This window comes from Ancylobacter sp. IITR112 (assembly GCF_041415945.1).
Lineage (GTDB): Bacteria > Pseudomonadota > Alphaproteobacteria > Rhizobiales > Xanthobacteraceae > Ancylobacter.
Genome location: NZ_JBGCUS010000001.1, coordinates 2,301,126 through 2,520,002, shown reverse-complemented (window position 1 = coordinate 2,520,002; position 218,877 = coordinate 2,301,126). Strand labels below are relative to the sequence as shown.

Below are 218,877 nucleotides of genomic sequence, written 5' to 3'. Positions count from 1 at the left end.
GTCCCGCGTCTCCCAGCCTGCCGCGCGGCGGGCGCGGTGCTCGCCGATGCGCTCACGCATTTCGTCGTCCCAGGCCCGCGCGGTGGCGAGGTAGCACCAGGGCGGGGGCAGGGCGGTGACGAGGCCTTCGGCATAGGCGCTCTTGCCCGAACGCGCGCCGCCGAGAACGAGCGTCAGCGCCATGGCGGGCAGACCGGGGCAAAGCGGGGCGGCATCGTCATGGTTCCCAATGGGGCTCCGAGAGGCGGCGGCGGGCGAGCGGCGGACTATAGCGGCGGCGCGGGGGCGGGCAACCGCCGGGGCCGGGGCGTGCGGTTTGACTTTGCCGGCCAAGCCTCCTTTAGTGGCCGCGACCGACGGTTTTCTCCCGCGAGGGAGGGACGAAGAGGGAATGCGGTGCGGGGCTCTCGGGCCCCCATTCCGCGGCTGCCCCCGCAACTGTAAGCGGCGAGCCTCAGCCGGAAGCCACTGGAGAATGTCTCCGGGAAGGCGGCGACGAGGCGGCGACCCGCGAGCCAGGAGACCTGCCGGCGGTCCGGTCGTGCGTGCCGGCGGGGTGCCCGGCAGACAGGCAGAGACGCGCCACGGCGCGGCTTCGCGCGGGGATTCCCCCGCGACCGACGCATCCCGCGAATCCGTTGCCCGTGGAGATGCTGATGTCCGCCCCCGATTCCCGCCCCGCCGCGCTCGACCGCGTGCCCTGCACCATCGTCACCGGTTTTCTCGGCTCGGGGAAAACGACGCTGATCCGCCATGTGCTGGAGCATGCGCGCGGCAAGAGGCTGGCGGTGATCGTCAACGAATTCGGCGATGTCGGTATCGACGGCGAGATCCTGAAGGGCTGCGGCATCGAGACCTGCCCGGAAGAGAACATCGTCGAACTCGCCAATGGCTGCATCTGCTGCACCGTGGCGGATGATTTCGTGCCGGCGCTCGACGCCATTCTCGCGCGCGAGCCGAAGGTCGACCACATCCTGATCGAGACCTCCGGTCTCGCTCTGCCCAAGCCGCTGGTGCAGGCCTTCCACTGGCCGGCGATCAAGAGCCGGGTGACGGTCGACGGCGTGGTGGCGGTGGTGGATGGCGAGGCGCTAGCCTCCGGCCGCGTCGCGCACGATCATGACGCGCTCGCCGCCCAGCGCGCCGCCGATGACAGCCTCGACCATGACGACCCGATCGAGGAAGTGTTCGACGACCAGATCGCCTGCGCCGATCTCGTCATCCTCACCAAGGCCGACCTGATCGATTCCGAAGGGCAGGCCAAGGCCCGCGCCGCGCTCGACGCCGAACTGCCCAGGGGCGTGCGGGTGGTGAGCGTGACCGAGGGGCGGATCGACCCGGCCATCCTGATGGGTCTCGGCGTCGGCACCGAGAACGACATCGAGAACCGCAAGACGCATCACGATGACGAGCTCGACCACGACCATGACGATTTCGACAGCTTCGTCGTCGCGGTGCCCGAGATCGCCGACCCGGCCGAATTCGCGGCGCGGGTGGCGCGCGCGGCGGAAGAGGCCGACGTGCTGCGGGTGAAGGGGTTCCTGCCCGTCGCCGGAAAGAAGATGCGGCTGCTGGTGCAGGCGGTGGGCCCGCGCGTGGCGCATCATTTCGACCGGCCGTGGGGCGAAGCGGAGCGCACCGGGCGCCTCGTCGCCATCGGGCTGAAGGGGCTGGACCGCGCCAAGGTGGAGGCGATCCTCGCCGGGGAGAGCGTGGCGGCGTGACGCTTCCGTCATCCCGGACGGCCGTGAGGCCGATCCGGGATCGCCGGCCGGACTGAACGGCAACCGATCCCGGCCTGGCGCTGCGCGTCGGCCGGGATGACGATTTCAGGAGACCCGCCTCCCCATGCACATTCTCGCCACCAGTTCTTCCAGCCTCGACGATCTCGTCGAGCCGGTCGATCTCGGCCAGACGCCGGGCGAGATGGTGGTGGTCTCCTTCGCCGACAGCGACCTCGGCGCGCTCGCCGCCGCCATGGCGCAGGCGCAGGAGCGGGGGGACAATCTGCCGAGCCTGCGCCTCGCCAATCTGCGCGATCTGCGCCACCCGATGTCGGTTGATCTGTGGATCGACAAGGTGGGGAGCCGCGCCCGCATCGTGGTGGTGCGGCTGCTCGGCGGGCTCGACTGGTGGCGCTACGGCGTCGACCGGCTGGCCGCCGAGGCGCGGGCACGCGGCTTTGCGCTCGCGGTGCTGCCGGGCGAGGACCGCGACGACCCGCGCCTCGCCGACGCCTCCACCCTGAACGCGGCGGAGCTGGGCACACTGCTCGGCTATTTCCGCGCTGGCGGGCCGGGAAACATGGCCGCGCTGCTGCGGGTTCTTGCCGCCCATGCGGGGCGGACGATGGCCCCGCCGCCCCCTGCGCAGAACCTGCCGCTGGCGGGGTTTTATGCGTGGGAGGGGGCTTCCCCCGAGGGGCCTTCTGCCCCCACCATCCCCGTCATCTTCTACCGTTCCATGGCGCTGGCGGGCGACACCGCGCCGGTCGACGCTCTCTGCGCGGCGCTTGCGGCGCGGGGGCTCGACCCGCGCCCGATCTATGTCGCCAGCCTGAAGGAGCCGACCTCCATCGCCTTCCTGCGCGATGCGCTGGCGGGGATGAAGCCCGCCGCGATCCTGACGCTCACCGCCTTCGCCGCCGCCGATCCCGGCGAGGCCACGGTGCTGGACGCGCCCGGCGTGCCGGTGCTGCAGGCGATCATCGGCACCACCAGCCGCGCGGGCTGGGCGGAAGGCGTGCGCGGGCTGACCAGCGCCGATCTCGCCATGCATGTGGTGCTGCCGGAACTCGACGGGCGGGTGCTGGCCGGGGCGCTCTCCTTCAAGGCGCCGCAGGAAACACAGGCCGTGCCCGGCTTCGCCGCGCTGGTGAACGCGCCGGTGCCCGACCGGGTGGCGCAGGTGGCCGCGCGCGTCGCGGCGCTGGTGCGGCTGCGGCAGACCCCGCGCGGCGAGCGCCGCGTGACCGTGCTGATGCCGGACTATGCCGGCGCCCCCGGCCGCACCGGCTGGGCGGTGGGGCTCGACGTGCCGGCGAGCGTGCGGGCGCTGCTGGCGGACATGGGCGCCGCCGGCTACCGGGTCGAGAACGTGCCCGGCGATGAAAAGGCGCTGGTGGAGTGCGTGTCCGCGACGGCACGTCATGACGGTGCCCATACGGTGCTCTCCCTCGCCGCCTACCGCGCCCATCTCGCCACGCTGCCGCCCGAGGCGGCGGTGGCTGTCGAGGCGGCGTGGGGCCCGCCGGAGGACGACCCGGACCTGCATGAGGGCGCCTTCCGATTCCGTGCCGCCCGCTTCGGCAACGTCACCGTGGCGCTGGCGCCGGAGCGCGGCGATGCGGCCGAGCGGCGGGCGCAGTATCATGACCCGGCGCTGCCGCCGCGCCACGGGCTCGTCGCCTTCGGCCTGTGGTTGCAGGCGAACGCGGAGGCGGTGGTGCATATGGGCGCGCATGGCACGCTGGAATGGCTGCCGGGCAAGCATGTGGCGCTGACCCGCGCCTGCTTCCCGGAGATCGTGCTGGGCGCGCTCCCCGTCATCTATCCCTTCATCGTCTCCAATCCCGGCGAGGCGGCGCAGGCCAAGCGGCGGATCGCGGCGGTGACGCTCGGCCATCTGCCGCCACCGACGCAGGAGGCTGGCCTTGCCGGCGAGGCGGCGGCGCTGGAACGGCTGGTGGACGAATATGCCGAGGCCGACGGGCTGGACCGCCGCCGGCGCGAGCGCCTCGCCCGGCTGATCGTGGAGGAGGCGACGCGCACCGGCTTTGCCCGCGACGCCGGGCTGGAAGAGGGCGCCGACCCCGAGGAAGCGCTGCGCCGGATCGACGCCTTTCTCTGCGATATCAAGGAGATGCGGCTGAAGAACGGCTTCCATGTCTATGGCCGAGGGCCGTGCGGCGACGCCGAGCGCGACGGGCTGCTGGCGGCGCTGGACGGGCGCCGTGTCGCCGCCGGCCCGGCCGGTGCGCCGGGGCGCGGGCGCACCGACGTGATGCCGACCGGGCGGAACCTGTTCACCAGCGATCCGCGCGCGCTCCCCACCCCGACAGCGATGGATCTCGGCCGGCTGGCGGCGGAGGAGATCGTCCGCGCCTATGCGCAGGCGCATGGCGACTGGCCGCGGTCTCTCGTGCTCGACCTCTGGGGCAGCGCGACGTTGCGCACCGGTGGCGAGGAGATCGCCCAGGGGCTGGCGCTGATCGGGGCAAGGCCGGTGTGGGACCCCGGCTCGGGCCGCGTCACCGGCATCGAGGTGCTGCCGCCGGCGGTGCTGGGGCGCCCGCGCGTCGATGTTACCTTCCGTATTTCCGGCCTGTTCCGCGACCTGTTCCCGGCGCAGATCGCGCTGCTCGACGCCGCGCTGCGGGCGGTGGCGCGGCGCGAGGAGAGCGAGGAGGAAAACCCGCTGCGCGCGGCGGGCGAGGGGGCGGCCCGCATTTTCGGCACCGCGCCGGGGGCCTATGGCGCCGGGCTGGAACGACGCGCGGACGGGGTGGAGCGTGACGCGCTGGCCGACGCCTATCTCGCCAGCGCCTCGCATGCCTATGGCGGGGCGGAAGGCGCGGGCCGGGCGACGGAGGGCTTCGCCGCGCGGGTGGCGGCGGCGGATATGCTGGTGCACGGCGCCGACGATCCCGGCCGCGACCTGTTGGAAGGCGATGCCGACCTCGCCTTTATCGGCGGCTTCGCGGCGGCGGCGGAAAAGCTCGGCCGCGCGCCGGACCTATTGGTGCTCGACACCTCCGACCCCGCCCGCCCGACCGCGCGCCCGCTCGGCTCCGCGCTGGCGCGGATCGTGCGCGGGCGGGTCAACCCGCGCTATCTCGACGGGCTGAAACGCCACGGCCCGCGCGGGGCGGCGGAGATGGCGGAGACGGTGGACCGGCTGATCGGCTTCGCCGAGGCGACGCGCGCCGTGCCGGGACACCTGATCGACGCGCTGCACGCCGCCTATGTCGGCGAGGCCCTCATGCGCGAATTCCTGATGGAGGCGTCGCCCGAGGCGGCGCGCTTCATCGCCGCCCGCTTTGACGGCGCGCGCGACAAGGGCCTCTGGCACCCGCGCCGCAACGACATCAGTGCCGATCTCGCCCAGCTTGCGGGGGAGGCGGCGGAATGAGCGCGTTTCCTGCCATGCGGCGCGGCGCCTGCCCGAGCCTGCCGAAGCCGATGCAAACCGGCGACGGGCTGCTGGCGCGGCTGCAACCGCTGGCGCCGTTGACGCTGGACCAGCTTGCCGGGCTGGCGCGGCTGGCGGCGGAACGTGGCAATGGCATCCTTGAGGTGACGGCACGCGGCAAGCTGCAATTGCGCGGGCTGACGCCAGCCACCGCGCCGGGCCTGCCGGAAGCGGTGGCCGCGCTTGATATCGACGTGCCGCAGGGCTTTCCGGTGGAGGTGAGCGCGCTGGCCGGGCGGGACCCTGCGGAGCGGTTCGACCCGCGTGAGTTGGCGCGGGCGATTTCTGAACGCGCGGCGCCGCTGGTGCCGAACCTCGCCCCCAAGGCGTCGGTGGTGGTGGATGGCGGCGGGCGATTCCGCCTCGGCGGGCTGAAGGCGGATATCGCCGTCACGGCGGGAAGCGAGGGCGTGGCGCTGTCGCTGGCCGGCGTGCCCTGCGGCGTGGTGGGGGCCGCGCGGGCGGCCGAGGTGGTGGTCGCCCTGCTGCAACGCCTTGCCGCGCAGGGGCCGGCGGCGCGCATGGTGGACATCGTGGCGGTGGAGGGCAGCGAGAATCTCCGCGCCGGCTTTGGGCTCGCCCCGCCCTCTACCGTGCCCGAGGAGGGCGCTGACCCGGTGGGGCTGCATGCGCTTACGGACGGCACGCTGGCGCTGGGCCTCGGCCTTGAATTCGGGCAGGTGCGGGCGGAGATGCTTGACCAATTGCTGGAGGCCACGCACCGGGCCGGCGTGGCCGAGGTCGAGCCCGCCGCCGGGCGGGCGCTGCTGCTGGTCGGCATCGCGCCCGAGGCGGCGGAAGCCCTGCGCGCGGAGGCGGCGGGGCTCGGTTTCCTCACCGATCCCGGCGACCCGCGCCGGCGCGTCTTCGCCTGCGCCGGGCGCCCGGCCTGCGCCTCCGCCCGGCTCGACACGCACGCGCTGGCGGCGACGCTGGTGCCGCTGCTGGACGGGCGCGATCTCCACGTCTCCGGGTGCCCGAAGGGTTGCGCCCACCCCGCAAAGGCGGCGCTGACCATTGTGGGACTGGACGAGGGGGCGGGTCTCGTGGTCGAAGGCACGCCGCGCGATGCGCTTCGCGACCCTACCCCGGCGGTGCTGCCGGCGACGGCGGTGGCGGGTGCCGTGCGCGCCCTGTTGCAGAAGGATCTGGCCTGAGTGTCCACCCCGTTCGATTATGAGCGCGACGGCAATGCGATCTATGAGCGCTCCTTCGCCATCATCCGCGAGGAGGCGGAACTCGGCCGCTTCACGCCCGAGGAGGCGGATGTGGCGGTGCGGATGATCCATGCCTGCGGGCTGGTGGAGGCCGCCTTCGCCATCGATTTCGCGCCTGATCTGGTGCGGGCGGCGCGCGGCGCGCTCAAGGCCGGCGCGCCGATCCTGTGCGACGCGCAGATGGTGGCGCATGGCGTCACCCGCGCCCGACTGCCGGCCAATAATGAGGTGATCTGCACCTTGCGCGACCCTGAGGTGCCCGCTCTCGCCGAGCGGCTCGGCACCACGCGCTCCGCCGCCGCGCTGGAACTGTGGCGCGACCATATGGAAGGCGCCGTGGTCGCCATCGGCAATGCCCCCACGGCGCTGTTCCGCCTCATGGAAATGCTGGATGCCGGCGCGCCCAAGCCCGCCGCCATCCTCGGCATTCCCGTCGGCTTTGTCGGCGCGGCCGAATCCAAGGATGCGCTGGCGCTGGGGGATCACGGCGTGCCGTGGCTGGTGGTGCGCGGAAGGCTCGGGGGCAGCGCCATGGCGGCGGCGGCGGTGAACGCGCTGGCGAGGCCGGGCCTATGAACGAGATTTCGCAGGGGCGGCTGATCGGTGTCGGCGTCGGGCCGGGCGACCCGGATCTCATCACGCTGAAGGCGGTGCGGGCGCTGGGGACGGCGGATGTCGTCGCCTATTTCGCCAAGCTCGGCAATGCCAGCCATGCCCGCGCCATCGCCCACCCGCATTTCCGCGCGGGGGCCGAGGAACTGCCGCTCGGCTACCCCGTGACCACGGAGATGCCGAAGGACGAGGCGCCCTATCGCGCCGCGATCACGGATTTCTACGAGGCGGCGGCGGAAGCGGTGGCGGCGCATCTGGCGGCTGGGCGGACGGTGGCGGTGCTCTCCGAGGGCGACCCGATGTTCTACGGGTCCTACATGCATCTGCATGTGCGCCTCGCCCATCGCTTTCCCACCGAGGTCATTGCCGGCGTCACCGGCATGTCTGGCTGCTGGTCGCAGGCGGGAACGCCCATCGCCCAGGGCGACGATGTGCTGAGCGTGCTGCCGGGCACGCTGCCCGAGGCGGAACTGGCGCGCCGGCTGGCCGGCACCGATGCGGCCGTCATCATGAAGGTGGGGCGCAATCTGCCGAAGATCCGCCGCGCGCTGGCGGCGGCCGGGCGGCTGGAGCGGGCGCTCTATGTCGAGCGCGGCACCATGACGGGCAGCTTGTGCGAACATCTGGCGACGCGCGGCGATGCGCCCGCGCCCTATTTCGCCATCGTGCTGGTGCCGGGCTGGGAGACGCGGGCATGACCAAGGGCAGATTGTTCGTCATCGGCCTCGGCCCCGGCGAGGCGCGCTTCCTCACCCCGGAAGCGAGTGCCGCGCTGGAAGCCGCCGAGGCGCTTTACGGCTACGAGCCCTATCTCGCCCGGGTGCCGGTGCGCGAGGGGCAGACGCGCCACCCCTCCGACAATCGCGAGGAACTGGTGCGCGCCGGGGCGGCGCTGGCCCATGCCGCCGCCGGCGCCACGGTGGCGATGGTGTCGGGCGGCGATCCCGGCGTGTTCGCCATGGCGGCGGCGGTGATCGAGGCGATCGAGGCCGGGCCGGCCGAGTGGCGCGCGCTCGATCTCGCCATCGTGCCCGGCATCACCGCCATGCTGGCGGTGGCGGCGAAATGCGGCGCGCCGCTGGGGCATGATTTCTGCGCCATCTCACTCTCGGACAATCTCAAGCCCTGGGAAGTCATCGAGAAGCGGCTACGTCTGGCGGCGCAGGCGGGCTTTGCCATGGCGTTCTACAACCCGGTGTCGAAGGCGCGCCCGCACCAGCTCGACACCGCTTTCGAGATTTTGCGCGCCGAGCTGCCGGCCAGCGTGCCTGTCATTTTCGGCCGTGCGGTGGGGCGGCCGGACGAGCGCATGCGGGTGGTGCCGCTCGGCCATGCGCGCGGGCATATGGCCGATATGGCGACCTGCATCATCGTCGGCTCGCCGGAGACGCGGCTGGTGGAACGCCCCGGCCTGCCGGCGCTGGTCTACACGCCGCGCCGCGCCGGGGACGAGTGATGGAGCCGGCGCTCCAGCCAGCCGAGCACCTGATCGACACTCTCCACCGTCTCCACCGGCGGGCGGGGCGGTCGGGCGACCATGATCACCTCGATGCCGAGCGCGCGGGCGGCTTCGATCTTGCCATAGGTCGCTTCGCCGCCGCTGTTCTTGGACAGGATGGCGTCGATGCGGTGGGCGGTCAGCAGCGCGTGCTCGTCCGCCTCCGCGAACGGGCCGCGCGCCTCGATATAGCGCACCTCCGGCACGGCGAGCGGCGGGTCGACGGGGTCGATGCTGCGCACGAGATAGGCGTGCTGCGGCGCGGCTTCCAGCGCGCGCACCTCGTTGCGGCCGAGCGCGACCAGCACCCGGCGCGGGGCGGGGCCGAGCCTTGCCACGGCTTCGGGGATGTCGGTCGCGTCGGTCCAGACATCGCGGGGCTGCCGCTGCCACTCGGGGCGCAGCAGGGCAAGGAGCGGCACGCCGGCGCGGCGGGCGGCCTCATGCGCGTGGTGCGACATGGTGGCGGCGAAGGGGTGGGTGGCGTCGATCAGCGCGTCGATGCGCTCGGTCTTCAGATAGGCTTCGAGGCCGTCGACGCCGCCGAAGCCACCGGAGCGGGTGGGGGCCTCCACAGCGAGCGGGTTGCGCGTGCGCCCGGCAAGCGACAGGCTCACCGCGAATCCCCCGCGCGCGGCGAGCGCCGCCGCGAGGTCGCGCGCCTCGGCGGTGCCGCCGAGGATGAGCAGGCGCGGGGCGCCGGCCTCCCGGCTCTTATCGGACGCTTTCATGCCCGGCAGTGAAACCATCGCCCCGACCGCGTCAACCGAAAGCCGCTGGCTGACCCTTGTCGGCATCGGCGAGGACGGGCTGGCGGGCCTCTCGCCCACCGCGCGGGCGGCGGTGGAGGCGGCTTCGGTCGTGTTTGGCGGCGCGCGGCATCTGGCGCTGGCCGGCGACGCGGTGCGGGGCGAGGCGCGGGCCTGGCCGAGCCCATTCGCGCGCGGTATCGAGGCGGTGCTGGCGCTGCGCGGGCGGCAAGTGTGCGTGCTCGCCTCGGGTGACCCGTTCCTGCATGGCGTCGGCGCCACGCTGGCGCGGCATGTGCCGGCGGGCGAGATGCGGGTGTTTCCCGCGCCCTCCGCCTTCAGCCTCGCCGCCGCCCGGCTCGGCTGGCCGCTGGCGGAAGTGACCTGTCTCACCGTGCATGGCCGCTCAATGGATCTCGTGCGGGCGCATCTGCATCCCGGCCGGCGATTGCTGGTGCTGACCTCGGACGGGGACGGGCCGGGCCAGATCGCCCGCCTGCTGACGGAAAGCGGCTTCGGCGGCTCGACCCTCACCGTGCTGGAAGCGCTGGGCGGCCCGCGCGAGCGGGTTCGCCATGCCCCGGCCGAGGGCTTCGCGCTCACCGATATCCACCCGCTGAATCTTGTCGCCATCGAGGTCGTGGCGGCGGAGGGGGCGCGCATCGTGGCGCTGACTCCGGGTCTGCCGGACCATCTGTTCGAACATGACGGGCAATTGACCAAGCGCGAGATCCGCGCGGTGACGCTTGCCGCCCTCGCGCCCCGTCGTGGGGAGCTTTTGTGGGACATTGGCGCCGGCGCGGGCTCGGTCGGCATCGAATGGATGCTGGCCGACCCCTCGCTCACCGCCATCGGCATTGAGGAGCAGCCAGAGCGCGCGGCGCGGGCGCGGCGCAATGCGGCGGCGCTCGGCGTGCCGGGGCTTGAAATCGTCGAGGGGCATGCGCCGCAGGCGCTTTCCGGCCTGCCCGCGCCGGATGCGATCTTCCTCGGCGGCGGGGCGGGCGATGCCGGCGTGATCGACGCCGCGCTGGCCGCGCTGAAGCCGGGCGGCCGGCTGGTCGCCAATGCGGTGACGCTGGAGACCGAGGCGCTGCTGATCGCCCGCCATGGCGCGCTGGGCGGCGAACTTGTTCGCCTTTCCGTCGCCCGCGCCGTGCCGGTGGGCGGGCTCACCGGCTGGCGGCCGGCGATGCCGGTGACGCAATGGAGCTGGGCGAAGCCGGAGGGCGGCGCGTGATCGTCGCCGGTGTCGGCAGCCGGCGCGGCGTCACCTCGGAGGAGGTGTGCGCCGCCATGCGCGGGGCGATGGAGCGCCACGGCGTGAAACTGTGCGATATCTCGCTGATGGCGACCCCGGCGGCAAAGGGCAGCGAGCCCGGCATCATCAAGGCGGCGCTCGATCTCGGCCTGCTGCTGGTCATGGTGCCGCAGAGGCAACTGGAGGCGGCGGGCACGCGGGCGATGACCCATTCCGAGCGGGTGGTGGCGCTGATGGGGGTGCCCTCGGTGGCGGAAGCCTCGGCACTCGCCGTGGCCGGGCGGCGCTCGACGCTGATCGGCCCGCGCTTCGTGCTGGGGCCGGTGACCTGCGCCTTCGCGCGCGAGGCGGAGAAGGGAGAGGCGCCGTGACGGTGCATTTCATCGGCGCCGGTCCCGGCGCGGCCGACCTGATGACGCTGCGCGGGCGCGATCTCATCGCCCGCTGCCCGGTGTGCCTCTATGCCGGCTCCATCGTGCCGCCGGACGTGCTGGCCTGGTGCCCGGCGGGCGCGCGCCTCATTGACACCGCGCCGCTCTCGCTCGACGACATCGAGGCGGAATTCGTGGCGGCGGAGGCGGTGGGGCAGGACGTGGCGCGGCTGCACTCGGGCGACCTCTCGATCTATTCGGCGGTGGCCGAGCAGGTGCGGCGGCTGGAGGCGCGCGGCATCGCCTACACGCTCACCCCCGGCGTGCCGGCCTTCGCGGCGGCGAGCGCGGTGCTGGGGCGGGAATTCACCGTGCCGGGGCTGGCGCAGAGCCTCGTCATCACCCGCGTCTCCGGCCGCGCCTCGGCCATGCCGGCCGGCGAGACGCTGGCGGCCTTCGGCGCCACGGGAGCGACGCTCGCCATCCATCTCGCCATCCATGCGCTGGAACAGGTGGTGGCGGAACTGATGCCGCTCTACGGGCCGGAGTGCCCGGTCGCCGTGGTGGTGGAGGCGAGCCGGCCGGGCGAGCGGGTGATCCGGGGCACGCTGGCCGACATCGTAGCCAAGGTGGCGGCCGAGCCGGTGGAGCGCACAGCGCTCATCATGGTCGGCCGGGCGCTGGCGCCGGAGGATTTCCGCGAGAGCGCGCTCTATGACGCCGCCTATCAGCGCCGTTTCCGGGGGCGGGAATGAGGGAGCGCCAGAAGGATGCTTCAGCCGGAGCCGCCGCATGACCGCCCGCGCCTTCATCATCGCCGCGCCGCGCTCCGGCTCGGGCAAGACCACGGTGACGCTCGGCGTGGCGGCGGCGCTGCGGGCGCGCGGCGTGCGGGTGCGGGTGGCGAAGTCGGGGCCGGACTATATCGACCCCGCCTTCCACGCCGCCGCCACCGGGCGGCCGGGGCTCAACCTCGACAGCTTCGCCATGCCGCCCGCCCTGATCGACGCGCTGGCGGCGGAGGCGGCGGAGGCGGCGGACACGGTCATCATCGAAGCCTCCATGGGGCTGTTCGACGGCATCGAGGGCGAGGCCGGGCGCAGCGGCGCGGCGGCGGACCTCGCCGCCCGGCTCGGCCTGCCGGTCGCGCTGGTGCTCGACATTTCCGGCCAGTCGCAATCGGCCGCCGCCGTGGTGCGCGGCTTCGCCGGCCATGACCCGCGCGTGCGCATCGCCGGGGTGATCCTCAACCAGGTGGCGAGCGAGCGGCACCGGGCGCAGGCGAGCGCGGCCATCGCGGCGCTCGGCATCCCGATTCTCGGCAGCCTGCCGCGCGACGGGGCGGTGCGGCTGCCCGAGCGCCATCTCGGCCTCGTGCAGGCGGAGGAGCACCCCGCGCTGGCCGCGCAATTGGCGGCGCTGGCGGAACGGGCGGAAAAGCACATCGACCTCGACGCGCTCACCGCGCTCGGCGCGCCGGTGAACCCGGCCGGCGCGGCGCCGGCGGCACTGGCGCCGCCGGGCCAGCGCATCGCCCTGGCGCGCGATGTCGCCTTTTCCTTCGCCTATGAGCATGTGATGGCCGGCTGGCGGCGGGCGGGGGCGGAAATCCTGCCCTTCTCGCCGCTGGCCGACGAGGCGCCCGATTCGGCGGCGGATGCCTGCTGGCTGCCCGGCGGCTACCCCGAACTGCACGGGGAAAGGCTCGCGCAAGCCTTCCGCTTTCTCGATGGGGTGCGGACCTTTGCCCGGACCCGGCCGGTGCACGGCGAATGCGGGGGCTTCATGGTGCTGGGCGAGGCGATCGAGGACGCGGAGGGCAGGAGCCACCCCATGCTCGGCCTGCTCGGCCACGCCACCAGCTTCGCCCGCCGCCGGCTCAATCTCGGCTATCGCCGCGCGGTGACTCTGCATGCCTCGCCGCTGGGGCCGGCGGGGACAAGGCTGCGCGGCCACGAGTTCCATTATGCCAGCGTCACACAAGCCGGCGACGATGCGCCGCTGGTCGCGCTGAGCGATGGGCAGGGTAAGGAGATGGGGCCTGCAGGAAGCCGCCGGGGGCGGGTTTCGGGAACCTTCTTCCACGCCATCGCCACGGACGGCCAGACATACGGAGCCTCGCCATGAACGCCTTTCGCCGATTCCTCGTCTTTCTCGCCGGCCTGATGGGCGCGGCCGGGGTGGCGGCCGCGGCGGCGGGGGCGCATCTGAATGCCGATCCGAATTTGACCACGGCCGCCACCTTCCTCATGCTGGGGGCGAGCGCGGTGGTGGGGGGCTGCGCGCTGGCGGCCCGGCGCGGGCCGGGCTGGTCCTTCGCCAGTGTCGGCGCCGGCATCATCGCGCTGGGTACGCTGCTGTTCAGCGGCGCGCTGGGGCTGCGGGCGCTGTGGGAGATCGTTCTTTTTCCGATGGCCGCGCCGATCGGCGGTACTATGCTCATCCTGGGATGGCTGGTGATCGCCCTCGCCGCGCTGGAAAGGGAGCCCCGTGCCGGCTGAGTTGGCCGAAAGGTTGCATCCGCCACGGGTGAGAGCAGGCGGCGCCTGACCGTTCGCGGCAGGCATCGCAAGGGGAGCACAAGCTGCACATGTCAGTTGAGGTGGAAGAGAAGATGCTGGACACGCCGGAGACACCCGCCCGCCCGATTTCCGCGCAGGGCGACGAGGTCGCCAAGTTCCGTGCCGCGGTGATCTCCAAGCTCACCTATGCGGTGGGCAAGAATCCCGCCGCCGCGAGCGACCGCGACTGGTTTCTCGCCACCGCCTTCGCCACCCGCGACCGCATCGTCGACCGCTGGATCACTTCCACCCGCCAGACCTATTCGGAAGGCCGCAAGCGGGTCTATTACCTCTCGCTGGAATTCCTCATCGGCCGGCTGCTGTTCGACGCGCTGACCAATATCGAGATGCTGGAGACGGCGCGCTCGGCGCTGGGCGATCTCGGCGTCGATCTCGACCGGCTGCGGCAGGTGGAGCCGGACGCGGCGCTGGGCAATGGCGGCCTCGGGCGCCTCGCCGCCTGCTTCATGGACAGCATGGCGACGCTGTCCATCGCCGCCTATGGCTATGGCATCCGCTACGAGAACGGCCTGTTCCGCCAGATGATCAAGAATGGCTGGCAGCAGGAATATCCCGAGGACTGGCTGTCCTTCGGCAATCCCTGGGAGTTCGAGCGGCCGGAGGTTTATTACGACATCGGCTTCGGCGGTTCGGTCGAGGCGGTGGCGCTGGGCGGCGACCGCAAGAAGCAGGTGTGGCATCCCGCCGAGACGGTGGAGGCGGTCGCCTATGACACGCCCATCGTCGGCTGGCGCGGGCGGCATGTGAACACGCTGCGCCTGTGGTCAGCCCGCGCGGCCGACCCGATCCGGCTCGACGCCTTCAACCAGGGCGACCATGTCGGCGCGCTGGTCAACCAGGTGAAGGCCGAGGCGATCTCCAAGGTGCTCTACCCCTCCGACGCCACGCCGGCGGGGCAGGAATTGCGGCTGCGGCAGGAATATTTCTTCACCGCCGCCTCGCTGCATGACCTGATCCGCCGCCATGTCGACAGCTTCGGCGATGTGCGCTCGCTGCCCGACAAGGTGGCGATCCAGCTCAACGACACCCATCCCGCCATCGCGGTGGCGGAGCTGATGCGGGTGCTGGTGGACGAGAACGACATCGAGTGGGACGAGGCGTTCGACATCACGGTGCGGACCATCTCCTACACCAACCACACGCTGCTGCCGGAGGCGCTTGAGACCTGGCCGGTGCCGCTGATGGAGCGGGTGCTGCCGCGCCACATGCAGATCATCTATCAGCTCAACGCCAAGCATCTGGAAAAGGTGCGGGCCCAGTTCCCCGGCGACGACGCGCTGCTGGGGTCGGTGTCGCTGATCCAGGAAGACCATGGAAGGCGCGTGCGGATGGGCAATCTCGCCTTCCTCGGCTCGCACTCGATCAATGGTGTCGCGGCGCTGCACAGCGACCTGATGACCACGACGGTGTTCAAGGATTTCTACCGCCTGTTCCCGGAGCGGATGAACAACAAGACCAACGGCATCACCTTCCGCCGCTGGCTCTATCAGGCCAATCCCGGCCTGACGAATCTGCTGGTCGATGTGTGCGGCCCGGCGGTGCTGGACGACGCTTCCGAGCTGAAGCGGCTGGAGTCGGTGGCGGGCGATTCGTCGCTTCACGACCGGCTGATCGCGGTGCGCCGGCAGAACAAGGTGGCGCTCGCCCGGCTCATCCGCGACCGGCTGGACATCAAGGTCAATCCCGGCGCGCTGTTCGACGTGCAGATCAAGCGCATCCACGAATATAAGCGCCAGTTGCTGAACATTCTGGAGACCATCGCGCTCTATGACGCCATGCGCGCCAATCCGGCGCGGGCCTGGGCGCCGCGGGTGAAGATCTTCTCCGGCAAGGCGGCGGCGAGCTACCAGATGGCCAAGCTCGTCATCAAGCTGGCCAATGATGTCGCCAAGGTGGTGAATGACGACCCGACGGTGAAGGACCTGCTGAAGGTCGTGTTCCTGCCGAACTACAATGTCTCGCTGGCCGAGGTGGTGATTCCGGCGGCGGACCTGTCGGAGCAGATCTCCACCGCCGGCATGGAAGCCTCCGGCACCGGCAATATGAAGATGGCGCTGAACGGCGCGTTGACCATCGGCACGCTCGACGGCGCCAATGTCGAGATCAAGCAGCATGTCGGCGACGACAACATCTTCATCTTCGGCCTCACCGCCGACGAGGTGGAGCAGCGCCGCGCCGCCGGGGTCGACGAGGCCGGCTCGATCCGCAACTCGCACCATCTCGGCGAGGTGCTGGACGCGGTCGGCTCCGGTGTGTACTCGCCCGACGAGCCGGAGCGCTTCAAGCCGCTGGTCGACGCGCTGCGCTACCATGACTACTTCCTGGTGACGACGGATTTCGACGCCTATTGGGACGCCCAGCGCAAGGTCGACCAGCGCTGGAACAACCGGGCGGCGTGGTGGACGTCGAGCGCCATCAACACCGCCAATATGGGCTGGTTCTCCTCCGACCGGACCATTTCCGAATACGCCAAGGACATCTGGAACGTGCCGGTGCGCCCGGTGCGCTGAAGCTCTGGCGCCGCCGGGCCCGGCCCGGCGGCCGCTCTCCCGCGACGGCCGGTCCGCCCCGCCAGGGGCGGGCCCGGCATTAACCTGATGCCGCGACAGGCGGCTGCGACCAGTGGACTTTGTGTTGGCGGTAGAGGAACCTTACCTGCGCGCCGGGCTTGTCCTCGGTGTTTCGGCTCAGGAAGGGTTGGCAGTGATGCAGGCATGGCAGGCACCCGGACGGGAGGTCGAGGCTCTCGTCGCAGGCCGCCATCACGACCCCTTCGCGCTGCTGGGTCCGCACCAGTCCGAGGACGGGCTCGTGCTGCGCGCCTTCGTGCCGGACGCGCAGAGGCTGGACGCGATCGAGCCGGATGGCACGCCCTTCGCGGCGTTTGACTGCCGCCATGAGGCGGGGTTCTTCGAGGTGCTGGTGCCCGGCCGTCCCGCCTGGGCGCGCTATCGCCTGCGAGCGGGCAACGCCGGCGGGACGTGGGAGCTGGACGATCCCTATTCCTTCCCGCCCGTGCTCGGCCCGCTCGACGACCACCTGCTGGTCGAGGGCACCCACCGCACGCTGTATGAGCGGCTCGGCGCGCATCCCGACCGCCATGAGGGCATAGAGGGCGTGCGCTTCGCCGTCTGGGCGCCGAACGCCGCGCGCGTCTCCGTGGTCGGCGACTTCAACCTTTGGGACGGCCGCCGGCACCAGATGCGCAAGCGCGTCGACAGCGGGCTGTGGGAAATCTTCGCCCCCGGCGTCACCGAGGGGGCGATCTACAAATATGAGATCGTCGCCGCCGACGGGCGGCTGCTGCCGCTCAAGGCCGATCCGTTCGGCTTTGCCGGCGAGTTCCGGCCGGCGACCGGCTCGGTGGTGGCGCGTACCGACAATTTCACCTGGACCGACGACGCCCATGTCGCCGCCCGCGCGCAGGGCGAGGCGCGGCGCAAGCCGATGAGCACCTATGAGGTGCATCTGGGGTCATGGCGGCGCGGCGAGGATAACCGCTTCCTCACCTATGACGAACTCGCCGACCAGCTTATTCCCTATGCGCAGTGGATGGGCTTTACCCATCTCGAATTGCTGCCGATTTCCGAGCACCCGCTCGACGCCTCCTGGGGCTACCAGCCGATCGGCCTGTTCGCGCCGACCAGCCGCTTCGGCGACCCGGCCGGCTTCGCCCGCTTCGTCGACAAGGCGCATGCGGCCGGCCTGTCGGTGATCCTCGACTGGGTGCCGGCACATTTCCCCACCGACATTCACGGTCTGGCGCATTTCGACGGCGGGCCGCTCTATGAGCACCCCAACCCGCAGCGCGGCTTCCACCCGGACTGGAATACGGCGATCTACGACTTCGGCCGGCGCGAAGTCGCCAATATGCTGATCGCCAACGCGCTCTACTGGCTCGACCGCTTCCATGTCGACGGGCTGCGCGTGGATGCGGTGGCGTCGATGCTCTATCTCGACTATTCGCGCAAGCACGGGGAATGGTCGCCCAACCCCGACGGCTCCAACGACAACAAGGACGCGGTGTCGTTCCTGCGCCGCGCCAACGAGACCATCTATGCCGAACATCCCGGCACGGTGGTGATCGCCGAGGAATCCACCTCCTGGGCCGGGGTCTCGCAGCCCGTCTTCGCCGGCGGGCTCGGCTTCGGCTTCAAGTGGAACATGGGCTGGATGCACGACACGCTCGACTACATGTCGCTCGATCCGGTCTATCGCCCCTGGCACCACAACCGGGTGACCTTCGGCATCACCTATGCCTTTTCCGAGAATTTCGTGCTGCCGCTCTCCCATGACGAGGTGGTGCATGGCAAGGGCACCATTCTCTCGCGCATGCCCGGCGATGACTGGCAGCAATTCGCCAATATGCGCGCCGCCTACGGGATGATGTGGGCCTATTGCGGCAAGAAGCTGCTGTTCATGGGCCAGGAATTCGCCCAGCGCCGGGAATGGAGCGAGGAGCGCTCGCTCGACTGGCATCTTGCCGGCATGGGCCCCTATCATCGCGGCATGCAGCTTCTGGTGCGCGACCTCAACCTGATCTACCGCGACACGCCCGCCTTGCATGTGCGCGACTGCGAGCCCGAGGGGTTCCGCTGGATCGTGGTCGACGACAGCGCGCAATCGGTGTTCGCCTGGGCGCGCTTCGGCGAGGAGGGCGACGCGCCCGTGGTGATGGTGGCGAACCTCACCCCCGTGCCGCGCCATGATTACCGCCTCGGCCTGCCGCGTGCCGGCCGCTGGCGCGAAATCCTCAACACCGATGCCGACCTTTATGGCGGCTCCGGCATGGGCAATCTCGGCGGCGTCGATGCAGGCGAGGAACCCGCGCACGGCCTACCTGCCAGCGCCCGGCTGACGCTGCCGCCGCTCGCCACGCTGTATTTCATTTGGGAACCGGAAACGCGCGCCGCCGAACGCGACGAGCCGGAACAGAGCAACTGAGGGAGACCACGCGACATGGCACGGCCGACGCTACCGAATGCTCCACTGGCCCGCTCGGCGATGGCCTATGTCCTTGCCGGCGGCCGCGGCAGCCGCCTGATGGAACTCACCGACCGCCGCGCCAAGCCGGCCGTCTATTTCGGCGGCAAGTCGCGCATCATCGACTTCACCTTGTCCAATGCCATCAATTCCGGCATCCGCCGTATCGGCGTCGCCACCCAGTATCAGGCGCACAGCCTGATCCGGCACATGCAGCGCGGCTGGAACTTCCTGCGCCATGAGCGCAATGAGAGCTTCGACGTGTTGCCGGCCAGCCAGCGTGTCTCGGAAACCATGTGGTATCTGGGGACGGCGGATGCGGTGTACCAGAACCTCGACATCATCGAGGCCTATGACACCCGCCACATCATCATTCTGGCGGGCGACCACGTCTACAAGCAGGACTACGAGATCATGCTGCAGCAGCATGTCGACACGGGCGCCGACGTGACCGTCGGCTGCCTCGAAGTGCCGCGCCACGAGGCGAGCGCCTTCGGCGTCATGCATGTCGACGAGCAGGACCGCATCATCTCCTTCCTCGAAAAGCCGAAGGACCCGCCGGCCATGCCCGGCCGGCCGGACAAGGCGCTGGCCTCGATGGGCATCTATGTCTTCGAGACCAAGTTCCTGATCGACCAGCTCCGCCGCGATGCCGCCGACCCGCTGTCGACGCATGATTTCGGCAAGGACATCATCCCCTATATCGTCAAGAACGGCACCGCCTCGGCGCATCATTTCTCGCGCTCCTGCGTGCGCTCCGACCAGGAGACGGCGCCCTATTGGCGCGATGTCGGCACGGTGGACGCCTATTGGGAAGCCAATATCGACCTCACCGGCGTGGTGCCGGAGCTCGACCTCTATGATCGCGACTGGCCGATCTGGACCTATGCCGAGATCACGCCGCCCGCCAAATTCGTGCATGATGACGAGGGACGGCGCGGGCAGGCGATTTCCTCGCTTGTGTCGGGCGGCTGCATCATTTCCGGCTCGTCGCTGCGCCGGGCGCTGCTGTTCACCGGGGTTCGGATCAACTCCTATGGCTCGATCGAGAACGGGGTGATCCTGCCCTATGTCGAGATCGGCAGGTCGGCGCGGCTGAAGAATGTCGTCATTGATTCGCATGTGCGGATTCCCGAAGGGCTGGTGGTCGGCGAGGACCCGGAACTGGACGCCAAGCGCTTCCGGCGGACGGAAAAGGGCATCTGCCTCATCACCCAGCAGATGATCGACAAGCTGGCGCTCTAGGGGGCGTGTCGGTCGGGCCGAAAACGTCACCGTTAAAACCTGATCGACAAAAACCTGCTCTACACTCGGCCCGCGGCGGCGTATGACGCCGCGGCAGCCCCGGTTCTTCCTCGGCAATTTCGTTCACGGCACAAGGCGCGGGTCGGACGTGTCATCGCTCAAGGTTCTTTCCGTCGTCTCGGAAGTCTTCCCGCTGATCAAGACCGGCGGTCTCGCCGATGTCGCCGGCGCACTGCCGGCGGCGCTGGCGCATCACGATGTCGAGTTGCGCACGCTCATTCCCGGCTATCCCGCCGTGATGGCGAAGCTGACCGAGGCGGCGCCGGCGCACCGCTTCGACGATCTGTTCGGCGGGCCGGCGACGCTGCTCGCCGCCAGGGCGGGCGGGCTCGATCTGTTCGTGATCGAGGCGCCGCATCTCTATGACCGGCCCGGCGGGCCCTATGCCGGGCCGGACGGCGCGGACTGGGGCGACAATGCGCGGCGCTTCGCGGCGCTGGGCGCGGTCGCCTCCGGCGTCGGGCTTGGGCTCATCGCCGGCTTCGTGCCCGATATCGTCCATGCCCATGACTGGCAGGCGGGCCTGGCGCCGGCCTATCTGCACTATGCCGGCACGCGGCGGCCGGGCACGGTGATGACCATTCACAACATCGCCTTCCAGGGGCAGTTCCCGGCGCATGATTTCCCCATGCTCGGCCTGCCCGGCCACGCCTTCGGCCTGCACGGGGTCGAGTATTACGGCATGGTCGGCTACCTCAAGGCCGGGCTGCAACTGGCGGACCGCATCACCACCGTTTCGCCGGGCTATGCCGGGGAAATCCTCCTGCCCGACGCCGGCATGGGGCTCGACGGGCTGCTGAATGCGCGTGCGCCGGTATTGTCGGGCATTCTCAACGGGCTTGACGATACCGGCTGGAACCCCGCCACCGACACGCTGATCGCCAAGCCCTTCGACGCCAAGACGCTGAAGGCGCGGGTGGCGAACAAGGTGGCGCTGAAGGAGGCATTCGGGCTGGAGGCCGACCCGGAGGCGCTGCTGTTCGGCGTGGTCAGCCGCCTGTCCTGGCAGAAGGGGCTCGATCTTCTTGCCGACAGCCTCGACACGCTGCTGGGTCTCGGCGCGCAGATGGTGCTGCTCGGTGCGGGCGATGCCGACCTCGCCGGCCGCTTCGCCGCCGCCGCCCATGCCCATCCCGGCCGCGTCGGGGTGCAGCTCGGCTATGATGAGGGCGTGGCGCACCGCATCCAGGCGGGGGCGGATGTGCTGATCGTGCCCTCGCGCTTCGAGCCCTGCGGGCTGACCCAGCTTTCCGCCCTGCGCTATGGCGCGCTGCCGCTGGTGGCGCGCGTCGGCGGGCTGGCCGATACGGTGATCGACGTGAACGAGATGGCACGCACCGCTGGCGTCGGCACCGGCGTGCAGTTCTCGCCGGTCACCGCCCCGGCGCTGCAGATCGCGCTCAAGCGCGTCGCCGGTCTGTGGCAGGACAAGGCGCTCTGGCAGAAGCTGCAGCGCAACGCCATGACGACCGACGTGTCCTGGCAGCGGGCGGCCGGCCAATACAACACGTTGTTCCGCACGCTGGCGGCGGAGCGGGCGGGGTGAGCGACCTCACCCTCACCCCCGGAAGCCCCGAGCCGCTCGGCGTCACCCTCGACGCGCGCGGCGTCAATGTGGCGGTGTTCTCCGCCCATGCGACGCGCATCGAGTTCTGTCTGTTCGACGAAGCGGGCGAGGCCGAGATCGCCCGCCTCGCTTTGCCGGAGCGCACCGGCGACGTGTTCCACGGCCATATTGCCGGCGTGGCGGCGGGCGCGCGCTACGGATTGCGGGCGGCGGGGCCGTGGGCGCCGAAACAGGGGCACCGCTTCAACCCGGCCAAGCTGCTGGTCGATCCTTATGCGCGCCGGCTCGACCGGCCGTTCCGGTTGGACGCGGCCTTGTTCGACAACCGCGCCAGCGGCGCGTTGCGCGACGAGACCGACAGCGCCTTCGCGCTGCCCAAGGCGATCGTGCTGGCGGAAGAGGGGACGGCGGCGGCGGTCCGTCCCACGTTCCGCTGGGACCGGCAGGTGCTGTATGAGCTCCATGTGCGCGGCTTCACCATGCGGCAGGAGGCGATTCCGCCGGCGCTGCGCGGCACCTTCGCCGGGCTGGCCGAACCGGCGGCGCTGGACCATCTGGTGCGGCTCGGCGTCACCACGGTGGAGCTTATGCCCGCCATGGCCTGGATCGACGAGCGGCATCTGCCGCCGCTGGGGCTGAGCAATTACTGGGGCTACAACCCCGTTCTGTTCGGCGCACCCGATCCGCGCCTCGCGCCCGGCGGCTTCGAGGAGATCGCCCGCACCATCGCCGCCCTGCACGCGGCCGGCATTGCCGTGGTGCTCGACGTGGTGCTGAACCATTCCGGCGAGAGCGATGCCTTCGGTCCGACGCTGAGCCTGCGCGGGCTCGACAACGCCACCTATTACCGCCACGCCGCCGACGATCCCTCCCGCCTGATCAACGATGCCGGCACGGGCAACACGCTGGCGCTGGAGCGGGCGCCGGTGCTGCGCCTCGCCTTGGATGCGCTGCGGCGCTGGGCGGCCTGCGGGCTCGACGGCTTCCGCTTCGACCTCGCCGCCACGCTTGGGCGCCGGCCCGACGGGTTCGACATGGAGGCGCCGTTCCTCGCCGCCATGCAGCAGGACCCTGTGCTGCGCGACCTCGCGCTGATCGCCGAACCCTGGGACATCGGACCGGGCGGCTACCAGGTCGGGCGCTTTCCGCCTCTCTGGGGCGAATGGAACGACCATTTCCGCGACACGGCGCGGCATTTCTGGCGCGGCGATGCCGGGGTGGTGGGCGAACTGGCGACGCGGCTCGCCGGCTCCGCCGACATCTTCGCCGGGCGCCACCGCCCGCTCTCGCGCGGCATCAATTTCGTCACCGCCCATGACGGCTTCACCCTGGCCGATCTCGTCGCGTTTTCGGCCAAGCATAACGACGCCAATGGCGAGCATAACCGCGACGGCACCGACAATAATGTGAGCTGGAACCACGGCGTCGAGGGCCGAACCGACGATGCCGCCATCATCGCCGCCCGGCGCGGCGATGCGCGGGCGCTGCTGGCGACGCTGCTGGCCGCGCGCGGCACGCCGATGCTGACCATGGGCGACGAATGCGGGCGCTCGCAGGCCGGCAACAACAATGCCTATGCGCAGGACAATGAACTGACCTGGCTCGACTGGGCGGCGATGGACGGCGAACTCGCCGCCTTCACCGCCCGGCTGGTGAAGCTGCGCCTCGCCCATCGCGCGCTGCGCGGCGACGCGCCGCTGACCGGGCGCCCGCCCGATGGCAGCGGCATCGCCGATGTGGAATGGCGCTCGCCTTCCGGCGGCACGGTGCGCTGGGATGACGGGGGGACCCGCGCGCTGGTGGCGGTGTTCTATGCCCCCGCCACGGCGGAGGAGAGCGCCGACCGGGTGGCGGTGGCGCTCAATGCTTCAGACGCGCTTCTGCCCCTGGTTCTGCCCGAGCCGCGCGACGGCTTCGTCTGGCGCGTCGCCGCCGACACGGCGCAGCCGGACAGGGATGGCGGCGAGGCGGCGGAACTGGCGCCCCGCTCCGTGCTGATCCTCGCCGAGGCGACGGAGCCCGCCACGCCGCGCCGCGCCCCGGCGCCGGAACGGCTCGACATGCTCGCCTCCGCCGCCGGCATTGACGGCCAGTGGTTCACCGCCGACGGCAAGGCGCAGAAGGTGAGCGACGACACCAAGCGTTCGCTGCTCGCCGCGCTCGACCTGCCCGCCGGCACACTGGGCGAGGTGAGCGACAGCCTCGCCCGGCTTTCCGCCCAGCATTTCGACCGCGACATCCCCTTCGCTGCCATTCTGCGCGAGGGCACGGCGCCGCTGCTGACGCTGGCGGGCGAGGCCGCACAGGCGCCGCGCCGGCTGGATCTTTCGATCACGCTGGAAGACGGGCAGGAGATCGCCTTTCCCATCCGCCCGGAGGAGGGTGAGAGCCGCAGCGTGGAACGGCCGGATGGCCGGCTGGCGACGCTGCGCGCGGTGGCCCTGCCGGCGCTGCCGCAGGGCCGGCATGTGCTGCGGCTGGGCGAAGCGGAATGCCGGCTCACCGTTGCCCCGCCCGCCTGCTATCTGCCGCCGGACCTGCAGGGCGGCCGGCGGCTGTTCGGCATCGGCACCCATCTCTACACGCTGACGCGCGACGCGGCGGATCAGGGCATCGGCGATTTCACCGCGCTGGCGGAGCTTTGCGAACGCGCCGCTGCGGCGGGCGCGCGCACGCTGGGGCTGAACCCGCTGCACGCGCTGTTCCCCGACATGCGCGAGCGGGCCAGCCCCTATTCGCCGTCGGACCGGCGCTTTCTCGACCCGATCTACATTGATGTCGCCGCGCTCGGTGCGGACATGGCGGATTTCGCCGCCCTCGCCGGCGCGCCTTCGGTCGATTATGCCGGCGTGTGGGCGGCGAAGCAGGCGGCGCTGCGGACGGCCTTCGCCGCCTTCCAGCGCGCGCCGGAGGCGGATTTCGACCGCTTTGTCGCCGAGGGCGGCGAGACGCTGCGGCGCTTCGCCCTGTTCCAGGCGATTGCCGGCGCCTATCCCGGCCGCGCCTGGCGCGACTGGCCGGATGGGCTCGCCGTGGCCGAGAGCCCGGCGGTGGAGGCGTTCGGCCGCGCGCAGGCGGGCGAGGTCCGCTTCGCCCTGTGGCAGCAATGGGTAGCCGACCGGCAATTCGCCGGGGCGGCGGCGCGTGCCCGGGCGGCGGGACTATCGCTCGGCCTCTATCGCGACCTTGCCGTGGGCACGGCGCTGGACGGCGCCGAGGCGTGGTCCGAGGCGGACATGCTGATGCCGGGCGTCACCATCGGCGCGCCGCCCGATCCGCTGGGGCCGGAGGGGCAGAACTGGAACCTGCCGCCCTTCGATCCGCTGGCGCTGCAGCGCGACGGCTATGCCCGCTATGCCGGGCTGGTGCGGGCCAATATGCGCCATGCCGGCGCGCTGCGTATCGACCATGTGATGGGGCTGCGGCGGCTGTTTCTCATTCCCGAAGGCGCCAGCGGGGCGGAAGGCGCCTATCTCGCCATGCCGTTCGAGGCGCTGGCGGCTCAGGTGGCGCTGGAAAGCGCGCGTGCGCGTTGCCTGATCATCGGCGAGGATCTCGGCACCGTGCCCTTCGGCATGCGCGACCAGCTTTCCGCCGAGCGCATGCTGTCCTACCGCGTGCTGTGGTTCGAGCAGAAGGCGGGGGTGTTCACGCCGCCGCAGGATTACCCGGCACTGGCAGCGGCCTGCGTCTCCACCCACGACCTGCCGACTCTGGCCGGCTGGTGGGAGGGCGCCGATCTCGCGGAGCGGCGCGATCTCGGGCTGATCGACGCCGCCGGCTACGCGGCGGCTCTTGTGGAGCGGGCGAGCGAGCGCGAGAGGCTGTGCGCCGCGCTGCTGCGCGAAGGGCTGCTTACCAGCCTGCCGGCGGAGGCTGCGCCGCTCGACGATACGCTGCTGGCGGCGATCCATGCCTTCGTCTCGCGCAGCCATGCCGGGCTGGCGCTGGCGCAGCTTGACGATCTTGCCGGGGAGAAAGTGGCGGTGAACCTGCCGGGGACCGACACCGAGCGGCCGAACTGGCGGCGCCGGCTGTCGCAGCCGGTGGATGCGGTGCTGGACAGCCCGCGCGCCAGGGCCGCGCTCGCCGCCATGTCGGGCGAGCGCGGCGGCGAGGCGTGAGCCTTACGGGTTCGCGGGCGCCGGGGCAGACGGAGCCGGCGCGGCCGGAGTGGCGGGAGCGGGTTCCGGCGACTCCGCCGGCGGCGTCGAGGGCTGCACGGCCGGGTCGTTCGGCGGCGGCAGAGTGGCTTCCGGCGCCGGGGGCGGCGGGGTGATGGGATCGGCGGCCGGGGGAACCGAAGGCTGGGCCGCAGGCGGGGTCGGGTTTTCCGTCGGCTGGGGCGTCATCCGCCCGGAATACTGGACGGCGGCATAGGCGGCGATCACCAGAACGATCGCGGCCACGATCAGCATCATGTTTCGGCTCATTTACGCATCTCCGGCTGGTGGTCCGGCGGTCGCGCCGGAGATTCCGACAGGCTCGCCCGATCCACGAGGCATGGCTTCACGGGATGCCCGCAGGCGGGGCCGTTGCAGGACAATCCACAGGCGGGCAGGGCCCCGGGGCGCAACAAAGCGGCGCGGCCTGTGGATTTACCATTGTCGCAACGTCATTATTCGACGAAAGTTCCTGCTCCATTCCGCCGCAGGGCGGACGCCGACAAACCGAGCCGCGCCCACGCGGCCGCCGGCCACCGCGCAGCGGGGCCACAGGGGAGGAGACCACCATGCCGCACGCCGAGTTCGACGTAGTGACGCTCTCGCCTTCCACCGTCCGGGTGATGCACCGGGTTGCCCACCACATCTATGAGTTCGCGTTGGAAGAAGACGGCAGCGGCCGCCGGCTGATGCGGGCGCGGCCGCAAGTGACCTGCGGGCACGGCGATGTGCCGGCGCTGGAACTGCTGAGCGCGGCCGAGCAGGTGGCCGCCGCCACAGCGCGCCATACCGGCATGATCGACTGACGCCGGCGCCGGCGGGAGCCGGAGCGTCCTGATTGGCGAGCCGACGCGCCGCTCCGCTGCTGGCAGGGGCGCGCGCTTTCGTGTGTCCCGGTACTGGCTTCTCATAGCTAATCATGTATATGAACGGATACATGTATCGCTTGGGATATAGGAAAGGGCCCGCCATGATGTCTCGCCGCCTTGTTCTCCGAAGCCTTGGCGCCGCTGCCTTCGCGGCGATCCTCGGCCTGCTGGCACCGGCCGCGCATGCCGAGGAGAAGCTCACCGTCTTCGCCGCCGCCAGCCTGACCAATGCGTTTCAGGACATCGGCAAGCTCTACAAGGAGAAGACCGGCACAGAGGTCGCCTTCTCCTTCGCCGCCTCCTCGGCGCTCGCCAAGCAGTTGGAAGCCGGCGCCCCGGCAGGCATTTTCGCCTCCGCCGACAATAAGTGGATGGACTATACCGAAGGCAAGGACCTGACGCTGAAGGCCACCCGCGTCACCCCGATCGGCAACAGCCTCGTGCTGATCATGCCGGCGGACAAGGCGAAGCCGGTGACCATCGACGCCGCCTTCGACTGGACGGCCTTCCTCGGCGCCGATGGCCGCCTCGCCACCGGCCTCACCGACAGCGTGCCGGCAGGCATCTATGCCAAGACCGCGCTGACCACTCTCGGCGCCTGGGACAAGGTGAAGGAGCGCGTCGTCGGCGCCGAGAGCGTGCGCGCGGCGCTGGCGCTGGTGGAGCGCGGCGAGGCGCTCGCGGGCATCGTCTATTCCACCGACGCGGCGATCGCCAAGAATGTGAAGGTGGTCGCCACCTTCCCGGCCGGCAGCCACCCGCCGGTGGAATACCCGTTCGAGATCGTCAAGGGGCAGGACAACCCGGCGACGCGGGCGTTCTTCGACTTCCTGGTAGGGCCGGACGCCAAGGCGGTGTATGCGAAATACGGCTTCGTGGTGAAGTGAGGCGCGTCATTGGCCGGCGGCGGGCCGCCTGCGTAGCGAAATCCGCGTGTCATCCCGGAACGGCCGACAGGCCGTATCCGGGATCGCTTTCAGAATGAAAATAGCGGGCGATCCCGGCTCTCGCTACGCTCGGCCGGGATGACGGCGAGAGGGGACGACGACTTTTCGATGGACATGCTCACCCCCGAGGAATGGACGGCGGTTTACCTCAGCCTGAAGGTGGCGTTCTGGGCGACCGTCTGGAGCCTGCCGCTGGCGGTGCTCACCGCCTTCGTGCTGGCGCGGGCACGGTTCCCCGGCAGGGGCCTGCTGGACGGGCTGGTCTATCTTCCGCTCGTGCTGCCCAAGGTGGTGGTGGGCTATCTGCTGCTGGTCAGCCTCGGCGCGCGCGGCTTTCTCGGCCAGTATCTCGACGCCTGGTTCGGCATCCGCCTCATCTTCACCACCGCGGGCGCGACCGTGGCGGCGGCGGTGGTGAGCTTTCCGCTCACCGTTAACGCCATACGCCTGGCGCTGGAGGCGGTGGACCGGGGGCTGGAGACGGCGGCGCGCACGCTCGGTGCCTCGCGGATTGACGTGTTCTTCTCGGTGACGCTGCCGCTGATGCTGCCGGGCATCCTCTCCGGCGCGCTGCTCGCCATCGCCTCGGCGCTGGGCGAGTTCGGCGCCACCATCACCTTCGTCTCCAATGTCGAGGGCCAGACCCGCACCATCCCGCTCGCCATTTACAGCGCCACCCATATGCCCGATGGCGACGCCATGGCGCTGCGGCTGACGCTGGTCTCGGTCGTGCTGGCGCTCGGCGCGCTGCTGCTGGCCAGCCTCGTCGACCGGCGCATCCGCGTGATGATGGGGCGGGGATAGGCATGATCGAGGTCGATCTCCGTCTCGCCCGCCCGGGCGGATTTGCGCTGGAGTGCGGCTTCGCCGTGCCAGGGGAGGGCGTTACCGCGCTGTTCGGCCGCTCCGGCGCCGGCAAGACCACCATCATCCAGGCGGTGGCCGGCGTGGTGCGGCCCGATGCCGGGCGCATCGTGGTCGGGGGCGAGGTGTTCTTCGACGCCGCGCGCGGCATCGACGTGCCGATCGAGGCGCGGCGTGTGGGCTATGTGTTTCAGGATTCGCGGCTGTTCCCGCATCTCAAGGTCGAAGGCAATCTGCGCTATGGCGAGCGCCGCTGCCGGGCGGCGGAACGCCCGATCCGCTTCGAGGCGGTGGTGGAATTGCTCGGCATCGGTCCTTTGCTGGCGCGCCGGCCGCACACCCTGTCGGGCGGCGAGCGCCAGCGCGTCGCCATCGGCCGGGCGCTGCTGGCGCAGCCGCGCCTGCTGTTGATGGACGAGCCGCTGGCGGCGCTGGACGAGGCACGCAAGGCGGAAATCCTGCCCTATCTGGAGCGGCTGCGCGACGCCATGCGCCTGCCCATTCTCTATGTCAGCCACTCGCTCGACGAGGTGCTGCGCCTCGCCGACACGCTGGTGGCGCTGCGCGACGGGCGGCAGGTGGCGGCGGGGCCGGTGGCGCAGGTGCTCTCCCGGCCGGAAATGCTGCCAGTGGTCGGGCGCTTCGACCTCGGCACGCTGCTGGAATGCGTGGTTGCCCGGCATGATAGCGATCTCGCTTTGTCCAGCCTCGGCTTTGCCGGTGGGGAGTTGCGCGTGCCGCAGGTGGACCGCGCGGTGGGCGAGAAGGTGCGGGCGCGGGTGCGGGCGCGCGATGTCGCCATTGCCCTGGCGAAGCCCGAAGGCATTTCGGTTTCCAACCTGCTGCCGGCGGTGGTGGAGGATGTGGTGATGCAGGAAGGGCCTTATGCCGATGTCGGGCTGCGCGTCGGCGAGGTGCGGCTCGCCTCCATGGTGACGCGCGAGAGCGTGGCGCGGCTGGCGCTGCGGCCGGGGCTCGACGTGTGGGCGATGGTGAAATCAGTGGCGGTGGACAGCCGCAACCCGGATTTCCTCAGTTCTGCCGGGCTCACGGCGCCTGAATGATCGGCGCCACGCCGGGTCCGACCGCCTGTTCGTCGCGCACGAAGCCGATGACCGCGAGGATCAGCAGGCCGATGGTCAGCACGATCAGCACCAGGCGCAGCCGGGCCGAGCGGGCGCGGAACACCCCGAAGGCGCTGAGGACGACGAGAATCAGGATGACGATGAGCAGCGTCTGCATGGTGTCCCCTACGGCGGAGCACCCGCCGGGGGGACAACGGGCGGGGCGCTCGCGGGTTCCCCGCTACCCGTGCCTGCCCGCCTCTTGGTCCTGCGGCGCCAGCGCGGCGCGCAGTTCGTCCACCGCGTCCCGGCTGGCGGCGGCGCTTTGTGCCTCGATGTCGCGGTAGAGCGCGATCAGCCGCTCGCCAAAGGGGGTGAGGTCGGTGCCATGGCCGCGCCGGCCGGGATGGGTTTCCACCACGGGCTGACGGAAATTGCGGCCGATCTCGTCCACCAAGAGCCAGGCGCGGCGATAGCTCATGCCGAGATGGCGGGCGGCGGAGAGAATCGAGCGCTCGCGCCGGATCGCCTCCAGAAGCTCGATCATGCCGGGGCCGAGATGGCGGCCATCGCCGAAATAGACACGGATGAACAGGCCGTCACGCGGGCGCGCCGCGCTCGCCGGGCCGCCGTCGCTGTCGGTTGTCGTGGTTCGTTTCCCGGCCATGCGCGCCTCTTGCCCCTTTTGCGATGTTAGGGGAAGAGGCGCGCGGCGGAAACCGGCGGAGGACGGCCGGCTCAGGCGGTGCGCAGTTTGGGGCGACGGCGGGCGAAGACGAGGTCGAGCGCCACCATCACCACCAGCGAGGCGCCGACCAGCGGGAAGATGACCCCGACGACGGCCATGATGGCGATCAGCCCCCACATCACCCCGGCGCTGGTGGGCGCGGGCGGCACGCCGAGCGAGCCGGCCGGCCGGCGCTTCCACCACATCACCCCGGCCGAGACCGCCATCAGGATGATGGCGAGGCAGATGGCGAGCAGGAACAGCTGGTTCGCCAGCCCGTATTCCTGGCCCATGTGGAAGTTGATGCCCCATTCCAGCGCCTTGCCCGCCGGGCCGTAATCGGCATAGGTCATATCGATCAGGGGCTTGCCGCTGTACTGGTCGAGATGGATGACGCGCTGCTTGTCGAGGTCGTCCGGGTAGATCGAGGCGCTATAGACGCCCGTGGGCGAGGTCGGCAGGCTCAGCGTGTAGCCCGGCGAAATGCCGAGCTTCTCAACGGCGGCGACCGCCGCATCAATGCCGATGGGCTGGCCCGGCGCCGCCGTCGACAGCGGCACCTTGGCCTGTTCCAGCGACCAGGTCGTCGGCCCGTTTACATGCTCCAGATGCTCGTCCGACATCGGGATGTTGGCGCGCACGCCGCTCGGATAGCCGTAATTGGAGCTGTTGGCCCATTCATTGACCTTGGCGCCCCACAGCACCGACCAGGGCATGCCGGAGAGCGACATGAAGCCGATGGCGAGGCCGGCGAAGGCGCCCGTGACGGCATGAACGTCGCGCCAGAAGATGCGCTTGCCCGGCGTGCCGCGCACGCTCACCACTCCGCCCGTCTGCTTGCGCGGCCACCAGAGATAGAAGCCGGTGGCGACCAGCAGGATCGACCAGCCGCCGACGATTTCGATGATGCCGTTGGCGATGGGGCCGAACTCGGCCAGGCTGTGCAGCCGGCGCATCAGCCACATGATGGTGCCGCGGTCGGGTAGCTCGCCGAGCACGCGCGAATCATAGGGGTCGACATAGACCGAGCGGCGGGCGCCCTCGGGGGTCTTGATCACCACCTCGGCCGAGGCGGTGGCGTTCACCGGCGAGATGATCTTCAGCGCCGTACCGGGACGCGCCTTCAGCGCCGCGTCGATCCAGGCGCTGGGCGCCTCCACCGGTGTGGAGCGGGCCTCGACCACCTTCAACTGATGATGCCAGACATTGTCGATCTCCTCGCGGAAGAGATAAAGCCCGCCGGTCACCGCCAGCAGGATCATGAAGGGCAGCACCAGCAGGCCGGCATAGAAATGCCAGCGCCACACGGCGCGGTAGAGATTGGCCGAGTGTTCCTCGGCGCCGAGCGTGCGGTCGGCAGACAGAGTCGTGGTGTTCATCGGAGAGGTTCCGGAAAAGGGGCGTGCCACGGCACGCGCCGAGCCCCGACCCTCACGGCGGAAGGGCCGGTCTCAAGGCGCGCGGCGGGCGATCCGCCGGAGGGGATCAGTTGGCGGGGGTGTCGTGCTGGTGGCTATGGTCGGCATCCGAACCCTTCGGCCCGCCCATGCCCTCGATCTTGAACGAGACGTTCACCGTGCCGGCCTTGGCGAAGGTGAGCGTGCCCTTGAAGCTCTCGCCTTCCTTCAGCGGCTGCTTGAGCTCCATGAACATCAGGTGGAAGCCGCCCGGCGCCAGCTTGGCCTCGCCCCCGGCGGGGATTTCCAGCCCGTCGGGCAGCATGCGCATGGTCATGATGCCGTCCTTGACCGCCATTTCGTGGATTTCCACGCGGCCGGCGACCTCGGCGGTGGCGGCGACGAGGCGATCGGCCTCCTTGCCCTCATTCTCGATGGTTAGATAGCCGCCGCCGACCTTGGCGCCAGCCGGGGTCATGCGGGCCCAGGGATGTTCGATTTCGAGGCTGCCGATCTTGTACTCATGGGCGAACGCCGGCTGAATGACGAGCAGGCCGAGTGCGGCGGCAAGGATGGCGAAGCCGATGCGGTCTTCGGTGCGGCGCAGGGCGCGGCGCAGAATGGTGGTGATCATGTGAGGTCTCCCGGAATCCGGCGGGCGCACAGGCGCATAGCCGGCTATGTGACGGACGTTGAGCGGTGAAGCACGTCGTCAGGCGGCGGGAGGGGCCCGTGTATGGCGGGGCGAGCGCTCGGGCGCGCGGGCAAGGCCAGCGGCGCGCGGCGGAGGCGTGGGGCCGGCGTGATGGCCGGCCGGCAGGGCGGCCATGGCCGGCAGCGGCGGCGGCAAGGCGGCGGCGGGCGCCGCCTGGCAGCCGGTGAGGCAGCAATCAGGGGTGTGGCGGCCAGATTCGCCCGGCGCGTCGGGTGCGCCATGGCTGTTAAGGCAGAGCGTCCGGCCGAATTCATCAATGGCGATGAAGCCGGCCGCATGGGCGCCGCTCGCCATGCCGCCGAGAAGCGCCTGCAGCACCAGCACATAGGCGACAGCCAGCACCAGCGCCAGCCGGCGCAGCGGCGCGTCGGCGAGGCGGATCGGCTTGGCTGTGGTGTCGGCTGCGGACACGGCGTGCTCCCTTACCCGCCTCATAACACAGGCGGGCAGGAGCCGGAACAGCGGCACGCCGCCGCTCCCCGGCCCCTTGCTCCCCGCTCCCTTGGCGCGGATGGGGTGCGGTTCAGTCGGTGGAGGCGCCCGGGCCGGCCAGCGCGCCGGGCGGGCTCTTGCCGAGGATGATCATGCCGAGCACCTCGTCCTTGGTCACGTCCGAGGTGCGGGCGGTGCCGACCAGCTTGCCATTCTTCATCACGCTGACGCGGTCGGCGAGATCGAACACGTCGTGAATGTCGTGGCTGATGAGGAAGATGGCGATGCCCTCGGCCTTGAGCTGCTTGATCAGCTCGGCCACCTGCGCCGTCTCCTGCGGGCCGAGCGCGGCGGTGGGCTCGTCCATGATCAGGATCTTGGCGTTGAAGTGGATGGCGCGGGCGATCGCCACCGACTGGCGCTGGCCGCCGGAGAGGCCGCGCACCGGCTCCTTGAACTTGCGGAAGTTCGGGTTGAGCCGGCCCATCACCTCGCGCGTCGCCGCTTCCATCGCCACGTCGTCGAGCGTGCCCCAGGGGGTCATCAGCTCGCGGCCGAGGAACAGGTTGGCGGCGGCATCGACATTATCGGCCAGCGCGAGGGTCTGGTAGATGGTCTCGATGCCGTAGCGCTTGGCGTCGCGCGGATTGCCAATATCCGCTTTCTCGCCATTGATACGGATCTCGCCGGCATCGGGCCGGTAGGCGCCGGCGAGGATCTTGATCAGCGTCGACTTGCCCGCGCCATTATGGCCGAGCAGGCCAACGACCTCGCCGGGATAGAGATCGACGGACACGCCGTCGACGGCGCGGATGCCGCCGAAGGCGATGCAGATGTCGCGCATGTCGACGGCGGGGGTGCCGCTCATGCGGGAGGAGCCGGGAGTGGCGACGGGCGACGTGACAGCGTTCATGGTCGCGCTCCTCACTTGATCCGCTTGCGATAGACCGTGTCGATCCACACGGCGACGACCAGCACGATGCCGACCACGATGTTCTGATAGGGCGTGTCGACGCGCATCAGCACCATGCCCGATTGCAGGCTCTGCATGACCAGCGCGCCGACCATGGCGCCGGCAATGGTGCCGGAGCCGCCCGAGAGCGAGGTGCCGCCGATGACCGCCGCGGCGATGACATAGAGCTCGTCCAGCGTGCCCTGCGCGTTGGTGGCGGAATTGAGTCGGGCGGTGGAGATGGCGGCGCCGATGGCGGCGAGCGCGCCCATCAGCGCGAAGACGGCGAGCGTTACCCGGCGGGTATTGATGCCGGCGAGTTCCGCCGCTTCCGGGTTGCCGCCAATGGCGAAGACATAGCGGCCGAAGCGTGTGCGGGTGGTAACGAACGTCATGACGATGCCGACAGCCACCGCCACCAGAACCGGGATGGCATAGCCGAAGCTGATCGAGATGCCTTCCGGCGGCACGGTGAGGCCGGCGGCCTCGGCATAACGGCGGGCGAGCACGGGGGGAAGGGTATAGGCATTGACCACCAGCGTCGCGGCGATCACCGCGAGGCAGCCGGAGATGACCAGCACGAATTCGGCCCAGATCGGCTTGAGCGGGAAGTGGAAGCGCTGGCGCTGGCGCCGCGCCTGCACGGTGGCGAAGGCGATGGCGGCGCAGGCGATGGCGGCGATCACCCAGCTCCACATCTCGCCGACCGAGCCATTGGCGCCGCCGCCGAGGAGCTTGAAATTGTCGTCGACCAGCGGGATCGTCTTGCCTTCGGCCACCGCCCAGGCGGCGCCGCGCCACACCAGCAGGCCGCCCAGCGTGACGATGAAGGCCGGCACGCCGAGATAGGCGATGACGAAGCCGTGCAACGCGCCGATGGCGGCGCCGATGCCGATGCCGACCACCAGGGTGAGGATGATCACCGCCGGATGGTTGAAGCCGAAGGTCGGCATCAGATAGCTCGCCTGGAACACCGCCATGATCATGCCGGTGACGCCCAGGATGGAGCCGACCGACAGGTCGATGTGGCGCATCACGATCACCAGCACCATGCCGGTGGACATGACGGCGATGGACGAACTCTGGACCGAGAGGTTCCAGAGATTGCGCGCGGTGAGGAAGGTGCCGCCGGCGAGGAAATCGAACACCACCCAGATGACGGCGAGGGCGCCGAGCATGCCGAGGAAGCGGACGTCGATTTCCAGCGCGCCGATGAAGCTGGTGGGCGCGCTCGCGGGGGCGGCGCCGCTGCTGCCGGTGGCCCGCGAGGCCGAAGCCGGAGTCGGTGTGGTGGTGTCTGTCATGAGCATTCTCTCCCCGCCGCGCAGGGCCGGCGCGGTATCACCTGGGCAAACGGCGGAGCCGGGGCCCCGCCGCGCAGATTTACCACAAGGGCGCTACCGTGTCGGCGCGTGCCGGATCAGTTGCAGGCCTTCACCGTGCCGGGCTTCACGCCCTGGCAGACGGTCGCCTTCGGCACCCAGCCGGCGTCGATGATCACGTCGAGATTGTCCTTGGTGATCGGCACCGGCTTGAGGAAGGTGGAGTTCATCGCCACGCCCTTGGGGCCGCCGGTGAAGGTGGTGGTGCCCGGTACCGCCTTGGGGTCGGTGCCCTTGGCGAGATCAAGGGCGATTTCGGCGGCGCGCTGGCCAAGCTCGCGCGAATCCTTCCACACCGACACGGTCTGGGTGCCGAGCGCGATGCGGTTCAGCGCGGCGAAATCGGCATCCTGGCCGGACACCGGCACCGAGCCGGCGAGGCCCTGGGCGGCGAGCGCGGCGATGGCGCCGCCGGCGGTGCCGTCATTGGAGGCGACGACGGCGTCGACCTTGTTGTTGTTGGCGGTCAGCATCTGCTCGGTGTTGCGCTGGGCGTTGGCCGGCAGCCAGCTATCGGTATAGGCCTCGCCGACATTCTTGATGTCGCCCTTGTCGATGGCGGGCTTGAGCACTTCCATCTGGCCGGAGAACAGGAAGTCGGCATTGGGATCGGAGGCCGAGCCCTTGATGAAGATGTAATTGCCCTTCGGCTTCACCTTCATCACCTCGGCGGCCTGGATGCGCCCGACTTCCTTGTTGTCGAAGGTGATGTAATAGGCATAGGGGTTCTCGATCAGCCGGTCATAGCCGACCACCGGGATGCCCTCATTCTGCGCCTTGGTGATGGCGGGGGCGATCGCGTCGGAATCCTGCGCCAGAATGATGAGGGCGGTGGCGCCCTGGGCGATCAGCGCTTCGACATCGGAGAGCTGCTTGGCGGCGGAGGACTGGGCGTCGGCCGAGATGTATTTGGCGCCGGCGGCTTCCAGCGCCTTCTTGATCGCGGCTTCATCGGTCTTCCAGCGCTCTTCCTGGAAGTTGGACCAGCTCACGCCGACCACCGGCTGCTGGGCGTGGGCGACGCCCACGGCCATGACCGTACCGAGAGCCAAGGCGGAAATCGTCAGTTTCAGATTCATGTGTTCCTCCCAAAGGGATGCGAAAGCGGGGTGCCGAGAGCTGGGCGTGCCGCCCGAAGGGGTGCGCCTGCCGTGGTCATTGTCCTGACGTTCGGACCTCAAGAAGGGCCGATCGCTGTCAAGTGGTTGGCCGGCCGTGAGGCCGGCGGTAGAGTATCACCTCGCTCGGCGGGGTGCAGATCGTCAAGGTAACAAATCGTGAGCGCTGCGGCTCCTCGCTCTTTGGTCTAAAGCGGCGCTCCACAGGCTGAGTTGCGTACCTCAGATTTTGAGGGCAACATGGCGTCATGTCCAGAGGTGTTTCGCGCATAACCCTGCAAGATGTCGCCCGGGAGGCCGGCGTTTCGCTCGCCACCGCCGACCGCGTGCTCAATGGCCGCGCCGGGGTGCGGGGCGTCACCGCCGATCGTGTCAAGCAGGCCGTGGCCCGACTGGGCTACCGCCCGAACCTTGCCGCGGCGCGGCTGGCGCGCGGGGAAACCTATCGTTTCTGCTTCGTGCTGCCGACCGGCGCCAATGTCTTCATGCGCATGCTGGGCGAGCAGGTGGCCAATAATGCGAGCTGGCTGGCCGCAAACAACGCCTATATCGACACGCTGCGCGTCGACGTTTTCGCTCCCGAGACGCTGGCGACGGCGCTTGAGGGCTTGATCGGCCATTATGACGGGGTGGCGGTCGTCGCCCTCGACCATCCGCGTGTGCGCGCCGCCATTGATGATCTCGCCGCATCCGGCATCGCGGTGGTGACGCTGGTGTCGGATGTGCCGTCCTCGCACCGGCTGCATTATGTCGGCATCGACAACATCGCCGCCGGCCGCACCGCCGCCACGCTGCTCGGGCGCTTCGCCGCCGGGCGGCGCGGCTCGGTCGGGCTCATCGTCGGCACGCCGGCGCTGCGCGACCATGCCGAGCGGCAATTCGGCTTCACCCAGGTGCTGGCCGGCGAATATGCCGCGCTGAAGGTGCTGCCGGCGCGCGAAAGCCTCGACGAGGACGAGCGCAACGAGGCCATCGTCTCGCAGATGCTGCGCGAGGTGCCGGATCTGGTCGCGCTCTACAATGTCGGTGCCGGCAATCGCGGCATTGCGGCGGCGATCTCTGCCGCCAACCGCGCCGGCGACCTCATTTTCATCGGCCACGACCTCACCGACGACACGCGGCGCTTCCTGCTGCGCGGGGTGATGGACGCGGTGATCAACCAGGATGCCGGGCACCAGTCGCGCTCGGCCGCCCGGGTGCTGCTGGCCCATTGCGCCGGCGAGCCGTTGCTGAACGAGCAGGAGCGTATCCGCATCGACATCTTCGTGCGGGACAACCTGCCGTGACCTTCCTTCTCCGTTGTGCCGAAAGGGTGTGAGGCATGTATCTCGGCCTCGATATTGGAACCTCCGCCATCAAGGCGGTGCTCGTCGATGACGGGCAGAACGTCCTGGCGACGGCGGAAACGCCGCTGGCCATCTCCCGCCCGCAGCCCGGCTTCAGCGAACAGAACCCCGAGGACTGGTGGCAGGCGACGCTCGCCAGCATCGACACGCTGAAGGCGGAACAGCCCGCGGCCCTCGCCGCCGTGCGCGGCATCGGCCTTTCCGGCCAGATGCACGGCGCGGTGCTGCTCGATGCTTTCGGCAAGGTGCTGCGCCCAGCCATTCTCTGGAATGATGGGCGCTCCTCCGCCGAGTGCCGCGAACTGGAGGAGCGCTTTCCGGCGCTGCACCAGATTGCCGGCAATCTCGCCTTTCCCGGCTTCACCGCGCCCAAGCTATTGTGGGTGCGCAAGCACGAGCCGGACCTGTTCGCGCGCACGGCCAAGGTGCTGCTGCCCAAGGCCTATGTCGGCTACCGCCTCACCGGCGAGATGGTGGAGGAAATGTCGGACGCCTCGGGCACGCTGTGGCTCGATGTCGGCCGGCGCGACTGGTCGGATGAGGCGCTGGCCGCCACCTTCCTGTCGCGCGAGCATATGCCGCGCCTCGTCGAGGGCAGCGCGGCGGCGGGCCGGATCAAGCCGGAGCTGGCGGCGCGCTGGGGGATGGACACGCCGCCGGTGCTCGCGGGCGGGGCGGGCGACAATGCCGCCGGCGCCATCGGGCTCGGGGCGATCGGCGCCAATGACGCTTTCGTCTCGCTCGGCACCTCGGGCGTGCTGTGGGCGACGACCGACCGCTACGCGCCCAACCCGCAGTCGAGCGTCCACGCCTTCTGCCACGCCATTCCCGCCACCTGGCACCAGATGGGCGTGATCCTCTCCGCCGCCTCGGCGCTGGGCTGGTGGGCGAATGTGGCGAAGGAGGCGCCGGGCGACCTGCTGGCGCCGCTCGGCGACGCGCCCAAGGCGCCCTCGCGCGCGACCTTCCTGCCCTATCTCTCCGGCGAGCGCACGCCGCACAATGACACGGCGATCCGCGCCGCCTTTGTCGGCATGGACCATGACACTGGCCGCGAGGCGCTGACCCAGGCGGTGCTGGAAGGCGTGTCCTTCGCCTTCAAGGACTGCCTCGACGCGCTCTCCGCCGCCGGCACGCGCCTGACCCAGGCCGATGTCATCGGCGGCGGCTCGCGCTCGCGCTTCTGGATCGCGGTGCTCGCCAGCGTGCTCGGTATTCCGCTCAACCGCGTCGAGGATGGCGAGCGGGGCGGGGCGTTCGGCGCCGCGCGGCTCGCCCGCATGGCGGCGACCGGCGAAAGCCCGGCGGAGATCTGCCTGCCGCCGCGCCGCATCGAGACCATCGAACCCGATCCCGTTCTTCAACAGGCCTATGCGGAACGCCACGCGCTCTACAAGGCGCTGTACCCCGCGCTCAAGGGAGTGACTTCATGACCGCCCGCTTCTTCCCCTCCATCGACAAGCTGAAATATGCGGGCCCCGAGAGCCGGGATCCGCTCGCCTTCCACTGGTACGACAAGGACCGGGTGGTGCTGGGCAAGCGGATGGAGGACCATCTGCGCTTCGCCGTCGCCTATTGGCACAGCTTCACCTGGCCGGGCGGCGACCCCTTCGGCGGCGAGACCTTCCTGCGCCCGTGGATGCATGGCACCGACGAGCTGGCGCTGGCCCGGGCCAAGGCGGATGTGGCGTTCGAGCTGTTCGACATTCTCGACGTGCCGTTCTTCGCCTTCCATGACCGCGACATCGCCCCCGAGGGCAAGACGCTGGCGGAATCCAACGCCAATGTCCGCGCCATCGCCGACATCTTCGCCAAGAAGATGGAGACCTCGAAGACCAAGCTGCTGTGGGGCACGGCCAATTTGTTCTCCAACCGGCGCTTCATGTCCGGCGCGGCGACCAATCCCGACCCGGATGTGTTCGCCTATGCCGCCGCGCAGGTGAAGAACGTGCTGGAAGTGACGCACGAACTCGGCGGTGAGAACTATGTGCTGTGGGGCGGGCGCGAGGGCTATGAGACGCTGCTCAACACCGACCTGAAGCGCGAACTCGACCAGATGGGCCGCTTCCTCAACCTGGTGGTCGAGCACAAGCACAAGATCGGCTTCAAGGGCACGATCCTCATTGAGCCGAAGCCGCAGGAGCCGACCAAGCACCAGTACGACTTCGATGTCTCCACCGTCTACGGCCTCTTGTGCCGCGCCGGGCTGGAGAAGGAAGTGAAGGTCAATATCGAGGCCAACCACGCCACGCTCGCCGGTCACAGCTTCGAGCACGAGATCGCCATGGCGGCGGCGCTGGGTGTTTTCGGCTCCATCGACATGAACAAGGGCGACGCCCAGTCCGGCTGGGACACCGACCAGTTCCCGACCAATGTCGAGGACACGGCGCTCGCCATGTACGAAATCCTGCGCGCCGGCGGCTACACCACCGGCGGCACCAATTTCGACGCCAAGGTGCGGCGCCAGTCGATCGAGCCGGAAGACCTCGTCATCGCCCATGCGGCCGCCATGGATGTGTGCGCCCGCGCCCTGCTGATCGCCGCCGACATGATCGAGGACGGCGCGCTGCAGAGGGCGGTCGATGACCGCTATGCCGGTTGGGAGGCGCCCGCGAACAAGGCGATGCTCGCCGCCGACAGCTCGCTGGAGGCCATCGCCGCCCGCGTCGCGGCGGAAGGGCTCGACCCGCAGCCGCGCTCCGGCCGTCAGGAGCGGTTCGAGGCGCTGGTGGGTAGCTACCTGCGCTAAGCCGGCTTCCTGAAAATCGCGATCTGCGCCGGCCCGGCTGGCGCAGATTTCATCAAACAGTGATTGACTTTAGGTCATATTCCCCTTTCGATCCCGACCCAGGGAGCGACCCGTGACTCGGCGGTGCGCGTGCGCGTGCGCCCGGTTCTCAAAGGGGAAATGGCGAGATGCATCTTCATCATGTGGGAGCAGGCCTGATCGGGGCAGCGCTGGCGCTGGCCCTCGCGCTTCCCACCGGCCCGGCCTATGCCCAGATGCGGCCCGCCGCCGGCATGGGCAACCAGATTGTCGATGTGCCGGAAAAGCCCGGCTACGTGCCCTCGAAGGACGAGGAGCAACTCGACCCGGCGTTCCGCCGCCAGCCTGTCTATTTCCGCACCAATGAGCCGCCGGGCACGATCATCGTTCATACCAATGAGCGCTTCCTCTATCTCGTGCTCGGCGACAACCGGGCGCTGCGCTACGGCATCGGGGTGGGCCGCGACGGCTTCCAGTGGGCCGGGCTGCAGAAGGTGAGCCGCAAGGCGGAGTGGCCGGACTGGACCCCGCCGCCGGAAATGATCCAGCGCCAGCCCTATCTGCCGCGCTTCATGGCCGGTGGGCCGGGCAACCCGATGGGCGCCGCCGCGCTCTATCTCGGCTCCACCGTCTACCGCATCCACGGCACCAACATGCCGAATACCATCGGCATGGCGATTTCCTCGGGCTGCTTCCGCCTGGTCAATTCCGATGTGCAGGATCTCTACAACCGTGTCCCGGTGGGGACGAAGGTGATCATCCGGCAGGCGCCGGAACTGTGAGCGCGGCAGCTCTCGCCACACCGCTTTCGATCGACATTGGGGGAAAGATGAACAGGATCGCAACCGCGCTGGCCGCCGCCGGCGTTCTGCTTTCGGCCGGCCTGGCGCAGGCCGGCACGCTGGCGGATGTAAAGGCGCGCGGCACGCTGAAATGCGGCGTCAGCCAGGGCCTCGCCGGCTTCTCGGCCAAGGATGACAAGGGGCAGTGGTCCGGCTTCGATGTCGATCTGTGCAAGGCGGTGGCGGCGGCGATCTTCGACGATGCGTCGAAGGTGGAGTATGTGCCGCTCTCGGCCGAGGCGCGCTTCCCCGCTTTGCAGAAGGGCGAGGTCGACCTGCTCTCGCGCAACTCCACCTGGACCATGCAGCGCGAGGCCGATCTCGGCCTGCTGTTCGCCGCCGTGTCCTATTATGACGGCCAGGGCTTCATGGTGCCGGCGGCCAAGAATGTGATGGGCGCGCTGGAGCTTGGCGGCTCCAAGGTCTGCACCCAGGCCGGCACCACCAGCGTCGACAACGTTCAGGACTATTTCAAGCAGAACAAGATGGAGCTGGAGCTGATCCAGCTCCCCAATGTCGACGAGTTGGTGAAGGCCTATGCCGACGGCACATGCGACGTGCTGACCACCGACGTGTCACAGCTCTATGCGCTGCGGCTGAAGCTCGCCACGCCGGCGGACCATGTCGTGCTGCCCGATGTCATCTCCAAGGAGCCGCTCGGCCCCGTGGTGCGGCAGGGTGACGACAACTGGCTCAACATCGTCAAGTGGAGCTTCTACGCGCTGGTGAACGCCGAGGAACTCGGCATCAGCACCGCCACGCTCGACCAGGCGGCGCAGTCGACCAAGCCGGACGTGCGGCGCTTCGTCGGCTCGGACGGCGCCTATGGCGAGAAGCTGGGCCTGACCAAGGACTGGGCGATGCGCATCGTCAAGAGTGTCGGCAATTACGGCGAGGTGTTCGAGCGCAATGTCGGCGCGCAGTCGCCGCTCGGCATTCCGCGCGGGATCAACCAGCTTTGGAGCGCCGGCGGCATCCAGTACGCCCCGCCGATCCGCTGAGGCGGGTTTTCTCAAGCGTCATCCCGGAACGGCCGTGAGGCCGTGTCCGGGATCGCGACGGATCGCCGAGCGATCCCGGCTCTTCGGCCGGGATGACGGTTCGTTCGCCGGCTACTCGCCCCGCCACTGCGCCGGGCGCTTGGCGAGGAAAGCCTCTACCCCCTCGCGGAAATCCGCGCTGCCATAGACCGCCTGCACCAGATCGGCATCGTCCGGGCGCGGGTCATGGGCGAGGCGCAGCAGCATCTGCTTGCTGGTGCGCAGGGTGAGCGGGGCATTGCCGGCAAGCCGGCCGCACAGCGCTTCAACCGCCGCGTCGAGTTCTTCAGCCGGATGGATGGCGACATAGCCGTCTGGCATCTCTTCCGCCATCGGCGTTTCCGCCGCCAGCAGCATGCGGCGGACCATGCCGAGCCCCAGAGTGGCGACGAGGCGCTGCACATTTGCCGCCGACAGGCAATTGCCGAGCGTGCGGGCGATCGGCACGCCGAAACGCGCCCCGGGCGTCGCCAGCCGGAAATCGCAGGCATTGGCGATGGCCATGCCGCCGCCGACCGCCCAGCCTTCCACCACCGCGACGGTGGGAACCGGCAACTGTTCCAGCAGGCCCATATAGTGCTCCACCTTCGCCTCATAGGCGATGCCGTCCTCGCCGGAGGCGAAGGCGCGGAACTGCTCGATATCGGTTCCGGCGACGAAGGCCTTGCCGCCTGCACCGCGCAGCACGACGACGCGGATGGTGGGATCGGCGGCGAGGGTGGTGCAGGCCTGCGCCATCTCCTCATACATGCGCCAGGTCATGGCGTTGCGCGCCGCGGGACGGTCGAAGACGAGGCGGGCGACGGCGCCCGCGCGGGTGAGGTGGACGCGGCCTTCAGCCGGGGCGGTGGTGCTCATAGCGGCGCTCATGGCGCGAAGGCTCCACGGGCGGAGAGGCTTTCCACGGCGGCCGCATCGAGGCCGATCTCGCGCAGCACCTCATCCGTGTGCTGGCCGAGCAGCGGGGGGTGTCGGCGCACCTCCTGCGGGGTGCCGGTCAGCTTTACCGCGAAACCGATATTCGACACCTTGCCCTCATGCGGATGGTCGATCTCCATCCGCATCTGGCGATGGCGGCCATGCTCGCTCTCGAAGGCCTGCGGGTAGCTGTACATGGTGCCGGCGGGGATGCCGACGGCGAGCAGGGTTTCCACCCATTCGTCGGAGGTGCGGGTGACGAAGGTCTTTTCCAGCTCGGCGATAAGCGCCTCGCGATTGTCGAGCCGGTCGGGAATCGCGGTGAAGCGGGGATCGGCGGCAAGGTCTGGGCGCTCCAGCGTCTCGCAGAGCTGAAGCCACAGCTTCTGGCTGGTGGCGCCCATGACGAAATAGCCGTCTTTCGACTTCACTGCCTGATAGGGCGCCGTCATGCGGTTGGCGGTGCCGAGCGGGATCGGCTCGGTGCCGCGCCCCCAATATTCCGAAATGTCCCAGACGGAGAAGGCCAGCGCCGCCTCGAACAGCGAGGCGTCGATATACTGGCCCTCGCCGGTGTTCTTCGCGCCGATATAGGCGCCGAGCACCGCATAGGTGGCGAACAGGCCGCAGCCGATATCGGCGACCGGAACTCCGGCCTTCACCGGCGGGCCGCCGGGATGGCCGGTGACGCTCATCACGCCGGACATGGCCTGCGCCATCAGATCGAAGCCGGGGCGGCCGGCCCAGGGGCCGGTCTGGCCGAAGCCGGAGATGGAGGCATAGACGAGGCGGGGATTGTAGGCCCGCACCGTCTCATAGTCGCATTTCAGCTTCTTCATCACGCCGGGCCGGTAGTTCTCGACCAGGATGTCGGCGGTCTTCACCAGCTCGTAGAAGGCCTCGCGCCCGGCCTCGCTCTTCAGGTTGAGGGCGACGGAGCGCTTGTTGCGGTTCATGTTGAGGAAGCCCATGGAGTCGGGCCCCTTCATCTTGAAGCCCATGGCGCCGCGCGTCTGGTCGCCGGTGCCGGGCGGTTCGATCTTGATGACATCGGCGCCGAGATCGCCCAACAGCATGCAGCTATAGGGCCCGGCCATCACCTGGCTGACATCGAGCACACGCACGCCGGCGAGCGGCAGGGGGCGGGCGGCTTTCGTGGCGTCGGGCGCCGGCGCGGCCGTGCGGTTCGGGTCCTTGACTTCGCTCATGGCGTCTCCCTTTCGGCTCTCTTTTCTGATTTGAAATCAATAATTACGAAAGGCGCATCCCTTGGCGCCCCGGCGGGGGGCGTCAGGCGTCCTGGGGGGCGGGGGCGCGGCTGCTGCGCTCGGATGGCGTGTCCGCGCCGGCACGGGTGCGCTCGATGAAGGCGCGGGCGATGCCGGCGGTGGTGCCGGTGACATGGTGTTCCAGCAAATCGCCGAGGCGAGGAGCGTCGCGGGCTTCCAGTGCCGCAATCATCGCCTTGTGCTCCTCCACCGCTGCCGCCCAATGCGCGCGGCTCTTGCGCACCACGAAGCGGCAGGCATGAATGCGGGTGAGGATCTGCTGGTAGTAGGCGGACAGTGTCGCATTGCCGGCGATCTCGAAAAAGGCTTCGTGAATCAGCCGGTTGTGGCGGAGATACTCCACCTCTTCGCCACGTTCGAAATGCGTCATCATCCGCTCATGCAGCACGCGCACACGGGCAATATCGTCATCCGTGGCGCTGGCGCAGGCGAGCCGGCCGGCGAGGCGCTCCAGCGAGGCCATGATCGGGAACAGTTCGTCGATCTGTTCTTCCGTAATCCGCGCGACGATGGCGCCCCGATGAGGGAGGATCTGCAGCACGCCTTCCGCCGCCAGCACCTTCAGCGCCTCGCGGATCGGGGTGCGCGAGACGCCAAAGCGCTCGCAGAGCTGTTCTTCCGGCACCTTCTCGCCTGGCCGCAATTCGCCCTGCAGGATCATCTCGCGCAGCGGGGCGACGAGCGATTCGTGCAGGGAATGGCGAATGATCGGCGATGACGGCATGCGGCGTTTCCAGCGGCTTCTGCGAGCCCGTGCGTTTCCTGCCTAGGGATAGCCGGGATTGCCGGCAGCGTGAAGTCGCTCCCCGCAGCGGAAAGGGGCGTGTAATCCGCGCCAGACTATATCAGGGCGCAGATTGCATCAATAATTATAAAACGCCGCGCGGCTCACTGGGGCGGGCAACCTGCCCGCGCCTAACGCATCCCCGCCGCCCGCTGCAGTGGCCGATCGCCCGGACCGGGCGCCGCGCGCCGGTCAAACTCCGCCTGCGCCTCGGCGATGTCGGCGAGATTGGCCTCCACCCATTGCCCGAGCGCCATCACCGGTTCGCGCAGCGAATGGCCGAGCGGCGTCAGTTCGTAATCCACGCGCGGGGGAATGGTGGGGTAGACGGTGCGCGACACCAGCCCGTCGCGTTCCAGCCCGCGCAGGGTGAGGGTGAGCATGCGCTGGGAAATGCCGTTGATCATCCGCTTCATCTCGTTGAAGCGACGCGGGCCTCCGGCCAGCAGCATGACGATCAGCACGCTCCATTTGTCGCCGACACGGGCCAGCACCCGGCTGACCGCGAGGCAGCTTTCGGTATGGAAAGGTGGATGTTCCTCAGTCACGTCCGTGTGCCTCAGGGTGAGCGATGTGCGTTCTTGCGCCATGTAAGGGCAGGCATCTAGCTAGGCCAAGTAACAAATCGTAACTAGCTAGCCACGGTCGTGCCATGTCCCGCACCCTTCTGCATCTCGATTCCTCCATCCTCGGCGACCAGTCGGTGAGCCGGCAGGTCAGTGCCGCCATTGTCGCGCGGCTCACGGCGGCGGATCCCTCCCTTGTGGTGATGTCCCGTGACCTCGCCGCCGATCCGCTGCCGCATGCGACGCCCGCCTCCCTGCCGGCGGACCATCCGCTGTCGGGCGGCAAGGGCGACGCGGCGAGCCAGCAGGCGCTCGACGAGTTTCTCGCCGCCGACATCGTGGTGGTCGGCGCGCCGATGTATAATTTCTCGGTGCCCACCCAGTTGCGGGCGTGGATCGACCGCATCCTCGTACCCGGCAAGACCTTCGCCTATGGCGCGGGCGGCCCCGAAGGGCTGGCCACCGGCAAGCGGGTGATCGTGGCGCTGGCGCGGGGCGGCAGCTACGCCGATCCGGCCTTCGCCGCCGTGGCCGAGCACGCCGAGACCTATCTGCGCTGGGTGTTCGGCTTCATCGGCATCGCGCCGGAATTCATCATCGCCGAGGGCGTCTCCGCCGGGCGGCGCGAGGCGGCGCTGGAAGCCGCTCTGAAGAGCGCAGCCGAGCTGAAGGCGGCGTGAGGGGAAGTCTTAGAGCGTCATCCCGGACGGCCATGGGCCGTTCCGGGGTCGCCTGTGGGGCGGAGAGCGATCCCGGCTCTCCGCTTCGCTGCGGCCGGGATGACGTTCGGTCTGCAGGTCGCCCACTTACTCGGCTGCCTGCGAATCCGTGCCTTCCAGCGATTCATGCACCATCGCCGCCTTGTGGCGCAGGTGCAGCTTGAGGATGGCGCCGAGGCGGACTCCGTCGCGTGCCTTCAGGGCGGCCATCATCTCCTCATGGTCGTCCACCGCCTCGCGCCAGCGCTCGCTGGACTTCTGCGCGACGAAGCGCACCGCGTGGATGCGCACCATCAGGGTCTGGTAGAGCTGGGTCAGCGCGTGATTGCCGGCGAGATCGAAGAACGCCTCATGAATACGGCGGTTGAGGCGCAGATAGGCGGCCGGGTCGCCGGCGCGGTAATGCACCAGCATCTCTTCATGCATCGCCTGCACACGCGCAATGTCGGCATCGCTGGCGCGGGCACAGGCGGCCTCGCCGGCCAGCGCTTCCATCGCCCCCATGATGGGGAAAAGCTCGTCCACCTCATCGGGCGAGACGCGCGCGACGCTGGCGCCGCGATTGGGGGAGAGGATCACCAGCCCCTCATTGGCCAGCACCTTCAGCGCCTCGCGTAACGGTGTGCGGGAGACGCCGAAGCGCTGGCACAGGGCCTGTTCGGAGATCTTGTCGCCGGCCTTCAGATCGCCGCGCATCAGCATGTCGCGCAACTGCGCGGCCAGCTCGTCATGCAGGCTGCGGCGCGGAATGATGGCCGTGTCCGACATCGCCATCCGGCGAATCTCCACCTTGCCGCGCACCCGGCGCGGCATCTGCTGAAATCTAAACCCTAAATCGCTCCGGCCGGCGAATTTCGCAAGGTGAACGAAGGTCGCGCGGCCGGAGCGCGGGGGTCAGGCGGCGGCGCCGACAGTCCCGCGGGCGCAGTCAGTGAGATAATCCATCGCCGCCTGCACGCCGCCTTGTCTGTGCGGCACACCGGCAACCGACAGGCCCATCTCGACGCCGGCCAGCGCGCCCAGAATGGTAAGGTCGTTGGTGTCGCCGAGATGGCCGATGCGGAAGACGCGGCCCGACAGTTTGGTCAGGCCGGTGCCGAGCGACATGTCGAAATGGTTCAGCGTCTTCTCGCGGAAGGCATCGGCGTCATGGCCCTCGGGCATCATGACGGCGGTGAGCGAGGACGAATAGTATTTCGGATCGCGGCAGAGCACTTCGAGGCCCCAGGCGCGCACGGCGCGGCGGGTGGCCTCGGCATGACGGTCGTGGCGGGCAAAGACGTTGTCGAGCCCCTCCTCGTGCAGCATGTCGATGGCCTCGGCGAGGCCGTAGAGCAGGTTGGTGCCGGGCGTGTAGGGGAAATAGCCCTTCTCATTGTGGGGGAGCATCTCCTCCCACGACCAGAACAGCTTGGGCATGGTCGACTTCTTCGCCGCCGCCAGCGCCTTGTCGGAAATGGCGTTGAAGGAGAGGCCGGGCGGCAGCATCAGCCCCTTCTGCGAGCCGGAGACGGTGACGTCGACGCCCCATTCATCGTGGCGGAAGTCGATCGAAGCCAGCGAGGAGATGGTGTCGACCAGAAGCAGCGCCGGGTGGCCGGCGGCGTCGATGGCCTTGCGGACCTCCGGGATCAGCGAGATGCAGCCGGTCGAGGTCTCGTTATGGACCACGCAGACCGCCTTGATGTCGTGGTCCTTGTCCTCGCGCAGCCGCGCCTCGATGGCGGCGGCATCGGCGCCGATGCGCCAGTCGGAGGCGATGAATTCCGGGTGCAGGCCGAGCTTGATCGCCATGTTCTTCCACAGCGTGGCGAAATGGCCTGTCTCGAACATCAGCACCTTGTCGCCGGGCGAGAGCACATTGGCGAGTGCGGCTTCCCACGCGCCGGTGCCGGACGCGGGATAAATGATGACCGGGTTCGCGGTCTTGAAAATGGTCTTCATGCCGTCCAGCACGCGCTTGCCGAGCTTCTGGAACTCGGGCCCGCGATGGTCGATGGTCGGCATGTCCATCGCGCGCAGGATGCGGTCGGGCACCGGGGTGGGACCCGGAATCTGCAGGAAATGACGACCCGCCACCCGGGCGGCATTGCTGGACATGGTGTTCTCTCCCTTGGTCGGCGCTGAGGCGCGCGCCTCTTGGACGGCTGCGAGCGGGCAAGGCGGCGGCCCGCTTCCGCGCTCCATCTTGCATAAATGAATTATGAATGCAAAATGCGTTTCGGTCCAGGGCGGCGCAAAATGCGCGGCGAAGAAGGACGTGAGGGAGCGACGACATCATGGCGGCACGGCTGACGCCCGGTCTGGAGCGGCGTCTGAAGGCGGAAGTCTCGGGAGATGTGTGGTTCGACCGCTTCAATCGCGGCCGCTATGCCACCGATGCCTCGTTCTACCAGATTATGCCGCTGGGCGTTGTCGTGCCACGCACCACGCAAGAGGCCGAGCGCGCCATCGCGCTGGCCCGGGCCGAGGGCATTCCCGTCACCCCGCGCGGCGGCGGCACCTCGCAATGCGGCCAGACGATCAACGAATCGCTCGTCATCGACGGCTCCAAGCATCTCAACCGCGTGCTGGAACTCGACGTGGCGAACCGGCGCTGCGTGGTCGAGCCGGGCATCGTGCTCGACGACCTCAACCGGGCGCTGAAGCCGCACGGTCTATGGTTCCCGGTGGACGTGTCGACCGCCAGCCGCGCCACCATTGGCGGCATGGCCGGCAATAATAGCTGCGGCGGCCGCTCGCTGCGCTACGGCACGATGCGCGACAATGTGCTGTCCATCGACGCCATGCTGGCCGACGGCACCAAGGCGCATTTCGGCGCGGTGGACCACAATCTCGCGACACTGCCATCGGAGTCGCCGCTGGCGCCTTTGGCGCGCGACCTGTTCGACCTCGGCGCGCGCGAGGCGGACGAAGTGGCGGCGCGCTTTCCCGCCGTGCAGCGGCGCGTCGGCGGCTACAATCTCGACGCGCTGGTGCCGCGGCCGCAGGGGACCAACCTCGCCCATATTCTCGTCGGTTCCGAGGGCACGCTCGCCTATTCGACGCGGATCGAGCTGAAGCTGTGGCCGCTGATCGGCAAGAAGGTCATCGGCGCCTGCCATTTCGGCAGCTTCTACCAAGCGATGGATGCCGCCCAGCATCTGGTGAAGCTGAAGCCCATCGCGGTCGAGCTGGTGGATTCCACCCTGCTGGCGCTGGCCAGCGAGATTCCGATGTTCCAGGCGACGCTGAAGCAGTTCGTGCGCGGCACGCCGGATGCGATCCTTCTGGTCGAGTTCGCGGAAGATGAGGCGGAGAATGAGCGCCGGCTGAAGCTGCTGGACGACACGATGGGCGATCTCGGCTTCGGCTGGGACCGCGAGGGCGCCCGCTGGGGCGGCGTGGTGAGCGTGCGCGAGGCCGGGCTGCAGGCGGCCATTGCCGATGTGCGCACCTCCGGCCTCAACATCATGATGTCGATGAAGCAGGCGGGAAAACCGGTCTCCTTCGTCGAGGACTGCGCCGTGCCGCTGCTGCATCTCGCCGACTACACGGCGCGGCTCACCGAGGTGTTCGAGAAGAACGGCACCAAGGGCACCTGGTACGCCCACGCCTCCGAGGGCTGCCTGCATGTGCGCCCGGTGCTGAACCTGCGGTTGGAGAAGGACGTGAAGGCGATGCGCGCCATCGCCGAGGAAGCCTTCGCCATGGTGCGCGAGTACAAGGGCTCGCATTCCGGCGAGCATGGCGACGGCATCGTGCGCTCGGAATTCCACGAGACGATGTTCGGCACCCGGCTGGTGCGCGCCTTCGAGCAGGTGAAGGACCGCTTCGACCCCGGCGGGCTCTACAATCCCGGCAAGATCGTCCGCGCGCCGAAATTCGACGATCGCAAACTGTTCCGCTACGCCCCGGACTACAAGGTGGCGCCGATCCGGGCCGCCCTCGACTGGTCCGGCTATTCCGGCGAGGGCGGCGGCCTGCAGGGCGCCATCGAGATGTGCAACAACAATGGCGCCTGCCGCAAGGCGGTGGGCGGCGTGATGTGCCCGAGCTACCGCGTCACCCGCGACGAGAAGGACGTGACGCGCGGGCGCGCCAACACGCTGCGTCTCGCCATTTCCGGCCGGCTCGGTCCCGACGCGCTCGCCTCCGACGAGATGATGGAGACGCTGAAGCTCTGCGTCTCCTGCAAGGGCTGCCGGCGGGAGTGCCCCACCGGCGTCGACATGGCCAAGATGAAAATCGAGGCGCTGGCGGCGCGGGCGAAGGCGAAGGGCATCAGCCTGCACCAGCGCCTTGTCGCCTATCTGCCCCATTATGCCGGCCTCGCCGCCCGCGTGCCGTGGCTGCTGAACCTGCGCGACCGGCTGCCAGGGGCGGCGAAGTTCTCGGAGATTCTGGCCCAGTTCAGCGCCCGCCGCTCTCTGCCGCGCTGGCGCGCCGACGCCTTCCGTGAAGATGCGGTGGCCTTCGGGCCGGAGGGCGGGCGCGAGGTGGTGCTGTTCGCCGACACCTTCAACCGCTGGTTCGAGAAAGAGAATATCGTCGCCGCGCTCGACGTGCTGACCGCGGCGGGCTACCGCGTGCACATGCCGCGTCCCGTCGACGGCAACCGCCGCGCCCTGTGCTGCGGGCGCACCTTCCTCTCGGCTGGGCTGGTGGATGAGGCGAAGGCCGAGGCGCGGCGGGTGGTGGAGACCTATGCCCCCTTCGTCGCGCGCGGCGTGCCGGTGGTGGGGCTGGAGCCGAGTTGCCTGCTCGCTTTCCGCGACGAACTCCCGTCGATGCTGCCGGGGGAGGGGACGCAGACGCTCGCCGCTCATGCGCTGCTGGTCGAGGAATTCATCGCCCGCGAGATCGACGCCGGCCGCTTCGACCTGCCGCTGGCGCCGCTGGCGGAGAAGGCGCTGCTGCACGGCCATTGCCACCAGAAGAGCTTCGGCGCCATGGGCGCGGTGGAGAAGGCGCTGCGCCTCGTGCCCGGGCTGCAGGTGGAGACGGTGGAATCGAGCTGCTGCGGCATGGCCGGGGCGTTCGGCTATCACAGCGAGACCATCGACACCTCGCTGGCCATGGCCGAACTCTCGCTGCTGCCGGCGGTACGCAAGGCGGAGCCGGGCACGCTGATCGTTGCCGATGGCACCTCCTGCCGCCACCAGATCCATGACGGCGCTGCGCGCGAGGCGGTGCATGTGGTGCAGGTGCTCGCGCAAAGCCTCGCGGCGGCACGCGCGGGAGCGCCGGCGCGCCGGCTGGAAGCGGCGGAGTAGAGCCACGCGCCAGACTGCCTGTCCTGCCAGGGCCCCCCGCACTCGGCGTGCGGGGGGCCTTTTGCGTTGCGGCTGTCTTCCGCCGCCCGGCAGGCAAAGAAAAACCTCCCCGGCGGAGACCGGGGAGGCTGGGGTATCCGGCGCAGTCGGCCGTCAGTTGGTGGGCATGACGCCGATGGAGGGGTCGCCATAGAACCACTGGGTCGGAGCCAGTGCGAACCAGGGAACATAGGTGCAGATCATCAGCACCACCAGCAGCACCAACAGGAAGCCGAGATTGGCCTTGGTGGTCTGCCATATGTCCGCCTTGGCAATCGAGCAGGCGGCGATCAGCACCGAGGCAACCGGCGGGGTCTGCTGGCCGATGGCGAGGTTCAGCGTCAGCACCAGACCGAAATGCACGGGGTCGATGCCGACCTGCTGGATCAACGGCAGGACGATGGGGACGGTGAGGATGATCGCGGCGGCTGAATGCAGGAACATGCCGAGAATGAGGAACAGCACGTTCAGCAGCAGCAGCACGAGATAGGGGTTGGTGGTGAACTCGGCGATCGAGCTCGCCAGCGCCTGCGGCACCCGGCTCTCGGTGAGGAACACGCCGACCAGCGCCGAGGAGGCGACCAGCAGCATCACCACCGCCGTCTGCAGCGCGCCGTCGACCAGGGCGCGATACAGCGCCGTCAGGCTCAGCTCGCGATAGACCACGATGGAGATGAACAGCGCCGCGACCACGGCCACAGCCGCGCCCTCGGTGGCGGTGACGAAGCCGCCGAAGATGCCGCCGAGGATGATGACCGGCAGCATCAGCGCCCACAGGGCTTCCCGGAACGCTGTCACCAGCCGGCTCCAGGCGAAGCGCTGCTCGACGGGGAAGTCGTTCTTCACCGCATAGTACCAGCTCGCCAGAGCAAGGCCGGCGCCGCCGAGCAGGCCAGGCAGCAGGCCGGAGATGAACATCTTCACCACCGAGACCTGCGCCATCACCGCATAAAGGATCATCGGGATGGAGGGCGGCAGGATGATCGCCAGGCTGGCCGAAGAGGACGAGATGGCCGCCGCGAACTCCTTGCTGTAACCCCGGCTCTTCATCGCCGGGATCAGCAGCGAGCCGAGGGCGGCGACGCCGGCCACGGCCGAGCCGGAAATCTCGGCGAAGAACATGGACGAGCCGATGGTCACCATGGCGAGGCCGCCACGGATGAAGCCGAGCATCGCCGAGGCGAGATTGATCAGCCGCCGCGAGATCGACGACGAATTCATGATGCCGCCCGCCAGGATGAACAGCGGAATGGCGAGCAACGGGAAGTTGGTCGCGCCCTCGAACATGACCAGCGCCACATTCGGCAGCATGTCGGCGCCCTGCGTCGCCCAGATGGCGACCACCGCCACCATGCCGAGAGCGACCGCGATCGGCACGTTCAGCAGCACCATGCCGAACAGGCCGAGGAACATCAGACCCATCGTGCTGGTCATCGGGGGGTGCCTCCGGCGGACGGGGTCTCGTGAACGGTTTCCAGCGCTTCCTTCAGCTCATGGTCTTCGAAGCCGGCGCCGCGCGCGGCCGCCAGCACTTCGGGAAAGCGCATCAGCTCGGCGATGATGAACAGGACGGCGGTGATCGGGATCACCGACTGGGTGACGACCAGCGACACATTCGGCAGCGAGACCAGCGTGCTGCCCTGCAGAATGTCCAGCACCTCAAGCCCGGTCACGGTGAGGATGACGAAGAAGGCGAGGACGATCACCTCGGCCAGAATGGTGCTCGCCACGCGCAGGCCCGGCGGGAAGGCGTTGACGATGCCGGGAAAGCCGATATGGGCGCCGCGCAGGGCGGCGAGGGCGCTGCCGTAATAGGTCAGCCAGCACAGGCCGATCGAGGCGATCTCGTCGTACCAGACCAGGGAGAGACCGACGGCGCGGAACACGAAGCCGATAACGATGATGCCGGTCAGGGCCGCCATCAGCAGCGCGGCGATGACTTCCAAGATCCGGTCATAGGATCTTCTTATTGCGAGCATGGGTCCTGTTCCACGGGCGCGGGCGCTCGGCCGCGCAATCAGCAGTGAGCGGGGGGATATCGGCAGTGAAAGGTGGTGGGCGGGCCGGCGGCGGTCGTGCGCGCCGGCCCGCGAGGCTCAGGAGCCCTTGCCGAGGGCGAGGGAGTCGTCGATCAGCTTCTGGCCGCCGGGAACTTCCTTCGCGAATTCCTCATAGACCGGCTTCGACGCTTCGATGAAGGCGGTCTTGTCGACCTCGTTCACCTGCATGCCGGCATCCTTGAGCTTGCCGAGAAGCTCGTCATCGAGCTTGGCGGCGATCTCCAGCGCCACCGGCTGCATCTCGACGGCGGTCTCGATCAGCGCCTTCTGAACGTCGGGCGGCAGCTTCGACCAGCTACGGCCGGCGGTGAGATAGGCGGGCGTGTAGACATGGCCGGTGAGCGAGAGATATTTCTGCACTTCCTGGAAGCGCGAGGGGTAGATCTGGGCCAGCGGGTTCTCCTGGCCGTCCATCACGCCGGTCTGCAGGGCGACGAAGACTTCCGACAGCGCCATCGGGCTCGGCGTCGCGCCATAGGCCTGGAACATGCGCACGCGCCACACGCCCTGCGGGACGCGCAGCTTGATGCCCTTGAGGTCCTCGGGCTTGTTGATCGGCCGGGTGTTGTTGGTGACGTGGCGGATGCCGTTTTCCCACACGCCGATGATCTCGTAGCCCTTGTCCTTGGCGATCGGCACAAGCACCGGGGTGATGATGGCGTCGCGGATCTTGGCCGCGTGGTCGCGGTCCTTGACCAGATAGGGCATCTCGAACAGGCCGAACTCCGGCGCAACCGTCGTCATCACGGTCGAGGGGAGGGCAAGGTCGACGGTGCCGAGCTTGAGCTTCTTGAGCAGTTCGGTGTCGCCGCCGAGCTGGCTGGAGCCATAGATGGCGACATGAGCCTTGTCGCCGAGCTTGGCGTTGGCGCGCTTGGCGAATTCCTGGGAGGTCTGGTCGAACAGCGAGCCGGGCTCGCCGACATGGCCGAGCTTGATCTCGATGGGCTCGGCCGACGCCGTCGCGGCAAGCAAGAGAGTGCCGGCGATTGCCGACACGATTCGCGTTAGGCGGATCATGGCATGCTCCTTTGGGTTTCCTCGTGCCCGGCTTCCCGGTGCTTTTTCCGTGATGCGGCAGATTCGAAGGCGCCGATCCGCCATGGATCGCCACCTTCGTCTAAAACCGACTTACTAATTATGAATGCAAAAATCGGCCGTCATGGCAAGGCGAGACTTGACGCTCGGGCGGCGAAAGGCACAGTCGACGGCGGAAAAATGCCTAAACAGGGGAAACGCATGCCCGCTCTCAGCCTCGACGCCGCCCAGACGATTCTCTCCACCGCGCTCGGCCAGTGCCGCGCCGGCAATTTCAAGCCGATGGCGGTGGTCGTGCTCGATGCCCGCGGCGCGGTGAAGGCGGCCGCCTCCGAAGACGGTACCAGCCTCAAGCGCTTCGAAGTGGCCCATGGCAAGGCCTATGGCGCTCTCTCCCTCGGCATGGGCTCGCGCTCGATCTTCAAGCGGGCGAAGGAGCAGGCCTTCTTCATTGCCTCGGTAACGGATGTGGTCGGCGGCGCGCTGGTGCCGGTGCCGGGCGGGGTGCTGATCCGCGACACTGGCGGCGAGATCATCGGCGCCGTCGGCATTTCCGGCGACACCTCCGAGAATGACGAGGCGGCGGCAAGCGCCGGCATCGCGGCGGCGGGCTTTGTCGCGGACCCCGGCGCGGACTGACGCGCCTCGCTCACACCAGCTTGAACGCACACGCAGGGCGCGCGGGAACCTCCGTGCGCCCTGATGCGTTTGTGCTTCCGGAATGCCGCGTCTGACTAGTCTGAACGAGTGTTCAGAAATCTGAAATCTAGCTGCAGATTTCGTTCAGGGAGCATTCATGGAACAGCCACTACACCCTGTGTAACGGTTGTAATTCGGAGGAAGCTACTATGAAGAAGCTCTCTATTGCTATCGCGACGGCGGCAATGGTCATCACGTCGAGCGTGATGCCGGCGATATCCGCGCCGTTCGTTCCGCAGCCTGTCGCGCAGTCGACATCGAACATCGAACCGGTGCAGTACCGGCCGGGCTATCGCCAGGGCAATCGGCAGGGGTACCGCCAGGGCTACCGGCAGGGTTATCGCCAGGGCGCGCGGCGCGGTTACTGGCGCAATGGCGGACGCCATTACTACAATGGCTATCGCGGCTACAATTATTACCGCCCCGGCTATCGCCAGTATAATGGCTGGTGGTTCCCGGCCGGCGCCTTCGCCGCCGGTGCTCTGATCGGTGGTGCGCTGGGCGCGGCAGCGAGCCAGCCGAGCTATTCCGGCACCAACGCGCATGTCCAGTGGTGCGCGAACAAGTATCGCTCCTACCGGGCGTCGGACAATACGTTCCAGCCCTATAACGGCCCGCGCCAGCAGTGCGTCTCGCCCTACTGAGCGGCGCCCCCCACACACGACGAAAAGCCCGGCTTCGGCCGGGCTTTTTGCGTTCTGAAACATCGTCATAGAGAGAATTGTGGTAGCGGGAGAGGGACTTGAACCCCCGACCCCAGGATTATGATTTAAGGTGTAGGCGTTTATCTACAACGGGTTAGCCGTTTCGTCCGTGCGATATGGCGTTGTTTCCTGTGTGGTGTCGCACGGTTGCGCCGGTGACGAAGTCGCACGCAGCGCGGTTTCCAAGCAGCCATAGCGGAACACGTCCAGAAGGTCCGCCAGCATGCGCGTAGCGGCTCGTGCTGAGAGCGGGATAACCAGCGAGGGAACGGGGCTTCCGTCCTCCGGCGCCATCTGCACCACCAACTCGGCTGTGGCGGGCGTGGGGCGGCGGATATAGGGCGCGATCTGCGGATGCGGACGCATCAGGGGCGTTCGATCCGGGTCACGCGATCGTCCAGTTTCTGCACATCACGCTGCAGCGCCATCACCTGCTCGTCGGTGCGCACCCACTTTTCCATCAATTGGGTTTGCGCCGTGAGCTGCACCGCCAGCTGGCTCGACTGTATCTCGACCAGGCCAAGCCGCATGGTGAGCTGGCCATAGGCGTAGCCGGCACCCAGCGCTATGGTGATGATCGCGCCGATATTGATCGGGTTGAAGGTGAAGTCCAGCCGGAGCTTGGGGCGGTGCGGCGTATCGGCCGGGCGCGGCATTTCCGTCATCGGGTCCATCCGCACAGCTCGCGACCGACAGCATTGTGGGCCTTCACCTGGCGGAGCGTTTCGTCCGTGTCGGCGCTCGCCCAGGCGATGGGACGGAATGAGCGGCAGACGGCCTTACCCGTCGTTCCTTCGCCAGCCGTCATCGTCGCGCAACCCGCCAGAAAGAGCATCGCGGTCAGCACGCTCGCGAGCCGCAGCAGCGCGGCGTTCGATATCTTCGGCACGGGCTTGCTCCTTTTCACGGGCGCGCTGCAGGGCGCCGGCCGAGCCAGTGTTGCGGCCGGCGAGATAGGCGAGGGTGGCGGCGCCGGCGGCGATCAGGCCGGCGCGCAGGGGACCAGGCAGCAGCACCCACAAAGGGCGCCAATAGGGAAAGGTGGTCAGCAGCAGCACGCCGCCAGCGGCCGCCCACAGCCACCAGGGCGTCCAGTCAAGGACGATGCCGAGAAGCCAGCTCACGCCGCCGCTCCCAGGCTGGGCAGGGCGGAAAGGTCCGCCTTCGCCTCGCCGCTCACCACGGCCGCCACCTTCGCGTTGCGGCGCGAGGCACAAATGCCGTAGGCGGCACCGCCGACGGCCACCACGATGCCGGCAACGACAAGGCCGGCGAAGATGGTGTCGAGCCAGCCGCCGCTGCCGACCATCGGCTGCAGCGTGTCCTGCGCCTGCTTCAGGATGACGGCCGCGCTGCCGCCGCCGGCGACGGCGCCGGCCGAGCCGCCGATCGGCGCCGGCGCGGTGGCGATGTCCTCGATGCGTGCGCGCTGCGCGCCTTCCTTCGACCAGCTCGGCGCCGGCCCGACGCTGCCCATGGCCGCAGCCTGCCCGTGTTTCAGCACCTCGGCCACGCGGCGCGACCAGCCCTTGCCGAAAGTCGGCCAGGTGCGAAGGTTTTCCAACATGGCAAGACGACGGGAAAGAACATCCGCGATCAGTGCGTCATGGTCCCGGTGGCGGTCCAGCGCATCCAGCGTCGCGGCGCCGACAATGCCGTCCGCCACCACGCCCAGCGCCCGCTGCAGCCACTTCACCGACTGCGAGGGGCCGGAGTTCACGGCGCCGTCGAAAAGCACATAGTCGACGCCCGGCGGCATCGCGTCGGCGCGGATTTCGTCCCAGTACTGGAAGCGGTAGATGGCCGCCACTTCGGTGGCGGTGATGTGCCGCACGCTGGCCAGCGGCTTCTTTTGGCGCCGGCGCCAGCCGTCATAAACGCGCTGGGTGACGCCCTTGTTGGTGGCGCCGCCCGGGTCGGCCGGATGGTTCACATAGCCGCCCTCATGGACGAGCACGCGCTTCAGCGCTTCGTCGAACTGCTCCGCTGCCATGCCCGCCTCCGCTGGTTGTGGAAGCTCCAGCATGCGGGGAGGGCAAGGGGGTCAACCGAACTGGCGGCTGGGGAAGGTATGTCCAGGCGGGGCGCTGCTCACAGACGCGCGGCAATGGACATGAATTGCGCGTAAGTCATCACCTTGTGCGCAGCCTTGAAGCTGCTCGCGTCGATCGCTGCATAGGCGCCGGCCGCTCCGTTGCTGTTCATGGCACCCAGGCGGAAGGGGACGGACGTCGTGGGCGTGCTGGCCTGAGCGGCGGAATATTCCTCGGTCGTTGCCCCATCGAGGCGCAGGAAAAGGCTGACCGTCGAACCGTCGAAAGTGAGCGCCGCTACGATGGTCTTGCCCCGCACGTCCGTCGTCCCGACGATGGTGCTTTCAGTCTGGCTCCCGACACCCGCGCAGAGGCGGCCCGAAGTGTTGACACCCAGCCAGCAGCGGTTGGCGCTGGAACCCGAGGACCCCATAAGCGCTTGCACCGCCGCGAGCGTCGCCGGCACCGTGCCTTTATAGACCAGCGTCATCGCCCCGGCCTGCGCGAGGAAACTCGTCAGCAGGTTGTCGGCGGTTCCATCGAAGCGCGCGACGCCGCCGGCCTGCCGCGCGGGCTGAGAGGCGCCCGTCGTCTGCGTGGAGTGGTTGCCGGGGACGCGCTTGAGCGAGTGAACAGTAAAGGAGACGGTGGTGTCGGCGCCTGCGGTCAGCACCAGTTCCGTCGAAGTGGAGGCAATGCGGTATTTAACTCTCCCGCCAGAGGAGCTTGGTTGGATAATCGCAACGCCGGATGTGGTAGGGCGGATCGGCAACCCGAGGATCGATCCCACCTCAATGTCGATCTCGTAATAGGCCCCGGCTACCACGGGAAACGCCACATACGACTGGTTGGCGGGGAAGCTGGAGCGCGCAACACTGCCGGCGCCCGTGGCCGTGTTGTAAGTGGCCGCTGTCGTCGATCCCACAATGCCAACCATGCCGGTGCCCTTTAGCTCCGGCTGCGCCGCCACCTCATCGGCCAGAGAGCGTCCGCCCCAGGATCCGCTGTCCATTGCCAGCGCGATCGGCTCCCCGGCATCATCGGCAAGGGTCTGCCCGGTCACGTTCTGCCAGTGGCGGTCTGTCTTGGTATAGTCGATGTCGAGCAGCTGCGCAGCCGTTAGGCCGGCGGCCCACGCCTGCCAGTCCACACCCCCACCATGCCGCCAACCGGCGTAGAGTGCCGTCTGGCCGATGGCGTTTCCAGTGCCCAGCATCAGCCTACCCTCACTTGTCGCGAATACCGTAGATGGTCAGCCCCGCGGTGGTGCCGGTCGACATCACCCGCCGCACCTGCACCGGCGGCAGCGGCTGCAGGCCGGGTGTCACCTTTACGTCGTTCGTCTCATTGTCGGCGTCGCCGGTTGCCACCAGCCGCACGGTGCCGACGCCGCCGGCCACATCCGGCGGACAGAAGCACCAGAGCTGCTTGCAATAGGTGGCCAGCTCGGCATCCGCCGGCGTGATCGTCACCAGCCTGCGGCCCGGCGCGGTGATCGAGGTGCCGGCGAGCGCGGCATAGGGGTCTTTCGTGGCGTCATAGGGCATGTGTCGCTCCGGCTTACGGCATGTTCGGAAGGGCGGTGAAAGCGGCTTTGGGGCAGACATAATCCCACTCACACGTGCCGTCGGAGATGGCGACGCCGGTGCCAGTTGGGCCGCCGCTGCTCGCACTGGTGCCTGGTGTGCGCAGCTTATAGACATTCCCGCCGTTCACGACGCATCGACCAGCCACCGCATAGGCGGCAGAACCGGCCCATGCATCCGCAAGCGCCGCGCCTGCGCTGACGATCCAGCCGGCCGGCGTGCCCGATGTGGGCGAAGTCGAGCCGATGATTTCGCCGAGCGTGTACCATCCATGTACGCCAGATGTGGCCGGGTTCGCGCTTGCCGTGCGCCGGGTGCTGGACACATGCACAAGTGGCGTCGTGACGCCGATGCTGCTGGTGTAGGTTCCGGGGAACGCCTCCAGTTCAAAACCGACCAGAGCACATCCGTTGGTGCCGCCATGATATCCTACATGCATCGACGCCACTTCGTCCCGCACTGTGAAGATGATGGCCGATGGCGTGTCTGAGGAGGATTGATACCCCCCGCCGAAGAGCGTCGTTGTCGCCGACAGCCCCTTGACGTAGGGCTCCGTGCCCCATTCGTCGGTAGCGGTGCCGGACAGCACTGCGCCAGCGGCATCGAACGCCTGGACGAAATAGCGGCCGCCGCGATTTGCGACAAATGCCCCCGAAAGGCGCCACGTCTTCGTGTTGCTGGTATCGACCTCAATCAGGACCGCATTCTGCCCCTCGATCTGCACGCAGCGCGCATTGGCGCGCACAGCGACGCTGGAGGCTGCGACAGCCAGAGGAGTGGCGGCGGTATTCGCCTTGAAAAAATACGGCGCCTCAATCCGCGCTGTAGTGCCGCCCGAAGCGCTGATTTTCTGCACCATCGGCCCGCTTTGCCATTTCGGCTGCGGCGTTGAGGTCGGGTGCCGCGCTATATTTCCGAACGCCCCGCCGCGCTGGTGCCAGCCCTTGTAGAAGTCGGCGCCTGCACCGGCTTGGTACCCATAGATAACTTCGTTCAGACATCCGCCATTGGAGCTGGCCCCAGAGCCGTTGTCGGCAATGCCGAAGGGGCCTTTTCCGGTCTCATGGCGCGGGAGATGCCAGTAGTTATAGACGCCTGTCCTGTCGAGTAAGACGGGAGTACGGTATTCAGCCGACGCAGGAGCGCCTAATTCATAGCATGGAGAGTACCACCTGTTTGTATTATTACCTTTATATCCAGCATCCGAAGAGGTTATCACCGTACCGTATGAGTTTCCAAGTGCATTTACCGTCGCGTAATTCCCACGTCGGCCGCCGATAAATGTATTCTCATTGACAAAGCCGCCAGAACCAGTACACCGCAATACTTCGTGGTACCTGCAATCCGAAGTTGAGCTGAACGTAAGAGTATTATATGCGGAATAGAACGAACCCCCGGAGGACTCCAAAGCATACCCGATAGTAAAGCCTGCTATCGCACCGACATGAACCCGAAATGAAATGAGATTGTAAAGTATAAGTCCCGCATCATCGGAAAGCATGGAAGCGCGTTCGTCGGGGAGCCAAACGGTTGTGCCTACACGCACAATTTGAGGCGTGTGCAGCGTCGCCAGATACATGGCGGAGCTTGGCGACCCGAACCGAATACACCCCCCACTAGGAGACCCGATCCGAAGGCGAGCGAGATTGATGTATTTAGGGACTGCGTTGGCCACAGGCGCATACGAAACGGGCGTTTCCACCATGACATTGAGCGGCCGTTCCACATGAGGTGCGCGGCCGGTGGCAACGCAGGCGTCGAACCAGTCCTTCACGCGCGCGGACTGGTCGATCAACATGGAGGGATCATCGAACACCCCGAAATGCTGGGGCGTGTAAACATTGTTGTAGAGTTCCCACCAGCGGCCGAAGAGCGAGGGCCGCTTGCCGGGATGCGCCGGTTCCGTCTCCACGCTGCGCCATTGCGCGCCGCCGCCGTCGCCCGGGCTGGCGAAGCCGGACGTTGAAATGTTCACCACCGGGGCGGGGATGTTGCGTGCGTCGATATCGACCGAGGTGAGGCCGATATGGTTCGAGGTTTCCAGCGTGCCTTCCATGAGCGGGCCGAGATTGGTCCAGCTGCTGGTGACGCTGGACCACACATAGATGTTCTCGCCCACCACCCAGGCATCGCCGACGTTGCCGCTGGCCGGCAGGTCTTCCACGGCCGCCACGGTGCCGACGATCTTGACGCCGCCGCCGGCGGCGCCGCGAATGTCCACCGCCTGGGCGACGTTCGCCGTCAGGCCGGCGGCACCGACATAGCGGTTGATCGCCGGCTTGGCCCCGAGGCCGCCCACCCAATCCACGATCTTGCGCACCCGGCGCTCGCCATAGCTTTCCACCGCCTCGATGGGCGTCCAGCCATTGGCGGCGGTCTTGAGCAGGGCGAGCGCCGCCCCGATGTCGCGCCGCGCCTCCTGCGCCCAGATGGTGGCGCGGTCGAAGAAACGGTTCAGCGGGCCGCTTTCCACCCGCCCGCCCGGCAGCGGATCCTGAGTGTTGGCGATGACGGCTGCGCCGACGATGCGCACCCGCGTGCCCGCCGCACGGCCGAGCGCGAAAACAATGCTGCCGCCGGCGACGGTCGGCAGGGCGGTGGGAATGCTCCATTCGGTGCCGTAGGTGGCGGGCGTCCAGTTGTCCGGGTCGTCCGCCGGCGCCGTCTCCACCGTCAGATCGCCGGCATCGAGCAGGGCGAAGGCGAAGGTGAACACCGTCTGCCCGGCCGTGGCGGTGTAGGGGCCAGCGATGCGGGCGGCGGGACCGATGGGCAGGATCGCGGACATGGGGCCTCACGCGGCGGGTTTTCAGCCCTTGCAGCGTGAGGCCTCGGCGGGGTGGTCAACCGATCACGCGGTGGCGAGGAATGGCACTTCCGAGGGTTGATCCTCGATCACGCCCACCGACAGGAAGGTGGCCCGCGACGAGTGGCGCAGGAAGCTCAGCGGCCCGATCCGCCGCGCGCCCGGTAGCCGCATTAGCGCCCGCGCGTGATCGAACGCCCAGGGCGTGTCGCGGAAGATGTTGCTCAGAAAGGGATGCCGGTTGGCGATGGCGACGCCGAGCTCTTCATCCTGCCGGTAGGTTTTCACGCCCGAGGCCGCCAGCACCTGGTGGATTTCGGGATGGTGCTCGGCCAACGCCCCGTCGAAGAGGTCGAGCAGCCCGCCGCGCACCGTCAGGTCGGAGCCGCGGCAGGCGGCGTCGAGCAGCCGGCGCAGGCAGGCCGGGCCGTCCAGCGACGGATCGATGCTCCGCCGGGGCGCGCTCGGCGCACGGTCGAGGAAGGGCACACCGCAGGCCCGCAGATAATCCGCCGCCGCCGCCCGCCCGCTCATGCGCTCGATGCGGCTGGAAACCTGCACCGCCGAGTTCATCCACGACACCGCCCACGGCTCGCCGCGCAGGAAGGCGTCATGCGGCGCGGGCAAGGTGTTCGTATCATGGGGGTGCCTTGTCGCAGCCGTCGCACCGAAGAAGTGCTCGAACAGCACGCGGTAGCACTCGCGCTTGTAGATCAGCACCCGATTTCGGGTTTCGTCGTCCTTGACGCGCCCCTCTTCGATGCCGAACAGCCAGCCATTGACCAGATCGAGGCGCAGAAGGGTCGTTTCCTGCACGCCACCGGGGGAAGGTACACCCATCATGGTTACACCTTCGGCCAGAATGATGTCCCGCTTGATCCGCTCCAGCTGCTTCTGCCAGGCGATACCGAGCCGGTCGCAGATGACTTTGACGGCGACATAGATCACGCCGTCGATTTCCGTCGCCCACAGCGTGTCGCCGTGGAATTCCACTTGGGTGAGCTGTTTCGTCGTGGTCATGGCAAAGCCCCTTCAAGCTGCCGTTGAACGGCACCAGCCGGAATGGCTTTTGCGACCACACCGGGCGGCGGGGGCTCAAAACCTGATGAAGGTCAGGCGGACTTCTTCGAGCACCGAGGTGCCTTATCCCGTCGCACCCCCGCCATAGGGGATCGTGCGCACGATTCGCGCACGAGAAAAACCCGGCTCGCCGGGCACGCCTTCATCAGGTGTTTTGAGCACCATCGCAATCGTACGTTATCCGCCACTGTGCGACAACTACCTTATTGATGTACCTTGCGGACCCGGTGAATAATCCGGGCGTGGAAATTTTCGGGGGGTCGCATGAAAACGCTGCTTTCAGCCCTGCTTCTGACCATCGCCACAACCCTGCCGGCAAGGGCAACGTGCCTTAGCCTCTATGGGTGCAACAGCTCCGGCAGCAGCCGCTACGATCTTCGCGACCAGAGCGGCGCGCCCGATCTCTACGGCAACCGCTATGAGAGCCCCTATCTGCGCCAGCAGCAGCGCGACGCCTATGAGCGCCAGCAATATGAGCAGCGCAACCGGGCCCTCGGCAGCGAATACAACAGCTACGGGCAGCCGCGCTTCAGGCAGTACGGCTACTGACCCATGAACGGCAGTGCCGGCGCCTGCGGCAGGCGGCTGGGCGCCATGTCGCCCGGCGCCCACCAGAAGCCTTGGTCGCGCTCGCGCCGGGCGCCCTGAACCTGCCGCTTGAACTTGTCGTTCGCCTTGGGGTCGAGCAGGTACTGCAACTGGTCCATCAGGATGCGCTGATAGGCGGCATTCAGGAACCACATGTTGGCGCCGGGCACATAGTTGCGGGCGAAGCGCACCGCGTCGGCGCCGAGCGTGGTTTCCTTACCCTCGCTCAGCTTTTGGGCGTTGCCGGCCGACATCTTCCACAGATCCTCGACGAGGGCGGCGCCCGGCCCAAGCAATGTCGAGCCCAGAGAGTTGCCGAAGCGGTTGGCGTCGGCAAAGAGGAAATCGCCGAAGATGCCCATGCCGCCGCCCTGCGCCGCAGCGGCCCACCAGAAGCTCAGCCGGTCGGCCGGCTGGGGGTCGCGGGTCTTGGTCACGTCCTTCAGCCAGAGGCCGAAGGCGCCGCCCAGCGTCAGGGCGAGCATCGTGCCCATGGCATAGGCGCCGCCCCGCGCGCCGCGCCCGGCGCCGACCTCATGCGCAATGCGCTGCAGCTGCAGCAGCGCGACCGATACACCGAAGGAGCGGAACATGGCGGCCGACCGCGTGAGTTCGCCCAGCAGGGTACCGGGGCGGGTGCGGCCGATCATATAGGCCCGCCCGCGCAGGGTGCCGGAAGGAATACCCCGTTCCGTCTCCCCGAGGATCATCTCGGTGAACCGCTCCGCCGCCAGCCGCGCGCCCGGATCGTCAACGCCGGCGATGTCGCCCGGCCGCAAGAAGCGCGCGCCCTCGATGTCCTCCGGCGCGGCGCGCTGCATGATCGCCCACTGGTCGGCGCCGATGCCGTAGCCCTCCATGATCCGCCGGAACTCGCCCGGCACGGCGTCCCACGCCTTCGCCATGTGATCGGCCGCCGTGGCCTGAAACTCGCGGCCGAGCGCATGCTTGATCGCCTGCGTCCAGGGTGACAGTCCGGTGATGTTCAGCACCCGGTCAGGCAGGCGCTTGGACCATTCCGGCCCCATAAGACTGCCGTGCCAGCGCGCGCTGTCGCGCAGCACGTGCAGCGCGTCATCAAGGATCAGCCCGGCGCGCACGCCGCGCATGCGGGCGTTTTTGCCCCCCTTGATTTCACCCGCCAGCCCCTTGAGCAGCCGGGTGACGTTCAGCCCGTCGAATTTGGCGAGGCTTGAGGCCATGATCGGATCGGTGGTCACGGCCGAAAGGACCGCGCCGCCAAGGCGCGCCGCCACGATGACATTGCGCGCGGCCGCGCCGGCATCAGCCAACCATGCGCGCACGGGAAGCTCGGCCGCTCCCCGGATCTGCGACCACAGCCCATCGAGCGCGTAGAGGCTTGTTTCCCTCCATGCGGCCGCCGCTTTCGGCGACACCTTCGTCAGGGTCGCCTTGCCGGTCTGCGCTAGGCCCGCCTGCTGGCGGATGATTTGGCGCATCCATTCCATAGTCGCATCGGGGTTCGGCCCGAGGATTTCAAGCGCCGCGATGTCCTGCGCCATCAGGTTGATATGGCTCATCATCGTGGCGAAGATGTCGGGATTGCCGAACTCCCGCTGATACTCAAGCCAGCTTTCGGCATCCTTGAACGCCAGGAAGCGACTGTCGGCACGCTGGTTCGCCAGCGCGCCACGGCCGAACGGCTGGCGCGACGGCTCGCGAACGTTCCAGCTCTCCGAAACGATGCTGTCGAACACATGCGGCAGCGCCTCGTCCAGCTCCGCATCCGTCATCGCCTCGCCGGTCAGGGGGTGGCGCATCTTGGCCGGATCGAGCCGGGGCCGGATGAAGGCCACCCAGGCGTCATAGCCCTGTTGCATCAGCCGCAGACGGTCGTGGCCCTGCGGAAATCCCCAGTTCTTCAGTTCCCCGATGGCGCCGCCGGCGGCGTTGAAGCGCTCCCGCAGCCATTCATGGGCTCGCTGCCATGCCTGTGCCAGCTCTCGGGCGGCCGCATCCCCCGTCGCTTCGCCCATCGCCTCGCGCGCCACATTGTCGAGCTGCGCCTTGTTGCGCCGGGCGCCTGCCAGCCATGTGCGATCGAAGGTGGCGAGAATACCTTCCATCATCGTATGCGCCTGCGCCGTGATGGCGTTGGCGCGGCCCGCCACGGAGGAATATCCCGTGTGCCCCTGATGTTCGAGAACCCGGATAGCGGCCTCGGCCACATCGGGCTTCCCGGCGGCATTCCGGTATCCGGTCAGTTCCTTTCGCAGCCGGTCGGTTGTCGCCGCCGTCAGGCCGGCCAGTCGCGCGCGCCGCGCCGCCTCGGCTTCCAGCTGCTGGGCCAGATCGTCCCGCGCCTCGGCGGCGGCAGCAGCATCGCCGCGGCTGCGAGATTTCGTCCGATGCACGCGATCATAGGCGGCGCCGAGGGCTTCGGCCTCCTCCGGCGTGATCTCCTTGGCCTTCACCATGCGGTCGAGGCAGTCGCGGAATGCCATAAGCGCCTCCTAGACGCGGCAGGCGGCAACCGCCGCCGCCAGTTCGGTGAAGCGGGGCGCGTCGCTTCCCAGCGCATCGCGCGACACCATGCGCACGCCGCCGTCCGCGCCCATGGCGACTGGCATGTCGGGGTAATTCTCGGAAATGTCGTCCGAAGGCGTCAGGCGCCGGGCTGGCGCGGCCGCCGGCGCCGGCTGCGACAGTTCACCCATCAGCTGCTGGCGGCGGTTTTCCAGCCGCAACAGCTCTTCCGGGCCGCCTTGGCCGCCGCGCGCGTCGGGCAGATCGCGGCGGACAATGTTCGCCAACTCTCCCAGCTTGCCGATGGCCGGGTCGCGATCATCGAGCCCTTCTCCGAGAGCCCGCAGCGCCGCGTCGGCATTGTCCATCTCGGCCATGGCGGCACGCCGGGCAGAGACATCATCAACCGGGATCGCGTCATAGGCGCGCCGCGCGGCGTCCAGCCGCGCAATCGCGCCATCAAGCGCTGTGCCACCATCGGGCGGCGGCGCCACCGCTGGCAGGTAGGTTTCCGGCTCATCCGGGCGCGGCAGCGGGGCATCGGGCTCTTCGGCCCGACGCATGGCGGCGGACAGCAGCAGTGCGCTTTCGTCCGGCGCCATGCCTTCCGGCACGCGCGCCTGTACAAGCCTGTCGGCCTCCAACGCGTCTGCGGCGGCGCGGATTTCCGGGGGGGCCGCATCGCCCGCCTCGCGCACGGCGGCGATGAGCGCGTCGTCGTCGCCCGCCATGCCGCGCTCGATGGGGGGGGCATCGGGGCGGCTCAAGGCGCGAAGGCCGCGCGCACCCGCTTCAAGACCGCCGCCGAGAATGCCACCAAACAGCGCTGCGGTGCCGATATCGGCAAGCATTTCGCGCGGCGTGTTTGCCGGCACGCCGAGATCGGTACGCCATTTGGCGATGATCGGCTGCGCCATGGTCTCAGTCGCCGCGTTCACCACGGCCTCGCGCACGCCGGCCCGCAGGATCGCGCCTGCCGCCGTGCGCGTAGCTCCCGCCGCTGGCCCACCGACGACAAGCCCGAGAAGGTTTTCAGGAGCCCGCAGGGAGCCCGCCATGGCGCCAGCAAGATAGGTTGGCCACTTGATCACGGCAGGCACGTTCTCGGCCGCCAGCGCGCGGGCGGAGGCCGCACGGGTGCGCTCGTCGAGCGCGCGCATGTCGTCTTCAATGCTGCGATCGGGGGCGATGGCGGCGCGCTTGGCCCGCTCAAGGTCCGGCAACCCGTCTGCCAGTTCGCGCCGCCGCTCCTCGAACTGGCGCGCCATGAGCTGCATCGCGGCGTCACGGTTTTTCAGCGCGTTTCGCTCGACAGGCAGGCCGGCGGCTCGCAGCTGCTCTATCGCCTCGCCCGAGGTGATGACAGCGCGCGTCGGGTTTTCCAGCCGGACGCCGGTGGCCTTGAACACCGCGTCGATCCTGTCGTCATAGGCGCGCTCGCGCAGCCATGCCTCACCCGCCGTATTGGCGATGTAGGTGGCATGGTCGACGCCGGCCTGAAGGATTTCCGGGATCGAGACATCAGGTTCCGGGGGCCTCCGGCGCTGGTCTTCCGGCACAAGCGGCTGTGGTTCCCCGTCGTCGAACCAGTAGCTCATCGGAAAGCTCCCGGAACACGCTGGCGCAAGGTAGGAGCGAGGGCGTTCAGGTCGAGCACCCAATAGCGGCCGGCGCTATCCGTCTGCCACTGTGGATCGTCGCCCTGGGGATCGCCAAGGGCGAGGCGGTATCGGCCGGGCGAGATCGCAACCAGCCGCCCGGCTGCTATGTCGGCCGCCTTCGGCGCATCCGCACCTAGGTCTTCGTCCTTCAGGGCGCCAACAACATCGGGGAACTTGTCGGCCCTCATCGATGGCGGCACCAGTACCTTGTCGCGGCGCCCGCCGAAGCCGAACAGGCCACCTACCTGATAGTCCGCGACACCGCCATACTGCACGCCGTTGCGGTCGAAGGTGGCGCCGGCAGCTTCCTGCAGCGTGCGCTCAAACGCGGCCTTGCTGTCGTCGTCGCCAAGGCTCGGCGCCAGCCCCTTGCGATAGGCGCGGGCCTCAAAGGCGGTTTTCGCCGTGGTCTCCGCCGTGCGCAGCGCGTCCGGCGCGGCGAGAAAGGCCGGGCCAAGCACCTCGGCCGCCATGTCACGGAAGGGCTGGGGCTTCCAGTTCGGCGGCTTGAAGGCGGGGTCGCGCCGCATCTTGATGGCTTCCGCCACATCCGCCGCCAGTTCTTGCGAGCCGCCCGCCAGCACCACACCGCCGACATGGGCGAGCACGGGAGCGGAGGCTGACACCTCCGCCAGCACGGCGGGCGCGCGCGGGCCGAAGCCGGCGGCGATGCCGTTGACGACGGACAGCATGGCGTCGCCGCCCTGCTCGACATTGCGCGCCAGCGCCGCGCGCTCCTGCGGGCGCAGATAGACCGGGCGGGTGCCGTAATGCGCGGCCACCGCCTCCGCCGCATCGCCGCGCGCGGTCAGGCTGGCCGGGTCGGCGAAGTCGAGCTGCGGCACGGTGACGATGCCGGCGCGCTCGCCCCAGCCGAGAGGATCGTCCTTCAGCCCCTCGGTCATGGTTTTCAGGAAGGCGTCGGCGCGCTGGTTGCGCGCGGCGGTGACGGTGGTGGCGCCACGTTCCGTCGTCTTCGCCTTCAGCGTGGAAATGGCCGCCTCGGCTTCCGCCGGCGAGCGGGAGGCCAGCGTGTGGAAGAACTCGGCTTCCTGCCGCAGCGCGGCCACCGTGTCGGTGCCGCCGGGCACGGCGGCGGCGGCGGTGTCGATCGCCTTCCACTGTTCGGGGGCGATGCCATAGCCCTCGCTCGCCAGTTTCAGTATGGCGCCGGTCTGGGTGCGCAGCGCCGTTTCCGCCCGCGTGGTCGCCACATTGTCGGCACTGAGCTGCCGTTCGAAAGCGCCGGTCAGCCGCTCATAGCCGTCAAGGTCCAGCTTACCCGCCAGCCCTTTGCCCTCTTTGAAATCGGCGGCGATCTTTTCCAGGAAGGGCTTGCGCTCCTCCGGCGCCAGCCGGTCGAAGGCGCCTTTCAGGTGCGCCGTGGCGCGATCGGCCTGGATCGTCTTGGTGAGGCGCTGCGCCGTGCCGGGCGTGATGGCGCCAGAGGCCTCGGCGCGGGCGGCGATGTCGCTCACCTTCTTCGCCTCGGTCTCGGTGGCTTTCAGGCCGTCCTCGTCCATGCCCAGCGCATAGCCCTGCCGCTCAAGATTGGCCTGCGCGGCGGTCAGCGCTGCGGCCGCGCCGGCTGCCTGTTCCTGCTTCGCCCGCGTCGCCGCCGCCCGGTCGGCCGCGCGCACATAGCCCAGCTCGACACGCGAGAAGGCGCTGTCGAATGCCGCGCGTGCCACCGGGTCCGGCAGCACGTCGGCGCCGAGCATCTGCTCTTTCAGCGTGGCGAAGCTGGCGCGCAGGCCGGCGGGATCGTTCTCGTGTTGCAGGGCGAGCGCGTCGGCCTGGCTGTACAGCTTGGTGTCGAGCTTGTCGGCATAGGTGCGCATCGCCGCCGCGTCGAAGGCGTCGGAATAGGTGGAGCCGGTGCGGCGCAGCTTCGGCTTGCCGCTCAGTGCCGCCTCTGTGCCCGCCAGCTCGCCGGCGCGGGCGGCGAGGCCGTCTGCCTTGGCCGCCAGCCGGCGGGAGGTGCCGGCCAGCGCCTCGCCCTCGGCCGCCAGCGTGCCGGAAACGCCGCCCACGGCCGTGCCCAGCTGCGCCTGCCCCATGAACTGCTGAATGCGGAGAAGATTGCGCGCCATCAGCCAAAGCTCCCTGCCATGCTGGCCAGCCCTTCTCCCAGCTGCAGGAAGCCGGAAAGCTGGCCGGAGGAACGGGCCCGGCGCGAGGCGCGGCGATAGCCCATCAGCCGGGCCTCTTCCTGCTGGCGGTCGATCTCGCTTTCCCGCGTCAGGTCTTCCCAAGTGCGGGCGCGCTGGTCCGCCGCCTGCCCATAGGCGAGGTCGATGCCGGCGGCGGCCGCCGCCACATCGTTCTGCCCGAGGATATCCAGCGCCTCGCGCTTGAAGCGGGTGCGCCGCGCCACGCCGGCAATGCGGTCATCCATCGCCTGGGCATCGATCTCGGCCGCTTTTTCCTCGCCCGCCGCCATGGTGCGCATGGCGGACAGCACCGAGGTGGTGCCGGAGAGGATGGACGCGGCGGTGCCGACACCGCCGAGAATGGAGGAAAGGCCCGTGGCGGCGGAGCCGGCAGCGGCGGCGGCGCCAAGCCCCTCGATTGCGAGCGAGGCGCCGGCCGCGCTGGCGGGGATCGCGGCCGCTGTGGCACCGGTGAGGGTCGAACCCAGTGCGGCGATGGCGGAAATCGCAAGCTCCATTATGGGTCTCCTTCGCCGACAATCGCGCGCAGGGTGATGCGGCCGGGGCGCAGCTGGGTCACGGTCATGGTGGGCTGGCTGCCGTCGCCGGCGATGCCGTCGCGCTCGCGCTGGCCGGTGAAGCCCGCCTGCAACTCCGGCACGTCCATCGGCGCGCCATAGTCGAGCAGCGGCAGCTCCTCGATGGCGCTGCCATTGGCGCCCACCGCCACCGACGTGGTGTCGGCCAACGAGAGCCGCACCGTGTGGTAGCCCCACTGCGAAAAGGTCACGATCTCGGGCCCGATCTCGCGCGAGGGCGGCAGCGTCTCGGCGAGGAACGGCGTCCAGCGACCCACCGTGACGTTGCCCACGGCGCGCGGCAGGGTGATGCTGCCGCCTGTGACGGTGAAGGGGCCGAACACGTCATCGCCGGCGATGGCCCACACCTGCGCCCCTTCATGGTCGGCAAGGCCGGTCACGGTGGCGGAGGCGACGGGGCGCACCAGGCTCACCGCCTGATCCAGCAGCAGCCCCTGCTCGAAGCGCTCGACAAAGGGCACCAGCACGCCATTCACCGGCCGCTCGGTCAGCACGGTGATGCGGTTGGCGCCGTTGACGCTTACCGCGCGGAAAAGCCCGTCCGTCGTCACCCGCGCAAAGGCCGTCACGTCCTGTTCGCGCAGCAGGGTCACGAAGCGCATCTGCCCGTCCGCCTGCACATAGGCGAGAATGTTGGCGTCGGAATTGCCGTCCGAGCGCTTCATGGCGAGGTCAACCACGTCGCTCACCAGGTGCGAGGCGAGCAATGAGAGGCGGGCCGCAACGAAGGTCTGGTCCACCTCATTGTAACGAAACTCGCACAGGACGCTGCCGGAGCGGTCGGCGAAGACGGCGGCGCCTTCATTCTCCACCACGGGCACGCCCCGCGCGCAGCCATTGCTTGAGGCGCGGATCGGGTTGAGCGGCTGATCCTTGGAAATGGCGGTGTTGGAAATCCAGTATTCGCCCCGGCTGGTCAGCATCATCAGCGAGCGTGCGGCGATGAATTCCTCGATCGCCTCGTCTTCGTCCGTATCGACAGGCGCGACGAAAGGGGCGGTGGCTGGCACCAGCGCGGTGTTGAGCTGGTAGAAATCGCCGGTTTCCGACGCGACAATGGCGTTGGGAACGCCCGGCGCGCCGGCCATCATCAGCCGCTGCTGATAGAAAATGCCGCAGCGTGGCCAGCCGCGCGCATCGGAAAAAATGTCTTCGCCGCCGAACTCGCCGCGCGTCACCCGCGACCAGCTAACCGCCGCGTCGGCGACATTGAGCACGCGGGTGGAATTGATCGTCACCGGCCCCTCATTGCCCTCGCCATTGAAGGTGATGGTGGCGGAGCCGAAACCGCCGGCGATGTAGCCGGAGACGGTAATTCCCGGCTCGATGCCTTCCAGCGCCTCGATGGCCTCGGTGATGTTGGTGGTGATGCTGCCGACCGAGGGGTTGATCGTGCCGGTTTCCTCGCCATCGACGGTGACGGTGAAGACCGCCGCGCCCGTGGCATTGATGAAGGCGAGCCGCCACACGGCGGCGATGGCGTTGCCATATTCCACATCGCCGAAATCGTAGCGCGGGATCTTCTTGAGCGGCACGGCGCCGCATTCCCATTCCCGGTCATCGTTCTCGCGGAAAATGCGCCAGGGCACCCGCGTGCCGGAAAACAGCAGGCCGGTGTTCAGCCGCTGGCGCCAGCGCCCGCGCGCTTCCTCCGCCGTGTGCGGCAGGGCGAAGCCGGCCAGCCAGCCGCCGGTGGCGGCATAGACATCGCCATGGCCCTGCGTCAGCACCAGGTCGTAGGCGACATCGCGGGAATAGGCGAAGGAGCGCAACCGCGCGCTCGAGAAGCTCGTGCCCTCCGCGAGGAAAGCCACCTCGGCGATCGACACCATGTCCGTCACCGCCAGGCCGGCGGCGACGATACGCCAGGCGCTCGCCGTCACCGGCTGGGCCGGCGGCGCGCAGAAGCGGCGGGAACGGTTGGCCGCCAGCAGCTTGCGCGCGCCGTTGAGGCTCACCCAGCCGCCGGGCGTGGAATACTGCACATCGAGCGTGCCGGTGCCGTTGGACAGCCGGTAGCGGTTCACGTCCACCGCCGCCACAGCGGTCGGCACCGCAAAGGTGACGGTCATCACCACATGCGGCCCGCCGATGATCGCATCCGTGGTCAGCAGCGTGGCGGTGTCGCCGTCCAGCGCGTTGCCCACCGTGCCGCCGGACGGGGCGGCGAGGGTGGCGCCGGCAAGGCTGATATTGGTCAGCACCGGCCGGCGCCGGCCGATCAGGCGGGTATAGGGCCGCTGCGAGCACGGGCCCTGCGGCGTCGCCAGCAGGTTTTCCGCCCGTTTCAGGCCGGAACGGTAATATTTCAGGTTCTTGCGCTCGGCGAGCAGGTCGCCCAGCTCGCCGCTGGCGAAGGAGGCCTGTTCGCGTCCGGGCTGGCCCGCCATGTCAGGACACCCAGGCGGAGGTCAGCGGGTCCGCGTCCTGCAGCGGCGATTTCAGCGAGGGCGTGGACTGCGCGTCGTCGAGAATGGCGGCCAGCATCTTGCCGCCGCGATCGGACATCGAGGACGGGCCGAAGGCGTCGAGCTTCAGCTCGGCGGCGAGCTGGCGGTTGCGCTTCAGCGAATAGGCGAAATTGGCGGCGAGTGCCGTGGTGAAGGCCTCGCGAAACGGCCCGCTCCACAGGCGCGGCGGCGCCTTGATGCGGATGCGGGCGAAAAGCGGATCGGCGTCCGCATGCACCGTGTCGCCTTCCAGCAGGAAGGCGGAATAGAGCGCGTCCGGCCGCTTGATGTCGGCGATGATGGCGCGGGGGTTGCCCTCGCGGTCCGGTGGCAGGGCGAAAACATATTTGTAGCCGGTCAGCGGCACGGCATCCGCCAGGCGCGAAAGCTGGCGGGTGGAAAGCGACCAGGAAAACCAGTGCAGCCCCAGCATGTGGCCCAGCACGCGGTCATAGGCGAGGCGCGCGCCGGCGGCGGTCTGGGTGTTGGCGTCCAGGCTGGCGAGCGGCGTGGCGCCGACCATGAAGGCCGCCTCGTTCACGATGTCGATCGGCTCCAGCATGGTGGCCTCGCGCGAGAGAAAAAGGGCCCCGGCGCGCGGCGGCGCCGGGGCAGGTGGCTCGGGGGGAGGGTCAGGAGTTGGCGAGCTGGGTCACGGTCACGTTGCCGGAGGCCGGTACGGTGGCGAACATCAGCGAGCGATAGAACGGCGTACCGTCGAGATCGCCGGAGATATGGACGATGTCGCCAACGCCGATATGGGCGCGGGCATTGTTCCAGTAGCCGGTGGCGCCAACGGTCGCCCAGTCGTCATTGGTGGCGTAGTGCCAGAAGCGGCAGGTGCGGGCGTTGGCCGCCTTGATCGCGGCGCCGGTGCGATAGGCGATGAAGCTGTCCTGTACGAAGGCCATGGGGCAATCCTCGAAGGTGAACGGGGAGGGCGCCGGGGCGCAGGCCCCGGCGGCGCGATGCGTCAGGAGACGGTCTGGGTGCGCTCCACCGGGCGAGCCAGCGCGGTGTTGGTGGCGTAGTGCATCCGGTAGATGCCGGAAGCGCCGGGGTAGAGCGCCATGGACACGGCCTGCAGGTCACCACGGAAGGTCCAGCAGCCCTTGCGGTTGTCCCAGTCGGGCGTGACCTTGCCTTCATAATTGGTGGCGTAGCCCGCCGCGTTGCGGTGGTAGATGAAGCCATAGGCCTGGTTGCTGGCCGGGATCAGCAGTTCCTTCTTCTGGAAGGGCACCCAGTTCACATTGTTCCAGCGCTTGCCGACCGTGCCGGTGGGGAAGCCGAGGTTCGCGGTGCCGACCCATTCGGCATTGTTGAACTCCTTCCACATCAGCAGGATGTTGTACCAGCGCCAGGGGATGACGGCGGTGACGTTGCCGTCCCACTCGATCTGGTCATCGTCGGCCAGCGCCTCGCACACGGCGAGCGCGGTCGGCAGGCCGTCAAAGTCGCCGCCGCTGCCGAAGGTGCGGCCGCCGGCCGCAACCACGGCGTCGTTCAGTGCGTTCATGATGAGGCTGTCGGACTTGCGGCCGACCGCGTTGCCGCCGCCGACATAATGCGCCTGCCGCTCATTGGCGGTCATCTTGTTGAGATCCTGCTCATAGATCTCGTAGAGGTAATCGTAATCCTTGAGGTCGGCTTCGAGCATGCCCTGGTTCGGGTTCGCCGGAGGCGTCTCGCCTCCACGGGTCTTTTCCTGCATGTCGAAGGTGCCGAAATACGGCCACTTCACCTTCTTGCCGGTGATCGAGCCTTCGGGCGTCACGGTGGACTTCAGCTTGAAGCCCTTGGACTGGAAGATGTGGCGGACGTTGGAGCGGTATTCTTCAACGAACCAGTTGGGTGCAAGCAGAGACATCGTCTCGTTCCCTTGTGTTGAGATTGCCAGTCTCCGGGGACGAGGGCCGTTTGCTGCGCCGGGGTTTTAAGGCCGGGCCGCGCGCGGGGCATTCCCTGGAATGCACCGATCCTCGCGCGGCCGGCGGGGCGTCAACCGAGGGCGCGCGTCAGTTCCCGTGGAACTGCCGCATCGCGGCATCGACCTCGGCGCGGAAGGCCTTGTCGTACTTCGGCGAATAGGGACTGTAGCGGTCATCCGCCACGGCGGCGTCCAGCCGCTGCTGTGTCCACCCGCCGGTGTCGCCGCCCTTCACGCCCGGCAGGGCGAAGCCGGGCACCTGCTTCATGGCGCCGGCGAGGGCGTTCACCAGCTCCACGCCGTCCGCCTCATCCACCAGGGCGCCCAGCAGCCCCTTGGCGCCGTCGGAAATCTTCAGCTGCTGGCCGAGCACGTCGATAAAGCCGGTGGCGTCGCCAAGTGCCTTAGTGACGATGGGCTTGGCCTCCGCCCAGCTCTTGCCCGGCGCCAGCCGCTCGGCGAGCGTGCGGGCCTCGGTCTCGGGCGAGTACATCGGCCCCAGCAGCTTGTTGTCGACGGCCTGCTCATAGAGCTGGGTGACGAAGGCGCCGAAATGGTCCTTCGGCATGCCGATCTTGTGCGCGACTTCCTGCGCCACCTTGAGCAGCGGATCGGCCGCGGCGTTCTGGAAATAGGGCGCGATCTTCTCATTCTTCGAGGCGTCGAAGGTGTACTCGTCCGGGCTCTTGCCCGGCTGGGGGCGCTTGCTTTCCCCCTCGCGCAGGCCCTTCCAGGCGTCGGCGAGCTTGCCGAAGGTTTCCTCGGGCGTGGCGCCGTACATGCTGTCGGGGATGAAATCGCGCTTCCACGGGTCGGAGGCACCGCCGCCGGCAGCAGCAGCAGCAGCGGCCGCAGCCGCGCCGGCGTCGCCGGCGCCGCCTTCAGCTCCCGCCGCGCCGGCGCCGGCGCCCGCTTCCGCGTTGCGCAGCACCATCGCCCACAGTCCCTGGTACTTCGTGAACATCTTCCGTCTCCGTTGGTGCGGGGCCGACGGGCAGCTTGCGGCCCTCGGCGATCAGCTTGAGCATTTTCCACACCAGCGCGTTCTCGCGGGCGCGGCCGGCGGCGTAGAGCGCGAACTGGTCTGGCGGCACGCCGAGCGGCGGCGGCATCTCCGGCAGCACGATGGTGGTGTCGACCAGGTGTTCCAGCAGCAGCTGGAAATCAGCATTGGCGGCAAGGCGCACACAGGCCTCAGACAGCCGCCCGCTGCGGGTGATGGCGAGGGCGATGGCCTTCGGGTCGCCGCGCGCGGCGCCGGGCGCGAGCCGGTCAAAGAACTCCCAGCCCATGCTGTCCGCCTGGGCGATCAGCCGGGAAATGTCCATCAGCCCGCCGGGCTCGCGCTCGGGGAGGAGAAAGTCGCTCATGCCAAGGCTCCCGCTGCCGCATTGGCCGGCGGCGCGGCCGGCTGCGCCTGGCTGGCCGTCTCCGCTGCCGCCATGGCCTGCGCCACCAGCGCGGTGACCTGTTCCATGATCGCTTCGCGGCGCTCGGCGCTGGGGATCCAGCTCTCCGGCACGCCGAGGCCACGCCCCACATCGATCAGCGCATCGAGCTTGTTCACCACCAGGTCCGAATAGCCGGGGGCAATCGCCATCGCCATTTCGATCCACTGCACACCGGCCTGCGCCCGGGCGGCGAAGCGGGCGGTGGCGAAGGGCGAGGTGACGCGGGTTTTCAGCAGCAGCTGGTCGACTTCCAGCATGTGCGGAATGACCTTGGCGTCGTAGCAAATTTCCAGCCCGCGCTGGCCCGCCGGCACCACGATCTCATGCACCAGGCGCCCGGCGGCGCCCTGATGATCCGAGGCGAGGCGCTTCACCCGCTCAAGGATCTCGGTTGCCGAGCGCACGGCCGCGCCGTCCGGCGGGAGGGACTGATCCATCAGTGCCGTCTGCACGCTCATGCGCAGTTCGTTCAGCACGATGTTGGACAGGTCCAGCCGGGGTTCCGGCAGCTTCTGGATTGAGGGTCCCAGCACGCCGCCATTGGCCCGCACTTTCCAGAACTGGCCCGGCGCCACCATGGCCGTGGCGGGATTGAAAACGCCGTCCTCGGTGGCGGTGTAGATGCCGAGCATGGTGATGGCGGCGGCTTTCAGGGTGAGTTCCTGCGCCTTGTTCAGCGTCTTGATCGCCGGCATGGCGAGCAGGATCGGGCCGCGCCCCCAGGTCTCGCCTGGCACGCGGAAATAGCGCGGCGTCAGCCAGGGCGAGGTGCGGTAATCGCGCGTCCAGAAAGGCGCCTCATCGTCATCATGCGAGACGTGCAAGGTCCACTTGCCGGTCTCGTAATCGAAGGTGGTGTCCTGATGGACCTCGATTTCCTTTTCAGGCTCCTTCTCGATCCGCTCGGCGAGCTTCCGCGAAAGCTCCGCCTTCGGCCATGCGACGCGGATCAGGCTGCCTTTCACCTTGCGGCACCAGAAGCGGCCGATGATGTCGCCGAACAGCCCCATTTCCAGCCGGACTTCCTCGGCCGGCACCGAGGCGAAGGCGGCGAGGCGCCCGCGATTATTCGCCGGCGCATCGTCCATGAGCAGCGCGCCGGTGCCGGCCTGCAGGTCCAGGCACATTTCGTGGCACGCCATGTCCCACTCGCCGGTCTGGAACAGCGAGCCGACTACCTCGCTCACCTCGGCGAGGTGCTTGGTCAGCTTGTTTCGCTCGCGGCCCGCCGGCACCAGCGGGCCGGGCTCGAAGCGCACCCAGGGCTCGCCCGGCGGGCAGAAATCCTGCTGCAGCCGGCCGGCGCCCCGGAAGGCGCTGGCGGTGGCTGTCATATCGAAAATGCGGTTCACCCGCTTGTCGCCCTGTCCGGTCTCGCGGATGCCGCGCCGGAACGGGATGGCGAACTCATAGGCTTCGTCATAGAGCGGCTTCAGCACCGCCCACTCGCGGTCCGCCTGCTGGCGTCGTTCCTTCAGCTGCGTGACCGAGAGCGGCACGGGCGGGCTCCTCAGTTCAGCGACCCCGCGCCGTCCTCGCCGAGATAGCTGAGTAGCTGGCGCCCCTTGCGCCGGCGCGGCGCGCTGGTGGCGCCCTCGGTGCTCACTTCCGCCTCACGCGCCAGCAGCTGGGCGAGCGCGGCGCCCTGCTGGCTGCGCTGCTGCTTCGCGGCATTGCCGCCGCCCATCAAAGACTTGATCGTGTCGCCCATGGTTCGCGTCTCCACAGTTCCAGCCCGTCCACGGTGATGGCGTGGCGAAAGCCGAGAAGGCGCGCGAGGCGCGCGCCGGCGGGCGTCCGCACGATGGTCTCCACCGGGCGAGGGTCAGAGTGCGGCAGATCGGCAAAGGTCAACCGAGCCAGACGCACCACGGCGCGCATGTGCGGCGCGGCCGCCGGGGCGGCGTGGAACCAGTTTTCCCAGGCGTCGCCGAGCGGGATGAAGCCGCCGCAGGCCAGCGCCCGGGCGGAGGCGTCGCGCACCACATAGGATGGCCCCATGGTGAGCTGCTGGCAGGCCACGGCCCAATTGAGCGGCGGCAGCTCGCCATAGACCTCGCCGAGATCCACACGCGAGCAGGGAGCGTGCAGGGTGAGGCTCATACCGCGAACACGTCGAAATCGCCGGGGCGCTGGGTGGAGGGGGCGCGGTCATCCCGCACGCGGGCGCGGCCGGCGCCCGCCGCCTTGGTGATAATGCCGTGCAGCCCCACCACGTCCATGACGCCGTACTGAATGGCGTCATGGACGTTCGAGAACTCGTTTTTCTCCGGCAGGGTGCGGAAATTGGCCTGCGGATTGGCGCCGATACGGACGAAGCGGTAGCCGTAGGCGAAGCCGCGCACCGCCCATTTGCAGCGCGGCGAGACGATGAAGGCCGGCAGGTGACCGTCGATCAGCGTCGTGAGCTGCTGGCGCACGCCGTCAGTGCGCAGGCCGATATCGTTCGAGGCCGCCGGCATGATCGGAATGCCCAACGCCTGACCGACGATCTCGTTCCAGCTCATTTCACCTTCCTCGCGGTCGGCGCCATGGATGGCGGACGGGTCGCACACGCCCGGCAGCAGGGGGCAATTGGGGTAGCGCTCCAGAACCAGTGCCACCAGCGCGCGGGCAAAGCGCGTGGGGCCGACGCCCTGACCGAGATAAAGCTCATCTGTCATACGCAGCTGGCCGTTCGGCATGGGCTGCAGGATCGCCGCCGAAGGGTGTCCGCCGGCATCGAGCGCGATCTTGATCGGCAGGCGCGGGTCGGGAACCAGCTCCTTCTTCGCGACGTGCAGGTTTTCGTTGAACTCGGGATAGACCGGCGTTCCGCTGCGCGAGTAGCCCCATTTGTTATGGATGAAGCGGCGGACCCACCAGTCCGGCTTGCCCTGCATCACCCGCTGGTAATAGTCGCTCGGCAGGTTCTGCAGGTTCTCGGCGCCGGGATCGAGGCCACCCGGCTGGGGATAGAACGCCCAACCTTCCGGCTTATTCTCGACAAGTCTATCGTGCAGATAGTTGTCGATGTCGGGTGCGTTGAAATCCATAAGTATCTGGCCGGGCGGATCGATCCCCGGAGGCAGCATGCGCTTGGATGGGTAGCGGCGAATACGCTGGGTGAGATAGTCCAGCACGTCGGGTGCCATCAGGTCGGCTTCGTTTGGCCAGCCCCACGACCCTTCCCAGCCGCGCAATATGTCCTCGACCCGGGCGGCGCCGATGCCGACGAACTCGGTGATGCTTTCGAGGATGCGCTCGCCCGGCAGGTGAAAGCGCAGCGTGTGCACGGCCGGCCGGTCATTGCCGCCGGTAAAGGTCCAGCTGGGGTGATCCTTCGGGAACCAGGTGAACCAGCTCGCCAGCGTGGTCTTTTCCAGCGTGCGGAAGCTGTCGCGCACCACCACGCCCTTGGAGCGCACGACGCCATCCATGCACGTGGGCATCGAGGCGGCAAAGGCCTGGCTGGCAAAGATGCAGGTGGTGGTCTTGCCGCCGCCGACGGGGCCCATGATGCCCTTGACCAGCGAGGAGAAGTCGAGCGCGAAGGCCTGGGAGACCGGGCCCGGCGGCGCCCATGCGCGCAGCAGCTCGGGTGCGTCGCTCATACCCCCGACCCTTTCCCGGCCTCGCGAGGGGAGCCCGCACCCTCCAACCCCAACCCCTCGGCGCCCACGGTTTCAATTCGGCCCCAAACGCTGATCGGTGTGCGAACGCATGGGCCGGCGGGCATGGGGGAGGGGGGCGTTCGGGGGAGGCCGTCCACACCATGGCACCGCAAGCGAGGGGGGGAGGGGGGTGCCGCATGCCCCGGCGCCGAGGCCGCCACCTGAACCAGGCGGACGGGCTGGCGCGATGCCCCTCGCGCGCGCGAGGCGATGACACCGTGATTTTCCATCATGGTGTCAATCATCGCTTTCGCTTTCATCCTCAATGGCTTGTGCCTCATCGTGCGACCCATCATCGTGCGACCCGTCATCCATCGCCGCGCTAAGCCATTGATCCTGCGACGCTTTCGCAATCGCCTCGATGGACAGCGTGTTGCGCCCGTCGCCCGCCATCGGCGCGCTGGCCGGCACCCCGAAATTGAGGTGGAGCGACGGCATGACCGCCGCGCCCTTGTCATCCACCGCCGCCTGCTTCGCAGTCAGATACGGCGCCACCTCGGCCGCCGCGCGCACCTGTACGCCCAGCGCCGCTTCCGGCTTGCAGCCCAGGTGCGATGCCAGCTCGGTGGTCGGCGTCGAGTAGATTTCCGCCAGGGCAATAAGCGGGTGCTTGAACTGCGACAGCAGCAGCCGGCGGATGTCGCGGGTGACGCGGTTCTGGGCCCCGACCGGGCGCCCCGCACCCGACCGTTTCCGCACGAGGGCACCCACCGGCGTCTCGGCATCGGCATTGCCCAGCAGGTCGAGCTGGTCGCCGCCGCCCGCGCCGGAAATTTCCGCCGCCGGCGCGTCCCTCAACACCCCTGAAACGACCGCAGCGACGCCATGCTTCGGGTCCGACACCTATCCGCCCCCTTTTTTATCAGGTGTCGCGAGTGTCGCGCCGGGTGTCGCGGGTCAACTGATCAAGATCATTGATCTTTTTGCGTATTGAGACACTTGCGACACTTGAGACACCTATCTCTCTCACAATGCGCGCGCGCATGATCGTATAGCGCGCGCGTGAGGTGTCGCACGTGTCGCAGGTGTCGCGCCGTTGATTTTTAAGGAAAATTCGCGCCGGAGGTGTCGCAGGCTGGTGTCGCGGTGTCTCACCCCGCACCCGTCGCCCTGCCGCTCTGTCCGCGCCGAGCGACCGTAGGGCCGCGCCGCCCGCGTCAACTGTCCGCCCTGCCGCGCTGCGGCTGGGTGCGCCATGGCGGGCAGAAGCGGCGGGGCGGACGGCCGCATGCGCGCCGTCAGGCGCGCCGGCAATGGACCGGCCGCGCGACCAGCGCGGCTCCGATTAGGACCCTTGGGCCCGGGTGCGGGGAGGCAATACCGACGCTAAGGGCTCGGGTGCGGGTGCCTTGCGGTCTCTGAGGCGAGGCAGGCAGGGGCAGGGTGAGGGAGGATTGGCCGCCCTCGCGAATGGTCACAACCCGTTCTTGCCGGGTGGCCATTCGTACAGCGCGAGAACAAGCCTATCGGGGTTTGATCAATGCACCCCGGCCGCGCGCATGTTGCGGGCGCGCTGGGCGCGGGCGGCGCGCTCCTCGCGGCGGAACGTGCATTCCGCCACCAGGCGAGGATCCCGGGCCTGAAGGTGGGCGAGAGCGGCGGTGTAGTCGAGCCCACGGTCAGCGGCACAGCTGCCCCGCCACAGCTCGCCATCATCACAACCCAGCCCGCCGGTGCCATGCGTGGCCCAATAGAGCGGGCAGTCCTGCGCCTGGTCGTGCGGACAGCCCGCCTTAGTCTTCCTCGGCATCGGCCGCGCGTTCCCTGTCCATCAGGAAATTCAGCTCGCGTAGGTTCACCAGCGTGCACCGCCGCTCGATGCCGTTGATGCGCTCCTTGTTGAAGCGCTTGTCCTTGAAGATAACGCCCGTGTGGAGCCCCTGCCGCAGCGCGCCGGACCAGGAGCCGGTGGAGCCTTCGCCCGCCCATTTCTCGCCCTTGAACACCTGGGCGAGCATCTGGCTCTGGTTCGGCACGAACAGCACCTTTCCGCCGATCTGGTTCGGGAGCACGTCGGCCGCTTCCCTCACCTTGAGGTCGATCTGCGCAAGCAGCTCGTTGGCCTCCTTCAGCGTCACGGCACCGTTCGCGCCGTCGCCGAGATCGTCGAGTAGCTGGCCGACCGACTGGCGCACACCGCCGCGCCAGGCATCGATGCGGGAGGTGAGGAGATGGTTGAGGCAGGCGCGCCAGTTGTCGGTGGCGTCTTCGTGCTCGGGCAGCGAGGAAGGCCTGAGCAGCTGCGCCCAGCGGTCAAGCCCGCTGTCGATCGTCGGCATGCCCAGCTCTTCCAGCAGCCCATCACCGAGGAGGAGATCGGCACAGGCGAGCAGCGTGCCATAGGTGTCCTGGCCGCGCCCGTCATGCCCGCCGCGTGCCAGCGCCTGCCGATATTCCTGATAGGTCGCCTCGAAAGCCGGCCAGCGATCGGTGAGCCGGCGCAGCACCATCTGGCCGAGCACGTCGGCATCCACCGTGGCCGGCTTGGCGGAATAGCCCGCCGGCCGGCGCTGCAGGTGGATGATCGCCATGCGCGACAGGTCCTGCGGCGGCACGGGCGGCATGTTGATGGCGCTGAAGAAGAAGCAGTTCTTGGCGGTGAAGCTGGTGCCGACATGGTTGGAGCCGCCACGAAACTGAACGGCGCCGGAAGCGGCGAGGCGGGCGAGGGCCACCACGCCCTTCACGCGGTCATTGTTCGCGCCGGCTTCCAACTCATCCACCGCCACCGGCAGGCTGTCCTGACCGACACGCTGATAAATGCCCGCGGGCGTGGTGTCGGCCGTGGCGTGCAGCGCGTCGCCCAGCACGCCCTTGATCAGCGCCTGCAGCGTTGATTTGCCGACGCCGCGATCGCCCACCACAAAGATCATCGGGCGCCAGGGCAGCGCCGCGCCGTAGAAGGCGGCGCACAACCAGCCCAAGATGAAGATCTTGTCGATCTCGCGCTCGAAGGTGAAATTCGCCAGCGCGTCCAGCAGGCCTGTCTTGACCAGCATTTCATCCGTCACCTCGCTCGGCCACGGCTCCGGCTTCTGCGGGCGGCGCGGGTAGAAGTGGCCATCATAGTCGCCGGTGGGGCGCTCCTGACCGTTCACATAGAGCGCTTCGCCGGAGTGATAGACGAAATTACCCCGCCGATCGGTCCAGCCGCCCAGGCCGCGCACCCGGTCGCCGGCGCTCCACATGCCTTTCTCGCCGGCGGCACGGTACAGCGCATCGCGCACCGCCACCGTGTCGAAGCCGTCGACCTTGCCGCCCTTGCCGATGCGCGGAAACGCCCAATAGAGATAGCCCATGCGGTTGAGAAACAGCCGCTGCACCTTGTTCTGCCCGAAGGCATGGTCGGAAATGCTGGCGAGCTGCCCCAGCGCGTCGATCACATAAAGCACGTCGCCATCCATGCCGAGCACCTGGACGGGACAGCCCGGCGGCATACCGTCCGGCGCCGCCAGGTGTCCCCAGCCTCCGGGCGGCACGATCTCGTCGCCGATCGACATCGGCTTGTCCCGCTCGGGGTCTTTCACCGCGCGCCGGCGGCGCAGGTTGCGCTGCGCAACGCTAAAGCCGGCCGCGATCGCGTCTTTACCAGTGGCAGCGGACATTCAGGCCTCGGAACTGCTGGCAGGAAGTACGGGCGCCGCCCGGGCGCCCGGGAAGGGTCAGGCGTCAGCGATCGAGCGCTTTTTCGCCTTGGCCGGCTTCTTTTCCGCCTCGCGCTTGGCGGCTTCCTCGTCAGCCTTGGCGCGGGCGGCCGCCATCTGCGGGTCGATGTCGTCGATGCCGTCGACGCGCTCAAGGATCGTGTCCTCGATGTCGACGAGCCGCGCGGCCGTCGCCGGCACCGGCGGCGGATTGCGGCGGACCATTTCCGCGTTCATCACCTCGGCCACGTCCGCCACGGCGGGAAGGAGGCGCGCCGCCAGCTCGAAGCTGGCGCGATCCACCGGCGTCAGTTCCTCCCACACGCCGGTGATATGCCCCAGCTCGCGCATCTTGTTGAACAGCACTTCCGGCGCCGGCCGGCGCTCGATCGCATAGCGGATCACCTCGGCCGCCTGCTCGTCGCTCACCAGCGCCAGCACGCCCCAGCCGACCCATTCGGTGTGGTAATGCGGCTCGGTGTGCGCGATGTACGCCTGTTCGGCGCCTTCCAGCACGTCGCCCGCCAGCTCGATCGTGCCGGCGATCGAGAATGGCGCCAGCTCCTCCCAGGTGAGCGGCGTGGTGCGCATGTCTTCCGGCGGGGTCGGCTCGGTGGTGTCGTTGCCGCTCATGGCTCAGTCCTTTCCTGTCAGGGTGTCGTTGAGGTCTTTGCCGGTGAAGGCGGGCAGGCGCGCCATGGGCTTGCCGGCGCGGGACAGCGTGGCTTCCGCCCGCTGCAGCGTCGCCAGCGCCTGCGCCTTGCCCCAGTCGTTCTGCGCGGCGACGTAGATTTCAGAGACGCACGGTCGATCCACCGGCTGGTGCGCCAGGTTGCCCAGCGAGATCGCGCCCCACACGCGCAGCTCCGGCACCGCCAGCGCGGCGGAAAGCCCGTCTTCCAGCCCCTCGGTCAGGCAAAGCGGGCCGGTCACGCCGTCGGCCGCGTCCGCCTGGCAGGGGTTCAGCCCGCTCGGCCCGTGGGCGATCCACATGGAAAGCCCCAGCTGCTCGGGCCAGATGAGCTTGGGCTTTTCCACCTCTGCCTTGCCGCTGCCGTCTGGCGCGAGAAAGGTGTAGTGCAGCGCCCGCATGGAGCCCTCCGCATCGCGCAGCGGCGTGAGGATGGCGGGGTAGCGCGGCCCGGGGCGCACCTTGTAGCGCTGGGTGCGCCCGTGCTCGATCCGCTCGCCCCACTCCGCCGCCATCCAGTATTCGGCCGCCGGCAGATAGCGCAGCTCGCCGGAATAGTGCCGCACCTGGTCGAGCGGGATCCCGCGCGCCGCGAGATAGGCCCATGCCGGCGTGCCGGGCATCACCAGCCGGCCGGACATCCATAGCTGGTGCGCCCGCTTCTGGCCGTTGCGGCGCTTGCGCTCCTCGCTTTCCGCGTTCTCCCGCCGGCGCTGGGCGCGGCTTTCAGCGGCGGCGCGGCGGTCCTCGGCCGTCATGTGCTCGATGCCGAGCATGTCGCGCAGCCACTGCGCCGCGAAGGCAAAATCCTTGATCGGCCGGCCGTTGAGATAGGCGACAAGGCCGAAAATATCGCCCTTGGTTTCGTCCGGGTCGCCGAAATCTTTGAAGCTGCCGGCGGCCGTGCCGCGCGTCCACACGCACAGCGACGGCGTGCGGTCCCGCCGCATGGGGTTGGAGACGAGATAATGCGCCCGCCCGCCGCCCTGATGCCGCCCGCCGGGCGCCAGCTGGTCGAGAATGGAGCGCAGATTGTCCTGCGCGAGGGCTTTCAGCTGGTCGGTGTCGGGGCGCGGGGTCATAGCGTGATACCCCTGCCAATCGCGGCGGACCAGCACCGCCACGCGCGATCCAGCAGCACGGGTACCGTTACGTCAGGATTGACATAGACGGGACGGCCATGGCGCCGCCAGTTATCGGCGGCGACCTGGTACGCCAAGGCTGCATCGGCATATACATTTGCCATGGTGACAAAGGGCAGGATCATGCCTGCCCCCTGAGCCAGAGGACGGCGGCGAGGCAGGCGGCGAAGAACGACACGCCTGCAAGATGGTCGATCTTGCGGAAGCGCTCGTCTTCGCTCTCCACGAAGCCCATGCGCACCAGGCCGGCGAGCGTCCAGCCGGCCCAAGTGTAGAACAGCAGCAGAAGCGGGCTCATGCCGAGGCCTCCGCCTTGGCCTTCGCCTCGGCGCGGTCCAGCCGCTCGATCTCGGCGAGTATGAGTGCGCCGGCTCGCACCAAGTCGCGGCGCGGATCCTTCGGCTTCCACCAAAGGAGCGTCCAGCCGCGCGGCCAGAGGCGAGGCACCGTATAGGCCGCGCCCGGTACCTTGCGGAAAAGGTTTGGCCGGGCGGCACTTTCGCAATAGCTGCCGGCGGCGAGGGCAAGCTCACCATTGGCGTGCTTGTCGTCATGCTCTGGCGTCCAGCCCTCAGCGTGGCGCTGCCGGTCGCGCTCGTTCATCACATCGATAAGCGCTTTTGACAGGTCGCCGGGATCGAGCCACCCGGCTTCGATCGCGGCTTCAAACGGGCTGTCTTCGGGCTCGCCCCATACTTCAAAGCTCATGCCACTACTCCGCCGCTTGTGTCGGCAGCGGCAGGCGCTGCTGCAGAAAATGGGTGATGCGCGAGGACAGCTCGCCATTCAGCGGCCCGCCGCCGCGATGGTGCGCGACGCGCGCTTCCGTCAGCTCGGTCTGGAAGTTGAAATCGTCCATGGCGTCGAGAAGGTCGCCGCTCGCCTTCCGCCATTCCGGCGTGGCGGCGAGCACGGTGCACAGCGCCTCGATCACCGGCTTGCCCAGCATGCCGGGGTTGCCTTCCCCGGTCTGTGTCACGCAGGACAGCGCCACCTGCACCACGTCACGCCCATGTCGGGCGATGGCGGACATGATGACATTCGGCGCGATGGTCTGGCCCCGCTCCATGCGCGAAGCCATGACGGGATAACGCAGCACGGTGACGCCGGCGGCGCGGCACACCTCATCGCACAGCACGGCCTCTTTCTCGCCGGCTTTCACCCGGGCATGAAAAATCGCCATGGAATGCAGGCGCGTCACCTGCCCGTTGATGGCGGCGAAAGCGGAAGCCTGTTCGGCCTGGTCGGCGATCACCACCTCGCAGGGCACGCTCTCGATCTTCCGCAGCGCCGCCGCCGTGGTGCGGTGCTGGCCATCAATGATGGCGTAAAGCCCGCCCTCGATGGGCGCCACGACGACGGGCGCGAATTTGCGCCAGTCGAAAGCGCGGGCGATCGCGAACAGGGAGCGCTGTCCCTCGGCCGTGATATCGCGCTGGTAGGAGGGATCGACGCGCAGCTGCCGGATCTCGATCCACTGCAGCATGGGCGCCGCGCCGAGGCTGCGGTCAGCCCCGGCGAAATCGGCCCAGAAGGCCTTCTGGTAAGGGGCGGGGTCGATGGCGCGCATCTCACCCTCCCGCCTTCCGGGCGTAGACGACATCGCCGCCATCCCCTTCCGCGTGCTCGAAATGGCGGGTTTCCATGCCATCTGACTGAAGCCGCTCACAGAGCGCCTTGGCCTTCGTCGTTTTGCCAGAGCCGCGCGGCCCGTCGAAGCGACGGACGAAGCGAAAGCCCTGTTTCTTCAGCTGCCGGAGCGCCGCCGGGGTGCAATTGACCAGCTGCATGGCTCAATACCCCGTCCAGTGCTTCGAGCGGGGGCGCATGGCGTCGGTGGCGCTCATGGCTCCGCCCATCACATAGCCGAAGGTGGGTCCCGGCGGGCGGCGCGGTTCCCGCCGTTCCTCGGTGACGGTGCGCGGCTCCTCGCGCGCGGCATCGTCCTCGCTCACTCGGTCGATGTAGCCCTGCAGGCGCGCGATCGTCAGTTCGGCCTCGTGCAGGCGGCGCTTGAGGTCGTCGAACTGCTCGCGCGTCTCATTCTCGGCCTTCACCGCCGCCCGCTCGGCCTTCTGTGCTGCGTCCCGCGCGGCAAAAGCGCGGTCATTGGTGGACTGCATTTCGCGGCAATGGCCGGCGTACCGCTCCTCCTGCTGCTGAAGGGCGGCGACCGCCTCGGTGCCGATCTTCTTGGCCTCAGCCAGGGCCGCTTCCAGCTCGGCGATCCGCTTGTCTTTGGCGTCGTCGCTCTTGAGGCGCATCACCGGCGAGACGTACAGTCGTGTGGATTTCACCATTTCCCGTTCCTCCGGTTCAGCCGCCGCACGGCGTGCAGGAAAAGCCGCTTTCATGGGTCGGCACCGCATGCGCGTGGGTGCAGCCGGGTCGCGCATGCGGTGCCTCACCCGGCGCCGGGGGCGTGGCGTCGGGTGTCGGATTGGCCGCGTCGCATCCGGCGCGGCGCAGCTGAAGGACGAGCGAGGAGAAGCCGAGGGCGAGCTGTTTCAGCGCCTCCGGCGCCGTGCAGTCGCGCGGGTTGCCGGACAGGATGTTGCTGGCCAGCCGGTCGAGATAATCCAGCGTCACCGGCCCGGTGACGGGGAAGAAGGCATCGCCATCCTTGCGCGCCAGCGCGGCTTCGCTGCCGTCCAGCGAGGTCAGCAGGTAGAAGGGCGCGGCGCGGTCCTTGTCCATCCGCGCCACTTCGCCCAGCACCTGAAAGCGGGGAGCCTCACCCATGGCGGCGCCCTCCGTTGCGGCGGAAGAACAGGCTTCCGGGCTGGCGCACATACCAGCCGCGCGGCGGTTCGGCAGCGGCATCGAGGGCGGCGATGCCCAGCAGCGCGCCAGCGGTCACCACGCTCGCCAGCGCCAGCAACGGCCGATAGGAAATGGAGCAGCCGATAGCGACTGCCGCCATCCACCCGCCGCCGAACAGCGCCACCGCGCCGGGGAGCGAGAGCTTGAGGTGGCGGGCGCCCGGCACGGGCTCCGGCTCGCAATAGTCGGCACGGATGTGCCGGATGTTCGAGTGTTCGGGGTTCATCGCTGTGTTCCAGTCACGGCGGCGGCGGCGCGGGAGAGCAGCGCGTCGATCGCGGGATCGTCGCGGCGGTCTTCCACGGTGCGGGCGGCCTTGTGGACGCGCTGTTTGGATGTGCCGCAGGCCTCCGCCAGCGCGGTGTGCGGAACCTGCAGTTCGACATGGGTGAGATAGAAGGCGAGGCCACGGGCCCGGGCGGCGAGCATCCATGCCGGGTCCATGGGGCGGCTCGTGCCCGTGTCGGGCGCGAGGGCCACGTCCGGGTCAGCGCCCGTTTCGTGGCAGAAGACAAGCACCGCCGCCCGCCAGAAAGCAGCGATCAGAGCGGGCGGCGGCGAAGGGCGCTCGCCGGAGGAGAGACGATCGAGCGCACGGGAGAGTTTGATGAGGGTGCGCGGCTGGGGTGCCGTACGCCCGGAAAGGCCACGCTCCCACACACGAGCGTCGACGCCAGCGGCGGCGAGCAGTCGCGAAACGGTGACCCCAATATCTCGGCGTCGCGCCTCGATAGCCCACAAGCCGTGGGGGTCGGTTGACAATGCCCCCGGCATTTGCGTCGCGGTCATTGCCCTGACGGTTGACAATGACCGGTCATTTGATTTGCGCGGCAGCGCTTGGACGAGGCTCATTCCGCCGCTCCGCTCACCTCGGGGTGAAGCTGGCGCAGGCGGGCAAGCTGGTCGCGCTCGTGATCGAGCAGCGCATGTTCCAGCTTGCGCAGGGTCGAGCGTCGCGGATCGGTCTTGCCGTTCAGCGTGCGCTCGACGGTGGTCTTGTGAAGGCCGCTTAGTTCGGCGAGCCGCTTCTGCGGCAGACCGATCCTATTCGCGCGGGCGACGATATCGGCGGGTTCCATTTGCCCATCCGCTTAAAATCTGCAACTTTGCAGATAACGATCTGATTTGCGGCGGCCCGTCAACATCAATGTTTAGCGTCCCACACCATCCCCCTGCGCTGCATATTGCGAGCAGCACTTGTGCAGCGCACGGGCGGATACCGATGGCCGCGACGGCGAAGACCTCCGAAACGAAGCGTCAGCTTCAGGAAGCCCACAAGGAGTGGGTGACGGCGCTGGAGCGAACTCTTGGCCTCAAGCCGTCCAAGATCGCGGCCGAGGCGGGGCTGTCAGACACGACGCTCACGCGCCTGTTCTGGCCGGACTACGCCGGCACGCTGTCGCAGATGTCGATCGCGAAGGTGAAGAAGCGCTTTGGCGTTGCAGGGCCGGGCGAGGTGGCTGCAACGGGCGCGGCTGTGCCAGGCTTCTCGGAAGCCGATCGCGTGCTGTTCAGCAACGACAACACCGACGAGCTGGACATCGAAAAGATCGTGGAGGCCATGCGAGCCGGCCGCAATGCCGTTGAGCCTTGGCGTTTGCGAACTCGCGCGCTTGAAGCTGAGGGCATTCTGCCGGGCGATATCGTGATGGTGGATCTGAACGGTCAGCCATCCGCCGGCGATGCCGTCTGCGCCCAGGTCTACGATCTTCGCCGTGGTACGGCGGAAACGGTGTTTCGCCTGTTCGAGCCGCCCTTCCTAGTGGCGGCCAGCACCGATGCGGCGCTGCGCCGCCCGCTGCTGGTGGACAATGAGCGCGTAGCCGTGGTTGGCGTCGTCGTCGGCTCGGTGCGGCCATGGCGGCTTGGCGGATCGCGCTAGATCAGCACCGTCATCGGCTCGGGCATAATTCCAACGATTATCGCCGCTTCCCCGCAAGCCTTGGCGAGCGAGTCGGGATCTATTTCCTCTACGCTTGCTATGCCGAAAAGCACGAGCGTCATGACTGTTCCGCCGGACGGAGAGACAAGGTCGGGATAGTGCTTTCGTATTGCTTCATCGATCGGCGCTACGAAACACGCAATCCTCTCGCCAATACTTACATCTTCTTCGAATGCCACATTATTCTTATACCACTCCCATTTGTCTCCGATGAACCCGCAGCACTCCGAAGTGCGACGCATTAGGTGTTGCCTGCGCCGGCGTTTTCCACTGAGCCATCCAAACATTCGCCCCTCCCCAACAATATGATGGTAGCTCGGTGCGCGTAGCAGGCGGGCGCGATTTATTGCGGGCTAGGTATCTGCATTATTGCAGTCTGCAATCTGCACATATATCGTGCCGGTGTCTGGCTGCTTCGCGGGCGCCGCCTGCGGGCCGGGCAGGGATGCACGACAATGGAAATCAAAGACCTCGATCCGGCGCTCGCGGCGGCGATGCAGCAGCAGCGGGGAACGCTCACGGATCTCGCGGCGCTGGCCGGCGCGAAGGGCGCCTTCGGCCGGCTATGCCTGCGCTATGGCGAGCAGTTCCAGAACGCGCTCACCTGCGAGACGCTGCGCAGGACATCGCCGGAAGACATCATGGAGGCCGTCGGCCGCATGGCGGGCTATCAGATGACCTGCACTGCCCTGCAGTTCTTGCACCTGGTGCCGCCTGAGGAGAAGCAGCGCGCCCTGTTCATCATGCTGCAGGCGATGATGACCAGCGCGGCGGATTATTCCAACGGCATGATCGCCTCATACCTCGCCGACGAGGCGCCGGTGGTGCACTTCACCATGCACGAGAGCGGGCCGGTGGAGGTGCGGCACAGCGGGGGCGTTGAGCCCCAATGAGCGCCCCCCTCACCATGACGCTCGACGATCTCGCGCAGACCTTCCGCCGCAGCGTGCCGAACACCTCGCGCCATGTGCGCAAGCTGGAAGACGAGCACGGCTTCCCGCCGCCGCTGCCGGGGCGCAAGCCCAAGCTCTGGTCGCGCCCGCAGGTGGAAGCCTGGCTGCGCGACCCGCGCCACGCGGCCGCCAACCCGCCGGCGCCAGCCAATGACGCCGAGCTCGATCCCGCCTTTTCCCCTGACAACATCGCGGCCGCCCGCTCGCGGCTGGCTGCGCGCTATGGAGCTTCCCATGCTTGAGTTCATCAGCCCCGTCGCCAAGCGCTCGATCGTCATCGGCGGGCACAAGACCAGCGTTTCGCTGGAAGACCAGTTCTGGAACGCGCTCAAGGAAATCGCGGCCGCGCGCGGCGTCACCCTTTCCGAGCTCGTCTCGCTGATCGACACCAACCGCAAGCTCGGCGCCTCCGGCCAGGGCAACCTGTCCAGCGCGCTGCGCCTGTTCGTGCTCGATCACTACCGCGCCGCCGGCGCCGGCGAGAGGAGGGCGGCATGAGCAAACGACGCATCAGGATCGCCCCGCCGGAAGAACTCGCCCGGCTTATCCCCATCGTTGAGGCCAAGCTGGCGGCGCTGCCGAAGATCGAGGCCGGCCGCCTTTCGACCTTCGACGCGCGCCGCAAGGCCGCGGACAAGGCGCTGGCCGAGCTGCGTGCCGAGGTGGGCGCACGGGTCAACAACAAATGGGACGGCTGCTGCCTGCGCATCGGCGGCATCGACGTTACCTGCACCGCCGGCGGCGCCGGGGCCATGCGCAACTGGATCGGCCGCGCCGAGCGCGCGATCACCGCGAGCGCGGGGAGGGCGGCATGAGGGGGGTCATTTACTGGCGCTTTCTCGCTCTCGCGCTGCCCTTTGCCATCTTCGCCCTGGTCGGCGCCGCCTTCTCTCCGCTCATCGGCGGCGCCGCCGGCGCTGTCGCGCTGCTGGCGCTCGCCCTGGTCGTGGGGTGGGTGCGATGAGGTTCGTTCGTGGCATGCGGCAAGAGCCGTTCGTGGACACGCCGCGTAAGCGGGCGGCGGTACGCCGTTGGCAGAGGCGCGAGATCGAGCGACTTCCCTTGTTCGCCGACGAGATCGCCGCGACCTTCCAGCCGGTCGATGATGTGATGGAGCAGCGTGCGCTGGCGCAAGCGATCTGGATGCAGGATTATCGCGACAAGCGCGCTGCACTCTGGCGTCGCGCACGAGCGCGGCTGGCAGCTTACGGGCCGAACGTTCGACCTCAGCTGTTGGCCTATTGGAACCTGCATCGTTGGCTTCCGGGCGACCCGGTCTACCTGCTGGACATGTTCCACATGTTCGACAACGGCCGGATTGATCTTGAGAACCGGAGGCTCGTTGCATGACCCGCTCGACGCGCGCCCGCAAGAAGCTAGACTCCGCCCCCGTGCAGACGGGCAAGGGCAGGGGGGCGGCTTCCATGGCGAAGCTCACCATACGCATACCCAATGTGAGCTGGCGCGACGGCCGGCCCCGGTTCAACCCGGGGCCGAAGCTGCGCAAGCTCGGTTACAAGGGCGAGGATCTTCGCCACGCGGACGGGCGATGGATGAGCCCGCAGGAAGCCGCGGAATGGGCGCATGCCCGCGCGACCGAGGTGGCGGGGCGCCGCAAGGCGAAGGCGGAAACCGGCCGCCTGCCAGCCATCCGCCGCCCGCGCCACCAGACAATTCAGGGCCTCGCGGACGAATGGTTCGAGAGCCCCAAATTCCGGGGCGGCGAGGTCAAGGGCAAGCGCGTGGAAGCCGGCCTCTCGGCCGTCACGGCGGCGGATTACAAGGGCAAGCTGGCGAGCCTGTGGAAGTATGATCCCGCGCTGGCACAGGAGCCGCCGCCGGCCATCACGCCGCAGCTGGCGCAGGCCATCTTCGACCGCATGTGGGAGGAGCGCGGCCTTGCCGCCGCCCGCTCGGCCGTGGCGGTGCTGTCCAGCCTCTGGAAATGGGCCAAGGCGCGCGGGCGCGGCGGCATCACCCTCAATCCGTGGATCGGGCTGGAAAAGCCGATGCTGGAACCGCGCCTGTGCGTGTGGGAGGATTTCGAGATCGCCGCCATGGTCGCCGCCGCCGATGCCTGGGGCCGGCCGGAGATCGGCGACGCCATCCTGTTCGGCCTGTTCACCGGCCAGCGGCAGAACGACCGTCTGGCCTATGAGCGCGCCGGCACGGACGATGCCAAGCGCCTGGTGTTCCGCCAGTCCAAGACCGGCGCCGTCGTCGCCATCCCGGCGGCGCCGCAACTCGCCGCCCGGCTGGAAGCGGCGGAGCGCCGCCGCTTCTCCATGCCGCTGGTCGGCCGGCCGGAGGGCAGGGAGAGCCAGCAGGAGGCGGACGCACGCGCCCGCCGGCTGGTGATCGTGGACGAGACCGGGCGCCGCCCCTTCCTGCGCGACTGGTACAAGCATGTCTTCATGCGGGTGCGCGAGGTCGCCGCGCGCGGCCTGGTGCACACATCGCTCGGCACCGAGCTGGGGCCGGAGCAGCCCACCGGCACCGAGAACTGGCGGCTGCAGCCGTGTCCCTCGGTCGCCACCAAGCGCGACCAGGACCTGCGCGACACGGCGGTGACATGGCTGGCCCGGGCGGAATGCAACGTGCTGCAAATCGCGTCGATCACCGGTCACTCGCTGGCCTCGATCCACACCGTGCTCAAGCACTATCTGGCGCTGCACCCCGAAATGGCGGACACCGCCATCAGCAAGCTGATGAACTGGATGGAGCAGCGCGGCAGCGCCGTGTGACGCCCCGGAAATCCCGTGTCCGTCGCACGCCGATTCATGGGGTTTGAGAACAAAGGTCGCACATGCGACCGTGCGACCCCCGGCGAAAGTCGCACGAGGCGTCGCATGTTCTCTCGGTGTTCTCTTGGAAGACTTCGCTAACCCGTTGAAAAGTCTCGGGTTCGAGTGGTAGCGGGAGAGGGACTTGAACCCCCGACCCCAGGATTATGATTCCCGTGCTCTAACCAGCTGAGCTACCCCGCCACAGCGAACCGGCGAACCGATGCGCGAAGTGGCGCGATATAAGGAAGCGGCCCCGACGGTGTCAAGGCGGGAAAGTGCATTGCCCCCCGCCAGCGTCACCAATGGGAAGCGACGGGACGGCCATCCCGTAGTTCGGCGAGGCGCCGGCGCGTGGCCGGCGAGATGTCCGGCGGCAGGGCGGCGAGGTCGAAAAAGCCGATGGCGGCGATTTCGCGATTCGCCGTCCAGTCGGTGTGGCGCTCGAACCTTTCCACGACATAGAGCGCCACATGATCGCGCGCCCCGAGGTGCCGGTTGAGCAGAATGCCCAGCAAGCGCGGGGCGGCGGTGACGGTGATGGCGGCTTCCTCGAAAAGTTCCCGCGTGACCGCCTCATCCGCGCTCTCCCCGCGATCGACGGCACCGCCGGGCAGGTGCCAGCCCGGGACATAAGTGTGGCGAACGAGCAGGACATGGCCGTTTGCGTCCCTCACCACCGCCCGCACGCCAAGGGTGACGCTCCGGGTAAGGCGGCTCCAGCGGTGGGCGAGCCGGACGAAAAGCCGCTGGAAAGGTGTCATCGGCGCCGGCGGGCTGCGATCAGCGTGACCGTCGGCGCTTTCCTTTCCCCGCTCCGGGCTGATAAGGATGCCCGCGTGTTTGTCCTCGCCCATGTCACCGACGCTCATCTGGGACCGCTGCCGCGCGCTCGCTTCGCCGAGCTGGCCGGAAAGCGGGCGCTTGGCGTGCTCAACTGGCGGCGCGGCCGCCAGCACCGTTTCTCCATCGCCACGATCGACCTGCTGGTGGACGACATCAAGGCGATGGCGCCCGATCATATCGCGGTGACCGGCGATCTCGTGAATGTCGGCCTCGCGGCCGAGTTCGCCACCGGGCTGAACTTCCTGAAATCGCTGGGTGAGGGGCCGGATGTCACGGTCGTGCCCGGCAATCACGATGCCTATGTCCGCTCCACCGCCCACCATTCGCTCCTCAACTGGGGCGACTATATGCGTGGCGACGGGGTGAATGGCGATGTGACCGATGAGAGCGCCTTCCCCTTCGTCCGGCGACGTGGCGAGGTGGCGCTGATCGGCGTGTCCTCCGCCATTCCCACTCGGCCGTTCATGGCGACCGGCAAGGTGGGGCGGGCCCAGCGCGAGCGGCTGGCTGCGGTGCTGGACCAGCTCGGCGCCGAGGGCGCGTTCCGGGTGGTGATGATCCATCATCCGCCTGCCGGTATCCGCGCCGGGCACAAGCGGCTGGTCGATGAAGGGCGTGTGCGCGAGGTACTCGCCCGCCACGGGGCGGAACTCGTCATTTGCGGCCATGATCATGTGCCGATGGTGGAGATGATACCCGGCCCGCATTCCGGCCTGATCCCGGTCGTCGAGGCGCCGTCCTTCGCTGCCGGACCGGAAGACCGCCACTGGCCGGGCGGCTATCATCTCTACCGCATCGAGCGTGTGTCCGACGGGGCTTTCCCCTGGCGCTGCACGCTGGAGGCGCGCGGCTTCCAGCGTGGCGAGACAACGGTGGCCACGCGCGGCACGCGGGTGATCACCGGGCCCACAAGCGGTCTGTGATATCAGGATAAAACGCCGCCAGCGCGAGCATGGCGAGGGCGCCGAGCGCTAGCCCCAGAAGGAAGGGCAAGGCGGCACCGCGGGGGCGGGGCGGCTCCGGCGTTGGTGGGGGGCGATGCGGCGCGGGGTGCGGTTCGATGGGAGCGATTTCAGCCGGCGCGCCGATACTCACCATGGCCTGTTCGCGAGCGATCAACCGGCGGGCGATATAGCGCGTCACCGCGTCGACAATGTCGTTGGGGTTGGCGCTTTCCGCCAGCACATGCCGGCCCGAGCGGGCATCCTGCAGGAAGCGGTAGGTGCGCCGGTCGCGCGCCAGCGTCACATGCGCGACCATGTCGATGAACAGGCGCGGGATCTCGCCCGGCATCAGGCCGCGGTCGAACAGGTCGGCATGCTCCAGCGGCACCTGGGCGAAGACCGGGTCGAGCAGTTCGTTCAGCATGGAGAGGCGGGCGAGGGTGGCGTCGCGCAGCTCGACGATGACGCCGGAGCGCTCCGCCGCCTCCATCCGCGCGGCGCGGATCGCCTCGCGCAGCGACAGGCCGGGCGTCTCGCCCCGCAGGCGCTCGTCGTCCATCGCGCTGATCCCCGTTTCCCTCGCCCCATCATGGCGCGATCGGGTTAATGGGCCGTTGGCGGGACCTCAGTACAGCGTCGCGCGGTAGCGCTCCAGCATCTCGGCCTGGGTCTCGGCGCTGGCCATGCCGAGCTGGTCGCGCATGATCTCGCCCATGCTGGGCAGCCTGTCGCGCGGCAGGAAGCTGTCGGGATTCCACGCGCCCGACCGCATGAAGGCCTTGGCGCAATGGATATAAACCTCCTCCACCGCGATGCACAGCACCGTCCTTGGCGCCTTGCCGTCGACGATGAAGCGGGCGAGCAGATCCGCGTCGTCGCGGATCTCGGCGCGGCCATTGACGCGCAGCGTCTCGTCGACGCCGGGAATGAGGAACAGCAGGCCGACCGCCGGATTGGCGATCAGATTGGTGAGCGTGTCCAGCCGGTTATTGCCGGGCCGGTCCGGCAGCAGCAGGGTGGAGGGGTCTTCCACCGCGACGAAGCCTGGCGCGTCGCCGCGCGGGGTGACATCGGCGCGGCCATCCGCGCCCATCGAGGACAGCATGACCAGAGGCGAGAAGCCGATGAAGGCGCGCGAGTGCGGGTCGATGGCCGGCAACACCTTGCGGCGGCTGCGTTCGCGCACCTCGCCATAGAGCGCGCGAAGGTCCTCAAGGCGGGTGAGGGCGGCCATGATCTGTCCTTTCAGTTCTTCACCACGAGCTGCACCCGGTCGGCGCAGAAGCGGGCACGCGAATATTGGATCGGGCGGCGCTGGGGATCGCCATTGATGGCGTCCAGTACCATGACGGTGCGCCCGGCGGGGAGGGCGAGCAGGCGGCAATCCTCCTCATCGGCGGGGCGGGCGGTGATGCGGGTTTCCAGCCGACGGTAATCGCCGAGGCCGAGCGTTTCCAGCGCCCGCGTCACCGAGCCGGTGGCGGCGACCAAGAGATCGAGGTCGCGGCAGCGCTCGGCCTCGTACCAGTGCGAGGCGACGGTGATGGGGACGCCATCGGCTTCGCGGATCATGTCCACCCGCAGCACCTCGGCGCCGGGGGCGAGGCCCAGAGCCTGCGCGATCTCGGTGGAGGCCGGCTCGATGCGCGAACCGATGAGCCTGCCGCTGGGCGCGCGGCCCTCGCGTGCGACGATCTCGGAAAAGCGGGTGCGCGGGCCGATGGGATAGCGGATCGGCGGCTCCTTTACGAAGGTGCCGCGCCCGGGCGTCGCCTCGATCAGCCGCCGTTCGGTGAGATGGGCGAGCGCGCGCCGGAGCGTGTGGCGGTTCACGCCAAACCGTTCTGCCAGCTCGTTTTCCGTCGGCAGGCGGACGCCGGGGGCGAGGCGCCCGTCGACAATCTCCGCCTCGATCCGTTCGGCGATCTGTTTCCACAGGGCGACGCCGGTGCCGCGTGTCACATCCTCGGCCGGTAAGGCCGGCGGTGTCACCGCGCTGTCGTTGGTCAGGTCCATATTTTCCACCGCGCTGCAGAAACTGCGCTTGCCTATTTGTATAGATGAATATACAAATCCGCCGAAAAGTAAACGGCCTTAACGGCACGTCAGCGGATTTTTCACATGCAGGCTTCCCCCTCGAAACCCAGTGGCGATGCGGCTTTGCACGCCGCCCGACAGGCTGCGATGGCGCTGATGGCGCGCGCCGGGCGGGACGAGCTTGAGGCCGTTCTGGCCGGTTTCGCCCCCCTGCCTTCCGCTTCCGATCTCAAGCCGCCGGAGGTGGGGCTGGTGATGCTGCGCGGTCGGACCGGCGGCGACGGTGCGCCGTTCAATCTCGGCGAGGCGACGGTTTCCCGCGCCGCCGTTCGGCTGGAGGGCGGTGCCAGCGGCTTTGCTTATCGGCTCGGGCGCGACGTGAAGGCGGCGCGCGCCGCCGCCATTCTCGATGCGCTGTGGCAGGACGAGGTCCGGCGGGCCGATGTGGAGGCGGCGCTCGGGCCGGTGCGGGCGCGGCTGGCGGCGGAAGCGGCGCAGGTGCGGGCGGAAACGGCGGCCACCAAGGTCGACTTCTTCACCCTTGTGCGCGGGGAAGATTGATATGTCGCAAACACTTATGGCCACGGGCTTCGACGATCCGGTCTTCGATTCGCAGGCGAGCTTCCGTGCCGCCATGTGGGCGCTGTCGCGGCCCGGCCGGGTCGAGCCGATCACGGCCACGCTCACCCCGCCGGCGCCGCTCAACCCTGAAGCGGCGGCTCTGGTGCTGGCGCTGTGCGACTATGAGACCCCGCTCTGGCTCGATGCGGCGCTGGCCCGCTCGTCCGAGGTGGCGGCGTTCCTGCGCTTCCACACCGGCGCGCCGATTGTCACGGACGCCCGCGAGGCCCGCTTCGCGGTGATCGCCGAACCCGCTGAGATGCCTGACTTTTTCGACTTCGCGCAGGGCTCGCCGGAGTTCCCCGATGACGCCGCGACGCTGATCCTGCAGGTGGAATCCTTCACCGCCGGGCTGGTGCTGGAAGGGCCGGGAATCAACGGCCGCACCGCTTTCGGCGCGACGCCGCTACCGGGGGACTTCATCGACCGCATGGCGGCGAACCGGGCGGGCTTTCCGCTCGGGGTTGACCTTCTGCTGGCGGGGGCGGGCGGGGTTGCCGGCCTGCCGCGTTCCGTCACCGTGAAGGAGGGTTGAGCCATGTATGTGGCGGCCAAGGGCGGCGAAAAAGCCATCCGCAACGCGCACGCGCTTCTCGCTAAGCGTCGGCGCGGCAACAAGAATTTGCCCTCGATCAGCCTCGCCCAGATCGCCGAGCAATTGACGCTGGCGGTCGATCGGGTGATGGCGGAGGGGTCGCTTTACGATGTGGAACTGGCGGCACTGGCGGTGAAGCAGGCGCGCGGCGACCTGATCGAGGCGATCTTCCTCATCCGCGCCTTCCGCACCACTTTGCCGCGCTTCGGCTATGCGCAAGCCCTTGATACATCTGACATGCTGGTGCGCCGGCGCGTCTCCGCCACCTATAAGGACCTGCCGGGCGGCCAGCTCCTCGGCCCGACATTCGACTACACCCATCGGCTGCTGGATACCTCTCTCGGCGTGACCGATGAGTCCGGTGAGGTGGACGATGAGACCGGACAGGCCGATCCGGCCGCTGATGCCCCCGTCGCCATGCCGCGCGTCACCGACCTGCTCGGGCAGGAGGGGCTGATCGAGGCCGCCCCCGCCGATGAGGGCGTCGAGCCCTTCGACATCACCCGCGCCCCGGTCTCCTATCCCGTCGACCGCTCCACCCGGCTGCAGACGCTGGCGCGCGGCGATGAGGGCTATCTGCTGGCGCTCGGCTATTCCACCCAGCGCGGCTATGCCCGCTCGCACCCCTTTGTCGGCGAAATCCGCTTCGGCGATGTCGAGGTGATCTTCGACGCGCCGGAACTCGGCTTCGAGCTTTCGCTCGGCACCGTGCAGGTGACGGAATGCCAGAGCGTGAACCAGTTCAAGGGCTCGGCGACCACGCCGCCGCAATTCACCCGCGGCTATGGCCTCGTCTTCGGGCAATGCGAGCGCAAGGCGCTGTCCATGGCGCTGGTGGAGCGGGCGCTGCGCTGGAAGGAACTGGGCGAGGAGCCCGGCGCCCCGGCGCAGGACGAGGAATTCGTGCTCTCCCATTGCGACAATGTGCAGGCGACTGGCTTCGTCGAGCACCTCAAGCTGCCGCATTACGTCGACTTCCAGGCGGAACTCGACCTGGTGCGCCGCATGCGCGCGGAACAGGCAGCCGAGCGGCCGGCGGACGGCATCAAGGAGGCGGCGGAATGAACGCCCACGCGACCGGGGCCATGCCCGAAATCACCTATAATTTCGCCTATCTCGACGAGCAGACGAAGCGGATGATCCGCCGGGCGATCCTGAAAGCCATCGCCGTGCCGGGCTATCAGGTGCCGTTCGCCGCGCGCGAAATGCCGATGCCCTATGGCTGGGGCACGGGCGGCGTGCAGGTGACCGCCGCCGTTCTGGGGCCGGAGGATGTGCTGAAGGTCATCGACCAGGGCGCCGACGACACCACCAATGCGGTGGCCATTCGCGGCTTCTTCGAGAAGACGGCGGGCGTCGCCACCACCACCTCGGCCCGCGAGGCGACGGTCATTCAGACCCGCCACCGCGTGCCTGAGACGCCGCTCACTGAGGGCCAGATTCTCGTCTATCAGGTGCCGATCCCCGAGCCGCTGCGCTTTCTGGAACCGCGCGAGACCGAGACGCGGCAACTGCACGCGCTGGCGGAATACGGCCTCATGCATGTGAAGCTGTATGAAGACATTGCCCGCCACGGCCATATCGCCACCACCTATGCCTACCCCGTGGAAGTGGCGGGGCGCTATGTGATGGACCCGTCCCCCATCCCGAAATTCGACAACCCGAAGCTGGACGATTGCCCGGCGCTGCAATTGTTCGGTGCCGGGCGCGAGAAGCGCATCTACGCCATTCCGCCCTTTACCCGGGTGCGCTCGCTCGATTTCGAGGACCACCCGTTCCGGGTTCAGCGCTTCGCCCAGCCCTGCGCGCTGTGCGCGGCGACCGGGGTCTATCTCGACGAGGTGATCCTCGATGATCGCGGCGGGCGGATGTTCGTGTGCTCCGACACGGATTACTGCAACGAGCGGCAGGAAGCGGGGCATCGGGGGGAGATGGCGGCGCCGGATATGCCGTCATCCCGGCCGGAGCCGCGCAGCGGCGCAGAGCCGGGATCGCGCGACAACGGCGCGCTTCCTTCGGCAAGCGATCCCGGATCGGCGCGTGCCGCGCCGTCCGGGAAGACGAAGTAGAGGAGAGGCGCGTCATGATTGAACAACCCCTTCTCATCGCCGAGGGTCTGTCGAAGAATTACGGCGCCCGTATCGGCTGCCGCGACGTGTCGCTGGAGGTGTATCCCGGCGAGGTGCTCGCCGTGGTCGGGGAATCCGGCTCCGGCAAGTCGACCCTGCTCGGCCTGCTCTCCACCGAACTCGACGCCAGCGCCGGGCGCGTTTCCTACCGGCTGCGCGACGGGCGGCTTGCCGACCTCGCCAGCCTCGGCGCGGCCGAGAAGCGGCTGCTGATGCGCACCGACTGGGGCTTCGTGCGGCAGAACCCGGCGGATGGGCTGCGCATGGCGGTCTCGGCCGGCGGCAATGTCGGCGAGCGGCTGATGGCGGTCGGCTGGCGCCACTATGGCCATATCCGCGACGAGGCCATCGACTGGCTGGCCAAGGTCGAGATCGCCGCCGACCGGGTGGACGACGACCCGCGCGCCTTTTCCGGCGGCATGCGCCAGCGGCTGCAGATCGCCCGCAATCTCGTCACCCGCCCGCGCCTCGTGTTCATGGACGAGCCCACCGGCGGGCTCGACGTGTCGGTGCAGGCGCGCCTGCTCGACCTGATCCGCCAGCTCGTGGCGGAGCTGGGGCTGGCGGTGGTCATCGTCACCCACGACCTCGCCGTCGCCCGGCTGCTGTCCCACCGCATGGTGGTGATGCGGCACGGGCGGGTGATCGAGACGGGGATCACTGACCAGGTGCTGGACGACCCGCGCGAGCCCTACACGCAGTTGCTCGTTTCCTCCGTACTGGCGGCGTGAGCATGGCACCCCCCTCTTCACCGTCATCCCGGACGGCGCGGCACGCGCCGAGCCGGGATCGTCTGCCGACGGGAGCGCGCGGTCGGCCCGCGATCCCGGCTCTCCGCTTCGCTTCGGCCGGGATGACAAGGGAGACATGACATGGCGACTAACCCCATCCTTTCCGTTTCCGGCGTCGCCAAGACCTTCATCCTGCATCTGCGCGAGGGGGCACGGCTGCCGGTCGTGAACGGCGCCGGCTTCGACCTCTATGCCGGCGAATGCGTGGCGCTCGGCGGGCCTTCGGGCGCGGGCAAGAGTTCGCTCTTGAAGATGGTCTATGGCAATTACCGCGTCGATGACGGCGCCATCCGCGTGCGCGACGGCGACGAGGTGGTGGATGTCGCCACTGCGGCCCCGCGCCGGCTGATCAAGCTGCGCGATACCACCATGGGCTATGTCAGCCAGTTCCTGCGGGTGATCCCGCGCGTCGGTGCCCGCGACGTGGTGGCCGAGCCGCTGATCCATGACGGCGTGGCGCCTGACGAAGCGGTGGCCCGCGCGGGCGACCTGCTCGCCCGGCTGAACCTGCCGGAACGGCTGTGGAGCCTGCCGCCCGCCACCTTTTCCGGTGGCGAACAGCAGCGGGTGAACATCGCCCGCGGGCTGATCGCCCATCGCCCGCTGCTGTTGATGGACGAGCCGACCGCCTCGCTGGACGCGGCCAACCGCGCGGTGGTCGTGCAGCTGATCGAGGAGAAGAAGCGGGCCGGCGTCGCCATTCTCGGCATTTTCCACGACGCGGAAGTGCGGGAAGCCGTGTGCGACCGGGTGATCGACGTGACCAGCTTCGGCCAGATGGCGGCGTGAGCGGCGGCGTGAGGGAATGATGAACGAGACGGTCTATGCCAACGCCCTGCTGGTGCTGGAGGACGCGGTGCGCCCCGGCCATCTCGTGGTGCGCGACGGGATCATCGCCGAGATCGGCGAGGGCACGGCGCCGCGCGGGGCCGTCGACATGGGCGGCGACCATGTGCTGCCCGGCTTTGTCGAGCTGCACACCGACCATGTCGAGGGGCATCTCTACCCGCGCCCGCGCGTGACCTGGAACGCCTTCGCCGCCGTGACCGCCTATGACGCCCAGATCGCCGCCTCCGGCATCACTACCGTATTCGATTCCCTGCGCGTCTGGCCGGACAAGCGCGCCGCCGGCATGGATGGCGACGCGCCGCTGCTCGCCGCCACGGTGCGCGAGGCGAGCGCGGCCGGCGTGCTGCGGGCGGAACATTTCGTGCATCTGCGCTGCGAGGTGACGGCTGACGGCGTGGTGGAGGAAGCGGCCGCGCTGGTGGAGAGCGAAGGTGTGCGGCTGATCTCGCTGATGGACCACACGCCGGGGCAGCGCCAGTTCATGACCGAGGCGCAGTTCCGCAGCTATTACAAGAAGAAGAGCGGCATGAGCGACGCCGATCTCGACCTCATCGTCGCCGAGCGGCAGGAGGCGCATGCCCGCTACGCCCGGCCCAACCGCGCCCGGCTGGTGGAAATGGCCCGCGCGCAGGGCATCGTGCTGGCGAGCCATGACGACGCCACTGACGACCATGTGACGGAAGCAATCGGCGACGGGGTGGCCATCGCCGAATTCCCCACCACCGACCGCGCGGCGGACGGATCGCATCAGGCCGGCATTCGCGTGCTGATGGGGGCGCCCAACATCGTGCGCGGCGGCTCGCACACCGGCAATGTCGCCGCCGAGACTCTGGCGCGGCGCGGCGTGCTCGATATTCTCTCCTCCGACTATGTGCCCGGCAGCCTGCTGCTGGCGGTGTTCGAACTGCCGCAGCGTGTGCCGGGCGTCACGCTGCCGCAGGCGGTGGCGATGGTGAGCGCCAACCCGGCGCAAGCGGCGGGGCTTGCCGATCGCGGCCGGCTGGCGCCGGGGCTGCGGGCGGATTTCTTCCGCGTCTCGGCGGCCGGGGCCGGCCCGGCGGCGCGGGCGGTGTGGCGGCAGGGGGAGCGGATTTCGTGAGCGCGGATGTGATGGCGGTAGCGGGCGTGGACGAAAAGCTCGGCGGGGAGAAGCTCGGCCCCGGCCTGCTGGTGCTGGTGGTCGGCCCCTCGGGCGCCGGCAAGGACACGCTGCTCGCCTATGCAAGCGCGCGGCTGGCCGAGCGCACCGACATACGCTTCGCCCGCCGGCGCATCACCCGGCCGGCGGATGCCACCGAGAACCATATCGCGGTGGACGAGCGCGACTTCGCGCAAGGCGTCGCGCTCGGCAGCTTTCCGCTCCACTGGCAGGCCAACGGGCTGAGCTACGCGCTGGGGGCGGAGGTGGCGCAGGATATTCTCGCCGGCTGCACCGTCGTCGCCAATGGCTCGCGCGCGGCGGTGAGCGAGGCGCGCCGCCGCTTCGCCCGGGTGAAGACGGTGCATGTCACCGCGCCGGTGGAGATGCTGGCCGCGCGCATCGCCGCGCGGGGGCGCGAGAGCGCGCAGGACGTGCTCGCCCGACTGGCGCGCGAGCCGGCGCTCGACGCTCCGCCGGACCTCACCGTGCTGAATGTGGGAAGGGTGGAAACCGCCGGCGACGAACTGGCGGCGTTTCTCCAAGATCTCGCCTGAGGCGGGGAAGGGAGCCGGGACCGTCGCCGCTTACTGCCGGTATTGCTGGATGCGCGTGGTGCGCAGGCCGGCGAGGCCGTGGCGGTCGATGGAGGCCTGCCAGGACAGAAATTCTTCCGTGGTCAACGTATAGCGGCTGCAGGCTTCCTCCAGGCTGAGGAGCCCGCCGCGGACGGCGGCAACGACTTCCGCCTTGCGGCGGATGACCCAGCGCCGGGTGTTCGGCGGGGGCAGGTCAGCAATGGTCAACGGACTTCCGTCCGGCCCGATTACATACTTCACCCTCGGGCGATAGGGTTCTGTCATGTTTCACTCACTCAATACACACGACCAATGAAAGTGAGCATAGCGTTGGAGATTTAAATATTCTCCTAAGCGAATCACCACTCCGTGAGCGCTAAGTGATTGCTGCTTCGTTAATAGTTGCGAAGGAGTTTGTTTACTTTTGATGTCGCAACGGCAATGGTAGCGGGCGGGGTGGCGTCGGATAAAGTTACCGCGCGTTGCCGGCCGCGTCGGACAGGGTTCATGAATTCGCCGCGGTGCCCTATATAGTGCGACGCACCCGCGCCCTTTTATTCCCGGTTCCAGTCCCGCCCCATGATCCGCCTCGACGACACCGACCGAGCCCCCAGCCAGACGCGCGTCGTGGTCGCGATGTCGGGCGGCGTGGATTCCTCCGTCGTCGCCGCGCTTTACGCGCAGGCCGGCTATGACGTGGTGGGGGTGACGCTGCAGCTCTACGACCATGGCGAGGCGATGCACCACCGCCCCGGTGCCTGCTGCGCCGGGCAGGACATCTATGACGCCCGAACCGTGGCGGAGAAGCTCGGCATTCCCCATTACGTGCTCGACTATGAAAGCCGCTTCCGCCACGCGGTGATCGAGCGCTTCGCCGATGCCTATGCGGCCGGCGAGACGCCCATTCCCTGCGTCGACTGCAACCGCACGGTGAAGTTCCGCGATCTCCTGGAGACCGCGCGCGACCTCGGCGCCGATATTCTCGCCACCGGCCATTATGTCGCCAGCCGGGCGCTGGAGGGCGGGCGGCGCGGGCTGTTCCGCCCGCTCGACGAGAGCCGCGACCAGAGCTATTTCCTCTACGCCACCACCCAGGCGCAGATCGACATGCTGCGCTTCCCGCTCGGCGAGACCACCAAGCCGGAAGTGCGGGCGCTGGCCGAGAGCTTCGGGCTGAAGGTGGCGGACAAGCCGGACAGCCAGGACATCTGCTTCGTGCCCAATGGCCATTACACCGCCATTGTCGAGAAGCTGCGCCCGGAAGCGGCCGAGCCGGGCGAGATCGTGCATCTCGACGGGCGGGTGCTCGGCCGCCATGCCGGGGTGATGCGTTTCACCATCGGCCAGCGCAAGGGGCTCGGTATCGCCGCCTCCGAGCCGCTCTATGTGGTGGGCATCGACGCTGCCCGCCGGCAGGTGGTGGTCGGCCCGCGCGCCGCGCTCGGCGTGTCCGCCATCCGCATCGACGAGGTGAACTGGCTCGACGCGGAAACGCTGGAGGAGGCCGCCGCGCGCGAGCGCGAGCTTTACGTCAAGGTGCGCTCCTCGCGCGCGCCGGTGCCCGGCCATCTCGCCCCGGCGGAAGGCGGCGGGGTCGAGGTGCGGCTGCACGGCACCGAGGAAGGCGTGGCGCCGGGGCAGGCCTGCGTGTTCTATGAGGATGGCGAGGCCGGCACCCGCATGCTCGGCGGCGGGGTGATCCGCCGCCCGGCGGCGCCGTTCACCACACTGACACGTGACGTGGAGATGATGGCACGTTCGGCCTGAGTCGACGTTACGGAAGGGCAGGGGCGCGCCGGCCCGGGGTTGTGCAAGGGGAACCGCATGAAGACCGATCTCGACCACGCCACCGTCCAGGAGGCCTATGCCGGCTGGGCGCCGATTTACGACATCGTCTTCGGCGCGGTGTTCGAACCGGGCCGCAAGGCGGCGCTGAAGGCGGCGGAGCAGATCGGCGGGCGGATCCTCGATTTCGGCGTCGGCACCGGCTTCGCCCTGCCGGCCTATAAGCGCAGCAACCGCATCGTCGGCGTCGATATTTCCGAGCCCATGCTGCGCAAGGCGCATGAGAAGGTGGCGAAGGAAGGGCTCTCGCATGTCGAGGGCCTGTGCCTGATGGACGGCGCCCATATGGGCTTCGCCGACAATTCATTCGACGTTGTCATGGCGCAGTTCGTCATCACCGTGGTGCCGCACCCCGAGCAGACGCTGGACGAGATGGCCCGGGTGCTCAAGCCCGGCGGCGAGATCATCCTCGTCAACCATCTCGGCGCCGAGGACGGCCCGCGCGCCGTGTTCGAGCGCTGGTTCGCGCGCCGCGCCCGCAAGCTGGGCTGGCGCCCGGAATTCCAGTTCGCCCGCCTGCACAATTGGGCGGTGCGCAACGGCACGGTGGACCTGCCGGTGAAGCGCGACGTGGCGCTGGGCATGTACACCATGGTGCGCTTCCGCAAGCGCACCGAGGCGGAGATGGCCGCGGCAAGCGAGAGCGTGGCGCTGGCCGGCTGAGAGTGGTATCTGGCGAGGGCGTGCCGGCGCCTTGCCGGTGCGCGGCCCGCCACTCCCAGCTTCCGGCAGATCATGGCCCTGTTCTCCCGCCGTCGCGGCGTCGCCGCGCCTTTCGCCCTGTTCCTCAGCCTGCTCTTTCTCGCTGTCGCCTCCCCGGCGCGGGCGCAGGAGACCGGCGCCGTTACGGTGGCCGGCGGAGTGCGCTATGAACTTCTCGAACGCTGGGATGTCGCGCGCCTCAACACGGTGCTGACGGCGGAGATGCCGGCCTTTGCCGGGGTGAGCGTCGCCTATACGCCGGCGCGCAACGCGGTGAAGCTCTACCGCGTCACCTACCCCTCGCTCATTCCCGAACGCGGCAACCGGCCGACCCTGGCCACCGGGCTGATCGCCATTCCCGACCTGCCCGGCGCGAGCTTCCCGCTTGTGTCCTACCAGCACGGCACGGTGTATGGGAAACAGGAGGTGCCCTCCTTCATCGACCAGTCGCCGGAGACGGCGCTGATGGTCGCGCAGTTCGCCGGGCAGGGCTATGTGGTGATCGGCGCCGATTATTTCGGCCTCGGCCTCTCCACCGAGCCGGAGGGCTATATGGTCAAGGCGAGCCACCAGCAGGCCACCGCCGACATGCTGAACGCCAGCCGGCAGGTGCTGGCGGCGCTGAAGATCGACACGCCGAAGCTCTATCTCGCCGGCTGGTCGCAGGGCGGCTTCGTCACCATGGCGCTGCTGGAAAAGCTGGAGGCCGAGGGCGTGAAGGTGAACGCCGCCGCCACTGCCAGCGCCCCGGTGGACATCTATGTCGCGCTGAGCGGCTTTCTCGACTTTCCCCGCGCCAACGATGCTTCCTGGGTGACGACGCTGTTCATCCTCTCCTCCTTCTCGTTCGAGAATTATTACGGCGTGCCGGGGCTGGCGCGGGCGCTGCTGACCGAGGAGAGCTATGAGATCGCCCGCAAGGCCTATGCGCGCGAGCCCTATGACCCCGCCGCCATTCCCACCGACCTCAGGAAGCTGATCCGCCCGGCCTATTTCGACCCGCAATTCTTCGCGGACTCGGCCTATGGCCGGCTGGTCAAGGCGACCACCGCCTATCGCTGGGTGATCCAGTCGCCGGTGCGCAACTATTATGGCGAGGCGGATGAGGTGATCACCCCCGGCCTCGGCCAGCTCGTGCAGACCTATCAGCGGGCGATGGGCACGGGGAACCCGGCGGTGGAGGCGGTCTCGACCGGCAAGACCACGCATCGCGGCACCTTCGCCACCGCCGTGCCGCAATGGAAGGCGTGGTTCGACGGGAAGTGAGGGGGCTAGGATCCCCTTTCGGCCGCGACCCACTGCTTCATCGCGACCAACAGCTCGGCCGTCGGATAGTCCTTGATGTCACGCTCGGAGAAGCCAGCGGCGAGTTGCTGCTCATAGTACCATGTCTGGAAGTCTTCATACGCGGCGAGAATGCGGGTGGCGCCATCGGCGCGGATGTCGGCTTCACTCACCAGCCAGTTGCGGACCTTTCGGACGGCGATGGCGAAGTTTCCCGCATGGGCCTGGATATCGCAGCCCGCGAGATCCGAAATGGCGGCCTGATAACGATAGGGCCTTTCTTCCAGTATGAGGATTCTCTTGGCACGGTGCTCGCCACCCGAGAACTGCCGGCAGCCATAGTCGAGGCCAAGCTCGAACGGCATGTTGAGCCGAAAATGCTCGCCCCGGCGGCGCGCCTGAATGCGGCTGAGATCGTGGATAGAGTATTTCGACTCTGCGATGAGCGTCTTGATCTTCTCAAGCCGCACCGCGCCCGAGTCGCCGCTCTCCGTGGCGATGCGCGGCGTGAAGCCAAGATAGACGGTGCAGAACAGCACGGCCTGAAGAATGGGCTCGAATTCTTCGTCGAATGGGCAGTTGATGAAAACGCTGCGCGCGAATTCCGGCAAATGTCACCCTTTCGGCGGAAGGGCATCCTTGCCGTAGGACATGCGCTCGCGGATGCGACCATCGGTGCCGTGGATATAAAGCTCGGTGCCGCGCTCCTTGGCAATCGCGCGTGCGCGCGCCACGGCCTCCTGTTGGGTGGCGAAAGTCGCACTGGCGCGCCCGGCACCCGTCGTACGGACGATCCACTTGTCGCCACGCGGCGCGACATGCTGGGATTTCGTCGACATGGCTATGCCCGATCTGGTCGATGCGTCTAACGGAAATATAAGCGCCGCGTCGCACCGCGCAATTGAATTCCCGTCGGGGAAGTGCGCGAAGCGGAGACGCTCACCCCCACCACACCTCCGGCCCCACCGGCACCACGCCTGTGGGGTTGATGGTCTTGTGGCTCTCGTAATAGTGCCGCTTGATGTGGGTGAGGTTCACCGTGCCGGCAACGCCCGGCAGGGCGTAGAACGCCTTCACATAGCGCGACAGGTTCGGGTAGTCGAAGATCCGGCGGATGTTGCACTTGAAGTGGCCGACATAGACCGGATCGAAGCGGATCAGCGTGGTGAAGAGGCGGATATCGGCCTCGGTGAGCGCCTCGCCCAGCAGCCAGTCGCGGCCCTCAAGCCGGGCCTCCAGCGCGTCGAGCTCGGTGAACAGGGCGGTGACCGCTTCCTCATAGGCCTCCTGCGTCGTGGCGAAGCCGGCCTTGTAGACGCCATTATTCACCGCGTCATAGACGCGGGCGTTCAGCGCGTCGATCTCACCGGCAAGGGCGTCGGGGTAATAGTCGTGCCGGTCCTCGGTGAAGGCGGCGAAGGCGGTGTTGAGCATGCGGATGATCTCCGCCGACTCGTTGCTGACGATGGTGGCGCGCTTGCGGTCCCACAGCACCGGCACGGTGACGCGGCCGGAATAGGTGGGGTCGGCGGCGAGATAGACCTCATAGAGCCGCTTCATGCCGAGCACGGAATCGCTGGTCGCGCCCGCGCTGCGGCGGGCGGCGTGGTCGGCGAACACCCAGCCTTCCTCGCCCATGAAGGGATCGACCACCGAAACGGAGATGATGTCTTCCAGCCCCTTCAGCGCCCGCATGATCAGCGTGCGGTGGGCCCAGGGGCAGGCGAGCGAGACATAGAGATGGTAGCGCCCGGCCTCGGCGGGAAAGCCGCCCTCACCGGAAGGGCCCGGCGCGCCATCGGCGGTGATCCAGTTGCGGAAGCTTGTGGTGGTGCGCACGAAGCGCCCGCCCGTGCTCTTGGTATCGTACCATTTGTCGACCCATTTGCCCTCGACCAGCAGTCCCATGCGCGCTCTCCCTTTAAGGCCCCTGACAATAGGGCGCGCGGCGGATGAGGCCAGTTTTCCCGTTTGCACGAAGAAGAGGGCGGTCTTGCGCGGATGCCGGTGAATCAGCCTGCGGGGGCGAGGCGCTTCACATAGAGCAGCGTCGCGGTGAGCCCGCCATGCGGCTTCAGCGCGAAATCCGGGATGGCGCCGACGCGGATGAACCCGGCTTTCTCATAGAGCCCGGCCGCGCCTTCCTGCTCGGCGGTGTCGAGCACCAGCAGCGTGCGCCCCCGCGCCACCGCCTCGCGCTCAGCCTCGATCAGCAGCGCGCGGGCAAGGCCCCGGCCGCGAAAGGCGGGAGCGGTCATCATCTTGGCGATCTCGGCGCGGTGCGGCTGGTTCTCCGGCAGAGCGAGCAGCAGCGTCACGGTGCTGGCGAGCACGCCGTCGACAAAGGCGCCGAAGACGATGCGCTCGCCCCGCGCCGCCGCTTCCAGGCTGGCGCGGGCGAAGGCGGCGGCTTTTTCCGGCGCCACCGGGTGCATGAAGCCGACCGAGCCGCCGCCCGCCACCGTCTCGATCAGCAGGGCGGCGAGGGCGTCGATGGTGGCGGCTTCCAGGGCGAGGGCGCGGATGTCGGGCGGGGTCATGAGGCGGACAGGCTAATCCATCGCGCGCGGGGCCGGCAACGGCTCGACCTCGCGCGCGGTCCGTGCTATCGGGCGCGTCCGATCGAGGAAAGCCCGATGTTCCGGTTGCCGGCCCAGCGACGACGAGACGAGCGAGCCCGCCGCGCCCTTGCGCGCGTGTGCCTGCCCGTCCGCGCCCGCCGGCTGCCGTGATCGACGGCCGCTCGGTGCGGCGACCCGCCGATCCTGAGCGCCGAGTGCCCCGATGACCGAGCTTTCCATTTCCCTGCTGCCCGAGACGCCCGCCGACGATGCCGCCATCGAGCGGCTGATCGCCCGCACCTTCGGCCCCGGCCGCTATGCCCGCACCGCCTTCCGGCTGCGCGAGGGCAACCCGCACCGGCGCGACCTCTCCTTCACCGCTTCCATCGGCACCATGCTGGTCGGCTCGGTGCGGCTGACGCCGATCCTGATCGGCGAACTGCCGGCGCTGCTGCTCGGCCCGCTCACCGTCGAGCCGCCCTTCCGCTCGCACGGCATCGGCCGGCGGCTGGTGGAGCGGGCGCTGGAGGCGGCGCGGGCGGCGCTGGGTGAAGAGGGCGCGGCGCGGGCGGTGATGCTGGTAGGCGACGAGCCCTATTATGGCCGCATGGGCTTTCAGCGCGTGCCGCGCGGGCAGGTGAGCCTGCCCGGCCCGGTGGACCCGGCGCGGGTGCTGGTGTGCCCGCTCGACGCCACGCCGCTGGACGCGGTGCGCGGCGCGGTGCGCAAGGCGTTCTCCCCGGTGGCGGTTCAGGAAAGCGCGTAGCGCAGGCGCACCATGCCGTTGGCGTAGCGCTCGGTGTCTTCCAGCGTCAGCCGGCGGGCGGGCGTGACGCCGGGCGGGAACAGCGGCACGCCGCCGCCGAGCAGCACGGGGATGACGAACAGGTCCAGCCGATCAAACGCGCCGGCGGCGATGAAGGCCGCCTGCAGCCCGCCGCCGCCGACGACCCACGCGGCGCCCTCGCTCTCGCCCCCGCGCACATGGTCGATCAGGGCCGCCACGCCGTCCTGCCACGCCTCCACCCCGTCAGGGGCGTTGGCGAGGGGGCGGGAGGTCACGATGAGTGCGCGCTTGCCGGCATAGAGCCAGTCGCCGGGCATCGCCCGAACCGCCTCATAGGTCGCCCGGCCCATCACCACCGTGCCGATCGCGGCGATGAAGGCGCCATAGCCGGAATCGACATCGTCGAACGGGGTGAGCCAGTCGAGGCGCCCATTGGGGTCGGCGATGTAGCCATCGAGGCTGGCGGCGATGAAGCCATAGATGCGGTTCATGGGTGCTCCGAGTCGTTGGCGCACGAACATGACCGGTCGCAAGCGCGGGGGCCAGCCCCGGCGCCCCGCTTATGCAGAAGCCACGCGCAGGGGCGGCCCTACCGCCCCTCGCGCGCCCAGGCGGCGGCGACGCCGGCGAGCAGGATCAGCAGGCCGGAGAGGCCGGCGAAGAGCGGGAACAGGCCGAGCCCGCGCACCACCGAGACATCGCGCATGGCGAGGCCCATCCAGTCCTCGCCGGCGAAACGCTCGCCCGAGCGCACCGCGACGACGCGCGGCACCCCGCCGGCGAGGTCCGCCATGCGCCAGACGCCGCCGCCGGTCGCTTCCAGGATCGGGCGCAGCGTCTGCGTGGTCGAGGTTACCTCGGCGAATTCGCGCGGGTTGAGCGGGCCGATATTCACCAGCGCGGTGTGGGTGCCGTCGCTGGCGCGCCACAGGCCGAGCGTGTCGGCGGGGAAGGTGACGCGGAACAGGCCCGGCGCGGCGGGTTCCAGCGTCACCTGCCGGGTGGCGCCGGTGGGGGTGGTGATGGTCACCGGCGGGGCGCTGTCGCCCATGGTCTGGCGCTCGACCATGATATCGCCGCCGCTGGCCACCATGCGCAGCCGCTCCTCCTCAAGGTCCGGCTCCTTCATCAGCCAATGCGAGAGCCGGCGCAGCAGGTCGATATGCGGCCCGCCGCCCTCATAGCCGCGCGCCCACAGCCAGAAATGATCCGACAGCAGCAAGGCGACGCGGCCCTCGCCGACGCGGTCGAGCAGCACGACGGGCTTGCCGTTCGGCCCGTCCATCACGCTGGTGCCGCGCGCGCCATCGGTGTCGACCAGGCGAAAGAAGCGCGACCAGGCCGGCGGCGTGCTCTCCGAGCCCGGCAGGGCGCGGGTGACGGGGTGGCGCTGGCCAGCCTGCGTGAGCTGCGGGCGGTAGGGCGTCTCGGTCATCTGCCCGGTCGGGCCGGCGGGCAGGATGGCGTCGAGCGGGGTGTAATAGACCGAGCCGTCGGAGATGTAGTCGGTGCCGGCCGCCACCAGCAGCGCGCCGCCCTCTTCGACATAGCGCACGATATTGTCGAAATAGATCATCGGCAGCACGCCCTGCTGGGCGTAGCGGTCGAAAATGATGAGGTCGAAATCCTTGATCTTCTGCTGGAACAGCTCGCGCGTGGGGAAGGCGATGAGCGACAGCTCGTTGATCGGCGTGCCGTCCTGCTTCTCCGGCGGGCGCAGGATGGTGAAGTGGACGAGATCGACATTGGCGTCGGATTTCAACAGGTTGCGCCAGGTGCGCTCGCCGACATGCGGCTCGCCGGAGACGAGCAGCACGCGCAGCTTGTCGCGCACCCCGTCGATGGAGACGGCGGCGCGGTTGTTCACCGGGGTCAGTTCGCCTTCCAGCCCGGCCGCTTCGATCTCGACGATATTGGCGCCGGCATGGGTGATCTCGACATCCACCTCGGCCGGCTGGCCAGCGGTGACGATGGGGCGCGCCACCACCTCGCCGTCGCGGCGCACGGTGACGGACACGCGCGCGCCGGCCGGGGCGCCCTCATCCTCGACGCGGAAGCCGATGGTCTGGTTCTGGCCGACAATGCCGAAGCGCGGGGTGGAGGTGAGCGCCACGCGGCGGTCGCGCTCGCCCTCATGGCCGGAGATGATGGCATGCACCGGCGCGCGGAAGCCGAGCGCGGCGACGGTGGCGGGGATGTCGTGCACCCGCCCGTCGGTGAGGAAGATGGCGCCGGCCACCCGCTCGGGCGGCACATCGGCGAGGCCGGCGGAGAGCGCGGTGAACAGGCGCGTGCCGTCCACCTCGCCGGCGCCGCCGCCGGCGTCGATGAAGCGGATCTCGGCGCCCTGTTCGCGCAGCCGGGCGAGCCGGCTGTCGAGCTCGGCGCGGGCGGCCTGCGTCATCTGGGTGCGGTCGCCGAAATCCTGGCTCGCGCTCTGGTCGACGACGACGGCGACGACGGTGGAAAGCGGCTCGCGCTCCTCGCGTGTCAGCGAGGGATTGGCCAGCGCCAGCACGGCCAGCGCGATGGCGAGCGCGCGCAGCAGCGAGCCGCGCGTGCGCGAGACGACGACCAGCAGCGCCACGGCGCCGGCCAGCACAGCGGCGGCGATGAGCCAGGGCAGCGGGATCAGCGGATCGAAGGCGAGGCCGAGATTCATGCGTGGGGTCCGTCAGCGGTTCCGCCAGCCGTCATCCCGGACGGCCGCAGGCCGCGCCGGGATCGCATGCAGAATGGAGAGCGATCCCGGCTCTGCGGCTTCGCCTTTGGCCGGGATGACGACGACTGAGTGATGATGCTCCTCACTGCCCCAGCCTTTCCAGCAGCGCCGGCACATGCACCTGATCGGCCTTGTAGTTGCCGGTGAGCACATACATCACGAGATTGGCGCCGGCCCGGTAGGCCAGTTCGCGCTGGCGCGGACCGCCCTCGGAGACCGGGAGCAGGGGCTGGCCGAACTCGTCCACCGCCCAGGCGCCGGCGAGGTCGTTGGAGGTGATGACGACCGGCGACACGCCGTCGCCGGCGCGGGCCGGGCGCTCTTCCGCCGCATCCGCCGCCGGCAGCGCCTCGACCCAGGTGGTGCCGCCGGTGAAGCGGCCGGGGAAGTCGCGCAGCAGATAGAACGCCTTGGTCAGCACATGGTCGCGCGGCACCGGCTCCAGTTCGGGAATGTCGAGCCCTTCGAGAATGGCGCGCAGAGTCGCATTGGCGGGCGAGCCGGCGCCATTGGTGCCGGGCAAGGTGGTCTCGGCGTCGCGCGTGTCGAAGATGACGGTGCCGCCCTGCTTCATGAAGGCGTCGATGCGCGCCAGCGTCTGCGGGCTCGGGCGTTCGCTGCCGGGCACGATCGGCCAGTAGAGCAGCGGGAAGAAGGACAGCTCGTCGCGGGAGATGTCGACGCCCATTGGCTCGCCGGCTTCCAGCGCCGTGCGCTCGCCGAGGAAATCGGTCAGCCCCTTCAGCCCGGCGCGGCTGATGGCGTCGGTGTCGGCATCGCCGGTGACGACATAGGCGAGGCGGGTGGAATTGGTCGCCTGCAGCGCGAAATCGAGTTCGCCCGGCGTCATCGGCTTTTCCGGTGCAGCGGCAGGCACGGCTTGTTGGGAGGCGGGCGCGCTCTGGGCGAGCGGCGTGGTCACGGGCTTGGGCTGTGCCAGCGCCTCGCTTGGGGTGCCGGCGGCGAGGCCGAAGGCGAGGAGCAGCGCGGCGGCGCCGCCGGTGACACCTTTCGCAGCGCGGCGGGCGGTGAGTCGGGCGAAGCCGCCGGCGAGCAGGAACACGATCATGGCGTCGATGAGCATGAGGGCGAGCAGCGCCACCAGCAGCGGTGCGCGCAGATCGCGCGGGGTGCTGTCGCGATAGGGCTCCAGCCGGCCGAGGCTTGATAGGTCCAGCGCCACCAGCCGGTCACGCGGCAACAGGGCGTTGACCGCCACCAGCCCGTCCGGCGGGCCGTAAAAGCCAGGTGGATGGTCGGCGCTGGCGCGGCCGCGATAGCCGACGGGAATGGCCTTGGCGGTCGGCATGGTCGGGCGGAAGGCGCCGAAGCCGTCGAGCAGCCGGGTGGGGGCGAGCGTCTCGCCATTCAGCACCGTGCCGCCGGTGGCGTCCGCCGAGGCCTCGCTGGCGGTGGCCCCGCCCAGCGCCACCACCCGGCGCAGCATTTCGACGAAAGCGCCCGAGATCGGCAGGTTGGACCAGGAGGTGTCGGCGGTGACGTGGAACAGCACCAGCGTGCCGGCGCCGCGCCGCTCGCCGGTGACGAGCGGGGTGCCGTCGGACAGCGTCGCCCAGGTGCGGGAGGCGAGCAGCCCGTCCGGCTCGGCCAGCACCTGGCGGTTCACCGTGACATCGTCCGGCACGGCGACATCGCGGAACGGCCCCTCCGTGGTGAAGCCGCCGAGCGACTGCGGCTGTTCCCAGGACAGTGAGCCGCCGAGCACCCGGCCGCCACGCCGCAGCGTCACCGGCACCAGCTCGTCCGAGCCATTGGCGAGGCGCGGGCCGGCGAAGCGGATGAGCACGCCCCCGCCCTCGACCCAGCGGGCAAGGCGGGCCTGCGTCTCCGCCGGCAGCGTGCCGACATCGGACAGGATGATGACCGGCAGCTTCTGCTCGATGAAGCGGTCCACCGCCTCGGCGGTCGAGGCGCCGTCGGCGGTACGGATATCGGCGAAGGGGGCGAGCGCGCGGGTGAGGTAATAGGAGGGGGCGAGCAGCGGCTGGCGCTGGTCGGCGGCGACGCCGGAGACGACGCCGACCGTGCGGCGGCGCCAGCGCTTGTCGAGCAGTTGCACCGCGCCGGCGGAAGCCTCGTCGGCAATGTCGAGACGCGCCACCTCGTTGCGGATTTCCACCGGCAGGTCGAAGCGGGCGTCCGCCTCGGTGGCGCCGGCGGCGAAACTGTAGGGCGCCTCGCCCAGCGGCAGGCCGCGCATGTCATAGGCGCGGACCGCGCCGGCGCGCGGAGCGGTGTCGCGGCCGGCGCGCAGCACCTTCACGGTCAGCGCGTCAACCGCATTGTCGGCAGCCGCCAGCGCCAGCGGCGCGCGCACCCCGTCAACCAGCGTGGTGAGCGGGCGGTTGCCGACGATGGCGGCCAGATCGGCCGGCGCGGTGCCGGGTGTATCGAGCGCGACGCCGTCGGAGAGATAGATCACGCTGGCCTCAGGGGCGGCGGCGAGCGCCTTGGCGAGGCTGGCGAAGGCCGGCGCTCGGTCGGGCACGAAAGCCACGGGGGCGAGCGTGCGCAGCCGCTCGCGCGCCTCGCGCGGGGTCATCGCCCGGGGTTCGAGCGGCGGCTCGCCGGTGGGGATGAGGATGACGCCGCGCCCGTCAAGATCGGCATCGGCCACCACGCCCTCGGCGCTGGCGCGGCGGGCCGACCAGCCGGCGGCGGCGGGCCAGCCGGAATCGATCAGCAGCACCACCGGGCCGGACGAGGCCGGGCCGGCGACCGGCGGATTCCAGATCGGCCCGGCGGCGGCGAGAATGATGATCGCCGCCAGCAAGAGGCGCAGCACGGTGAGCCACCAGGGCGTGCGGGCCGGGGTTTCCTCTTTCGGCGGAATGTCGAGCAGCAGCCGCATCGGCGCGAAGGCGAGCCGGCGCGGGCGCGGCGGCACGAGGCGCAGCAGGAACCACAGCAGCGGGAGGGCGGCGAGCGCGGTGAGCAGCAGCGGGGTGGCGAAGGCGAGGGGAAGGCCGAACAGACCGCTCATGCCGGACGCCCCGCCATCTGTCCCGTCATGTCGCCGGCCGTGCCTTCGCCCGGCGGCACCGCGCCATGGCCGCCGCTCATGCGGGCGTGCAGCGCCAGCAGCACCTCGCTCGCCGGCCGGTCGGTGCGGTGGATGAGGAAGCTCCAGCGATGGCGCTCGGCTTCATGCCGGATGGCGTCGCGATGGGCGGCAACGCGGACGGCATAGTCGGCCCGCACCGTCTCGGCCCGCCCGATGGTCAGCGTCGCGCCGCTTTCCGGCTCGCGGAACTCGACGCGGCCGGAATAGGGGAAGGTCTCTTCCGCCGGATCGCACACCTGCACCACATGGCCATGGGCGCCGGAGGAGGAGAGGCCGCCAAGGCTCGCCACCACCTCCCGCGTCGGGCTCCACAGGTCGCCCAGCAGCACCACCTCAGCCAGCGGCGAGGGGGCGAAGGCCGGCGGCAGGCTCTGCGGCAGGCTGGCGGCGTGGATCAGCGATTCCGCCATCTTCTCGACGATGCGGCGCGAGGCGGAGGGGCGCATGACGCCGGGAATGCCGACCCGCTCGCCGCCGCGCACCAGAAGCTCCGCCAGCGCGAAGGCGAGGATGAGCGCGCGGTCGCGCTTGGTTTCCCACACCAGAGGCGAGGCGAACACCATGGAGGCGGAGAGGTCCGGCCAGATCCACACCGTGTGCGCGGCCTCCCATTCGCGCTCGCGGACATAGAGATGATCGTCGCGGGCCGAGCGGCGCCAGTCGACGCGGTTGGAGGGCTCGCCATCATTGAAGCGGCGGTACTGCCAGAAATTCTCGCCCGTGCCGGCGCGGCGGCGCCCGTGCAAGCCGTGATAGACGCTGGCCGCGATGCGGCGCGCCTCCAGCACCAGCCGGGGCATGGCGGCGACGAGGCCGGCAGCATCCTGCGCGGCACTTCGCACGGCGGTATCGGCCTCGAACTCCACCCGGTCAGGTCTCCGTCACACGGGCTCGCGGCGCCGGCCGCGGCCCAAAATCATGCCGACAGGCTCTCAGCCGATCCGCTTGGCCAGCTTGGCGATCACGCCCGGCACGGTCTCGCCATCGGCGCGGGCGGCGAAGGTGAGCGCCATGCGGTGCTTGAGCACGGGTTCGGCCAGCGCCACCACATCGTCCACCGAGGGCGCGTAGCGCCCGTCCAGCAGCGCGCGGGCGCGCACCGCCAGCATCAGCGACTGCGAGGCGCGCGGGCCGGGGCCCCAGGCGATGAATTTCGACAGGTCGCCCGCCTCCGAGCCCGGACGGGCGGAGCGGACCAGCGTGAGAATGGCCTCGACCACGGATTCGCCCACCGGCAGGCGGCGAACCAGACGCTGGGCGGCGGCGAGTTCCTCGGCCGTCATCACCGCGCGCGGCTTGGTTTCCTCGGCGCTGGTGGTGTCGAACAGGATTTTCCGCTCGGACTCGCGGTCAGGATAATCGACGTCGATTTCCATGAGGAAGCGGTCGAGCTGGGCTTCGGGCAGGGGATAGGTGCCCTCCTGCTCCAGCGGGTTCTGCGTCGCCAGCACATGGAAGGGTTTGGGCAGGTCATGGCGCACGCCGGCGACCGTGACATGGCCTTCCTGCATGGATTGCAGCAGCGCCGACTGGGTGCGGGGCGAGGCGCGGTTGATCTCGTCGGCCATAAGGAGCTGGGCGAAGACCGGGCCGGGAATGAAGCGGAAGGAGCGCCGCCCGCCGGCGCTTTCCTCCAGCACCTCGGCGCCGAGAATGTCGGAAGGCATGAGGTCAGGGGTGAACTGCACGCGCCTTGCATCCAGCCCCAGCACCACGCCGAGCGTTTCCACCAGCTTGGTCTTGGCGAGGCCCGGCACGCCGACGAGCAGCCCGTGGCCGCCGGAGAGCAGGGTGACGAGCGTGCGCTCGACCACCGCCTCCTGGCCGAAAATGACCGCGCCGATGCCGGCCCGGGCGGCGCGGACATTGGCAGCAGTGGATTCCGCCGTGCGGATGATCATGTCATCCAGGGATTCGAAATTCTCGCCGGTGGCGGATGTCATGGCGTGCTCCTGCAATCCCAAATCCCGCGTCTTGGCCCGGGTGCCGGCCGCGCCGCGCGACGCTGTGTTCCTCCCGCATCGGCGACATTGTGCGCTGCAATAAAAATATTGCAACGCACCTTGCACGTTCCCGGTCGACGGGATTCGCGTGCCGGCTTGGGCTTCCGAAGGGCTGAGCTTACGCTATCCTGCAACCGCGTCGACTATCGGGCGGGGGATCACGACTGCGCGATTGCGCGCGTGTGACAGGGATTTCCCCATGAGTTCAGAGCTTTCCGCCCGTTTTGACGATTTGGTGCGTGCACAGGCAAACGCCCCGGGGCGCACGCTGCCGCCGCTGGAGCGCTGGAATCCGCCCGATTGTGGCGAGATCGACATCATCATCGACCGCGAGGGCGTGTGGCACCATGAGGGCCGGCCGATCCGCCGGCCGGCGCTGGTGCGGCTGTTCGCCTCCGTGCTGCGGCGCGAGGGGGAGCGCCATGTGCTGGTGACGCCGGTGGAGAAGCTGGGCATCACCGTCGAGGACGCGCCGTTCCTCGCCGTCGCCATGGCGGTGGAGCCGGAAGGGGCGGGGGAGGGGGCGCCGCGCCTCGTCTTCCGCACCAATCTCGACGATGTCGTCGCCTGCGACCGCGACCATCCGCTGCGGGTCGACATACGGGCGGATGGCGAGCCGCGACCCTATGTGTATATCCGTCGCGGCCTGTGGGCGCGGCTGACCCGCGCCGTCTTCCTCGATCTCGCCGAGCGGGCGGAGGCGCGCGTGGTGGACGGGCGGCGCGTCTTCGGCGTCGCCTCGGGCGGGGCGTTTTTCGCGCTGGCGCCGGCGGAAGCGGCGGATGAGGAGGGATGAACGCTTGTCTGTGAACGTGCCGCTTGCGAGCGAGACGCCGGTCCCCGGCCTGGAGGCGGCCGAGGCGGCGCCGCTCGATCTCAGCGATTTCCTCGCCCGTGCCCGCGCCCGCCTGCTCGCCGTGCCGGACCTCGATGGCGACCCGGTGCGCGGCGATCATGAGCTGACGCCGGAATTCCGTGCCCTTGTCGACGCCCGCCCGGTGCGCGGGGCGGCGGTGCTGGTGCCGATCATCGCCCGCGCGCGGCCGACCGTGCTGCTGACCCTGCGCTCGGCGCATCTGTCTTCCCACGCGGCGCAGATCGCCTTTCCCGGCGGCAAGATCGACCCGGAAGATGACGGCCCGCTCGGCGCGGCGCTGCGCGAGGCGCAGGAGGAGGTGGGGCTGGCCCCCCGCCTCGTGGACCCGCTCGGCTATCTCGACCCCTATCTCGCCCGCACCGGCTACCGCATCGTGCCGGTGGTCGGGCTCGTCCAGCCGGATTTCGGCCTGACGCTGAACCCCGGCGAGGTGGACGAAGCCTTCGAGGTGCCGCTGGATTTCCTGATGAATGAGGGCAACCACCAGCGCGAGAGCCGCGAATGGCTCGGCATGGTGCGCAGCTTCCACGCCATGACCTATGAGAAGCGCCGCATCTGGGGCATCACCGCCGGCATCCTCCGCAGCCTTTACGAGAGGATCTACGTCTGATGGCCCGTATCCTCGCCCAGCTTGCGCTGTTCATCCTGCCCTTCCTCGCCTTCGCGCTGTATCTGCGCTATGGCCGCAAGGTCGATTCCTGGCTTTCCGGCTGGTCGCTGCGGGCGATGATCGTCTGTTCGCTGATCGCCGTGCTGCTGGTGGCGGGAAGCCTCTATGTGTTCGAATCCTCCTCGCGCGGGCCGACCACCGGCCGCTATGTGCCGCCCACCTGGAAGGACGGGGTGATGGTGCCCGGCCATATCGAATGAACCCGCAAACGAACCCTCTCGTCGAAGCCCGCCCCGGCCTCGTCCATGTGCTGGCCGTGCTCGACGTGGACGGCGAGGAGGCGCGCATCGTCGGCGGCGCCGTGCGCGACTGGCTGATCGGGCGCGGGGTGCGCGCCGATATCGACATCGCCACCACCGCCCTGCCGGAGGAGGTGGAGAGCCGCGCCCGGCGGGCCGGGCTGAAGACGGTGCCGACCGGCATCGAGCACGGCACGGTGACGGTGATCGCGCAGGGCGAGCCCTATGAGGTGACGACGCTGCGCGAGGATGTGGAGACCGACGGGCGGCGCGCCCGCGTCGTCTTCGGCCGTAGCTGGGACCACGACGCGCAGCGGCGCGACTTCACCATGAACGCGCTCTACCTCACCCGCACGGGCGAGGTGGTCGATCTCGTCGGCGGCGTGGCGGATGCCAAGGCCGGGCGCGTGCGCTTCATCGGCGATGCCGATACCCGCATCCGCGAGGACTATCTGCGCATCCTGCGGCTGTTCCGCTTTCACGCCTCGTTCGGCCGTGGCCCGCTCGATGCGGAGGCGCTGGCGGCGGCCGCTCGCCACCGCGCGGGGCTCGACCAGCTTTCGCGTGAGCGGGTGCGCAGCGAACTGATGAAGCTGCTCGTCGCCCCCCGCGCCGCCGAGACGCTGGCGCAGATGGATGACGCCGGGCTGCTGGCTCCCGTGCTCGGGCAGGAGGGGCGCGTCGCCCTGTGTGCCCGGCTCGCGGAGGTCGAGGCACGGCTGGGGCTCGCCCCCGACCCGGTGCGCCGGCTGGGCGCGCTCGCCGTGCGCGAGCCGGCCGAGGCGGAGGCGCTGCGCGAGGGGCTGCGCCTGTCCAACACGGAGGCCGCGCGGCTCGTCGGGCTCGCCGGCCCGGCACCGACGCCCGCCATGTGCGAGAAGGGGCAGAAGGCGTTTTTGTACCGTATGGGGCGGGAGACGTTTTTTGACCGGGCGCTGATCGCCTTCGCCCGCTCGGGCGCGCTGCTCGACGATGAAGGCTGGCGCGCGCTGCTGGCGATCGCCGCCGACTGGAAGCTGCCGGTGTTTCCGCTCAAGGCCGCGGATTTCCTCACGCGCGGCATGACCCCCGGCCCGGCGCTCGGCGCGGCGCTGAAGCGGGCGGAGGAAGCCTGGATCGAGGCCGGGTTTCCGATGGGAGAGGCGGCGCTGGCGGGGATTGTCGCGGGGGCGGTGGGCGCGGGGGCTGCGCGTTAAGCACAGCGCTCGTCCATCTCCCCTCATGCCCGGGCCTGACCCGGGCACCCAGAGACAGCTCCGCTGTCGGCTACCTGAAGGCGCTGCGCGGGCGGGCAGGCTGGGTCGCCGGGTCGAGCCCGGGGATGAGGGGGCCGGGGAAGGGCAACCCTGCCGCCCTCATGCCCGGGCTTGACCCGGGCACCCAGGGGCGGTCCATGGTAGAACAGAACCATGGGATCGCACTGGGTCTACATCCTCGCCAGTCAACGCAACGGCACGCTTTACGTTGGCGTGACCCGCGATCTGCCCAAGCGCATGCACGAGCATCGAACCGGGCTGTTCGGCGGGTTTACGGCGCAGCACGGGGTGAAGATGCTGGTCTTTGCTGAGCCGCACGATACCGCGATGGCCGCGATCCAGCGCGAGAAGAACATCAAGCACTGGCCGCGCCGCTGGAAGCTCGCCTTGATCGAGCGCGACAACCCGGAATGGCGGGACCTGTATGACGATCTGGTGTGAGGGTGGAAAGCCTGGGTCCCCGGGTCAAGCCCGGGGATGAGGGGGCTGTGGGGGAAGGGGTGTATGGGCCGGGGAAGGGTCCGGAGGTGAGGGCATAACCTCTCTTCGCTCATGCCCGGGCTTGACCCGGGCACCCAGGGGCGGCTCCGCTGTCAGCTACCTGAAGGCGCTGCGCGGGCGGGCAGGCTGGGTCCCCGGGTCAAGCCCGGGGATGAGGGGTCCCGGGGAGGGCAACCCTTCCTCCCTCATGCCCGGGCTTGACCCGGGCACCCAGAGACGGGTCCGCTGTCAGCTACCTGAAGGCGCTGCGCGGGCGGACAGGCTGGGTCCCCGGGTCAAGCCCGGGGATGAGGGGTCGGGGGGTGAGTGGGTGCTGAGGGCTGGGTCCCCGGGTCAAGCCCGGGGATGAGGGGGCCTCACCTCACGGCCACTTCACCACCGGCGGCATGGAGGAGAGGATGGAATCCACATTGCCGCCGGTCTTCAGGCCGAACAGCGTGCCGCGATCATAGAGCAGGTTGAACTCGACATAACGGCCGCGGCGGATGAGCTGTTCCTCGCGCGCCGCCTCGTCCCAGGGCGTCGCCATGTTCGCCCGCACGAGGCGCGGATAGACATCGAGAAAGGCGAGGCCCACCGCCTTGGTGAAGTGGAAATCGGCGTTCCAGTCGCCGGATTCCAGCCAGTCGTAGAAAATGCCGCCAATGCCGCGCATCTCCTTGCGGTGCGGCAGATAGAAATACTCGTCGCACCACTGTTTGTAGCGGGCATAGTCGATATGCGGACGGCCCTCGCAGGCGCCGCGCATGGCGGCGTGGAACGCTTCCGAATCCGGGTCTTCCTGGGTGCGGCGGGCGTCGAGAACGGGGGTGAGGTCCGCCCCGCCGCCGAACCACGCCTTGGTGGTGACGACGAAGCGGGTGTTCATATGCACCGCCGGCACATGCGGGTTGGTCATATGGGCGATGAGCGAGATGCCGGTGGCGTGGAAGCGCGGGTCTTCCTCGGCGCCGGGAATCTGCTTGCGGAATTTGGGGGCGAATTCGCCATGCACGGTCGAGCAGTGCACGCCCACCTTCTCGAACAGCCGCCCGCGCATCAGCGACATCACCCCGCCGCCGCCCGGCGCGCCGGAATGGTCGGTGCGCGCCCAGGGCGTGCGCTCGAAGCGGCCGGGAGCGCCGGGATAGAGCGCGGCGGGGGCGTCATCTTCCAGCTTTTCGAACGCCGCGCAGATGCGGTCGCGCAGTTCCTCGAACCAGGCGCGGGCGGCAACCTTGCGGGCCTCGATGTCGGCGGCGGTCTCGGCACTCATGACGGCTCTTCCTGCGGATGGACGCAGGGCCGCTTCTAGCCTCTCCCGCCGCGCGCCGGAAGGGCGGGCTACACCATCGTGCCGGAGATCGCGCCGATGGCGGCGGTGGCGGCCATGGCCAGCGCGCCCCAGAAGGTGACGCGCAGCGCCGCCTTCACCGGATCCGCCCCGCCCGCCTTGGCCCCGGCGACGCCGAGCAGGGCAAGGAAGGCCAGGGCGGCGCCCGACACCGTCAGCGGCAGACCGGACAGCGGCGCGAGGAGCGCGGTGGCCAGCGGCAGCGCCGCGCCGGCAGCGAAGCTGGCGGCGGAGGCCAGCGCCGCCTGCACCGGGCGGGCGGCGGTGATCTCGTTCATGCCCAGCTCGTCGCGGGCATGCGCTTCCAGCGCGTCCTTGGCCGTCAACTGGCGGGCGACTTCCCGCGCCAGTGCCGGCTCCAGCCCGCGCCCGACATAGATCTGCGCCAGTTCCTCCTGCTCGCCGGCCGGGTCGGCGGCGAGTTCGGCGGTCTCCCGGGTGAGGTCGGCGCGCTCGGTGTCGGATTGCGAGGACACCGAGACATATTCGCCCGCCGCCATCGACATGGCGCCCGCCACCAGCCCGGCAATGCCGGCGAGCAGCACGGCGTCGCGCTCGGCATTGGCGGCGGCGACGCCGACGATGAGGCTGGCGGTGGAGAGAATGCCGTCATTGGCCCCGAGCACGGCGGCGCGCAGCCAGCCGGCACGGTCGACATAGTGATTCTCGGCGTGGCGCGGGCGCATGCGGGTTCTCCATCGGCAAAGGCACAAGCGGCAAGGCGCGGGAGGCTGCGCCGGAACCATTACAGCCATATGATACCGCGTTGCGGCGGGGCGGCATTACCTGCGGGCGGCGACACAAAGGTGCCGCATCGCGAGCGCAGAAGGCGGCGCATGTTGTCGCGCATCTTCGCCCTGTTCGAGAAGCTGGTCGATCCCTTCCACCCGGCGCCCATCGGGCAGCCGCCGGAGGGGTTGATCGCGTTTTACTGGCACTTCGTGCGCCAGACCGGCTGGGTCTATGTCGCGGCGCTCGGCGCGGCCTTCGTGGTCGCGATCATCGAGGTGTCGCTGTTCCGCTATATCGGCCAGATCGTCGACCTCTTGCAGGCGTCGAGCCCTCAGACCTTCTTCGCCGATCATGGCGGGCTGCTGCTGTGGATGGCCTTTGTCGTCGTGGTGGCGCGGCCCCTGGCCAATCTGCTGCACGATTTGCTGGTGCGCCAGACCATCACCGCCAAGGTCGGGCCGATGATCCGCTGGCAGTCCTATCGCTGGGTCATCCGCCAGAGCGTCGGCTTCTTCAACAATGACTTCGCCGGCCGCATCGCCACGCGGGTGCTACAGGCGGGCCCGGCGGTGCGCGGCTCGGTGGTCGAGGTGATCGACGCGCTGTGGTACGCCGGAATCTACGCGGTGAGCGCGGTGCTGCTCTTCGCCGAGGCCGACTGGCGGCTCGCTTTGCCGATGGTGGCGTGGATCAGCTTCTATGTGCTGGCGCTCGTGGTCTTCGTGCCGCGCATCCGGCACCTGTCCAAGCGCACCGCCGAGAGCAATTCGGCGCTCAGCGGGCGGGTGGTGGACAGCTACACCAACATCCTCACCGTGAAGCTGTTCGCCCATTCCGACCGCGAGGACAGCTATGTCCGCGCCGCGCTGGCGCGCAATGTCGACGACAATAGCCGCCAACAGCGGCACATTTCGCGCATGGCCTTCACCATCAGCGTGCTGAACAGCCTCATGCTCGGCGCGGTCGGCGCGCTCGGCATCTGGCTGTGGTCGGTGGGCGCGATCAATCTCGGCGCCATCGCGCTGTCCACCGGCCTGTCGATCCGCATCGTTAACATGTCCGGCTGGATCATGTGGGTGGTCACCGGCGTGTTCGAGAATGTCGGCACGGTGCAGGAGGCGATCACCACCCTGTCGCGCCCGCGCGAGGTGGCGGACGCCCCCGCCGCTCAGGCGCTGCGGGTGACGGCGGGCGAGATCCGCTTCGAGCGTGTGTCGTTCCACTATGGCAAGGGTGGCGGGGTCATCGAGGACCTCTCGCTCACCATCCGGCCGGGCGAGCGTGTGGGGCTGGTCGGCCCCTCCGGCGCCGGCAAGTCGACGCTGATGAGCCTGCTGCTGCGCTTCTACGACCCGGAATCGGGGCGCGTGCTGATCGACGGGCAGGATGTGCGCGGCGTGACGCAGGATTCGCTGCACGCGCAGATCGGCGTGGTGACGCAGGACACCTCGCTGATGCACCGCTCGGTGCGCGACAACATCGCCTATGGCCGGCCGGACGCCAGCGAGGAGGACATCCGCACCGCCGCCCGCCGCGCGCATACGGACGGCTTCATCGACACGCTGTCCGACCCGCAGGGGCGGGTGGGGCTCGACGCCCATGTCGGCGAGCGCGGGGTGAAGCTCTCCGGCGGCCAGCGCCAGCGCATCGCCATCGCCCGGGTGCTCTTGAAGGACGCGCCGATCCTCATTCTCGACGAGGCCACCTCGGAGCTCGATTCGGAGGTGGAAGCGGCGATCCAGGCCAATCTCGATGAGCTGATGACCGGCAAGACGGTGATCGCCATCGCCCACCGCCTCTCCACCATCGCCCGCATGGACCGGCTGGTGGTGATGGAGCACGGGCGCATCGTCGAGAGCGGCACCCATGCCGAGCTGGTGGCGAAGGGCGGCCTCTATGCCCGCTTGTGGCACCGCCAGTCCGGCGGCTTCATCGACGCGGACGAGGTCGAGGCGGCGGCGGAATAGGGTTCGAGCGACCTCGCCCGGCGTGCGCGCCCTCATCCCCGGGCTTGCCCCGGAGATTCAGCCTTGCCGCCGCCGCGCCCGCTCGTCCTATAGCGCGCCCGGCCACTGGGTGCCCGGGTCAAGCCCGGGCATGAGGGAGGTGTCGGCAGGCTGGCAGCCTAGCCGCCGGCCCCGTCGACCCAGGCGATGGAGAGGATTTCGAGGCTGCGCCCCCCGAACTCGACCACGTCACCCACGGATTTCCCCATCAGGGCGAGCGCGACAGGGGAGCCATGCGAGATCGTCGCCCGCGACGGGTCGGCCTCATCCTCGCCGACGATGCGGTAGGTCTGCACCCGGCCATCCTCGCGCTCGAAGCTCACGATGTGGCCGAAGGCGACGACCTCGTGCGAGGCGGGCGGCGGCGAGAGCTGGGCCGTCTCCACGCGCTGGGAATAGTAGGCGACATCGCGCAGGGGAATCGCCGCCTGCCGGCGCCGTTCATTGACATCGTCCAGCGCGTTGGCGGCCGCCAGCGCCTGCTGCGCGGCGGCGAGCTCTGCCTGCAGCATGGCGAACCCCGCCTGCGTCACGAGATTGATTCGACCGGAGATCGGGCGCGGCGGCAGTATGGTCTCCGACGCCGCCTCGGCGCTCTCTTCCTTCGCAAACGCAACGCTCACGTCGCACGGCTCCTGTCAGGGGTTCGAGATGTTCGGGCGCACAGCTAGCACCGCGCGGGGCGGGCGGGGTATGGGCCGTATACCGAGGACGAAGGGTCAGGCCGCCTCGCGCGGGGTTATGTTCGCCAGCTCCGGCCGTTCCGCCTGCGTCTTGGCGAGATCGAACGCGGTCTGGAGATTCATCCAGAATTCCGGGCCGGTGCCGAAATAGCGACCCAGCCGCAAAGCTGTGTCAGCCGTGACCGGCACTTCCTCGCGCGCCAGCCGCTCGACGCGGGTACGCGGCACGTGCAGCGCCTTGGCGAGGCCATAGGGCTTGAGCCCCAGCGGCAGCAGAAACTCCTCGCGCAGGATTTCGCCGGGATGGATGGGCGGCGTTGGGCCGATCATCGTGCGCTCCTCAGTGATAGTCGGTGATCTCGACCTCGGCCGCATTGCCCTCCCGCCAGAGAAAGCAGATGCGAAACTGGTCGTTGATGCGGATGGAATGCTGGCCGGCACGGTCGCCCTTCAGCGCTTCCAGCCGGTTGGCCGACGGCACGCGCAGCGCCTCCAGCGTCACCGCGGCGTTGAGCATGGCGAGCCGGCGCTGCGCCACCCGCATCAGATCGGCAGGAAAGCCCTTGCCGACACGGCCACTCCACACCGCCTCCGTTCTCTTGTCCCTGAAGCTGACGATCATCGTGGGCGTGCGGAGTGAACGACGCAGAAAACGTATCTCAATATGATACGTCGCGCAACATCAGGTCCGCGCCGCCGCAAATCCCCCCGTCTGCCGCAGCGCCTCGCCGAGAATCATCGCCCCCGCCAGCGCGACATTGAGCGAGCGGGCGCCCGTCACCAGGGGGATGACGATTCGCGCATCCGCTGCCTGATGCACCTCCTCCGGCACGCCGGCGCTCTCGCGGCCGAGCAACAGCACGTCGTCGGGCGCGAAGGCGAAGGCGGTATAGGCCACCGCCCCGCGCGTGGTGCACAGGACGAGGCGGCGTCTCTCCCCGGCGCGCCACGCCTCGAAGGCTTTGAAGCTGGCATGGCGGGTGATGGCGGCGCGGTCGAGATAATCCATCCCCGCGCGGCGGAAGCCGGCATCGCCGACGGGAAAGCCAGCCGGTTCGATGATGTGCAACGAAAGGCCGAAACAGGCGCTCATGCGCGCCAGCGTGCCGGCATTCGGCGCGATATCCGGCTGGTAGAGCGCCAGTGCCAGCGTCATGCGGTGTCCTTTCCCGGCCCCCGGCTCCGGCGGCATGCTTAACGGCGCCATGCCGCCGCCGGCAAGGCGGCGCGGCGGGCTTTGCGAGACCCCTTTCGGCCCGACGCAGCCCCATGCTACCGACAGGGCCGGCCTGTCGGGGCGCCCGATTGGGGGCAGGACGGGTTGCCGCACTGTGTTCATCTGGACAAGGGGCGGTCCGGATGCAATTAGAGGCAATCGAAGGTAGGGTCGACCGCGTGCCACGCGGACGCCTGCCCGTTTCGTGCGAGCGCTCGGCGCCGCAGCGAGGGGTGGGCCGAGGCAGCGGTGACGGGTTCGAGGGGAAAGGAAACCATCGTGGCAGCAACTGAGACGGCGGGTACCACGCGCCGCGACTTTCTCTACATCGCCACCGGCGCCATGGGCGCGGTCGGCGCCGCCGCACTCGTGTGGCCCTTCATCTCCCAGCTCCAGCCCGATGCCTCGGTCCTCGCGCTGTCCTCCACCGAGGTGGACCTGTCGCAGGTCGCCGAGGGCCAGATGGTCACGGTGAAGTGGCGCGGCAAGCCGGTCTTCGTGTGGAACCGCACCGAGAAGGACATTGCCGAGGCGAAGGAGGTGCAGCTTTCCGCGCTGCTCGATCCGATCGCCCGCAACGCCAATCTCGCGGCGGACGCCCCGGCGACCGACGAGAACCGCGCCGGCGAGGGCCACGAGAAGTGGCTGGTCGTCATCGGCATCTGCACCCATCTCGGCTGCGTGCCGATCGGCCATTCCGGCGAATATGACGGCTGGTTCTGCCCCTGCCACGGTTCGGAATACGACACGGCCGGCCGGGTCCGTCGCGGGCCGGCGCCGACCAATCTCGAAGTCCCGCCCTACAAGTTCGTGTCCGACACGAAGATCTCCATCGGCTGAGCCGGCGTTCAGGGATATTCAAAGATGAGCGGACATTCCACGTTCGAGCCGAAGCACCCGGCGCTCAAGTGGTTCGAGAGCCGGCTGCCCCTGGTCGGCCTGATCCATTCCTCCTTCGTCGCCTATCCGACGCCGCGCAACCTGAACTACTGGTGGACCTTCGGCGGCATCCTGTCGCTGATGCTGGTCTGCCAGATCCTGTCGGGCGTGGTGCTGGTGATGCACTACACGCCGCACATCACGCTGGCGTTCGATTCCGTCGAGCACATCATGCGCGATGTCAGCTATGGCTGGCTGATCCGCTACATTCACTCGAACGGCGCCTCGATGTTCTTCATCGCGGTGTATATCCACATGTTCCGCGGCCTCTATTACGGGTCGTACAAGGCCCCGCGCGAGGTGCTGTGGATCCTCGGCTGCATCATCTACCTCCTGATGATGGCCACCGCCTTCATGGGCTATGTGCTGCCGTGGGGCCAGATGAGCTTCTGGGGCGCCACCGTCATCACCAATCTGTTCTCCGCCTTCCCGGTCGTCGGCCCGACCATCGTGGAATGGCTGTGGGGCGGCTTCTCGGTCGATAACGCGACGCTCAACCGCTTCTTCTCGCTGCACTATCTGCTGCCCTTCATGATCGCCGGCGTCGTCGTCCTGCACGTGTGGGCGCTGCATGTGGTCGGCCAGAACAACCCGACCGGCGTCGAGCCGAAGAGCGCCAAGGACACCGTGCCCTTCACCCCCTACGCGACCATCAAGGACGCGTTCGGCATGGTGTGCTTCCTCATCTTCTTCGCCTGGTTCCTGTTCTACATCCCGAACTATCTCGGCCACGCCGACAACTACATCCCGGCCAACCCGCTGGTGACGCCCGCGCATATCGTGCCCGAATGGTACTACCTGCCGTTCTACGCCATGCTGCGCGCGGTGCCGGACAAGCTCGGCGGCGTGCTCACCATGTTCGGCGCCATCGTCGTGCTGTTCTTCGTGCCGTGGCTCGACACGTCGAAGGTGCGCTCGGGCGTCTACCGCCCGCTGTTCAAGCAGTTCTTCTGGATCTGGGTGGCGGTGTGCATCGGTCTCGGCTGGCTCGGTTCCAAGCCGGCGGAAGGCGGCTATGTCATCGCCGGCCGCATCCTGACCATCTACTACTTCGCCCATTTCCTCATCATCCTTCCGCTGCTCGGCCTGTTCGAGAAGCCGAAGGCGGTGCCGGCCTCGATCACCGAGGCCGTGCTGGGCAAGAACAAGGGCGCGGCACCGGCCTCGGCGGGCGTCTCGGCGCCGCAGACCAAGGGTTGAGCGGATCATCATGAGCACCACCATGTCCTTCCGTTCCAGCCTTCTCCGTCCGCTCGCCGTCGCCGCGCTGGCGTTCGGCCTGGCCGCCCCGGCGCTTGCCGCCGACGGCCACGGCACGTCGAAGCCCCCCCGCGAGGAATGGAGCTTCGCCGGTCCGTTCGGCACGTTCGATCAGGCGCAGCTGCAGCGCGGCTTCCAGGTGTTCAAGGAAGTCTGCTCCTCCTGCCACTCCGCGCATCTGTTCGCCTTCCGCAACCTCGCCCAGCCCGGCGGCCCCTCCTTCAGCGAGGCGCAGGCCAAGGCGGTGGCGGAGAGCTACCAGGTGCAGGACGGGCCGAACGATGCGGGCGACATGTTCGACCGCCCGGGCCGGCTGTCCGACCACTGGCCCTCGCCCTTCCCCAACGAGCAGGCGGCGCGCGCCTCCAATGGCGGCGCCTACCCGCCGGACTTCTCGACGCTGGCCAAGGCGCGCACCTATGAGGTCGGCTTCCCCGGCTTCCTGATCGACATCTTCACCCAGTATCAGGAGCAGGGCCCGGACTATATCCACGCGCTGCTGGTGGGCTATGAGGAGCCGCCGGAGGGCTTCGCCCTGCCGGAAGGCGCCCATTACAACAAGTACTTCCCCGGCCACGCCATCAAGATGCCGCAGCCCATCTCCGACGGGCAGGTGACCTATTCCGACGGCTCGCCGGAAACGGTCGACCAGTATTCGCGCGACGTGACCGCCTTCATGATGTGGCTCGCGGAGCCGCATCTGGAAGCGCGCAAGCGCATCGGCTTCCAGGTGATGATCTTCCTCATCATCTTCGCCGGCCTGCTCTACTTCACCAAGAAGAAGGTGTGGAAGGACGTCGCTCACTGAGCGGCGTGGCATTCCCGCCGACGACGAATAAGCGAAGGGCCCCGGGAGGGGCCCTTTTGCGTTTGGGAGCCTTCGACCCGGCATGCCCTCATCCCCGGGCTTGACCCGGGGGCTCAGGGCGTGCCCCGTCGCCGCCATTCATCGTCGAGGGCTCGCTCTGCGGCGGCGGAGAACAGGCTGGGTGCCGGGGTGGCCGGGGATGGGAGGACGACCTGCCCCCCGCTCACGCCTCCAGCCGCTCGACAAAGACGCTGTTGGTGAATTCCAGCGCCAGTTCGCCGCCCTGGGCGGTGGCGGTTTCGCGGGTGAAGACGAGGCCCCATTCCGGGCGGCTGGCGCTCGGCTTCTTCGCCGTCACCTCGCTGAGAAAGGTCAGCGTGTCGCCGGGGCGCACCGGGCGCAGCCATTTGAGGTTTTTGAAGCCGGGCGAGGGGCCGAGGCGCGGCACCGGGCGGCCCTGGCGCCGCAGCGTCTCATGATCGCGCGCCCAGGCCTGCGCCCGCAGCCGGGCGGAAATCGCCACCGCATGCCAGCCGGAGGCGACGAGGCCGCCGAAATGGGTGCGTGCCCCGGCCGCCGCGTCGAGATGGAACGCCTGCGGGTCGAAGGCCCGGGCGAAGGCGACGATGTCCTCTTCGGTGAACATATGGGAGCCGAGCCGCGTCGGCGTGCCGATCTCGATATCCTCGAAGAACCGCATGACACCCCTCAGGCCGGCCGGAAGCCGGGATTGCGCCGGCCGAACAGGATGGTGCCGACAAGGTCCGCCATTACGGCGCCGGCGGTGTCGATCAGTTCGAAGCGGAAGGTGACGAGCCCCATATCCGGCCGGCTCCGGGAGGTGCGCGTGTCCAGCACGCGCCGGCGCAGGCTCAGCACCGTGCCGGGATGCACGGGCTTCAGGAACCGCACCTCCTCCAGCCCCGGCGAGCCGAGGCAGTCGCTGCGGGTGAGGAAGCCATCGGCGGCAAGGCGCATGAAGATGCAGCACAGGTGCCAGCCCGAGGCGGCGAGGCCGCCGAGATGAGTCGCCTCGGCGGCGGCATCCATGAGATGGATCGGCTGGGGATCATAGTCGCGGGCGAAGGCGAGGATTTCCTCGCGCCCCACCACATAGCGCCCGCAGGTCGCTTCCTGGCCCTCTTGGAAATCTTCCCAGAACAGCATCGCACCCCCCGGTCGTGGCGCATCCATGACAGGCGAGCCGCGCGGCAAGGTCAAGTGCGCGGCGAACCGGTCTCGGCGGAGGGCCCGGTCGGGGCGCGCGGCAGCTCCATCTGCACAATCTCGATCGGATCGCCGCCGATCCCATGGGAGAACGTGCCCCGGCCAATGCGGCGGAAGCCGTGGCGCGCGTGGAAGCCCTCGGCGTTGAGGGTGGATTCCACCGTCACCGGCCCGTCATGGCCGTGCCGGGCGGCGGCGAGGCCGATCTCCAGCAGCCGGCGGCCGAGGCCACTGCCGGCGGCTTCCGGCCGCAGGAACAAGCGGGTGATCTCGCCCGGCTCGGCATCGACGAAGCCGAGCACCGTGTCGCCCAGCGCCGCCACCACCACGCCGCCGCGGGCGATCAGCCCCTCATAATAGCTCGGCGTGCGGGCCCCCATCCAGCCGGCGATCTGCGCGTCCGAATAATGCCCGCGCGCCAGGCTGGCGACGGACAGGCGCGTGACCTCGAACAGGTGCACGCCTTCGCCCGCGCGGGCGAGGCGGAGAAGGGGAGCGCTGTCGTCGGCCGCCATGCGCGTTCCCCTCCCGGATCAGGTGTTGAAGCGGAAATGCAGCACGTCGCCATCGGCGACGACATAGTCCTTGCCTTCCAGCCGCAGCCGGCCGGCATCGCGGGCGCCGGCCTCGCCCTTGCCCTTGACGTAGTCGTCATAGGCGATGGTCTCGGCGCGGATGAAGCCCTTCTCGAAATCCGAGTGGATGACGCCCGCCGCCCCCGGCGCCTTGGTGCCTGATGTGATGGTCCAGGCGCGGGCTTCCTTGGGGCCGACGGTGAAATAGGTGACGAGCTTCAAGAGTTCGTAGCCGGTGCGGATGATGCGGTTGAGGCCCGGCTCTTCGAGATCGATGGCTTCCAGATAATCCTTCTGCTCCTCGGCCGGCAGCACGGCGATCTCGCTCTCGATCTTGGCGGAGACGACCACCGCCTTGGCGCCTTCCTCCGCCGCGCGGGCGAACACCTCGGCGGACAGCGAATTGCCGTTCTTCGCCGAGGCTTCCTCGACATTGCAGACATAGAGCACCGGCTTGGAGGACAGCAGGCCGAGCATGCGGAAGGCCTTTTCCTCCTCCGGCTTCACCTCGACGAGGCGCGCCGGCTTGCCGTCGCGCAGCAGCACGAGGGCGCGGTTCATCAGGTCGAGCTGTTCCTTGGCGTCCTTGTCGCCGCCCTTGGCCTTCTTCTCCAGCGCGCCGGCGCGCTTTTCCAGGCTTTCGAGATCGGCCAGCATCAGCTCGGTCTCGATGGTCTCGATGTCGGAAACCGGGGCGAGCTTGCCCTCGACATGGGTGACATCGGAATCCTCGAAGCAGCGCACCACATGGGCGATGGCGTCACATTCGCGGATATTGGCGAGGAACTGGTTGCCGAGGCCCTCGCCCTTGGAGGCGCCGCGCACCAGCCCGGCAATGTCGACAAAGGTGAGGCGGGTGGGGATGATCTGCTGCGAGCCGGCGATCTGCGCCAGCGTCTCCAGCCGCGCATCCGGCACCGCCACATCGCCGACATTCGGCTCGATGGTGCAGAAGGGGTAGTTCGCCGCCTGCGCCGCCGCCGTCTGCGTCAGCGCGTTGAAGAGGGTCGACTTGCCGACGTTGGGCAGGCCGACAATGCCGCATTTGAAGCCCATGATGCGATGCTCGGTCGAGAGGAAGGGTTGCGCCGTGGTTAGGCAGAATGGCGGGCGAGTGCAAGTGAGGGGTGGCCCGGGGGGCGTCAGCCCGGCTTCTTGCCGGGCTTTTCCGCCGGGCCGATGCCGCGTGCTTCCAGAAACAGGTGCATGCGGTTCTGGAACTCGTCCAGCCGGTGGGTGGCGAGCAGGCCGGCAAGTTCGGCGCAGCCGTCGCACACCGCCTCCACCCAGTCGCGCTCGGCCTTGGCGAAGTCGCTCAGCACGTAGTTGTGCACCAGCGCCTTGTCGCCGGGATGACCGATGCCGAGACGCACGCGGGCATAGTCATTGCCGCAATGGGCGGTGATGGAACGCAGGCCATTATGCCCGGCATTGCCGCCGCCGACCTTGTAGCGCACCTTGGCGGGCGGCAGGTCGAGCTCGTCATGAAAGGCGAACAGGTCGCGCAGCTCGATCTTGTAGAAGCGCTGGGCTTCGGCGACGGCGCGGCCGGATTCGTTCATATAGGTTTCCGGCAGCAGGGCGAGCACCTTCTGCCCCTCGATCTCGCCCTCGCAGGCGGCGCCCTGGAAACGGCGGCGCCAGGGCGAGAAACGGTGCCGGCGGGCGATGGCGTCCACCGCCATGAAGCCGATATTGTGCCGGTTGCCGGCATATTTGGACCCGGGATTGCCGAGCCCGGTGAACAGCAGCACCGCGCGCCTCCTGCACGTTCAGGCGACCTGTCGAAACGACAAGAGCCGGAAGCGGGCTTCCGGCTCTCCTCGCGGGATGGGCGGGCGGCGCCATGTGGGCCGCCCGGATCAGCCGTCTCAGCCGTTCAGGCGCATCAGCCCTTGGCGGCGTCAGCCGCGGCGGCCGCAGCTTCGTCGGCCTCGGCTTCCTTCAGGCCCGACGGGGCGGTGATGGTGGCCAGCGTGTCGTCGCCATGGCCGGCCCAGGTCACGCCCGCCGGCAGCTTGACTGCCGAGAGGTGGATCGAGTCGCCGAAATTGTAGCTGGACAGGTCGACCTCGATCGCGTCGGGGATCGCATCCGCCGGCACGTTGAGGGAGACGGTGTGGCTGACAATGTTCAGCGTGCCGCCCTGCTTGATCGCCGGCGCGGTGTCGGCGTTGAGGAAGTGCACGGGCACGTCCACCGCCAGGCTGGCGCCGACGGCGACGCGCAGGAAGTCGACATGCAGCGGGAAGTCCTTGACCGGATCGAGCTGGTAGTCGCGCGGGATCACCCGGTGCTTCTCGCCGTCCACTTCGACGTTGAACAGCGTGGTCAGGAAGTGACCGGCATAGATGATCTTGTTGATCTCGATGTGATCGAGCGTGATGCCGACGGGGGCCTTGCCGTCGCCATAGATGACGGCGGGTACGCGACCGGCGCGGCGTTCTGCACGAGCGGCCCCCTTGCCGACCTTCGTGCGCGCCTGCGCCTTCAGTTCCTTGATGGCGGTCATGATTGTCCTCAATGGTTGCAAAAGGACAAGGCCGCTTGCGCGGCCCGTTCCTTCAGGCTTGGTACGGTGAGCCCACGGCGCGCCTCCAGGGGTGCGGAAAGGCCGGGGCCGGGCGGGCTCATAGCAGCAAAAGCCTTGGCGGGCAATGTTTGCGCCGCGCGCGGACGTCAGAACTTGCCGAGCACGCCGGCCTTGACGAGGCCGCTGGCCTCCGCGCCGGGCGCCTGCGAGCGCTCGATCGAGATGAAGCGTTCCGCCCGGCCGGCGGGGGCGCGCAGTTCCACCCCGGTGACGACGGTCTGGCCCTTGTCGACCTCGACCCGCGTGCCGAGCTTTTCCTCGCCCAGCCCGAGCGGGGCGAGCGGCACCGACACGGTGCTGCCGATGGCGATATTGTCATAGACCGAGGCGGAGGCCGGGTTCGGCCCGGCGGAGGCACCGACCGTGCCGGTGCTGTAGACGGTGACATTGTCCTGCTCCAGCCCGATCCGGCCTTTCAGCTCGCCCGAGCCGCTGGTGCCGGTGGTGGCCAGCGCGCCGGAGGCGGGGGCGGTGGCGCTGGCGCTGGAGGACACCGAGACCATGGCCGCGCCCTGCCGCAGCTCCATCTGCGTCGGCAGTTGCGTGCGTGCCCTCTGCACCGGCGCGGCGCGTTGCCCGACGAGCTGGTTGGGCTTGGGCGCTTCCGGCTCGGGCTGCTCCGGGGTGCCGCCGAGGCCGAGTTCGATGCTCTCCCACAGCGAGGGCATCACGGCGGTGTCCTGCAGCGGATCGGGCGGCGCGGTTTCGGCCTCGGGCGTCGCGCTCTCGGGAGGAGGGGCGTCCGCCGCCGACGCCTCGGCCGCGCGATGCGCCGCCTCATAGGGCGAGGCGCTGGCCGCCGCCTCGTCATAGGGCGAGATCATGATGACGCCGAACCACGGGTCCGGCAGGCCGGGCTTGGTGACCGTGCCGATGGACTGGGCCGCGGCCGGCAGGGCGAGGGCGAAGGTGATCCCTGCCACCGGGATGATAAGGCCGGCGCGCAGGGCGGGCCGGCCCCCGCCGCGGCGCGGGCGGGGGAGGCGCGGCGACAGGGCAGGCGGCAAAAGGGGGCGCAGCGGGGGGGTACGCGGCATGAGGCGGTCCGGGTCGTTGTCAGCGAGCGGACAGGGTGCGGCCGAACTGTGGAGCGAAAATGGCGCAGCGCACCATTTCGGCCGATACCAGTATTTGCAACGGCTTAGGTCGGCAGGTGCCGATCAGTCCGCTCTCAGTCGAACAGGCTGGAGACGCTTTCCTCATGCGCGGTGCGGCCGATCGCCTCCGCCAGCAGGCTGGCGATGGAGATGACGCGGATGTTGCGCGCCACCCGCACCGCTTCGGTCGGCTGGATCGAATCGGTGATCACCAGTTCCTTGAGGTTCGAGGCGGTGACGCGCGAGACCGCGCCGCCCGACAGCACGCCATGGGTGATGTAGGCGTAGACCTCGGTGGCGCCGCGCGCCAGCAGCGCGTCCGCCGCGTTCACCAGCGTGCCGCCGGAATCGATGATGTCGTCGACGAGGATGCAGCGCTTGCCCTCGACATCGCCGATGACATTCATCACCTCGCTCTCGCCGGGACGCTCGCGGCGCTTGTCGACGATGGCGAGCTGGGCGTCGATGCGCTTGGCCAGCGCGCGGGCGCGGACCACGCCGCCGACATCCGGCGAGACCACGGTGATGTCGGACAGTTCGAAACGCGACTTGATGTCCGCCACCATGACCGGGGCCGAGAATAGATTGTCGGTCGGAATGTCGAAGAAGCCCTGGATCTGGCCGGCATGCAGATCGACGGTCAGCACCCGGTCGGCGCCGGCATGGGTGATGAGATTGGCGACCAGCTTGGCGGAGATCGGCGTGCGGCCGGAGGAGCGGCGGTCCTGCCGGGCATAGCCGAAATAGGGCAGCACGGCGGTGATGCGGCGGGCGGAGGAGCGGCGCAGCGCATCGGTGATGATGAGCAGCTCCATCAGATGGTCATTGGTCGGGAAGGAGGTGGACTGCAGGACGAACACGTCCTTGCCGCGCACATTTTCCTGAATCTCGACGAAGATCTCCATGTCGGCGAAACGGCGGACCACGGCCTTGGTCATCGGCGTGCGCAGATACGCCCCGATCGCCTCGGCCAGCGGGCGGTTTGCGTTGCCGGCGACGAGTTTGATCGAACCGTTATTGTCAGACATTCCGGCGCGCTCCCAGCCGTCACCCTTCCGCCGGCCGTCGTATAGCCGTCGCGCAGACCTGATAGGCGGGCCGGCCCGGCCTGTAAAGCTTCCAGAAGCCCGTTGCGCGCGCTTGTCCCATGCGTTGCCGCATAGGTGCCGCGCGCGGCTCAGGGATGCGAGGCGAAGGTGAGGGCGCGGGTCTCGCCCTCGGTTGAAGAGGGTGCCGTTACGACATCGGCGGGGATATCGTCCGGCGCCGCGCTGGCCACTACGGGGCCGTTGCCCGGCTCCACCGGCGGCGCGTCGGCCGGGTCCGGCTGGGCGCCGGCGGCCGGGGCGGCGGTCACGGCGGCAGGGGTGCCGCCGGCGAGGCGGGTGGAAATTTCGTCGAGACTCTGCGCGGCGATGCGCTGCACCGTGGCATCGTCGAGATTGTTCCAGACATCCTTGCCGGGGCCGAGCTTCTCGCGGCCGGCGACGCGCAGCACGCGGTCGCTGTCGGCGTCGAACACGTCCCACACCCAGTCGACCTCGCCCTTGCCATTGGCGACGCTGGCGGCGAGATAGCCGCGCACGCGATAGGCCGCCTGGCTGCCGCGCGAGACGACGGGAATCTGCTTGGCCTTGGCCTGGTCGGAGAGATCGGCGACGAGCCGGTCGAACACCGGCTCCGGCGGGCCGTCAATGGATTCGAAGGCGATGGTCCTGTTGCCCGAGGAGATGGAGGCCGCCGCCACCGGCTTGTTGCCGCCGCCATTGGTCTGGCAGGCGCCGAGGGCGAGGGCGGCAAGAAGAACCGCGGTCGTCGTGAGGCGTCGGCCCAGCGGGCGGAAGCGAGCGAGCATGAACCATTCCCTGTGGGCCGGTCGCGCCGCGTGTCCCTGCCGAAGCAGGGCCGCGAACGTCGCCGGCGGACGGGAAAGGGTTAAGACTAATTAACGATCAGGTCCAGAGGGGCGGGCGTTAAGCCCTCGTTACCGTTAACGCCGACGAGATAGGTGCGGCCGAGGCACATGGCGGTGCCGCTGTCGCTGTCCATCAGAATCATGTGCGCGAACAGCACCATGCCGGGCTCCAGCACCCAGGGATTGCCCTCGTAGAACATGGGTGGGTCCATCCAGGAGGGGGTGAACTTGGCGCCGAGCGAATAGCCGCAGGCCGCCAACCGGTGCTTTTCCAGCCCGTGACCGTCCATCACATGCGCATGGGCGGCGAACACCTCGCCGGCGGTGCGGCCGGGCACCATGGCGTGGGCGCAGGCTTCCAGCGCCTGCTTCGCCGCGGCGAACAATTCCAGATGCCGGTCGCGAGGCGGGCCGATGACCACCGTCTCCATCATCGCCGCGTGATAGTGGCGATAGGCGCCAGCCCATTCCAGGGTGAGCTGGTCCTCGTCACCCAGCACGCGCCGGCCGCTCTTGTAGCGGCATAGCAGCGCGTCGGCGCCGGAGCCGATGATGAACTCATTGGCGGGGTAGTCGCCGCCACCCCTAAAGATGGCGCCCTGCATGGCGGCGAGCACCTCGCCCTCGTCCACGCCCGGCGCGATGGTGGCGAGCGCCGCCTCGCGTGCCGCCAGAGCCAGCTTGCCGGCCTGCCGGACATAGAGGATTTCCGCCGCCGACTTCACCGCCCGCAGCCGGTCCACCAGACGCGAGGCGTCGATGAGCGTAGCGATGCCCTCAAAGGCCGCGTCGAGCTTCTTGCCATTGGCGGCGGTGAGGCCGTAGCTCTCATATTCCACGCCGATGCGCCCGCCCGCGCCGCCCAGCTCCGTCACCATGGCGCATAGCTGCTGCTGCGGCGTGGCGTCGGCGCGGTCGGTCCAGACGCGGATGTCGGTGATCAGCGAGGTGTGCTGCGCCTGCCGCAGATCGGCCGAGCGGGTGAGCAAAGCGAGCCGCCCGTCGGCGCCGAGCCACAGCGCCTGGAAGAAACAGAAGCCGAACGTGTCATAGCCGGTGAGCCAGTACATGGATTCCTGCTGGAACATCAGCAGCCCGTCGAGCCGCTGTTCCGCCATCGCGGTGAGCAGGCGTTGGCGGCGGCGCTCGAACTCCGGGCCGGTGAAATGCAGGGTCATGGCGAAGCTCACACCAGGGTGATGGCGGCGATCAGGCGTCCATAGTCGGGCTCGCCGCGATGGGTGGCGCGGCGATAGGAGAAGAAGCGCGCCTCGTCGGCATAGGTGTCGAGGCCGAGATCGTCGACGGTGCCGACGCCGAGCCGTGTCAGCCGGGCGGCGATGTAGCCGGGCAGGTCGAACATCGCATGGCTGGGCCGAGCGGCGGGCACGAGGAAGCGCGCATTGAAGGCGTCGAGGCCCGTGAGCGTTTCAATGAAATCCGGCCCGACCTCATAGCTCTCCTGCCGGATCAGCGGGCCGATGGCGGCAACGATATTTCCGCGCCGGGCGCCGAGTTCTTCCATGCGGGCGAGCGTGGCGTCGAGCACGCCGCCGACCGCGCCCTTCCAGCCGGCATGGGCGGCGCCGACGACGCGGGCGACGGGGTCGGCGAACAGCACCGGCCCGCAATCGGCGATGGTGACGGCGGCGGCGATGCCTGTTGTGGCGGTGGCGACCGCATCGGCCTTCGGCCGCTCGTCCCACAGCCGGTCCACAATCACGCAGTCGGGCGAATGGACCTGCCAGGCGGTGAGCAGATGGCCGGAAGGCACGCCGAGCGCTTCTTCCATGCGCGCGCGATTCGCCGCGACATGGGTGGGATCGTCGCGCGAACCGGTGCCGCCATTGAGCCCGGCATAGATGCCTTCCGACACGCCGCCCTCGCGGGTGAAGAAGGCGTGGCGGATGCCCGGCAGGGCGCTCAGCGCAGTGGATTCGACCTTCATGCGGGAGTGTCCTTGAACAGCTCGGAGGGGGCGAATCCGGCCACCATGTCGAGGGCAGGATGCACCAAAGCGAGCGCCTTGAAGAGGGAGCCCATCTGTCCCTCGTCCGTGCCGGCGAGGCGCAGGCGCGCCGCCTCCACCATCTCGCGGTCGGCCTCGCTCGCCGCGCGCTTCAGCCGGAAGGCGCGCTCGTCCAGGCCGAGCCGCTCCAGCAGCAGGCCCTGGCCGATGGGGCCGAAGACGTGGGCGCCTGCGGCCGTGGCGGCGTGGGCGAGGGCGGTGAAGTCGACATGGGCGGTGAGGTCGGCCTCGCCGGGATGGGCCAGCACATCGTCAAAGGCCCGGCGGTAAAGCGCCTGCAGCGTGTCGCCGAAGCCGCCGCCTTGCTCGCGCTCGCCGGCATGGCCGTAATCGACCAGCAGCGCCGCGCCGCCGCTCAAAGCGATGCGGGCCCCGAGGGTCGCGGCGATGGAGAGGCCGAGCGGGCAGGTTTCCAGCACCGCGCCCGGCGGGGCGGCGGCGAGGCGGGCGTCGCCGCGCGCATCGAGCCGGGCGCCGGGGCGCAGGCCGAAGGCGAGCGCGCCGGCGGAATCGAGGCCGACCATGCGCTCGGCGATGCCGTCCGGCGTGCGGACAAACTGGCGGATCGGCAGCGCGTCGATGAACTCATTGCCGAGCGCGATCAGCGGACCGGGCGGCAGCGCCTCGATCCGCTCCACCCATTCGACCGGGTAGCCGCGCAGCGTTTCCGCCTGCCGGGCGCGCAGGCGGGGCGAGGCTTCCACCAGCACCACGCGGGCGGCCTCATGCAGGCCCGGCACGCGGGCGGTGGCGCGCAGCATGTCGGCCATCATCGTGCCGCGCCCGGGGCCGAACTCGGCGAGGATGAAGGGCGCGGGCGAGCCGAGCCGCAGCCAGGTCTCGGCCGCCCACAGGCCGAGCAGCTCACCGAACATCTGGCTGATTTCCGGCGCGGTGATGAAATCGCCCGACGTGCCGAAGGGCTCGCGCGTGGTGTAATAGCCGAGCGTGGGGTGGAACAGGCACTGTTCCATATAGTCGGCGACGGTGATCGGGCCGGTGAGCGCGATCTGCCGGACGAGCTGTTCCGCCAGCGCGTTCATGCGGCACCCGCGCTGAGCGCCGGGCGATGTCGCGCGCGCCAGACGAGCCAGGAGCCCAGCGCCAGCATCGGCAGGGAGAGCAGCATGCCCATGGTGAGCCAGCCACCGAAGAGATAACCGAGCTGCGGGTCCGGCTCGCGGAAGAACTCGACGAAGATGCGCGCGCAGCCATAGAGAAACACGAACAGGCCGGCCACCGTGCCCGGCCGCGCCAGCGCCCCGGCGCGGATGGCGAGCTGCAGGATGAGGAAGATCGCCAGCCCCTCCAGCCCGGCTTCATAGAGCTGGCTCGGATGGCGCGGCTCCGGCCCGCCATGGGGGAAGACGAAGGCCCAGGCGACATCGGTCGGCCGGCCCCACAATTCGCCATTGATGAAATTGGCCAGCCGCCCGAGGAACAGGCCGACCGGCACCACCGAGGCGGCGATGTCCAGCATGGAGACGAAGGGCAGGCCCCGGCGCCGGCAGAACAGATACATGGCGAGGATGGAGCCGAGAAAGCCGCCATGAAAGGCCATGCCGCCATGCCAGACGGTCAGGGCCTCCCACGGATTGGCGGCGTAATAGGGCAGGTTGTAGAACAGCACATAGCCGATGCGCCCGCCGAGAATGACGCCGACGGCGATCCACACCACCGCGTCGTCGAACTCCTCCGGCTTGATCGGCGCATGGCCGCCCCACAGCGCCGGGCTGGAACACAGCCGCTTAGCCATCCACCAGCCGAACAGCAGGCCGCCAATATAGGCGAGCGCGTACCAGCGTATGGCGAAGGGACCGAGCTCGATCAGCACCGGGTCGATAGCGGGGAAGGGCAAAGCGAGCAGCGGCGGTGTGAGCAGCATCGAACCTCTCGGCGGAAGGGCGCGCGGCGGGGTGCCCGGCGCGCGCCGGGCGGCACTCCCGCTTTGCCCCCGTTGCGTGACGGGATCAAGGCGCCTGGCGCCGTTGGCGGGCGGCTCCCCTTGCGATCGCCGGCCCGCCGCCCCATTGTTTCTGCAAAGGCGCGGCATTGTACCGGCCTCATCCCGGGAGATGACCATGACCCAGACCACCGGCCGAATCTTCGACGATTTTGCCAAGCTGATGAACGACGCGGCCGGCGTCGCCACCGGCGTGCGCCGCGAGGCGGAAGGCGTGATGCGCGCCCAGGCCGAGCGCATTCTGCGCGAGCTCGATGTCGTCACCCGCGAGGAATTCGAGACGGTGAAGGAACTCGCCGCTGCCGCGCGCGAGGAGAATGAGCGTCTCGCCGCGCGGATCGCCGCGCTGGAGGCGCGGGAAGCCAAGCTTGAGGCGACGATCGACCCGCCGGATTCGCTTGGCTGAGCCTTTCAACCGCACGGCTTGTGGACGCTTTGTCCCGGCGCTTGCCGCACCGGGGCGAATCCGCCGACAAGTTGACTGTGCCAATTTTCGCCAGGGTCCGTTTTTATGCGGACCATGGTACAACGGTCGTAGCGAGGTACGGATTCAGCGCGATATAGTTGGGACGACGGCGATTCGTTCGATTCTTGAACGGCTTGTCGGTAACCGTCGCGTTGCGTGCGTTCGACCCCCTCCGCGTCCACCCTCGCGAGGTCGAGCATGACCCATACTAGTGACTTCGAGACCGACATCAGCCTCAACCCGCTGGATCTCGTCGAGCGCATGGCCGCGCTCAACGAATGGGCGTTCGAGCGCTCGGCCGAGGACGAGATCACCATCTCCCTCGAAGGGCGGTGGACGGATTGCCATGTCTCGTTCCAGTGGATGGACGAGGTGGAGGCGCTGCACATCGCCTGCGCCTTCGACCTCAAGGTGCCGGAGAAGCGCAAGACCGAGGTGCTGCGCCTGCTCTCGCTCATCAATGAGCAGATGTGGGTCGGCCATTTCGACCTCTGGTCGAAGGAAGGCGTGATAATGTTCCGCCACGCGCTGCTGCTGGCCGGGGCGGAAGCCACCGACCGGCAGTGCGAGGTGCTGATGGAATGCGCCATCGAGGCGGTGGAGCGCTATTTCCCCGCCTTCCAGTTCGTCGTCTGGGCCGGCAAGAGCGCGCGCGAGGCGATGGATGCCACCCTGTTCGAGACCGTCGGCGAGGCCTGACGCACAGGCCCGCCGGTCCGGCGCATACTCCCATTGCCAAAGCGGCGCGACGGCGGCACTAAGGCCGTTGACGACGCGCATGAGTGGGTGACGACGCCCGCTCGCGCGGGCAGGGAGTTCGATCATGGCCACACTTTCCGACATTCCCGGGCGGGTGCTGCTTGTCGGCGCCGGCAAGATGGGCGGCGCCATGCTGGAAGGCTGGCTCGATCTCGGGCTCGATCCGGCGCGGGCGGCGGTGATCGACCCCGCCCCACCGGCGGAAGTCGCCGCGCTGATCGAGGCGCGCGGCGTGGCGCTGAACCCGCTCAATGGCGGCCCGCCGGCGGTGATGCTGCTGGCGGTGAAGCCGCAGGTCGCCCCCGACGTGCTGGCCCGGGTGGCGCCGCTGGCCGATGCCGGCACGCTGATCGTCTCGGTCATGGCGGGGCGCACGCTCGGCTTCCTCGAATCCTATTTCCCCAAGGGCGCGGCGGTGGTGCGCTCCATTCCCAACACGCCGGCGGCGATCGGCCGCGGCGTGACGGTGGCGGTGGCCAATGGCGCCGTCACGGCGGACCAGATGAACATCGCCGACGCCCTGCTGCGCGCCACCGGCGGGGTGGAATGGGTGGAGGACGAGGCGCTGATCGACGTCGCCACCGCCGTTTCCGGCTCCGGCCCGGCCTATGTGTTCCTGCTGGCGGAAGCGCTGGCGGCGGCGGGGGCGCAGGCGGGACTGCCCGCCGACATGGCCGACCGGCTGGCGCGGGCGACCGTCGCCGGCGCCGGCGAATTGATGCTGCGCACCGGCATCGACCCGGCGCAGCTTCGCCGCAATGTCACCTCGCCCAACGGCACCACTGCGGCGGCGCTGGCGGTGCTGATGGACGAGGAAAAGGGCTTCGGCCCGCTACTGGCCGAAGCGGTGGCGGCGGCGGCGCGGCGCTCGCGCGAACTCGCGGGCTGACGCTCCCGCTTTCGTGCGTGGTCCTGCGTCGGGAATCGCCGCGCGGGGGCTTCTCCCGGGCGGTGCCGCGCCTTACATCAGGTGGGGCAACGTTCAGGAATGGAGGTCATCATGGCACGCTCCGCGGGAACGAAGGCGACCACCGAGAAGGCAATCGAGGGCCGCGCCCTCGCGCTCGACAGCTTCATGCGGCTGCTGGCGCGCAAGCCGTTCGAGCGCATCAGCCTCGGCGAGGTGGCGGACGAGGCGAAGATGCCGCTGTCCGACCTGCGCGCCTCGTTCGGTTCCACCTTCGACATGCTGTCCGGCTTCCTGCGCGAGGTCGATTCCAAGGTGCTCGCCGCGCCCACCGACGATATGGCGGACGAGCCCGCCCGCGACCGTCTGGTCGATGTGCTGATGCGCCGGCTCGACGTGCTGGCGCCGCACAAGGCGGCGCTGCGCTCGCTGGTGGAGTCGGCGCGGCGCAACCCGTTCTTCGCGCTGGCGCTGAACAAGCTCTCCGTCCGCTCGCAGCAATGGATGCTGGCGGCGGCGGGGATCGACACCGCCGGCCTCAAGGGCGCGGTGCGGGCGCAGGGGCTGACGCTGGTGTTCGGCCGGGTGCTGCAGACCTTCCTCACCGATGACGATCCGGCACTGGCCCGCACCATGGCGGCCCTCGACCGTGAGCTGGCGCGCGGCGAGCGGGCGCTCGGGCTGATCGAGGGGGCGGTGTGCCTCGCCACGGGCGGCCGGCGCGGGCGTCGCGAGGCGGCGGCACCGAGCGAGCCGGCCTCCCCGGCGCCGCCGGACGCTCCGGCAATGGCGTGACATATGCCCGGGCGTTTCGCGTAAACTGACGGCCGGAATCAGCCGTGAGCCGCAGCGTGAGGAGCCCCAGCGTGAGTCTTGCCCCCATCGAACAGATCACGATCGCGGACTTTCTCAAGGTCGACATCCGCGTCGGCACCATTATCCAGGCCGAGCCCTTCCCCGAGGCGCGCAAGCCGGCGATAAAGCTGGTGATTGATTTTGGCCCGCATATCGGCTGCAAGAAATCCTCGGCCCAGATCACGGTGCACTATGCGCCGGAGGATCTCGTCGGGCGGCAGGTGGCGGCGGTGGTGAATTTTCCCCCGCGCCAGATCGGCCCGATCATGTCCGAGGTGCTGACCCTCGGCTTCCCCGACGAAGACGGCGCGGTGGTGCTGTTCAAGCCCGACCTCGCCGTGCCCAACGGCGCCCGGCTGTTCTGAGGCGGGGTGCGATTGGGTGGCTATGAGCGGAAGCGGCCGATCAGCCAAGCAACGATCATCATGATTGCATAAGAGCCGATGCCGACGAGAAGAACCTTTTTGAAAATGGCGATGAGTTCACGGGCCATTTCTTTCCCGTCCTTGCATTGGTAGAAGTTTCCATCGAAGAGAACACTTATATCGCCGCACTCAAGCAAAGCATAAAGTACTAAAAACATTCCGATCAGGGATGCAATGGTCAGCGAAACGGTGGCGGTAAAAGCGAACACAGCTCCTATAATTCCGATGTCTGCAGCCATCTGCGCGAGAACATAAACGCATGCGACGAAAATAACGAAGACACCGATCGTAGCGACCATGTAACCGTCTCCCTCATCCACGGAGCACTATGTTACCATCTGGTCGGTCTTCAGCAAGGCTACACCGGAATCCGGATCGTCGCGCGCAGCCCGCCCATCGCGCTCTCGCCGAGAATGATATCGCCGCCATGGGCGCGGGCGGCGTCGCGGGCGATCGTGAGGCCGAGGCCGGAGCCGCCGGCATCCTGGTTGCGCGCCTCGTCCAGCCGGAAGAACGGGCGGAACACATCCTCGCGCAGTTCAGGCGCGATGCCCGGCCCGTTATCGTCGACGGCGATGGTCAGCCAGCGTTCGTCGCGCATGCCCGATATCTCGATGCGCGAGGCGTGGCGGCCGGCATTGCCGACGAGATTGGCGAGGCAGCGGCGGAAGGCGTCGACGCGCACCATCACCATCGGGTCGCCGCTATAGCTGGCGCTGACCGTGGAGCCCTGCCGCTCGGCATTGATGCGCGCCTCCTCGATCAGCCGCGCCATGTCGGCCAGCGCCGGGGTCTCGGCGACATCCTCGCGGGCGAAGGCGAGATAGGCCTCCAGCATGCTCTGGAGGTCATCGACATCCTTGCGCAGCGCCTCGGTATCGGCGCTGTCGCCGAGCAGCGCCAGTTCCAGCTTGAAGCGGGTGAGGATGGTGCGCATGTCGTGGCTGACGCCGGCGAGCATGGTGGTGCGCTGTTCGATCTGCCGCTCGATACGCCGCTTCATCTCCAGGAAGGCCAGCGCCGCGCCGCGCACCTCGCGCGCGCCGCGCGGGCGGAAGCCGGGCACGTCGCGCCCCTTGCCGAAGGCGATGGCGGCATCGGCGAGCGCCTCGATCGGCTTGATCTGGTTGCGCAGGAACAGGATGGCCACCGCCATCAGCACCAGCGCGGTGCCCACCATCCACAACAGGAAGATGTGCGAATTGGAGAGATAGGCCTGGCTGCGGCGGGCGAACACCCGCAGCACCATGTCGTCGAGCTGCACCCGCACCTCGATGAGGTTGGAATTGCCGACCGTGTCGGTCCAGAACGGCCGGTGCAGGCGCTTCGCCAGTTCGCCGGTGAAGGCGGAATCCAGCGTCGAGAAGAACGGCTTGGGCCCCGGCGGGGGGAGGCGTTCCCCGGGGAGGAAATCCACGGTGAGGCCCATGGTGAGCTGGGCGATGCGCTTGATCTTGTCGCGGTCTTCCTCGGTGGGGAAGCCGACGGCAAGTTGGGCGACGGCGGTGATGTCCTGCGACACCGCCGCCGAGAGCCGGCGCGTCACCGTGTTGTAGTGCCGCTCCATGAACACGAAGGCGAGCACCGACTGCAGGATCACCACCGGGGTGACGATGATGATCAGCGAGCGGGCGAACAGGCCCTTCGGCATGACGCGGTTGAACCACGCGCCGAAGCGGGCATTGTTCTCGCGCATGCGGCGCTGGGTGAGGCGCAGACGCGCCCGCGCGGCGCCCACCACGCTGGTGTCGCGGGGCTTCAAGGAGCGACGACCAGCCGGTAGCCGACGCCGCGCACCGTCTGCACATAGGCGGGATTGGCCGGGTCGCGCTCGATCTTGCGGCGCAGCCGGTTGACCTGCACGTCCACCGCCCGGTCGCCGGCGGCGACGCCGGGGGCGACGAGGTCCTGGCGCGGCACGGTCTGGCCCGGTGCCTCGCCGAGCACGCGCAGCATGTCGCGCTCGCGGTCGGTGAGGCGCACCAGCTCGCCGTCCCGGGTGAGTTCGCCGCGCGCGAGATGGAAGGTGAACGGGCCGAAGCGCACCGCCTCGATCGCCTGCGGCGGGGGCGGGGCGGCGCGTTTGATGATGTTGCCGATGCGCAGCAGCAATTCGCGCGGCTCGAACGGCTTGGCGAGATAGTCGTCGGCGCCGATTTCCAGCCCCTCGATGCGGTCGCCCGCCTCCGAGCGGGCGGTGAGCATCAGGATTGGCACGGGCGAGTCGGCGCGCACGGCGCGGGCGAGGTCGAAGCCGCTCTCGCCGGGCATCATCACATCGAGGATCAAGAGGTCGAAGGCGAGGCCGCCGAGCCGGGCGCGGGCATCGGCGGCGGATTCCGCCGTGGTGACGCGGTAGCCGTGCTCGGACAGGAAGCGCGACAGCAGGTCGCGAATGCGGCGGTCGTCATCGACGATGAGCAGGTGGAAGGCGTCGTCGGCGGGCATGGTGCGGGCCTCCCTTGCCGCCGCGGCCGGGCTGGGGCGGGCGTCGAGCATGGCGGTTCTCCCGTCAGCCGGCCGTCCGGCCGCGGGCGGCGCTGCGCGCCTCCACGGCCTGGTCGGCGCGGGCGATCAGCTTCTCGGTCGAACTGCGATCTTCCGGGTCGATCATGGCGACAAGAAAGCGGCGGACCACCTCGCGCGACTCGCCGCCGCTCTCTTCCAGCGCCCGGCGGATGCGGCGCGACTGGATGGCGACGAATTCCTGGGTCAGCGCCTCGCCCTTGGGGGTGAGGTAGAGCAGGCGCTGGCGGCGGTCGGAGGCGCCGGCGCGGCTGTCGATGAAACCCTGATCGACCAGTTCGCGCAGCACCCGGCCGAGGCTCTGCTTGGTGATGCGCAGAATGTCGAGCAGGTCGGTCACCCGCATGCCGGGATGGCGATTGACGAAATGCAGCACCCGGTGATGGGCGCGGCCGAAGCCGAAGCCCTGCAGGATCTCGTCGGGATCGCTGACGAAATTGCGATAGGCGAAGAACAGAAGCTCGATCAGGTCGAGCATCGGCTCGCCTTCCGGCGCGGGGGACAGGCGTGCCGCCACGCCCGGCTCGCTCTTGCCGGGGCGTGCGGTCAGCGAGACATTTATGTCAGCCATGTTGACTTTTTTCGTTATGATCGTTACCCAGATGTCCCGTTCAACGAAAGGATCGTTCGGCATGCCGCCCGATCCGCCCCGGAACGGAAAGAGTCGACCCGCTCGGACAGAGCGGCGACGATAACGGGACTTCGGCCGCGAGGCAAAGCGCGTTGCGCGCGCCCGACAGGCCGTAGCCACCATGCCGAAGGACAGAAGGGCTCCGGCGCCTCCCATGGCGCGCCGGCGCCCCGGTTGGGAGACTTAACCATGGCGAGCGAACCTTTCGACAAACGCAGCGGCTGGATCTGGTATGACGGCGCCTTCGTGCCCTGGCAGGACGCGCAGGTCCATGTACTGACCCACGGGCTGCATTATGGCAGCTGCGTGTTCGAGGGCGAGCGCGCCTATGGCGGCGAGATTTTCAAGCTCGAAGAGCACACGGCGCGGCTGAAGCGCAGCGCCGAACTGCTCGACTTCGAGATTCCCTACAGCGAAGACGAAATCAACGCCGCCTGCCGCGAATTGCTGACGCGGCAGAAGCTGGTGGACGCCTATATTCGCCCCGTCGCCTGGCGCGGCTCGGACATGATGGGCGTGTCGGCCCAGCACAACCAGATCCATCTCGCCATCGCGGCGTGGGAATGGCCGAGCTATTTCGACCCGGCGCAGCGGCTCAAGGGCATCCGCATCGGCATGGCCAAGTACCGCCGTCCCGATCCGCAGACCGCGCCCTCGACCTCGAAGGCGGCGGGCCTCTACATGATCTGCACCATCTCCAAGCACGCCGCCGAGCGCGAGGGCTTCGCCGATGCGCTGATGCTGGACTGGCGCGGGCGCGTCGCCGAATGCACCGGCGCCAATATCTTCTTCGTCAAGGACGGGGTGGTCCACACGCCGGAGGCCGACGCCTTCCTCAACGGCATCACCCGCCAGACGGTGATCGCGCTCGCCAAGCGGCGCGGCATCGAGGTGGTGGAGCGGGCGATCATGCCGGAGGAACTGGCGAGCTTCGACGAGTGCTTCATCACCGGCAGCGCCGCCGAGGTGACGCCGGTTTCCGAGATCGCCGGCCAGCATTTCCAGCCCGGCCCGGTCACCAAGACGCTGCTGGAGGACTATATGTCCGAGGTGCAGCCGAAGAAGGCAGCGGCGGCCTGAGCCGGCCTCGCCTTCCGGAATGCGAATGCCGGCCCTCGGGCCGGCATTTCTCGTTTGCACGTCTCTTTCGCTGTCATCCCGGCCGCAGCCCGGAGGGCGGAGAGCCGGGATCGCTGCCCGCCACCCCTCGGCTTACGATCCCGGATCGGCCTGCGGCCGTCCGGGATGACGGTCGCCGCGACATGACTCAGTTCCACCGCTCCGCCGCGTCGTCGTCTTCGTCCTTGGCCGCGACCCAGGCGGTGCCCTCGTCGCGCTCTTCCATCTTCCAGAACGGCGCGCTGGTCTTCAGCCAGTCCATCAGGAACTCCGCCGCCTCGAAGGCGGCGGCGCGGTGGGCGGAGGCGGTGACGACGAGCACGATAGTGTCGCCCGGCACCATGCGGCCGAAACGGTGAATGACGGTGGCGCCGATGAGCGGCCAGCGGGCGCGGGCCTGTTCCACCAGCCGGCCGATCTCCTCTTCCGCCATGCCGGGATAATGCTCCAGCGTCAGGGCGATGAGCGGGGCGCCGCCGGGGGCGTCCTGCGCCCGGCAGAGACCGGTGAAGGTGACGACGGCGCCGATATCGGTGCGGCCGCGCGACAGGGCGGCGGCCTCATGCGCGGGGTCGAAATCCTGCGCCTGGATGCGGACGGTGAACATGCTCACCTCGCTCGTTCAGCCGCCCGTCATGGGCGGGAAAAAAGCAATCTCGCGCGCGGCGCCCAGCGGCGTGTCGGGCTTGGCGTGCCGCCGGTCGAGCGCCGCGCGCACGATACGCGGATTCTCGAAGGCGCGGGCATAGCCCTCGCCGCGGGCGGCGAGATGGGCGGCGAGCTCGGCCACGGTGGAAACACCCGCCGGCACCTCGATCTCTTCCGCCTCGCACCCGATGCGCTCGCGCACCCAGGCGAAATACAGCACCCTCACGCCTCGTCCCCGATCAGATGACGGGCGCCGGCGCGGAAATAGTCCCAGCCGGTATAGAGCGTCAGCAGCGCCGCGATCCACAGCAGGCCGATGCCGAACAGCGTGATGCCCGGCACAACGAGGTCGGCCGCCGGGCCGGCCAGCAGCACGCCCACCGCCACAAGCTGGGCGGTGGTCTTCCATTTGGCGAGGCGGGTGACGGGAACGCTGACGCGCAGTTCCGCGAGAAATTCGCGCAAGCCGGAGACGAGAATCTCCCGGCACAGAATCACCAGCGCCGCCCAGAGCGACCAGCCGCGAATGGTGCCGTCCGAGGCCAGCATCAGCAGCGAGGCGGAGACCAGCAGCTTGTCGGCGATGGGGTCGAGCATGCGGCCGATGGCCGATTGCTGCGACCAGGCGCGGGCGAGATAGCCGTCGAAGAAATCGGTAACAGCCGCAACGACATAGAGCGCGACCGCGATCCATCGCAGCCACAGCCCGCCTTCCAGAATGTCCGACCAGAACAGGCACGCCGCCACCAGCGGCACCGCCACGCAGCGGCCATAGGTGAGGATGTTGGGCAGCGACATGGCATGGCCACGAGTCACCTTGGCCGGCTCCCGTACTGGCTGCGGGTTAGATGCGACATCGACCATACTGCGCCGGCTCCCTCACAGGCAGGTAAACATGCGAGCCGGCCGCGTCAATCGCGTCACGGTCCCCAGCCTTGCCTGCCGCAGGCTTATCACGATGCGTCAGGGCTGTGGCCATCGCATGACGCGCATGGCCGTTCCGGTCCTTCATGTCGCCTTGGCATGAAAGAAGTCGTAAACCGCCCGCGCCGTCGCCGCGTTCACCCCCGGCACGCCTTCAAGATCGGCGAGAGAGGCGCGCTCAATGGCTTTCAGCGTGCCGAAATGGTGCAGCAGCGCCCGTTTGCGTGTGGGGCCGATGCCGGGGATTTCCTGCAGCCCGGCCTGGGTCAGGTCCTTCTTGCGCCGGGCGCGGTGCGAGCCGATGGCGAAGCGGTGCGCCTCGTCGCGCAGGCGCTGGACGAAATACAGCACCGGGTCGCGCGGCTCCAGCCGGAAGGGCTCGCGCCCCTCGACATAGAAGGTCTCGCGGCCGGCGTCGCGGTCCGGCCCCTTGGCAACGCCGACCATGGGCACATCGGTGACGCCGAGGCCGGCGAGGGTTTCCTGCGCTGCCTTCAACTGGCCGGGGCCGCCGTCGATCAGCAGGAGGTCCGGCCAGGCCGAGGAGGCGGCGGAGGCTTCCTCGCCCTCTCCGGTTGGCGGCGGGGGCGCCGCTTCTCCCTCGGGGAGGGGCGACGTGCCCGCGCGCGGGTTTTCCTTCAACAGGCGGGAGAAGCGCCGGGTCAGCACCTCGCGCATCATGCCGTAATCGTCGCCGGGGGTGAGTTCGGTCGAGCGGATGTTGAACTTGCGGTACTGGCTCTTGGCGAAGCCTTCCGGCCCGGCGACGATCATGCCGCCGACGGCGTTCGAGCCCATGATGTGGCTGTTGTCATAGACCTCGATCCGCTTCGGCGGGCCGTTGAGCGCGAAGGCGCGGGCGAGTTCTTCCAGCAGCCGGGCCTGGCTGGCGCTTTCCGCCAGCTTGCGGCCGAGCGCCTCGCGGGCGTTCTGCAGCGCGTGCTCGACCAGTTCGCGCTTCTCGCCGCGCTTCGGCGCCGCGATCTCGACGCGGTGGCCGGCGCGGGTGGAAAGCGCCTCTTCCAGCAATTCGCGCTCGGCGATGTCGTGGCTGAGCAGGATGAGGCGCGGGCAGGGCTTGTCCTCATAGAACTGGGCGAGGAACGATTCCAGCACCTCGCCGATCTCCAGCGTCCGGTCGGCGCGCGGGTAGAGCGCGTGGTTGCCCCAGTTCTGGCCGGTGCGGAAGAAGAACACCTGCACGCAGGTCGCCCCGCCTTCCTGATGGATGGCGAACACGTCCGCCTCTTCCACCGAGCGCGGATTGATGCCCTGCGTGCCCTGCACGGCGGAAAGCGCGGCGAGGCGGTCGCGCAGCGCGGCGGCGCGCTCGAATTCCAGCTCCTGCGAGGCGGCTTCCATCTCGCGCGCCAATTGCTCCTTCACCGCCTTGCTGCGGCCGGAGAGGAAGTCGCGCGCCTCGCGGACATATTCGGCATAGTCGGTGTGGTTCACCTCGCCGGTGCAGGGGCCGGCGCAGCGCTTGATCTGGAACAGCAGGCAGGGGCGGGTGCGCGCCTCATAGAAGCTGTCGGAGCAGGAGCGCACCAGGAACGCCTTCTGCAGCGCGTTGATGGTGCGGTTCACCGCCCAGACCGAGGCGAAGGGGCCGTAATAGTCGCCCGGCCGGTTGCGGGCGCCGCGATGCTTGGTGATCTGCGGCGAGACATGGTCCTTGGTGATGAGGATATAGGGAAATGACTTGTCGTCGCGCAGCAGCACGTTGAAGCGCGGGCGCAGCTGCTTGATGAGGTTGGCTTCCAGCAGCAGCGCCTCGGTCTCGGTGCCGGTGGAGACGAATTCCATCTCGGCGGTGGCCGCCACCATGCGCATGATGCGGGCGGTGAGCCCGGTCGGCCTTGTATAGGCGACGATGCGGCGCTTGATGCTCTTCGCCTTGCCGACATAGAGCACCGTGCCGTCCGGCCCCAGCATGCGGTAGACGCCGGGCCCGCTCGGCGCGTGCTTGAGGGCGCGCGCAATGGCGGCGCGGCCCATGGCGACGGAGCCCGGCGCGGGCTCGGCCTCCTCGGCAAGGTCGGCAATGAGGGTCTCGTCCTGCTCAAGCTCGGCGATGTCGGCATCGTCGGCGTCGAGGTCGGGCGCGTCGCGGGTCGGTCGGGCGGTCATGCCTCCTAGATACGTATTTGCGGCGCGCGCGAACAGGGGCCGCCTGCGGTTCGGCCACGTGTTCCCCGCCTGGCACAGGGGCGGCAAAATGCGCAAGGCGGCGGGCGGCCCTGCGCCAGCGGCCGATGTCAGCGCCGGGAAAAGGGTCTAAGGGAGCGGACCATGTCCCGTTCCGCCGATGCCGTCTCCCACCCGCCCGTCCCCCTGGCCGGCTACGCCTTCGGCGCCGCCGGCGCGACGCTGTTCGCCTCCAAGGGCATCATCATCAAGCTCGCCTATGCCGAGGGGATCGACCCGGAGACGCTGCTGGCGCTGCGCATGGTGTTCTCGCTGCCCTTTTACCTCGCGGTTGGCGCCTTCGCGCTTTTCCGGCTGCGCGGCATGGGCGAGCCTTTGCCGAACGGCAGGCTGGTGGTGCAGTCCATGCTGGTGGGCGCGCTGGGCTACTGGCTGGCGAGCTATCTCGACTTCGCCGGGCTGCAATATGCCTCGGCCTCGTTCAGCCGGCTGATCCTCTTCACCTACCCGATCTATGTCGCGCTGTTCGGCGCCCTGCTGTTCGGCCAGCCGATACGTCCAAAGGCGATGCTGGCCTTCGCGCTCGCCTATGGCGGGCTGGCGCTGATCTTCCTGCAGAATGTCAGCGTCATGGGCTCGGATGTGGTGAAGGGCGCGGTGCTGGTGACGCTGGCGGCGATCGCCTTCGCGCTCTACCAGCTCTGCGCCCGCTCGCTGCTGCAGCGGATCGGCTCGGCGCTGTTCACCTGCATCGCGATGATTTCCGCCTCGGTCATGGCGATCGGCCAGTTCGCGCTGATGCGGCCGGTCGGGGCGCTGATAGTGTCGCCGCATGGGCTGATGCTGGCGGTGATGGTGGCGATCGGCGCCACGGTGCTGCCGACCTTCCTGATGAACGCGGCGCTGAAGCGCATTTCCGCCCAGGCCAATTCGATGATCAGCACGGTAAGCCCGGTCGCCACCATGGTGCTGGCGGTGCTGTTCCTCGGCGAGAGCGCCAGTCCGGCGGAGGTCGCCGGCGCGGTGCTGGTGATGACCAGCATCGGCTGGTTCACGCTGAGCGACGCGCGCAAGCGCTGACGGTGGCGCTGTTGAGGCTCAGTCGTCCTCCACGTCGGGCGTGCGCCAGGCGAGGTGCTGGCCGCCATCGACCGCGATCATCTGGCCGGTGACGCTGGCGGCGCGGGCGAGATAGGCGACGGCATCGGCGATCTCGCCCGGGTGGGGGCCGCGCCCCAGCAGCACCGAGGCGGACTGGCGGGCGAAGGCCTCGCCATCCTGCCGCCCATTGGCGAGCGTCGGGCCGGGGCCGACGGCGTTGACCCGGATGCGCGGCGCCAGCGCCTGCGCCAGCATGCGGGTGGCCGCCCACAGACCTTCCTTGGCGACGCTGTAGGAGAAATAGGCCGGGGTCGGCTTGAGCACCCGCTGGTCGATCACATTGACGATCGCCCCGCGCCCATCCTCCGGCAGTTGCGCGGCGAAGGCGCGGGCGAGTCGTACCGGTGCGCGCAGATTCGCCGCCATGTGCCGTTCCCACAGAGCGAGGTCGAGCGTCGCGACCGTGTCGGGATGGAACTCCGAGGCGTTGTTGACCAGCAGGGCGAGCGGCCCGAGCGCCGCCACGGCGGCGGGCACCACGCCTTCCACCGCCTGCGCCTCGGCGAGTTCAGCCGCGATGATGGCGGCGCGCCCGCCGGCCACCGCGATGGCGGCCGCCGTCTCCTCCGCCGCCGGGCCGGGCCGGCGCACATGCAGGGCGATGTCGTAGCCTTCTTCCGCCAGCCGCAGGCAGATGGCGCGGCCGATACGCACCGCACCGCCGGTGACGAGGGCGACGGGGCGAACGCGCGGGCGGGGCGAAGGTGCGGAAGAGGGGGAGAAGGGCATCCGGTCTCAGCGTGTTGCGGGCGGGCAGGGCGGGGCGGCTTTTCGGCGCCCGGCTGGCAATACGGGCGATGCGGGGCGGTGGATGACGGCGCCAGCGGCGTTCCGGTATTTTCATGCGCCGCGCCGGTATTTCCATGGGCGCCGCACGGCGTCCTTTTACCGGCGGGCGACGCGGGAGGCCATAGGCCACCGGCGCGGCGGCATAGACGGGTGCCGCCGCGGGAAGAGGCGCAGCGGTAATGCGGTGACATCTAAGTATAGGTTTCGTTAACCATAATGTTTTCTTCCAGATTTCGGAACAATTTCAGCCGCATCTTTGTCACTTCTCCCGACTTGTTTCTCCGCAGGCGAGGTTTGTTGGCTCGCTGTGGCTGAGCCAGGTTTTCAGGAGACCACCCATGAACAACAGCATCCGTGCCGGCCTCGGGCTTGTAGCCCTGATGGCCGTTCCCGCTGCCGCAGCGGACCTGTCCTACCCGGCCCCGGCCAGCGCGGCCTATGTGCCGGCGCCGGTGTTCACCTGGACCGGCTTCTATCTCGGCGCCAATGCCGGCTATGGCTGGGGCACGGCTGATGCCTCGCCGGATGTCGACGGCTTCCTCGGCGGTCTGCAGGCCGGCTATAATTGGCAGAGCGGCGGCCCGCTGGTGCTGGGCGTCGAGGCCGACATCCAATATGCCGATGTCGCCAGCTCCGCCTTCACGCTCGATTATTTCGGCACGGTGCGCGCCCGCATCGGCTACGCCTTCGACCAGGTGCTGGTCTATGGCACGGGCGGCTTCGCTTATGGCGGCGGCAGCTATGAGCGGCTCGGCCTCACCGATGACCGCAACCATTTCGGCTGGACCCTCGGCGCCGGTGCCGAATATGCGCTCGGCAACAATTGGAGCGTCAAGGGCGAGTATCTCTATGTCGACCTCGGCAAGGAGACCTATGCCAGCTATTTCGGTCCGCGCGATATCGGCGTGAGCACCAATATCGTGCGCGGCGGCGTCAATTACCGCTTCTGAGCCGCCTTCGCCGCGATTCCCGCCCCGCCGCCCCTCGCGGCCGGCGGTGCGGGAGGCGAAATTTGTGACATCCACGACACAGCGTGCTGGCGATCGTTCGTCGATCATGGCGAAATTATTGCGCCTGTCACGCTTCTGTGAGTGGGCCTTTTGGCCTGTCAACCAAAGCCGTCAAAGGTTTTCCGCGAGGCGCCGGGGCCGGCAGCGGTCGGGAGAGGCGGAGAATGCGGCGAGGCTGCCTCATTCCAGCCCTTGGCCTGCCCCGCTGCGCCTCTAACTCACACTCCGAGACGCAACCTCGTCTGGTTTCGCAAGCCTTTCCTGGGCCCGACCCCCCGGCTTCAGGATTGTTTCGGAGAATACCCATGAAGAAGATCCTCTGCTCGGGCGTCGCCGCGGTCGCCCTTCTCGCCGCCGCCCCCGCCTTCGCGGCCGATCTGGCGCAGCAGCCCTATCCCACCAAGGCGGCCCCGATGATCGTCGAGCCGGCCTTCACCTGGACCGGCTTCTATCTCGGCGCCAATGCCGGCTATGCCTGGGGTTCGGGCGAAGGCGGCGCGGGTATCGTCAATCTCGACCCGTCGGGCTTCCTCGGCGGCGGCCAGATCGGCGTGAACTATCAGTTCGCCAATAATGTCGTGATCGGCGCCGAAGCCGACTTCCAGGGCTCGGACATCAAGGACACCTATGCCGGGTACGAGTCCAAGATGGACTATTTCGGCACCGTCCGCGCCCGCCTTGGCTACGCCTTCGGCAATGTGCTGCCCTATGTGACCGGCGGTCTCGCCTGGGGCCACACCGAAGTGCGCGATAACCTGTTCGGCCTGTCCTCGGACAAGACCCAGACCGGCTGGACGGTCGGCGGCGGCGTGGAATACGCCCTGACCAACAACTGGACGATCAAGGGCGAGTATCTCTACATGGATCTCGGCGAGGACTATTACGACAGCATCGGCTACAAGACCGGCCTGACGGCCAACATTGTCCGCGCGGGCGTGAACTACAAGTTCTGACGCGCGCCTGACATCGCCTGATGCGAAGGGCCCCGGATCCGCGATCCGGGGCCTTTTCGTTGTGCGCGGTGCGGCAGCCTCAGGCTTGCGGTGTCGTTGCCTCGAAAGCGGGCACCCGCGCGGCGAAGCCATCGAGCCATGCCACCAGCGCGGGATGGCCGGCGCGCCACGCCCCGGCGAAGCGCAGGTCGAGATAGCCGAGAGCGCAGGCGACCGCGATCTCGCCGACATGCGCGGCGCCGCTCACCGCCAGGGGCTGCGGCGGCGCGGCCTCCAGTGCCGCAAGCCCGCGCGCCACCTTGCCGGCCTGATGGTCGAGCCAGCGGGCGCTGTGCGTTCCGGCTTCGCGGAAGCGATTCTCATAGACCTGCAGCAGCGCGGCATCGGCAATGCCGTCGCCGAGCGCCAGCAGGGTGAGGGCGGCGATGCGGTCCTCGCCCCGGGCCGGGAGGATCACCCCGCCGCCGGCCGCCATGTCGAGCCATTCGACGATGACGCGGGAATCGTAGATTGCCGGCGCGTCCTCGCGCAGCAGCACCGGAATCTTGCCGAGCGGATTCTGCTCCCGCAGCGAATCCGCGGGGTCCGTCGTGTCGGCAGGCACGATATCCAGATGGATGTCGCACAGAAGGGCGGCGATCTTGACCTTGCGCCCGAAGGGCGACAGCGGGGAGGAACGCAGCTTCATCAGATCCGACGCCTCTTTCTCGCGGGCGCCCGCCACGGTGCCGAGACCGGAGCCGCCTGCGCCCGGCCACGGCGGCGCCGCAGCTTCGGCCGGCAGGCTTATCAGTCGGCCGGCTGCAGGTCGATGGCCTTCGGGCCCTTGCCGCGCTTGTCCGGCTCGATCTCGAAGCTCACGCGCTGGCCTTCCATCAGCGTGCCGAGACCGGAACGGGTGACGGCCGAGACATGCACGAACACGTCGCGCCCCCCGTCATCGGGCCGGATAAAGCCGTAGCCCTTCTCCGTGTTGAAGAATTTGACCGTGCCCATCGTCGCCATGCGCCTGCTCCTTGCCCGGCACGGCCAAAGCCCCCTGCCGGTTACGTCGATCCGGGCCAGCATGAAGCAAGACCGATGCCGGATGATGACGGGAGCGGGCGCGAGAGCGGGTTCAGCGCTCCGGCGTCAGCCAGCCAACCCGCACCCGGCCGGCGCCATCGGTGGCGAGCACCGGGGCGAGGGCGCCAAGCACGCTGCGCAGCTCCTCGGCCAGGGTGAAGGGCGGGTTGACCACGATGAGGCCGCAGCCGGTCATGGTGTCGGCCTGCCGCACGGCGCGCAGGTCGAACTGGATGTTCAGCGTCTTGGGGATGCCGGCGCGTTCGATCTCGCGGCGGAAGGCATCGACCGCACGCACATCCTTGATCGGGTACCACAGGAGATAGATGCCGCCGGCCCAGCGCTTATGCGCCTCGGCGAGGCCGTGGGCGAGACGGTGGAACTCGCCCGGCTCCTCGAAGGGCGGATCGACCAGCACCACGCCGCGCCGTTCCTTGGGCGGCACATAGGCGCCGAGCGCCTGCCAGCCATCGGTGGCGAGCACCTTGGCGCGGGCGTCGCGGCCGATCGCCTCTTCCAGCGCGGCGCGCACGCCGGGTTCGGTCTCGCACAGCAGCAGCCGGTCCTGCGGGCGGGTGAGCGCCTGGGCGATGAGCGGCGAGCCGGGGTAGCGGGAGAGGCTAGCGGCCAGTGCCGCATCGTCCGCCGCCGCCGGGTTCACCGCCCGCACCGCGTCGAGCCAGGGGGCGAGCAGTTCGGCCACCGCCGGGGTGAAACGGGCGCGCAGCACGGCGCCGATGCCGCCTTCCCATTCGCCGGTGCGGCGGGCCTCCTCGCCGGCGAGGTCGTAGAGGCCGGCGCCGGCATGGGTGTCGATGACGCGATAGGCGGCATCCTTGCGCCCGAGATAGGCAAGGATGCGGGCGAGCACGACATGCTTGACGACATCGGCGAAATTGCCGGCATGGAAGGCGTGGCGGTAGTTCATTCTGTCCTCTGTGGCGCCGGCCCGGCCTCGCGCTGCGGCGGCATCACCACACGCTCCGCCCGGCAGGCGCGGCGGTCGACCTCGGGGCAGGGCGTGAAGTCCAGCGTGCGGCTGAGGCAGAGGCGGACCTCGGTGAGCCGGCGCCCGTCGCAGGCGACCGCGATCATGTCCGGCGCCAGCCCGGGATTGGCGGCACGGAAGGCGGCCTCGACCTCGCCCGGCGAGACCATGCGATAGGCGTCGAGCCGGTGAAACTCGTCCGGGATCTTCACCCGCTCATAGGCGCGGCGCAGCGTGGCGAAATAGCCGGCGGAATCGGCGCCGTCGCAGGTGCCGTGCTTGCGCCACTCGTGCAGCACCAGCCGGCGGCTCGGCATGATGTCGAGCATGGAGCGCAGCAGCGGCTCCGGCAGGAAGGGGGCGGGGCTGACGCAGCTTTCCGGCCAGCCACGCTCATATTGCGGCCACAGCCCATGCACAACGAAGGCGAAGGGGCGGGCGGTGGCGCATTGCGTCGGCTCGGCGCGCGCGCCCATGGCCTCGCAATAGGAGGGCGACCAGGACAAAGCGAGGACATAATGGTCGAACCGTCCCGGCTCGCCCTTGCTCTGGGCGGCGGCAGAGAGCGGGGAGAGCAGCAGCGCGGCGAGGGCAAGCCCCGCCGCCCGCGCCCGCCTCACGGACGGGCCATGCGGCAATTCGGGGCGTAGGTCCAAGAACGGTCGAAGCCTTCGACGCAGAAATCGACGCCCCAGGAGGCGCCGAGGAAGCCGCCATCCTCGATGATCGAGTACCAGACGGTGTGGGTGCGCGGCATGCCGGGCGCCTTGCCGACCGGCCTGACCGCGGCCTTGCCGGTCATGTGCCCATCATAGGCGCCGCTGCCATAGGCGCCCTCGGTCTCGAAATTCGGCGTGCCCTCGACGCCGGAGATGATCACCTCGGCGCGGCAATAGCGCCGGGGTATGTATTCCTCGCCCCAGGGCCGGAAAGCGACCTCGCGCACCTGGTCGATGCGGTCGATGGTGAGCTTGGAGTTCCAGAAGCGCGATTCGGTGGTGGCGAAGTCGCTCTGGATCTTCGACAGGGCGCCGGGCGTGTCGCAGGCCGGGACATTGCCGCTGTAATTGGGGCCGGAGAGCCAGAAATTCTTCTCGAAGAAATTGGCGGCCTCGGCGCTGCCGAGCGAGGCGGCGAGGATGAACAGTGTGGCCGCGCCGGTCGCGGTGCGCGCCATTGCCCGCTTCACCCGTCCCTTGGCCTGCTTCATCTCGGTCCGCATCGCACGTCTCCTACAGAGTCTGCCGCGAAGATGCGTCGGCCCCGCCGCGCGGTCAATGACGGCAAGGCCACACCTCGCGGGATTTGCGCAAGGTTCTCAGATAAGGCGGATGACGTAGTGCTTGCGGGTGGTCTCGACGACTTCCCACACGCCCTTGAAGCCCGGACGCAGGGCGAAGGTGTCGCCCGCCTTCACCGTTACCGGCGGCTGGCCATCCTCATGCAGGATGGAGACGCCGGCGAGGATGGAGCAGAACTCCCATTCCTCGTAATCCACCCGCCAGGCGCCGGGCGAGGATTCCCAGATGCCGGCGAACAGCGCGCCATCGGGCAGGGTTTCCGCGTTCCAGGTGAGGTGGCGCGGGTCGCCGGACAGCACGCGCTCGGGCAGAGGCGCGGTTTCCTCCGGCGCGCCGAGGGTGGCCGGGTCGAAGGACAGCAGGAACGACATCAGGAACCTCGCGGGCGGTCAGGAGAGACGCGCCGTCAGCGTGCCTCATGTTGGCCGGAAGAATGGTGGCCGGAAGAATGGTGGCCGGAAGCAAGAGCGGCGCGGCCATCCTGCGGGATGTGCCGCGCCGTCTCAAGCTGCTTCGATACCCCCCAGCATCGAAGCAAAAGCCTATTCCGCCGGTGCCGGCTGCGGCCCTGACGCCGTTTGGGCGGCGGGCGCCCCCTCCAGCGCGGCATATTTGGCGCAGCCGAACAGGAAGCCGGCAACCAGAAGGTAAGCAAATGCTACCCCCGGTGTCACGCCAAATCCGACGCTTTCCCCGTGCATGAAGCCGAAAAAGGTGAGCACCGCGCCGGCCAGGGCGAAAGCGGCGGCATTGACGAATTGCCGTTCGACCACGAACACGCCGATGGCGCCGAGCACGAGGCCGACCAGAATCGCGCCGCCGCCCATCACTTCCAGCCCGTGATAGAGCACGCCGGCGCCCCCGAGCTTCTCCAGCCCCAGCGCGGCGGCGGAGGTGCCGGCGACGCCGAGCGTGTTGTCGATCAGCAGCTTGGCCCAGGCGGCGAGGTGGGGCGTGAGCGCCAGCACCACGGCGGGGGCGTGTTTGGCCGGCGTGGTCTGGAACGCCTGCGCCCCGATCAGCATGCCGATATAGAGCAGGATGGGCGAGATGGCGACGACCGGGATCAACGCCAGCAAAAGGGCGATGATGCCGAACCAGGACAGCACGATGACCATGAGGCCGGTGGCGGCGGAATAGCCGATGCGCCCGCCCATCGACTTCCAGCCAGGGTGGCCGATATAGACCGCGTTGATGAAGGGATTGCCCATCAGGCAGCCGATCAGGCTGACCACGCCATCGGCGGTGAGCACGCGGGTGGTGGGGTAATGGTCGCCCGCCGCCTCGGCGCTTTCCACATTGTCCATCGCCTCGACCAGATCATAGATGCCGAAGGGAATGGCGGTGACGAGGATGACGCCGAGATAGCTGAAGCCGTGGAAGACGTGGTCGACGGCCGGCAGCGGCACCGCGAAGCCGAAATTGCTGACGGCGCTGCCGACATTGGCGAGGCTCATGCCGCCATAGTTCAGCCCGACGAGATTGGAGCCCCAGGCGATGGCCATGCCCACGGCGATGGCGATGAGCCCGGCCGGGATACCGCGCGGATATTTCACCCCGCCGAACCAGCTCACCATGATGATGGCGAAGCAGGTGAGGCCGATCACCGGGGTGGCGAAGATCTCGAAGGCCGGGCGCATGGAGATGAAGGCGATGGACACGCCTGCCAGCGTGCCGAGCAGCGCCGCGCGCGGGGTGATCTTGCGGATATAGGGCGCGACGAAGCCGCCGATCATCAGGATGAAGCTCTGGAAGAACACCCAGACGAGGCCGGCTTCCCAGCCCTGGACAGGGTCGCCGGTCGCCGCGCCGATGGGGAGCATGATGACGAAGGTGACGACGAACATGTGCGGCACGGAAATGCCGGAGGGCAGGGCGCAGACATCGTCGCGCCCGCTCTGCTTGGCCAGCTGGTAGCCGAGCCAGGCGTAATAGGCGGTGGAGAGGAACATCATCAGCCCCACCGCCGGCAGGATGCGGCCGAAGACGATGTCGGGCGGCATTTTCAGCACGAATTGCAGCAGGCCGGTCAGCACCAGCATGTTGACGAGAATGTTGGTGCCGAAGCCGAACAGGGCGTTCCAGTCGCCGCGCGTCCACAGGCTGGGGCGCATGCCGGTGCGGGCGGGTGAGATCGGGGTCATTTCAGTCGCGGACATGCTCGGTATCCCTCGAAGAACGAATGACGGGGACGCGGTGAAAGCGGCGCCGTGCGCCGGAGGCGGCAGGCGGGTTCAGGCAGCGCTGGCCGAGGCCGAGGCGGGCGGGGCGGGGAGCGCGGCGAGCAGGGCGGCGGAATCCGACACCCAGCCGAAAATGCCGCCCTGCGCCTTGATCATCTCCAGCCCGACGCGGTGAAATTCGGGGATGTAGGAGGCGCAGCAATCGGCCAGCGCGACGCAGCGATAGCCGCGGTCATTGCCCTCGCGGATGGTGGTGTGGACGCAGACCTCGGTGGTGACGCCGGCCACCAGCAGCGTGTCGATGCCCCGGTTCTTCAGCATGAGTTCGAGGTCGGTCTGGTAGAACGCGCCCTTGCCGGGCTTGTCGAGCACCGGCTCCCCAGGCGCGGGGGCGAGTTCGGCGATGATGTCGTGGCCGGGCTCGCCGCGAATGAGGATGCGCCCCATCGGCCCGGCGCAGCCGATGCGGGCCGTGGGCGAGCCGCGCTCCACCTTGGCCGGCGGGGCGTCCATCATGTCCGGGCGATGGCCCTCGCGGGTGTGGATGACGAGGAGGCCGGCCGCGCGGGCGGCGGCGAGCACGGCCTTGCAGGGCTCCACCGCCGCCTGCAGCCGCGACACGTCATTGCCCAGCGTCTCGCCGAAGCCGCCGGGCTCCAGGAAATCGCGCTGCATGTCGATGATGATCAGCGCCGCGCGGGCCGGGGCGAAAGCGAGCGGCGCGGGCTCGGCGGCGAGGAGGGCTTCGGACGGTGTCGCGGGCATGAGCGGCCTGCCTTGTTCGTTGCATGCAATGGTGCATGCAGAAAGCGTGCCGCTCGTGCCTTGCGGGCGTGACTAATTTAAATGTTGAAAATCAATAGTCTATGAGAATGTTCGTCTCAGGTACCCGGGAGCGACAGGGTGCACCATCCGCTCCATCATACCAATATGCCTATATAAAAGGCACGTATCTCCGGCGCGCAAACTGTGATGTGCTGCCGCTGTGCGGGCGACCGGAACGGCCGGGGCCGCCGCGCGCCGGCGGCTCTTCCCACCGCCGCCGCCGCACCCCATATTGCGGCCATGGCCAAAGCAGCACGTCCCGGCGGATTCTCCGAGCGCTCCCAGCGCGCTTTCGAGCCCGCGCAATCCGCCACGCTCGATCCCGCCCTTGCCGAAAAGCTCGGCGTGGCGCCGACCTCGGGCGCCTCCGCCACCGTCGCCGCGCTGTCGGCGCTGATCGAGGGCGGCCGGCCCGAAGTGGACGGCCAGCTCTGGGTGCCGCATCGCCCGGCGCGGCCGGAGAAATCCGAAGGCGGCGTCAAATTCGTGCTGAAGTCCGACTACACGCCCAATGGCGACCAGCCGCAGGCGATCGAGGAACTGTGCAAGGCGGCGCAGGAGGGCGAGCGCGACCAGGTGCTGCTGGGCGTCACCGGCTCGGGCAAGACCTTCACCATGGCCAACGTGATCCAGCGCCTGCAGCGCCCGGCGCTGGTGCTGGCGCCGAACAAGACGCTGGCGGCGCAGCTCTATGGCGAGTTCAAGAGCTTCTTCCCCGACAATGCGGTGGAGTATTTCGTCTCCTATTACGACTACTACCAGCCCGAAGCCTATGTGCCGCGCACCGACACCTTCATCGAGAAGGAATCGTCGATCAACGAACAGATCGACCGCATGCGCCACTCCGCCACGCGCTCGCTGCTGGAACGCGACGATGTGATCATCGTCGCCTCGGTCTCCTGCATCTACGGTATCGGCTCGGTCGAAACCTATGCCTCGATGACCTTCAAGATCGAGGTGGGGGAGCGCATCGACCAGCGCGCTTTGCTCGCCGATCTCGTGGCGCTGCAATACAAGCGCACCCAGGGCGATTTCGGCCGCGGCACCTTCCGGGTGCGTGGCGACGTGATCGAGATTTTCCCGGCGCATTACGAGGACCGGGCCTGGCGCGTCTCGCTGTTCGGCGACGAGGTGGAGAGCATCCAGGAATTCGATCCGCTGACCGGCCAGAAGTCGCAGGACCTGAAATTCGTCAAGCTCTACGCCAATTCGCACTATGTGACGCCGCGCCCGACACTGATTCAGGCCATCCAGGGCATCAAGGCCGAGCTGAAGATGCGGCTCGACGAGTTCAACGCCATGGGCCGGCTGTTGGAAGCGCAGCGGCTGGAACAGCGCTGCACCTTCGACATCGAGATGATGGAGGCGACGGGAAGCTGCGCCGGCATCGAGAACTATTCGCGCTGGCTTACCGGCCGCCAGCCGGGCGAGCCGCCGCCGACCCTGTTCGAATATGTGCCCGACAACGCGCTGATCTTCTGTGACGAGAGCCACGTCACCGTGCCGCAGATCGGCGCCATGTATCGCGGCGACTTCCGCCGCAAGGCGACGCTGGCGGAATATGGCTTTCGCCTGCCGAGCTGCATGGACAACCGGCCGCTTCGCTTCGAGGAATGGGAGGCGATGCGGCCGCAGACCGTGCACGTCTCGGCGACGCCCGGCAAATGGGAGATGGAGCGTACCGGCGGCGTGTTCGTGGAACAGGTGATCCGCCCCACCGGTCTTGTCGATCCCGAGGTCGAGGTGCGCCCGGCGCGCACCCAGGTCGACGACCTGCTCGGCGAGGTGCGCGCCACCACGGCGAAGGGCTATCGCACGCTGGTGACGGTGCTCACCAAGCGCATGGCCGAGGACCTGACGGAATATCTGCACGAGAACGGCATCCGCGTGCGCTACATGCATTCGGACATCGACACGATCGAGCGCATCGAAATCCTGCGCGATCTGCGACTCGGCGCCTTCGACGTGCTGATCGGCATCAACCTGCTGCGCGAGGGCCTCGACATTCCCGAATGCGGGCTGGTGGCGATCCTCGATGCCGACAAGGAAGGCTTCCTGCGCTCGGAAACCTCGCTGATCCAGACCATCGGCCGCGCCGCGCGCAATGTCGACGGGCGGGTGCTGCTCTATGCCGACAACATCACCGGCTCGATGGAGCGGGCGATGGCGGAGACGCAGCGCCGCCGCGAGAAGCAGATCGCCTGGAACACCGAGAACGGCATCACCCCGGAGACGGTGCGCAAGGCGATCGGCGATATTCTCAACAGCGTCTATGAGCGCGACCATGTGACGGTCGATACCGGCCTCGCCGAAGGCGCCGCCACCTATGGCAACAACCTCGCCACCGTGATCGCCGACATGGAAAAGCGCATGCGCAAGGCGGCGGCCGATCTCGACTTCGAGCAGGCCGCGCGGCTGCGCGACGAGATCAAGCGCTTGCAGGCCACCGAGCTGGTGCTCTCCGACGATCCGCTGGCGCGGCAGGACAGCGTGGACGAGCGCACCGGCGGCTATCGCGGCGAGCGCAAATATGGCCGCGCCGCCAATCTGCCGGAGAAGAAGGGCAAAGGCGGCACCTCCGGCCGGCGCTCCTCGCCCGGCCATGTCTCCTCCGGCCACGAGGCGCGGGCCGACGAGGCGCAGGCGGCTTACGAGCCGGGCGAGCCTTCCATGTTCGGGCCGTCCGGCACGTCGCGAATCGTGAAGCCGTCGCTCGACGATATGGGCCCCGGCACCGACCGGGTGGAGCCGCTGCGGGTGGAGGACTGGGTGCGCCCGGAACGGCCGGACCCAATGACCAAGGGCTATCGCAAGGGCGGAAGGCGCGCGCCGAAAAGGTGAGGGGACATGAGCAAGTACGAGCCGCTGGGGACATATCTTGCGGGACAGCCGGGCAGGCGGGTGGCACTCGACTTTCCGGCGATTGAGGCTGTGCTGCGGTTCCCGCTTCCCGGGAGCGCTCATCGCTATCCGGCATGGTGGGCCAATGAGATCAATGGCCGGCATGTCCAGGCCCATGCTTGGATGGATGCCGGCTGGCGCGTTGATGGAATCGATCTGCTCAAGAAGGAGGTTGTCTTCGCGAGGCGCGGTTGCTGATGTAGAATGCACCGTCAGGTCGTGATCGGGGATCATCAATGACGTTCGCGCAGGCTGCTTCCAGTGCGCTCAGAAAGTACGCCACCTTTTCAGGGCGCGCTTCTCGTTCTGAATTTTGGTGGTTTGTCTTATTTTACACTGTTGCTATTTGGGGCGTCGTCTTAGTTGCGGGGCTTCTCGGCTATTTTCTGTTTTTGATCGTTTTTGGTAGCCCGCACGGGGTTCCCGCCGTAGCGCGGGCGCTCGCTCATCTGGCCGCCCTTTTCATGGCTATGCCTTTCCTCGCTGTGTGCGTTCGCCGCTTCCATGACATGGACCGCACCGGCTGGTGGTTTTTGATTTGTTTCACCGGCATCGGCGTCGCGGTCATGTATATGTGGTTCATGTTCAAGGGCACCTCCGGCCCGAACCGCTTCGGGGCTGACCCGCTGCAAGCCTGACCCACAGCGAAGAAGGCGCCTCCTGCCGGCCCTATGGTGTTCCGCCGCTTTCGTGCCAAGAATAGGCGGCGATGCCAATGAGGCACGGGGGATGAGATGACCTTCACGCAGGCGGTTTCCAGCGTTCTCGGCCAATACGCCACCTTCACCGGGCGCGCGCCGCGCTCGGAGTACTGGTGGTTCATCGTGTTCTACATCCTGGTGAATATCGCGGCGGGCGTGCTCGACACCGCGCTGTTCGGCGCGTTCTCGCTGCTGACCTTCGGTGAGATCAACGCCTTCACCCCCATCACCACGCTGGTCGGGCTGGCGCTGCTGCTTCCCTCGCTCGCTGTCGGGGTCCGGCGCTTCCATGACATGGATCGCACCGGCTGGTGGCTGCTGATCAGCCTCACCGGCATCGGCGTGTTTATTCTCTTCTTCTGGTTCATGGTGAAGGGCACGACCGGCCCCAACCGTTTCGGACCGGACCCGCTGCAGGGCTGAGGGGCGGGAGCCTGACGCGCATGAAAAAGGGCGGCCCGCGCCGCCCTTTCGCTTGTTTCGGATAGGGCCGCCGTTCAGCCCTGCTGGATGGCGCTGAGCTTCCATTGGCCACGCGGCGGTCGGGCGAAGGTCCAGAACTCCACCGCCTGCTCCAGCCGGTCCGGGTCGCCCTGCACGACGCGGCCGGTGGCCTTGTCGAGGGTGACGTCCTTCAGCTCGTAGCGCATGGCGACGGTGGCGTACTCCGTGTCGCCTTCCGACCAGGCTTCGGACAGGTCGCCCTGCAGCAGTTTCACGTCGGTGACGCGGTTCTCCAGCCCGTCGCGCGCCATCTCGTCCAGTTCCTCGCCCATATAACCGGCCATTTCCGGCGTCAGCAGCGTGGAAAGAGCGGCCTTGTCGGCGCGGCTATAGGCGGCCTGCACCTCGGTGAGGCTGCGCTCGAAAGTGTCGAAGTCTGAGCCTTCCAGCTTGATCGGCTTGCCGCGCGGGGCGGTGCCGAAGCCGGCCCGGGGAGCGGCGCCGCCGCTCATGGCGCCGCCCATGGCGCCAGGCTGCGCGGTGGGGCCGGCACCGTTCATCGCGTCCCGGTTCAACGGATCAGGCCGCGCGCCGCCGGCATAGGAGGGCTGGTTGCGCGAGCGCAGCCAACCCATCACCAGCCGGACGACGATGAAGATGAGCGCCACCTGCAGCAGCAGGCCGAGAATGCCGGCGAGGCTGCCAAGGCCGTAGAAGAAGCCGGAGCCCATCAGCAGGCCGAAAAGGCCGGCTCCAAGCAGGCCCCCCATCAACCCGCCCATGAAGCCGCCGCGATTGAAGAAGCCGCGCGGCTGCGCGCCGGGCGCCCGGGCGGCGGTCGCGGCCTGGTTCTGCGGGGTTGCGGAGCGCTGCAGCGGCTGGGCGGTGGGTGCGGTCGGCGTGGGAGCGGGCGTCGACCAGCTACGTGTGCCGCGGCTGCCGAAGCTTCCGCTGCGGCCGGCGCGGGCCTCGGCAAAGTCGGTCGCCACCAGCACGCCGGCGGCGATGAACAGAGCGCCGATCATCAGACGCAGGGCGAAGGGACGCGAACGCGGGAAAAGCAAGGGCTTGGCCTCTCTCGTAGGGTTTCGTGCGGAGTTGCCGCAACGTCATCCATATGGGGAGAAGCGGGCCGGAATCCAGCCCCTGCCACCGGCTTGCGCCGGGTGCTGGGGCATCAGTGGCGCCGGGGCCGGCGCCACGTCGCGCTTTGCGGGCGGGACACAATCCCGTGAAACCGGCGCCCTGCGCTACGAAGCCGGCGCCCGGGCGAGGCTGCCTGCTGGCGCCGACATCCAGCGTCGCCACGGCTCGTTGCAGCCGCGCGGCGCCATTGAAGCGTCGCGCGCCCGGCGGGGGCAGACCAGACTCAGAAGCCGAGCCGCGATTCGATCGCCGCGATCGAGCCCGTCGGCGCGATCACCGGCTTCTTCTCGCGCGCGTCGGCGGGACGCAGCGGCGAGAGGGCGCCGGTATAGGAAGTCTTCGGCTGGGGGGAAGCGAGGGGGGCCTGAACCTCATTTCGGTTCATGACGGGGGGCATTTGAAAGTCCTTCCTGAGACGCTTTACGCTGTGAGTCATACCCGGCCACGCGGCCGGCCTTATCGGGTCAACACGGCCTCTCGGCCCTCTGTTCCAAAGAGCACCGCCGCAGGCCGGCGCTCCTGATGCTCTTTATGAACCCTCAACCATGAAGCTTTCCTGAGCATGGCGTTCATCCTGGCGGGGGATTCGTTCACAATCGGGGCGGCTCTGCGGCAATGGCGCGAAACCTTTCGGGTGTGGCCCAATGGCCTCAGTTCGCGCCGGCGGAAGGCGGCGCAAGCCGGGCCGCGACGCTCTCGCGCCCCGGCGCGCCGCGCCTTGCCGGGGATAAAGGCGACCGCACGGGTGTCATCCACGGCATGCTAATTGCTAAGTTGCCTACGCCTTAAGGAGTATCGCCATGTCCGTTGCCCTGACCATCGCCCTTTCCGATGCCGAACCCGAAGCCGATGGCGAACTCGACCTGTCGCTGCGCGAGGACATTCGTATGCTCGGCCGCGTGCTGGGCGACACGCTGCGCGACCAGGAAGGCGAGCCGACCTATGAGCTGGTGGAGCATATCCGCCGGGTTTCCACCCGCTTCCACCGCGAGGAGGACGAGGGCGCCCGCCACGAACTCGAAGCGATACTGAGCGATCTCGGGCCGGACCAGACGATCTCCATCGTCCGCGCCTTCTCCTATTTCTCGCATCTCGCCAATATCGCCGAGGACCAGAACGTCATCCGCCGCATGCGGGCGGCGGCGGTGAATGGCAGCGCGACGGGGCCGGCCACAGTGGCGCGGGCGCTGGAGCGGGCGCGCGCGGCGGGCATTTCCACCGCCGATCTGCGCGCCTTCTTCGAAACCGCCCTGGCGAGCCCGGTGCTTACCGCCCACCCGACCGAGGTGCGCCGCCGCTCCACCCTGACCCATGAAATGAAGGTGGCCGAACTGCTGGCCGACCGTTCCCGCCGCGAGCCGACGCCCGACGAGCAGGAGATGGCGGCGGCGGAGCTGCGCCGCCGCGTGTTGATGCTGTGGCAGACCAACCTGCTGCGCCGGACCAAGCTGACGGTGCTGGACGAGGTGGCGAACGGCCTCGCCTATTACGACTACACCTTCCTGCGCCAGTTGCCCGCGCTCTATGCCGCGCTGGAAGACCGGCTGGCGGCGATGGAAGGCTGCGCCGGCGACGCGCCGGAAATTGCCTCTTTCCTGCGCGTCGGGAGCTGGATCGGCGGCGACCGTGACGGCAATCCCTTCGTCACTGCCGAGGTGACGCGCGAGACCATGCGGATGCAGAGCGCGCAGGCGGTGCGCTTCTATCTCGAAGAACTCGACAGCCTCGGCGCCGAACTCTCCATCAGCACCATCCGGGTCAGCGTGTCGAGCGACCTGCTGGCGCTGGTCGATGCCTCGCCCGATCTTTCGCCCCACCGGCGCAACGAGCCCTACCGGCTCGCCGTCACCGCCATTGCCTCGCGCCTGCGTGCCACCGCCTTCCGGCTGGAAGTGGCCGATCTTCTCGGCATCACCCAGATGCCGGCGGCCCGGCCCTATGGCTCGGCGGCGGAGCTGCGTGCCGATCTCGACATCATCGACGCCTCGCTGAAGGCGCACCGCTCCGGCGTGATCGCCGGTGGCAAGCTGCGCGCGCTGCGTCGCGCGGTGGATGCCTTCGGCTTCCACCTCGCCGTGCTCGATTCCCGGCAGAATTCCGACGTGCATGAGCGCTGCGTCGCCGAACTGTTCGAGGTTGCCGCTCCCGGCACGAATTACAAGGCGCTGCCCGAGGGCACCCGCGTCGCGCTGCTGCTGCGCGAACTCACCACGGCGCGCCCGCTCACCTCCCCCTTCGCCGCCTATGCCGACGAGACGGTGGGTGAACTCGCCATGCTGCGCACCTGCGCCCGCATTCACGCGATCTACGGCCCGGAGGCGATCCAGACCTGCATCATCTCCAAGGCGGAGAGCGTCTCCGACATGCTGGAGCTGGCGCTGCTGCTGAAGGAGGTCGGCCTGGTCGACCCCGCCGGCGCCTCGTCGGTCAATATCGTGCCGCTGTTCGAGACCATTGGCGACCTGCGCAACGCGGCGAAGGTGATGGAGCAGATGTTCCGCCTGCCGGAATACCGCAAGCTGGTCGACAGCCGCGGCGGCATGCAGGAGGTCATGCTCGGCTATTCCGACAGCAACAAGGATGGCGGCTTCCTGACCTCCGGCTGGGAACTCTACAAGGCCGAGATCGAGCTGATCGAGGTGTTCAAGCGCCATGGCGTGCGGCTGCGCCTGTTCCACGGGCGCGGCGGCTCGGTGGGGCGTGGCGGCGGGCCGAGCTACGACGCCATCCTCGCCCAGCCGGGCGGGGCGGTGCAGGGGCAGATCCGCATCACCGAGCAGGGCGAGATCATCTCGTCCAAATATTCCAACCCGGCGGTGGGGCGCGGCAATCTCGAAATCCTGGCTGCCGCGACGATGGAGGCGACGCTGCTCTCCGGCGACGCCAAGGCGCCGCGCGAGGAATACCTCACGGTGATGGAGGAACTCTCCGACGCTGCCTTCGCCGCCTATCGCGCGCTGGTCTACGAGACGCCGCGCTTCGAGGATTATTTCTGGGAATCGACGGTCATCAACGAGATCGCGACGCTGAACATCGGCTCGCGCCCCGCCTCGCGCAAGAAGACGCGGCGGATCGAGGATCTGCGCGCCATTCCCTGGGTGTTCTCCTGGGCGCAGTGCCGGCTGATGCTGCCGGGCTGGTATGGCTTCGGCACGGCGGTGCGGCACTGGCTGAAGGCGCATCCGGACGGCCTGCCGCTCCTGCAGGAAATGTATCGCGAATGGCCGTTCTTCCGCACCCAGCTTTCCAATATGGACATGGTGCTGTCGAAGAGCTCCATCGCCATCGCCTCGCGCTATGCCGCGCTGGTGGAGGATGCGGAATTGCGCGAGAGCATTTTCGGCCGCATCCGCGCCGAGCATCAGGGCGCCATCGACGCGCTGCTGGCGATCTCGCAGCAGCCGGCGCTGCTCGGCTCCAACCCGTTGCTGGAACGCTCGATCCGCGCCCGCTTCCCCTATATCGACCCGCTCAACCATGTGCAGGTCGGCCTCCTGCGCAAATACCGCGCCAATGACACGGACGAGAAGGTGCTGCAGGGCATCCAGCTCACCATCAACGGCATTTCCGCCGGGCTGCGGAACTCGGGGTGACGCGCCATGGCTTTTGCCTGCACCATACCGGCGGTGGCGACGCAATTGGCGGATGACGCGCGGGTTCGCATCACCCGCTGGGACTTCGCCCCCGGCGCCACCACCGGCTGGCATGAGCACGCCATGGACTATGCCATCGTCTTCCTCACCGACGGGCTGATGGAAGTCGATGTCGACGGGACGGTGACGCAGGTGCGGATGAGCGCCGGCGGCGCCTATTCCCGCCCGGCCGGCATCCGCCACGATGTGCGCAATGCCGGCGAGGCGCCGATGAGCTTCGTCGAGGTGGAGATGAAATAGGCGGCGGTGGCGTGGGGCGGGCGCAGGCTATAGTGTCGCCTCCGCCGCGCCCGTTCCCGAGCCTGCCATGTACACGCCGCCCGCCTTTCGCGAAGACGACCCCGCGATCCTGCGCCAGATCATGCGCGAGGCGCGGCTGGCGACGCTGGTCACCGCCTCCGCCGAGGGGCTGATGGCGACGCCGCTGCCGCTTTTCCTCGCGGAAAGCGAGGGCGAACACGGTGTGCTCTACGGCCATCTCGCCCGTGCCAACCCCCAGTGGCGCACGCCGCCCCTCGGCGAGGCGCTGGTGCTGTTTTCCGGCGCGGATGCCTACATCACGCCGAGCTGGTACGCCGCCAAGGCCGAGCATGGCAAGGTGGTGCCGACCTGGAATTACGAGGCCGTGCACGCCTATGGCCCGGCCGAATTCTTCGACGATACGGAGCGGCTGCACGTGGCCGTGTCCCGGCTCACCGCGCGGCATGAAGAGGGGCGCGCCGCACCCTGGGCGGTCGAGGACGCTCCAGAGAGCTTCATAGCCAGCCAGTTGCGCGGCATTGTCGGGCTGCGCCTGCCTATCAGCCGGCTGGAAGGCAAGCGCAAAATGAGCCAGAACCGTTCCGAGGCCGACCGCGCCGGCGTTGCCGCCGGCCTTGCCGAGAGCGAGCGGCCGGACGAGCGGCGTGTGGCGGCGATGATCCCGATGCCGCGCGGCTGACGCCTCTCACCGGCGGGAAGTATCTCACCCCGCCAGCGGCGGCACGGCGTCCGGCGGCAGGTTGGGGGCGACGCGGGCGAGGCGGAAGGCGGCCTTGATCAGCGCGGCATTGTCCGCCGCCTCGCTGCCATCGGGCAGGTGCTTGCCGTCTTCCAGCCCGATGCGCCCGTCAAGCCCGCGCATCAGCGCGTCCTGGTAGAGCGGCCAGACGGTGGCGTCGAAACCGTGCTGCAGCACCGGCACGTCGAGGCTGGCGCGTGCCAGCACCTTGCGGATGGCGGTCGCCACCGCGAGCGCTTCCTCGACATCCTGCTCGTTGATCTCAATGAGGATGCGCAGGCACTGCTTCGCCTCGGGCAACGCGACGAAGCGTTCCGCATCCGCTGCCGACCACAGTCCCGCCTCCACGCCGATGCCGCGCGACAGCGCAAGGGCGATCATCTCCGGCGCGTCTTCCTCGATGAGGTTCACCGACACATAATCGGGCAGGACGGTCCAGCCCTGCACCGCTTTCAGCCGCCCCGCGCCGCCGGGGGCGATGCCGGCATGAGTGGAGAGGCCGAGGGGCACTCCGGGCGCGCGGGCGCGGATTGCCTCGATCACGGCGGCGATCATGGCGGGGTCGAGCGTCTGTGCGCCGGAGGCGTCACGCGGGTGCAGGTGCAGTTCGCTCGCTCCGGCGGCGACCACGGCGGCGGCGTCGGCCGCGAGTTCGGCGGGAGTGAGCGGCGTGTGGGGGTGGAAGGCGCGGTCACGCGCGCCGTTTAGGCAGGCCTGCAGCATCGACGTCTCCTGATGTCCTGCGCCATCAACCCGCTATGAAGCCCTTTCGTTTCAAACGCTGAACGGCGCGTTCCAGCGATTGCAGAAATTCCGAGCGATCGCGCGGGGAAAAGGGGCGGGGGCCGCGCGTGATCTCGCCGGCTTCGCGCAAGTCCGCCATCAGGTTGCGGGTAGCAAGCTGCATGCCGATGGAGGCGGCGGTGAAGGGCTTTCCCGTCGGGCCGATGGCCTCCGCGCCCTTCGCCACCACCCGCGCGGCCAGCGGCACGTCGGCGGTGATGACGAGGTCGCCCTCTTCCACCCGCTCGACGATCCAGTCATCGGCCACGTCGGGGCCGGCGGATACGATGACGCGCTCCACGTCCGCGTCGCGCGGGATGGCGATCCAGGAATTGGCGACCAGAAACACCCTCAGCCTGTGGCGGGCGGCGACGCGGTAGGTCTCGTCCTTCACCGGGCAGGCATCGGCGTCGATATAGATGAGGATCGGCTTGGACAAAGCAATCTCTGAGGTATCGGGCTGGCCTCAAGCAAGAAGGGCTGCCCGTGAGAGCAGCCCTTCCCATGTCAGACCGCGGTTCGGCCCGGTAACTGCCTAGAAGGGCAGTGCGACGTATCGCATCACGCGGAACGAACCTCAGAAGAGGCAAGCGTCCAGGTCACGGATACCGACGACCGCGGATCAAGACGATCAGACACTGGATCACCTCCTTTCGATTGTTGACGACAACTGAAGCTTAGACCGATTCGTGGAAAGGTCACGCGCTTGTTGCAGTGCGGGGCGGAAATCGACTGTTCACATCGCGTTACGGCGCGCAATCTTGAGTGCACGACAAGCGGGAGGGGGACGGACATGAAGCTGTGGCACGGACTTGTCGCCTTGGCGCTCATCGCCAGCCCGCTGCAGGCGCAGCAGGCTTCCGACGTGCGGGCGCCGGAGGCGGCGGGCGCGCTGGCCACCGCGCCGAAATCCGCCATCGGCACGCGCTGGATGGTGACGGCGGCGAACCCGCTGGCGGCGGAGGCCGGCGCGGCAATGCTGCGCGCGGGCGGCAACGCCGTCGACGCCATGGTCGCGGTGCAACTGATGCTCGGCCTCGTCGAGCCGCAATCCTCCGGCCTCGGCGGAGGTGGCTTCCTGGTCTATTGGGACGCCGCGACCCGCACGCTCACCACTTTTGACGCGCGTGAGACCGCCCCGCGCGCGGCGACGCCGACCCTGTTCCAGGACGCTGAGGGTCAGCCGCTCGCCTTCATGGAGGCGGTTATCGGCGGGCGCTCGGTCGGCACGCCCGGCACGCCGGCGCTGCTGGAGACGGTGCATCGCCGCTATGGCCGCCTCGGCTGGGAGGCGCTGTTTGCCCCAGCGCTGGAGCGGGCGGAGAACGGCTTTGCCGTCTCGCCCCGCCTTGCCGGACTGATCGCCGGCGATGTCGACACGCTCAAGCGGGATGCTGCCGCCAAGGCCTATTTCCTCGATGCCGCCGGCGCGCCGCTGGTGGCGGGCACGGTGCTGAAGAACCCGGCCTATGCGCAGACGTTGCGCCTGCTGCGCGACCGAGGCGCGGCGGCGTTCTATGACGGCGCGCTGGCACAGGATATCGTCGCGGCGGTGCGCGGCGCGGCCAATCCCGGTCTGCTGGCGCGTCAGGATTTCGAGGACTACGAGGTGAAGGAGCGCCCGCCCGTGTGCGGCGCCTATCGCGGCCTGGAGGTCTGCGGCATGGGCCCGCCCAGTTCCGGGGCGCTCACCTTGGGCCAGATTCTCGGCCTGCTGGAACCCTATGATTTAGGGGCGCTCGGGCCTTTCTCGCCCGAGGCATGGCGGCTGATCGCCGATGCCTCGCGCCTCGCCTTCGCCGACCGCGAACGCTACATGGCCGATAGCGACTATGTGCCGATGCCGACCAAGGGCCTGCTGGCGCGGGATTATCTCGCTGAGCGGGCCAAGCTGCTCGCCGGCGACGACGCGCTGCCCGAGGTCGCACCGGGCAATCCGACGTGGGACCACGCCTCGGTGGCGCCGGCGCGGGCGGACGGGCTGGCGCCGGAACTGCCCTCCACCACCCAGATCACCATTGTCGACGGCGCGGGCAATATCGTCTCCATGACCTCGACCATCGAGGCCGGATTCGGGTCGCGGCTGATGGTGGGCGGCTTCCTGCTCAACAATGAGCTGACCGACTTTTCCTTCCGCTCGCACAAGGACGGGGTGCCGGTGGCCAACCGGGTGGAGCCGGGCAAGCGACCGCGCTCCTCGATGACGCCCACAATCGTGCTGAAGGACGGAAAGCCAGTGCTGGCGCTGGGCTCACCCGGCGGCAGCCAGATCATCGGCTATGTCGCCAAGACACTGATCGCCCATTTCGACTGGGGGATGAGCCTGCCCGACGCCATCGCTGCGCCCAATGTGTTGGCACGCTTCGACGCGGTGGAGATCGAGGCGGGAACGGCGGCGGAGGCGCTGGCGCCGGGCCTCGCCGCGCTCGGCTTCAGCGTGAAGACAGGGGCGATGACATCGGGCGTGCAGGCGGTGGCGATCACGCCGCAGGGGCTGCTCGGCGCCGCCGACCCCCGCCGCGAGGGGGTGGCGATCGGGGAGTGAGAGGCGCGGGGTCTGGTCCTGCCGTCATCCCGGATCGCGCCTTTGGCGCGTCCGGGATGACGGCGGTCAGGCAGGCGCGCTCAGGGCCTCAATGGCTGATCATCCACGGCCGGGCGGCGGGGAAGCTCTTGGCGCCTGAGGCGGCGGTGGCGGTCTTTGATTTCTTCGAACGGCTCTTCATGCCGCCGGAGCAGCAGGAACAGCTCGACGGGTGCCGCTTGGCCGCATATTCGCCCGTCGTCATCGGCGCGTGGCTGGCGCGTTCATTGGTGGCGTGGGCGGCAAAGCTCTCGCGCGACATTCCGGAGAAATGCGGCGCGGTGAGCAACACGCGCGGGGCCATGGCGCCGCAATCGGGGCAGGGCTGCGGGGCCTGATACTCGCTCATCGGCCGCATCGCGGTGAAATCGCCGCAGCTTGCGCATTCATATTCATAGACGGGCATCGGCATGTCCCTGTGTACGGGTCTTGAGCGCGACCCCTTGGGCGTTTCCTGAGAGGGGCGGGGCGACGCATGGCGTCGCCCCGCAGGCACCGGACGTCAGAGGGGGGTCAAAGGTCCGGTGACAGCGGCATGTCGATGGAACCGTCGAGGAATTTCGTCGGTCCGGCCGCGGTGGGGTTGATGTCGAAGTCGAAGATCTCGGTCGGCAGCCACAGCGTGGCGCAGGCATTGGGAATGTCGACCACGCCGGAGATGTGCCCCTGCACCGGCGCGGTGCCGAGGATCGAATAGGCCTGTGCGCCGGAATAGCCGAATTTCTTCAGATATTCGATGGCGTTGAGGCAGGCCTGGCGATAGGCGATGTGGACGTCGAGATAGTGCTGGCCGCCGGCCTCGTCGACCGAGATGCCCTCGAAGATCAGATAGTCCTTGTAGTTCGGCGTCACCGGCGAGGGCTTGAAGATCGGGTTCTTGATCCCGTACTTCGCCATGCCGCCCTTCAGCACCTCGACCTTGAGATGCACCCAGCCGGCCATTTCGATGGCGCCGCAGAAGGTGATCTCGCCGTCGCCCTGCGAGAAGTGCAGGTCGCCCATGGAGAGGCCGCCGCCTTCGACATAGACCGGGAAATAGATCTTCGAGCCGCGCGACAGATCCTTGATGTCGCAATTGCCACCATGCTCGCGCGGCGGCACGGTGCGCGCGCCGGTGGCGGCAGCCGCGTCCCGCGCGTCGCCGGTGAGCCGGCCCATATGGGCGGTGGCGGCGAAGGGCGGCACGGCGAGGGCGGGCACGCGGGTCGGGTTGGTGTCGATCAGCGCCTGCTCGCGGGTGTTCCAGGTCTCCAGCAGCTTCGGGTCGGGCAGGCAGCCGATCAGGCCGGGATGGATCAGCCCGGCGAAGTTCACCCCCGGGACATGGCGCGAGGAGGTGTACATGCCCTTGAAGTCCCAGATCGACTTCTGGGCCAGCGGGAAATGGTCGGTGAGGAAGCCGCCGCCATTCTTCTTGGAGAAGAAGCCGTTGAAGCCCCACTGGCTGTCCGGCATGGCGCCGATGTCGAGCAGGTCGACCACCAGAAGGTCGCCGGGCTCGGCGCCCTTCACGCCGATGGGACCGGAGAGGAAGTGCACGATCGACAGGTCGATGTCGCGCACATCGTCGGCGGAATCGTTGTTCTTGATGAAGCCGCCGGTCCAGTCATAGGTCTCGACGATGAAATCATCGCCCGGCTTCACCCAGGCCACCATCGGAATGTCCGGGTGCCAGCGGTTGTGAACCATGTCGTTGTCATAGGCCGACTGGTTCAGGTCGACTTTGATAAGCGTCTCGGTCATGCGTCTCACTCCCCGTGGACATGCTGGGATCTTGGGAAAGCGGTAAAAGCGGGTTTGGCGCTCCGGCGCGGCCTAGACCGACAGGAAGCGGGCGACCTTGGCCTCATCCACATCGGCGCGGCGGTCCTCGTGGACGATCTCGCCGTTCTCGATCACCAGCACGCGGTCGGCGATATCGAGGGCGAAGGACAGCACCTGCTCCGACACCACGATGGACAGGCCCCGCTCGTCGCGGATGCGCTTCAGCGTGCGGGCCATGTCGCGGATGATCGAGGGCTGGATGCCCTCGGTCGGCTCGTCGAGCAGCAGCACCTTGGGCGCGGTGGCGAGCGCGCGGGCGATGGCGAGCTGCTGCTGCTGGCCGCCGGAGAGATTGCCGCCGCGCCGGCCCTTCATTTCCAGCAGCACCGGGAACAGCTCGTAAATGTCCGGCGGGACCTTGCTTTCGCCGCGCGGGATCAGCCCGGTCTCGATGTTCTCCTGCACCGTCATGGTGGAGAAGATCATGCGGCCCTGCGGCACATAGGCGACGCCGTTCTTGACCCGCTCATAGCTCTTCAGCCGGGTGATGTCGGTGGCGCCGACGCTCACCGCGCCGCTCTTGGTCGGCACGATGCCCATGAGCGACTTCATGAGCGTGGTCTTGCCCATGCCGTTGCGGCCCATGATGGCGATGATCTCGTTGGGCGCGACGGTGAAGTTGAGCCCGTGCAGAACCTCGCTCTCGCCATAGGAGACGTGCAGCTTCGATACGTTCAGCATGATGCGCCCCTCAATGGCCGAGATAGACTTCGATGACCTTCGGGTCCGCCTGGACCTTGGCCATCGAGCCTTCCGAGAGAATCTTGCCCTGGTGCAGCACCGTCACCTTGTGGGCGATGTCCTCGACGAACTTCATGTCGTGCTCGATCACGATCACCGAGCGGTCCTTGATGATGGTGTTGAGCAGTTCCGCCGTCTTCTTGCGCTCGGACACGCTCATGCCGGCCACCGGCTCGTCGAGCATCAGGAGTTCCGGGTCCTGGATCAGCAGCATGCCGATCTCCAGCCACTGCTTCTGCCCGTGCGAGAGATATTCGGCGCGCTGGTCGAGCTGGTCGGCGAGGAAGATGGTCTCCGCCACCTCCTGCACCCGTTCCTTCACCGCGCGGTCGCGGCGGAAGGTCAGCGCCCCGGCTACGGAACGGCCCTTGGGGTAGGAGATTTCCAGATTCTCGAAGACGGTGAGGTCCTCATAGATCGAGGGATTCTGGAATTTGCGCCCGACGCCGGCGCGGACGATCTCATGCTCCTTCATCCGGGTCAGTTCGCGGTCCTTGAACCGGATCGAGCCCGTGGTCGCCTTGGTGCGTCCGCAGATGAGATCGAGCACCGTGGTCTTGCCGGCGCCATTGGGGCCGATGATGACGCGGATCTCATTCTCGTCGACATAGAAGGACAGGTCGTTGACCGCCTTGAAGCCGTCGAAGGAGACGGTGAGGCTTTCCACCGCCAGGACGAAGTCCTTGTTCATGGAGTCGGTGATGACTTGGCTGTTCATGGCTCCGGCTCCTATTCAGCGGCGGCGGGGGCGGCGGTGCCGGGCGACGGGGCGGCCGGCGGCGTCGCGGCGGGCGGGGTTGTCCGCCGGCCGGCGGTGCCACCGAACAGCGGCCCGAGGCGCGGGGCGATGTAGCTCTGCCAGAGGCCGGCAATGCCGTTCGGGAAGATCAGCACCACGGCGATGAACAGGCCGCCGAGGCCGAACAGCCACAGTTCCGGGAAGCTCTCGGAGAAGGAGGTCTTTGCCCAGTTGACCAGCAGCGTGCCGTAAATGGCGCCGAGGATGGACAGGCGCCCGCCGACCGCGGCGTAGATGACCATCTCGATCGACGGCACGATGCCGACGAAGGAGGGCGACATGAAGCCGACCTGCAGCGTGAACATCGCTCCGCCAATGGCCGACAGCGAGGCGGCGAGGCAGAAGACGAACACCTTGAAATTGGCGACATCATAGCCGGAGAAGCGCACCCGGTCCTCCTTGTCGCGCATGGCGACGAGGATGCGGCCGAGCTTGGACGACTTCACGAAATAGGCGATCAGGATGCAGGCAAGGAGCAGCCCGACGCAGACGAAGTAAAGCACGGTCTTGGCGCTGTCGGTGCGGATGTCCCAGCCGTTCAGCGTGCGCAGATCGGTGATGCCGTTGATGCCGCCCGTATAGCCCTGCTGGCCGATGATCAGGATGGTCATGATCGCGGCGAGCGCCTGGGTGATGATGGCGAAATACACGCCGCCCACCCGCCGCTTGAACATGGCGAAGCCGACGATGAAGGCGAACAGCGCCGGCACCAGCACCACGGCGAGCATGGTGAAGCCGAGATTGTGGAACGGCTCCCAGAACCAGGGCAGCGAGGTGATCTGGTTCCAGTCCATGAAGTCGGGAATGCCCGGCGTCGTCTGGATCTTGGTGTTCTCCACGCTGGAGGCTTCCAGCTTGAGGAACATCGCCATGCAGTAGCCGCCAAGGCCGAAGAACACGCCCTGGCCGAGCGAGAGAATGCCGGCATAGCCCCAGCAGAGCACCAGGCCGAGCGCGACGAAGGCATAGGTGAGGTACTTGCCGACGAATTGCAGGCGGAAATTGTCCAGCGCCAGCGGCAGGACGACGATGAGGAGGATGGCGAGGAGCGCGATCCCGATCAGATCCTGCGGGCGCAGGAAGAAGGTGCGGTCGGACGTTTTCATGGGCGCCTCCTCAGCGACGGACCTTGATGACGAACAGGCCCTGCGGCCGCAGCATCAGGATGATGACCACGCCGAGCAGCGTGAGGACCTTGGCCATCGAGCCGGAGAGGAAGAACTCCAGGGTCGACTGGGCCTGGGAGATGGTGAAGGCGGAGGCGATGGTGCCGAGCAGGCTCTGCGCGCCGCCGAAGACGACCACCAGGAAGGTGTCGACGATGTAGAGCTGGCCGGAGGTCGGGCCGGTCGAGCCGATCATGGTGAAGGCCGAGCCGGCGACGCCGGCGATGCCGCAGCCGAGGCCGAAGGTGTAGCGGTCGACCTTCTCGGTATCTATGCCCACGGCGCCGGCCATGACGCGGTTCTGCACCACGGCCCGGACCTGCTTGCCCCAGCTCGATTTGTACATCAGCAGCGCCACGGCGACGGTGATGGCGATGGTGAGACCCATGACGAACAGGCCGTTGATCTGCACCTCGATCGTGTCGGTAAGCGGAAGCGAGCCCATCATCCAGCTTGGCAGCTCAACGCCGACCTCGCGCGGACCGAACACGGAACGGTAAAGCTGCTGCAGGATGAGGCTGAGCCCCCAGGTGGCGAGCAGCGTGTCCAGCGGGCGCTTGTAGAGCCGGCGGATCATCAGCCATTCCACCGCCATGCCGAGCGCGCCGGCGGCGAAGAAGGCGAGTATCATTGCCAGGAAAAAGTAGGCGCCGAACAGGCCCGGCAAATAATTCAGGAAGAACTGTGAGGTGAAATAGGTGACATAGGCGCCGAGGATCATGAACTCGCCATGCGCCATGTTGATGACGCCCATCTGGCCGAAGATGATGGCTAGGCCAAGGGCCATGAGAACGAAAACCGAGAACAGGATGAGGCCGGCGAAGCCCTGCATCACGAAAATCGAGCCGAGCTCGGCCAGCGAATAGTCAGCGAACATTCAAGGTTCTCCCGGCGGGCGCGCGCGCGCGCTCTGAGCGTCAACGGCGAAGAACCCCGGAGAGGGCGGCGCCCTCTCCGGGTGGGAGCGTCAGCCGATCACTGGTAGCCCTTGGGGAACGGATCGGGCTCGATCAGGTCCGGGGTCTCGAACACCACCTTGAACTGGCCGTCAGGCTGGGCGAGGCCGACGCGGGTCTTCGACCACAGGTGATGGTTCGGGTGGATCTTCACATAGCCTTCCGGCGCCTTGGTGAACTCGATGCCGGGCGATGCGGCGGCGACCTTGTCGACGTCGAAGGAGCCGGCCTTCTCGACGGTGAACTTCCACAGCCACGGACCGAGATAGGCAGCCTGGGTGACGTCGCCGATCACGGTCTTCTCGCCCCACATCTTCTTGAAGGCGGCGACGAAGTCCTTGTTGTTCGGATTGTCGAGCGACTGGAAATACTTCATGCAGCTATAGGCGCCGGCGAAGTTCTCGCCGCCGATGCCGTCGATCTCGTCCTCGGTGACGGAGATGGTCAGCAGGGTCTGCTTGTTGAGGTCGATGCCCGCGGCCTTGAGCTGCTTGTAGAAGGCGACGTTGGAGCCGCCGACGACGGCGGCGTAGATCACGTCCGGCTTCTTCAGCTTGATCTTGTTGATGACCGAGTTGAACTGGGTGTGGCCGAGCGGGAAATACTCCTCGCCGACGACGGAGGAGTCCTTGAGATGCCCTTCGATGTGCTTGCGGGCGATCTTCATCGAGGTGCGCGGCCAGATATAGTCCGAGCCGATGAGGTAGAAGGTCTTGCCGCCCTTGGTGTTCTGCACCCAGTCGAGACCGGCGAGGATCTGCTGCGTGGCTTCCTGGCCGGTATAGATGACATTCTTCGACTGCTCCAGACCTTCATAGAAGGTCGGGTAGTAGAGCATGCCGTTATACTGCTCGACCACCGGCAGCACCGCCTTGCGCGAGGCGGAGGTCCAGCAGCCCATGATGGCCGCCACCTTGTCGTTGACCAGCAGCTTCTTCGCCTTCTCGGCGAAGGTCGGCCAGTCGGAGGCGCCGTCTTCCTGGATGAACTTGATCTTGCGGCCGAGCACGCCGCCCATGGCGTTGATCTGCTCGATGGCGAGCTTTTCCGCCTGCACCGAGCCGGTCTCGGAGATGGCCATCGTGCCGGTGACCGAATGCAGGATGCCGACGGTGACTTCCGTGTCGGTCACCGCGAGGCCGGTCGTGTTCACCGCCGCTGTGGCGGGGGCCTGCGCGGCGGCGGGGGTGGAAAAAAGGCCAGTAGAAGCAAGAACAGGGACGGCTGGAAGCGCAGCAATGCCCATCAGGAGCTTGCGGCGCGTCGCCGAAAACGTGTTCGACGGCTCATTCTTCGAAGACATACGGTTCCCCTCCACGGGTTTGACGTGGCCTCAACAAGCTTCTCATCTGCTTGCATTGGGTGGATCGTGGTCGCCGATGTCGCGATGCAGCAATACGTCGATTGACGTATAGGGGAACCGCCGCCGCTGCCGCACAGTGGGTGAAACAGTGGGGTTGTGTGCCGGTGTGCTGAATAGCCGGCGGTGCACAAAATAAAGAGTCGCGCGCGCGCGATAAATCGGGAAACATTGCGAAATAAACGGTTGGAAATGGCGCTTATTTAGTGAGCGATACGTGACTAAAGCGCGTGCGTGCGGTGCTATTATGCCGTCAGCCCCGACAATCTAGCCGTTTCTTGGGGGATGGCGTAAGTGGAATGATTTATGCCTGTCCAACGCGACGGGGTCGGCCGAACGGGGTCGATGCGGTGCAACAAACACGACAAGCCCGGGGGAGGGCGAGCACGAAAGCATGTCTGGCGTTGGGACGGCGAGGCAGAACCCCATGGCGGCGGAGCAGAAGATCGTTCGCGTTCGGCGCCGCTACAATCAGTGGGTCGTCAATGAGACGCTGGAGGATTATGCACTGCGCTTCACGGCCAAGAGCGCGCGCCGCTGGTCGGCGCTGCGGGTGGCCAATACCGCGCTGGGCGCCGTCTCCTTCCTGGCTCTCGAGGCGATCGGCGGGGCGATTACCCTGGCGTATGGCTTTCCCAATGCGGTGGCGGCGATCCTGGTCGTCTGTGTCGTCATCTTCGCCGCCGGCCTGCCGATCAGCTACTACGCCGCCAAGTTCGGGGTGGATATCGACCTGCTCACGCGCGGCGCCGGCTTCGGCTATATCGGCTCGACGCTCACCTCGCTGATCTACGCCTCCTTCACCTATCTGTTCTTCGCCATCGAAGCGGCGATCATGGCGCTGGCGCTGGAAATGTGCTTCGGCGTGCCGCTGATGGTCGGCTATTTCATCAGCGCGCTGGTGGTGATCCCGCTGGTGACGCACGGCATCACCTTCATCAGCCGGTTCCAGCTCTGGACCCAGCCGGTGTGGCTGGCGCTGAACCTCATCCCCTTCGCTTTCATCCTCGCGCTGCATGAGGATCCCTTCGCCGGCTGGACCGCCTATACCGGCCGCTTCGGCAATCCCGATGGTTCTTTCGATCTCGTGCTGTTCGGCACCGCGACGACGGTGGTGTTCGCGCTGGTGGCGCAGATCGGCGAGCAGGTGGATTTCCTGCGCTTCCTGCCGCGCCGGGCCCCCGGCCGCACCGAGGCGCGGCGCAACATGCTGTGGTGGGTGGCGCTGCTCAGCGCGGGGCCGGGCTGGATCGTTCCCGGCGGCATCAAGATGCTGGCCGGCTCCTTCCTCGCCTATTTCGCGCTGACCCAGGGCATTCCGTTCCTGCACGCGGCCGAGCCGACCCAGATGTATCTGGTGGCGTTCAAGACCGTGTTCTCGCCGGAGGTGGCGCTGGCCTTCACCGGCGTGTTCGTCATCCTTGCCCAGCTCAAGATCAATGTGACGAACTCCTATGCCGGCTCGATCGCCTGGTCGAACTTCTTCTCCCGGCTCACCCACAGCCACCCCGGCCGGGTGGTGTGGCTGGTGTTCAACGTCACCATCGCGCTGATGCTGATGGCGCTCGGCATCTACAAGGTGCTGGAGCAGATCCTCGGCCTCTACGCCATTGTCGCCGTGGCCTGGGTGGCGGCGCTTGTCGCCGATCTCGTGGTCAACAAGCCGATGGGCTGGAGCCCGCCGGGCATCGAGTTCAAGCGGGCGCATCTCTACGACATCAACCCGGTCGGCGTCGGCGCGCTGCTGGCGGGCACGCTGGTGGGGGTCATCGCCTTCGCCGGCTTCCTCGGCCCGGCGGTGAAAGCCTTCGCGCCGTTCCTCGCGCTGGTGGTGTCCTTCGTCACCGCCGCCGGCATCGCCTATGCCACGGGCGGGCGCTACTACATCGCGCGGCGGACGGCGAAGAACTGGGAGGCGCGCCACACGCTGAAATGCTGCATCTGTGAGCACAAATTCGAGCCGGAGGACATGGCGCACTGCCCCGTCTACGCCGGGCCGATCTGCTCGCTGTGCTGCTCGCTCGACGCGCGCTGCAACGATCGCTGCAAGGAGGATGCGCGCTTTCCCGACCAGATTCTGGCGGCGTTGCGGGCGACGCTGCCTGGCTGGATGGTGGCGCAGCTCAATTCCCGCCTCGGCCACTATATCGGGGTGATGGCGCTGCTGGCGACCGTCATCGGCGGCATATTGGGGGTGATCTATTTCCAGTCGACCTTCGCCCCGCCGGACCAGGCGGAGACGGTCGGCAATGTGCTGTTCACGCTCTATTTCATCCTGCTGATCATCGCCGGTGTCGCCGCCTGGCTGTTCGTGCTGGCGCAGGAGAGCCGGCGGGTGGCGCAGGAGGAAAGCAACCGGCAGACCGCGCTGCTGATGCGCGAGATCGAGGCGCATAAGCGCACCGATGCCAAGCTGCAAAAGGCCAAGGAGGCCGCCGAGGCCGCCAACCTCGCCAAGAGCCGCTATGTCGTCGGCATCAGCCATGAATTGCGCACGCCGCTCAACGCCATTCTCGGCTATGCGCAACTGCTCGAACGCGACACCGCCATTCCCCCTCACCGGCGTGATGCGATCCGCGTCGTGCGCCGCTCGGCCGAGCACCTCTCCGGCCTGATCGACGGGCTGCTGGATATCTCCAAGATCGAGGCCGGCCGGCTGCATCTCACCCGCGACGAGGTGCGGATCGGCGAGTTTCTCGATCAGCTCGTCGACATGTTCCGGCTGCAGGCCACCGCCAAGGGGATCGACTTCGTCTATGTCCGCCCCGAGCGGCTGCCGGCCGTCGTGTTCACCGACGAGAAGCGGCTGCGGCAGATCCTCATCAACCTCTTGTCCAACGCCATCAAGTTCACCGACCGCGGCCGTGTGGCGCTGCGCATCGCCTATCGCAACCAGGTGGCGGAATTCGAGGTCGAGGACAGCGGCATCGGCATTCCCGCCGCCGACCACAAGCGCATCTTCGAGCCATTCGAGCGCGGGGAGCGGGCAGGCACTTATTCCACCGCCGGTATCGGCCTCGGTCTCACCATCACCAAGCTGCTCACCGAGATCATGGGCGGGGAGATTTCGCTGACATCGGCGCCCGGGGAGGGCAGCGTCTTCCGTGTCAAGATGATGCTGTCGGAGGTGACCAACCCCTCGCGCCTCGGCCCGATCCAGCACCGCCATATCGCCGGCTATACCGGCCCGCGCCGCACCGTGCTGGTGGCCGATGACGATGTCGCCCATCGCGATCTCATGCACGAATTGCTGGTGCCGCTCGGCTTCACCGTGCTCGCCGCCGCCGATGGGGTGCAGGCGCTCGACATGGTGCGCGAATGGGAGCCGGACCTGCTGCTGCTCGACATTTCCATGCCGGGCCTCAATGGCTGGGAGGTGGTGCGCCAGCTTCGCGACGAAGGATTCGGCCGGCTGCGCATCATCATGATCTCCGCCAATGCCGGGGAAATCCACGGCGACGGCCTCGCCCAGCATGACGACCATCTGGTCAAGCCCGTGCATCTGCGCACGCTGCTGGAGAAGATGGCGGCGCTGCTCGACCTCGACTGGGTGGGTGATGGCGAACTCGCCGCGCTCGCCGCCGGGGAAACCGCCGGCGCGGGCGAACTTTGGGCGCCGGCGGGCGTACATCTCGACGATCTCATGAAGCTCGGCGAGATCGGCTATGTGCGCGGCATTCAGGCGAAGCTGCGGGAAATCGAGGCAGCGTCACCTGACAGCAAGGCCTTCGTCGCCCATATGCGTGACCTCATGGAAACCTTTGATCTCAAGCAATATATGTCGGTCCTGGAGGCGATGCGCGCCAATGATGCCTAGCGTGGAGCGCCGCGACATCGTCCTCGTGGTGGATGATTCGCCCGAGACCCTCAGCCTGCTCACCGACGCGCTGGAGGCGGCGGGGACGACCGTGCTGGTCGCCACCGAGGGCGCCAACGCGCTCGCGCTGGTCGAGCGGATCACCCCCGATGTGATCCTGATGGACGCCGTCATGCCGGGGATGGATGGGTTTGAGACGTGCCGGCAGCTCAAGCGCAACACCTCCGCGGCGCATGTGCCCGTCATCTTCATGACCGGCCTGTCGGAAACCGAGCAGATCGTGAAGGGGCTCGAGGCCGGTGGGGTGGATTATGTGACCAAACCGATCGCCCCGGACGAACTGATCGCCCGCATCCGCGTGCATCTCGCCAATGCCCGCCAGACCCACAGCGCCCGCGCCGCGCTCGATGCCGCCGGGCGCTATCTGCTCTCCGCCAACCGCGCCGGCCGGGTGCTGTGGTCGACCCCGCAGGCCACCGCGCTGCTGGCCGCGCTGAACCCGGCGCTGCCCGGCGATAGCTACATCCTGCCTGAGCCGGTGCGGCGCTGGCTGGAGGTGCGACGCGGCGACGGGGCGGGCGGCGAGGCGGAGGCGGTGGAGGTGTCGGTCGAGGGATCGCCGCGCCGACTGAAGCTGTCCTATGTCGGGCAGATCGGGCCGGAGGAATTGCTGCTGCGCATCGTCGAGGATTCCGGCATCCCGCCGGAGCAGGTGCTCAAGGCCAAGCTGAACCTCACCTTGCGCGAGGCCGAGGTGCTGGTATGGCTGGCGCGCGGCAAGGCGAACCGCGATATCGGCGAAATCCTCGGCCTGTCCCCGCGCACGGTGAACAAGCATCTCGAGCAGATCTACGCCAAGATCGGCGTCGAGAACCGCGCGGCGGCCACGGCGCTGGCGGTGACGGCGCTGACGCCGCGCTGACCGGCCGCGGCGCGTTCAGCCATCCGCGCCATAGGCGAGCGGGGCGAGGCGGTCGAGTTCGTCGTCGTTGAACAGCCGCGAGCGGGTGAGGAAGCGCACGTCGCGCCCGTTTTCCAGGCTGAACATGCCGCCGCGCCCGGGCACCACGTCGATGATGAGCTGGGTGTGCTGCCAATATTCGAATTGCGACGGGCTCATATAGAATGGCGCGCCGCCGATCACGCCCATCCGCACGTCGCGGTCGGCCAGCATGTAGTCGCCCTGCGCGTAGCACATGGGCGAAGAGCCGTCGCAACAGCCGCCGGACTGGTGGAACAGCAGCTTGCCATGCTGGGCGGTGAGGGTGGCGATCAGCGCCAGCGCCGCCTCAGTGGCGAGCACGCGGGGGATGGTTCCGTGTTCTGTGGGGGCGGGGGCATCGGTCAGCGTGTCCATGGGAACTCCCTTCCTGTCCCTCATTGCGGGGACTTCTTATCCGGGTGAGAGGTGAGGAGCCGGGTGGGCGGGGTCAAGCCCGGAGAAGGCGTAGATTGTCCCGTAACGCTGATTTCGGGCCGTCACCGCCCGGCCATCCACGTCCTAGCGGATGGCCGAAAGGCGTGAATCCCCGGGCCAGGCCCGGGGATGACGGTTCGTCGGGGGGGCGGCGCCTGCCAGAGGGACAGGCGACCGCGCCGCGCCTCAGAAGAAGCCGAGCTTCTTCGGCGAGTAGCTCACCAGCATGTTCTTGGTCTGCTGGTAGTGATCGAGCATCATCTTGTGGTTCTCACGGCCGATGCCCGACTGCTTGTAGCCACCGAACGCCGCATGGGCGGGGTAGGCATGGTAGCAGTTGGTCCACACGCGGCCGGCCTCGATGGCGCGGCCGAAGCGGTAGGCGCGGTTGCCGTCGCGGGTCCACACGCCGGCGCCGAGGCCGTACAGCGTGTCATTGGCGACGGAGAGCGCTTCCGCCTCGTCCTTGAAGGTGGTCACAGAGACGACCGGGCCGAAGATCTCCTCCTGGAAGATCCGCATCTTGTTGTGGCCCTTGAACACGGTCGGCTTGACATAGAAGCCGCCGGCAAGGTCGCCGCCGAGATTGTTGCGCTCGCCACCGGTGAGCACCTCGGCACCTTCCTGCTTGCCAATGTCGATATAGGACAGGATCTTCTCAAGCTGCTCGGAAGAGGCCTGGGCGCCGATCATGGTCGCCGGGTCGAGCGGCGAGCCCTGCACGATGGCCTCCACCCGCTTCAGCGCCTTCTCCATGAAGCGGTCATAGATGCTTTCCTGGATCAGCGCACGGCTCGGGCAGGTGCAGACCTCGCCCTGGTTGAGCGCGAACATGACGAAGCCTTCGATCGCCTTGTCGAAGAAGTCGTCATCTTCCGCCGCCACGTCGTTGAAGAAGATGTTCGGCGACTTGCCGCCCAGTTCCAGCGTGACCGGGATGAGGTTCTGGCTGGCATACTGCATGATCAGCCGGCCCGTCGTCGTCTCGCCGGTGAAGGCGATCTTGGCGATGCGGTTCGAGCTGGCGAGCGGCTTGCCGGCTTCCAGGCCGAAGCCGTTGACCACGTTGAGCACGCCCGGAGGCAGCAGGTCGGCGATCAGCTCGACCAGCACCATGATGCTGGACGGGGTCTGCTCGGCGGGCTTCAGCACCACGCAGTTACCGGCCGCCAGCGCGGGAGCCAGCTTCCATACCGCCATCAGGATGGGGAAGTTCCACGGGATGATCTGGCCGACCACGCCGAGCGGCTCGTGGAAGTGATAGGCGATGGTGTCGTGATCGATCTCGCTGATGCCGCCTTCCTGCGCGCGCACCGCGCCGGCGAAATAGCGGAAATGGTCGATGGCGAGCGGAATGTCGGCGGCCGTCGTCTCGCGGATCGGCTTGCCGTTGTCCCAGGTCTCGGCCAGCGCGAGGAGGTCGAGATTCTCCTCCATGCGGTCGGCGATCTTGTTGAGGATCAGCGCCCGTTCGGCGGCCGAGGTCTTGCCCCAGGCGGCCTTGGCGGCATGGGCGGCGTCGAGCGCCTTGTCGATGTCGGCGGCTTCCGAGCGCGCGACTTCGCAGATCTTGCCGCCGGTAACGGGCGAGGTGTTGTCGAAATAGCGGCCGGACACCGGCTCGACGAACTGGCCGCCGATGAAGTTGCCGTAACGGGCCTTGAAGGGGGACTGCTTGGTGATGGCGAGTTCTGGTTTGTTCATTGGATCCTCCCAATAGGGACACTCAAGACTGCAGCCCGCGTGCCATCCGCTCTGTGCGGCGCACAAAATCGTTATTGCGGCACGGGAAAATATTGAAATCGCTCGCATCGTTCCTCTACTCGCGACGGCGTGAGGATTCTACCGATGGACGCGGGCGGAAAACTTGCTAGAAACTGTCGGAAAGAACAACAAGACCTGCGACATGTGTGGCATTTTGCAACACTCCGGGAGGATCGCATGCGCCAAGAGGTCTCGCCGCGCGCCGTTCTGGCCGCGCGCAAGCAGTTCTTCCAGCAGGGTCTGCATGACCGGCCGCTGGCGGCGCTGGTGCCCGAGCCGATCCTGCGCTCGTGGAAGCGCTGCGCCGAGAGGGGGCTGGACAATGCCGCCCTGCCGCGCCTCGAACCGCTGACCGCGCCCGAGCTCCAGGCCATAGCCGAGCGGCATGAGCGGCTGCGCCGGTTGTGCCGGCCGGAGGTTGAAAGCCTCTACGCCGACGCGATGCAGACCGGCTGCGTGGTCATTCTCACCGATGCGGAGGGGATGATCCTCGATGCGCTCGGCCATGCCGATTTCGCCGCCCGCGCGGCGCAGGTGGCGCTGCGGCCGGGCGTGCTGTGGGGCGAAAGCTCCACCGGCACCAATGCGGTGGGCACCGCGCTGGTGGAAGGCCGGCCGATCGCCGTGCATGGCGGCGAGCATTATTACGACCCGCACGCCATTCTGAGCTGCTCGGCGGCGCCGATCCTCGACCCCTATGGCCACACGGTCGGTGCGCTCGACATGTCCGGCCCGGCGGCGGTGGATCATCGCCACGCGCTGGGTCTGGTGCGGCTGGCGGTGGAGCAGATCGAGCACCGTTTCTTCGATGAGGGCTTTTCCGGGCGCCGCATTCTGCGCCTGCAGGCCGACCGGGCGCTGCTGGGCACGCCGCGCGAGGGCGTGCTGGTGTTCGAGGACGACCGGCTGGTCGCGGCCAACCGCGCCGGGCTCGGCCTGGTCGGCGCCGACTGGTCGGCGCTGGGGGAAAAGCGTGCGGAGGAACTGCTGGAGAAGCTGCCGGACTCGGATGGCGACACGCAGGCGCTGCGCCAGCGCGGCGGACGAACCCTGTTCGGCCGGTTCGAGGGCGCCAGCGCCCGGCCCCGGCCGGCGGCGCGGCCGCGCCCGCCGCGCGAGGAGGGGCCGCTGCTCGGCGCCGAGGAGCGGGCAGCGCTGGCGCGGGCGGTGCGCATGGTCGGCGCCGACGTGCCGGTGCTGATCCGCGGCGAGACCGGCACCGGCAAGGAAGTGGCGGCGCGCGAGATTCACCGGCTCAGCGCGCGGGCGGACGGGCCCTTCGTGGCGGTGAATTGCGCCGCGATACCGGAGACGCTGATCGAATCCGAACTGTTCGGCTATGAGGATGGCGCCTTCACCGGCGCCCGCCGGCAGGGCCGGCGCGGCCTGCTGCGCGAGGCCGATGGTGGCGTGCTGTTTCTGGACGAGATCGGCGACATGCCGCTGGCGCTGCAGTCGCGCCTGCTGCGGGTGCTGCAGGAGCGCGAGGTCGCCCCGCTCGGCGGCGGACGGCCGGTGAAGATCGACGTGGCGCTGCTCTGCGCCACGCATCGCGATCTGCGCCTGCTGGTGGAGGCCGGCAGCTTCCGCCAGGACCTGTATTTCCGCATCGCTCATTACACGGTCGAACTGCCGCCGCTGCGCCGCCTGCCGGACCGGGCGGGGATCGTCCGCGCGCTGTGGGCGCGGCTGGTGGCGGATGAGCGGCTGACGCTGTCGCCGGCCTGCGCGGCGCGGCTCGCCGCCTATGACTGGCCGGGCAATTTCCGCCAGCTCGCCGGCACGCTGCGGGCGCTGGGCGCGCTGGCTGATCCGTTCCGCCCGGTGGGCGAGGACATGCTGCCGCCGGAGATTCTAGCCGCCCCCGCCGCGCCGGCGCCTTCCGGCACGCTCGACGCGCTCACCGTGGAGGCGATGCGGCAGGCGGTGGAGGCGTGCGGCGGCAATGTCTCGCAGGCGGCGCGCCGGCTCGGCGTCAACCGCTCGACGCTCTACCGCCGGCTGTTCCACGCCTGAGCCGGTGTTCCGTGGGGGAGTGGAGGGAACCGCCGGCGGTCCCGCTTGTTGCCTCTGGCAACACTCATGGAGGCTCAACCGATGGTGCGCGATCCCCGTATGCTCGACCAGAATCCCGTCGTCGTCGACCCCGCTAATGTCGACGCCGTGCTCGATGACCGCACCACGGCGGTCTCGAACCCGCTGACCCCGCCGCTGGACGAAGTCGACAACGACAATGCGCCGGTCGATGGCGAGCCCGCCCGGCGCGACGGCGGGCGCTTCGCGCCGGATACGCTGAACACGGTCGACGGCTCTCTCGACGGCACGCCGAAGAAGCCGGACGATTCCCGCCGCTGAGGCCATCTAAAGCTCGGTCGGCGCCGGGTCGTCCTTGGGCGCGGCGTCGCTGCCTTCCACGCGGTCGCGATAGAGCGAGGCGCTGGCGAGCAGCATCAGCGTCACCGGGGTGGTGATGGTGACGAACAGGCCGATCAGCACCTCATGGATCAGCAGCCGGTCCTGCAGTACCGAGAAGCAGATCATCGAGCCGATGAGCATCGAGCCGGTGCCGAGCGTCGCCCCCAGCGAGGGCGCGTGCAGGCGGGCGTAGAAATCCGGCAGGCGCCACAGGCCGATCGAGCCGATCAGCGTCACCAGCGCGCCGGCGACGACGAAGAACGAGACGAGGATCGCCGCCCAGAGCGGCAAATCGGGCGCGGCATTCATTCGATCACCTCGCCGCGCATGAGGAATTTCGCCAGCGCCACCGTGCCGACGAAGCCGAGCAGGCCGATGATCAGCGCCGCTTCGAAATAGAGCGTTGTTCCGGAGCGGATGCCGAGCGTGACCAGCAGCAGCATGGCGTTCACATAGAAGGTGTCGAGGCCGATGATGCGGTCCTGCGCGCGCGGGCCGCGAATGAAGCGCAGCGCGGCGCAGGCCATGGCGAGGGTCAGCAGCACCTGCGCCAGCGTGATCGACCAGCCGAGGATGGCGACGCTCATTCGAAGATCTCCCTCAGCAGCCCCTCATAGCGCCCCTTGATGGTGCGCACCCACTCCTTGTCGTCGACGAGATCGAGAACGTGCAGCAGCAGCAGCCCGGTGGCGGGATCATAGCGCACCCATTGCGTGCCGGGTGTGCAGGTGAGCACGATGGCGAGGATGGCGAGGCCATAGGGGCTTTTCAGATCCAGCTTCAGGCACATGAAGCCGGCATGGGTGCGCCGGTCCTCACTGCCGAGGATGATGCTGCCGACCGCCAGATTGGAGCGGAACACATCCACGAACACCCGCCCCGCCAGCCGCGCGGCAGCGGCCGGGCGGCGCAGCCGGGCGGGGGGCGGATCGAGCGCCGTCATCGCCCAGCAGCCGCCAAACGCCACCGCCGCGCCGAGCAGAAGCTGGCCGGGCGACAGGCTCTGCGTCATCAGGAGCCACATGACGAGCAGGGCGAGGAACAGCAGCGGGTAGGGGATGACGCGCCGGACCCTGCTCATGGCGTGCCTCCGGTCGCGTCCGTGCCCGCCGGCCCGTGCCCGCTGGAGCGCTGGTCGCTGGTGCTGTGGCCAGCCGGCTGGCTGCCGAGCACGTCACGGGCATATTCGCTCGGCCAGTAGAGGATCTGTGCGGTGGCCTCCATGTAGCGCATGGTCGGCCCGCCGGCGACGGTCATCACCGCGCAGAGCAGCAGCAGGGCGCCGACCGGAATGGCCTCGATGGCGCGCACGCGCGGAATGTCGGTCTCCGCCGGCACCCACAGGGTGCGGATGCCGTTGCGGGTCATGGCGATGAGCGTTGCGAGCCCCGAGAGCATCAGCAGCGCGACGAACAGCCAGTGATCGAACGGGATGTCGCCCGCCTCGTTCAGCAGCGCGGAGAGCATGGCGAACTTGCCGATGAAGCCGGAAAGCGGCGGCAGGCCCGCCAGCACGGCGGTGCAGGCGACGAAGCCGCCCCCGAGCACGGCGATGGTGGCGGGAATGGCGACGCCCACCTCCTCGTCCTCGTCCTCGATATCTTCTTCCGGATCACCGAAGATTTCCAGCGTCACCGCCAGCACGTCGGCACCCGCCGCCTGGCCGCGCTCGATCAACTCGACCAGCAGGAAATAGGCGCTGATCGCCAGGGTGGAGGCGACGAGATAATAGAGCGCGCCTGATATCACCGCGCTGTTGCCGGTGCCGATGGCGGCGAGCAGCGTGCCGGAGGAGATGAGCACGGCATAGCCGCCGAGCCGCTGCATGGATTGCGAGGCGAGCACGCCGATGCCGCCGAACAGCAGCGTCGCCATGCCGCCATAATAGAGCCAGACGGCGCCGAAATCCTCCGAGGCGCCGGCCTCGTCGCCGAAGCACAGCAGGAACAGGCGCAGGATCACATAGATGCCGACCTTGGTCATGATGGCGAACATGGCCGCGACCGGCGCGCACGCGGCGGCATAGGTGGTCGGCAGCCAGAAGCTGAGCGGCCACATGCCGGCTTTGACAAGGAAGGCAATGCCGAGCACAGCCGCGCCCGCCTCCATGAGGGTGCGCGACTCCGGCGGCAGGGTCGGCACGATCCGGCTGAGATCGGCCATGTTGAGGGTGCCGGTCACGCCATAGATCACCGCGACGCCGATGAGAAAGAGCGAGGAGGCGACGAGGTTGATCGGGATATAGTGCAGCCCCGCCCGCACCCGCGCCGTGCCCGAGCCATGCAGCACCAGCCCATAGGAGGCGGCGAGCAGGATTTCGAAGAACACGAAAAGATTGAACAGGTCGCCGGTGAGAAAGGCGCCGTTGAGCCCGGCCAGCAGCAGCAGGAACAGGGTGTGGAAGCGCGGCCCCGCCGTGTGCCAGCGGGCGAGGGCGAAGAGCAGGGTGGTGCAGCCGAGCACGGCGGTCATCAGCAGCATCAGCGCGGCGAGGCGGTCCACCACCAGCACGATGCCGAAAGGCGGCGGCCAGTTGCCGAGCGGATAGACGATCAGCGTCGACCAGCGCTCGCCATTGGGTGCGCCCACCATCGCCACCAGTGTCACCGCGATGGCGAGCAGTGCCAGCACCGTCGCCAGGCTGAGCGCCATCTTCAGCCGCCGCCGCCGCTCGTCGAACAGCAGCATGAAGGCGCCGACCGCCAGCGGCAGCATGATGGGCAGGATGGCGAGATGGTCGAGGGCGGGGGTCATCGTTCCGGCTCCCGCCCGTCGACATGGTCGGTGCCGGTGCGCCCGCGCGCGGCGAGCAGCACGACCAGGAACAGCGCCGTCATGGCGAAGCCGATGACGATGGCGGTGAGCACCAGCGCCTGCGGGATCGGATCGGCGATCTTCGCAGGATCACCGACGCCGCCGGGCGCGAGAATCGGCGGCGCATCGGCGCGCAGCCCCCCGCTGGCCATGGCGAAGATGAACAGGTTCACCGCATAGGAGAGCAGCGACAGGCCGATGATGACCTGATAGGTGCGCGGGCGCAGCAGCAGCCACACGCCGGACGCGGTGAAGATGCCGATGCCGATGGCGAGAACGATCTCCATTACTCGCCCCCCTCGCTGGCCTGTGCCGCGCGCGAACTGCGCAGCGACTGATGGGCGAGGGCGATGAGGATCAGCACGGTGGCGCCGACCACCAGCGCGAACACGCCGAGATCGAACAGCAGCGCCGAGGCCGCCGGCATCTTGCCGATGAGGGGCAGTTCGACATACTGGAAATGCGAGGTCAGGAAGGGGTAGCCGAACCACCAGGACCCCATGCCGGTGGCGCTGGAGGTGAGCAGGCCCATGCCCATCCAGCGCAGCGGCAGCACGCGCAGGTGATCCTCCACCCAGCGCGTGCCGCTGGCCATGTACTGCACCACGAAGGCGATGGAGAGGGTGATGCCGGCGGCAAAGCCCCCGCCCGGCAGATCGTGCCCGCGCATGAACAGGTACACCGCCATGACCGCAATGACCGGGAACAGCCAGTGCATGATCAGGCGCGGGATCAGCATGTAGTCCGCCACCGTGTCGCCGGGCGAGCGGTCGGGCGTGGCTTCATCATAGGCGTGCTGGATGCGTTGCTGCTCGGGCCGCTCGATGCTTTCCGGTGCCGGGCGGAAGCGGCGCAGCAGGGCGAAGACGGTGAGGCCGGCAAGGCACAGCACGACGATCTCGCCCATCGTGTCGAAGCCGCGGAAATCGACCAGGATGACATTGATGATGTTGGTGCCGCCGCCTTCGGAATAGGCGCGCTCGACGAAGAAGCGCGAGACGCTGCCGGTCAGCGGGCGGGTCATCAGGCAATAGGCCAGGAAGGCCATCAGCCCGCCGAGCGCGCAGGCGATGGAGAGGTCGATATAGCGGCGCAGCAGCACCTTGAGCGGGGGGCGCGTGGGATAGACATCCTCGATGCGCTTGGGCAGCCAGCGCAGGCCGAGCAGCAGCAGCACGGTGGTGACGATCTCCACCAGAAGCTGGGTGACGGCAAGGTCCGGCGCGGAGAGCCAGACAAAGGTGATGCAGGTGACGAGCCCCGCACCGCCGACCAGCACCAGAGCGGCGAAACGGTGATATTTCGCCTGATAGGCGGCACCGAGCGCGCAGGCGCCGCCGATCAGCCAGAGCAGGGCGAAGGCGGGAGGCAGGCTGGTGCCGGGCATGTCGCCGGTGCCGACCGCGCCATTGACGATGAAGGGCGCCAGTGCCGCCGCCACCGCGAGGGCGATGACGATGCGCATCTGCGGCTGCAGGCGCCGCGTGCCGAGCGTCGCCTCGCCCGCGCGCGCCCATTGCCATGAGAGCGTCGCCAGCACCTTCTCGAAGATGCGCTGGCCCTTGAACTCGCGCAGGATGGGCGGGCCCTCGATGCCGCTTTCGAGATAGCGACGCAGGCCGAGATAGAGCACAAGCCCGCCCGCCAGCGCGATGAGGCTCATCAGCAGCGGCAGGGTGAAGCCGTGCCAGAGCGCCAGGCTGTAATAGGGCGGGGTGGCATCGAGCAGGCCCTCGACCGCGGTGGCGAGGAACGGCCCGACAGTGAGCCCGGGCACGATGCCGATCAGAAGGCAGATCAGCACCAGCAGCTCGATGGGAAAGCGCATCCAGTGCGCCGGCTCATGCGGGCGGTGCGGCAGGTTGACCGGCGGCGGGCCGAAGAACACGCCGAGGATGAAGCGCAGCGAATAGGTGACGCTGAACACGCCGGCCAGCGTCGCCCAATAGGGCAGGCTGTCGTCGAGCAGCGAGCCGGTATGGTCGGCCACCGCCTCGGCGAAGAACATTTCCTTGGAAATGAAGCCGTTGAGCAGCGGCACGCCGGCCATGGCGGCGGCGGCGACCATGGCCAGCGTGGCGGTGAACGGCATGTAGCGGTAGAGCCCGCTCAGCTTGCGCAAATCGCGCGTGCCGGTTTCATGGTCGATGATGCCGGCGGCCATGAACAGCGACGCCTTGAAGATGGCGTGGTTCAGCGTGTGGAAGATCGCCGCCACCGCCGCCAGCGGGCTGCCGAGGCCGAGCAGCAGCGTGATCAGCCCGAGATGGCTGATGGTGGAATAGGCGAGCAGCCCTTTGAGATCCTGCTGGAAGATGGCGATGAAGGCGCCGAGCAGCAGCGTCACCAGCCCGGCCGGCACGACGAGATAGAACCACGCATCCGTGCCCGCCATCACCGGCCACAGCCGCATCAGCAGGAAGATGCCGGCCTTCACCATGGTGGCGGAGTGGAGATAGGCCGAGACCGGGGTCGGCGCCGCCATGGCATGCGGCAGCCAGAAATGGAACGGAAACTGCGCGCTCTTGGTGAAGGCGCCGAGCAGGATCAGCACCAGCGCCGGGACATAGAGATCGCTCTGGACGATGAGGTCGCGCGCTTCCAGCACCTGGTCGATGTCGTAGCTGCCGACAATGCGCCCGATCAGCAGCACGCCGACCAGCAGGCACAGCCCGCCCGTGCCGGTGACGGTGAGCGCCATGCGGGCGCCGTCGCGCGCGCTGGCGGTGTGGTGCCAGTAGCCGATCAGCAGGAAGGAGAACAGGCTGGTGAGTTCCCAGAAGAATACGAGCTGGATGAGGTTGCCCGACAGCACGATGCCGATCATCGAGCCCATGAAGGCGAGCAGGAAGGAGAAGAAGCGCGGCACCGGGTCTTCGCGCGACATGTAGTAGCGGGCATAGAGCACGACGAGCGCGCCGATGCCGAAGATCATCAGGGCGAACAGCCAGGCGAGGCCGTCCATCCGCAAGGTGAAATCCAGTCCCAGCATGGGCAGCCAGGACAGCCAAAACTGCACCGGTGCCCCATCGGCAACCGTGGCATAAAGCCAGCCGCTTATGCCGATCCCCGCCACCGCCACGCTGCCGGCCAGAATCGCGGCAGTGTTGCGCGCGTGGGTCGGCAGGAACCCCGCAGCGAGGCTGCCGATGAACGGCAGAAGCAGCGCGACGAGGAGGAGCGTGCCATGGGACATAGGTAGCGGGGGCCTCCCTGCGGGGCGGTTAATCCTCGGAGTCTTGCGATATCTCGCCCATTATGGTTGATTTGAGCGTCGTGACGCAAGGCAGAAGCGATGGAATTGGCGCCCGAACAATGCCGCGCCGCACGCGGGCTTCTCGACTGGACGCAGGAACATCTGGCCGAGCGCGCCGGAGTCTCGCGCAGCACGGTGCGCGATTTCGAACGCCACCGCCATGTGCTGCAGCGGGCGACCGAAACGCTGCTGATCACCACGCTGGAACAAGCCGGAGTGATGCTGCTGCCGCCCGGCGAGCACGGGCCCGGCGTGCGGATACGCTGAACGTCGCTATTTCCACATTGCCCGCATCCGCGCGCCGATATCAATGGGCGCGCGCGGCTCGGCCCTCGCGCCCGCCGCCTCGGCGGTGGGCGGAGGCCAGCTTGCCAGTGCGAAGCGGCCGAGAATGGTGGGCGGTATGAAGCGGGTGCGCGCGGCATAGACGTGGCGGTCGCCGAGCGCGGACTGGCCATGGGTGAAGAAGCGTTGCGGCAGCATCAGGTGCAGGCTGTCCTTCGCCCGGGTCATCGCGACATAGAGCAGGCGCCGCTCCTCCTCGATCTCCTCGCGCGTGCCGGTGCCGAGATCGCTCGGGATGCAGCCATCCACCGCATTGAGCACGAACACCGATTTCCACTCCTGCCCCTTGGCGGAATGGATGGTGGAGAGGATGAGATAATCCTCGTCGCGGTGCGGTGGCCCGGCCTCGGCGCTGGTGGCGTCCGGCGGGTCGAGCGTGAGTTCGGTGAGGAAGCGGGCGCGGGACGGGTAGCTCGCCGCGATCTGCGCGAGTTGCACGAGATCGGCCTGCCGGCTGCCGGCATCCTCGTGCAGGCGCTCCAGCAGCGGCTCGTACCAGGCGCGCACAAGATCCAGTTCACCCGGCCAGCCGGCGCTGTTCGCCTTCAGCTCGCGCGCCATGGCGAGGAAGGCGGGCCATTCCTGCTCCGCGCGGGCGGGTGGCGTCACCGCCTCCAGCGCCGGCAGCAGCGCGCCGGCGGCGTCGACCGCGTCAAGAATGCGGCCGGCGGTGGCCGGGCCGAGGCCGGAGAGCAGCCGCAGCACGCGAAAGCCGGCGACGCGGTCGCGCGGATTCTCGACGAAGCGCAGCACGCCGAGCACGTCCTTCACATGGGCGGAATCGAGGAATTTCAGCCCGCCGAACTTGACGAAGGGAATGTTGCGGCGGGTCAGTTCCACTTCCAGCGGCCCGCTGTGATGGGCGGCGCGGAACAGCACGGCCTGTTGCTTCAACGCCATGCCGTCCTCGCGGTTTTCCAGCACGCGGGTGGCGATGAAATTGGCCTGCTCGATCTCGTCGCGCACGCTCACCAGCACCGGCCGTTCGCCGCTGGCGCGGTCCGACCAGAGGTTCTTGGCGTAGCGCTCGCTGGCGAAGTCGATCACCGCATTGGCGGCGGCGAGGATGGGCTGGGTGGAGCGGTAGTTCTGCTCCAGCATCACCGTCTCGGCGCGCGGGCTGAAATGGCCGGGAAAATCGAGAATGTTGCGCACCGTCGCGGCGCGGAAGGAATAGATCGACTGGGCGTCGTCGCCGACCACGGTGAGCCCGCGCCCATCCGGCTTGAGCCCGAGCAGGATGGTGGACTGCAGCCGGTTGGTGTCCTGATATTCGTCGACCAGCACATGGTCGAACCGGCTGGCGACGCCGGCGGCGAGCGCCGGCTCGCCCATCATCTGCGCCCAGTAGAGCAGCAGATCGTCGTAATCGAGCACGTTCTGCCGCTGCTTGGCCGCGACATAGGCGGCGAAGATCGTCTTGAGCTCGCCATTCCAGCCGGCGCACCAGGGGAAAGCGCGGCCGATCACCTCTTCCAGCGGCATCTCGGCATTCACCGCCCGTGAATAGATGGCGAGCAGCGTGCCCTTGGTGGGGAAGCGCTTCTCGGTGCGGGAGAAACCGAGTTCGTGACGGATGAGATTGATGAGGTCGGCGCTGTCCTCGCGGTCATGGATGGTGAAGGCGGGATCAAGGCCGATATCCAGCGCGTGCTCGCGCAGCAGACGGGCGCCGATGCCGTGGAAGGTGCCGGCCCAGGTCAGCCCCTCGGTCAGCACCCGCGCCTCCGGGCCCAGCACCTTGGCGGCGATGCGCTCCACCCGGCGCGCCATCTCCGCCGCCGCCCGGCGGGAAAAGGTGAGCAGCAGGATGCGGCGCGGGTCGGCGCGGTTGACGATGAGATGGGCGACGCGGTGGGCGAGGGTGTCGGTCTTGCCGGAGCCGGCGCCGGCGATCACGAGGAGCGGCCCGCCAAGGGTGGCGCCGGGCGCCGCAATCCCATGCTCGACCGCCTGCCGCTGCTGCGGATTGAGCGTGTCGAGATAGGCGGCTGGCAGCATGGAACGGCGAATCCCTCAAGGCATGTGCGCTGCCCAGAGAGCACGTTTCGCGTTTTGTTCGCAACTCGCCGCCGCCCGGCGCAGGAAAAAGCCGCCCCCGGGGAGAGGGCGGCCCTTTCAGTTGTCGCGAGGCGCGTCAGCAGGGGGTCTGGGTGCTCGAACAGTCGCGGTTGGCCTTGGTGTCGCCCTTCTGGTCCTTCATGCCGGGATTGTCCGTGCTGCTGGAACCCATGGTGCCGGTGGTGGTGTTGCGGCCCTCGGATTCCATGCCCGCGCCCGCCGCCGGGTTCATGCCATCGGTCGTGCGGCTATCGGTCGTGCCGGAGCCGGTGGCGCTGCCGCCGGTGTTGCCGCCGCTGGTGCCGCTATCGGACGCGCCGGCGCTCGACGACGAGCCGCCGGTGCCGCTGGACTGGGCGAAAGCGGGGCCGCTCAGGGCGAGCATGGCGGCGAGAACGGCAGCGGAAGCTGTCTTGGCGTTGATCATCGGCTGTATCCTCCTGTTGAGTGAAGGAATAATCCGTGTGATCGCGCAGAGTTCCGTGATGTTTTATTTCACGCTGCCCTCTCGGACGAACCTGACGGCGAATATTCGACCATCAGCGTGAGGGGAATGTCTTATTCTACCGTTCGGCCTGAACCTGTTACCGAGCGGGTCGCGCCAGCGCGACCCGCTCACGCAGGCGTGATAGTCTGGCGGCGGCTCACTGGCCGAACAGTTCGTCCGCGGCGGTGATGAGGCCGATGGTCGGATTGGCGGCGCAATACTCGCCAAGCTTGCCGGCATTCTCGATGAACTTGTCGGTGTCAATCACCGGCGGGGCATCGACATCCTTGTAATAGGCGTCGAGCCAGGCCAGCGTCAGCATGATCTCGGTCTTGTCGCTTTCCAGGAACTGCCCGCAGGTGGTGGTGGACAGGTCGATCTTTTCCGCCAGGGCGGCATGGGGCAGGCACGAGAGGACGGGGCCGGCGACGACGAGAGCCAGAAGGAGCTTTTTCATGGGAGAACCTGCGGAGGATGGGGCGCGCTGACGCTACCATGCCACCGCGCACGGCGCCACGCCGTCGCGCGCCGTGCGATCCTGCGCCGTGCCCTCGGTCAGCCGCGCTTGCGGACGAATTCGGTGCGCAGCACCAGCCCCTTGATCGCCTCATGCCGACAGTCGATCTCTTCCGGATTGTCGGTGAGGCGGATGGTCTTGATGACCGTGCCCTGCTTCAGCGTCTGCCCGGCGCCCTTCACTTTCAGATCCTTGATCAGGACGACCGAGTCGCCGTCCGCCAGCACATTGCCGGAGGCGTCGCGCACTTCGAGGGCCGCGGCGGCGGCGGCCTTCACTTCCGAGGCCGGGCGCCACTCGCCGGTGGCTTCGTCATAGACATAGGAATCGTCGTCATCGGCCATGTCGGCCTCCCTGATGGGGTCGGGTGGAAGCAAAAAGGCGGAGCCTGCGGCCCCGCCTCGCGTTGATGTGCCGGCAAATATCTTGCCGTCGGTCTCAGGGAACCTGCCGCACCGCGCCCTTGGCGGCGCTGGTGGCGAGCGCGGCATAGGCACGCAAGGCGGTGGTGACATTGCGCTTGCGCGGCGCCGCCGGCACCCAGCCCTTGGCCTGCTGCTCCTCGCGGCGGGCGGCAAGCTCGGAATCGTCCACGGCGAGGTGGATGCGCCGGTTGGGGATGTCGATCTCGATCACGTCGCCTTCGCGCACCAGCCCGACCGTGCCGCCTTCCGCCGCTTCCGGCGAGACATGGCCGATCGACAGACCCGAGGAGCCGCCGGAGAAGCGGCCATCGGTGACGAGCGCGCAGGCCTTGCCGAGGCCCTTCGATTTCAGATAGCTGGTGGGGTAGAGCATTTCCTGCATGCCCGGCCCGCCGCGCGGCCCCTCATAGCGGATCAGCACGATCTGCCCCGGCTTCACCCGGTTGCCGAGAATGGCCGAGACGGCGTCGTCCTGGCTCTCGAACACGGTGGCGGTGCCGGTGAATTTGAGGATGCTCTCGTCCACGCCCGCCGTCTTCACGATGCAGCCATCCTCGGCGAGGTTGCCGAACAGCACGGCGAGGCCACCGTCCTTCGAATAGGCGTGAGCGGCGTCGCGGATGACGCCGGCTTCGCGGTCGAGGTCGAGATCGTCCCAGCGGCGGGACTGGCTGAACGCCACCTGCGTCGGCACCCCGCCCGGCGCGGCGCGGTAGAAGCTCTGAACCTGCTCGCTCTTGGTACGCACCACATCCCAGCGCTCCAGCGCGTCGCCCAGCGTGGGGGCGTGGACGGTGGGCAGGTCGGTGTGCAGCAGGCCGGCGCGGTCGAGTTCGCCGAGAATGGCCATGATGCCGCCGGCGCGGTGCACGTCTTCCATATGGATGTTGGCGACGGCCGGGGCGACCTTGCACAGCACCGGTACGCGGCGCGACAGCCGGTCGATATCGGCCATGGTGAAGGGCACCTCGCCCTCATGCGCGGCGGCGAGCAGGTGCAGCACCGTGTTGGTGGAGCCGCCCATGGAGATGTCGAGCGTCATGGCGTTCTCGAACGCCTTGAACGAGGCGACCGCGCGCGGCAGCACGCTGGCGTCGTCCTGCTCGTAATAGCGGCGGGCGAGATCGACGACGAGATGGCCAGCCTCGACGAACAGCCGCTCGCGGTCGGCATGGGTGGCGAGCACCGAGCCATTGCCCGGCAGCGCTAGGCCCAGCGCCTCGGTGAGGCAGTTCATGGAATTGGCGGTGAACATGCCCGAGCAGGAGCCGCAGGTCGGGCAGGCCGAGCGCTCCATCACCGTCACGTCCTCGTCGCTCACCCGGTCGTCGGCGGCGGCGACCATGGCGTCGATGAGGTCTACCTTCTTCTCGCCGGTGGAGAGCAGCACCTTGCCCGCCTCCATCGGCCCGCCGGAGACGAAGACCGCGGGGATGTTGAGGCGCAGCGCCGCCATCAGCATACCGGGCGTGATCTTGTCGCAATTGGAAATGCAGACCATGGCGTCGGCGCAATGGGCGTTGACCATGTACTCGACGCTGTCGGCGATGATCTCACGCGAGGGCAGCGAATAGAGCATGCCGTCATGGCCCATGGCGATGCCGTCATCCACCGCGATGGTGTTGAACTCCTTGGCGACGCCGCCGGCCTTCTCGATCTCGCGGGCGACAAGCTGGCCGAGATCCTTGAGGTGGACATGGCCGGGCACGAACTGGGTGAAGGAGTTCACCACGGCGATGATCGGCTTGCCGAAATCGCCATCCTTCATGCCGGTGGCGCGCCAGAGGCCGCGGGCTCCGGCCATGTTGCGGCCATGGGTGGACGTGCGCGAGCGATAGGCGGGCATGGAATTCCTCCAAACTCTTTGCCGCGCTTATGCCCCCCGTCCGCCTGTCGCGCAACCGTCTAGCGGCCATGGGCCGCCCGACGCGGCTCAGCGCCAGCGGAAACGGCGCTCCCGGCATTCCTGCCCGACCAGGCATTGCGGGTTGTCGCGCGTGGCGATCCAGGCCGGCTTGGAGCGCTGGGTCGAGCAATAGCCGGCATCGGTGACGTAGCGGTCGAACAGGTTCGGCCCGGTGCCGATCACCACCGCGCCCTCGCGCGCGACCAGCGCCTGCGCCTGGGCGCAGCTCATATTGAGCGAGTTCGGCATCGCCTGCGCGGCGGCGGGGAGGGTGAACAGAACGGCGCCGATGGCAGATGCCAGCAGCAGCGTGGGGGAAGCAGCGTTCATGATCCGGCCTCATCGGTGCGGGCGCCGAAGGGGTGGCGCATCGCCCGGGAGATGACGTTACGCCACCGGCAATCAAGGGGCGGCGCCGGCCACAAGGGCGTGAGCGCAGGCCGGTGATGGCGTCGGCGCTGGCAGCCGGGCGGCGTCAACTGCCGCCCCGGCCCTTCAGCATCACGAACAGGGTGAACGCCCCGCAGATGGCGGCGGTGAAGAAGGCGAGGCCGTGCAGGGTGGCGTTCATCGCAAAGCCGGCCAGCAGCGGACCGAGCAGGGCGCCCAAGCCCCACATCAGCCCCATGGCGGCGTAGATGCCGACCAGTTCCGCCCCCTTGAAGCGGCTTCCCACCAGGGTGAGCATGATGGTGTAGATGCCGACAAAGGCGCCGCCCCACAGGAACAGCAGCGTATAGGTGGCGATCTCGTTCTGCAGCGCGAACGGCCAGGCCAGCGCGCCGAGCATCGAGGCGGCGGCGAGCGCGATCACCAGCTTCACCCGGTCCAGCTTGTCGCCGAGCCAGCCAATGGGCAATTGCAGCAGGATGGCGCCGATCATCATGCAGGACATCAGTCGCGTGGCGCCGCTCTCCTCCCAGCCGAGATTGACGGCATAGATGGCGAGGAAGGACAGGCCGGCGGTCTCGATCGCCGCGTTCAGCATCACCGCCGAAATGGCGACCGGCGCCAGCCGGATGAAGCGCAACGGGCTGCCGGTGGCGGGTTCGTCGAACACCGGCGCCTGCACCCGGGGCGAGGCGATGAAGCCGGCGGCCACCAGCGAAATGCCGGCGCCCACGAGATAGGGCAGGGCGCCGCCCGAGCCGACCACGGAGAGGATCAGCGGCCCCAGCGCGAAGCCGACCGACAGCGCGGCGGTATAGGCCGCCATGGCGCGGGCGCGGGTCGATTCCGTGCTCAGGCTGTTGGTCCAGGTTTCCGACAGCACGAACAGGATCTCGGACGCCATGCCGAGCAGGAGGCGCAGCGGAAACCACAGCCAGATCAGCGGGATCGCCGGGAAAGCGCTCAGCACCAGCGCCGCCACCACCAGCGCGATGATGACCAGCCGGCGAATGCCGAAAAACGCGACGATGCGCGGCAGGATCATCGCCGTGACCAGCACGCCGACCGCATGCATCGCCGCATTGGCGCCGACGACGGACTCGCTGAGGCCGCGCGCGGTGAGATCGAGCGCGATCAGCGCCGCGCTCAGGCTGTAGGTGAGCCCGAACATCATCGCCGTCATGATGACGGCGCCGCGCGAGAGCAGGCTGGCGGGCGGTTGCGTCGAAGCCGATGTGGTCATGCCGATGGCACCTCGTTGCCGTCCCGCGCGCCGCGCCGTCCCCGCTTGAGAAAGCCGAGCAGACGGGTGCTCCAGGCGATGTCGCCCTGTTCGACGATGCGCGAGAGCGTGCGGGCATAGTCGAGCACCAGGCCCGGCGTCCAGGTCGCCGAATGCGCGCGCGAACGGATCATCGCGGCCACCCAGATGTCGGGATTGGTCAGCAGGCCGAGGAGACGCAGCCAGGGGAAACGGCTCGCCAGCGTGCCTTCCAGCGCCGCGTCGAGCGCCTGCGCCACCACCACGGAGCAGTTGCGGTTGGTGAGGTTGTACGTGTCGTCCTGCTTGTAGCCGGCCCAGAACACCCGCAGGCGGCGCGGGCTGTAGCGGCGGAACGCGACATTCTGGTCTGCCGGGCACCACCAGTCCGATTCATAGGCATAAGAGGGCTGGAAGCGGCCTTTCAGGTCGTTCTCGCCGCCGGCGCGCAGCGAGGCGATGAAATCGCTGCTGGAGCGCTCCACCTCCAGGGCGGGGTAGTGGCTGATGTAAAGGTCGGGCGGCATTTCCAGCGCGGCATGGCCGGTGGAGATCACGCCATGGCCGTCCACTGCCGCGATATAGCGGTCGACCAGCAGGCGGCGCTCGGCGGCATAGGCCGAGCCGACCGGCGTCCACACATGCACAATCATCGGCTGGTCCGGCGCCGGCTCGTCGCCGGTGTCGATCATGACCGGCGCGTTGTCGTACCAGCCGCGCCCACCGAAAATCGGCAAGGCGAGAATGGCCGCCTCGCTTTCCAGCGTGCGGAACATGAAGCCGAGGCGCAGCAGCAGCCAGCCCGACAGGGCGAGCAGCAGGGCGATGCAGAAGGGAATGTTGCGGTTGTGCGGCAGCGGCCATTCGGTGACGATGAGCGCGGCGATCACCAGTTCGACCGCGCCGATCGCCGCCATGGTCCGCCAGCCGGAGAAGCGCACCACCACCCCGGTGGCGATGCGCCCCAGCCCGTCGAGCATGAAGGCGAGGCCGAACAGCAGGGCGAGCACCCATTCGGCCGACTCGGGCGGCTGGATGATCAGCAGCCCGAGCAGCAGCAGGGCGGCGGCCTTGAGGAACAGCAGGGCGCGCATCGTTCCCTCCGCCCGGCCCATGAAGACGAGCAGGGCGCCCAGCCCGTTGATCACGAACACGGTGCCAAGCGCCTCGCGGGTGACGATGGTGACCCCGTCCGAGGCGTCGATGGCCAGCAGAGTGGCAAGTGTCACGAAGACACCACCCAGAGAAGCAATCACGTACCAGCGGGCACGGAACGAGGGTGCGCCGATGAGAAGAAAGCACAGCTTAAGCATTGATAAGGTTTTCGCCCCACGCGGAGGGCGGCACACTGCCATTTCGCCACCGCTATTGGAAGCGGTCGCGTGTCGGTCGCCAACAGCTACGACGAAGGCGGGCCCCAGCATGTGCGGACACTCGCCAAAGCCCGGCGAGGGGCGGATTGCCTTGCGGTATCTTCGTAGCGGGTGGCGCACGCGGCATCGGCGGATTTGGTGGGCCCGGCAGGACTCGAACCTGCAACCAGACCGTTATGAGCGGTCGGCTCTAACCATTGAGCTACAGGCCCGGCCGGCGGCATGGCGGTGCGGCGGGCGCGCGAAACTAGCAAAGGCCGGCGCCCGCGCCAACCGGATTGCCTGCGTCGTCCACCCCGGCATGCGGGCGGGGGCACGAGACGGGGGCACGAGACGGGGGCACGGGACGGCGGCGGCGTGACGGAGGGCCGGCTGCCCGCCCGCTCTCTCCCCGCCCGATCCGCTCGATCCGCCCGGCCGGGTCGAGGGAGGGCCGGCGGCATGCGGGAGCACCGCCGCGAGGGGAGGGATCGGCGCCGCCGCCGCAATGCCGCCGCCTTCGCGCGGTGCTCTGGCCTGCCGCATCGTCACCGCGCCGGCCGCGCCGCCCCCCCTTTGCCGGCCGGTTTCAAGCAAGTGCAAGGAAGTGAAAGACATGAAGTTCATCCGCGCCACCGCCTGCGCCGCCCTTCTCGGCACGGCCGCGCTTTTCGCCAGCCTGTCGCCGCTCGCCGCGCAGGATCTCGCGCCCAATGCCCGGCGGGCGACGCTCGCGGTGTCCGGCGAAGGCACGGCCAGCGCCGTGCCGGACCGGGCGACGCTGACCTCCGGCGTGGTGAGCGAGGGCAAGACCGCGCGCGAGGCGCTCGACGCCAATTCCGCCGCCGTGGCCACGATGATCGCGGCGATCAAGGCCGCCGGTGTCGAGGGGCGCGATGTCTCCACCTCCGGCTTTTCCGTGCAGCCGCAATACGCGCCGCAGAAGAAGGACGGCGATCCGCTGCGCATCGCCTCCTATCAGGTGACCAATTCCGTCACCGTGCGGCTGCGCGATCTCGGCAAGCTCGGCGACCTGCTCGATCAGCTCGTCACCAATGGCGCCAACCAGATCGGCGGCATCGCCTTCGACCTCGCCGAACCCGGCAAGCTGGAAGATGCCGCCCGCGCGGAGGCGGTGAAGGACGCCCGCCATCAGGCCGAGATCATCGCCGGTGCCGCCGGGGTGCGGCTGGTGCGGGTGGTGTCGATCAACAGCGATGCCGCGCCCCAGCCCATGCCGCGCATGATGATGATGGCCGCCCGGGCGGAGAAGATGGATTCGGTGCCGGTGGAAGCCGGCGAGACGCAGGTGCGCGCCGGCGTCACCGTGGTCTATGAGATCGAGCCGCTCTGAGCCGCCTCTTCGCGCGTCGGGGCTGCGCCAGCGGCCTCGACCACCGGCTCGGTGCCGTCGGCGGGCGGGGGGACCAGCACCCTCAGCCCGCGCGGCGCGATTTTATAGTTGAGCGGCATCTCCTCGCGGCCGAGTTCGCCATCGGTTGACACCCAGACGCGGGCGCGGTTGGCGCGGCGCAGCACGATGTCCCGGCCGGTCAGGCTGATGATGCCGGGATTGTCGCGCCAATTGTCGGTGACCATGTCCGCCCCGGCTCGCAACAGCGCGAGACCGCCGCGATCTTCCGCGACATGGAGTTCCAGCACGCCCTCGTCCAGCCGGCTGCGGCGCCAGCCCGGGCCGGTGAAGCGGTTGACCGAGACCAGCGCGGCGAATGCCTGAAAATGGTGGTCGGTGCCGTCGACGGTCACGTCGAGATCGAAGCGGCCGCTGCGGCGCAGCGCGTAGATGGCGGCGATGGCGACGGCGAGGAAGCGCCAGAGCTTCCAGCGCCGGGCGGTTTCGCGTGCCCGCGCCATCTGGCTGAAGAAGCCCATGCCGGAAATGGTGTGGAAGCGGCGCCCGTTCAGCGTTGCCACGTCGATCTCTCCGACGCTCGCTTCACTGAGCGCGCCGATCGCGGCGTCGAGATCGCGCGGCATGCCGAGATCGGTGGCGAGCAGGTTGAGCGTGCCGAGGGGCAGGATGCCGAGCGCCTTGCCGGACCCCTCCAGGCTCTGCACCGCCAGGCTGACGCTGCCATCGCCGCCGCCGACGATGACCGTCTCGTGCTCGCCGGTGCCGGAGGCGCGGATGGCCTTAACCAGTTCCTTGCCGCGCAGCAGGCGCACCTCGACGCTTCGTTCGCCGCCGTCGAGCGCTTCGGCGATGCGCCGGCGCACCTCCTCGGCGTCGCGGTCCAGCAGCGTGCCGGCATTTGCGTTCAAAAGGACAAGCAACTGGACCATGGGGGAGAAAACCGGATTCGGGAAGCCACTGATACTCCCCTGCAATCGCGGCGGTGCAAAGACGTTCCGTAACGTCGGGCGGCATGTTGCGACAGGCGTGGGCCCCGACGCGAAAAAGCCGCCCCGGCGCCGGGCCGGAGCGGCCTGTTCAAAACGCCCGCGCCTCAGCCGCCGACAAGGTCGCGGCACAGCGCCACGAGGCCGGCATCATAGGCGCGCGGTTCGGACAGCACGCCGGAGCAACGGGTCTTCTTCGCCGCCATGTCGGAGCCGTTGAGGCTGCCACCCGGCGTGGCCGAGGGACCACCGGCCGACGGCCCGCCGGGCGTGCCCGGACCGCCCGGACCCCCGGGCCCCCCCGGACCGCCCGGTCCTCCGGGGCCGCCACCGCCGCCGATGCCGATATCGACGCCGACCGCCGCCGTGTTCTCGCCGCCGACATCCACATCGGCATTGGCGCGCAGGCCGCGCGGGCCGCCCAGCGTGGTGCGGCTTTCCACATCCACCGCCTGCACGCCGCCAATGGTCGCGCTATTGGCGCTGGTGAGGCCGCGCGGACCGAGCGCGTTGATACCGACATTGGCATCGGCGAGGCTGCGCGAAGCCGGGCGACGGTCGCCCAGCGTGGCGTCCGCGGTGGCATTGACGCCGCGCGGACCGAGCGCGCCGATCCGCGCATCGACACCCAGCGGGCGCTGGCGCGACGTGCCCACCGCGACATCGGCATTGACGCCGCGCCGGCCGAGCAGATTCGCGTTCACATCCGCAATGTTGCCGCTGGTGCTGCGGCGGATGCCGAGCGGGCGCTGGCCGCGCTTGAGCAGTTCGATCTGCAGGCCGACCACATTGGCCGCGACCGGCGCGCGTCCGGTGGCGGAGGTGGTGGCGTCGCCCCGGCGGGGCCGCTCGCCCATAGCGCCGACCCCGCCGAGTGTGGAGCCGAGACCGCCTCCCAGCGTGCCGCCAACGGCACTGCCGAGCCCGCTCGTCGCGCCGGAAACGCCCGCGCCGATACCCGACACGGCACCACCGAGCCCGCTGGCCGCGCCGCCAACGGCGCCGCCCAGCCCGGTGCCGCCACTGCTGGCGCTGGCCGCGTCACCCGCCCGGCTCACACCGCCGCCAACACCGGACAGCGCGCCGCCGGCCGCGCGGCCGACGCCGGAAACCGCGCCGCCGACAGAGCGGCCAAGGCCGGAGGCGGCCCGGCCAACCGAGCCGCCAAGGCCGCCGCTGCCGCCGCTGCGGCTGCTGGCGCTCTTGCTGCCGCCATCGCTTCGGCTGCCGGCCGAGGCGCCGCTTTCGCCGCCTCGCTTGCCGCCGCCCAGTCCACCCAGCCGTGCATCGGCTGGTGCCGTCGCCATCACCAGGCACGCGGCGAGGAAGCCGGTGCTGACGAGGGCCAAACGGCCTTTTCGTGTCTCGCTTCGCTGCATGACGCTCTCCCTGTTTCAGACAGTGGCGTCATGGCGATGTGCCCGGCGCCGACAGAAAAAGGCGGCGCTTCGTGCAAAGGTTGCAGGCGCCGCCTCGCCGGTGCTGCTGGCATTCCGGATTCCAGAACGGAACCAATCCGTTGCGGTAATGGTGGGCCGTCCGGAGGTTGCGGCGTAGGGGGCGACGTCCGGCTGCTAACGAAACTGTGATCGCGACCTGCCGGGCGTGGCCGGCTAAAAGCTGGTGTCAGCGACCTGTCGCGCACGGCAGAACTGCGCGCCGCGCCATTGACGGCGGCGGGCGGGCGGTGATGCTCGGCGCAGTCGCAACCGGAATCCCCCCATGCCCGCCCTGTCGTCGCTCCTGCCGCCCGCGCTGACGCCGGTCGTGCTGCTGTTCGCCTCGAACATCTTCATGACCTTCGCCTGGTACGGCCACCTCAAGCACAAATCCTCGCCGCTGCTCATCGCGATCCTGGCGAGCTGGGGCATCGCCTTTTTCGAGTACTGCCTGGCCGTGCCGGCCAACCGCTACGGCTCCGCCGTCTATTCCACGGTGGAACTCAAGACCATGCAGGAGGTGATCACCCTGGTGGTGTTCGCCGGCTTCTCGGTGCTTTGGCTGAAGGAGCCGTTCCACTGGAACCATCTGATCGGCTTCGCGCTGATCGCGCTCGGCGCATTCTTCATCTTCCAGAAATGGTCGTGAGCCTCACTCGGCCGGCGCGACACGCAGCAGCCGGCCGTTGGAGGGATCGTCGGTGAGCAGCCACAGCGCGCCGTCCGGTCCCTGGCGCACATCGCGGATGCGGGCATTAAGGTCGGTCAGCAGCACCTCCTCCTCGACCACGCTTGTGCGCGACGGGTCCAGCCGCAGACGCACCAGCCGCGTGCCGGAAAGCCCGCCGGCGAACAGGTCGCCCTTCCAGTCCGGCATCAGCGTGCCGGTGTAGAAGGCGAGGCCGGAGGGCGCGAAGGACGGATCCCAATACTTCACCGGCTGTTCCATGCCGGCCTTCCGCGTGCCTTCGCCGATCGCCGCGCCGGAATAGTCGCGGCCATAGGAGATGACCGGCCAGCCATAATTTTTGCCGGCTTCGGGTTGGTTCAGCTCATCACCGCCGCGCGCGCCGTGCTCGATGGTCCAGAGCTTGCCGGTGGCCGGATCGAGCGCCGCGCCCTGCACATTGCGGTGGCCATAGCTCCAGATTTCCGGCCGGGCGCTGTTCTTCTGGCGGAACGGGTTGTCGGCCGGCGCTTCGCCTTCCGGCGTGATGCGGACGATCTTGCCGATGTGGTTGGTCAGGTTCTGCGCCTGCTCGCGCTGGGAATAGCGGTCGCCCAGCGTGACGAACAGCGTGCCGTCGCGGGCGAAGACGAGGCGGGAGCCATAATGGTTGCTGCCGCCGGCGGCGGGCGACTGGCGGAAGATGACCTGGAGATTCTCCAGCTTGGCATCGCCATTGACCTCCACCAGCCGGCCGCGTGCCACCGAGGTGCCGGAAGCCCCTTCGCGCGGCTCGGCATAGGAGAGATAGACCAGCCGGCTGGTCTCGAAATCCGGGGCCAGCGCCACATCCAGCAGCCCGCCCTGGCCGCGCGCGAACACCGGCGGCACGCCGGCGACGGGGGCGGAAACGGTGCCGCTGCGGCTGACGAGGCGCAGCGTGCCGGGGCGCTCGGTCACAAGCATGCGGCCATCGGGCAGGAAGGCGAGGCCCCAGGGGCTGCGCAGGCCGGCGGCGACAGTCTCGACGCTCAGCCGCCCGATCGAGGAGGGCACCTCCACCGGCTCGCCTTCCGTCTGTGCGAGGCTGGCGGTGGTGGCGAGAATCAGCGCCGCGAGCGGGGCGAGAAGGCGGGAGAGGGGATGCGGCACGGCGCGCTCCGGGGTTCGGTTGCGAGCCGTATGGTTAGAGCACCGCGCCGGGCAGGCCAATCGCCGCGCATGCACGATGCCGTTAGGACAAGGTGGCGGAAGGCGTGCGCCTTCGGGCACGCCCTATCAGCGGCGCGTTCAGCCCCGGGGGCGGCGCGATTGCGCACCCGCTTCGGCGGACTGAAGCGTGCTGCGCAGCATGAAGGTGGTGAGGCCGGAGAGGCCGACAAAGGCCACGAGCAGGAACGCGCCGATGGCGATCCGGCCATCGGAGGCCGGGCCGTGCACCACGTCGAAAGCGGAGGCCCGCTGCAGGCCGAACAGGCAGAGCACGGCGACGATGGCAACGGTCAGCGACAGCACGACGCCCGCTTCCAGCGCGGCGCGGCGCAGCCGCCGGCCGGCGGTGTAGCGCGCGGTCGCCACCGTGCCATCCTGCGGCAGGGCGGCGGGGAACTGGTTCGACATCGGAACGGTCATGGCGAACTCCCTTCTGTCCATCCGGGCGGGTGCCCTTGGCTGACGGTAAGTTGGGAGGGGAAGGCGGCTGGCCGGGGACGCCACTTTGCGCGACCCGGTGCCATTTCTAGGCCATTTCAGGGCAAGTGGTTAAGCGCTGTTAACGTTCTGCAACAAAGGCGCCGGGCGCCAGTCCATCGCCACATGGCCGGGCTGCGATTCCACCCGCTTCAGCCAATTGCGCACCTGGGGAAACGTGCCGAGGTCGAAATCGCCCTCATGGGCGAGGTGGGTATGGGCGTAAAGGGCGATATCGGCGACGCTCAGCGTGCCGTCGATGAAGAAGGGCCGGCGCGCGAGGTGGCGCTCCATCACGCCGAGCGCGGCGTAGCCTTCCTCCATCCAGCGGTCGATGTCGTGGGTGCGCAGGTCACGCCCGCCGCGCACCAGCTTCAGCCAGAAGCGGGCATGGCCGATGGAGGAATCGACGCTGTGCTGTTCGAAAAACATCCAGCGCAGCGCCTCCGCCCGGCCGAGCGGGTCGTTGGGCAGCAGTCCCGTGCCGTCGGCGAGATAGAACAGGATGGCGTTCGATTCCGGCAGATAGCGCCCGCCCGGCAGTTCCAGCAGCGGCACCCGCCCTTCCGGGTTCTTCATCAGGAAATCCGGCGTGCGGTTCTCGCCGCGCAGCAGATCGACATCCACCAGTTCGAAGGGCAGGCCGAGCCGGGCCAGCAGCAGCCGCACCTTGTAGGAATTGCCGGAGCTTTGCATGGCATGGAGCTTGAGCATGCAGGTAATCCCGGCAGCATGGGCTGGAGAGGCGCCGCGTCAGGAAAACGCAGCGCAGGTGCCGCCCGCAGGTAGGGAATCGCTTGCCGGGGCGCAAGGGCTCGACTAGTTGTCGCGCGCAAAACCCTCAAGGGAGACCGGCCATGAGCCTGATATCCGCCGCCCTGAAGCGCATCAATCCCTCCCAGACCATCGCCATTTCCAACAAGGCGCGGGAGCTGAAAGCGGCCGGACGTGACGTGATCGCGCTCGCGGCCGGCGAGCCCGATTTCGAGACGCCCGACAACATCAAGGAAGCCGCGATCAAGGCGATCCGCGACGGCCAGACCCGCTACACCGCGGTGGACGGCATTCCCGAGCTGAAGGCGGCCATTGTCGCCAAGTTCAAGCGCGAGAACGGCCTCACCTACAAGCCGAGCCAGGTCACCGTCGGCACCGGCGGCAAGCAGGTGCTGTTCAACGCGCTGGTCGCCACCGTCGACGCGGGTGACGAGGTGATCATCCCGGCGCCGTACTGGGTCAGCTACCCCGACATCGTCCAGTTCTGCGGCGGCACGCCGGTGCCGGTCGAGACCAAGCTCGAAGACAATTTCAAGCTGAAGCCCGAGGCGCTGGAAGCGGCGATCACGCCGAAGACCAAGTGGCTGATCTTCAACTCGCCGTCCAACCCGACCGGCTCGGCCTATTCGCGCGAGGAGATGAAGGCGCTCACCGATGTGCTGGTGAAGCATCCGCATGTCTGGATTCTGACCGACGACATGTATGAGCACCTCGTCTATGACGATTTCGAATTCGTCACCCCGGCGCAGGTGGAGCCCGCGCTCTACGACCGCACGCTGACCATGAACGGCGTCTCCAAGGCCTATTGCATGACCGGCTGGCGCATCGGCTACGCCGCCGGGCCGGAGGCGCTGATCAAGGCCATCGGCACGCTGCAGTCGCAGTCGACCTCGAACCCGAACTCCATCGCCCAGTGGGCGGCGGTCGAGGCGCTGAACGGGCCGCAGGACTTCATCGCCGCCAACAACAAGGTGTTCAAGGAACGCCGCGACCTCGTGGTGTCCATGCTCAACCAGGCGGCGGGCCTCACCTGCCCGAAGCCGGAAGGCGCGTTCTACGTCTACCCCTCCTGCGCCGGGCTGATCGGCAAGTCGACGCCGGCGGGTAAGGTCATCGACACCGACGAGGCCTTCGCCTCTGAACTGCTGGAGGCCGAGGGCGTGGCGGTGGTGCATGGCTCGGCCTTCGGCCTCGGCCCGGCCTTCCGCATCTCCTACGCCACCTCGACCAAGGATCTGGAAGAGGCGTGCCTGCGCATCCAGCGCTTCTGCGGCTCGCTCCGCTGAGGTAGAAGGGTATTGACCGGCCGGGCGACGCGCCCCGGCCGGCAAGCGCCATAGGGCGGGGGCGCCGGTTCCCGAGAGCCGGCTGCGCGTCATTCTCAGGAGACCTGAATGTTCCGTACTGTTCTCTCGCGCGGGCTGCTCGCCACCGCGCTTGTCGCCGGTGCCGCCACCCTCGTCGCCGCGCCGGCTTCGGCGCAGACCAAGCGGGTCGAGGTCGGCTCGCTCGCCTGCGCCGGCTCCAAGTCGGTGAGCTTCATCATCGGCTCCAAGCGCACGCTCGACTGCACCTTCACCACCGCGCGCGGCAAGAAATTCGCCTATGAGGGCTCGATCCGCCGCTGGGGCGTCGATCTCGGCATCACCGGCCGCAACATCCTGCTGTGGACCGTCCTCGCCCCGTCCAAGGGCGTGCGCTCGTCCGATCTCGACGGCACCTATGTCGGCGTCTCCGGCAGCGTGGCGCTCGGCGTCGGCGTGGCCGGCAACGTGCTGGTCGGCGGTTCCAACAAGACCATCGCCCTGCAGCCGCTCAGCGTCGAAGGCCAGACCGGCGTGAACGTCGCGCTCGGCGTGGGCGATCTGCACCTCGTCTCCAAGTGAACCGCACGGTCTCCAAGTGAGCCGCACGGCGCTGCGGCGCCGTCGAGAGACAGACAAGCCCGGCGGCACCCCGCCGGGCTTTTTTCATATCCGCACGAGAAGTTGACGCGACAGGTGAAATAAAGGGCGGGCTTCCGGCGTACTCTCCGCAGCATCCAAGAGGAGCCTGCC

Annotated in this window: 225 protein-coding genes, 2 tRNA genes and 1 riboswitch (1 of these 228 cut by a window edge); of the genes, 86 read left to right on the top strand and 141 right to left on the bottom strand. The window is 68.5% G+C overall.

The genetic code is table 11. The annotated features are described in order from the left end of the window. Positions 1 to 183: the beginning of a bifunctional adenosylcobinamide kinase/adenosylcobinamide-phosphate guanylyltransferase gene (gene cobU / locus AAC979_RS12080; protein ID WP_371347121.1), read on the bottom strand. It extends 333 nt beyond the left edge of the window; 183 of the gene's 516 nt are visible here — the first part of the coding sequence; its start codon is at positions 181 to 183; the stop codon falls past the left edge of the window. A 157-nt stretch (positions 184 to 340) separates the two neighbouring features. Then, a riboswitch (cobalamin riboswitch) is annotated at positions 341 to 547 on the top strand. 109 nt (positions 548 to 656) lie between these two features. On the opposite strand from cobU, the gene cobW reads away from it, so the two are divergent. From cobW to AAC979_RS12050, 6 genes are all read left to right on the top strand, one after another. Then, on the top strand, positions 657 to 1,724 hold the full coding sequence (cobW, locus tag AAC979_RS12075) for a cobalamin biosynthesis protein CobW (RefSeq protein ID WP_371347119.1): 1,068 nt from the start codon (positions 657 to 659) through the stop codon (positions 1,722 to 1,724). Between the two features lie 124 nt (positions 1,725 to 1,848). Continuing rightward, a complete protein-coding gene (gene cobN / locus AAC979_RS12070) occupies positions 1,849 to 5,130 on the top strand; it encodes a cobaltochelatase subunit CobN (RefSeq protein WP_371347117.1) in 3,282 nt (1,093 codons plus the stop codon). After that, the gene (cobG, locus tag AAC979_RS12065; protein ID WP_371347115.1) at positions 5,127 to 6,347 is read left to right on the top strand and encodes a precorrin-3B synthase; all 1,221 of its coding nucleotides are present in this window, start codon (positions 5,127 to 5,129) and stop codon (positions 6,345 to 6,347) included. Before cobN ends, cobG begins: the two co-directional genes overlap by 4 nt. After that, positions 6,348 to 6,983: a precorrin-8X methylmutase gene (locus AAC979_RS12060; protein ID WP_371347113.1), complete on the top strand. Its 636-nt coding sequence runs from the start codon at positions 6,348 to 6,350 to the stop codon at positions 6,981 to 6,983. After that, positions 6,980 to 7,717 (top strand): precorrin-2 C(20)-methyltransferase, encoded by a 738-nt coding sequence (locus AAC979_RS12055; protein WP_371347111.1) that lies wholly within the window; start codon positions 6,980 to 6,982, stop codon positions 7,715 to 7,717. The genes AAC979_RS12060 and AAC979_RS12055 overlap by 4 nt, the downstream gene beginning before the upstream one ends. Beyond that, on the top strand, positions 7,714 to 8,475 hold the full coding sequence (locus AAC979_RS12050) for a precorrin-3B C(17)-methyltransferase (RefSeq protein WP_371347110.1): 762 nt from the start codon (positions 7,714 to 7,716) through the stop codon (positions 8,473 to 8,475). The genes AAC979_RS12055 and AAC979_RS12050 overlap by 4 nt, the downstream gene beginning before the upstream one ends. Here the strand turns inward: AAC979_RS12050 and AAC979_RS12045 are convergent. Further along, entirely contained in the window at positions 8,445 to 9,248 is an 804-nt protein-coding gene (locus AAC979_RS12045) for a cobalt-precorrin-6A reductase (protein WP_371347108.1), read from the bottom strand. The genes AAC979_RS12050 and AAC979_RS12045 overlap by 31 nt on opposite strands. Between AAC979_RS12045 and cbiE the strand changes: the two genes are divergently transcribed. From cbiE to glgX, 10 genes are all read left to right on the top strand, one after another. Further along, positions 9,247 to 10,506: a precorrin-6y C5,15-methyltransferase (decarboxylating) subunit CbiE gene (gene cbiE / locus AAC979_RS12040; protein WP_371347106.1), complete on the top strand. Its 1,260-nt coding sequence runs from the start codon at positions 9,247 to 9,249 to the stop codon at positions 10,504 to 10,506. The two genes, AAC979_RS12045 and cbiE, sit on opposite strands and share 2 nt — an antisense overlap. Beyond that, positions 10,503 to 10,898 (top strand): cobalamin biosynthesis protein, encoded by a 396-nt coding sequence (locus AAC979_RS12035; protein WP_371347104.1) that lies wholly within the window; start codon positions 10,503 to 10,505, stop codon positions 10,896 to 10,898. The genes cbiE and AAC979_RS12035 overlap by 4 nt, the downstream gene beginning before the upstream one ends. After that, the gene (gene cobM / locus AAC979_RS12030; protein WP_371347103.1) at positions 10,895 to 11,653 is read left to right on the top strand and encodes a precorrin-4 C(11)-methyltransferase; all 759 of its coding nucleotides are present in this window, start codon (positions 10,895 to 10,897) and stop codon (positions 11,651 to 11,653) included. The genes AAC979_RS12035 and cobM overlap by 4 nt, the downstream gene beginning before the upstream one ends. 37 nt (positions 11,654 to 11,690) lie before the next feature. Beyond that, on the top strand, positions 11,691 to 13,025 hold the full coding sequence (locus tag AAC979_RS12025; RefSeq protein WP_371347101.1) for a cobyrinate a,c-diamide synthase: 1,335 nt from the start codon (positions 11,691 to 11,693) through the stop codon (positions 13,023 to 13,025). Next, positions 13,022 to 13,399, top strand: coding sequence for a DUF423 domain-containing protein (locus AAC979_RS12020; protein WP_371347099.1), 378 nt, complete (start codon positions 13,022 to 13,024; stop codon positions 13,397 to 13,399). Before AAC979_RS12025 ends, AAC979_RS12020 begins: the two co-directional genes overlap by 4 nt. Positions 13,400 to 13,488: 89 nt before the next feature. Then, positions 13,489 to 15,990, top strand: a complete 2,502-nt coding sequence (locus AAC979_RS12015; RefSeq protein WP_371347097.1) for a glycogen/starch/alpha-glucan phosphorylase — start codon at positions 13,489 to 13,491, stop codon at positions 15,988 to 15,990. Positions 15,991 to 16,186: 196 nt separating this feature from the next. Continuing rightward, a complete protein-coding gene (gene glgB / locus AAC979_RS12010; RefSeq protein ID WP_371349048.1) occupies positions 16,187 to 18,424 on the top strand; it encodes a 1,4-alpha-glucan branching protein GlgB in 2,238 nt (745 codons plus the stop codon). Positions 18,425 to 18,439: 15 nt separating this feature from the next. After that, a complete protein-coding gene (gene glgC, locus AAC979_RS12005) occupies positions 18,440 to 19,708 on the top strand; it encodes a glucose-1-phosphate adenylyltransferase (protein ID WP_371347095.1) in 1,269 nt (422 codons plus the stop codon). A gap of 148 nt (positions 19,709 to 19,856) precedes the next feature. Then, positions 19,857 to 21,314, top strand: a complete 1,458-nt coding sequence (gene glgA, locus AAC979_RS12000) for a glycogen synthase GlgA (protein WP_371347093.1) — start codon at positions 19,857 to 19,859, stop codon at positions 21,312 to 21,314. After that, positions 21,311 to 25,459, top strand: coding sequence for a glycogen debranching protein GlgX (gene glgX / locus AAC979_RS11995; RefSeq protein ID WP_371347092.1), 4,149 nt, complete (start codon positions 21,311 to 21,313; stop codon positions 25,457 to 25,459). Before glgA ends, glgX begins: the two co-directional genes overlap by 4 nt. A gap of 3 nt (positions 25,460 to 25,462) precedes the next feature. Here glgX and AAC979_RS11990 read toward each other — a convergent pair whose 3' ends face one another. Beyond that, positions 25,463 to 25,768, bottom strand: a complete 306-nt coding sequence (locus AAC979_RS11990) for a hypothetical protein (protein ID WP_371347090.1) — start codon at positions 25,766 to 25,768, stop codon at positions 25,463 to 25,465. 299 nt (positions 25,769 to 26,067) lie between these two features. On the opposite strand from AAC979_RS11990, the gene AAC979_RS11985 reads away from it, so the two are divergent. The 4 genes from AAC979_RS11985 (at position 26,068) to modC (ending at position 29,242) form a co-directional block, all read left to right on the top strand. Beyond that, the gene (locus AAC979_RS11985; RefSeq protein WP_371347089.1) at positions 26,068 to 26,304 is read left to right on the top strand and encodes a hypothetical protein; all 237 of its coding nucleotides are present in this window, start codon (positions 26,068 to 26,070) and stop codon (positions 26,302 to 26,304) included. A gap of 164 nt (positions 26,305 to 26,468) precedes the next feature. Further along, on the top strand, positions 26,469 to 27,254 hold the full coding sequence (gene modA, locus AAC979_RS11980) for a molybdate ABC transporter substrate-binding protein (RefSeq protein WP_371347087.1): 786 nt from the start codon (positions 26,469 to 26,471) through the stop codon (positions 27,252 to 27,254). Positions 27,255 to 27,428: 174 nt separating this feature from the next. Continuing rightward, the gene (gene modB, locus AAC979_RS11975) at positions 27,429 to 28,118 is read left to right on the top strand and encodes a molybdate ABC transporter permease subunit (protein ID WP_371349047.1); all 690 of its coding nucleotides are present in this window, start codon (positions 27,429 to 27,431) and stop codon (positions 28,116 to 28,118) included. A 2-nt stretch (positions 28,119 to 28,120) separates the two neighbouring features. Then, the gene (gene modC / locus AAC979_RS11970) at positions 28,121 to 29,242 is read left to right on the top strand and encodes a molybdenum ABC transporter ATP-binding protein (protein ID WP_371347086.1); all 1,122 of its coding nucleotides are present in this window, start codon (positions 28,121 to 28,123) and stop codon (positions 29,240 to 29,242) included. Here the strand turns inward: modC and AAC979_RS11965 are convergent. The 8 genes from AAC979_RS11965 to xylF form a co-directional block, all read right to left on the bottom strand. Beyond that, positions 29,226 to 29,420 (bottom strand): hypothetical protein, encoded by a 195-nt coding sequence (locus tag AAC979_RS11965; protein WP_371347084.1) that lies wholly within the window; start codon positions 29,418 to 29,420, stop codon positions 29,226 to 29,228. The genes modC and AAC979_RS11965 overlap by 17 nt on opposite strands. A 63-nt stretch (positions 29,421 to 29,483) precedes the next feature. Further along, positions 29,484 to 29,909, bottom strand: a complete 426-nt coding sequence (locus AAC979_RS11960; protein WP_371347082.1) for a winged helix-turn-helix domain-containing protein — start codon at positions 29,907 to 29,909, stop codon at positions 29,484 to 29,486. Positions 29,910 to 29,980: 71 nt separating this feature from the next. Next, positions 29,981 to 31,348 carry a PepSY-associated TM helix domain-containing protein gene (locus tag AAC979_RS11955; protein WP_371347081.1) on the bottom strand — a complete coding sequence of 456 codons (1,368 nt, stop codon included), beginning with the start codon at positions 31,346 to 31,348 and terminating at the stop codon, positions 29,981 to 29,983. Between the two features lie 106 nt (positions 31,349 to 31,454). Beyond that, entirely contained in the window at positions 31,455 to 32,000 is a 546-nt protein-coding gene (locus AAC979_RS11950; RefSeq protein ID WP_371347079.1) for a copper chaperone PCu(A)C, read from the bottom strand. 78 nt (positions 32,001 to 32,078) lie between these two features. Next, positions 32,079 to 32,492, bottom strand: a complete 414-nt coding sequence (locus AAC979_RS11945; RefSeq protein ID WP_371347078.1) for a hypothetical protein — start codon at positions 32,490 to 32,492, stop codon at positions 32,079 to 32,081. Positions 32,493 to 32,604: 112 nt separating this feature from the next. Then, complete coding sequence (locus tag AAC979_RS11940; protein ID WP_371347076.1) at positions 32,605 to 33,426, bottom strand: ATP-binding cassette domain-containing protein; 822 nt, start codon at positions 33,424 to 33,426, stop codon at positions 32,605 to 32,607. An 11-nt stretch (positions 33,427 to 33,437) separates the two neighbouring features. After that, on the bottom strand, positions 33,438 to 34,769 hold the full coding sequence (locus tag AAC979_RS11935; protein ID WP_371347075.1) for a sugar ABC transporter permease: 1,332 nt from the start codon (positions 34,767 to 34,769) through the stop codon (positions 33,438 to 33,440). 116 nt (positions 34,770 to 34,885) lie between these two features. Then, positions 34,886 to 35,881, bottom strand: coding sequence for a D-xylose ABC transporter substrate-binding protein (gene xylF / locus AAC979_RS11930; protein ID WP_371349046.1), 996 nt, complete (start codon positions 35,879 to 35,881; stop codon positions 34,886 to 34,888). A 332-nt stretch (positions 35,882 to 36,213) separates the two neighbouring features. Between xylF and AAC979_RS11925 the strand changes: the two genes are divergently transcribed. From AAC979_RS11925 to AAC979_RS11905, 5 genes are all read left to right on the top strand, one after another. Then, the gene (locus AAC979_RS11925; RefSeq protein ID WP_371347073.1) at positions 36,214 to 37,251 is read left to right on the top strand and encodes a LacI family DNA-binding transcriptional regulator; all 1,038 of its coding nucleotides are present in this window, start codon (positions 36,214 to 36,216) and stop codon (positions 37,249 to 37,251) included. 35 nt (positions 37,252 to 37,286) lie between these two features. Then, entirely contained in the window at positions 37,287 to 38,744 is a 1,458-nt protein-coding gene (gene xylB, locus AAC979_RS11920) for a xylulokinase (protein WP_371347072.1), read from the top strand. Then, positions 38,741 to 40,060 (top strand): xylose isomerase, encoded by a 1,320-nt coding sequence (gene xylA / locus AAC979_RS11915; protein ID WP_371347070.1) that lies wholly within the window; start codon positions 38,741 to 38,743, stop codon positions 40,058 to 40,060. The genes xylB and xylA overlap by 4 nt, the downstream gene beginning before the upstream one ends. Before the next feature lie 167 nt (positions 40,061 to 40,227). After that, positions 40,228 to 40,860: a L,D-transpeptidase gene (locus AAC979_RS11910; RefSeq protein ID WP_371347069.1), complete on the top strand. Its 633-nt coding sequence runs from the start codon at positions 40,228 to 40,230 to the stop codon at positions 40,858 to 40,860. Between the two features lie 47 nt (positions 40,861 to 40,907). After that, on the top strand, positions 40,908 to 41,921 hold the full coding sequence (locus tag AAC979_RS11905; RefSeq protein WP_371347067.1) for an amino acid ABC transporter substrate-binding protein: 1,014 nt from the start codon (positions 40,908 to 40,910) through the stop codon (positions 41,919 to 41,921). Positions 41,922 to 42,032: 111 nt separating this feature from the next. Here AAC979_RS11905 and AAC979_RS11900 read toward each other — a convergent pair whose 3' ends face one another. The 4 genes from AAC979_RS11900 to AAC979_RS11885 form a co-directional block, all read right to left on the bottom strand. Continuing rightward, positions 42,033 to 42,818: an enoyl-CoA hydratase/isomerase family protein gene (locus AAC979_RS11900; protein ID WP_371347066.1), complete on the bottom strand. Its 786-nt coding sequence runs from the start codon at positions 42,816 to 42,818 to the stop codon at positions 42,033 to 42,035. A gap of 8 nt (positions 42,819 to 42,826) precedes the next feature. Next, positions 42,827 to 44,086, bottom strand: coding sequence for a CaiB/BaiF CoA transferase family protein (locus tag AAC979_RS11895; RefSeq protein WP_371347064.1), 1,260 nt, complete (start codon positions 44,084 to 44,086; stop codon positions 42,827 to 42,829). An 82-nt stretch (positions 44,087 to 44,168) separates the two neighbouring features. Continuing rightward, a complete protein-coding gene (locus tag AAC979_RS11890) occupies positions 44,169 to 44,891 on the bottom strand; it encodes a GntR family transcriptional regulator (RefSeq protein WP_371347062.1) in 723 nt (240 codons plus the stop codon). A 191-nt stretch (positions 44,892 to 45,082) separates the two neighbouring features. Beyond that, positions 45,083 to 45,499, bottom strand: coding sequence for a winged helix-turn-helix transcriptional regulator (locus tag AAC979_RS11885; protein ID WP_371347061.1), 417 nt, complete (start codon positions 45,497 to 45,499; stop codon positions 45,083 to 45,085). 104 nt (positions 45,500 to 45,603) lie between these two features. Here AAC979_RS11885 and AAC979_RS11880 point away from each other — a divergent pair, with 104 nt between their 5' ends. Beyond that, a complete protein-coding gene (locus AAC979_RS11880) occupies positions 45,604 to 46,197 on the top strand; it encodes an FMN-dependent NADH-azoreductase (protein WP_371347059.1) in 594 nt (197 codons plus the stop codon). A 126-nt stretch (positions 46,198 to 46,323) separates the two neighbouring features. On the opposite strand, the gene AAC979_RS11875 is transcribed toward AAC979_RS11880, so the two are convergent. Further along, positions 46,324 to 47,049 (bottom strand): GntR family transcriptional regulator, encoded by a 726-nt coding sequence (locus tag AAC979_RS11875; RefSeq protein WP_371347058.1) that lies wholly within the window; start codon positions 47,047 to 47,049, stop codon positions 46,324 to 46,326. An 81-nt stretch (positions 47,050 to 47,130) separates the two neighbouring features. Next, positions 47,131 to 48,336 (bottom strand): alanine--glyoxylate aminotransferase family protein, encoded by a 1,206-nt coding sequence (locus AAC979_RS11870; protein WP_371347056.1) that lies wholly within the window; start codon positions 48,334 to 48,336, stop codon positions 47,131 to 47,133. 179 nt (positions 48,337 to 48,515) lie between these two features. Between AAC979_RS11870 and AAC979_RS11865 the strand changes: the two genes are divergently transcribed. Further along, positions 48,516 to 51,491 (top strand): FAD-binding and (Fe-S)-binding domain-containing protein, encoded by a 2,976-nt coding sequence (locus tag AAC979_RS11865; protein WP_371347055.1) that lies wholly within the window; start codon positions 48,516 to 48,518, stop codon positions 51,489 to 51,491. A 153-nt stretch (positions 51,492 to 51,644) separates the two neighbouring features. Here AAC979_RS11865 and AAC979_RS11860 read toward each other — a convergent pair whose 3' ends face one another. From AAC979_RS11860 to AAC979_RS11850, 3 genes are all read right to left on the bottom strand, one after another. Further along, positions 51,645 to 52,964 carry a TRAP transporter large permease gene (locus AAC979_RS11860; RefSeq protein ID WP_371347053.1) on the bottom strand — a complete coding sequence of 440 codons (1,320 nt, stop codon included), beginning with the start codon at positions 52,962 to 52,964 and terminating at the stop codon, positions 51,645 to 51,647. Next, positions 52,961 to 53,509, bottom strand: coding sequence for a TRAP transporter small permease (locus AAC979_RS11855; protein WP_371347051.1), 549 nt, complete (start codon positions 53,507 to 53,509; stop codon positions 52,961 to 52,963). The genes AAC979_RS11860 and AAC979_RS11855 overlap by 4 nt, the downstream gene beginning before the upstream one ends. Before the next feature lie 117 nt (positions 53,510 to 53,626). Then, on the bottom strand, positions 53,627 to 54,610 hold the full coding sequence (locus AAC979_RS11850; protein WP_371347049.1) for a TRAP transporter substrate-binding protein: 984 nt from the start codon (positions 54,608 to 54,610) through the stop codon (positions 53,627 to 53,629). 219 nt (positions 54,611 to 54,829) lie between these two features. Here AAC979_RS11850 and AAC979_RS11845 point away from each other — a divergent pair, with 219 nt between their 5' ends. Both AAC979_RS11845 and AAC979_RS11840 read left to right on the top strand, forming a co-directional pair. Next, a complete protein-coding gene (locus AAC979_RS11845) occupies positions 54,830 to 55,267 on the top strand; it encodes a heme-binding protein (protein WP_371347048.1) in 438 nt (145 codons plus the stop codon). A gap of 209 nt (positions 55,268 to 55,476) precedes the next feature. Beyond that, complete coding sequence (locus AAC979_RS11840) at positions 55,477 to 55,971, top strand: BA14K family protein (protein WP_371347046.1); 495 nt, start codon at positions 55,477 to 55,479, stop codon at positions 55,969 to 55,971. A gap of 425 nt (positions 55,972 to 56,396) precedes the next feature. Here the strand turns inward: AAC979_RS11840 and AAC979_RS11835 are convergent, their stop codons facing one another. From AAC979_RS11835 to AAC979_RS11805, 7 genes are all read right to left on the bottom strand, one after another. Continuing rightward, positions 56,397 to 56,705, bottom strand: a complete 309-nt coding sequence (locus tag AAC979_RS11835; RefSeq protein WP_371347045.1) for a hypothetical protein — start codon at positions 56,703 to 56,705, stop codon at positions 56,397 to 56,399. Positions 56,706 to 56,810: 105 nt separating this feature from the next. Further along, positions 56,811 to 57,155, bottom strand: a complete 345-nt coding sequence (locus AAC979_RS11830) for a hypothetical protein (RefSeq protein WP_371347043.1) — start codon at positions 57,153 to 57,155, stop codon at positions 56,811 to 56,813. Further along, on the bottom strand, positions 57,152 to 58,024 hold the full coding sequence (locus AAC979_RS11825) for a glycoside hydrolase family 108 protein (RefSeq protein ID WP_371347042.1): 873 nt from the start codon (positions 58,022 to 58,024) through the stop codon (positions 57,152 to 57,154). Before AAC979_RS11825 ends, AAC979_RS11830 begins: the two co-directional genes overlap by 4 nt. A 98-nt stretch (positions 58,025 to 58,122) precedes the next feature. Further along, positions 58,123 to 59,280, bottom strand: a complete 1,158-nt coding sequence (locus AAC979_RS11820) for a hypothetical protein (protein WP_371347041.1) — start codon at positions 59,278 to 59,280, stop codon at positions 58,123 to 58,125. 10 nt (positions 59,281 to 59,290) lie between these two features. Further along, positions 59,291 to 59,611: a hypothetical protein gene (locus AAC979_RS11815; protein WP_371347039.1), complete on the bottom strand. Its 321-nt coding sequence runs from the start codon at positions 59,609 to 59,611 to the stop codon at positions 59,291 to 59,293. Positions 59,612 to 59,624: 13 nt separating this feature from the next. Then, complete coding sequence (locus tag AAC979_RS11810) at positions 59,625 to 62,438, bottom strand: hypothetical protein (RefSeq protein WP_371347037.1); 2,814 nt, start codon at positions 62,436 to 62,438, stop codon at positions 59,625 to 59,627. Positions 62,439 to 62,501: 63 nt separating this feature from the next. Continuing rightward, entirely contained in the window at positions 62,502 to 63,476 is a 975-nt protein-coding gene (locus tag AAC979_RS11805; protein ID WP_371347035.1) for a phage antirepressor N-terminal domain-containing protein, read from the bottom strand. Between the two features lie 324 nt (positions 63,477 to 63,800). On the opposite strand from AAC979_RS11805, the gene AAC979_RS11800 reads away from it, so the two are divergent. Continuing rightward, positions 63,801 to 64,085, top strand: a complete 285-nt coding sequence (locus tag AAC979_RS11800; RefSeq protein ID WP_371347034.1) for a hypothetical protein — start codon at positions 63,801 to 63,803, stop codon at positions 64,083 to 64,085. On the opposite strand, the gene AAC979_RS11795 is transcribed toward AAC979_RS11800, so the two are convergent. The 29 genes from AAC979_RS11795 to AAC979_RS11655 form a co-directional block, all read right to left on the bottom strand. After that, positions 64,079 to 66,589, bottom strand: a complete 2,511-nt coding sequence (locus AAC979_RS11795) for a hypothetical protein (RefSeq protein ID WP_371347033.1) — start codon at positions 66,587 to 66,589, stop codon at positions 64,079 to 64,081. The two genes, AAC979_RS11800 and AAC979_RS11795, sit on opposite strands and share 7 nt — an antisense overlap. Before the next feature lie 9 nt (positions 66,590 to 66,598). Continuing rightward, positions 66,599 to 68,209, bottom strand: a complete 1,611-nt coding sequence (locus AAC979_RS11790; RefSeq protein ID WP_371347031.1) for a hypothetical protein — start codon at positions 68,207 to 68,209, stop codon at positions 66,599 to 66,601. Further along, positions 68,206 to 70,365, bottom strand: a complete 2,160-nt coding sequence (locus AAC979_RS11785; protein ID WP_371347030.1) for a hypothetical protein — start codon at positions 70,363 to 70,365, stop codon at positions 68,206 to 68,208. Before AAC979_RS11785 ends, AAC979_RS11790 begins: the two co-directional genes overlap by 4 nt. Beyond that, positions 70,365 to 70,943 (bottom strand): hypothetical protein, encoded by a 579-nt coding sequence (locus AAC979_RS11780; RefSeq protein WP_371347028.1) that lies wholly within the window; start codon positions 70,941 to 70,943, stop codon positions 70,365 to 70,367. The genes AAC979_RS11785 and AAC979_RS11780 overlap by 1 nt, the downstream gene beginning before the upstream one ends. Then, positions 70,943 to 73,414 carry a hypothetical protein gene (locus AAC979_RS11775; RefSeq protein ID WP_371347027.1) on the bottom strand — a complete coding sequence of 824 codons (2,472 nt, stop codon included), beginning with the start codon at positions 73,412 to 73,414 and terminating at the stop codon, positions 70,943 to 70,945. The genes AAC979_RS11780 and AAC979_RS11775 overlap by 1 nt, the downstream gene beginning before the upstream one ends. A gap of 1 nt (position 73,415) precedes the next feature. Then, positions 73,416 to 74,036, bottom strand: a complete 621-nt coding sequence (locus AAC979_RS11770; RefSeq protein ID WP_371347025.1) for a hypothetical protein — start codon at positions 74,034 to 74,036, stop codon at positions 73,416 to 73,418. A 70-nt stretch (positions 74,037 to 74,106) separates the two neighbouring features. Further along, on the bottom strand, positions 74,107 to 74,385 hold the full coding sequence (locus AAC979_RS11765) for a hypothetical protein (RefSeq protein ID WP_371347023.1): 279 nt from the start codon (positions 74,383 to 74,385) through the stop codon (positions 74,107 to 74,109). A gap of 62 nt (positions 74,386 to 74,447) precedes the next feature. Continuing rightward, positions 74,448 to 75,344 (bottom strand): phage capsid protein, encoded by an 897-nt coding sequence (locus AAC979_RS11760; RefSeq protein ID WP_371347022.1) that lies wholly within the window; start codon positions 75,342 to 75,344, stop codon positions 74,448 to 74,450. A 148-nt stretch (positions 75,345 to 75,492) separates the two neighbouring features. Continuing rightward, positions 75,493 to 76,368 (bottom strand): hypothetical protein, encoded by an 876-nt coding sequence (locus AAC979_RS11755; RefSeq protein WP_371347021.1) that lies wholly within the window; start codon positions 76,366 to 76,368, stop codon positions 75,493 to 75,495. Beyond that, positions 76,286 to 76,774 carry a hypothetical protein gene (locus tag AAC979_RS11750; protein ID WP_371347019.1) on the bottom strand — a complete coding sequence of 163 codons (489 nt, stop codon included), beginning with the start codon at positions 76,772 to 76,774 and terminating at the stop codon, positions 76,286 to 76,288. The genes AAC979_RS11755 and AAC979_RS11750 overlap by 83 nt, the downstream gene beginning before the upstream one ends. Beyond that, complete coding sequence (locus AAC979_RS11745) at positions 76,771 to 78,354, bottom strand: portal protein (RefSeq protein ID WP_371347018.1); 1,584 nt, start codon at positions 78,352 to 78,354, stop codon at positions 76,771 to 76,773. The genes AAC979_RS11750 and AAC979_RS11745 overlap by 4 nt, the downstream gene beginning before the upstream one ends. A gap of 11 nt (positions 78,355 to 78,365) precedes the next feature. Next, entirely contained in the window at positions 78,366 to 78,566 is a 201-nt protein-coding gene (locus AAC979_RS11740) for a hypothetical protein (protein ID WP_371347017.1), read from the bottom strand. Further along, the gene (locus AAC979_RS11735; RefSeq protein ID WP_371347016.1) at positions 78,542 to 78,958 is read right to left on the bottom strand and encodes a hypothetical protein; all 417 of its coding nucleotides are present in this window, start codon (positions 78,956 to 78,958) and stop codon (positions 78,542 to 78,544) included. The genes AAC979_RS11740 and AAC979_RS11735 overlap by 25 nt, the downstream gene beginning before the upstream one ends. Further along, on the bottom strand, positions 78,955 to 80,448 hold the full coding sequence (locus AAC979_RS11730; RefSeq protein ID WP_371347014.1) for a hypothetical protein: 1,494 nt from the start codon (positions 80,446 to 80,448) through the stop codon (positions 78,955 to 78,957). Before AAC979_RS11730 ends, AAC979_RS11735 begins: the two co-directional genes overlap by 4 nt. A 297-nt stretch (positions 80,449 to 80,745) precedes the next feature. Then, the gene (locus tag AAC979_RS11725; RefSeq protein ID WP_371347013.1) at positions 80,746 to 81,351 is read right to left on the bottom strand and encodes a hypothetical protein; all 606 of its coding nucleotides are present in this window, start codon (positions 81,349 to 81,351) and stop codon (positions 80,746 to 80,748) included. A gap of 634 nt (positions 81,352 to 81,985) precedes the next feature. Continuing rightward, a complete protein-coding gene (locus AAC979_RS11720) occupies positions 81,986 to 82,258 on the bottom strand; it encodes a hypothetical protein (protein ID WP_371347011.1) in 273 nt (90 codons plus the stop codon). Next, on the bottom strand, positions 82,242 to 84,113 hold the full coding sequence (locus tag AAC979_RS11715) for a hypothetical protein (protein WP_371347010.1): 1,872 nt from the start codon (positions 84,111 to 84,113) through the stop codon (positions 82,242 to 82,244). The genes AAC979_RS11720 and AAC979_RS11715 overlap by 17 nt, the downstream gene beginning before the upstream one ends. Positions 84,114 to 84,170: 57 nt before the next feature. Further along, the gene (locus AAC979_RS11710; RefSeq protein ID WP_371347008.1) at positions 84,171 to 84,785 is read right to left on the bottom strand and encodes a hypothetical protein; all 615 of its coding nucleotides are present in this window, start codon (positions 84,783 to 84,785) and stop codon (positions 84,171 to 84,173) included. Positions 84,786 to 84,788: 3 nt separating this feature from the next. After that, entirely contained in the window at positions 84,789 to 85,925 is a 1,137-nt protein-coding gene (locus AAC979_RS11705) for a toprim domain-containing protein (RefSeq protein ID WP_371347007.1), read from the bottom strand. Next, complete coding sequence (locus tag AAC979_RS11700) at positions 85,922 to 86,110, bottom strand: hypothetical protein (protein ID WP_371347006.1); 189 nt, start codon at positions 86,108 to 86,110, stop codon at positions 85,922 to 85,924. Before AAC979_RS11700 ends, AAC979_RS11705 begins: the two co-directional genes overlap by 4 nt. Further along, positions 86,107 to 86,283, bottom strand: coding sequence for a hypothetical protein (locus AAC979_RS11695; RefSeq protein WP_371347004.1), 177 nt, complete (start codon positions 86,281 to 86,283; stop codon positions 86,107 to 86,109). Before AAC979_RS11695 ends, AAC979_RS11700 begins: the two co-directional genes overlap by 4 nt. Further along, on the bottom strand, positions 86,280 to 86,693 hold the full coding sequence (locus AAC979_RS11690) for a hypothetical protein (protein ID WP_371347002.1): 414 nt from the start codon (positions 86,691 to 86,693) through the stop codon (positions 86,280 to 86,282). The genes AAC979_RS11695 and AAC979_RS11690 overlap by 4 nt, the downstream gene beginning before the upstream one ends. Before the next feature lie 4 nt (positions 86,694 to 86,697). Next, positions 86,698 to 87,555: a ParB N-terminal domain-containing protein gene (locus AAC979_RS11685; RefSeq protein ID WP_371347001.1), complete on the bottom strand. Its 858-nt coding sequence runs from the start codon at positions 87,553 to 87,555 to the stop codon at positions 86,698 to 86,700. A 1-nt stretch (position 87,556) separates the two neighbouring features. Beyond that, positions 87,557 to 87,775 carry a hypothetical protein gene (locus AAC979_RS11680; protein WP_371347000.1) on the bottom strand — a complete coding sequence of 73 codons (219 nt, stop codon included), beginning with the start codon at positions 87,773 to 87,775 and terminating at the stop codon, positions 87,557 to 87,559. A gap of 3 nt (positions 87,776 to 87,778) precedes the next feature. Then, a complete protein-coding gene (locus AAC979_RS11675) occupies positions 87,779 to 88,285 on the bottom strand; it encodes a hypothetical protein (RefSeq protein WP_371346999.1) in 507 nt (168 codons plus the stop codon). Between the two features lie 16 nt (positions 88,286 to 88,301). Beyond that, positions 88,302 to 88,727 (bottom strand): hypothetical protein, encoded by a 426-nt coding sequence (locus tag AAC979_RS11670; RefSeq protein ID WP_371346998.1) that lies wholly within the window; start codon positions 88,725 to 88,727, stop codon positions 88,302 to 88,304. Next, positions 88,720 to 89,034, bottom strand: coding sequence for a hypothetical protein (locus AAC979_RS11665; RefSeq protein WP_371346997.1), 315 nt, complete (start codon positions 89,032 to 89,034; stop codon positions 88,720 to 88,722). Before AAC979_RS11665 ends, AAC979_RS11670 begins: the two co-directional genes overlap by 8 nt. Continuing rightward, positions 89,031 to 89,660 carry a hypothetical protein gene (locus tag AAC979_RS11660; RefSeq protein ID WP_371346996.1) on the bottom strand — a complete coding sequence of 210 codons (630 nt, stop codon included), beginning with the start codon at positions 89,658 to 89,660 and terminating at the stop codon, positions 89,031 to 89,033. The genes AAC979_RS11665 and AAC979_RS11660 overlap by 4 nt, the downstream gene beginning before the upstream one ends. Beyond that, complete coding sequence (locus AAC979_RS11655; RefSeq protein WP_371346995.1) at positions 89,657 to 89,887, bottom strand: helix-turn-helix domain-containing protein; 231 nt, start codon at positions 89,885 to 89,887, stop codon at positions 89,657 to 89,659. Before AAC979_RS11655 ends, AAC979_RS11660 begins: the two co-directional genes overlap by 4 nt. 143 nt (positions 89,888 to 90,030) lie before the next feature. Here AAC979_RS11655 and AAC979_RS11650 point away from each other — a divergent pair, with 143 nt between their 5' ends. Further along, the gene (locus AAC979_RS11650) at positions 90,031 to 90,690 is read left to right on the top strand and encodes a hypothetical protein (protein WP_371346994.1); all 660 of its coding nucleotides are present in this window, start codon (positions 90,031 to 90,033) and stop codon (positions 90,688 to 90,690) included. On the opposite strand, the gene AAC979_RS11645 is transcribed toward AAC979_RS11650, so the two are convergent. After that, complete coding sequence (locus AAC979_RS11645) at positions 90,687 to 91,037, bottom strand: hypothetical protein (protein WP_371346993.1); 351 nt, start codon at positions 91,035 to 91,037, stop codon at positions 90,687 to 90,689. The genes AAC979_RS11650 and AAC979_RS11645 overlap by 4 nt on opposite strands. Before the next feature lie 168 nt (positions 91,038 to 91,205). On the opposite strand from AAC979_RS11645, the gene AAC979_RS11640 reads away from it, so the two are divergent. From AAC979_RS11640 to AAC979_RS11610, 7 genes are read left to right on the top strand one after another with little or no spacing between them, the layout of a single operon-like run. Next, positions 91,206 to 91,643, top strand: a complete 438-nt coding sequence (locus AAC979_RS11640) for a hypothetical protein (protein WP_371346992.1) — start codon at positions 91,206 to 91,208, stop codon at positions 91,641 to 91,643. Continuing rightward, complete coding sequence (locus AAC979_RS11635) at positions 91,640 to 91,945, top strand: hypothetical protein (RefSeq protein WP_371346991.1); 306 nt, start codon at positions 91,640 to 91,642, stop codon at positions 91,943 to 91,945. Before AAC979_RS11640 ends, AAC979_RS11635 begins: the two co-directional genes overlap by 4 nt. Further along, positions 91,938 to 92,201 (top strand): ribbon-helix-helix domain-containing protein, encoded by a 264-nt coding sequence (locus AAC979_RS11630; protein WP_371346989.1) that lies wholly within the window; start codon positions 91,938 to 91,940, stop codon positions 92,199 to 92,201. Before AAC979_RS11635 ends, AAC979_RS11630 begins: the two co-directional genes overlap by 8 nt. After that, positions 92,198 to 92,518: a hypothetical protein gene (locus AAC979_RS11625; protein ID WP_371346988.1), complete on the top strand. Its 321-nt coding sequence runs from the start codon at positions 92,198 to 92,200 to the stop codon at positions 92,516 to 92,518. The genes AAC979_RS11630 and AAC979_RS11625 overlap by 4 nt, the downstream gene beginning before the upstream one ends. Next, entirely contained in the window at positions 92,515 to 92,667 is a 153-nt protein-coding gene (locus AAC979_RS11620; protein WP_371346986.1) for a hypothetical protein, read from the top strand. The genes AAC979_RS11625 and AAC979_RS11620 overlap by 4 nt, the downstream gene beginning before the upstream one ends. 32 nt (positions 92,668 to 92,699) lie before the next feature. Beyond that, complete coding sequence (locus tag AAC979_RS11615; protein WP_371346985.1) at positions 92,700 to 93,053, top strand: hypothetical protein; 354 nt, start codon at positions 92,700 to 92,702, stop codon at positions 93,051 to 93,053. After that, positions 93,050 to 94,447, top strand: a complete 1,398-nt coding sequence (locus AAC979_RS11610; protein ID WP_371346983.1) for a hypothetical protein — start codon at positions 93,050 to 93,052, stop codon at positions 94,445 to 94,447. Before AAC979_RS11615 ends, AAC979_RS11610 begins: the two co-directional genes overlap by 4 nt. A 166-nt stretch (positions 94,448 to 94,613) precedes the next feature. Here the strand turns inward: AAC979_RS11610 and AAC979_RS11605 are convergent. Beyond that, positions 94,614 to 94,690 (bottom strand) — tRNA-Met (locus AAC979_RS11605). Between the two features lie 95 nt (positions 94,691 to 94,785). Then, on the bottom strand, positions 94,786 to 95,343 hold the full coding sequence (locus tag AAC979_RS11600) for an NUDIX domain-containing protein (protein ID WP_371346981.1): 558 nt from the start codon (positions 95,341 to 95,343) through the stop codon (positions 94,786 to 94,788). On the opposite strand from AAC979_RS11600, the gene AAC979_RS11595 reads away from it, so the two are divergent. Then, positions 95,326 to 96,255 carry a metallophosphoesterase gene (locus AAC979_RS11595; RefSeq protein WP_371346979.1) on the top strand — a complete coding sequence of 310 codons (930 nt, stop codon included), beginning with the start codon at positions 95,326 to 95,328 and terminating at the stop codon, positions 96,253 to 96,255. The two genes, AAC979_RS11600 and AAC979_RS11595, sit on opposite strands and share 18 nt — an antisense overlap. Here the strand turns inward: AAC979_RS11595 and AAC979_RS11590 are convergent. From AAC979_RS11590 to phnF, 3 genes are all read right to left on the bottom strand, one after another. Then, the gene (locus AAC979_RS11590) at positions 96,230 to 96,835 is read right to left on the bottom strand and encodes a hypothetical protein (protein ID WP_371346978.1); all 606 of its coding nucleotides are present in this window, start codon (positions 96,833 to 96,835) and stop codon (positions 96,230 to 96,232) included. The two genes, AAC979_RS11595 and AAC979_RS11590, sit on opposite strands and share 26 nt — an antisense overlap. A 66-nt stretch (positions 96,836 to 96,901) precedes the next feature. Further along, the gene (locus AAC979_RS11585) at positions 96,902 to 97,510 is read right to left on the bottom strand and encodes a pyridoxamine 5'-phosphate oxidase family protein (RefSeq protein ID WP_371346977.1); all 609 of its coding nucleotides are present in this window, start codon (positions 97,508 to 97,510) and stop codon (positions 96,902 to 96,904) included. 11 nt (positions 97,511 to 97,521) lie between these two features. Next, complete coding sequence (gene phnF, locus AAC979_RS11580) at positions 97,522 to 98,292, bottom strand: phosphonate metabolism transcriptional regulator PhnF (protein WP_371346976.1); 771 nt, start codon at positions 98,290 to 98,292, stop codon at positions 97,522 to 97,524. Between the two features lie 105 nt (positions 98,293 to 98,397). Here phnF and phnG point away from each other — a divergent pair, with 105 nt between their 5' ends. The 8 genes from phnG (at position 98,398) to phnN (ending at position 104,993) form a co-directional block, all read left to right on the top strand. After that, positions 98,398 to 98,874, top strand: coding sequence for a phosphonate C-P lyase system protein PhnG (gene phnG, locus AAC979_RS11575; protein ID WP_371346975.1), 477 nt, complete (start codon positions 98,398 to 98,400; stop codon positions 98,872 to 98,874). A gap of 1 nt (position 98,875) precedes the next feature. Beyond that, on the top strand, positions 98,876 to 99,469 hold the full coding sequence (gene phnH, locus AAC979_RS11570) for a phosphonate C-P lyase system protein PhnH (protein WP_371346973.1): 594 nt from the start codon (positions 98,876 to 98,878) through the stop codon (positions 99,467 to 99,469). Positions 99,470 to 99,472: 3 nt separating this feature from the next. Next, positions 99,473 to 100,594 carry a carbon-phosphorus lyase complex subunit PhnI gene (locus AAC979_RS11565; RefSeq protein WP_371346971.1) on the top strand — a complete coding sequence of 374 codons (1,122 nt, stop codon included), beginning with the start codon at positions 99,473 to 99,475 and terminating at the stop codon, positions 100,592 to 100,594. Then, positions 100,591 to 101,598, top strand: coding sequence for an alpha-D-ribose 1-methylphosphonate 5-phosphate C-P-lyase PhnJ (locus tag AAC979_RS11560; protein ID WP_371346970.1), 1,008 nt, complete (start codon positions 100,591 to 100,593; stop codon positions 101,596 to 101,598). Before AAC979_RS11565 ends, AAC979_RS11560 begins: the two co-directional genes overlap by 4 nt. A 14-nt stretch (positions 101,599 to 101,612) precedes the next feature. After that, positions 101,613 to 102,389 carry a phosphonate C-P lyase system protein PhnK gene (gene phnK, locus AAC979_RS11555; protein WP_371346969.1) on the top strand — a complete coding sequence of 259 codons (777 nt, stop codon included), beginning with the start codon at positions 101,613 to 101,615 and terminating at the stop codon, positions 102,387 to 102,389. A gap of 141 nt (positions 102,390 to 102,530) precedes the next feature. After that, the gene (gene phnL, locus AAC979_RS11550) at positions 102,531 to 103,238 is read left to right on the top strand and encodes a phosphonate C-P lyase system protein PhnL (protein ID WP_371346968.1); all 708 of its coding nucleotides are present in this window, start codon (positions 102,531 to 102,533) and stop codon (positions 103,236 to 103,238) included. 19 nt (positions 103,239 to 103,257) lie between these two features. Beyond that, the gene (locus AAC979_RS11545) at positions 103,258 to 104,397 is read left to right on the top strand and encodes an alpha-D-ribose 1-methylphosphonate 5-triphosphate diphosphatase (RefSeq protein WP_371346967.1); all 1,140 of its coding nucleotides are present in this window, start codon (positions 103,258 to 103,260) and stop codon (positions 104,395 to 104,397) included. Beyond that, complete coding sequence (gene phnN, locus AAC979_RS11540) at positions 104,394 to 104,993, top strand: phosphonate metabolism protein/1,5-bisphosphokinase (PRPP-forming) PhnN (protein WP_371346966.1); 600 nt, start codon at positions 104,394 to 104,396, stop codon at positions 104,991 to 104,993. The genes AAC979_RS11545 and phnN overlap by 4 nt, the downstream gene beginning before the upstream one ends. 30 nt (positions 104,994 to 105,023) lie before the next feature. On the opposite strand, the gene AAC979_RS11535 is transcribed toward phnN, so the two are convergent. After that, a complete protein-coding gene (locus tag AAC979_RS11535; protein WP_244375589.1) occupies positions 105,024 to 105,299 on the bottom strand; it encodes a DUF1153 domain-containing protein in 276 nt (91 codons plus the stop codon). 294 nt (positions 105,300 to 105,593) lie between these two features. Here AAC979_RS11535 and mnmA point away from each other — a divergent pair, with 294 nt between their 5' ends. The 3 genes from mnmA to AAC979_RS11520 all read left to right on the top strand — a co-directional run bounded on the left by mnmA (position 105,594) and on the right by AAC979_RS11520 (position 108,827). Continuing rightward, the gene (gene mnmA, locus AAC979_RS11530) at positions 105,594 to 106,781 is read left to right on the top strand and encodes a tRNA 2-thiouridine(34) synthase MnmA (protein ID WP_371346965.1); all 1,188 of its coding nucleotides are present in this window, start codon (positions 105,594 to 105,596) and stop codon (positions 106,779 to 106,781) included. Between the two features lie 57 nt (positions 106,782 to 106,838). Next, positions 106,839 to 107,522 carry a class I SAM-dependent methyltransferase gene (locus tag AAC979_RS11525; protein WP_371346964.1) on the top strand — a complete coding sequence of 228 codons (684 nt, stop codon included), beginning with the start codon at positions 106,839 to 106,841 and terminating at the stop codon, positions 107,520 to 107,522. Between the two features lie 72 nt (positions 107,523 to 107,594). Continuing rightward, a complete protein-coding gene (locus AAC979_RS11520) occupies positions 107,595 to 108,827 on the top strand; it encodes an alpha/beta hydrolase family protein (RefSeq protein ID WP_371346963.1) in 1,233 nt (410 codons plus the stop codon). A 5-nt stretch (positions 108,828 to 108,832) separates the two neighbouring features. Here the strand turns inward: AAC979_RS11520 and AAC979_RS11515 are convergent, their stop codons facing one another. The 4 genes from AAC979_RS11515 to AAC979_RS11500 form a co-directional block, all read right to left on the bottom strand. Continuing rightward, positions 108,833 to 109,456, bottom strand: coding sequence for a hypothetical protein (locus AAC979_RS11515; RefSeq protein ID WP_371346962.1), 624 nt, complete (start codon positions 109,454 to 109,456; stop codon positions 108,833 to 108,835). Between the two features lie 3 nt (positions 109,457 to 109,459). Then, a complete protein-coding gene (locus AAC979_RS11510) occupies positions 109,460 to 109,684 on the bottom strand; it encodes a DUF2188 domain-containing protein (protein WP_371346960.1) in 225 nt (74 codons plus the stop codon). Between the two features lie 100 nt (positions 109,685 to 109,784). Then, a complete protein-coding gene (locus tag AAC979_RS11505; RefSeq protein ID WP_371346958.1) occupies positions 109,785 to 110,753 on the bottom strand; it encodes a glutathione S-transferase family protein in 969 nt (322 codons plus the stop codon). A 104-nt stretch (positions 110,754 to 110,857) separates the two neighbouring features. Further along, positions 110,858 to 111,385 (bottom strand): GNAT family N-acetyltransferase, encoded by a 528-nt coding sequence (locus tag AAC979_RS11500; protein WP_371346957.1) that lies wholly within the window; start codon positions 111,383 to 111,385, stop codon positions 110,858 to 110,860. 244 nt (positions 111,386 to 111,629) lie between these two features. Here AAC979_RS11500 and AAC979_RS11495 point away from each other — a divergent pair, with 244 nt between their 5' ends. Continuing rightward, positions 111,630 to 112,172, top strand: a complete 543-nt coding sequence (locus AAC979_RS11495) for a GNAT family N-acetyltransferase (RefSeq protein WP_371346956.1) — start codon at positions 111,630 to 111,632, stop codon at positions 112,170 to 112,172. Here AAC979_RS11495 and AAC979_RS11490 read toward each other — a convergent pair. From AAC979_RS11490 to AAC979_RS11470, 5 genes are all read right to left on the bottom strand, one after another. After that, positions 112,157 to 112,684, bottom strand: coding sequence for a dihydrofolate reductase family protein (locus AAC979_RS11490; RefSeq protein WP_371346955.1), 528 nt, complete (start codon positions 112,682 to 112,684; stop codon positions 112,157 to 112,159). The genes AAC979_RS11495 and AAC979_RS11490 overlap by 16 nt on opposite strands. Before the next feature lie 98 nt (positions 112,685 to 112,782). Then, on the bottom strand, positions 112,783 to 114,855 hold the full coding sequence (locus tag AAC979_RS11485; RefSeq protein WP_371346953.1) for a hypothetical protein: 2,073 nt from the start codon (positions 114,853 to 114,855) through the stop codon (positions 112,783 to 112,785). 142 nt (positions 114,856 to 114,997) lie between these two features. Continuing rightward, complete coding sequence (locus tag AAC979_RS11480; protein WP_371346952.1) at positions 114,998 to 117,919, bottom strand: DUF4159 domain-containing protein; 2,922 nt, start codon at positions 117,917 to 117,919, stop codon at positions 114,998 to 115,000. Next, a complete protein-coding gene (locus AAC979_RS11475) occupies positions 117,916 to 118,866 on the bottom strand; it encodes a DUF58 domain-containing protein (protein WP_371346951.1) in 951 nt (316 codons plus the stop codon). The genes AAC979_RS11480 and AAC979_RS11475 overlap by 4 nt, the downstream gene beginning before the upstream one ends. A 66-nt stretch (positions 118,867 to 118,932) precedes the next feature. After that, positions 118,933 to 119,943, bottom strand: a complete 1,011-nt coding sequence (locus tag AAC979_RS11470; RefSeq protein WP_371346950.1) for an AAA family ATPase — start codon at positions 119,941 to 119,943, stop codon at positions 118,933 to 118,935. Between the two features lie 259 nt (positions 119,944 to 120,202). On the opposite strand from AAC979_RS11470, the gene AAC979_RS11465 reads away from it, so the two are divergent. From AAC979_RS11465 to AAC979_RS11445, 5 genes are all read left to right on the top strand, one after another. Beyond that, the gene (locus AAC979_RS11465; protein ID WP_371346949.1) at positions 120,203 to 120,799 is read left to right on the top strand and encodes a DUF1285 domain-containing protein; all 597 of its coding nucleotides are present in this window, start codon (positions 120,203 to 120,205) and stop codon (positions 120,797 to 120,799) included. A gap of 10 nt (positions 120,800 to 120,809) precedes the next feature. After that, a complete protein-coding gene (locus AAC979_RS11460) occupies positions 120,810 to 121,490 on the top strand; it encodes a CoA pyrophosphatase (RefSeq protein WP_371349045.1) in 681 nt (226 codons plus the stop codon). Next, positions 121,490 to 121,750 carry a DUF6111 family protein gene (locus AAC979_RS11455; RefSeq protein ID WP_371346948.1) on the top strand — a complete coding sequence of 87 codons (261 nt, stop codon included), beginning with the start codon at positions 121,490 to 121,492 and terminating at the stop codon, positions 121,748 to 121,750. Before AAC979_RS11460 ends, AAC979_RS11455 begins: the two co-directional genes overlap by 1 nt. Beyond that, positions 121,747 to 122,985, top strand: coding sequence for a CCA tRNA nucleotidyltransferase (locus AAC979_RS11450; protein ID WP_371346947.1), 1,239 nt, complete (start codon positions 121,747 to 121,749; stop codon positions 122,983 to 122,985). The genes AAC979_RS11455 and AAC979_RS11450 overlap by 4 nt, the downstream gene beginning before the upstream one ends. Before the next feature lie 213 nt (positions 122,986 to 123,198). Next, positions 123,199 to 123,486 carry a GIY-YIG nuclease family protein gene (locus AAC979_RS11445; RefSeq protein ID WP_371346946.1) on the top strand — a complete coding sequence of 96 codons (288 nt, stop codon included), beginning with the start codon at positions 123,199 to 123,201 and terminating at the stop codon, positions 123,484 to 123,486. Between the two features lie 421 nt (positions 123,487 to 123,907). Here the strand turns inward: AAC979_RS11445 and hemF are convergent, their stop codons facing one another. Both hemF and AAC979_RS11435 read right to left on the bottom strand, forming a co-directional pair. Continuing rightward, positions 123,908 to 124,801, bottom strand: a complete 894-nt coding sequence (gene hemF, locus AAC979_RS11440; protein ID WP_371346945.1) for an oxygen-dependent coproporphyrinogen oxidase — start codon at positions 124,799 to 124,801, stop codon at positions 123,908 to 123,910. A gap of 68 nt (positions 124,802 to 124,869) precedes the next feature. Continuing rightward, positions 124,870 to 125,565 carry a VIT family protein gene (locus AAC979_RS11435; protein WP_371346944.1) on the bottom strand — a complete coding sequence of 232 codons (696 nt, stop codon included), beginning with the start codon at positions 125,563 to 125,565 and terminating at the stop codon, positions 124,870 to 124,872. A gap of 150 nt (positions 125,566 to 125,715) precedes the next feature. Here AAC979_RS11435 and AAC979_RS11430 point away from each other — a divergent pair, with 150 nt between their 5' ends. Then, positions 125,716 to 127,578 carry an ABC transporter ATP-binding protein gene (locus AAC979_RS11430; protein WP_371346943.1) on the top strand — a complete coding sequence of 621 codons (1,863 nt, stop codon included), beginning with the start codon at positions 125,716 to 125,718 and terminating at the stop codon, positions 127,576 to 127,578. Between the two features lie 158 nt (positions 127,579 to 127,736). Here AAC979_RS11430 and greA read toward each other — a convergent pair whose 3' ends face one another. The 4 genes from greA to AAC979_RS11410 form a co-directional block, all read right to left on the bottom strand. Next, positions 127,737 to 128,240, bottom strand: coding sequence for a transcription elongation factor GreA (gene greA, locus AAC979_RS11425; protein ID WP_371346942.1), 504 nt, complete (start codon positions 128,238 to 128,240; stop codon positions 127,737 to 127,739). A 96-nt stretch (positions 128,241 to 128,336) separates the two neighbouring features. Beyond that, the gene (locus AAC979_RS11420) at positions 128,337 to 128,630 is read right to left on the bottom strand and encodes a HigA family addiction module antitoxin (RefSeq protein ID WP_371346941.1); all 294 of its coding nucleotides are present in this window, start codon (positions 128,628 to 128,630) and stop codon (positions 128,337 to 128,339) included. Positions 128,631 to 128,640: 10 nt separating this feature from the next. Beyond that, positions 128,641 to 128,922, bottom strand: coding sequence for a type II toxin-antitoxin system RelE/ParE family toxin (locus AAC979_RS11415; protein ID WP_371346940.1), 282 nt, complete (start codon positions 128,920 to 128,922; stop codon positions 128,641 to 128,643). Between the two features lie 60 nt (positions 128,923 to 128,982). Next, complete coding sequence (locus AAC979_RS11410) at positions 128,983 to 129,456, bottom strand: tRNA (cytidine(34)-2'-O)-methyltransferase (protein ID WP_371346939.1); 474 nt, start codon at positions 129,454 to 129,456, stop codon at positions 128,983 to 128,985. Positions 129,457 to 129,795: 339 nt separating this feature from the next. Here AAC979_RS11410 and petA point away from each other — a divergent pair, with 339 nt between their 5' ends. From petA to AAC979_RS11395, 3 genes are read left to right on the top strand one after another with little or no spacing between them, the layout of a single operon-like run. Then, the gene (gene petA / locus AAC979_RS11405; RefSeq protein WP_371346938.1) at positions 129,796 to 130,356 is read left to right on the top strand and encodes a ubiquinol-cytochrome c reductase iron-sulfur subunit; all 561 of its coding nucleotides are present in this window, start codon (positions 129,796 to 129,798) and stop codon (positions 130,354 to 130,356) included. Positions 130,357 to 130,380: 24 nt separating this feature from the next. Further along, complete coding sequence (locus AAC979_RS11400; protein WP_371346937.1) at positions 130,381 to 131,655, top strand: cytochrome bc complex cytochrome b subunit; 1,275 nt, start codon at positions 130,381 to 130,383, stop codon at positions 131,653 to 131,655. Between the two features lie 10 nt (positions 131,656 to 131,665). Beyond that, positions 131,666 to 132,523 (top strand): cytochrome c1, encoded by an 858-nt coding sequence (locus tag AAC979_RS11395; protein ID WP_371346936.1) that lies wholly within the window; start codon positions 131,666 to 131,668, stop codon positions 132,521 to 132,523. Positions 132,524 to 132,746: 223 nt separating this feature from the next. On the opposite strand, the gene AAC979_RS11390 is transcribed toward AAC979_RS11395, so the two are convergent. The 13 genes from AAC979_RS11390 to lgt form a co-directional block, all read right to left on the bottom strand. Then, entirely contained in the window at positions 132,747 to 133,223 is a 477-nt protein-coding gene (locus AAC979_RS11390) for a MaoC family dehydratase (protein ID WP_371346935.1), read from the bottom strand. A gap of 8 nt (positions 133,224 to 133,231) precedes the next feature. Continuing rightward, positions 133,232 to 133,690 (bottom strand): MaoC family dehydratase, encoded by a 459-nt coding sequence (locus tag AAC979_RS11385; RefSeq protein WP_371346934.1) that lies wholly within the window; start codon positions 133,688 to 133,690, stop codon positions 133,232 to 133,234. A 50-nt stretch (positions 133,691 to 133,740) separates the two neighbouring features. After that, positions 133,741 to 134,265: a GNAT family N-acetyltransferase gene (locus AAC979_RS11380; RefSeq protein ID WP_371346933.1), complete on the bottom strand. Its 525-nt coding sequence runs from the start codon at positions 134,263 to 134,265 to the stop codon at positions 133,741 to 133,743. Between the two features lie 18 nt (positions 134,266 to 134,283). Beyond that, entirely contained in the window at positions 134,284 to 135,381 is a 1,098-nt protein-coding gene (ychF, locus tag AAC979_RS11375; RefSeq protein WP_371346932.1) for a redox-regulated ATPase YchF, read from the bottom strand. Between the two features lie 86 nt (positions 135,382 to 135,467). Beyond that, positions 135,468 to 136,079, bottom strand: coding sequence for an aminoacyl-tRNA hydrolase (pth, locus tag AAC979_RS11370; RefSeq protein ID WP_371346931.1), 612 nt, complete (start codon positions 136,077 to 136,079; stop codon positions 135,468 to 135,470). Positions 136,080 to 136,213: 134 nt separating this feature from the next. After that, the gene (locus tag AAC979_RS11365; RefSeq protein ID WP_371346930.1) at positions 136,214 to 136,837 is read right to left on the bottom strand and encodes a 50S ribosomal protein L25/general stress protein Ctc; all 624 of its coding nucleotides are present in this window, start codon (positions 136,835 to 136,837) and stop codon (positions 136,214 to 136,216) included. A gap of 167 nt (positions 136,838 to 137,004) precedes the next feature. Next, complete coding sequence (locus AAC979_RS11360) at positions 137,005 to 137,955, bottom strand: hypothetical protein (RefSeq protein WP_371346929.1); 951 nt, start codon at positions 137,953 to 137,955, stop codon at positions 137,005 to 137,007. Positions 137,956 to 138,089: 134 nt separating this feature from the next. Continuing rightward, entirely contained in the window at positions 138,090 to 139,043 is a 954-nt protein-coding gene (locus AAC979_RS11355; RefSeq protein ID WP_307019858.1) for a ribose-phosphate pyrophosphokinase, read from the bottom strand. 149 nt (positions 139,044 to 139,192) lie between these two features. Further along, positions 139,193 to 139,870: a hypothetical protein gene (locus AAC979_RS11350; protein WP_371346928.1), complete on the bottom strand. Its 678-nt coding sequence runs from the start codon at positions 139,868 to 139,870 to the stop codon at positions 139,193 to 139,195. 86 nt (positions 139,871 to 139,956) lie between these two features. Next, on the bottom strand, positions 139,957 to 141,108 hold the full coding sequence (locus AAC979_RS11345) for a M24 family metallopeptidase (protein WP_371346927.1): 1,152 nt from the start codon (positions 141,106 to 141,108) through the stop codon (positions 139,957 to 139,959). Between the two features lie 8 nt (positions 141,109 to 141,116). Beyond that, positions 141,117 to 141,878, bottom strand: a complete 762-nt coding sequence (gene pgeF, locus AAC979_RS11340) for a peptidoglycan editing factor PgeF (RefSeq protein WP_371346926.1) — start codon at positions 141,876 to 141,878, stop codon at positions 141,117 to 141,119. Further along, on the bottom strand, positions 141,875 to 143,002 hold the full coding sequence (locus tag AAC979_RS11335) for a class I SAM-dependent methyltransferase (RefSeq protein ID WP_371346925.1): 1,128 nt from the start codon (positions 143,000 to 143,002) through the stop codon (positions 141,875 to 141,877). Before AAC979_RS11335 ends, pgeF begins: the two co-directional genes overlap by 4 nt. Then, entirely contained in the window at positions 142,999 to 143,844 is an 846-nt protein-coding gene (lgt, locus tag AAC979_RS11330; RefSeq protein WP_371346924.1) for a prolipoprotein diacylglyceryl transferase, read from the bottom strand. Before lgt ends, AAC979_RS11335 begins: the two co-directional genes overlap by 4 nt. 196 nt (positions 143,845 to 144,040) lie before the next feature. Between lgt and AAC979_RS11325 the strand changes: the two genes are divergently transcribed. From AAC979_RS11325 to AAC979_RS11305, 5 genes are all read left to right on the top strand, one after another. Then, a complete protein-coding gene (locus tag AAC979_RS11325) occupies positions 144,041 to 144,328 on the top strand; it encodes an accessory factor UbiK family protein (RefSeq protein WP_371346923.1) in 288 nt (95 codons plus the stop codon). A 258-nt stretch (positions 144,329 to 144,586) separates the two neighbouring features. Then, positions 144,587 to 145,087 carry a YbjN domain-containing protein gene (locus tag AAC979_RS11320; RefSeq protein WP_371346922.1) on the top strand — a complete coding sequence of 167 codons (501 nt, stop codon included), beginning with the start codon at positions 144,587 to 144,589 and terminating at the stop codon, positions 145,085 to 145,087. Between the two features lie 124 nt (positions 145,088 to 145,211). Then, positions 145,212 to 146,036: a pyrroline-5-carboxylate reductase gene (gene proC, locus AAC979_RS11315; protein ID WP_371346921.1), complete on the top strand. Its 825-nt coding sequence runs from the start codon at positions 145,212 to 145,214 to the stop codon at positions 146,034 to 146,036. Between the two features lie 111 nt (positions 146,037 to 146,147). Continuing rightward, on the top strand, positions 146,148 to 146,849 hold the full coding sequence (locus AAC979_RS11310) for a TetR/AcrR family transcriptional regulator (protein ID WP_371346920.1): 702 nt from the start codon (positions 146,148 to 146,150) through the stop codon (positions 146,847 to 146,849). Positions 146,850 to 146,920: 71 nt separating this feature from the next. After that, the gene (locus AAC979_RS11305; RefSeq protein ID WP_371346919.1) at positions 146,921 to 147,274 is read left to right on the top strand and encodes a tRNA-binding protein; all 354 of its coding nucleotides are present in this window, start codon (positions 146,921 to 146,923) and stop codon (positions 147,272 to 147,274) included. Between the two features lie 20 nt (positions 147,275 to 147,294). Here the strand turns inward: AAC979_RS11305 and AAC979_RS11300 are convergent, their stop codons facing one another. The 4 genes from AAC979_RS11300 to AAC979_RS11285 form a co-directional block, all read right to left on the bottom strand. Further along, the gene (locus AAC979_RS11300; protein ID WP_371346918.1) at positions 147,295 to 147,633 is read right to left on the bottom strand and encodes a hypothetical protein; all 339 of its coding nucleotides are present in this window, start codon (positions 147,631 to 147,633) and stop codon (positions 147,295 to 147,297) included. 59 nt (positions 147,634 to 147,692) lie between these two features. Then, positions 147,693 to 149,030: an ATP-binding protein gene (locus AAC979_RS11295; RefSeq protein WP_371349044.1), complete on the bottom strand. Its 1,338-nt coding sequence runs from the start codon at positions 149,028 to 149,030 to the stop codon at positions 147,693 to 147,695. A gap of 62 nt (positions 149,031 to 149,092) precedes the next feature. After that, positions 149,093 to 149,833 carry a response regulator gene (locus AAC979_RS11290; RefSeq protein WP_371346917.1) on the bottom strand — a complete coding sequence of 247 codons (741 nt, stop codon included), beginning with the start codon at positions 149,831 to 149,833 and terminating at the stop codon, positions 149,093 to 149,095. Positions 149,834 to 149,846: 13 nt separating this feature from the next. Continuing rightward, positions 149,847 to 150,431, bottom strand: a complete 585-nt coding sequence (locus tag AAC979_RS11285; protein WP_371346916.1) for a MarR family winged helix-turn-helix transcriptional regulator — start codon at positions 150,429 to 150,431, stop codon at positions 149,847 to 149,849. A gap of 249 nt (positions 150,432 to 150,680) precedes the next feature. Between AAC979_RS11285 and AAC979_RS11280 the strand changes: the two genes are divergently transcribed. Then, a complete protein-coding gene (locus AAC979_RS11280; RefSeq protein WP_371346915.1) occupies positions 150,681 to 151,571 on the top strand; it encodes a branched-chain amino acid aminotransferase in 891 nt (296 codons plus the stop codon). Positions 151,572 to 151,758: 187 nt separating this feature from the next. On the opposite strand, the gene AAC979_RS11275 is transcribed toward AAC979_RS11280, so the two are convergent. From AAC979_RS11275 to uvrC, 4 genes are all read right to left on the bottom strand, one after another. Continuing rightward, positions 151,759 to 152,217, bottom strand: a complete 459-nt coding sequence (locus AAC979_RS11275) for a molybdenum cofactor biosynthesis protein MoaE (RefSeq protein WP_371346914.1) — start codon at positions 152,215 to 152,217, stop codon at positions 151,759 to 151,761. 15 nt (positions 152,218 to 152,232) lie between these two features. Next, positions 152,233 to 152,484, bottom strand: coding sequence for a molybdopterin converting factor subunit 1 (gene moaD / locus AAC979_RS11270; RefSeq protein ID WP_371346913.1), 252 nt, complete (start codon positions 152,482 to 152,484; stop codon positions 152,233 to 152,235). After that, positions 152,481 to 153,056 carry a CDP-diacylglycerol--glycerol-3-phosphate 3-phosphatidyltransferase gene (gene pgsA / locus AAC979_RS11265; RefSeq protein WP_371349043.1) on the bottom strand — a complete coding sequence of 192 codons (576 nt, stop codon included), beginning with the start codon at positions 153,054 to 153,056 and terminating at the stop codon, positions 152,481 to 152,483. The genes moaD and pgsA overlap by 4 nt, the downstream gene beginning before the upstream one ends. Before the next feature lie 210 nt (positions 153,057 to 153,266). Then, entirely contained in the window at positions 153,267 to 155,312 is a 2,046-nt protein-coding gene (gene uvrC, locus AAC979_RS11260) for an excinuclease ABC subunit UvrC (protein ID WP_371346912.1), read from the bottom strand. Positions 155,313 to 155,474: 162 nt separating this feature from the next. On the opposite strand from uvrC, the gene AAC979_RS11255 reads away from it, so the two are divergent. Beyond that, positions 155,475 to 156,410, top strand: a complete 936-nt coding sequence (locus AAC979_RS11255) for a DMT family transporter (RefSeq protein WP_371346911.1) — start codon at positions 155,475 to 155,477, stop codon at positions 156,408 to 156,410. Between the two features lie 18 nt (positions 156,411 to 156,428). On the opposite strand, the gene AAC979_RS11250 is transcribed toward AAC979_RS11255, so the two are convergent. Continuing rightward, positions 156,429 to 157,220 (bottom strand): SDR family oxidoreductase, encoded by a 792-nt coding sequence (locus tag AAC979_RS11250; RefSeq protein WP_371346910.1) that lies wholly within the window; start codon positions 157,218 to 157,220, stop codon positions 156,429 to 156,431. Between the two features lie 398 nt (positions 157,221 to 157,618). Between AAC979_RS11250 and AAC979_RS11245 the strand changes: the two genes are divergently transcribed. Together AAC979_RS11245 and AAC979_RS11240 are read left to right on the top strand one after the other, a co-directional pair. Further along, a complete protein-coding gene (locus tag AAC979_RS11245; protein ID WP_371346909.1) occupies positions 157,619 to 158,230 on the top strand; it encodes an outer membrane protein in 612 nt (203 codons plus the stop codon). Positions 158,231 to 158,595: 365 nt separating this feature from the next. Then, a complete protein-coding gene (locus AAC979_RS11240) occupies positions 158,596 to 159,243 on the top strand; it encodes an outer membrane protein (protein ID WP_371346908.1) in 648 nt (215 codons plus the stop codon). Positions 159,244 to 159,322: 79 nt separating this feature from the next. Here AAC979_RS11240 and AAC979_RS11235 read toward each other — a convergent pair whose 3' ends face one another. The 8 genes from AAC979_RS11235 to AAC979_RS11200 form a co-directional block, all read right to left on the bottom strand. Next, positions 159,323 to 159,931, bottom strand: coding sequence for a glutathione S-transferase family protein (locus AAC979_RS11235; protein WP_371346907.1), 609 nt, complete (start codon positions 159,929 to 159,931; stop codon positions 159,323 to 159,325). Between the two features lie 101 nt (positions 159,932 to 160,032). Then, positions 160,033 to 160,248, bottom strand: a complete 216-nt coding sequence (locus AAC979_RS11230) for a cold-shock protein (RefSeq protein WP_307061061.1) — start codon at positions 160,246 to 160,248, stop codon at positions 160,033 to 160,035. Positions 160,249 to 160,360: 112 nt separating this feature from the next. Continuing rightward, a complete protein-coding gene (locus AAC979_RS11225) occupies positions 160,361 to 161,236 on the bottom strand; it encodes a 23S rRNA (adenine(2030)-N(6))-methyltransferase RlmJ (protein ID WP_371346906.1) in 876 nt (291 codons plus the stop codon). Further along, the gene (locus AAC979_RS11220) at positions 161,233 to 161,916 is read right to left on the bottom strand and encodes a ribonuclease T (RefSeq protein ID WP_371346905.1); all 684 of its coding nucleotides are present in this window, start codon (positions 161,914 to 161,916) and stop codon (positions 161,233 to 161,235) included. Before AAC979_RS11220 ends, AAC979_RS11225 begins: the two co-directional genes overlap by 4 nt. Beyond that, the gene (locus tag AAC979_RS11215; protein ID WP_371346904.1) at positions 161,913 to 162,518 is read right to left on the bottom strand and encodes a hypothetical protein; all 606 of its coding nucleotides are present in this window, start codon (positions 162,516 to 162,518) and stop codon (positions 161,913 to 161,915) included. The genes AAC979_RS11220 and AAC979_RS11215 overlap by 4 nt, the downstream gene beginning before the upstream one ends. A 96-nt stretch (positions 162,519 to 162,614) precedes the next feature. Next, positions 162,615 to 162,968 (bottom strand): cupin domain-containing protein, encoded by a 354-nt coding sequence (locus tag AAC979_RS11210; protein ID WP_371346903.1) that lies wholly within the window; start codon positions 162,966 to 162,968, stop codon positions 162,615 to 162,617. A gap of 171 nt (positions 162,969 to 163,139) precedes the next feature. Beyond that, the gene (locus AAC979_RS11205) at positions 163,140 to 164,756 is read right to left on the bottom strand and encodes a regulator (RefSeq protein ID WP_371346902.1); all 1,617 of its coding nucleotides are present in this window, start codon (positions 164,754 to 164,756) and stop codon (positions 163,140 to 163,142) included. 75 nt (positions 164,757 to 164,831) lie between these two features. Further along, on the bottom strand, positions 164,832 to 165,545 hold the full coding sequence (locus tag AAC979_RS11200; protein ID WP_371346901.1) for a cysteine hydrolase family protein: 714 nt from the start codon (positions 165,543 to 165,545) through the stop codon (positions 164,832 to 164,834). A gap of 300 nt (positions 165,546 to 165,845) precedes the next feature. Between AAC979_RS11200 and uvrB the strand changes: the two genes are divergently transcribed. The 4 genes from uvrB to AAC979_RS11180 all read left to right on the top strand — a co-directional run bounded on the left by uvrB (position 165,846) and on the right by AAC979_RS11180 (position 169,630). Then, the gene (gene uvrB / locus AAC979_RS11195) at positions 165,846 to 168,446 is read left to right on the top strand and encodes an excinuclease ABC subunit UvrB (RefSeq protein ID WP_371346900.1); all 2,601 of its coding nucleotides are present in this window, start codon (positions 165,846 to 165,848) and stop codon (positions 168,444 to 168,446) included. Positions 168,447 to 168,452: 6 nt separating this feature from the next. Continuing rightward, complete coding sequence (locus AAC979_RS11190; protein ID WP_371346899.1) at positions 168,453 to 168,704, top strand: hypothetical protein; 252 nt, start codon at positions 168,453 to 168,455, stop codon at positions 168,702 to 168,704. 38 nt (positions 168,705 to 168,742) lie between these two features. After that, positions 168,743 to 169,144: a DUF805 domain-containing protein gene (locus tag AAC979_RS11185; protein ID WP_371346898.1), complete on the top strand. Its 402-nt coding sequence runs from the start codon at positions 168,743 to 168,745 to the stop codon at positions 169,142 to 169,144. A gap of 96 nt (positions 169,145 to 169,240) precedes the next feature. Beyond that, entirely contained in the window at positions 169,241 to 169,630 is a 390-nt protein-coding gene (locus AAC979_RS11180) for a DUF805 domain-containing protein (RefSeq protein ID WP_371346897.1), read from the top strand. A 74-nt stretch (positions 169,631 to 169,704) separates the two neighbouring features. Here the strand turns inward: AAC979_RS11180 and AAC979_RS11175 are convergent, their stop codons facing one another. Both AAC979_RS11175 and AAC979_RS11170 read right to left on the bottom strand, forming a co-directional pair. Continuing rightward, complete coding sequence (locus AAC979_RS11175) at positions 169,705 to 170,715, bottom strand: Tim44 domain-containing protein (RefSeq protein ID WP_371346896.1); 1,011 nt, start codon at positions 170,713 to 170,715, stop codon at positions 169,705 to 169,707. Positions 170,716 to 171,020: 305 nt separating this feature from the next. Beyond that, positions 171,021 to 171,194, bottom strand: a complete 174-nt coding sequence (locus tag AAC979_RS11170; protein WP_371346895.1) for a hypothetical protein — start codon at positions 171,192 to 171,194, stop codon at positions 171,021 to 171,023. A gap of 403 nt (positions 171,195 to 171,597) precedes the next feature. On the opposite strand from AAC979_RS11170, the gene ppc reads away from it, so the two are divergent. The 3 genes from ppc (at position 171,598) to AAC979_RS11155 (ending at position 175,390) form a co-directional block, all read left to right on the top strand. Then, positions 171,598 to 174,390, top strand: a complete 2,793-nt coding sequence (ppc, locus tag AAC979_RS11165) for a phosphoenolpyruvate carboxylase (RefSeq protein WP_371346894.1) — start codon at positions 171,598 to 171,600, stop codon at positions 174,388 to 174,390. Between the two features lie 6 nt (positions 174,391 to 174,396). Further along, positions 174,397 to 174,690 (top strand): cupin domain-containing protein, encoded by a 294-nt coding sequence (locus tag AAC979_RS11160; RefSeq protein WP_371346893.1) that lies wholly within the window; start codon positions 174,397 to 174,399, stop codon positions 174,688 to 174,690. Between the two features lie 67 nt (positions 174,691 to 174,757). Then, positions 174,758 to 175,390, top strand: a complete 633-nt coding sequence (locus tag AAC979_RS11155; protein WP_371346892.1) for an FMN-binding negative transcriptional regulator — start codon at positions 174,758 to 174,760, stop codon at positions 175,388 to 175,390. A 24-nt stretch (positions 175,391 to 175,414) separates the two neighbouring features. On the opposite strand, the gene AAC979_RS11150 is transcribed toward AAC979_RS11155, so the two are convergent. After that, positions 175,415 to 176,173 carry a 3-keto-5-aminohexanoate cleavage protein gene (locus AAC979_RS11150; RefSeq protein WP_371346891.1) on the bottom strand — a complete coding sequence of 253 codons (759 nt, stop codon included), beginning with the start codon at positions 176,171 to 176,173 and terminating at the stop codon, positions 175,415 to 175,417. Positions 176,174 to 176,198: 25 nt separating this feature from the next. After that, positions 176,199 to 176,672 carry a YaiI/YqxD family protein gene (locus AAC979_RS11145; RefSeq protein ID WP_371346890.1) on the bottom strand — a complete coding sequence of 158 codons (474 nt, stop codon included), beginning with the start codon at positions 176,670 to 176,672 and terminating at the stop codon, positions 176,199 to 176,201. A 354-nt stretch (positions 176,673 to 177,026) separates the two neighbouring features. Here AAC979_RS11145 and ggt point away from each other — a divergent pair, with 354 nt between their 5' ends. After that, positions 177,027 to 178,778, top strand: a complete 1,752-nt coding sequence (gene ggt, locus AAC979_RS11140) for a gamma-glutamyltransferase (protein ID WP_371346889.1) — start codon at positions 177,027 to 177,029, stop codon at positions 178,776 to 178,778. An 88-nt stretch (positions 178,779 to 178,866) separates the two neighbouring features. On the opposite strand, the gene AAC979_RS11135 is transcribed toward ggt, so the two are convergent. The 7 genes from AAC979_RS11135 to urtA form a co-directional block, all read right to left on the bottom strand. After that, positions 178,867 to 179,223 carry a zinc ribbon domain-containing protein gene (locus AAC979_RS11135; RefSeq protein WP_371346888.1) on the bottom strand — a complete coding sequence of 119 codons (357 nt, stop codon included), beginning with the start codon at positions 179,221 to 179,223 and terminating at the stop codon, positions 178,867 to 178,869. A 107-nt stretch (positions 179,224 to 179,330) separates the two neighbouring features. Then, entirely contained in the window at positions 179,331 to 180,560 is a 1,230-nt protein-coding gene (gene fmdA, locus AAC979_RS11130) for a formamidase (protein ID WP_371346887.1), read from the bottom strand. Positions 180,561 to 180,632: 72 nt separating this feature from the next. Further along, on the bottom strand, positions 180,633 to 181,322 hold the full coding sequence (urtE, locus tag AAC979_RS11125) for an urea ABC transporter ATP-binding subunit UrtE (RefSeq protein WP_244375750.1): 690 nt from the start codon (positions 181,320 to 181,322) through the stop codon (positions 180,633 to 180,635). Positions 181,323 to 181,332: 10 nt separating this feature from the next. Next, positions 181,333 to 182,100, bottom strand: coding sequence for an urea ABC transporter ATP-binding protein UrtD (gene urtD / locus AAC979_RS11120; protein ID WP_371346886.1), 768 nt, complete (start codon positions 182,098 to 182,100; stop codon positions 181,333 to 181,335). 11 nt (positions 182,101 to 182,111) lie between these two features. After that, positions 182,112 to 183,287 (bottom strand): urea ABC transporter permease subunit UrtC, encoded by a 1,176-nt coding sequence (gene urtC, locus AAC979_RS11115; protein ID WP_371346885.1) that lies wholly within the window; start codon positions 183,285 to 183,287, stop codon positions 182,112 to 182,114. A 10-nt stretch (positions 183,288 to 183,297) separates the two neighbouring features. Continuing rightward, positions 183,298 to 184,224 (bottom strand): urea ABC transporter permease subunit UrtB, encoded by a 927-nt coding sequence (gene urtB / locus AAC979_RS11110; RefSeq protein WP_371346884.1) that lies wholly within the window; start codon positions 184,222 to 184,224, stop codon positions 183,298 to 183,300. A gap of 98 nt (positions 184,225 to 184,322) precedes the next feature. Then, on the bottom strand, positions 184,323 to 185,606 hold the full coding sequence (gene urtA / locus AAC979_RS11105; protein WP_371346883.1) for an urea ABC transporter substrate-binding protein: 1,284 nt from the start codon (positions 185,604 to 185,606) through the stop codon (positions 184,323 to 184,325). A 484-nt stretch (positions 185,607 to 186,090) separates the two neighbouring features. Between urtA and AAC979_RS11100 the strand changes: the two genes are divergently transcribed. Both AAC979_RS11100 and AAC979_RS11095 read left to right on the top strand, forming a co-directional pair. Then, positions 186,091 to 189,480 carry an ATP-binding protein gene (locus AAC979_RS11100; protein WP_371349042.1) on the top strand — a complete coding sequence of 1,130 codons (3,390 nt, stop codon included), beginning with the start codon at positions 186,091 to 186,093 and terminating at the stop codon, positions 189,478 to 189,480. Continuing rightward, positions 189,470 to 190,402 (top strand): response regulator, encoded by a 933-nt coding sequence (locus AAC979_RS11095; protein ID WP_371346882.1) that lies wholly within the window; start codon positions 189,470 to 189,472, stop codon positions 190,400 to 190,402. Before AAC979_RS11100 ends, AAC979_RS11095 begins: the two co-directional genes overlap by 11 nt. A gap of 15 nt (positions 190,403 to 190,417) precedes the next feature. Here AAC979_RS11095 and AAC979_RS11090 read toward each other — a convergent pair whose 3' ends face one another. Both AAC979_RS11090 and adh read right to left on the bottom strand, forming a co-directional pair. Next, positions 190,418 to 190,837, bottom strand: a complete 420-nt coding sequence (locus AAC979_RS11090) for a DUF779 domain-containing protein (RefSeq protein ID WP_371346881.1) — start codon at positions 190,835 to 190,837, stop codon at positions 190,418 to 190,420. 246 nt (positions 190,838 to 191,083) lie between these two features. Continuing rightward, positions 191,084 to 192,601: an aldehyde dehydrogenase gene (gene adh / locus AAC979_RS11085; protein WP_371346880.1), complete on the bottom strand. Its 1,518-nt coding sequence runs from the start codon at positions 192,599 to 192,601 to the stop codon at positions 191,084 to 191,086. 237 nt (positions 192,602 to 192,838) lie between these two features. Here adh and AAC979_RS11080 point away from each other — a divergent pair, with 237 nt between their 5' ends. Beyond that, positions 192,839 to 194,677 (top strand): sigma-54-dependent Fis family transcriptional regulator, encoded by a 1,839-nt coding sequence (locus AAC979_RS11080; protein ID WP_371346879.1) that lies wholly within the window; start codon positions 192,839 to 192,841, stop codon positions 194,675 to 194,677. 81 nt (positions 194,678 to 194,758) lie between these two features. After that, on the top strand, positions 194,759 to 195,016 hold the full coding sequence (locus AAC979_RS11075; RefSeq protein ID WP_371346878.1) for a hypothetical protein: 258 nt from the start codon (positions 194,759 to 194,761) through the stop codon (positions 195,014 to 195,016). 6 nt (positions 195,017 to 195,022) lie between these two features. Here the strand turns inward: AAC979_RS11075 and mnhG are convergent, their stop codons facing one another. Genes mnhG through AAC979_RS11045 form a run of 6 tightly spaced genes read right to left on the bottom strand, consistent with a single transcriptional unit; the run spans position 195,023 to position 201,086 of the window. Then, positions 195,023 to 195,385, bottom strand: a complete 363-nt coding sequence (gene mnhG / locus AAC979_RS11070; RefSeq protein ID WP_371346877.1) for a monovalent cation/H(+) antiporter subunit G — start codon at positions 195,383 to 195,385, stop codon at positions 195,023 to 195,025. Then, complete coding sequence (locus tag AAC979_RS11065; RefSeq protein ID WP_371346876.1) at positions 195,382 to 195,663, bottom strand: K+/H+ antiporter subunit F; 282 nt, start codon at positions 195,661 to 195,663, stop codon at positions 195,382 to 195,384. Before AAC979_RS11065 ends, mnhG begins: the two co-directional genes overlap by 4 nt. After that, positions 195,660 to 196,157: a Na+/H+ antiporter subunit E gene (locus tag AAC979_RS11060; protein ID WP_371346875.1), complete on the bottom strand. Its 498-nt coding sequence runs from the start codon at positions 196,155 to 196,157 to the stop codon at positions 195,660 to 195,662. Before AAC979_RS11060 ends, AAC979_RS11065 begins: the two co-directional genes overlap by 4 nt. Further along, on the bottom strand, positions 196,154 to 197,830 hold the full coding sequence (locus AAC979_RS11055) for a monovalent cation/H+ antiporter subunit D (protein WP_371346874.1): 1,677 nt from the start codon (positions 197,828 to 197,830) through the stop codon (positions 196,154 to 196,156). Before AAC979_RS11055 ends, AAC979_RS11060 begins: the two co-directional genes overlap by 4 nt. Further along, positions 197,827 to 198,177: a Na+/H+ antiporter subunit C gene (locus AAC979_RS11050; protein ID WP_371346873.1), complete on the bottom strand. Its 351-nt coding sequence runs from the start codon at positions 198,175 to 198,177 to the stop codon at positions 197,827 to 197,829. The genes AAC979_RS11055 and AAC979_RS11050 overlap by 4 nt, the downstream gene beginning before the upstream one ends. Next, positions 198,177 to 201,086, bottom strand: a complete 2,910-nt coding sequence (locus tag AAC979_RS11045) for a monovalent cation/H+ antiporter subunit A (RefSeq protein ID WP_371346872.1) — start codon at positions 201,084 to 201,086, stop codon at positions 198,177 to 198,179. Before AAC979_RS11045 ends, AAC979_RS11050 begins: the two co-directional genes overlap by 1 nt. 99 nt (positions 201,087 to 201,185) lie before the next feature. Between AAC979_RS11045 and AAC979_RS11040 the strand changes: the two genes are divergently transcribed. Further along, positions 201,186 to 201,413, top strand: a complete 228-nt coding sequence (locus tag AAC979_RS11040; RefSeq protein WP_371346871.1) for a helix-turn-helix transcriptional regulator — start codon at positions 201,186 to 201,188, stop codon at positions 201,411 to 201,413. 6 nt (positions 201,414 to 201,419) lie between these two features. Here AAC979_RS11040 and AAC979_RS11035 read toward each other — a convergent pair whose 3' ends face one another. From AAC979_RS11035 to AAC979_RS10995, 9 genes are all read right to left on the bottom strand, one after another. Further along, positions 201,420 to 203,492, bottom strand: coding sequence for an ATP-dependent helicase (locus AAC979_RS11035; RefSeq protein WP_371346870.1), 2,073 nt, complete (start codon positions 203,490 to 203,492; stop codon positions 201,420 to 201,422). A gap of 136 nt (positions 203,493 to 203,628) precedes the next feature. Then, the gene (locus AAC979_RS11030; RefSeq protein WP_371346869.1) at positions 203,629 to 203,979 is read right to left on the bottom strand and encodes a hypothetical protein; all 351 of its coding nucleotides are present in this window, start codon (positions 203,977 to 203,979) and stop codon (positions 203,629 to 203,631) included. A 217-nt stretch (positions 203,980 to 204,196) separates the two neighbouring features. Beyond that, a complete protein-coding gene (locus AAC979_RS11025) occupies positions 204,197 to 204,496 on the bottom strand; it encodes an HdeA/HdeB family chaperone (RefSeq protein WP_371346868.1) in 300 nt (99 codons plus the stop codon). 98 nt (positions 204,497 to 204,594) lie between these two features. After that, positions 204,595 to 204,900 (bottom strand): alkylphosphonate utilization protein, encoded by a 306-nt coding sequence (locus tag AAC979_RS11020; protein ID WP_371346867.1) that lies wholly within the window; start codon positions 204,898 to 204,900, stop codon positions 204,595 to 204,597. Positions 204,901 to 204,994: 94 nt separating this feature from the next. After that, positions 204,995 to 206,827 (bottom strand): dihydroxy-acid dehydratase, encoded by a 1,833-nt coding sequence (ilvD, locus tag AAC979_RS11015; protein ID WP_371346866.1) that lies wholly within the window; start codon positions 206,825 to 206,827, stop codon positions 204,995 to 204,997. An 87-nt stretch (positions 206,828 to 206,914) separates the two neighbouring features. After that, on the bottom strand, positions 206,915 to 207,217 hold the full coding sequence (locus AAC979_RS11010) for a hypothetical protein (protein WP_371346865.1): 303 nt from the start codon (positions 207,215 to 207,217) through the stop codon (positions 206,915 to 206,917). Between the two features lie 145 nt (positions 207,218 to 207,362). Further along, positions 207,363 to 208,520, bottom strand: a complete 1,158-nt coding sequence (locus AAC979_RS11005; RefSeq protein ID WP_371346864.1) for an MFS transporter — start codon at positions 208,518 to 208,520, stop codon at positions 207,363 to 207,365. Then, positions 208,517 to 209,767: a protease gene (locus AAC979_RS11000; protein ID WP_371346863.1), complete on the bottom strand. Its 1,251-nt coding sequence runs from the start codon at positions 209,765 to 209,767 to the stop codon at positions 208,517 to 208,519. The genes AAC979_RS11005 and AAC979_RS11000 overlap by 4 nt, the downstream gene beginning before the upstream one ends. Before the next feature lie 280 nt (positions 209,768 to 210,047). Further along, a tRNA-Ile gene (locus tag AAC979_RS10995) sits at positions 210,048 to 210,123 on the bottom strand. Positions 210,124 to 210,506: 383 nt separating this feature from the next. On the opposite strand from AAC979_RS10995, the gene AAC979_RS10990 reads away from it, so the two are divergent. Next, complete coding sequence (locus AAC979_RS10990; RefSeq protein ID WP_371346862.1) at positions 210,507 to 211,244, top strand: SIMPL domain-containing protein; 738 nt, start codon at positions 210,507 to 210,509, stop codon at positions 211,242 to 211,244. Here AAC979_RS10990 and AAC979_RS10985 read toward each other — a convergent pair. Both AAC979_RS10985 and AAC979_RS10980 read right to left on the bottom strand, forming a co-directional pair. Continuing rightward, positions 211,223 to 212,194 carry a diacylglycerol kinase family protein gene (locus AAC979_RS10985; RefSeq protein WP_371346861.1) on the bottom strand — a complete coding sequence of 324 codons (972 nt, stop codon included), beginning with the start codon at positions 212,192 to 212,194 and terminating at the stop codon, positions 211,223 to 211,225. The two genes, AAC979_RS10990 and AAC979_RS10985, sit on opposite strands and share 22 nt — an antisense overlap. 164 nt (positions 212,195 to 212,358) lie before the next feature. Further along, positions 212,359 to 213,630, bottom strand: a complete 1,272-nt coding sequence (locus tag AAC979_RS10980) for a hypothetical protein (protein ID WP_371346860.1) — start codon at positions 213,628 to 213,630, stop codon at positions 212,359 to 212,361. 343 nt (positions 213,631 to 213,973) lie between these two features. On the opposite strand from AAC979_RS10980, the gene AAC979_RS10975 reads away from it, so the two are divergent. Further along, on the top strand, positions 213,974 to 214,339 hold the full coding sequence (locus AAC979_RS10975; protein WP_371346859.1) for a DMT family protein: 366 nt from the start codon (positions 213,974 to 213,976) through the stop codon (positions 214,337 to 214,339). 3 nt (positions 214,340 to 214,342) lie between these two features. On the opposite strand, the gene AAC979_RS10970 is transcribed toward AAC979_RS10975, so the two are convergent. The 3 genes from AAC979_RS10970 to AAC979_RS10960 form a co-directional block, all read right to left on the bottom strand. Beyond that, a complete protein-coding gene (locus AAC979_RS10970; RefSeq protein WP_371346858.1) occupies positions 214,343 to 215,509 on the bottom strand; it encodes a PQQ-dependent sugar dehydrogenase in 1,167 nt (388 codons plus the stop codon). 138 nt (positions 215,510 to 215,647) lie between these two features. Continuing rightward, the gene (locus AAC979_RS10965; protein ID WP_371346857.1) at positions 215,648 to 215,989 is read right to left on the bottom strand and encodes a hypothetical protein; all 342 of its coding nucleotides are present in this window, start codon (positions 215,987 to 215,989) and stop codon (positions 215,648 to 215,650) included. Between the two features lie 129 nt (positions 215,990 to 216,118). Then, positions 216,119 to 216,760 (bottom strand): glutathione S-transferase family protein, encoded by a 642-nt coding sequence (locus AAC979_RS10960; RefSeq protein WP_371346856.1) that lies wholly within the window; start codon positions 216,758 to 216,760, stop codon positions 216,119 to 216,121. A 143-nt stretch (positions 216,761 to 216,903) separates the two neighbouring features. Here AAC979_RS10960 and AAC979_RS10955 point away from each other — a divergent pair, with 143 nt between their 5' ends. Together AAC979_RS10955 and AAC979_RS10950 are read left to right on the top strand one after the other, a co-directional pair. Next, positions 216,904 to 218,106 carry a pyridoxal phosphate-dependent aminotransferase gene (locus tag AAC979_RS10955; RefSeq protein WP_371346855.1) on the top strand — a complete coding sequence of 401 codons (1,203 nt, stop codon included), beginning with the start codon at positions 216,904 to 216,906 and terminating at the stop codon, positions 218,104 to 218,106. Positions 218,107 to 218,214: 108 nt separating this feature from the next. Continuing rightward, positions 218,215 to 218,706: a DUF992 domain-containing protein gene (locus tag AAC979_RS10950; protein WP_371346854.1), complete on the top strand. Its 492-nt coding sequence runs from the start codon at positions 218,215 to 218,217 to the stop codon at positions 218,704 to 218,706. Positions 218,707 to 218,877: the final 171 nt, after the last annotated feature.

What these genes read in the sequence shown, in the direction of transcription:
- AAC979_RS11735 (WP_371347016.1), bottom strand. Translation starts at nt 78,958, where the DNA reads ATGAGCCTCACCCTGCACGCTCCCTGCTCGCGTGTGGATCTCGGCGAG.
- AAC979_RS11600 (WP_371346981.1), bottom strand. Translation starts at nt 95,343, where the DNA reads ATGGGCGAGGACAAACACGCGGGCATCCTTATCAGCCCGGAGCGGGGA.
- AAC979_RS11670 (WP_371346998.1), bottom strand. Translation starts at nt 88,727, where the DNA reads ATGGGTGAGGCTCCCCGCTTTCAGGTGCTGGGCGAAGTGGCGCGGATG.
- AAC979_RS11185 (WP_371346898.1), top strand. Translation starts at nt 168,743, where the DNA reads ATGACGTTCGCGCAGGCTGCTTCCAGTGCGCTCAGAAAGTACGCCACC.
- AAC979_RS11230 (WP_307061061.1), bottom strand. Translation starts at nt 160,248, where the DNA reads ATGGCGACGATGGGCACGGTCAAATTCTTCAACACGGAGAAGGGCTAC.
- AAC979_RS11625 (WP_371346988.1), top strand. Translation starts at nt 92,198, where the DNA reads ATGAGCAAACGACGCATCAGGATCGCCCCGCCGGAAGAACTCGCCCGG.
- proC (WP_371346921.1), top strand. Translation starts at nt 145,212, where the DNA reads ATGGCCACACTTTCCGACATTCCCGGGCGGGTGCTGCTTGTCGGCGCC.
- AAC979_RS11825 (WP_371347042.1), bottom strand. Translation starts at nt 58,024, where the DNA reads ATGGCAGCGGAGCAGTTCGACGAAGCGCTGAAGCGCGTGCTCGTCCAT.
- ppc (WP_371346894.1), top strand. Translation starts at nt 171,598, where the DNA reads ATGTCCGTTGCCCTGACCATCGCCCTTTCCGATGCCGAACCCGAAGCC.
- AAC979_RS11590 (WP_371346978.1), bottom strand. Translation starts at nt 96,835, where the DNA reads ATGGACGACGAGCGCCTGCGGGGCGAGACGCCCGGCCTGTCGCTGCGC.
- AAC979_RS11055 (WP_371346874.1), bottom strand. Translation starts at nt 197,830, where the DNA reads ATGACCCCCGCCCTCGACCATCTCGCCATCCTGCCCATCATGCTGCCG.
- AAC979_RS11700 (WP_371347006.1), bottom strand. Translation starts at nt 86,110, where the DNA reads ATGATCCTGCCCTTTGTCACCATGGCAAATGTATATGCCGATGCAGCC.
- phnG (WP_371346975.1), top strand. Translation starts at nt 98,398, where the DNA reads ATGCAGGCTTCCCCCTCGAAACCCAGTGGCGATGCGGCTTTGCACGCC.
- AAC979_RS11075 (WP_371346878.1), top strand. Translation starts at nt 194,759, where the DNA reads ATGGTGCGCGATCCCCGTATGCTCGACCAGAATCCCGTCGTCGTCGAC.
- AAC979_RS11470 (WP_371346950.1), bottom strand. Translation starts at nt 119,943, where the DNA reads ATGACATCCGCCACCGGCGAGAATTTCGAATCCCTGGATGACATGATC.
- AAC979_RS11255 (WP_371346911.1), top strand. Translation starts at nt 155,475, where the DNA reads ATGTCCCGTTCCGCCGATGCCGTCTCCCACCCGCCCGTCCCCCTGGCC.
- AAC979_RS11485 (WP_371346953.1), bottom strand. Translation starts at nt 114,855, where the DNA reads ATGAATCTCGGCCTCGCCTTCGATCCGCTGATCCCGCTGCCCTGGCTC.
- AAC979_RS11720 (WP_371347011.1), bottom strand. Translation starts at nt 82,258, where the DNA reads ATGCCGAGGAAGACTAAGGCGGGCTGTCCGCACGACCAGGCGCAGGAC.
- AAC979_RS11690 (WP_371347002.1), bottom strand. Translation starts at nt 86,693, where the DNA reads ATGAGCTTTGAAGTATGGGGCGAGCCCGAAGACAGCCCGTTTGAAGCC.
- AAC979_RS11525 (WP_371346964.1), top strand. Translation starts at nt 106,839, where the DNA reads ATGAAGACCGATCTCGACCACGCCACCGTCCAGGAGGCCTATGCCGGC.
- urtE (WP_244375750.1), bottom strand. Translation starts at nt 181,322, where the DNA reads ATGCTGAACGTATCGAAGCTGCACGTCTCCTATGGCGAGAGCGAGGTT.
- AAC979_RS11060 (WP_371346875.1), bottom strand. Translation starts at nt 196,157, where the DNA reads ATGAGCAGGGTCCGGCGCGTCATCCCCTACCCGCTGCTGTTCCTCGCC.
- AAC979_RS11710 (WP_371347008.1), bottom strand. Translation starts at nt 84,785, where the DNA reads ATGAGCGGCAACGACACCACCGAGCCGACCCCGCCGGAAGACATGCGC.
- AAC979_RS11235 (WP_371346907.1), bottom strand. Translation starts at nt 159,931, where the DNA reads ATGAAGCTGCGTTCCTCCCCGCTGTCGCCCTTCGGGCGCAAGGTCAAG.
- modB (WP_371349047.1), top strand. Translation starts at nt 27,429, where the DNA reads ATGCTCACCCCCGAGGAATGGACGGCGGTTTACCTCAGCCTGAAGGTG.
- AAC979_RS11785 (WP_371347030.1), bottom strand. Translation starts at nt 70,365, where the DNA reads ATGGCGCGCAATCTTCTCCGCATTCAGCAGTTCATGGGGCAGGCGCAG.
- urtB (WP_371346884.1), bottom strand. Translation starts at nt 184,224, where the DNA reads ATGTTCGCTGACTATTCGCTGGCCGAGCTCGGCTCGATTTTCGTGATG.
- glgC (WP_371347095.1), top strand. Translation starts at nt 18,440, where the DNA reads ATGGCACGGCCGACGCTACCGAATGCTCCACTGGCCCGCTCGGCGATG.
- urtC (WP_371346885.1), bottom strand. Translation starts at nt 183,287, where the DNA reads ATGAAAACGTCCGACCGCACCTTCTTCCTGCGCCCGCAGGATCTGATC.
- phnL (WP_371346968.1), top strand. Translation starts at nt 102,531, where the DNA reads ATGGCGACTAACCCCATCCTTTCCGTTTCCGGCGTCGCCAAGACCTTC.
- AAC979_RS10980 (WP_371346860.1), bottom strand. Translation starts at nt 213,630, where the DNA reads ATGCAGCGAAGCGAGACACGAAAAGGCCGTTTGGCCCTCGTCAGCACC.
- AAC979_RS10985 (WP_371346861.1), bottom strand. Translation starts at nt 212,194, where the DNA reads ATGGTCCAGTTGCTTGTCCTTTTGAACGCAAATGCCGGCACGCTGCTG.
- AAC979_RS11035 (WP_371346870.1), bottom strand. Translation starts at nt 203,492, where the DNA reads ATGCTGCCAGCCGCCTATCTCGACACGCTCAATCCGCAGCAGCGGCAG.
- AAC979_RS10975 (WP_371346859.1), top strand. Translation starts at nt 213,974, where the DNA reads ATGCCCGCCCTGTCGTCGCTCCTGCCGCCCGCGCTGACGCCGGTCGTG.
- AAC979_RS11205 (WP_371346902.1), bottom strand. Translation starts at nt 164,756, where the DNA reads ATGTCCGCGACTGAAATGACCCCGATCTCACCCGCCCGCACCGGCATG.
- AAC979_RS12015 (WP_371347097.1), top strand. Translation starts at nt 13,489, where the DNA reads ATGTCAGTTGAGGTGGAAGAGAAGATGCTGGACACGCCGGAGACACCC.
- AAC979_RS11300 (WP_371346918.1), bottom strand. Translation starts at nt 147,633, where the DNA reads ATGGTCGCTACGATCGGTGTCTTCGTTATTTTCGTCGCATGCGTTTAT.
- AAC979_RS11910 (WP_371347069.1), top strand. Translation starts at nt 40,228, where the DNA reads ATGCATCTTCATCATGTGGGAGCAGGCCTGATCGGGGCAGCGCTGGCG.
- AAC979_RS11705 (WP_371347007.1), bottom strand. Translation starts at nt 85,925, where the DNA reads ATGACCCCGCGCCCCGACACCGACCAGCTGAAAGCCCTCGCGCAGGAC.
- ggt (WP_371346889.1), top strand. Translation starts at nt 177,027, where the DNA reads ATGAAGCTGTGGCACGGACTTGTCGCCTTGGCGCTCATCGCCAGCCCG.
- AAC979_RS11990 (WP_371347090.1), bottom strand. Translation starts at nt 25,768, where the DNA reads ATGAGCCGAAACATGATGCTGATCGTGGCCGCGATCGTTCTGGTGATC.
- AAC979_RS11200 (WP_371346901.1), bottom strand. Translation starts at nt 165,545, where the DNA reads ATGCCCGCGACACCGTCCGAAGCCCTCCTCGCCGCCGAGCCCGCGCCG.
- AAC979_RS11390 (WP_371346935.1), bottom strand. Translation starts at nt 133,223, where the DNA reads ATGCGGTTCTTCGAGGATATCGAGATCGGCACGCCGACGCGGCTCGGC.
- AAC979_RS11835 (WP_371347045.1), bottom strand. Translation starts at nt 56,705, where the DNA reads ATGGACCCGATGACGGAAATGCCGCGCCCGGCCGATACGCCGCACCGC.
- AAC979_RS11855 (WP_371347051.1), bottom strand. Translation starts at nt 53,509, where the DNA reads ATGCTCGCAATAAGAAGATCCTATGACCGGATCTTGGAAGTCATCGCC.
- AAC979_RS11770 (WP_371347025.1), bottom strand. Translation starts at nt 74,036, where the DNA reads ATGCTGGAGCCGATCGACATCGTGAACGAGGCGGCCTTCATGGTCGGC.
- AAC979_RS11795 (WP_371347033.1), bottom strand. Translation starts at nt 66,589, where the DNA reads ATGGCATTCCGCGACTGCCTCGACCGCATGGTGAAGGCCAAGGAGATC.
- lgt (WP_371346924.1), bottom strand. Translation starts at nt 143,844, where the DNA reads ATGCTGCTCACACCGCCGCTGCTCGCTTTGCCCTTCCCCGCTATCGAC.
- AAC979_RS11250 (WP_371346910.1), bottom strand. Translation starts at nt 157,220, where the DNA reads ATGCCCTTCTCCCCCTCTTCCGCACCTTCGCCCCGCCCGCGCGTTCGC.
- phnH (WP_371346973.1), top strand. Translation starts at nt 98,876, where the DNA reads ATGTCGCAAACACTTATGGCCACGGGCTTCGACGATCCGGTCTTCGAT.
- AAC979_RS11760 (WP_371347022.1), bottom strand. Translation starts at nt 75,344, where the DNA reads ATGTCTCTGCTTGCACCCAACTGGTTCGTTGAAGAATACCGCTCCAAC.
- AAC979_RS11950 (WP_371347079.1), bottom strand. Translation starts at nt 32,000, where the DNA reads ATGATCACCACCATTCTGCGCCGCGCCCTGCGCCGCACCGAAGACCGC.
- pgsA (WP_371349043.1), bottom strand. Translation starts at nt 153,056, where the DNA reads ATGTCGCTGCCCAACATCCTCACCTATGGCCGCTGCGTGGCGGTGCCG.
- AAC979_RS11065 (WP_371346876.1), bottom strand. Translation starts at nt 195,663, where the DNA reads ATGAGCGTCGCCATCCTCGGCTGGTCGATCACGCTGGCGCAGGTGCTG.
- AAC979_RS11775 (WP_371347027.1), bottom strand. Translation starts at nt 73,414, where the DNA reads ATGGCGGGCCAGCCCGGACGCGAACAGGCCTCCTTCGCCAGCGGCGAG.
- AAC979_RS11820 (WP_371347041.1), bottom strand. Translation starts at nt 59,280, where the DNA reads ATGCTGGGCACTGGAAACGCCATCGGCCAGACGGCACTCTACGCCGGT.
- AAC979_RS11365 (WP_371346930.1), bottom strand. Translation starts at nt 136,837, where the DNA reads ATGACCGCCATCAAGGAACTGAAGGCGCAGGCGCGCACGAAGGTCGGC.
- AAC979_RS11030 (WP_371346869.1), bottom strand. Translation starts at nt 203,979, where the DNA reads ATGATCAACGCCAAGACAGCTTCCGCTGCCGTTCTCGCCGCCATGCTC.
- urtD (WP_371346886.1), bottom strand. Translation starts at nt 182,100, where the DNA reads ATGAACAGCCAAGTCATCACCGACTCCATGAACAAGGACTTCGTCCTG.
- hemF (WP_371346945.1), bottom strand. Translation starts at nt 124,801, where the DNA reads ATGAGTGCCGAGACCGCCGCCGACATCGAGGCCCGCAAGGTTGCCGCC.
- pgeF (WP_371346926.1), bottom strand. Translation starts at nt 141,878, where the DNA reads ATGAAGGTCGAATCCACTGCGCTGAGCGCCCTGCCGGGCATCCGCCAC.
- AAC979_RS11210 (WP_371346903.1), bottom strand. Translation starts at nt 162,968, where the DNA reads ATGTCGTTCCTGCTGTCCTTCGACCCGGCCACCCTCGGCGCGCCGGAG.
- AAC979_RS11715 (WP_371347010.1), bottom strand. Translation starts at nt 84,113, where the DNA reads ATGTCCGCTGCCACTGGTAAAGACGCGATCGCGGCCGGCTTTAGCGTT.
- AAC979_RS11410 (WP_371346939.1), bottom strand. Translation starts at nt 129,456, where the DNA reads ATGACGCTGGCACTGGCGCTCTACCAGCCGGATATCGCGCCGAATGCC.
- mnhG (WP_371346877.1), bottom strand. Translation starts at nt 195,385, where the DNA reads ATGAATGCCGCGCCCGATTTGCCGCTCTGGGCGGCGATCCTCGTCTCG.
- AAC979_RS11150 (WP_371346891.1), bottom strand. Translation starts at nt 176,173, where the DNA reads ATGCTGCAGGCCTGCCTAAACGGCGCGCGTGACCGCGCCTTCCACCCC.
- AAC979_RS11310 (WP_371346920.1), top strand. Translation starts at nt 146,148, where the DNA reads ATGGCACGCTCCGCGGGAACGAAGGCGACCACCGAGAAGGCAATCGAG.
- AAC979_RS11295 (WP_371349044.1), bottom strand. Translation starts at nt 149,030, where the DNA reads ATGCGCGAGAACAATGCCCGCTTCGGCGCGTGGTTCAACCGCGTCATG.
- AAC979_RS11780 (WP_371347028.1), bottom strand. Translation starts at nt 70,943, where the DNA reads ATGGAGCTTGCGATTTCCGCCATCGCCGCACTGGGTTCGACCCTCACC.
- AAC979_RS11275 (WP_371346914.1), bottom strand. Translation starts at nt 152,217, where the DNA reads ATGTTCACCGTCCGCATCCAGGCGCAGGATTTCGACCCCGCGCATGAG.
- AAC979_RS12045 (WP_371347108.1), bottom strand. Translation starts at nt 9,248, where the DNA reads ATGAAAGCGTCCGATAAGAGCCGGGAGGCCGGCGCCCCGCGCCTGCTC.
- AAC979_RS11560 (WP_371346970.1), top strand. Translation starts at nt 100,591, where the DNA reads ATGAACGCCCACGCGACCGGGGCCATGCCCGAAATCACCTATAATTTC.
- AAC979_RS11495 (WP_371346956.1), top strand. Translation starts at nt 111,630, where the DNA reads ATGACCGAGCTTTCCATTTCCCTGCTGCCCGAGACGCCCGCCGACGAT.
- AAC979_RS11960 (WP_371347082.1), bottom strand. Translation starts at nt 29,909, where the DNA reads ATGGCCGGGAAACGAACCACGACAACCGACAGCGACGGCGGCCCGGCG.
- AAC979_RS11325 (WP_371346923.1), top strand. Translation starts at nt 144,041, where the DNA reads ATGACCCAGACCACCGGCCGAATCTTCGACGATTTTGCCAAGCTGATG.
- AAC979_RS11005 (WP_371346864.1), bottom strand. Translation starts at nt 208,520, where the DNA reads ATGACCACATCGGCTTCGACGCAACCGCCCGCCAGCCTGCTCTCGCGC.
- AAC979_RS11380 (WP_371346933.1), bottom strand. Translation starts at nt 134,265, where the DNA reads ATGGCGGCCGACGACAGCGCTCCCCTTCTCCGCCTCGCCCGCGCGGGC.
- uvrC (WP_371346912.1), bottom strand. Translation starts at nt 155,312, where the DNA reads ATGACCGCCCGACCGACCCGCGACGCGCCCGACCTCGACGCCGACGAT.
- AAC979_RS11840 (WP_371347046.1), top strand. Translation starts at nt 55,477, where the DNA reads ATGAAGAAGCTCTCTATTGCTATCGCGACGGCGGCAATGGTCATCACG.
- mnmA (WP_371346965.1), top strand. Translation starts at nt 105,594, where the DNA reads ATGATCCGCCTCGACGACACCGACCGAGCCCCCAGCCAGACGCGCGTC.
- AAC979_RS11955 (WP_371347081.1), bottom strand. Translation starts at nt 31,348, where the DNA reads ATGAACACCACGACTCTGTCTGCCGACCGCACGCTCGGCGCCGAGGAA.
- AAC979_RS11905 (WP_371347067.1), top strand. Translation starts at nt 40,908, where the DNA reads ATGAACAGGATCGCAACCGCGCTGGCCGCCGCCGGCGTTCTGCTTTCG.
- AAC979_RS11610 (WP_371346983.1), top strand. Translation starts at nt 93,050, where the DNA reads ATGACCCGCTCGACGCGCGCCCGCAAGAAGCTAGACTCCGCCCCCGTG.
- cobN (WP_371347117.1), top strand. Translation starts at nt 1,849, where the DNA reads ATGCACATTCTCGCCACCAGTTCTTCCAGCCTCGACGATCTCGTCGAG.
- AAC979_RS11870 (WP_371347056.1), bottom strand. Translation starts at nt 48,336, where the DNA reads ATGTCCAGCAATGCCGCCCGGGTGGCGGGTCGTCATTTCCTGCAGATT.
- glgB (WP_371349048.1), top strand. Translation starts at nt 16,187, where the DNA reads ATGCAGGCATGGCAGGCACCCGGACGGGAGGTCGAGGCTCTCGTCGCA.
- AAC979_RS11490 (WP_371346955.1), bottom strand. Translation starts at nt 112,684, where the DNA reads ATGAACCGCATCTATGGCTTCATCGCCGCCAGCCTCGATGGCTACATC.
- AAC979_RS11755 (WP_371347021.1), bottom strand. Translation starts at nt 76,368, where the DNA reads ATGTTCACGAAGTACCAGGGACTGTGGGCGATGGTGCTGCGCAACGCG.
- AAC979_RS11010 (WP_371346865.1), bottom strand. Translation starts at nt 207,217, where the DNA reads ATGAACGCTGCTTCCCCCACGCTGCTGCTGGCATCTGCCATCGGCGCC.
- phnK (WP_371346969.1), top strand. Translation starts at nt 101,613, where the DNA reads ATGATTGAACAACCCCTTCTCATCGCCGAGGGTCTGTCGAAGAATTAC.
- AAC979_RS11170 (WP_371346895.1), bottom strand. Translation starts at nt 171,194, where the DNA reads ATGCCCCCCGTCATGAACCGAAATGAGGTTCAGGCCCCCCTCGCTTCC.
- AAC979_RS11750 (WP_371347019.1), bottom strand. Translation starts at nt 76,774, where the DNA reads ATGAGCGACTTTCTCCTCCCCGAGCGCGAGCCCGGCGGGCTGATGGAC.
- AAC979_RS11190 (WP_371346899.1), top strand. Translation starts at nt 168,453, where the DNA reads ATGAGCAAGTACGAGCCGCTGGGGACATATCTTGCGGGACAGCCGGGC.
- AAC979_RS11480 (WP_371346952.1), bottom strand. Translation starts at nt 117,919, where the DNA reads ATGAGCGGTCTGTTCGGCCTTCCCCTCGCCTTCGCCACCCCGCTGCTG.
- AAC979_RS11875 (WP_371347058.1), bottom strand. Translation starts at nt 47,049, where the DNA reads ATGCCGCGCCGGGTGCGCGGCAAGGTGGAGATTCGCCGGATGGCGATG.
- AAC979_RS11180 (WP_371346897.1), top strand. Translation starts at nt 169,241, where the DNA reads ATGACCTTCACGCAGGCGGTTTCCAGCGTTCTCGGCCAATACGCCACC.
- AAC979_RS11655 (WP_371346995.1), bottom strand. Translation starts at nt 89,887, where the DNA reads ATGGAACCCGCCGATATCGTCGCCCGCGCGAATAGGATCGGTCTGCCG.
- AAC979_RS11740 (WP_371347017.1), bottom strand. Translation starts at nt 78,566, where the DNA reads ATGGGCGACACGATCAAGTCTTTGATGGGCGGCGGCAATGCCGCGAAG.
- ychF (WP_371346932.1), bottom strand. Translation starts at nt 135,381, where the DNA reads ATGGGCTTCAAATGCGGCATTGTCGGCCTGCCCAACGTCGGCAAGTCG.
- urtA (WP_371346883.1), bottom strand. Translation starts at nt 185,606, where the DNA reads ATGTCTTCGAAGAATGAGCCGTCGAACACGTTTTCGGCGACGCGCCGC.
- AAC979_RS11080 (WP_371346879.1), top strand. Translation starts at nt 192,839, where the DNA reads ATGCGCCAAGAGGTCTCGCCGCGCGCCGTTCTGGCCGCGCGCAAGCAG.
- AAC979_RS11455 (WP_371346948.1), top strand. Translation starts at nt 121,490, where the DNA reads ATGGCCCGTATCCTCGCCCAGCTTGCGCTGTTCATCCTGCCCTTCCTC.
- xylB (WP_371347072.1), top strand. Translation starts at nt 37,287, where the DNA reads ATGTATCTCGGCCTCGATATTGGAACCTCCGCCATCAAGGCGGTGCTC.
- AAC979_RS11620 (WP_371346986.1), top strand. Translation starts at nt 92,515, where the DNA reads ATGAGGGGGGTCATTTACTGGCGCTTTCTCGCTCTCGCGCTGCCCTTT.
- AAC979_RS11505 (WP_371346958.1), bottom strand. Translation starts at nt 110,753, where the DNA reads ATGGGACTGCTGGTCGAGGGCAAATGGGTCGACAAATGGTACGATACC.
- AAC979_RS11765 (WP_371347023.1), bottom strand. Translation starts at nt 74,385, where the DNA reads ATGGCCTTCGTACAGGACAGCTTCATCGCCTATCGCACCGGCGCCGCG.
- AAC979_RS11420 (WP_371346941.1), bottom strand. Translation starts at nt 128,630, where the DNA reads ATGATCGGCCCAACGCCGCCCATCCATCCCGGCGAAATCCTGCGCGAG.
- AAC979_RS11025 (WP_371346868.1), bottom strand. Translation starts at nt 204,496, where the DNA reads ATGAAAAAGCTCCTTCTGGCTCTCGTCGTCGCCGGCCCCGTCCTCTCG.
- AAC979_RS11730 (WP_371347014.1), bottom strand. Translation starts at nt 80,448, where the DNA reads ATGAGCGACGCACCCGAGCTGCTGCGCGCATGGGCGCCGCCGGGCCCG.
- AAC979_RS11535 (WP_244375589.1), bottom strand. Translation starts at nt 105,299, where the DNA reads ATGACAGAACCCTATCGCCCGAGGGTGAAGTATGTAATCGGGCCGGAC.
- AAC979_RS12020 (WP_371347099.1), top strand. Translation starts at nt 13,022, where the DNA reads ATGAACGCCTTTCGCCGATTCCTCGTCTTTCTCGCCGGCCTGATGGGC.
- AAC979_RS11810 (WP_371347037.1), bottom strand. Translation starts at nt 62,438, where the DNA reads ATGTCCGCGATCCTGCCCATCGGTCCCGCCGCCCGCATCGCTGGCCCC.
- fmdA (WP_371346887.1), bottom strand. Translation starts at nt 180,560, where the DNA reads ATGACCGAGACGCTTATCAAAGTCGACCTGAACCAGTCGGCCTATGAC.
- AAC979_RS11660 (WP_371346996.1), bottom strand. Translation starts at nt 89,660, where the DNA reads ATGAGCCTCGTCCAAGCGCTGCCGCGCAAATCAAATGACCGGTCATTG.
- cobW (WP_371347119.1), top strand. Translation starts at nt 657, where the DNA reads ATGTCCGCCCCCGATTCCCGCCCCGCCGCGCTCGACCGCGTGCCCTGC.
- AAC979_RS11565 (WP_371346971.1), top strand. Translation starts at nt 99,473, where the DNA reads ATGTATGTGGCGGCCAAGGGCGGCGAAAAAGCCATCCGCAACGCGCAC.
- AAC979_RS11320 (WP_371346922.1), top strand. Translation starts at nt 144,587, where the DNA reads ATGACCCATACTAGTGACTTCGAGACCGACATCAGCCTCAACCCGCTG.
- AAC979_RS11800 (WP_371347034.1), top strand. Translation starts at nt 63,801, where the DNA reads ATGAAAACGCTGCTTTCAGCCCTGCTTCTGACCATCGCCACAACCCTG.
- AAC979_RS11965 (WP_371347084.1), bottom strand. Translation starts at nt 29,420, where the DNA reads ATGCAGACGCTGCTCATCGTCATCCTGATTCTCGTCGTCCTCAGCGCC.
- AAC979_RS11045 (WP_371346872.1), bottom strand. Translation starts at nt 201,086, where the DNA reads ATGTCCCATGGCACGCTCCTCCTCGTCGCGCTGCTTCTGCCGTTCATC.
- AAC979_RS10955 (WP_371346855.1), top strand. Translation starts at nt 216,904, where the DNA reads ATGAGCCTGATATCCGCCGCCCTGAAGCGCATCAATCCCTCCCAGACC.
- AAC979_RS11665 (WP_371346997.1), bottom strand. Translation starts at nt 89,034, where the DNA reads ATGAACCCCGAACACTCGAACATCCGGCACATCCGTGCCGACTATTGC.
- AAC979_RS11805 (WP_371347035.1), bottom strand. Translation starts at nt 63,476, where the DNA reads ATGACCACGACGAAACAGCTCACCCAAGTGGAATTCCACGGCGACACG.
- AAC979_RS11685 (WP_371347001.1), bottom strand. Translation starts at nt 87,555, where the DNA reads ATGCGCGCCATCGACCCCGCCCCTTACCAGAAGGCCTTCTGGGCCGAT.
- AAC979_RS12050 (WP_371347110.1), top strand. Translation starts at nt 7,714, where the DNA reads ATGACCAAGGGCAGATTGTTCGTCATCGGCCTCGGCCCCGGCGAGGCG.
- AAC979_RS11520 (WP_371346963.1), top strand. Translation starts at nt 107,595, where the DNA reads ATGGCCCTGTTCTCCCGCCGTCGCGGCGTCGCCGCGCCTTTCGCCCTG.
- AAC979_RS11160 (WP_371346893.1), top strand. Translation starts at nt 174,397, where the DNA reads ATGGCTTTTGCCTGCACCATACCGGCGGTGGCGACGCAATTGGCGGAT.
- AAC979_RS11090 (WP_371346881.1), bottom strand. Translation starts at nt 190,837, where the DNA reads ATGGACACGCTGACCGATGCCCCCGCCCCCACAGAACACGGAACCATC.
- AAC979_RS12025 (WP_371347101.1), top strand. Translation starts at nt 11,691, where the DNA reads ATGACCGCCCGCGCCTTCATCATCGCCGCGCCGCGCTCCGGCTCGGGC.
- modC (WP_371347086.1), top strand. Translation starts at nt 28,121, where the DNA reads ATGATCGAGGTCGATCTCCGTCTCGCCCGCCCGGGCGGATTTGCGCTG.
- AAC979_RS11135 (WP_371346888.1), bottom strand. Translation starts at nt 179,223, where the DNA reads ATGCCCGTCTATGAATATGAATGCGCAAGCTGCGGCGATTTCACCGCG.
- AAC979_RS11240 (WP_371346908.1), top strand. Translation starts at nt 158,596, where the DNA reads ATGAAGAAGATCCTCTGCTCGGGCGTCGCCGCGGTCGCCCTTCTCGCC.
- AAC979_RS11860 (WP_371347053.1), bottom strand. Translation starts at nt 52,964, where the DNA reads ATGACCAGCACGATGGGTCTGATGTTCCTCGGCCTGTTCGGCATGGTG.
- AAC979_RS11215 (WP_371346904.1), bottom strand. Translation starts at nt 162,518, where the DNA reads ATGCGGACCGAGATGAAGCAGGCCAAGGGACGGGTGAAGCGGGCAATG.
- AAC979_RS11225 (WP_371346906.1), bottom strand. Translation starts at nt 161,236, where the DNA reads ATGAACTACCGCCACGCCTTCCATGCCGGCAATTTCGCCGATGTCGTC.
- AAC979_RS11680 (WP_371347000.1), bottom strand. Translation starts at nt 87,775, where the DNA reads ATGCAGCTGGTCAATTGCACCCCGGCGGCGCTCCGGCAGCTGAAGAAA.
- AAC979_RS11510 (WP_371346960.1), bottom strand. Translation starts at nt 109,684, where the DNA reads ATGTCGACGAAATCCCAGCATGTCGCGCCGCGTGGCGACAAGTGGATC.
- AAC979_RS11940 (WP_371347076.1), bottom strand. Translation starts at nt 33,426, where the DNA reads ATGAACGCTGTCACGTCGCCCGTCGCCACTCCCGGCTCCTCCCGCATG.
- AAC979_RS11630 (WP_371346989.1), top strand. Translation starts at nt 91,938, where the DNA reads ATGCTTGAGTTCATCAGCCCCGTCGCCAAGCGCTCGATCGTCATCGGC.
- AAC979_RS11695 (WP_371347004.1), bottom strand. Translation starts at nt 86,283, where the DNA reads ATGAGCCCGCTTCTGCTGCTGTTCTACACTTGGGCCGGCTGGACGCTC.
- AAC979_RS11635 (WP_371346991.1), top strand. Translation starts at nt 91,640, where the DNA reads ATGAGCGCCCCCCTCACCATGACGCTCGACGATCTCGCGCAGACCTTC.
- AAC979_RS11640 (WP_371346992.1), top strand. Translation starts at nt 91,206, where the DNA reads ATGGAAATCAAAGACCTCGATCCGGCGCTCGCGGCGGCGATGCAGCAG.
- AAC979_RS12055 (WP_371347111.1), top strand. Translation starts at nt 6,980, where the DNA reads ATGAACGAGATTTCGCAGGGGCGGCTGATCGGTGTCGGCGTCGGGCCG.
- AAC979_RS11040 (WP_371346871.1), top strand. Translation starts at nt 201,186, where the DNA reads ATGGAATTGGCGCCCGAACAATGCCGCGCCGCACGCGGGCTTCTCGAC.
- ilvD (WP_371346866.1), bottom strand. Translation starts at nt 206,827, where the DNA reads ATGCCCGCCTATCGCTCGCGCACGTCCACCCATGGCCGCAACATGGCC.
- AAC979_RS11430 (WP_371346943.1), top strand. Translation starts at nt 125,716, where the DNA reads ATGTTGTCGCGCATCTTCGCCCTGTTCGAGAAGCTGGTCGATCCCTTC.
- AAC979_RS11245 (WP_371346909.1), top strand. Translation starts at nt 157,619, where the DNA reads ATGAACAACAGCATCCGTGCCGGCCTCGGGCTTGTAGCCCTGATGGCC.
- AAC979_RS11650 (WP_371346994.1), top strand. Translation starts at nt 90,031, where the DNA reads ATGGCCGCGACGGCGAAGACCTCCGAAACGAAGCGTCAGCTTCAGGAA.
- AAC979_RS11865 (WP_371347055.1), top strand. Translation starts at nt 48,516, where the DNA reads ATGGCGGCACGGCTGACGCCCGGTCTGGAGCGGCGTCTGAAGGCGGAA.
- AAC979_RS11500 (WP_371346957.1), bottom strand. Translation starts at nt 111,385, where the DNA reads ATGACCCCGCCCGACATCCGCGCCCTCGCCCTGGAAGCCGCCACCATC.
- adh (WP_371346880.1), bottom strand. Translation starts at nt 192,601, where the DNA reads ATGAACAAACCAGAACTCGCCATCACCAAGCAGTCCCCCTTCAAGGCC.
- AAC979_RS11095 (WP_371346882.1), top strand. Translation starts at nt 189,470, where the DNA reads ATGATGCCTAGCGTGGAGCGCCGCGACATCGTCCTCGTGGTGGATGAT.
- AAC979_RS11345 (WP_371346927.1), bottom strand. Translation starts at nt 141,108, where the DNA reads ATGACCCTGCATTTCACCGGCCCGGAGTTCGAGCGCCGCCGCCAACGC.
- AAC979_RS11465 (WP_371346949.1), top strand. Translation starts at nt 120,203, where the DNA reads ATGAGTTCAGAGCTTTCCGCCCGTTTTGACGATTTGGTGCGTGCACAG.
- AAC979_RS11850 (WP_371347049.1), bottom strand. Translation starts at nt 54,610, where the DNA reads ATGATCCGCCTAACGCGAATCGTGTCGGCAATCGCCGGCACTCTCTTG.
- AAC979_RS11450 (WP_371346947.1), top strand. Translation starts at nt 121,747, where the DNA reads ATGAACCCGCAAACGAACCCTCTCGTCGAAGCCCGCCCCGGCCTCGTC.
- AAC979_RS11280 (WP_371346915.1), top strand. Translation starts at nt 150,681, where the DNA reads ATGGCGAGCGAACCTTTCGACAAACGCAGCGGCTGGATCTGGTATGAC.
- AAC979_RS11790 (WP_371347031.1), bottom strand. Translation starts at nt 68,209, where the DNA reads ATGAGCTACTGGTTCGACGACGGGGAACCACAGCCGCTTGTGCCGGAA.
- AAC979_RS11395 (WP_371346936.1), top strand. Translation starts at nt 131,666, where the DNA reads ATGAGCACCACCATGTCCTTCCGTTCCAGCCTTCTCCGTCCGCTCGCC.
- AAC979_RS11880 (WP_371347059.1), top strand. Translation starts at nt 45,604, where the DNA reads ATGTCCCGCACCCTTCTGCATCTCGATTCCTCCATCCTCGGCGACCAG.
- modA (WP_371347087.1), top strand. Translation starts at nt 26,469, where the DNA reads ATGATGTCTCGCCGCCTTGTTCTCCGAAGCCTTGGCGCCGCTGCCTTC.
- AAC979_RS10965 (WP_371346857.1), bottom strand. Translation starts at nt 215,989, where the DNA reads ATGACCGTTCCGATGTCGAACCAGTTCCCCGCCGCCCTGCCGCAGGAT.
- AAC979_RS11890 (WP_371347062.1), bottom strand. Translation starts at nt 44,891, where the DNA reads ATGCCGTCATCGCCGATCATTCGCCATTCCCTGCACGAATCGCTCGTC.
- AAC979_RS11895 (WP_371347064.1), bottom strand. Translation starts at nt 44,086, where the DNA reads ATGAGCGAAGTCAAGGACCCGAACCGCACGGCCGCGCCGGCGCCCGAC.
- AAC979_RS11100 (WP_371349042.1), top strand. Translation starts at nt 186,091, where the DNA reads ATGGCGGCGGAGCAGAAGATCGTTCGCGTTCGGCGCCGCTACAATCAG.
- AAC979_RS10950 (WP_371346854.1), top strand. Translation starts at nt 218,215, where the DNA reads ATGTTCCGTACTGTTCTCTCGCGCGGGCTGCTCGCCACCGCGCTTGTC.
- AAC979_RS11400 (WP_371346937.1), top strand. Translation starts at nt 130,381, where the DNA reads ATGAGCGGACATTCCACGTTCGAGCCGAAGCACCCGGCGCTCAAGTGG.
- AAC979_RS11815 (WP_371347039.1), bottom strand. Translation starts at nt 59,611, where the DNA reads ATGCCCTATGACGCCACGAAAGACCCCTATGCCGCGCTCGCCGGCACC.
- AAC979_RS11845 (WP_371347048.1), top strand. Translation starts at nt 54,830, where the DNA reads ATGCCCGCTCTCAGCCTCGACGCCGCCCAGACGATTCTCTCCACCGCG.
- AAC979_RS11935 (WP_371347075.1), bottom strand. Translation starts at nt 34,769, where the DNA reads ATGACAGACACCACCACACCGACTCCGGCTTCGGCCTCGCGGGCCACC.
- uvrB (WP_371346900.1), top strand. Translation starts at nt 165,846, where the DNA reads ATGGCCAAAGCAGCACGTCCCGGCGGATTCTCCGAGCGCTCCCAGCGC.
- AAC979_RS11445 (WP_371346946.1), top strand. Translation starts at nt 123,199, where the DNA reads ATGGGATCGCACTGGGTCTACATCCTCGCCAGTCAACGCAACGGCACG.
- xylF (WP_371349046.1), bottom strand. Translation starts at nt 35,881, where the DNA reads ATGGCCGTGGGCGTCGCCCACGCCCAGCAGCCGGTGGTCGGCGTGAGC.
- AAC979_RS11050 (WP_371346873.1), bottom strand. Translation starts at nt 198,177, where the DNA reads ATGGAGATCGTTCTCGCCATCGGCATCGGCATCTTCACCGCGTCCGGC.
- phnF (WP_371346976.1), bottom strand. Translation starts at nt 98,292, where the DNA reads ATGGACCTGACCAACGACAGCGCGGTGACACCGCCGGCCTTACCGGCC.
- AAC979_RS11155 (WP_371346892.1), top strand. Translation starts at nt 174,758, where the DNA reads ATGTACACGCCGCCCGCCTTTCGCGAAGACGACCCCGCGATCCTGCGC.
- AAC979_RS11900 (WP_371347066.1), bottom strand. Translation starts at nt 42,818, where the DNA reads ATGAGCACCACCGCCCCGGCTGAAGGCCGCGTCCACCTCACCCGCGCG.
- cobG (WP_371347115.1), top strand. Translation starts at nt 5,127, where the DNA reads ATGAGCGCGTTTCCTGCCATGCGGCGCGGCGCCTGCCCGAGCCTGCCG.
- AAC979_RS11290 (WP_371346917.1), bottom strand. Translation starts at nt 149,833, where the DNA reads ATGCTCGACGCCCGCCCCAGCCCGGCCGCGGCGGCAAGGGAGGCCCGC.
- AAC979_RS11925 (WP_371347073.1), top strand. Translation starts at nt 36,214, where the DNA reads ATGTCCAGAGGTGTTTCGCGCATAACCCTGCAAGATGTCGCCCGGGAG.
- AAC979_RS11675 (WP_371346999.1), bottom strand. Translation starts at nt 88,285, where the DNA reads ATGGTGAAATCCACACGACTGTACGTCTCGCCGGTGATGCGCCTCAAG.
- AAC979_RS11585 (WP_371346977.1), bottom strand. Translation starts at nt 97,510, where the DNA reads ATGGCCGCCCTCACCCGCCTTGAGGACCTTCGCGCGCTCTATGGCGAG.
- AAC979_RS11645 (WP_371346993.1), bottom strand. Translation starts at nt 91,037, where the DNA reads ATGTTTGGATGGCTCAGTGGAAAACGCCGGCGCAGGCAACACCTAATG.
- AAC979_RS11335 (WP_371346925.1), bottom strand. Translation starts at nt 143,002, where the DNA reads ATGAACGCGCTGGCGGAACAGCTCGTCCGGCAGATCGCGCTCACCGGC.
- AAC979_RS11545 (WP_371346967.1), top strand. Translation starts at nt 103,258, where the DNA reads ATGAACGAGACGGTCTATGCCAACGCCCTGCTGGTGCTGGAGGACGCG.
- AAC979_RS11350 (WP_371346928.1), bottom strand. Translation starts at nt 139,870, where the DNA reads ATGCTCGCTCGCTTCCGCCCGCTGGGCCGACGCCTCACGACGACCGCG.
- AAC979_RS11285 (WP_371346916.1), bottom strand. Translation starts at nt 150,431, where the DNA reads ATGGCTGACATAAATGTCTCGCTGACCGCACGCCCCGGCAAGAGCGAG.
- AAC979_RS11415 (WP_371346940.1), bottom strand. Translation starts at nt 128,922, where the DNA reads ATGATCGTCAGCTTCAGGGACAAGAGAACGGAGGCGGTGTGGAGTGGC.
- AAC979_RS11020 (WP_371346867.1), bottom strand. Translation starts at nt 204,900, where the DNA reads ATGGCCGATGACGACGATTCCTATGTCTATGACGAAGCCACCGGCGAG.
- AAC979_RS11355 (WP_307019858.1), bottom strand. Translation starts at nt 139,043, where the DNA reads ATGTCTGACAATAACGGTTCGATCAAACTCGTCGCCGGCAACGCAAAC.
- xylA (WP_371347070.1), top strand. Translation starts at nt 38,741, where the DNA reads ATGACCGCCCGCTTCTTCCCCTCCATCGACAAGCTGAAATATGCGGGC.
- AAC979_RS10960 (WP_371346856.1), bottom strand. Translation starts at nt 216,760, where the DNA reads ATGCTCAAGCTCCATGCCATGCAAAGCTCCGGCAATTCCTACAAGGTG.
- AAC979_RS11985 (WP_371347089.1), top strand. Translation starts at nt 26,068, where the DNA reads ATGCCGCACGCCGAGTTCGACGTAGTGACGCTCTCGCCTTCCACCGTC.
- AAC979_RS11385 (WP_371346934.1), bottom strand. Translation starts at nt 133,690, where the DNA reads ATGCTGTTCTGGGAAGATTTCCAAGAGGGCCAGGAAGCGACCTGCGGG.
- AAC979_RS10990 (WP_371346862.1), top strand. Translation starts at nt 210,507, where the DNA reads ATGAAGTTCATCCGCGCCACCGCCTGCGCCGCCCTTCTCGGCACGGCC.
- AAC979_RS11360 (WP_371346929.1), bottom strand. Translation starts at nt 137,955, where the DNA reads ATGCCGCGTACCCCCCCGCTGCGCCCCCTTTTGCCGCCTGCCCTGTCG.
- cbiE (WP_371347106.1), top strand. Translation starts at nt 9,247, where the DNA reads ATGCCCGGCAGTGAAACCATCGCCCCGACCGCGTCAACCGAAAGCCGC.
- AAC979_RS11435 (WP_371346944.1), bottom strand. Translation starts at nt 125,565, where the DNA reads ATGCGCCCGCGCCACGCCGAGAATCACTATGTCGACCGTGCCGGCTGG.